A 230,686-nucleotide genomic window follows, 5' to 3' on the forward strand; every position below is an offset into this window, starting at 1 on the left:
AGCGGCGCACAGACCAGCCGCAGTTCGCGCGCGGCGGTTTCCAGTTGGCGGCTGACGTCGCTCCATTTGGCGGCTTCGCGCGCGTAGGCCAGCCCCGCGACTTCCAGCGCACGGCCAAAGTCCATGAGCTGGTGCGTGGACACGCTGTTGCCCAGAAAGCGCGTGGCGGTGTCGGGCAGCTGGTGGGCTTCGTCGAAGATGACGGTGTCGGCTTCGGGCAGCAGGTCCGTGACGCCTTCTTCGCGCAGCATCAGGTCGGCCATGAAGAGCGCGTGGTTGACGACGACGACGTCGGCCTCTTGTGCCTGGCGGCGCGCCTTGACGACAAAGCAGTCGCGGATGCGCGGACATTCCTGGCCCAGGCAGTTTTCGCGGGTGGATGTGACGCGTTGCCAGATGTCGGCGTCTTCGGGCACCTGCGCCAGATCGCCGCGGTCACCCGTTTTGGAGATACCCGCGAACACCTGGATCTGCCGAAGCTGCTGGATTTCGGAGCGGGATTTGAGCGCGCGTTCGTCGCCCTGCAGGCGCTCCAGGTGGTAATGACACACGTAGTTGCCACGGCCCTTGAGCAGCGCGGCCGTCACGGGCGCGGCCAGCGCCGCGCGCACGCGCGGCAGGTCGCGCGCAAAGAGCTGATCCTGCAGGGTGCGCGTGCCGGTGGAGATGAGCACCTTGCCGCCCTGGATGAAGGCGGGTACAAGATACGCCCAGGTCTTGCCGATGCCGGTACCGGCCTCGGCCACCAGCGTGGCGCGGTCCTGGATGGCCTGGCCGATGGCCTGCGACAGTTCCACCTGCGATGGACGCGGCTTGTAGCCGGGCAAGGCCGTGGCCAGCGGCCCGTCCTCGTCAAAGAATTCGGATATGTCCAGGTCCAGCATTACAGCAGCCTTGTGTAGGGCCCCAAATGATACCCGCTGCCGCGTCGTTTTCCGGCTTGCGGCCTGCCGCAACGCCGTTGGCAGAGGGACGGATCAGTCCCTTCTGCCACGTTCCGTAACAACGGCTTATGGCACAATCCGCCCCTCGTTTTCCCTTTTTGCCGTCGTATAGAGATGTCTGAAACTTCCACTATCACGAACGTCGCCGCCGGCGTCGACAACGCCCGCATCGTCGCTCAGCTCGCCACCGAGCTGGGCGCCCGCGCCTCTCAAATCGCTGCGGCGGTGGAACTGCTGGATGACGGCGCGACCGTGCCCTTCATCGCCCGCTACCGCAAGGAAGCGACCGGCGGTCTGGACGACACCGTGCTGCGCAACCTGGAAGTCCGCCTGGGCTACCTGCGCGAGCTCGAAGACCGCCGCGGCGCCATCCTGGAATCCATTTCGCAGCAAGGAAAGCTGACGGCCGAACTGCAGCAGGAAATCGCTTCGGCCGACACCAAGCAGCGCCTCGAAGACTTGTACGCGCCGTACAAGCCCAAGCGCCGCACGCGTGCCCAGATCGCCCGCGAAGCCGGCCTGGAACCCCTGGCCGACGCCATCCTGGCCGATCCCGCCTGCGATCCCGCAGCCCTGGCCGCGCAGTACCTGAATCCCGAAGCCTCCATCAACGACGCCAAGGCGGCGCTCGATGGCGCGCGCGACATCCTGGCCGAACGCTACGCGGAAAACGCCGACCTGCTGGCCGACATGCGCGAGCACCTGTGGTCCACCGGACTCGTGTACTCGAAGATGATCGAAGGCAAGGAAACCGAAGGCGCCAACTTCCGCGACTGGTTCGACTTCAACGAGCCGCTGCGCACCCTGCCGTCGCACCGCATCCTGGCGCTGCTGCGCGGCCGTCAGCAAGGCGTTCTTGAACTGCGCCTCGGCCTGGAAGCCGACCTCGAAGCGCAGACGCCGCATCCGTGCGTGGCCCGCATCGCCAACTTCCTGAAGCTGGGCAATGGCCTTTTCGCGCTGGACGCCACGCCGCGCGCGCGCTGGCTGGGTGAAGTCTGCCGCTGGACCTGGCGCGTGAAGCTCCTGACCGCCTTCGAAAGCGAACTGATCGGCCGCCTGCGCGAAAGCGGCGAAGCCGAGGCGATCCGCGTGTTCGCCGCCAACCTGAAAGACCTGCTGCTGGCCGCCCCCGCCGGTCCCAAGGCCGTGCTGGGCCTGGATCCCGGCATTCGCACGGGCTGCAAGGTCGCGGTCATCGACCAGACCGGCAAGGTCGTCGACACCACCACCGTGTACCCGTTCGAACCGCGCCGCGACCGCGACGGCACGATCAACACGCTGGCCGCGCTGGTGGCGCGCCACAAGGTGGACCTGATCGCCATCGGCAACGGCACGGCTTCGCGCGAAAGCGAAAAGCTCGTGGGCGACATGATGGAGCGTTTCCCCGACCTGAAGGTCACCCGCGTCGTCGTGTCCGAGGCGGGCGCGTCGGTGTATTCCGCATCGGAAACCGCCGCCCAGGAATTCCCCGACCTGGACGTCACGCTGCGCGGCGCCGTGTCCATTGCACGCCGTCTGCAGGACCCGCTGGCCGAACTGGTCAAGATCGACCCCAAGGCCATCGGTGTCGGCCAGTACCAGCACGACGTCAACCAGCGCGAACTGGCGCGTTCGCTGGACGCGGTGGTCGAAGACTGCGTGAACGCGGTGGGCGTGGACGTGAACACGGCATCGGCCGCGCTGCTGGCCCGCGTGTCGGGCCTGAATTCGCTGCTGGCCAAGAACATCGTCGCCTTCCGCGACGAGAACGGCGCGTTCCCCACCCGCGACGTCCTGCGCAAGGTGCCGCGCTTTGGCGACAAGGCGTTTGAACAGGCCGCGGGCTTTCTGCGCATCCCCAACGGCGACAACCCGCTGGACGCGTCGGCGGTGCACCCGGAAGCCTATCCCGTCGTCGAGCGCATCGTCGCCAAGATCAAGACCGAGGTCAAGCAGATCATCGGCCAGCGCGAGGCCCTGAAGGGCGTGTCACCGTCCGACTTCACCGACGAGCGCTTCGGCCTGCCCACCGTGAAGGACATCTTTGCCGAACTCGAAAAGCCCGGCCGCGACCCGCGCCCGGAGTTCAAGACGGCGCAGTTCAAGGAAGGCGTGGAAACGCTGAACGACCTGTACCCCGGCATGGTGCTGGAGGGCGTGGTGACCAACGTGGCCAACTTCGGCGCGTTCGTGGACATCGGCGTGCACCAGGATGGCCTGGTGCATATCTCGGCGCTGGCCGAGAAGTTCGTGAAGGATCCGCGCGATGTGGTGCGCGTGGGTCAGACGGTCAGCGTCAAGGTGCTGGAAGTGGACGCCGCGCGCAAGCGCGTGGCGCTTACCATGCGCCTGAACGACACCGCCGCGCCGGCCCGCCGCAGCGCCGATGCGCCCAAGGGCGGTGACCGTCCCCGCCGTCAGGGCGATGGCGGCCGCAACGCGGGTGGCGCGGCCGGATCGATGAACAGCGCCATGGCCGACGCATTCGCCAAGCTCAAGCGCTGATCCGCCGATCCGCTGCACTGCCCAGATCCCGGCGCCCGATGCGCCGGGATTTTTTTTGCACTGTTAATGGAGCAAGCAGCTGAACTGCATGCGCGACGGCGCGGATTGCCCGCGCCGTCTTCGGCTGCCGTTTATTCCTGCGCCAGCCACAAGAGCGCTTCGCGGGTACGGGCGAGGCGCGCCGCGGGCTCGCCCTGCATGCCCTCGGGCGCGGTGGCGACGGTCACGCCATCGATCACCGCCGCGTAGCCCTCTGCCTGCGCCTGCAGGACGCTGTCAGCGGGTTCGGACTGCAGCCGGCGCATCAGGGCGCCCGCTTCCTTGGGATCGGCAAAGCGCTGCGACAACAGCAGTTCCTCGCCGTCGGCCGCCAGCAGGCGGAACCGGAAGCCGCCGTCCTCGTCACGGAAGCTGACGAAGCGCGCGCCCTTGGATTTTTCCTTCTTGCCCTGAGCGCCCTTGCCGGCCGTGGCGGCTGCGCTCAGGTTGCGCAGGCCCACGGCCTCGCGCAGTTCCTGCATGAAGGGCACGGCAAGCTTGCGCGCCTTGGCCGCGCCGGCTTGCAGGATGTCTTCGATGCGGCCCGGATTGGCCATCAGGTCGACGTACTTTTCGCGCATCGGCGCAAGCAGCGCTTCCAGGTGCTCGAACAGCGCCTGCTTGGCGTCGCCCCAGCCCATGCCCGCTTCGAGCTGCTGGCGGAACGCCGCCGATTGCTCGGACGTGGCGAACGCGCGGTACAGCGTGTACAGGTGGGAGGATTCGGCATCCTTGGGTTCGCCGGGCTCGCGCGAATCGGTCACGATGCGCATCACCGAGGCGCGCAATGCGCTCTTGCCGCCTTCGAACAGCGGGATGGTGTTGTTGTAGCTCTTGGACATCTTGCGGCCGTCCAGGCCCGGCAGCGTCGCCACGTCTTCTTCGATGACCACTTCCGGCAGCGAGAAATAGTCGCGTCCGTACAGGTGGTTGAAGCGCTGCGCGATGTCGCGCGCCATTTCCAGATGCTGGATCTGATCCCGGCCCACCGGCACCTTGTTGGCGTTGAACATCACGATGTCGGCCGCCATCAGGATCGGGTACGAGAACAACCCCATGGTGATGCCGTCGTCCGGATCCACGTTCTTGGCCACGTTCTGGTCGACCGACGCCTTGTACGCATGCGCCCGGTTCATCAGGCCCTTGGCGGTCACGCAGGTCAGCAGCCAGCTCAGTTCGGGGATTTCGGGAATGTCCGACTGGCGGTAGAACGTCACGCGTTCGGCGTCCAGGCCGACCGCCAGCCAGGTGGCGGCGATTTCCAGGCGCGAGCGCGCCACGCGTGCCGGATCGTCGCACTTGATCAGCGCGTGGTAGTCCGCCAGAAAGAAGAATGCGTCGACGCCGGGCTGCGTGCTGGCCTGCACCGCCGGACGGATCGCGCCCGCGTAGTTGCCGAGATGGGGGGTTCCAGTCGTGGTGATGCCGGTAAGGACGCGGGTATTCATGAGGCGAGAAGGCGGTTGCTAGGGGAAGCCGTCAGTGTAACGTGCCGCAGCGCGGCCCTGCCCGCCCGCAACGCAGCCCGCGCCTACCAGACCGCCAGCACGGGCGCGGCCAGCGCGCACAGGCCGCCCGCGGTCAGCGCCGCGCGCGGACGGAAGGTCAGGAACCAGATCAGCAGCAGGCCGGCGATGCTGAGAATGCCGATCCATTCGACCGTCCCGTAGCTCCAGCCCCAGACTGCCGCGGACGCCCACAGCGACAGCGCAAGCGCCGTCCAGCCGAACAGCCGCAACGGCAGCCGATGACGGCGCGGCAAGGCGCGGTCGAACAGATCTTCGTAGTGACGGTCCATGGCCAGGCACAGAGCGGAAAACCCGGCATAGGCCAGGCAGAAGGCGGCAAGCGTCATGGCGTATCACCTCGCGGTTCGAAAGCGGTGCGGTGCACGGCGGCCGGAACGGCGGGGTCGTTCGGGGCGGGCGCAGCGGCAGCGGACTTGACCGCCTGGGCGCGCGCGGCGCGCGGCTTGCCCGCGGATCGGGCGGGCGCCTTGCGGGCCCGCGCCGCCTTCCGCGCCATCCATGCAAAAAACAGGGCGCTTGCCAGGCACGTCAGGTCAAAACCCGCCATCACCCAGTCGCCCTGCGGCAACGAGACGCCCAGGTGCCGGTGGGTGGTCAGCGCATTGACCACGGGCACCAGGGCCAGCGCGGCGGCGGCCACCGCCAGCAGGTCCTGCCATTTGCGCCGCTGGAAGAGAAACGCATAGACCAGCGACAGGCCCCAGGCGATGAAGAACGCGCGCACCTCCCACACTTGGCGGCCGGGCATGTCGGCGGGCAGCAGCCGGTTGGCCAGGAACACCGACGCCACGCCGAACACGACCCCCGCGATGGTGCCCGCGTTCAGGCCGTCCACCAGCCGCAGCGAGAACGCCTCGCGCGCGTCGCCCGGCCGGGCCTTCTGGCGGCGCTTGGCGATCCACAGCACCAGGCCCGTGGCCACCATGGCCGTGCCGGCCAGGCTGACGATGAAATACAGCCAGCGCAACACCGGTTCGGCGAACAGGCCCAGGTGCAGGCCGGTGATCACGCCCGCGGTCAGGGCGGTGGCGCTGCGGCCGGCCTCGGACTCCTGCAACGCGCCCGTCACCCCGTCAAAACGCATGAACGGCGCCATCAGCCCGTACGACACGCCGTCGCCCACGTGGCGGCTGATGGTGATGGTGGCGCCCGCGTCATTGGGATTGTTGACGGTCACCCGGCCGACGCGGCCTTGCCACTGCTGCTCGGCCTGCGCCACCAACGGGGCAATCGGAACCAGCGGCGCGGGCTGGTTCAGCGGCGGCGTGACCTTGAAGGCCTTGAAGACCTCGTTGGTGTAATCGCGCGGATTGTCGTAGACGGCCTGGATGCCGGCCGGCATCAGCATCACCATGAACAGCACCAGGCCGCTGAAGGTGATCATCAGGTGAAACGGCAGGCCCAGCACGGACAGCACGTTGTGGCCGTCCATCCAGGCGCGCTGGCCGCCCTTTCCGGGCCGGAAGGTAAAGAAATCAGCAAAGATCTTCTTGTGCGTGATGATGCCGCTGATGATCGCCACCAGCATGAACATGCCCGCGATGCTGGCCAGCCAGCGTCCCCACGGAAACGCGGTTTCCAGTTCGAAATGGAAGCGGTAGAAGAAGTCGCCGCCGCGGGTCTGGCGCGGCGTCACGGCCTGGCCGGTGGCCGCGTCCAGCTTGACGCGCACGAAACCGCGCTCGCCCGGCTTGGGCTTGGGGGTCTGGTACAGCAGCTGGATCAGGGGCTCGCGGTCGGACGGCGGCGTGATGAACCAGCGCTTGGCGTCAGGCGCGTTTTCCGCCAGATAGCGCTGCGCCGTGGCGACGGCCTGGACGGCGGGCGCCGGCTGCACCTGGATCTCGGGCTGCATCCAGCGCGTGATCTCGGGCCGGAAGAACGCCAGCGAGCCGGTCAGGAACATCGCGAAAAGCACCCAGCCGAAAATCAGGCCAGCCCACGTATGCAGCCACGACATCGACTGGCGCAGGCCCTCTTCACCGGGATGCCTGGTCTTGGACGCCTTCATGCCGCCCCCACGAGCCGGTGCGCGAGAAACAATCCGCCCAGCAGCGCGGCGGGGACCAGGATGCCCGCCCAGGCGCGCCAGGCGTTGCGCGTGGCGAACACCCAGATCACGCCGCAGGCATAGACCACGAAGGACATCAGCTGCGCCGCGGTCACGGCATCGGGCCGCCCCAAGGGCAGCCAGACCGCCAGACAGGCGGCCGCCGCAGAGGCCAGGGCATAGCCGCCCAGGATGGCGGCCGTCGCGCGGGAGAATACGGCCAATCGGTAGCGCATCATGCCTGCGCCGGCTGCGGGAGCTTTCACGGGAGTTCTAGGTGGTTGCGGGGACGTGGCCGGCCTGAATTATAACGATTCTCGTTAATACAGGAACGGCCAACCTGCTTACCAGCGATACCGCAGGCTCGCCTTGATGGAGCGCTGGTAGCCGAACCAGCACCAGGACTCGCCGGAGCACGACGCGATGTACTCCTTGTCGAACAGGTTCTGCACGTTCAGCGCAACCTGCATGCCCTTGAGCGCGGGCGAGGCGCGGCCCAGGTCATAGTCCAGCATCAGGTCCACCAGCGTGACTTTCGGCACCTTCAGCGTGTTGGCCTCGTTGGCGTACGACGAACCGATGTACCGCACGCCGCCGCCCACGCCAAGGCCGGCCAGCGGGCCTTCCTGAAGCTGGTAGCGCGCCCAGGCCGACGCCTGCTGCGACGGCAGCGCGGCGGGGGTCTTGCCGGTCAGGTCAAAGCCCGCCGCATTCGGATAGGCCTTGGTGTATTCGTTGTTCATGACCGAGTAGGCGGCAATCAGCGACAGGCCGCGCATCGGCTCGGTCTTGGCCTCGAGTTCGATGCCCTGCGTGCGCAGCTCGCCCGCCTGGATCGAGCAACGTCCACCCGCCGTGCCGCACAGGTGCGTCGGGTCCGGGTCGGTGGTCGTCATGTTCTCGCGGCGGATGTCGAAGGCCGCGAACGTCAGCATCGTGGCCGAGCCCGGCGGCTGGTACTTGATGCCCACCTCGTACTGCTTGCCCTCGATCGGCTTGAACGGCGTGTTGTTCCAGCCCGTGCCCGACTGCGGCTCGAAGGATTCCGAGTAACTGAAGTACGGCGCCACGCCGTTGTCGAAGTTGTAGATGGCGCCGAACCGGCCCGAGAACGCTTCGGCGCTCAGCTTGGACGGGGTGACGCGGCCCGAGGCGATCGCCGTCGTCTCGCCCACGTTGCGCGACCAGTCGTAGCGCCCGCCCAAGAGGAACGACAGACGGTCGATCTTGATCTGGTCCTGGAAATACACGCCGGTCTGGTACTGCGTGGTGGTCGCGTCGCTGGAGAACGCCGGCACGGGAATGTTCTTGAAATTGTCCGGATTCTTCACGTAGAGCGCAGGCGCGGAACCAAATCCCGACAGCGTGTCGGTCTTGACGTGCTGGTAGTCGAATCCCACCAGGACGTTGTGGCCTATCTTGCCGGTGTTGAAGCGAGCCTGCAGGTTGTTGTCGATGGTCAGCGCCCCCACATCCACGTCGGTCGCGATCGAGGCGCGCTGGTGGTACAGGTAGGTCCTGTCCGTATAGCCGTAGTAGTTGGTCATCGCGCCATAGACGCTGCGATACTTGGCGTCCGAGTGCGTCCAGCGCAGGCTTTGCGAGGCCTTGAACGTGTCGTTGAAGCGATGGTCCAGGATGTAGCCCAGCGAGTAGCTCTTGCGGTCGCTCTTTTCGAAATTGGCGTCGCCATCGTAGTAATCGGCGGGCAGCCGGAAGCCGTCGGGCGCGCGCAGCAAGGTGCGCATGGCCGGCACCGCGCCGTACGACCCCATGTCGGGATCATGCTGGAAATTGGTCAGGATGGTCAGCGAGGTATCGGCATTGGGTTTCCAGGCGAACGCGGGCGACACGAAGTAGCGGCGTTCCTTGGTGTCCTGCACCTGGCCGTCCGACATGTAGCCCGATCCCACCAGGCGGTACAGGTACTTGCCCTCTTCGTCGATGGGGCCGCCGAAGTCGAAGTTGGCGCGGCGGAAGTCGTAATTGCCAACCTGCAGCTCCACCTCGCGCAGCGGCTCGTCCAGCGGCCGCTTGCTGACCTGGTTCACCACGCCGCCCGGACCGCCCTGCCCGTACATGACCGACGCCGGCCCCTTGAGCACATCCACGCGCTCAAGGCGGAAGGCATCGACCTGCGGCAGCGCATCGCGGCCGCCGAACACGCGCAGCCCATCAAGGTAAGTGGACGCCGAGAATCCGCGCACGTTGAACTGGTCCAGGCGGGTCGCCGTGGCGCCGCGCGACTCGGTGGCCACGCCCGCCGTGTAGCGCAGCACCTGATTCAGCGTCTGCGCGCCCTGCTCGGTGATCTGCTCGCGCGTGACCACGGACACCGACTGCGGCGTCTCGATCAGCGGCGTGTCCGTCTTGGTGGCGCTGGCGCTGGCGGTGGCCACGTAGCCCACCGTGGGCGCATAGGCGCTGTCCGACATGCCCGTGACCGTCACGGGCGCCAGCGTGTGCGTATCGCCCGCGGAGGCCGGCGCGGGCGCCAGCGTCCACGTGTTGCCCGATTGCGCGCGGGCCTGCAGGCCGCTGCCCGCCAGGATGCGCGAGAAGCCCGCGCCCACCGTATACGCGCCGTTCAACCCGTCCGAACGCCGCCCGCGGACCAGCGCCGGATCGAACGACAGCACCACGCCCGCGCTGCGCGCAAACTGCGTCAGTGCATCGGCCAGCGGCCCTGCCGGAATCTGGAAACTGCGCTGGCCATTGGCGGCTGCTGCCGCGTCGGCGGCTGGCGCGGACTGCGCCCAGGCCGCGGGTGCGCCGGCGGCCAGCGCCCCGGCGCACGACACGGCCAGCACGGCTTGACGGCCGGCGGTCAGCGGTGCGCGCAGGCGGGTGTGGATTGAAGCGGACACAAACATCTCCCTGTACGGTGGTTTCTTTCTGCTTTCCGTACGGGGCTGCAAAACCTGCAATGCGCCGGCAAGAAAATTTGTAACACTCAGGCGTCGCGCGGTCCGACCTGCAGCCAATAGTGCGTGTGGCGCGTGACGGTGATCGGCAGGGAGTGTTCCAGCGCCGTGAGCGCGCGCTCGGCGTCGTCCAGCGGAAACACCCCGGAAAGCCGCAAGGCCCCCACTGCGGGATCGACGCGGATGACGCCCACGCGCTGGCGGGCCAGGTATTCGGCAAAGTCGTCCAGCCGCCATTCCTTGGCCACCACCATGCCGTCCACCCAGGCGAGCCGGTCCGGGTCCGTCGCGCCGCGCTGAAGTTCTCCGTCTTCGGCAGGAAACAGCCGTTCACCGGCGGCAAGCTGCGTCAGGACGCCATGGCGCAGCAGCGCCACGCTGCCTTCGTACACGCCCACGCGCGCGCCTTGTGCCGTTCGCCGCAGGTCGAACCGCGCGCGCTCGGCCTGCACTTGGCCGTCGCCGGTGTCCACGCGCAGCGTCCGCGCGCCCGGATGCGGCTCGGCCTGCACCAGCATCTCGCCGCGCAAGAGCGCAATATCACGTACGTTGCCGCTGACGTTGACGCGCACGGCAGAATCGCTGTTCAGGGTGACGCGCAGCCCGTCCGCCAGCGCAAGGGCCTGGCGCTCGCCCACGCGGGTGCTGTAGTCGGCGACCAGCCGCTGCCAGGGCGCATGACGGTAGCCGGCCCACCCGGTGGCGGCCACGCCGGCCACGGTCAACAGGCTGCGCAGCGCGGCGCGCCGGCCACGCGAGGCTGGCGCATTCAGCGCGGTGTGCGCCAACGCCGCCGGCACCCGGCGCGCGTCGCGGCCGATGTCCTGCAGCCGGTCCCACGCCACGCGATGCGCGGGATCCTGCGCAATCCAGGCGCGGCACGATTCGCGTGTTTGCGCGTCCGCCACGCCCGATTGCAACCGGCTCCACCAGACAATGGCCTCGCGCACGACGGCCTCCGAAGGGGCGGCATCCGAGGACCTGCCTGCGGCGGGCATGAGGTTCAGCGCGTCAGGCATGGATTGCCGCATAGCACGCGGACATCGCGCGCACCATGTACTGCTGCACGGAACTCAACGACACATCGAGGCGTTCGGCGATCTCCGGATACGTCAGGCCGTCCAGCTGCGACAGCAGGAACGCGGCGCGCGCCTTCGGCGGCAGGCCGTCCAGCAGGCGATCCAGCTGCACCAACGCCTGCAATTGCTCGGCCTGCGCCTCGGGCGACGGCGCATAGGTTTCGGGCACGCTGGCCAGATAGGCGAGGTACGCGTGTTCCAGCGCGGCGTGGCGCTGGTGGTCGACGACCAATCCCTTTGCGATGGTGGTGAGAAGCGCCCGGGCCTCGTTGGCCCGCACCTGCTTGCGGCCCTGGATCACCCTGACGAAGACGTCCTGCGCCAGATCCTCGGCGCGATGTTCGCAACCCAGCTTGCGGCGCAGCCATCCGAACAGCCACGAGCGGTGATCGCGGTACAGGCCATCGACAGGCGCGACCTGGGCGTCGACGCACGGGGCCGATGAGGAAAGCAAGGTGGAAGACACGGATGAGACTGCGGCGCGGGACCAAAAGTCTCAAAATCTTAATTGATAATGACTTGCATTAACAATGATTGACCTCACCCGGCCCCGAAATTGCGGGCCGGGTGACGCATTACTACAACGTCGCGGCCAGGCGGCGCTCGGATTCGAGGTACTCGCGCGACTGCATTTCCAGGATGCGCGAGACGGTCCGGTGGAACTCGTTGGCCAGCGCGCCTTCCGTGTAGATCTCTTCGGGCTCGCACTCGGCCGACATGATGAGCTTGACGCGATGGTCGTAGAACACGTCGATCAGCCAGGTGAAGCGGCGCGCCTCGGACGCCTGGCGCGGCCCCATGCGCGGCACGCCCGACAGGATCACGGCGTGGAAGCGGTTGGCCAGTTCCAGGTAGTCGTTCTGCGAACGGGGCCCGCCGCACAACGTGGCAAAGTCGAACCACACCACCGAGCCGCCCAGCGCCAACGCGCGGATCTCGCGATGCTCGATGTGCAGCACGGGCTCTTGCGGAGGCGTGTCGGCCAGCGCGTCGAAGGCCGCCTGCAGCGCCTTCTGCGCATGCTCGTCCAGCGGCGTGTGATAGCTCTGCACCTGCTCCAGCGAGCGGCGGCGGTAATCGATGCCCGCATCCACGTTCATGACGTCCATGCGCGACTGGATCAACGCGATGGCGGGCAGCACACGGTCGCGGTGCAGGCCGTCGGTGTACAGCGTGGAGGGTTCGTAGTTGGACGTCATCACGAACGACGTGCCGTATTCGAACAGCTTGAGCAGCAGGCGGTGCAAGATCATTGCGTCCGCCACGTCGGACACGTGGAATTCGTCAAAGCAGATCAGCCGGTAGCGCTTGGCCACGCGCTTGGCGACCTCGTCCAGCGGATCCTGCATGCCCTTCACTTCCTCGAGCTCGCGATGCACGCCGCGCATGAATTCGTGAAAGTGCAGGCGCGTCTTGCGCACCACCGGCACGGTGGCATAGAACGCGTCCATCAGGAAACTCTTGCCGCGGCCCACACCGCCCCACAGGTACACGCCGCGCGGCACGTCGGGACGGTTCAGCAGCTTTTTCAGCGCGTTCGAGCGCATCGACTTGAACTTGACCCATTCGTCGTAATAGCGCTGCAAGCGGTCGATCGCCTTCTTCTGCGCGTCGTCGGGCTTGTAGCCGCGTTCGGCCAATGCGTGTTCGTAGTAGTCGCTGACGTTCATAGGGGAACCGGATCAGGCTGAAATGGTAATGGCGGTAAAGAAAAGGGCGGGTCCTGGAACCCGCCCCCGGTCTTGCAGCAGTCAGTCGCGGCTTAGAAGTTCAGCGCACGCTTGTCCACGGCCAGCGCGGCTTCCTTCACGGCTTCCGACAGCGTCGGGTGCGCGTGGCAGATGCGGGCGATGTCTTCAGCGGCGCCGCGGAATTCCATGATGGTCACGGCTTCCGAGATCAGTTCCGAGGCCATCGGGCCCACAATGTGCACGCCCAGGACTTCATCGGTCTTGGCATCGGCGATCACCTTGGCAAAGCCGGTGGTGTCGCCCAGCGCGCGGGCGCGGCCGTTGGCCAGGAACGGGAAGCTGCCAGCCTTGTACTCGCGGCCTTCGGCCTTGAGCTGCTGTTCGGTCTTGCCGACCCAGGCGATTTCCGGCGAGGTGTAGATGACCCACGGCACGGTGTCGAAGTTGACGTGGCCGTGCTGGCCGGCGATGCGCTCGGCAACCGCAACGCCTTCTTCTTCAGCCTTGTGCGCCAGCATCGGGCCGCGCACCACGTCGCCCACTGCCCAGACGTTCGGCAGGTTGGTCTTGCAGTCGCCGTCCACGGCCACGAAGCCGCGTTCGTCCAGCTTCAGTCCCACGGCGTCGGCGTTCAGGCCGCCGGTGTAGGGCACGCGGCCGATCGAGACGATCAGCTTGTCCACGACCAGCTTCTGCTCGGCGCCCTTGGCGTCGACATAAGGCACGGTCACGGACTTGGCGGTCGCCTTGATCTCGCCGATCTTGACGCCCATCTGGATGTTCAGGCCTTGCTTGGTGAAAGCCTTGAGAGCTTCCTTGGCCACTTGCCCGTCGGCGGCAGCCAGGAATTCCGGCATCGCTTCCAGGATGGTGACTTCCGAACCCAGGCGGCGCCACACGCTGCCCATTTCCAGACCGATCACGCCAGCGCCGATGACGCCCAGCGTCTTGGGCACGGCGCCGATGTTCAGTGCGCCGTCGTTGGACAGCACGACCTTTTCGTCGAACGGCAGGCCGGGCAGTTCACGCGCCGACGAGCCGGTGGCGACCACGACGTGCTTGGCAACCAGGTCTTCCTCGGCGGTGCCGGTGACCTTGATGGCCCAGCCGCCTTCCACTTGGCCGCTGAACGCGCCCTTGCCATGGAAGAACGTGACCTTGTTCTTCTTGAACAGGTACAGGATGCCGTCGTTGTTCTGCTTGACCACCGTGTTCTTGCGGCCGATCAGCGTGTCGAGCTTCAGGCTGACGCCCTTGACTTCGATGCCGTGCTCGGCGAAGTGGTGGTTGGCTTGCTCGTAATGTTCCGACGATTGCAGCAGCGCCTTGGACGGGATGCAGCCGACGTTGGTGCAGGTGCCGCCGGGAGCCGGGCCGCCTTGGCCGTTCTGCCAGGCGTCGATGCAGGCGACCGACATGCCGAGCTGCGCGGCGCGGATGGCGGCGATGTAGCCGCCGGGGCCTGCGCCGATCACGACGACGTCAAATTGTTTGGACATAGTGTTCTCGCGAATGAGGGGTGAAGAAGCGCACTTCCTGCCCAGCGGGGTCGTGCTGCGGGCCGGCGGGGAGCCGGCCCGGGCGCCGCGCGACTTGCGGGTCGCGCTCGGCGCCGGCCAGGGGCGTCGAGATTACAGGTCCAGCAACAGGCGCTGCGGATCTTCCAGGGCGTCCTTCATGGCGACCAGGCCCAGCACGGCTTCGCGGCCGTCGATGATGCGGTGGTCGTAGGACAGGGCCAGGTAGTTCATCGGGCGGATGACGATCTGGCCGTTTTCGACGACGGCGCGATCCTTCGTGGCGTGCACGCCCAGGATGGCCGATTGCGGCGGGTTGATGATCGGGGTCGACAGCATCGAGCCGAACACGCCGCCGTTGGAGATCGAGAACGTGCCGCCGGTCATTTCTTCGATGCCCAGCTTGCCGTCAGCAGCGCGGCGGCCGAAGTCGGCAATGGTCTTCTCGATGTCGGCGATCGACAGCTGATCGGCGTTGCGCAGGATCGGCACCACCAGGCCACGCGGGCTGCCGACAGCGATACCGATGTCGAAGTAGCCGTGGTAGATGATGTCCTTGCCGTCGATCGAGGCGTTGATCAGCGGGTACTTCTTCAGCGCGGCAACGGCGGCCTTGACGAAGAACGACATGAAGCCCAGCTTGATGCCGTGTTCCTTTTCGAACTTGTCCTTGTACTTGGCGCGCAGGTCGATGACGGCCTGCATGTTGACTTCGTTGAACGTGGTCAGGATCGCGTTTTCCTGCTGCGATTGCAGCAGGCGCTCGGCGATGCGGGCGCGCAGGCGGCTCATCGGCACGCGCTGTTCCGGACGGCCGTCCAGCGACAGCGTGGTCGGGGCGGGCGCGGCGGCAGCCTTGGCCGGCGCGGCCTTGGGCTGGGCGCTGGCGGCCAGGGCGTCGCCCTTGGTCACGCGGCCATCACGGCCGGTGCCCGACACGGAAGCGGCGTCAACGCCCTTCTCGGCCAGGATCTTCGAGGCGGCGGGCGAAGCGACGCCGGCAGCGGCGGTCGAGGCCGGGGCGGCAGCGGCGGGCGCCGGCGCGGCGGCGGCTTGCTCAGCGGCCTTGGGGGCTTCGGCCGGTGCGGTGGCGGCGGCGGCGGCCTTGGCGGCGGTGTCGATGCGGGCCAGCACTTCGCCGGAGGTCACGGTGCTGCCATCGCCCTTGACGATTTCGGACAGCACGCCCGAGGCGGGGGCCGGCACTTCCAGCACGACCTTGTCGGTTTCGACTTCGATCAGGATTTCGTCGGCTTCAACGGCAGCGCCCGGCTGCTTCTTCCAGGTCAGCAGGGTCGCTTCGGAAACGGATTCGGAAAGTTGGGGAACGACGACGTCGGTAATAGCCATTTTGTTTATTCCGTAGAGAGTGTGTTCTTGTCACGCGGCGCGGCAAGGTTCGAAACGGGATTCCGGAACGCTTGCCGCCCGCGGCGCGTGCATCAAGTAAGGGTTACTTCGTCAACATGACCTTGAACTTGGGCGCGAAGGCCGTTTCGATCAGGGCCTTCTGCTGCTCCTGGTGCTTGGCCAGGTAGCCCACGGCCGGCGATGCCGACGCGGCACGGCCTGCGTAGCCAAGCTTCTGGCCTTCGACCATGTTCTCGTACACGTGATGCTGAACGTAGAACCAGGCGCCTTGGTTCTGGGGTTCGTCCTGCACCCAGATCACTTCGGTTGCCTTGGGGTACTTGCGCAGTTCGGATTCGAACGACTTGTGCGCAAACGGATACAGCTGCTCGACGCGGATGATGGCGACGTTGTCGGCGCCACGCTCGCGGCGGGCGTTGACCAGGTCGTAGTACACCTTGCCCGAGCAAGCCAGCACGCGCTTGACCTTGCTGGCGTCGATGGCCTCGTCGACCTCGCCGATGACCGGGCGGAAGCTGCCGCCGGCCAGATCGGTCAGGGGCGAACCGGCGTCCTTGTTGCGCAGCAGCGACTTCGGCGTGAACAGCACCAGCGGCTTGCGGAACGGACGGATCATCTGGCGGCGCAGGACGTGGAAGATCTGCGAAGCCGACGTCGGCTGAACCACTTGCATGTTGTTGTCGGCGCACAGCTGCAGGAAGCGCTCGATGCGGCCCGACGAGTGCTCGGGACCCTGGCCTTCGTAGCCGTGCGGCAGCATCAGCGTCAGGCCCGACTGGCGGCCCCACTTGGCTTCGCCGGAGCTGATGAACTGGTCGATCACGACCTGGGCGCCGTTGACGAAGTCGCCGAACTGGCCTTCCCAGATGACCAGCGTGTTCGGTTCGGCGCTGGAGTAACCGTATTCAAAGCCCAGCACCGCCTCTTCGGACAGCACGGAGTCGATGACGGTGAACGGCGCCTGGCCTTCCGACACGTTCTGCAGCGGAATGTAGGTGCCGTCGTTCCAGCGTTCGCGGTTCTGGTCGTGCAGCACGGCGTGGCGGTGCGTGAACGTGCCGCGGCCCGAATCCTGGCCGGTGATGCGGATGGCGTAGCCCGAGGACACCAGGGTCGCGAAGGCGAGGTGTTCGCCCATGCCCCAGTCCAGGTTCATTTCGCCCTTGGCCATGGTGCGGCGGTCGTTCAGCAGCTTGGCGACCAGCGGGTGCACCGTGAAGCCTTCCGGCACGGTGGTGATGCGTTCGCCGATGCGCTTGAGTTCAGCCAGCGGCACGGCGGTGTCGGCCTGGTCGGTCCACTTGGCGCCCAGGAACGGCGACCAGTCGATGGCGTACTTGCTCTTGTAGTCGGTCAGCACCGGTTCGATGGTGCGTTGGCCGTCTTCCATGAGCTGGCGGTAGTCCTTGACCAGCTGATCGGCTTCGCCGTCGGCCAGCACGCCTTGCGTGGTCAGCTTGTCGGCGTACAGCTTGCGCGTGCCCGGGTGGTGGCCGATGCGCTTGTACATCAGGGGCTGCGTCAGCGACGGGGTGTCCTGCTCGTTGTGGCCCAGCTTGCGGAAGCAGACGATGTCCACGACGACGTCGTGGCGGAACTGCAGACGGTAGTCCAGCGCCAGCTTGGTGACGAACACCACGGCTTCGGGATCGTCGCCGTTGACGTGGAACACCGGGGCTTCGATCATCTTGACCACGTCGGTGCAATACAGCGTCGAACGCGAGTCACGCGGGTCGGACGTGGTGAAGCCGATCTGGTTGTTGATGACGATGTGCAGCGTGCCGCCCGTACCGTAGCCGCGCGTCTGCGCCAGGTTCAGGGTTTCCATCACGACGCCCTGGCCGGCAAAGGCCGCGTCGCCGTGCACCAGCACCGGCAGCACTTGCTTGCCTTCGGCGTCGCCGCGGCGTTCCTGGCGGGCGCGTGCGCTGCCTTCGACGACGGGGTTGACGATTTCAAGGTGCGACGGGTTGAACGCCAGCGACAGGTGGACGGGGCCGCCGCGCGTGGACAGGTCGCTCGAGAAGCCGTTGTGGTACTTCACGTCGCCGTCGGTCAGGCCTTCGGCGTGCTTGCCTTCGAACTCGGCGAACAGGTCGCCGGGCATCTTGCCCATGATGTTCACGAGCAGGTTCAGGCGGCCGCGGTGGGCCATGCCGACCACGATTTCCTGGACGCCGTTTTCACCGGCGTGGTTAACCACTTCGTCCATCGAGGCGATGAAGCTTTCGCCGCCTTCCAGCGAGAAGCGCTTCTGGCCGACGTACTTGGTGTGCAGGAAGCGTTCCAGGCCTTCGGACTCGGTGAGCTGCTGAAGGATGTGGCGCTTTTCTTCCGCGGTGTACGTGGGCGCGCCCAGCGTGGTTTCCAGGCGTTCCTGGATCCAGCGCTTGGCGGCGGGGTCGGAGATGTGGGTGAATTCTGCACCGATGCTGCGGCAGTAGGTGTCGCGCAGCGCCTTCAGGATGTCGCGCAGCGTCATCGTGCTGGCGGTCGTGAAGTAGGTGTTGGTGGCCGAGTACGTCTGGTCCAGATCGGCTTCGGTCAGGCCATAGAAGGCGGGATCGAGCTCGGGGATCGGCGGACGTTCCTGGCGCTTGAGCGGATCGAGGTCGGCCCAACGCGAACCCAGCGAACGGTAGGCGGCAATCAGCGATTGCACCGAAACCTGCTTGCTGGCCACGCTCAGGTCGGGTTCGGCGGCGCGTTGCACGAAGGCATTGGCCTTGGCGCGCTGGGCGAACGATTCGACGATGGGAGCATGGGCCTGGTCGCGAGTGGATTCCTGGCCGTCGGTTGCGGGAGCGTGCTGCAATTGGTCGAAATATTCGCGCCAGTTGTCAGGTACCGAACCGGGGTTATCGAGGTAGGCTTCGTAAAGCTCCTCGACATACGGGGCATTACCCCCAAAGAGGTAAGACGTGGATAGAGATTCTATTTCCGAAGACATATCGCTTCACCTTTACGAGTGCTTCACTCGAGACGATGCAGGAAAACCTTCCGCGACACGGGCTTCCCGTTAGGCGGATAGCAGGGGCAGAAGGCGCGTACAAGCCTTGAAAGCCTATGGTCGAGAAGTATAGCCCTTTGAGTTTGCGGGCGTCTTCCCGCATTTCCGTGACGCGAAAGCCCTTTGGGAATGCCGTCATGCAGCAACGGAATGTCCGTCCAACCCCTTCCAATGCGCCGTCTACGCGCCACCAAAATCGGTCAATGCAAAATGCCGCAGCGCGTCATTTTGAATAGCAGAAAAGGTAAGTGTTGCATTTACGCCGCGTCAAACAGGCAGCGCAGTGGTCGACATGATCTCTTTCAAGACGAAAAAAGTGCGAATTTGGCGTACGCCGGGCAGCTTGATGATCTCGCCCGCATGCAGCTTGTTGAATCTTTCCAGGTCGCGGATGCGCAGCATCAGGAAGTAGTCGAATTCGCCTGCCACCAGGTGGCATTCCAGGCAGCCGCTGATGCTCTTGGCCGCTTCCTCGAAGTCGGTGAACGAGTCGGGTGTGGAACGGTCAAGCACCACGCCCACGATGACTAGCGTGGCCATATCCACGTCGGCGGGTTCAAGCAGTGCGACCGTCTTTCGGATGATGCCTTCGCTTTTGAGCCGCTCGACGCGCCGCAGACACGCCGCCGGACTGAGATGCACGCGCGCGCTCAGGTCCAGATTGGTGATCTGCGCGTCGTCCTGAAGAATGCGCAGGATCTGGCGGTCGATGCGGTCCAGCGTGAAAACGGCGGTCATGGAATGCGTCCCTGAAAATTAAATTTGGTCGCGGTTTTTAATTTGGAAATATTAGATGCATAAATACCAATAAACGAAGTTTCGATTTGGCGGATTGAAAAAATACGCAATTGACCCCTCAAGCCCATGATTTCTATGATTTTTGCGAACCCTGCCAAAAAGCGCAGGCCGCCCGAATCATCAGGAGCCACCATGGATCTGCAACGCTTTCCCCGTCATCGCCTGACCTTCGGCGATACCCCAATCGAAAAGCTGGACCGCCTTTCACAGCATCTGGGCGGCAAGGTCGAGATCTACGCCAAGCGCGAGGACTGCAACAGCGGCCTGGCGTTTGGCGGCAACAAGCTGCGCAAGCTTGAATACCTGATCCCGCAGGCGCTGGAACAAGGTTGCGACACGCTCGTCACCATCGGCGGCATCCAGTCCAACCACACGCGCATGGTCGCGGCGGTGGCCGCCAAACTGGGATTGGCCTGCGTGCTGGTGCAGGAAAACTGGGTGGATTATTCGGATGCGGTCTACGACCGCGTCGGCAACATCATGATGAGCCGCCTCATGGGCGCGGACGTGCGGCTGGTCGACCAGGGTTTCGACATCGGCTTTCGCCGCAGTTGGGAAGAGGCGCTTGAAGAAGTGAAACGCCGCGGCGGCAAGCCCTATGCGATTCCCGCGGGCGCGTCCGACCATGAGCTGGGCGGGCTGGGCTACGTCGGCTTTGCCGAAGAGGTGCGCCGCCAGGAAGCCGATCTGGGATTCAAGTTCGACTACATCGTCGTCTGCGCGGTCACGGGCAGTACGCAGGCCGGCATGGTCGTGGGCTTTGCCGCCGACGGCCGCGCCGACCGCGTCATCGGCATCGACGCATCCGCCACGCCGGAGCAGACGCGCGCCCAGGTCCTGCGCATCGCGCGGCGCACCGCCGACCTCGTCGGGCTGGACAGACCCATCGAAGACAAGGACGTGGTGCTCGACACGCGTTACGCCTATCCCGCGTATGGCCTGCCGTCAGCCGAAACCAACGATGCCATCCGTACGTGCGCCCGCCTGGAAGGCATGATGACTGACCCCGTGTACGAAGGGAAATCCATGCAGGGGATGATGGACATCATCCGCAAAGGCGAGATTCCCGCCGGTTCGAAGGTCCTGTATGCGCACCTGGGAGGGGTGCCGGCGATCAACGCCTACAGCTTTCTCTACCGCAACGGATAGCGGCGGCTTCGGCGTCATGGGGTGGCCTTGCGGGGATTTGCGGTGACGCCAAGCCCCCCGTAGGGCAACCCAGGATGGCGCGGGAGGGACAATTGATGTACATACTTTGTATACACAAATCCACGCGCGAATTGTGTGTTGCCTTGCCACGGTTTCGCGTTCCCCCGCCCGCCCATGCCCGCCTACGATTCCACCAAGCCCTACCCCCGCGACCTCGTCGGCTACGGCCGCAATCCGCCTCACGCGCAATGGCCAGGCAACGCGCGGATTGCGGTGCAGTTCGTCCTGAATTACGAGGAAGGCGGCGAAAACAGCGTGCTGCATGGCGACGCCGGCTCCGAGCAGTTCCTGTCCGAAATGTTCAGCCCCGCCAGCTATCCGGACCGGCACCTCAGCATGGAAGGCATCTATGAATACGGTTCGCGGGCGGGCGTGTGGCGCATCCTGCGGGAATTCGAAAAGCGCCAGCTGCCGCTGACGGTGTTCGGCGTCGGCATGGCGCTGCAACGCCATCCGGACCTGACCGCGGCGTTCGTGGAACTGGGTCATGAAATCGCCTGCCACGGCTGGCGCTGGATCCACTACCAGAACGTGGATGAAGCCACCGAGCGCGAGCACATGCGCCTGGCCATCGACGCCATCACCACGCTGACCGGCACACGGCCGCTGGGCTGGTACACCGGCCGCGACAGCCCGCGCACCCGCACGCTGGTCGCCGACGACGGCGGATTCGAGTACGACAGCGACTATTACGGCGACGACCTGCCCTTCTGGATGCAGGTGCGCAAATCGGATGGCGCCACGGCGCCGCAGCTCATCGTGCCCTACACGCTGGACTGCAACGACATGCGCTTTGCGCTGCCGCAGGGCTTCTCCCACGCCGATCCCTTTTTCCAGTACCTGAAGGACAGTTTCGACGCGTTGTATGCCGAAGGCGGCGAGGCGCCCAAGATGCTCAGCATCGGCATGCACTGCCGCCTGTTGGGCCGGCCCGGCCGCATCGTTGCCCTGCAACGTTTCCTGGATCACATCGCGCGCCACGATCGCGTCTGGGTGTGCCGCCGGCTGGACATCGCGCGGCACTGGAAAGCCACCCACCCCTACATATCCGACCGTTGAACAGGACGACCATGACCAACAATCTGAACGAGCCGAACGTCGAGCCGCGCCCGCACAGCCGCCACGGCGAAACCGGCATGGGCAGCGACATCTGGGACTGGCACGAGGCGCTCAGCGTCTACAGCGATCCGGGCTACGCCGAAAAAGGCCAGCTCACGGTCACCTACCTGACCGACGCGCACCGCGCCTGCGCCGCGCGCATCTCGCAATGGATGCGCGACTGCGGCTTTGACGAGGTCGGCATCGACGCCGTCGGCAATGTGGTGGGACGCTATCGCGCCGCCCGCGCCGGCGCGCCGGTCCTCATGACCGGCAGCCACTTCGACACGGTGCGCAACGCCGGCAAGTACGACGGCCGGCTTGGCATCTTCGTGCCCATGGCCTGCGTGCGCGCGCTGCATCGCGAGAACCGGCGCCTGCCGTTCGACGTGGAGGTGATCGCCTTCGCCGAGGAAGAAGGCCAGCGCTACCGGGCCACGTTCCTGGGCTCGGGCGCGTTGATTGGCAGCTTCAATCCCGACTGGCTGGCGCAGAAGGATGCCGACGGCATCACCATGCGCGAGGCCATGACGCACGCGGGCCTGGACATCGACGGGATTGCCGGCCTGCGGCGCGATCCGGCCAATTACCTGGGCTTTGTCGAGGTGCACATCGAGCAGGGTCCGGTCCTGTATGAAATGGGGCTGCCGCTTGGCGTCGTCACGTCCATCAACGGCTGCGTGCGCCATCAGGTGCAGATCCTGGGCCTGGCCAGCCATGCCGGCACCACGCCCATGAACCGGCGGCGCGACGCGGCCGTCGCGGCCGCCGAGCTGGCGCTCTATGTTGAAAGCCGCGCCGCCCGCGATGGCGATTCGGTCGGCACGGTAGGCATGTTCGAGGTGCCCAGCGGATCGATCAACGTCGTGCCGGGCGAGTGCCGCTTCAGCCTGGACCTGCGAGCCCCCAGCGATGTGCAGCGCGACGCGCTGGTCGATGACGTGCTGGCCGAGCTGGCCGCCATCTGCGCGCGGCGCGGTCTGCGCTATTCGATTGAAGAAACCATGCGCGCCGCCGCCGCGCCCAGCGATCCGCGCTGGCAGCAGCGCTGGGAGCGCGCGGTCGACGCGCTGGGCGTCCCCGTGCACCGCATGCCCAGCGGCGCCGGCCACGACGCCATGAAGCTGCACGAGATCATGCCCCAGGCGATGCTCTTCGTGCGCGGCCAGAACAACGGCATCAGCCACAACCCCCGCGAATCCACCACCAGCGACGATATCGAACTTGCCGCGCAAGCCATGCTGGGCTTGCTCGACGCGCTGGCCAACGAAACCTCGACATAACGCCATGACCGATTACGCCCGACTCGACGCCTGGGTGGACGCCCATTTCGACGAAGAAGTCCGCTTCCTGCAAGCACTGGTGCGCGTGCCCACCGACACGCCGCCCGGCAACAACGCCCCGCACGCCGAGCGCACCGCGCAACTGCTGCAAGATTTTGGCCTGCACGCCGAAGCGCACCCCGTGCCGGCCCAGGCCGTCGAGGACTACGGCATGCAGTCCATCACCAACCTCATCGTGCGCCGCGAATACGGCGGCGCAGGCCCGCGCATCGCGCTCAACGCGCACGGCGATGTGGTGCCCCCCGGCGACGGCTGGAAGCACGATCCCTACGGCGCCGAGATCGAGGACGGCTGCCTGTACGGCCGCGCCGCAGCCGTCAGCAAGAGCGACTTCGCCAGCTTCACGTTTGCGCTGCGGGCGCTGGAAGCCGTCGCCATGCCGTCGCGCGGCGCGGTGGAGCTGCACTTTACGTACGACGAGGAATTCGGCGGTCTGCTGGGTCCGGGCTGGCTCCTGGAGCAGGGATTGACCCGCCCTGACCTGATGATCGCGGCCGGCTTCAGCTATGAAGTCGTCACCGCGCACAACGGCTGCCTGCAAATGGAAGTGACGGTGCACGGCAAGATGGCCCACGCCGCCATCCCAAGCAGCGGCGTCGACGCCTTGCAAGGCGCCGTCGCGATTCTGAATGCGCTGTATGCGCAGAACGCGCATTACCAGGCGATCACGTCGCAGGTCCCGGGCATTTCGCATCCGTACCTGAACGTGGGACGGATCGAAGGCGGCACAAACACGAACGTGGTGCCCGGCAAGGTCAGCTTCAAGCTGGACCGCCGCATGATTCCCGAAGAAAACGCCGCAGAGGTCGAGGCCGACATCCGGCGCATCATCGAAGAAGCCGCGGCTTCATGTCCCGGTATCCGTGTCGAGATCAAGCGGCTGCTGCTGGCCAATTCGATGCGCCCGCTGCCCGGCGCGCAGCCGCTGGTGCAGGCCATCCAGCAACATGGCGAGGCGGTGTTCGGCGAACCCATCCCCGCGATGGGCACACCGCTCTACACCGACGTGCGCCTGTACGCCGAAGCCGGCGTCCCCGGCGTGATCTACGGCGCGGGCCCGCGCACGGTGCTCGAATCGCACGCCAAGCGCAACGACGAGCGCATCAATCTGGAAGACCTGCGCCGCGCAACGAAGGTCATCGCCCGCACGCTGGCGGATTTGCTGCACTAAGCCAGCCGCATCACCCGGCGCCAGAACAGCACGGCCACCAGCACGAAGACGGCCAACCCGAGGTAGGACGCCATGCCGGCGAAGTCCTCTCCTGCGATCGCCAGCGGCGCCTCGGAGCCCGTGCCGCCGATGATGGCCGCCATCAGCACGCCCACCAGGCTCTCGCCCACGATCAGGCCCGAGGCGATCAGCACGCCGCGGCGGTTGGCCGCCTCGGCAAAGCGGTCGTAGGGCTGGTTGGCGGCGGCGGCGCGGCGGCGCAGGGCGCGCTCAAGCAGCCAGGCCAGCAGCGCGCCCGCCACGATGGGCGCGGCGACGGTCGGCGGCAGGTAGATGCCGATGCCGACCGCCAGCACGGGAATGCGCGCCACCTTGCAGGTGCGCTTCATGATCTCGTCCACTACGATCAGCCCCACGCCCACCGCCATGCCGATCAGGATCATCGTCCAGTTCAACTGATGGGTGAAGATGCCGCGCGTGATCGCCAGCATCAGCGTGGCCTGCGGCGCGGACAGCGCCTGCGAGGCGTCCATGCCCTCGCGCGGCATCGCGTCCGCAAACCCGTATGCGTTGTACAGCAGCTCCAGCACCGGCGAAATCACCGCCGCGCCGACGACGCAGCCGATCAGCAGCGCGACCTGCTGACGCCACGGGGTGGCCCCCACCAGCCAGCCGGTCTTCAGGTCCTGCAAGTTGTCGTTCGAAATCGACGCCACCGCCACCACGGCCGAGGTGCTGAAGATCGCCAGGGCAATCGCCATCTGCACGCCGTTTTCCAGCGCCATCAGCTCGCCGCCCACGCCCAGCATCAGCACGGACACCAGGACGATGGCGACGATGCCCACGCCGGAGATCGGGCTGGTCGACGACCCCACCAGGCCGGCCATGTAGCCACAAGCCGCGGCCACCAGGAAACCGAACACAAAGGCGAAGAGGACCGCGTAGGCGACCAGCTTCCAGATGGCGCCGGCCGACAGCGGCGTGCCCGACAGGAACACCTGGAACGTGAAGACCAGGATCGCCACCAGCACCAACGTCACGGCCGAGATCCAGCCCGCCGACAGGTCGCGTTCGGTGCGCGGCGCGGTGCCCGCTCGGGCCGCGCCCTCCTTAGTCAAGGCCGAAAACGAGGCCTTCACGCCGCGCGCCATCGGCACGAACAGCGTCGCCAGCGTCCAGATCGCGCCCACGCCGATCACGCCCGCGCCAATGAAGCGCACCTGCGAGGACCACAGGCCCGTGGCATAGGACGCCAGCGTCGCGCCCGCGGGCATGTCGCCCATGGCCGTCAGGATGGGCACCGCGATGCCCCACGCAATGACCAGCCCGGTCAACATCGCCAGCCCGGCGACGATGCCGATCAGGTAGCCCGCGCCCAGCAGCGCCAGCGAAAAGCCCATCGGCAGCCGGAACACGGCGCCGCCCAACGCAAACCAGCCGCTGACGCTGTCGCCCAGCACGCGCAGCCCGCTGGCGGCAAAGCTGACCACGGCCGCCGCGACGCCCCCGGCGACGATGTCGCCCATGCCGGTGGCGGCGGGTTTGGCCGACGCGTGCGCGCCGGTCTGCGGCGCGTCCTGTGCGCGCTCGGCGCTGCCCACCCGCAGAATCTCCGCCGCCGCCACGCCTTCCGGATACGGCAGGTTGCTCTGCACCACCATCACGTGGCGCAGCGGAATCGTGAACATCACGCCCAGCATGCCGCCGGCCGCGCAGATGCCCAGGGTCTGCCAGAACGGGAAGCCCTGCCAGTGGCCCATCATGACCAGCGCCGGCAGGATGAAGATGATGGCCGACAGCGTGCCGGCCGCCGAGGCCTGCGTCTGCACCATGTTGTTTTCAAGGATGTTGGCGTCCTTGAACATGCGAAGGACCGACATCGAGATCACGGCCGCCGGAATGGCCGACGAGAACGTCAGGCCCACTTTGAGCCCCAGGAACACGTTCGAGGCGGTGAAGATGACGGTGATCAGCGCGCCGAGCAGGACGCCCCGGACGGTCAGCTCGGGCAGCGTGACCTCCGGCGGAACGCGGATGGGCTGGGTCATGGGTTTCTCCCTATTGATAGCCGCGCATTCTAGCGCCAGACCGTCCACCCCGTGGTCACCAGCGGTAAGCGCATTCGGGCAGTGGAACCTGCCGTGCCGCAGGATCCTGGCGAAAGATTATGCTGAAAGCGCCGGATTTCCTTGCGGAATTTGATGACTCATGCCTCGGGCATGGGTCTAGCATGAGCAGTAAAAACAGGAGACGACTTACCATGCTCGACCCTCGCCAGCCCCTTTCCGGATCGGCCCTCCAGGACGACGCCGACCCCGCCGAAACCGCCGAATGGCGCGAAGCGTTGCAGTCCCTGCTGCAGGCCGACGGGGCCGAGCGCGCAGGCTACGTGCTGGACAGCGTCCTGGGCCACGCCGCCTCGCTCGGGCTGCGAGCCAACAGCCAGACCCGCACCGCCTACCTGAACACCATTCCCGCCGACCAGGAACCGCCCTTTCCCGGCAACCTGGCCGTCGAAGAGCGCATCGCCCGCATCAACCGCTGGAACGCGCTGGCGATGGTGGTGCGCGCCAATCAGGCGCATGGCGAGCTGGGCGGCCACATCGCCAGCTACGCGTCGGCCGCCGACCTGTTCGAAGTCGGCTTCAACCATTTCTTTCGCGCCCGCACGGACGGCAACCCGGGCGACATCGTCTACATGCAGCCGCATTCGGCGCCCGGCGTCTATGCGCGCGCCTTCCTCGAAGGCTTTCTGGGCGAAGACGACCTGGCGCATTTCCGCCAGGAAATCACCGCAACCACGCGCGGCTTGCGCGGCCTGTCCTCGTACCCCCATCCGTGGCTGATGCCGGATTTCTGGCAGTTCCCCACCGGCTCGATGGGCATCGGCCCCATCAACGCCATCTACCAGGCGCGCTTCATGCGCTATCTGGAACATCGCTCGCTGGTGCCCGGCGCCGACCGCAAGGTGTGGGGCATCTTTGGCGACGGCGAAATGGACGAGCCCGAATCCATCGCGGCGCTCACGCTGGCCGCGCGCGAAAAGCTCGACAACCTGATCTTCGTCGTCAACTGCAACCTGCAGCGCCTGGACGGCCCGGTGCGCGGCAACGGCCGCATCATCGACGAACTCGAAACCCTGTATGCCGGCGCCGGCTGGAACGTCATCAAGCTCGTCTGGGGCAGCGACTGGGACGCGCTGCTGCGCCGGGACACGGGCGGCGCGCTCGCCCGCGCCTTCGCCAACACCGTGGACGGCCAGTTCCAGACCTTCGCGGCCAACGATGGCGCATTCAACCGCGCCCACTTCTTCAACCAGAATCCCGAGCTGGCGGCGTTGGTGGCCGACTGGTCCGACGACGCCATCGACCGCCTGCACCGGGGCGGCCATGACATGGTGAAGATCCATGCCGCCTACCATCGCGCCGCGAACCATCGCGGCCAGCCCACCGTCATCCTCGCGCAGACCAAGAAGGGGTTTGGCATGGGGACGGCCGGCCAGGGCAAGATGACCACCCATCAGCAAAAGAAGCTGGACGACGAAGCGCTGCTCGCGTTCCGCGACCGCTTCGCGCTGCCGATTTCCGACGCCGACTGCCTGGCGCTCAAGTTCTACCGCCCCGCCGACGACAGCGCCGAAATGCGCCACCTGCAGGCGCGCCGCGCCGCGCTGGGCGGCTATATCCCGCGCCGCAACGCCGAGGCCCCGCGGCTCGCGCCCCCGGACGCCGACCAATGGGCGCGCTTTGCGCTGGCGGCCGACGGCAAGGAGATGTCGTCCACGATGGCCATCGTGCGCATGCTGACCGCGCTGCTCAAGGACGCCACCGTGGGCCCGCGCATCGTGCCCATCGTCGCGGACGAGGCGCGCACCTTCGGTATGGCCAACCTGTTCCGGCAGATCGGCATCTATTCGGCGCAAGGCCAGCTCTATGAGCCCGAGGACATCGGCTCGGTGCTGTACTACCGCGAGGCCCGCGACGGCCAGATCCTCGAAGAAGGCATCACCGAGGCCGGCGCCATCTCGTCCTGGACGGCGGCCGGCACCAGTTACTCGGTCAACGGCCTGCCGATGCTGCCGTTCTATATCTATTACTCGATGTTCGGATTCCAGCGCATCGGGGACCTGATCTGGGCCGCCGCCGACCAGCGCGCCCGGGGCTTTCTGATCGGCGCCACGTCGGGCCGCACGACACTGGGCGGCGAAGGCCTGCAGCACCAGGACGGCTCCAGCCACATCATGGCCGCCACCGTGCCCAATTGCCGCGCGTATGACCCGGCCTACGCCTTTGAGGTCGCCGTCATCGTCGAACATGGCATGCAGCGCATGCTGGACGAGCAACGCGATGAATTCTTCTACCTGACCGTCACGAACGAGAACCTGGCGCAGCCCGACATGCCCCAGGATCCCGCGACGCGCGAAGGCGTCCTGCGCGGCCTGTACCGGCTGCGGCCCGCGCGCGGCAAGGCGCAGGTCCGCCTGCTCGGCGCCGGGCCCATGCTGCGCGAAGCCGAGCTGGCTGCCGCGCGCCTGCACGACGAATTCGGCGTGGATGCGGAAGTCTGGAGCGTGACCAGCTTTTCGGAGCTGGCCCGCAGCGGCCGCCAGGCCGAGCGCGCACGCGTGCTGGGCCTGGAAGCGCCGCAGGACCAGGACTGGGTGCACACCTGCCTGGCCGGCAGCGACGCCCCGGTGATCGCGGCCAGCGACTACGTACGCGCCGTGCCCGAACAGATCCGCGCCTACGTAAAAGCGCCCTACCGCACGTTGGGCACGGACGGTTTCGGGCGCAGCGACACGCGGGCGCGCTTGCGCGATTTCTTCGAGGTCGGCGCCGACTGGATCGTGCTGCATGCGCTGGACAGCCTGGACAGGCAGGACGATGCGCGGACCTTGCGCCGCGCCTTGAACGCCGGCAGCCGCCAGGCGCCGCCGTGGGAAATCTAGGGGATCATCCATTCCGCCTCGCCCATCGGGGCGGCGCCGCGCACGCGTTTGCTTGATCAAAAGCGAACGCTCGCTGCAGTGCAGCAACCAAGCACCCGCGCTTTCTGGTGAAATACGGGTGTTCCCTAAGCATTTCGCGATGAATACGGCGGGCCGCGAGCCCGCCTTTTGCATCTCTGTTTTTTTTTCCGTTAGCCCTTTCAGGCCCCGATCCCATGGACGAAACTCTCACCAAACTGGCGTTGGACTACCACGCCTATCCCACTCCCGGCAAAATCTCGGTCACCCCGACCAAGACCCTGGCCAACCAGGACGACCTGTCCCTGGCCTACTCCCCCGGCGTGGCTGCGGCTTGCATGGCCATTTTCGACCAGGGCGACGACGCCGCCTCCAAGTACACGTCGCGCGGCAACCTCGTGGGCGTGATCACCAACGGCACCGCCGTGCTGGGCCTGGGCAACATCGGTCCGCTGGCCGCCAAGCCCGTGATGGAAGGCAAGGGTTGCCTGTTCAAGAAATTCGCCGGCATCGACGTGTTCGACATCGAACTCGCGGAAAACGATCCGGACAAGCTGGTGGACATCATTGCCGCGCTCGAGCCCACGCTGGGCGGCGTCAACCTTGAAGACATCAAGGCGCCCGAGTGCTTCTACATCGAGAAGAAGCTGCGCGAGCGCATGAAGATCCCCGTCTTCCACGACGACCAGCACGGCACCGCCATCATCTCGTCGGCCGCCATCCTGAACGGCCTGAAGGTCGTGAACAAGGACATCGGCTCGGTCAAGCTGGCCTGCTCGGGCGCCGGCGCCGCGGCCATCGCCTGCCTGGACCTGCTGGTTCACCTGGGCATCAAGCGCGAAAACATCTTCGTGGTCGACTCGCGCGGCGTCATCTGGGACGGCCGCGACGAGAACATGGAAGCCAACAAGAAGCGCTACGCGCAAAAGACCGACGCGCGCACGCTGGCCGACGTGGTCAATGGCGCCGACGTGTTCCTGGGCTGCTCGACCGCTGGCGTGCTGACCGCCGACATGGTCAAGACCATGGCCGACCGTCCGCTGATCCTGGCCCTGGCCAACCCGGAACCCGAAATCCGCCCCGAAGTCGCCAAGGCCGCGCGCCCCGACTGCATCATCGCGACGGGCCGTTCGGACTACCCGAACCAGGTCAACAACGTCCTGTGCTTCCCCTTCATCTTCCGCGGCGCCATGGATGCGGGCGCTTCGCGCATCACCGAGGAAATGAAGCTGGCGTGCGTCAAGGCCATCGCCGACCTCGCCCAGGCCGAGCAGAACGATGAAGTGGCCCGCGCCTACGCTGGCCAGGAACTGTCGTTCGGTCCCGAGTACATCATCCCCAAGCCGTTCGACCCGCGCCTGATCGTCCAGATCGCGCCGGCCGTCGCGCAGGCCGCTGCCGACTCCGGCGTTGCCGCCCGTCCCATCGAAGACATCGAGGCCTACCGCCAGAAGCTGATGGGCTTCGTGTACCACTCGGGCCAGCTGATGCGCCCGCTGTTCGCCCAGGCCAAGAAGGCGCCCAAGCGCGTCATCTACGCCGACGGCGAAGACGAGCGCGTCCTGCGCGCCGTGCAGACGGTTGCCGACGAGAAGCTGGCGTTCCCGATCCTGATCGGCCGCCCCGCCGTCATCGAGATGCGCATCCAGAAGGCCGGCCTGCGCCTCATCGCCGGCCAGCACTTCGAGATCGTGGATCCCGAAGACGACAGCCGCTTCAACGAAACCTGGAACGCGTACTACCAGCTGAAGGGCCGTGAAGGCGTGACGCCGGCCATCGCCAAGGCGATGATCCGCAAGCACAACACGCTGATCGGCGCGATGCTGCTGCGCCGTGGCGATGCCGACGCACTGCTGTGCGGCGTGGCCAGCAAGTACGACAACCAGCTCAAGTACATCGACGAAATCATCGGCAAGAAGGAAGGCCAGACCTACGCCGCCCTGAACGTGCTGATGCTGCCCGACCAGACGCTGTTCGTCACCGACACCCACGTCAACGAAAACCCGACGGCCGAGGAAGTCGCCAGCATCACGATCCAGGCCGCCGACGAAATGCTGCGTTTCGGCGTGGTGCCCAAGATCGCGCTGCTGTCGCACTCGAACTTCGGCAGCCGCATCACGGAATCGTCGCGCAAGATGGCCGCCGCGCGCCAGATCGTGCAAGACCGCGCCCCCGACCTGGAAGTCGACGGCGAAATGCACGCCGACGCCGCCCTGTCCGAAAAGATCCGCGTCCTGGCCTACCCGGACAGCACGCTGAAGGGCCCGGCCAACCTTCTGGTCATGCCCAACCTGGACACCGGCAACATCACGTACAACATGCTGAAGATGACCGGCAGCAATGGCGTCGCGATGGGTCCGATCCTGCTGGGCGCCGCGCGTCCCGTGCATATCCTGACCACCAGCGCCACCGTGCGCCGCATCGTCAACATGACGGCCCTGGCCGTGGTGGATGCGCAGCAGGAAGCCGCGGAAGAAGCCAAGAAGCGCCGCCGCTGATCGCACCCTCTGGCTGCAAGCTTACGGGCGCCCCTCAAACGGGGCGCCCGTTTTCTTTTTTGGATGGTAAAACCTAGCTTGACCTTTACCTGGAGACGACATGCTGGCCGATGCAATGTATGCCTGGTTCCACTACCTGGCGATCTTTGTTCTGGTGGTGGTGCTCACCGCCGAAGCTGTATTGCTGCGCCCCGACCTGACGCCCGCCGGTGTCAAGCGCCTCATCGTCTACGACCGCCTCTATGGCGTGAGCGCAATCCTCGTCCTCGTCACCGGGGTGCTGCGGCTGACCGCCGGCGCCAAGGGCGCCGCGTTCTACATGGGCAATCCCTGGTTCCACGCCAAGATTTCGCTCTTTGTCGTCATCGCGCTCTGTTCCATTCCGCCCACGCTGACCTTCCTGCGCTGGGCAAAACAACGGCGCCAGCAGCCGGAGTTCGTCCCCGCCCTGCCCGAGATCAAGCGCGCGCGCCGCTGGGTGATGATCGCTTCGCACCTGTTCGTCTTCCTGCCGCTCTTCGCGGTGCTGATGGCGCGCGGCATCGGCTACTGATGCCGGCGGCTATGGGCAGCGGGCGCGCGCCGGGCGCGCCGGCTCCTTGCCGTCGACGACGAACGTGTCAAAGCGGAACACACCCGCCGCGTCGTTGCTGACGATCTTGATGAACTCGCCCTGCGGCGTATGCATCACGGACATGCCTTCGGGCACGTCCTCGTGGCCGGGCCGCACCGCGGCCTGCCCGTTCCAAGGACTGAAGACCAGGACGCCCGGGTACGGTTCACGGTCCTCCCCCGTGCCCCGCCGCGCGGTCTTGAACTGCGTGCCGGCGGGGTACGTCAGGCCGCCGAACTGCGTGCGGCACGCCAGCTCCGCGTCCGTGACGCGCAATACGTTGCGCGACGCATCCAGGTAGAGCGTGGGCCGGCTGAGAAACAGCCCGTACAGCGGCACGGCTGCCTCGCTCTCCACCTCGAGCCGCCACCGATCGGCGTCCCGCGAACCATCCGTGTAGACCGTGCCGCTTGATCCTCGCAACGCCGTGCCTGCCCCGATGGCCAGGCCCGCGGCCTCGTTGCCCGGCGCCAGCACGCATTGTTCGAACGCCTTCATGGCGCCGTCCGGTTCGACGGCGAACTCGATGTCGTGCGCGCCGTCGCACCCCCAACCTTGCACGGTCTGCACGCCCGCGCCCCGCAGGATGACCGTGCGCGGGTGCCGGCCAAGCGTGGCATAGGTTTGCGCTTCGTACTCGGTGTCCAGGTAGCGCCGTGCAGACGTTGCCTGCACGCCCAGCATCTGCACTTCTTGCGGAAAACTGGCCTCGACGTAGGTGTCGAGCTTGCCCTCGTCCTTCAGCGTCAGGCGCGTGCCCGCCGGCATCGCCACGCCGCCAACCACGGCGGGCTCCTGCAACGTGACGCGCAGCGCCGCCTGCTTGCGATCGATGTCCCGGCCCACCTGCCACATCACTGCCTGGAACCACGCATAGAAGCTGAACGGCGCGGCCAGCGCCAGGCAAAGCACGATGGACGTCTTCCAATACTTGCGGACGGTGCGCCGGGCGCGGCCGCTGGCCGCCAGGGCGACGCCCCAGCCCAACAACAACAGGCCGGCGAAAAAGCCGGCCGTGAGCAGAATGAAAAAACTGGCGCTGGGAAGTGCTATCGGAATCATGGCGGTGATGCTATCCGCAAAATTACTCTCTGGCGAATTATCAGAATTTTATTAAAGACACCACTTCTCGGACCGACTGTAATCACACATGTCGCCGAGAAGTACGCCATAAACCTCTGAAAAGCACCGTCGGCGCATTGCTTTTCAGCCCCTTTGACAGACATCCACTTATGAAATCCAAAGTAATCATCGCGCTGGCCATCGGCGCCCTCGCTTCCACTTCGCAGCTGGCATTTGCCTCGGACGGCACGATCAATTTCACGGGCGCCATATCCGCCAACACGTGCACCATCGACGGCAACGGCACCGGCAGCAAGAACTTCAACGTGCTCATGCCCACGGTCGGCGTCGATTCACTGACGGCCGCGGGCCAAACGGCCGGCACCACGCCCTTCACCATCCGCCTGACCGCATGCACCCCGGGTACGGGCATGGTCCACACCCTGTTCGAACCCGGCGCCAACGGCAATGCCGCCACCGGCAACCTCACGATCTCCGCGGGGGGTGCAGCCAACGTCGAGATCCGCCTCCTGAATGGCGACGCAACCCCCATCAGCGTCACCGTCGCCGACGAGGCCCAGAACTCCAAGGCCGTCTCCCTGGCCAACGGCGAGGCCACGCTTCATTACCAGGCTCAGTATTTCGCGCTCGGCCAGGCAGGCGCGGGCAACGTGAACGCCACTGCCAAATACACCATCATTTATCAATAAGCCGCCCGGCTTGGCCTTGCGCTCGTTTGCAGCCGCCCGGATCAGTAGTCAAGCCCCCATTTACAGTCCGAGGAAACCGATGAACCCATTCAACGTAGCTCTTGCAGCCGGAGCATTGGCAGGCTGTATCTTCGCTGCCGCGCCGGCAACCGCATCCGTCGTCATTGGCAGCACCCGAATCGTCTATGAGGCCGGCCAGGCGGAAGTCAACGTCAAGCTCAAGAACGAGGGCGACCAGCCCGCGCTCACCCAGACCTGGATCGACACGGGCGACGCCAAGGCGGCGCCGGGATCCATCCAGGTGCCCTTTATCGTGACCCCGCCCGTGTCCCGCATCGACCAGGGCAAGGGCCAGACCCTGCGCCTGATGCACACGGGCGAACCGATGAGTGAGGACAAGGAGTCCGTGTTCTGGCTCAACGTGCTGGAAATTCCGCCCAAGGACAAAGCCAGCCAGAACCTCCTGCAGATGGCATTCCGGTCGCGGATCAAGCTGTTCTATCGCCCCGCGGGACTCAAAGGCAAGGCCGAGGACGCGCCCGCGCAAGTCAGCTGGCGTCTGGTCCGGTCCGGCAATCGCAACGCTATCGAAGCTACCAACCCCACGCCGTATTACGTCACCTTCATCGAAGTGAACGTGGCCAGCAACGGCAAGCGCGCCAAGTTCACCGACGGGGACATGCTTGCCCCCGGCGAAAAAAAGATCCTGCCTCTGGTAGGAGACGTGATCCAGGGCGCCAATGCCGAAGTCTCGTACCGCTTCCTGAATGACCACGGCGGCGCAGTCAAAGGCGCCCGGGCCCTCAGCCCCGCCTAGCGCGACCTAAGCATTACCGGCCCGCACCGACCGGCCGGCTGTCCGCTCACCAACCCATCACCCGACGCCTGCAGGGGCGGCGCGATCGGCCGGCATCCGCCTGCCGGCAGCGCCGCGCCTGATCGCGCACCTGCCCATCATGGAACGTCTCGCCACCACGCCGCATTTCGCGCTTGCCGCGATCACGCTAAGCCTGCTCAGCGCAACTGCCTGGGCCGACGGCGCCACCGAACTCGCCGCCCTGAATGCGGACGTGGAGTTCAACGATGCCTTCCTGAGCGGTGCGGACGTGGACGTCAGCCAGTTCTCGCGCTCGAACAGCGCCATCCCCGGCACCTATCGCCTCGATGTGCAGGTGAACGACCGCTGGCTGGGGCGCGCCGACGTGCGCATCGGCAAACCCTCGTCCGTGAACGCGCCGCTTCAGGCCTGTTTCGACTCGGCGCTGGTGGAATTGGTGGGCATCGACCTTGCCAAGATCGACGCGGCGCGTGCCGAACTGCTGAACGGCACCCAATGCGTCGCGCTGACCGACCTGGTTAAGGAAGCGCGCGCGCAGTTCGATGCGGGCGAACAGCGGCTGAACGTGACGGTGCCCCAGGCCTCGCTGGTCCGGCAGGGCCGCGGTTTCGTGGACCCCAAGCATTGGGACGAAGGCGTGCCCGCCGCGCTGTTGAATTACAACGCCAACTTCTACACCTCTCGCGCCGATGGCAAGGCGTCGACCCAAAGCTTTGCGGGCCTGAATGCCGGCGCTAACGTGGGTCCCTGGCGCTTGCGCCACGCCGGCAGCGCAACCCATGGCAGCAAGAGCGGCCTGCAATACCAAAGCGTGCAGACCAACCTGCGGCGCAACATCACGGGCATGAAGAGCCAGCTGGTGATTGGCGATGCGTTCACGGACGGATCGACTTTCGACAGCGTCGGGTTTCGCGGCGTGCAGATGTCCAGCGACGATCGCATGTCTCCCGAGTCGCAGCGCGGCTTCGCCCCGACCTTGCGCGGCATCGCCAACACGAACGCGCGCGTCCAGGTGCGCCAGAACGGCAATATCATTTACGAAACCACCGTCGCGCCCGGTCCTTTCATCATTGACGACCTGTATGCCACCGGCTATGGCGGCGACCTGGAAATGGTGGTCAACGAAGCCGACGGCCGCGTGCTGGTGTCCCGGGTGCCTTTCTCCGGCGCGGTGAATTCATTGCGCCCGGGCGTGACCCGCTACAGCGTCACCGCAGGCCAGTACCGCACGCCGCAGACGGCCGATCGCCCCCTGATGGCGCAAGCGACCGTGCAGCACGGCATCAACAATCTTGTGACCGCCTATGGCGGCCTGACCGGGGCCCAGGGCTACGGCGCCGTATTGGGCGGTGCAGCGCTGAACACCGATTTCGGCGCGTTTGGCCTGGACGTCACCCAGGCGGCCACGCGCCTGCCAAAAGAGAAAAACCGCACTGGGCAAAGCGTCAAACTGAGCTACTCCAAGTTTCTGGAGCCCACTCGCACAAGCCTCACGCTCGCCGCCTACCGCTACGCCAGCCGCGGCTACCTGAGCATGGCCGACGCCATGGAACTCAGATCCCGGCAAGAACAGGGGCAAGGCGCAGGGCAATATGGCACGCAGCGAGGCCGTCTGCAGGCGACGATCAACCAGAACCTGCCGGCCGGCTATGGGTCCCTGCACTTCACGGGATCGACCCAGGACTACTGGGACAGACCCGGCCGCGACACGCAGATCCAGGCGGCCTACAGCAACAGCTACAAGCGCGTGAACTACAGCGTCTCGGCCACCCGCCAACTCAACGTGGGAACCCAGAAGTGGGACAACCAGGTCATGCTCAACCTGGGCATTCCGCTCGGCCGCAACCAGAATCCGGTCTATGCGTCGACCAGCATGCAAAAGGCTTCGGATGGATCCAGCAGCGTCCAGCAATCCGTGGCGGGCTCGCTCGGCGCGGATAACGCGTTCAACTACGGCGTCAGCGCCGGGCGCGCCGTGTCGTCCAACGGTCCGGCCAACACCAGCATTGCTGCGAACGCCTCCTACATCACGCCCGTCACGGCCGTGTCGGCCAGCGCCAGCACCAGTTCGAACTACACCCAATACGGCGGCGGCATTTCCGGCGGCGTCGTGGCCTATGGTGGCGGCCTCGTCATGACGCCGGTCACCGGCGAAACGGTTGCGATCGTCGAGGCGAAAGACGCAGCGGGCGCGCGGGTGCTCAACAGCACCGGGGTGCGCCTGGATTCCAAAGGCCGCGCGATCGTATCGACCTTGACTCCCTATGCCAGGAACGCCATCGAGCTCGATCCCAAGGGGCTCCCGCTGAATGTCGAGCTCAAGGCGACCGAACAACAGGTGGCCCCCACCGCCGGCGCGGTGGTTCGGCTGACCTTCGAAACCGAAAACGTGGGAAGCGCGGCGCTGCTGACGGTGGCCATGCACGGCGGAGAGCCCCTTCCCTTTGGCGCCGACGTGCAGGACGCCGACGGAAACAGCGTGGGTGTCGTGGCGCAGGGCGGCCGCGTGCTGGCGCGCGGGTTGAAGGACACGCAGGGCATCCTGACCGTGAAATGGGGCGCGAACAACAGCGAAGCTTGCTCGTTTGGCTATGCCCTGCCCGAGCAGCGTCTCAAGGATGCCTCGCTGCCTCAGGCGAGCGGACTGCTCTGCGAAAAGACGGCGCCAACCCGGATCGCCAAAAACTGATGATGGAAATACTGATGAACAAGACCATATTGCGCGCGGCGTTCGGGCTGCTTGGCTTGCTGGGCTCCACGACCTCGTGGGCCGTCGCGAACTGCACCCAGACGATAAGCTCGGTTTCCGTGAACACGCCGCCGCACATCACGATACCCCGGGATGCGGCCATCGGCACGGCCCTTACCGACTGGCTGACAACCGGAGCCACTACCGATTGGTTCACCTGCAGCGTCTCCGGAAACAGTGGCACGGGGACGGGACTGCACACCGTTATTCCCAGCGCAGGTCAGACGAAGGTGGTTGACGGAATCACCTACGACGTCCATGCGACCGGCGTCGACGGCCTGGGCATCATCATCGGCGGCCGCACCTACGTCAACGGCTGCGGATGGGCGGCATTCCAGGCCCTCAACCGGACCTGGAGAACCCGCGGATGCAACATGCAAGGCACCGCCACCAACGGCGGGCAGCTACGTGCGATGTTCGTCAAGACCGGCCCCGTCGCCACCGGCGTCGTTCCGCCGACAACCATTGCAAGCGCGGCATCGTTCTCGAATGAAACCGGCAGCATGCTCAGCCAGGATCCCGGCCTGGAGATCCAGTTTGTCACCATGGCGGTGCTGCTGATGTCGCAGGCCTGCACCACGCCCGACGTTTCCGTATCCCTCGGAACTCCCCAGGCTTCGGTATTCACGGGCGCGGGCGCTTCCAGTCAGCTTGTCGGGTTCGATATTTCGCTCAACGGCTGCCCCGCAGGCATGAGCGCCATTCACTACCAGATCGATGCCGCCACGCCCATCGTGGACGCCGCAAACGCGGTCATTGGCCTGGACGCGACTTCAACGGCAACGGGCGTCGGCGTGCAGTTGCTGGACGCCGACGGAAATCCGGCCGTGCTGGGAACGAAGCTGCCGTTTGCCGGCTACAACAGTGCAACGGGCGGCAGCTTCAAAATCCCCTTGCGCGCCCGATACCGCCAAACCGGCGCCACGGTCACGCCAGGCTCGGCCAACTCGGCAGTCACCTTCACGATGAACTACTTGTAGCCTCCCACCCGTAGCCGCCAAATAAAAACGCCAGTCGGCGCAGGGCTGACTGGCGTTTTGCCGGAAGGCGTTGCCTTCCGGATGCGCATTGCGAATTAACGCTTGTCCATCGGGGGCACGTCGCGCGTGACCGAACCGGTGAACAGCTGGCGCGGACGGCCGATCTTGTAATCGGGATCCGACAGCATTTCGTTCCATTGGGCGATCCAGCCCACCGTGCGGGCCAGCGCGAAGATGGCCGTGAACAGCGAGGTCGGGATGCCGATGGCGCGCTGGACGATACCCGAGTAGAAGTCCACGTTCGGGTACAGCTTGCGCTGCACGAAGTACGGATCTTCCAGGGCGATGCGTTCCAGTTCCATGGCCAGCTTGAACAGCGGGTCGTTTTCCAGACCGAGGGCAGCCAGCACTTCCTTGCAGGTTTCCTGCATCAGCTTGGCGCGCGGGTCGTAGTTCTTGTAGACGCGGTGGCCAAAGCCCATCAGGCGCACGCCCGAGTTCTTGTCCTTGACCTTCTCCATGAACTCGCCGACCTTGTCGATGCCGCCGTTGGCTTGCAGTTCTTCGAGCATCTGCAGGCAAGCTTCGTTGGCGCCGCCATGAGCCGGACCCCACAGGCAAGCCACGCCAGCCGAGATAGCCGCGAACGGGTTGGTGCCCGACGAGCCGCACAGGCGGACGGTCGAGGTCGACGCGTTTTGCTCGTGGTCGGCGTGCAGGATGAAGATGCGGTCCAGCGCGCGCTCGACGACTTCATTGACCTTGTAGTCTTCGCAAGGCGTGGCAAACATCATGCGCAGGAAGTTGCCCGTGTAGGACAGATCGTTTTGCGGGTAGATGAACGGTTGGCCTTGCGAGTACTTGTACGCCATCGCAACCAGCGTCGGCATCTTGGCGATCAGGCGGATGGCCGAGATGTGGCGATGCTGCGGGTTCGTGATGTCGGTCGAGTCGTGGTAGAACGCGGACAGCGCACCCACCAGGCCCGTCAGGACGGCCATCGGGTGGGCGTCGCGGCGGAAGCCACGCAGGAAGAAGTGCAGTTGCTCGTTGACCATCGTGTGATGGGTCACTTGCGAGTCGAAATCGGCCTTTTGTTCCTGGTTCGGCAGTTCGCCGTTCAGGATCAGGTAGCAGATGTCCATGAAGTCGCAGTTCACGGCCAGCTGTTCGATCGGGTAGCCGCGGTACAGCAGTTCGCCCTTGTCGCCGTCAATGTACGTGATGCCGGATTCGCACGCGGCCGTCGACATGAAGCCGGGGTCAAACGTGAACATGCCCGTCTGGCCGTACAGCTTGCGGATGTCGATCACATCCGGACCGACCGTGCCCTTGTAGACAGGGAACTCAATGGGTGCGCTGCCATCCGAGAAGGATAGAGTGGCTTTTTTGTCAGACAGGTTCATGTTTATTCCTCTCAATTAATCAGAGCGAGCGCATCTGGCCAATAATCGCCCGAAGCTTGGGGGTGTCCAATTCGCCTTCGAGTTCCTTTCTGGCCAGCAGCAGATCGAGAAGATCGTTGTCTCCCATCTCGAAAAGCTGGGTCAATGCGGCCACGTCATCATCGGTAAGCTCAGCTTCGTGGGCATCCAGATACCGGGTGATGATCAAGTCGTTTTCGAGCAGGCCGCGGCGCGCCCGCCAACGCAGTCGCGCCCGCTCCAGTTCAGTCAGCCTGCTCATTCGTACACCTCAAATACACAAAAACTAGACCGTGCGGCGGACCATCAGTTCCTTGATCTTGCCGATCGCCTTGGTCGGGTTCAGTCCCTTGGGACAGACGTCGACGCAATTCATGATCGTGTGGCAACGGAACAGACGGTACGGGTCTTCCAGGTTGTCCAGGCGCTCGCCGGTGGCTTCGTCGCGGCTGTCGGCGATGAAGCGGTAGGCTTGCAGCAGGCCGGCCGGGCCGACGAACTTGTCGGGATTCCACCAGAACGACGGGCAGGAAGTGGAACAGCACGCGCACAGGATGCACTCGTACAGGCCATCGAGTTCCTCGCGCGCCTCGGGCGACTGCAGGCGCTCTTTTTCGGGCGGCGGCGTGTCGTTGATGAGGTACGGGCGGATCGAGTGGTACTGGTTGAAGAAGTGCGTCATGTCCACGATCAGGTCGCGGATGACCGGCAGGCCAGGCAGCGGACGCAGGACGATCGGTTCCTTCAGTTCGCGCAGGTTCGTGGTGCAGGCCAGGCCGTTCTTGCCGTTGATGTTCATGGCGTCGGAACCGCACACGCCTTCACGGCACGAGCGGCGCAGGGCCAGGCTGTCATCGACGTCGTTCTTGATGCGCACCAGCGCATCAAGCAGCATCTTGTCGGTGGGCTGGAGTTCGACGTCCAGCTTCTGCATGTAGGGACGCTCGTCCTTGTCCGGATCGTAGCGGTAGATTTCGAACTTGACGATTCTCTTGGTGCTCATAGTAGGCTCAATCCGGACTTAGAAGGTACGCGCCTTGGGCGGGAAGGACTCGACCGTCAGCGGCTTCATCTGAACAGGCTTGTAATCCAGGCGGCTGCCTTCGGAGTACCAAAGCGTGTGCTTCAGCCAGTTCTCGTCGTCGCGGGTCGGGTGGTCGTCAAGCGCATGCGCGCCGCGGCTTTCGGTGCGGGCGGCGGCCGACTTGATGGTGGCGCGGGCCACTTCGGTCATGTTCGCCAGTTCCAGCGCCTCGACGCGGGCGGTGTTGAACACCTTGGACTTGTCCTTGAAGTAGATGCTGTCGGCTTGCTTGGCCAGATCTTCGATCTGGGTCACGCCTTCGTTCAGCAGCTCCAGCGTGCGGAACACGCCGCAGTGGCGCTGCATCGAGAAGCGGATGGCGTTGCCGATGTCTTGCGTCTTTTCGCCGGACGTGCGCGATTCCAGCTTGTTGATGCGGTCCAGCGAGAATTCGACGGCCTGCTGCGGCAGGTCCTGGTGCGCGCGCTGGCGCTCAGGATGCGAATTCACGATGTGGTTGCCGGTGGCGCGGCCGAACACGATCAGGTCCAGCAGCGAGTTTGTGCCCAGGCGGTTCGCGCCGTGGACCGACACCGCGGCGCATTCGCCGATGGCGTACAGGCCGTTGACGATCTTGTTTTCGCCGTTTTCGCGCGTCAGCACCTGGCCGTGGTAGTTGGCCGGAATGCCGCCCATCTGGTAGTGGATGGTCGGAACGACGGGGATCGGTTCCTTGATCGGGTCCACGTTGCCGAACTTGATGGCGATTTCGCGGATCGAGGGCAGGCGCTTGTTGATGACGTCGGCGCCCAGGTGGTCAAGCTTGAGCACCACGTAGCTGCCGTCCGGACCGCAACCGCGGCCTTCCTTGATTTCCTGGTCCATCGAGCGCGACACGAAGTCACGCGGTGCCAGATCCTTCAGGGTGGGCGCATAGCGCTCCATGAAGCGCTCGCCATCCTTGTTCAAGAGGATGCCGCCTTCGCCACGCACGCCTTCCGTGATCAGCACGCCCGCGCCGGCCACGCCGGTCGGGTGGAACTGCCAGAATTCCATGTCTTGCAGCGGGATGCCGGCACGGGCAGCCATGCCCAGGCCGTCGCCGGTGTTGATGAACGCATTGGTGGAAGCGGCCCAGATGCGGCCCGCGCCGCCGGTGGCCAGCACCGTGGTCTTGGCTTCCAGGATGTAGATCTCGCCCGTTTCCATTTCGAGGGCGGTCACGCCCACGACGTCGCCGGCTTCGTTGCGCAGCAAGTCCAGCGCCATCCATTCGACGAAGAACTGGGTACGCGCGGCAACGTTGCGCTGATAGAGCGTGTGCAGCAGGGCGTGGCCGGTACGGTCAGCAGCGGCACAGGCGCGCTGGACGGGCTTTTCGCCGAAGTTCGCGGTATGGCCGCCGAACGGACGCTGATAGATCGTGCCGTCGGGGTTGCGGTCGAACGGCATGCCGAAGTGCTCGAGCTCGTACACGGCGTTCGGGGCTTCACGGCACATGAATTCGATGGCGTCCTGGTCGCCCAGCCAGTCCGAACCCTTGACGGTGTCGTACATGTGCCAGTACCAGTTGTCTTCGCTCATGTTGCCCAGGGAGGCGCTGACGCCGCCCTGCGCGGCAACGGTGTGCGAGCGCGTGGGGAACACTTTGGAGAGCACCGCAACGGACAGCCCCGCTTGGGACAGTTGCAGCGAACAACGCATGCCGGCTCCGCCGGCGCCAACGACCACCACATCAAACTGGCGGCGCGGCAGGGATTTCATGACAGAGACCACGGCTTAAATGCTCCAGAGGATTTGCGCGAAGTAAACGACCGAACCGACCAGCCAGAGGATCGTCAGCACTTGCAGCAGCAGGCGCACGCCCACCGACTTGACGTAGTCCATCCAGATGTCGCGCACGCCAATCCAGGCATGCCAGGCCAGCGCAATGAATGCAAGGGTGGCCAGGATCTGGCCAACCGGAAGAACGCCCACGTAGAAATTGAACAGCGCGGTCCAGTGCTCGTACGTGAAGGCAGGCATCATGAGGATGCCGATGAGCAGCACCAGCGTGTACACGGCCATGATGACGGCGGTGATGCGCTGGATGATGAAGTCCATGACGCCATAGTGCGCGCCGACGACCAGGCGCTTGGGTCCGTAGTTTTTAGCGGCGGCCATTTACAGCACTCCGAACAGTTTGAGAGCAAACACCAGGGTCAGCGCGAGGCTGACGCCGAACACCACGCCGGCGCTCTTCTTGGACGATTGCTTGTCGATGCCGATGTGCAGATCCAGCATCAGGTAGCGGATGCCCGCACAGAAGTGGTGCAGGTAGCCCCACACGAGGACGAGGAAAACGAGCTTGACGATCGGGTTGCCGGCGTACGCGGCCACGGCGGCGAACGTCTGGGGCGCGGCCACGCTGGCCGCGAACAGCGGCAGGATGACCAAGGGAAGACAGAGGAACAACAACGCGCCGCTGACGCGGTGCAGAATGGACAGCTTGCCGGCCAGGGGCAGGCGGTAACTGGCAAGTTGCGCAATACCAATATTGCGAAACTGCGGACGTGGCTTGGCAGCGGTGTCGGACATGACGGCCTCGGTGTTTCGGAACTAGGGAATCGTTACGGCAAAATTGCCGCGGCCCTTGCGGGCAAACGCGGTATTTTCGCCCAGAGACGGGTTGGTATCAAATCGTAGGTAAAAAGCTCATCAATTCAGACTATTGCGGTAGTGGTATCGATCGGTCAAGTACAACCCCCGGCGGATTTCCATGGGGCGGTCACCGTACGTGTAAGACACCCGGTCTACCTGCAACAACGGCGTTCCGGCGGCAACATTAAGCAGCGTACAGACTTCGGCCGGCGCGGCGACCGCGCGCAGCTTCTCGTCCGCGCGCACCATGCTGACGCCGAACTCGGATTCAAAAAGGCCATAGAGCGGCGCCTTGTTGGCGGTCAGCAGCTCCAGGGTGAGACCACGGAAGATGGAACCGGGCAGCCAGATGTCGTCCAGCACGGTCGGTGTCTGCCCCATGGACAGCAGGCGGCGGATCATGACGACGGTTTCGCCGGCGCGCAGGTCGAGCGCGCGGGCGATCTCGGCGGGCGCGCGCGTGCGGCGGCATTCCAGGATGCGGCTTTCCGCCCGGCCGGCCTCGCCCTCTTCGTCGGGGGCCAGGCGCAGGAAACGGTAGCGCACGCGGGCTTCGTGGTGGGTGGCGACAAAAGTGCCCTTGCCCTGGCGGCGCAGCAGCATGTGCTCGGCCGCCAGCTCATCGACCGCCTTGCGCACCGTGCCCTGGCTCACCTGGAAACGGGCGGCCAGATCGATTTCGCTGGGGATGAGCTCGCCGGGCTTCCATTCGCCGCGTTCGAGGCTTTGAACAAGCAGATCCTTGATCTGGCGGTAGAGCGGACTGAAAGCGGCTCCCTCGCCCGTCGGACGGGCGGCGCGATTGCGTAAGGAGGTTTCGGGCCGAGGCTCTGCCATGGATCTTCTTGAGAGTGTCATGTTTATCCGGATGAATGAGAAGACAACGCCAGGGATGCAAACTCATCCGCATGCGCTGCTGCCGCCGGTCTTCAGGCTTGATGCAGACGCACGGCCGAGCGGGGCCGCGGCGCATTCGAATAAACGCTCTATTGTGGCATATCGGGAGGCGAGCTGTCCAACGTCTTATGTCTTATATAAGATAGAAGAGCGATTGACGCTTACGTTAATTCGATCTAGGATGCAAAGCTGCCCGCGCGACGCGCGGCGGCCCTGCTGGCCGCCTGAATTTCCGCGCCCAACGATTACACTGATTGGTGAGATTTCTTTCTCGCCAAACCATTACGGAGAACGTTCATGTCCAAGCCTGCCTTGCGTGTCGCCGTCACCGGCGCCGCCGGCCAAATCGGTTACGCACTGCTATTCCGCATCGCCTCGGGCGAAATGCTGGGTAAAGATCAACCCGTCATCCTGCAACTGCTGGAAATCCCCGACGAGAAAGCGCAAAAGGCCCTGAAGGGCGTCATCATGGAATTGGATGACTGCGCCTTCCCGCTGCTGCAGGAAGTGACCGCGCACAGCGATCCGCGCACCGCCTTCAAGGACGCCGACGTGGCCCTGCTGGTGGGCGCCCGCCCCCGCGGCCCGGGCATGGAGCGCAAGGACCTGCTGTCCGTCAACGCGCAGATCTTCACGGCGCAGGGCAAGGCCCTGAACGACGTCGCCAGCCGCAACGTCAAGGTGCTGGTCGTGGGCAACCCCGCCAACACCAACGCCTACATCGCCATGAAGTCGGCGCCGGACCTGCCCGCCAAGAACTTCACCGCCATGCTGCGCCTGGACCACAACCGCGCGCTGTCGCAACTGGCCGCCAAGTCGGGCAAGGCCGTGGCCGACATCGAAAATCTGATCGTCTGGGGCAACCACTCGCCCACGATGTACCCCGACTACCGCTTCGCCACCGTCGGCGGCGAATCGCTGTCCAAGCTCATCAACGACGACGCCTGGAACCGCGACACGTTCATCCCCACCGTGGGCAAGCGCGGCGCCGCCATCATCGAAGCCCGTGGCCTGTCCTCGGCCGCTTCGGCCGCCAACGCCGCCATCGACCACGTCCGTGACTGGGTCCTGGGCAGCAACGGCAAGTGGGTCACGATGGGCATCCCGTCGGACGGCTCCTACGGCATCCCCGAAGGCATCATCTACGGCGTGCCGGTCACGACCGAAAACGGCGAATACAAGCGCGTCGAAGGCCTGGAAATCGACGCCTTCTCGCGTGAGCGCCTGGACTTCACGCTGAAAGAGCTCCTCGAAGAGCGCGACGGCGTCAAGGACCTGCTGAAGTAAGCAGCGCGCAGTAAAGGTTTGGGCCCGTTCATGCGGGCCCATTCCTTAGGCGGGTCCGCCACGCGCGGCCCGCCATGCAGGCAGCACCGGGAAATACACCTGTCTCTTTGCCAAGCCGCAAAGGTACGCGCCGCGGGATTGTCGCGCAGGGGACAGATTTATTTTTCGGACCCGCGATAACGTCGTGGGCTACCAAGAACAGGAGACAACCATGTCCAGACCCGACTCGCCCGGCGCCCTCTTTCGCCGCGCGCTCGCCGAAGAAAATCCCCTGCAGATCATCGGCGCCATCAACGCCAACCACGCCCTCTTGGCCAAGCGCGCCGGCTATCGCGCCATCTACCTGTCCGGCGGCGGCGTCGCAGCCGGTTCGCTGGGCCTGCCGGACCTGGGCATCAACACCATGGACGACGTCCTGACCGACGTGCGCCGCATCACCGACGTGTGCGATGTGCCGCTGCTGGTGGACATCGACACCGGCTTCGGCCCGTCGGCGTTCAACATCGCCCGCACGGTCAAGAGCCTGATCAAGTTCGGCGCGGCCGCCTGCCACATCGAGGACCAGGTGGGCGCCAAGCGCTGCGGTCACCGTCCCGGCAAGGAAATCGTCACGACCGAGGAAATGGCCGACCGCGTGAAGGCCGCCGCCGACGCGCGCACCGACAGCGACTTCTACCTGATCGCCCGCACCGACGCGATTGCCTCGCACGGCGTGGACGCCGCCATCGAGCGCGCGCTGGCCTGCGTGGAAGCCGGGGCCGACGCGATCTTCGCCGAAGCCGCCTACGACCTGCCCACCTACGACCGCTTCGTGAAGGCCGTCAAGGTGCCCGTGCTGGCCAACATCACCGAATTCGGCAAGACGCCGCTCTTCTCGGTCGAAGAACTGAAGAGCGTCGGCGTGGGCATGGTGCTGTACCCGCTGTCGGCCTTCCGCGCCATGAACAAGGCCGCCGAGGCCGTCTACACCGCGATCCGCCGCGACGGCCACCAGAAGAACGTGGTCGACCTGATGCAGACCCGCGAGGAACTGTACGATCGCATCGGCTATCACGAGTTCGAATCCAGACTGGATGCGCTCTTCCAGAAGGGCAAGGCGTAATCCCGCAACGTCCAGGCGCCGCCGCGGCAACCCCGCGGCGCCGTCCGCCACCCATTGCATCTTCCATCGCGTAAGGAAAGGAGTAGAGACATGAGCACGGCTCCCAAGAAGCAAGAAGCCAAATCGGACGCCAAGCCGGAAGAAAAGGCCGGTTTCAAGCCCAAGAAGTCGGTTGCGCTGTCCGGCGTGGTCGCGGGCAACACCGCCCTGTGCACCGTCGGCCGCAGCGGCAACGACCTGCACTATCGCGGCTACGACATCCTGGACATCGCCGATACCAGCGAGTTCGAGGAAATTGCTCACTTGCTGGTCCATGGCAAGCTGCCCAACAAGGCCGAACTGAAGGCCTACAAGGAAAAGCTGCGCAGCCTGCGCGGCCTGCCCGCGCAGCTGCAGGTCGCCCTGGAAGCCCTGCCCGCCGCCAGCCATCCGATGGACGTGATGCGCACGGCCGTGTCGGTGCTGGGCTGCGTGCTGCCTGAAAAGGACGACCACAACACCCCGGGCGCGCGCGACATCGCCGACCGCCTGATGGCCAACCTGGGCTCGGCCCTGCTCTACTGGTACCACTACAGCCACAACGGCCGCGTCATCGACGTGCAGACGGACGACGACAGCATCGGCGGCCACTTCCTGCACCTGCTGCATGGCGAAAAGCCGAGCGACGAATGGGTCAAGGCGATGCACATTTCGCTGAACCTGTACGCCGAGCACGAATTCAACGCCTCCACGTTCACGGCCCGCGTCATCGCCGGCACGGGTTCGGACATGTTCTCGGCCATCTCGGGCGCCATCGGCGCGCTGCGCGGCCCCAAGCACGGCGGCGCCAACGAAGTGGCGTTCGAAGTGCAGAAGCGCTATGAAACCCCGGACGAAGCCGAGGCCGACATCCGCCGCCGCGTGGAAGCCAAGGAAGTCATCATCGGATTCGGTCACCCGGTCTACACGGTTTCCGATCCGCGCAACAAGGTTATCAAGGACGTCGCCAAGAAGCTGTCCAAGAAGGCCGGCACGACCAAGATGTTCGACATCGCCGAACGCCTGGAAACCGTCATGTGGGACGTCAAGAAGATGTTCCCCAACCTGGACTGGTTCTCGGCCGTCAGCTACCACATGATGGGCGTGCCCACGGCCATGTTCACCCCGCTGTTCGTCATTGCGCGCACCGCGGGCTGGTCGGCCCACATCATCGAGCAGCGCATCGACAACAAGATCATCCGCCCCACCGCCAACTACGTGGGCCCGGAAGACCAGAAGTTCGTGCCCATCGACAAGCGCAAGTAAAGCCAAGCGGAAGTAAAAACGATCGAGGGCGCGGCATGGCCACCTGTATTCACTTTTCCGAAGAGGTACTGCTATGTCTGCCCCGATCTCGAACGTACGTCCCGAGCCCGACCAGGTCCTGGCCGATATCGCGGACTACGTTCTGAATTTTGAAGTCCGCAGCGACCTGGCCTACGAGACGGCACGCAACTGCCTGATCGACACCCTGGGCTGCGGCCTGGAAGCGCTGGAGTATCCGGCGTGCCGCAAACTGCTGGGCCCGGTCGTGCCGGGCACCGTGGTGCCCCAGGGCGCCAAGGTGCCCGGCACGCAGTTCCAGCTCGACCCCGTCCAGGCCGCGTTCAACATCGGCGCCATGATCCGCTGGCTGGACTTCAACGACACGTGGCTCGCGGCCGAATGGGGCCACCCGTCGGACAACCTGGGCGGCATCCTCGCCACGGCCGACTGGCTTTCGCGCACGGCGGTCGCGTCGGGCAAGCCCCCGCTCACGATGCGCGACGTGCTGACCGGCATGATCAAGGCGCACGAGATCCAGGGGTGCATCGCCCTGGAGAACTCCTTCAACAAGGTCGGCCTGGACCACGTCGTGCTGGTCAAGGTGGCCTCCACGGCGGTCGTTGCGCAAATGCTTGGGCTGTCCCGCGACGAAGTCGTCAACGCCGTGTCGCTCGCCTGGGTCGACGGCCAGAGCCTGCGCACCTACCGCCACGCCCCCAACACCGGCAGCCGCAAAAGCTGGGCCGCCGGCGATGCCACCAGCCGCGCGGTGCGCCTGGCGCTGATCGCCCGCACCGGCGAAATGGGGTATCCCTCGGTGCTGACCGCCAAGACCTGGGGCTTTTACGACGTGCTCTTCAAGGGCCAGCCGTTCAAGTTCCAGCGGCCCTACGGCAGCTACGTGATGGAAAACGTGCTGTTCAAGATTTCGTTTCCGGCCGAATTCCATGCGCAGACCGCCGTCGAATGCGCCATGCAGATCCACGGCCTGCTCAAGTCGCTGGGCAAGACGGCCGACGACATCAAGCAGATCCGGATACGCACGCACGAGGCGTGCATCCGCATCATCGACAAGAAGGGTCCGCTGAACAATCCCGCCGACCGCGACCACTGCATCCAGTACATGGTGGCTGTGCCGCTGCTGTTCGGGCGCCTGACGGCGGGCGACTACGAAGACGAGATCGCGCAGGATCCGCGTATCGACGCGCTGCGCGCCAAGATCGTCTGCGTCGAGGATCCAGCCTTCACCAGCGACTATCACAACCCCGCCAAGCGCTCGATCGCCAATGCGCTGACCGTGCAGTTCAACGATGGCACGGCGCTCGACGAGATCGTCTGCGAATACCCCATCGGCCACAAGCGCCGCCGCGCCGACGGCATCCCGCTGCTGGAAGCCAAGTTCCGCACCAATCTGGCCCGCATATTCCCGCCGCGCCAGCAGCAGCGCATCCTGGACGCATCGCTGGCGCAGGCGACCCTGGAGTCGATGCCGGTCCATGAGTACATGGACCTCTTTGTGATCTAAAGGGTGCCAGCCCCCCGACGCAGCCGCCCAATCTGATGCCGCGCGCAAGCGGGTGTCAGACACCGGCGGCCACGGGTATCGGCCACCGGCGCGCATACAATGCGGCTTTCCTCAATTGGATCGCGCCATGGCCATGCTCTGGGTCAAGACCTTTCACATCGTCTTCATCGCCTCCTGGTTTGCCGGCCTGTTCTATCTGCCGCGCATCTTTGTGAACCTGGCCCAGCAGTCGGATCCCGCCGTGCAGACGACCCTCCTCGGCATGGCGCGCCGGCTGTACCGCTTCACCACCATTCTGGCGGTCGTGGCCATCATTTTCGGGATGTGGCTTTACGTGGGTTACCGTATCGGCGTGGGCCCCGGCAATGGCTGGATGCACGCCAAGCTCTTTTTCGTGCTGCTCGTCATCGGCTACCATCACGCCTGTGGCCTCATGCTGCGCAAATTCGAACAGGGCAAGAACACCCGTTCGCACAAGTTCTATCGCTGGTTCAACGAAGTTCCCGTCTTGCTGCTCTTGGTGGTGGTGGCGCTGGTCGTCGTCAAACCCTTCTGATACCCCTACCTTTGCACATTCGCCAGGATTCGTATGTCCTCTGATGAACAGGACCGCCCGCGCAAGACGCTGACGATCAAGAAAACGGCCCGCGACGCCCAGGCCGAAGGCGCGGGCAAGCGCACCCGCACCGGCGCCCGCGCGCGCCTGGTGGCGCAGATCGAGCGCACCCGCGAAAACACCGAACGCCAGAAGGACCCCGCCGGCTACCAGCGGCGTCAGGAAGAAGAGGCGCGCGGCGCCCGCAAGCCCGCCCGCGGCACGTCCTCGCGCCCCGGCCAGTCTGAACGCGGCCAGTACGACCGCGGTCCCGCCAACCGGGGTCCGTCCGACCGTCCCGCGCCGCGCCGTGGCGCTCCCGACCGCGACCGCGCGGGCGACGCCCGCCGCGATGACGCCCCCAGCCCGCGCGCCGGACGCACGCCGCAGCGCGCGCCGCGCCTGGACGACCAGTACATCGCGCCGGCCACGCCTGCGGGCCGCTTCTACGACCCGTTCGAAGACGACGGTCCCGCCCCCGAATTCGCGCCCGAACCCGAACACGCGCACGACGCCGACTTTGCGGGCGAGTCCGATTTCGCTCATGAGCCGGATGTACGAAGCGAGCGCGATGCGCCCCGCGTCGACGTGCGCAGCCGCCGCCCGCGCGAACCGCGCCAGGCGGAAACCTTCACGGTATTCGCGCCCTGCCCGCAAGGCCTGGAAGAAGCGCTGACCGCCGAAATGCAGGCGCTTGGCTACGAAGACGCCAAGGCCGGCCGGGCGGGCTGTTCGTTCACGTCCGACTGGTCGGGCATCCAGCGCGCCAACCTGTATTCGCGGCTGGCGACCCGCATTCTGGTGCAGGTGGCGCATGCCGAGATTTCGCACGAAGACGACATCCTGGATCTGGCCCGCGACACCCCCTGGGAGCGCTGGTTCGGCGCCGAACAGACGCTGCGCGTGGACACGTCGGCCATCAAGAGTCCGGTGCAAAGCCTGCAGTACTGCAATCTGCGCGCCAAGGACGGCATCTGCGACCGCCTGCGCGAGCTCGAAGGCGAGCGCCCCAGCATCGACACGGTGCGCCCGGATGCGCGTGTGCACCTCTTCCTGACGGGCCACACGGCGACGCTGTACCTGGACACGTCGGGCGAATCCCTCTTCAAGCGCGGCTGGCGCCTGGACAAGGGCGAGGCCCCGCTGCGCGAAAACCTGGCGGCGGGCATGCTGGCGCTGGCGGGCTGGGATCCGGCCGCGCCGCTGCTGGACCCCTTCTGCGGGTCCGGCACCATTCTGATCGAAGCGGCCTGGATTGCCCTGGGCGTGCCCCCGGGCATTTCCCGCCCGTTCGGGTTCGAGCGCCTGCGCGGCCACGATGCCTACCGCTGGCGAGACCTGAAGGACGACGCCCGCGCCCGCATCCTGCCCCAGCTCGATGCCCCGCTGGTCGGCTACGACCTGAACCCCCTGGCCATCGAATACGCCCGCAACAACGCCGAGCGCGCCTGGCTGACGGCCGATTCGATCCGCTTTGAAGTGGGTGATGCGCGCGAGGTGACGGCGCCCGCCGACCACGGCTGGATCGTCACCAACCCGCCCTACGGCGAGCGCATGGGCGCGGAACAGGACGAGGACCTGTGGCGCGACTGGGCCAGTTGCCTGAAGCGTAATTTCGCGGGCTGGCAGCTGCATGTCATCACCAGCGACCTGACGCTGCCCAATCAGATGCGCCTGAAGCCCAAGCGGCGCATTCCGCTGCACAACGGCGCGCTGGACTGCCGCCTGTTCGGCTTTGAACTGGTTGCCGCCGGCTACCGCGACGCCTGAGCACGTTGTAAAAGCGCCGCAACATGGCGCGCCTATCTTTGCTTATGGTGCCCCGCCGCGCGGTTTTGGGGCATCATCAGCACCAAGGTGTTGCCAAGTTGCACCAGCCTGCATCGGCCACTTGCATAGTTTCAGGGTAAACCCCTATAATCCGGGTTATCCCTAGTAGCAAACAACTGTGCAAGCCCGTGGAGGCTATAGTGATCAACCCGAACAACACCATTCGCCTGACCGACGAACTCGAGCGTCAACTGATGCTCCAGGCTATCGAAGAACAATTCCGCCCGCATCCGATGCGGGCGTTGGCTGCAGGCCTGCGCAAGCTGGCCCACGGCATCAAGGCCCTGGCTGGCAAGACGAGCGCCAAGAACGCGCATTCCGCTGCCTAAGCAAGGCCTGGGCCGCTGGCCCAACGATTTTCCCCTTGGGGGCTGCATAGCCCCTTTTATAGACCCGCCCTCAACGGCGGGTTTTTTTTTCGCGCGCGCACCGAAGCGCAGCGGCGGCGCCCCGCCGCCCGGCCGCCCGAAGGCGGGGCAGCAACAATTTATGGATAATACCGGTCCATGAATGACGCCACCCTCGACCAGACTCCGAACCGGCTGCGCCGGTTTGCCTGCATGATGTACGAAGCCGTGCTGCTGTTCGGCGTCGTGTTTCTGGCGGGCTACCTGCTGGACACGCTTACCCAGAGCCGCAACGCGCTGGAATTGCGGGCCGCGCGCCAGGCGTGGCTGTTCGTGGCGATCGGTGCCTATTTCGTGTTGTGCTGGCGACGCCGCGGGCAGACGCTGCCCATGAAGACGTGGAACATCCGGCTGGTGGATCGCCACGGCAACACCCCGTCGACCGGCCTGCTGATCCTGCGCTACATCCTTGCCTGGCCGCTGGTGCTGGCGGGCGCCGCGCTGGTCTGGGCGGCGGCGCTGGCCACGGGATGGCCTTCGGTGGACATGTTCATCGTGGCCGCTCCCTTCGCGATCTTCATCTGGTCCTGGCTGGATCCCGACGGCCAGTTCCTGCACGACCGGATCCTGGGCACGCGCCTGCGCAATGCGCCGCAAGCCAAGGGCAAAAAGGCCAGTTGAACCGCGCCGCCGGTGCGCCGGCATGCGGGCGCCGCCCCGGTTTGATGCGGGCCAAGGCGCAGACCATCTACGCCCCCCTGTTCAGAAAGATGACAGCCGCACGCCGGGACAATGAGGCCCCAATTAATTTACGGCTTCATCATCACCATGCGCGCATTCCTTTCCCGCCTGTCGCTGGCCTTCGCCAGCGCGCTGTTGTTCCTGCACGCAGGCGCGTCCGCCCAGAACGCCTCGGCCCAGCAGGAGATCGAAGCGGCGTCCAAAGCTGCCTTTGCGGCGGCCCGGCAAGGCCCTGACGACGTAACGCTTGGCGACCAGGCAACCCTGAAGCTGCCCCACAACATGTTTTTCGTGCCCCGCCCGCAAGCCGAGCGGCTGATGCAGGCCTACGGCAACGGCAAGGATCCCTCGCTGCTGGGCGTCGTGATGCCCAAGAGCGACGATGAGGACTGGGTCGTCACCATCAACTTCGACAAGGCGGGCTATATCAAGGACGACGACGCCCGGAACTGGAACGTGGGCGAGTTGCTGGACAGCCTACGTGAAGGCACCGAGGCGTCCAACGAGGAACGCAAGAAGCGCGGCTTTCCCGAATTGACGGTGGACGGCTGGGTGGAGACGCCCAAGTACGACAGCAACAACCAACGCCTGGTCTGGTCGGTGGCTGCCAAGCACAAGGGCGCGGCCGCGGACGAAGACGGCACGGTCAACTACAACACCTATGCGCTGGGCCGCGACGGCTACATCACGCTGGATCTGATCACCGAAAAGAACAAGGTGCCCACGGACAAGGCCGCGGTGCTGGCCCTGCTGGACAACCTGCATTACGTGCAAGGCAAGCGCTACGCCGATTTCGACGCCTCGAGCGACAAGGTTGCCGAGTACGGTCTGGCGGCCCTCGTGGCGGGCGTGGCCGCCAAGAAGCTCGGGCTGTTCGCGGTGATCGCGGCATTCCTGGCCAAGTTTGCCAAGGTGGGCATCCTGGCCGCGGCCGCGCTGGGCGGCGCGGCCTGGAAGCGTCTGAAGGGCAAGAAGGGCACCGAACAGTCCTGATCCGCCGGACCGGCGGCGCGCGGCCCCTGCCCGCGCGCGCCGTCACAACCGTGTCACGGATCCGTCACGCACACGTCATCGCGAGGTGGTCTCATGCTCAAGCATGACCACTGCCCACAGGGAAGCGACCGTGAACGAAATCCAACCCGCGCATTGGCGCGCCCTCTGGATTTCCGATATTCACCTGGGCACTGCCGGGTGCAAGGCGGAATTCCTGCTCGATTTCCTGGATCACAACGATTCGGACACCCTCTATCTGGTCGGCGACATCGTCGACGGCTGGCAGTTGCGCAAGCACTGGCATTGGCCCCGCGCGCACAACGACGTGATCCAGCGCATCCTGCGCAAGGCCCGCAACGGCACCCGCGTGGTGTTCATCCCCGGCAACCATGACGAGTTCGCCCGGGAGTTCGCGGGTTTCGCCTTCGGCGACATCGAGGTCCTGGACGAGGACGTGCATGTCACGGCCAAGGGGCTGCGGCTGCTCGTGCTGCACGGGGACCAGTTCGACGGCGTCATCCAGCACAGCCGCTGGCTGGCGCACCTGGGCGACGGGCTCTACCAGCTTGCTCTCTGGATCAACCACCACTTCAACCGCCTGCGCCACCGGCTGGGCCTACATTACTGGTCGCTGTCCCAGTACCTGAAGCACAAGGTCAAGAACGCGGTGTCGTTCATCACCGACTTCGAGGAGGCGTTGGCCGGCGAGGCGCGGCGCCGCGGCCTGGACGGCGTGGTCTGCGGCCATATCCACAAGGCCGAACTGCGCGACGTCGGCGGCATCCTGTATTGCAATGACGGCGACTGGGTGGAAAGCCTTACGGCGCTGGCCGAAACGCACGACGGGCAGCTCCAGCTCCTGGACTGGGCCGTGTTGCAGGCCGAACGCCAGCGCGACCCGGCCAACCGCCCGCCCCGGTCGCTGACCTTGCCGGCCCTGCCGTCCGCCCTGCGCCGCCAAGGCAAATACCCGTGATAACCCTTATGCGTCCCCGTTACGCAACGCGGATATTGCAGTTCAAGCCCCTCTAGGTCATGCTTGCAACTGGTTAGCGGGCGTCATGGCCCGTTCACGCTGCAACATGCTCACAACATAGGGCCATGAACGACCAATATCAGGCGCTCTACCAATCATTCCGCTGGCTGGTGCCCACCCAGTTCAACATCGCGGAAGCGTGCTGCCACCGCTGGGCATCCAGTAGTCCGGATGCGCGGCGCATTGCCATCTACTACGAAGATGAGTCCGGCAACCGCGAGGTCTGGACCTTCGCCCGTCTGGCGGAAGCCGCCAATCAGCTGGCCAACGGCCTGGTGAAAATGGGCGTCGGCCGGGGCGACAGGGTCGGTGTGGTATTGGGACAACGCCCTGAGACCGTGGTCGCCCACATGGCCATCTACAGCGTGGGGGCGGTGGTCCTGCCCCTGTCCGCGCTCTTCGGTCCCGAGGCGCTGCAAAGCCGCCTGTGCGATGCCGAAGCGCGCGTTGCCATCGTCGACCACGCCTCCAGCCCCAATCTGCTGGCCGTCACTGAAAACTGCCCCGCCCTGCAACAGGTCATCGGCATCGGTTTCGCCGACGAACGCGTGCTGCCGTGGCGCAGCCTGCTGGCCCGCCAGCCCAACGAATTCAAGGCCGTCCAGACCCGCTCGTCGGATCCGGCCATCCTGCTCTATACCTCCGGCACCACCGGCGCGCCCAAGGGCGCCCTGCTGCCCCACAGCGTGCTGATCGGCAACCTGCCAGGCTTCGTCGCCTCGCAGGACTGGTTCCCCAAACCCGCGGATGTGTTCTGGTCGCCCGCGGACTGGGCCTGGACCGGCGGCATGATGGACGCGCTGCTGCCCACCCTGTATTTCGGGCATCCCATCGTCGGCACGCGCGGGCGTTTCTCGGTCGAGCGCGCCTTCGAGCTCCTGGAACGCTATCAGGTCACCAACACGTTCCTGTTCCCCACCGCCCTGAAGATGATGATGAAGGCGGTGCCCGAGCCCCGCCAACGCTACCAGCTGGCCCTGCGTTCCATCATGAGCGCCGGGGAAAGCGTGGGTGATACGGTCTTCGAATGGTGCCGCACGGCCCTGGGCGTCACGCCAAACGAGATGTTCGGCCAGACCGAGATGAACTACGTGGTGGGAAACAGCAACAAGCGCTGGCCCGCCAAACCCGGTTCCATGGGCCGCCCGTATCCGGGCCACAACGTGGCGGTGCTGGACAGCGACGGCGTGCCGGTTCCCCCGGGCGGAACCGGCGAAATCGCCGTGAACCGGCTCGACATCCACGGCTTTCCCGACCCGGTGATGTTCCTTGGCTACTGGCGCAACGAGGCGGCCACGCAGGCCAAGTTCAAGGGCGACTGGTGCCTGACGGGCGACCTCGCCACCATCGACGAGGACGGCTACCTCTGGTACGCCGGCCGCGCCGATGACGTGTTCAAGTCGGCCGGATACCGGATCGGCCCGGGCGAGATCGAAAGCTGCCTGATCGGCCATCCGGCCGTGGCCAACGCGGCGGTCGTGCCCAAGCCGGATGCCGAGCGCGGCGCGCTGGTCAAGGCCTACGTGGTGCTGACGCCGGAATTTGCCCAGCGGGACCACGGCGAAATCACCGAAAACCTGCAGGAACACGTGCGCGAGCGCCTGGCGCCGTACGAGTACCCCAAGGAAATCGAATACGTGGACGAACTGCCCATGACCACCACGGGCAAGATTCAGCGGCGCATCCTGCGGCAGCGCGAAGAAGAACGCGCGCAGGCCCACGCGCCCCAAACCGACGCTGGCGTGCCCGTTGCCGCCCCCGCGCGACAAACGGAGACATAGCATGGCCATTTACCAACTCAACGACCTCATCCCCCGCATCGACCCGCAAGCCTACGTGGCCGACAGCGCGGATCTCATCGGCAACGTCACGCTGGAAGCCGGCGTCAGCATCTGGTCGCATGTATCCATCCGCGCCGACAACGACGCCATCCTGATCCGTGAAGGCACCAACATCCAGGAGTCCAGCGTCCTGCACGTCGACGAGGGCTGTCCCATGACCATCGGCCCGAACGTCACGGTCGGTCACCAGGCCATGCTGCACGGCTGCACCATCCATGAAGGGGCGCTGGTCGGCATGCAGGCCATCGTGCTGAACAATGCCGTCATCGGCCGCAACTGCCTGATCGGCGCCGGCGCGATCATCCCCGAAGACCGCGTCATCCCGGACAATTCGCTGGTCATCGGCATCGGCAAGATCGTGCGGGAGCTTTCCGCCGACGAAATTGCCAACATGCACAAGAACACCGCCCATTACGTGGCGCGCGGCCAACAGTACAAGACCGCCCTGAAACGGATCGGCTGACGGCTCCCCCGAGGGCCCCCTCGCCGCCCCCGCAACCGTCCCAACCCCTGCTGCCAGCAGGGGGAATACCTCACCGCGATCGGCTAACATTCCGCTATGACCGATCAGCTCAAGAAATACCTTACCGAAGACCGCAGCGTCCGCGTCCAAGCGGTGCGCCTGTCTGACACGTGGAAGGCCGTCCAGGCCAACCACGACTACCCGCCCGCCATCACCGACCTGTTGGGTGAACTGGTGGCGGCATCTACCCTGCTCGCCGCCAACATCAAGTTCGATGGCTCGCTGGTGCTCCAGATCCAGGGCGATGGCCCCATCGCCCTGCTGGTGGTGGAATGCCGCTCGGACCTGAGCCTGCGCGCCACCGTCAAGATGCGCGAAGGCCACGAGGTGCCCAGCGCCGGCGACATGCAAAGCCTGTTGAACCCCGGCGGCAACGGGCGCTTCATCGTGGTGCTGGACCCGCAGCGCAAGCTGCCCGGCCAGCAGGCCTACCAGGGCATCGTGCCGCTCGAAGGCGACACGGTCGCCGAGGCGCTGCAACACTACATGAAGGCCTCCGAACAGCTCGACACGCGTCTGTGGCTGTCGGCCGACGCCGATCACGCCGCCGGCATGCTGCTGCAACGCCTGCCGCATCACGGCGGCGGAGAAACCGACCGCGCCCTGACCGAACAGGTGGCTGCCGAGACCTGGGAGCGCATCAATGCCCTGGCCGGCACGCTCAAGCGCGACGAAATCCTGGCCACGGACATCGACACGCTGATCCACCGCCTGTTCTGGGAAGAAACGCTCATCGCCTTCGATCCGCAGCCCGTCAGCTGGCACTGTCCGTGCACGCGCGAACGCGTGGCCAACATGCTGCGTTCGCTGGGCGAAGCCGAGGTCAACAGCATCCTGGAAGAACGTGGACAGGTCGACGTGGCCTGCGACTTCTGCGGCAAGCCCTACAAGTTCGACACCGTCGACTGCGCGGCGCTTTTCTCGGCAAACCAGCCGGCAGCCGGAGACGAACCTCCCACCGTGCATTGATGCCCCCCGGCGGCAAGCCCGCCGGGACGGTTTCGTCACACCGGATTGTCCTCATCGACGGGCGGTCATGGGCGCGCCACACTGCGCAGCCATGACCGCCTTTATTTTTCCTGCCGTGTTTCGCGCCGTCCGCCGACAGCATGGCGCGGCCGCCCTTGAATTTGCCGTGGCGGGCGCCTCGGTGCTGCTGCTGGGTCTGCTGTGCATCGAAGCCGTCCAGTGGCACGGCGCGCGCCAGATGGCCCATCTGGCGCTGACAGAAGCAGCGCGCGCCGGCGCCACGGGCCACGGCGACCCGGCCCGCATGCAAGCAGCCTTTCTGCGGGCGTTGCTGCCGTTGCACGCCCACGCCGAGGGCCCGTCGGGCGCGCGGCGGCGCCTGGACAGCGCGATGGCCAATCTGAAGGCGTTGACGGGCGTTGCGCCCTGGCGCATCGAAGTGCTGCAGCCGGACGACCAGTCGTTCCGCGAGCACGGGCACGCGGGCTTGCAGGTGGCCGCCGCGCCCGGCTTGCGCGCCATCGACAACGGCTACCAGGACCTGCAACATGCCCGCCGCCCGCCACGCCCTGGCGGCCAGGACATCTTCCTGGCCAACACGCTCAGGCTGCGTCTGACGTATCTGCACAAACCGCTGCTGCCGCCGTTGCGGGCGCTGCTGGCGGTGCTGGGCCGGCGGGACGGCAGCTACGCCGGGCACGCGCTGGCCAAGGGCGTGTTGCCGATCGTGGTGGAGCTGGAGCAGGAAATGCACACGCATCCGGTGGACTGGGCGCGCAGGCGCCCCCACCCTGAAGGCGTGGTGTATGGACCGTGCCGCCAGATGCGTTGCGGCCCTGGATAAGCCGGGCCGCCGCTGGCAAGGTCAAAAAAACCGCCGGGCATCACTGCCGGGCGGTCGAATTGGAATGGTTGGCGCTGGTAGCGGCGGGCCTGGCTGGCGTTGCCGCCGCGGGCCGGGGTGTGGTTGCTGCAGAGGCCGGCCGGGTGGCGGGCGCGTTTGCCCGTGCGGGCGTGCCAGTGGTGGCAGGCTTGGGCGGCGCCTCGGCGGAAAGCGAGGCGCCCGCAGGAGGCTGGGTGTTCTGGGGCAGGATGTGCACGAATACTTCGCCGTCGCGCATCATGCCCAGTTCACCGCGCGCCCGTTCCTCGATGGCCCCCGATCCGCCTTCCAGATCGCGCACTTCCGCCTCGAGGGCGGCATTGCGCGCGCGCAGGCCTTCGTTGGTCTCGCGCTGCTCAGCCACCTGGCGTTGCAGATCCCAGACCTTGAACCAGCCGCCCTTACCCAGCCACAGCGGGTATTGGATCAGGCCTAGCAGCACGAACAGCACCAGGAACAACAGGCGCATACGCGGGAACCTCAACTGTCGTGGCGTGGATGCGGCCCGGGCAACACGCCAGGGCCGCGCTTTTTATCAACGCAGGTTGTAGAAAGCTTCCAGGCCGGGATACGACGCGACTTCAGCCAGCTCTTCTTCGATGCGCAGCAGCTGGTTGTACTTGGCCATGCGATCCGAGCGCGACAGCGAGCCGGTCTTGATCTGCATGGCGTTGGTCGCCACGGCGATGTCGGCAATGGTCGAATCTTCGGTTTCGCCCGAGCGGTGCGAGACGACGGCGGTGTAGCCGGCGCGCTTGGCCATTTCGATGGCGGCAAACGTTTCCGTCAGCGTGCCGATCTGGTTGATCTTGATGAGGATCGAGTTGGCCACGCCCTTCTGGATGCCTTCACGCAGGATCTTGGTGTTGGTGACGAACAGGTCGTCGCCCACCAGCTGGACCTTCTTGCCGAGCTGGTCGGTCAGGAGCTTCCAGCCTTCCCAGTCGTTTTCGGCCATGCCGTCTTCGATCGAGATGATCGGGTACTTGTCGCACCACGTGGCCAGGAGGTTCGTGAATTCTTGCGAGGACAGCGAGATGCCGCCTTCGCCGGCCAGCGTGTACTTGCCGTCGCGGTAGAACTCGGAGCTGGCGCAGTCCAGGCCCAGGGCGATCTGCGTGCCCGGCTCGTAGCCGGCTTCGGTGATGGCCTTCAGGATGAGCTGGATGGCGGCTTCATGGCTGGGCACGTTGGGCGCGAAACCGCCCTCGTCGCCCACGGCGGTCGACATGCCCTGGCTGTGGATCAGCTTCTTGAGCATGTGAAAGACTTCGGCGCCCCAACGCAGGGCTTCGCGGAAGCTGCCCGCGCCCACCGGCAGAATCATCAGTTCCTGCAGGTCCAGCGTGTTGTTGGCGTGCGCGCCGCCGTTGATGACGTTCATCATCGGGACGGGCATGCTCATGGGGCCGCTGCCGCCGAAATAGCGGTACAGGGACAGGCCCGACTCGTCGGCGGCGGCGCGGGCCACGGCCATGCTGGCGGCCAGGATGGCGTTGGCGCCCAGGCGCTCCTTGGACTCGGTGCCGTCCAGTTCGATCAGCGTGCGATCGACGAACGTCTGTTCCTGAGCATCCAGGCCCATCAGGGCTTCGGAGATTTCGGTGTTGAGGTTTTCAACGGCGCGCAGCACGCCCTTGCCCAGATAACGGCCCTTGTCGCCGTCGCGCAGCTCGATGGCTTCGCGGGCGCCGGTGGATGCGCCCGACGGCACGGCCGCACGGCCCATGGCGCCGGATTCCAGCAGCACATCGCATTCCACGGTGGGGTTGCCGCGCGAATCCAGAATCTCGCGGCCGATGATGTCGACGATTGCACTCATGACTTTACATTCCCTGAACGATAAACATATTCATGACGGCCGCGCCTTCGCGGGCATTGCGGGCACGGCGGTACTGCCAGGAATCGTAGAACGCCTGCGCCGCGGCCATGGACGGAAATTCCATGACGACGGTGCGGCCGGGTTCACGCCCCTCGAGGTGCTTCGATTCGCCGCCGCGCACCAGGATCTTGGCATCGTACGCGCGCATGGCGAGCGTGGACAGACGCTTGTAGTCCTCGTACTGCGCGGGCTTGGTCACTTTGACGTCGGCGATCAGATAGGCACTCATGGGGTTCCTTCAGAGCAGTTGCGTTGGTTTCGGTCTGACGCCGGATACGGCGCCGCCGCCAGTGTCGCGCAAGGCGCACGGGCGACGCATATCCGATGCTAATCGGTTGTATCCGAAAGAAGCGCCGCCGTATAGGGCGGCGCTGGGGAATCGGCCCGCGGCCCCGAGGATCCGCTTACGGAACTCAGGACCGCGGACACGCATCAGGCCTCCTGGCCGCGGCGAGCCTTCTGCTCGATGGCGGCGCGGATGTAGCTGGAGAACAGCGGGTGGCCGTCGCGGGGGGTGGACGTGAACTCCGGGTGGAACTGGACGCCGACGAACCACGGGTGGTTGGGCAGTTCCATCATTTCGGGCAGGTTCTCGGTCGGCGTGCGGGCGCTGATCACCATGCCGGCTTCTTCGAGGCGCGGCACGTAGACGTTGTTGACCTCGTAGCGATGGCGGTGACGTTCATTCACCTCGTCGCCATAGATGGCCTGCGCGCGGGTGCCGGGCTTGATCGGCACGCGTTGCGCGCCCTTGCGCATGGTGCCGCCCATGTCGGACGACGTGTCGCGCTTCTCGACCTTGCCTTCGCGGTCCATCCACTCGGTGATGAGTGCGACCACCGGGTGCGGCGCGGAGGGATCGAATTCCGTGCTGTTGGCGCCGCCCAGACCGGCGACGTGACGCGCGAATTCGATGACCGCCAACTGCATGCCCAGGCAGATGCCCAGGTACGGCACGCCGTTTTCGCGGGCGTAGCGGATCGCGGCGATCTTGCCTTCGGTGCCGCGCTTGCCGAAGCCGCCCGGAACCAGAATGGCGTCCAGGTGCTTCAACTGATCGGTGCCGCGGGTTTCGATGTCTTCCGAGTCGATGTACTCGATGTTGATCTTCGAGCGCGTGTGGATGCCGGCGTGAACCAGGGCTTCGGTCAGCGACTTGTACGACTCGGTCAGGTCGACGTACTTGCCGACCATGCCGATGGTGAGCTGGTGCTCGGGGTGTTCCAGCGCCTCGACCAGGTTGTCCCACATGGACAGGTCGGCCGGCGGCGGGGTCAGGCCAAGGGCCTCGCAGACGATGTTGTCCACGCCCTGCTTGTGCAGCATGGCGGGGATCTTGTAGATGGAGTCGGCGTCCCAGACGGAAATGACCGCGTCCAGGGGCACGTTGGAGAACAACGAGATCTTGGCGCGCTCGTCGTCCGGAATGCGGCGGTCGGCGCGGCACAGCAGCGCGTTCGGGTAGATGCCGATTTCGCGCAGCTTCTGCACCGAGTGTTGCGTGGGCTTGGTCTTCAGTTCGCCGGCGGAGGCGATGAAGGGCACGAGCGTCAGATGGACGAAGGCCGCGTTGTTGCGGCCCATGCGCAGGCTCATCTGGCGGGCGGCTTCGAGGAACGGCAGCGATTCGATGTCGCCCACCGTGCCGCCGATTTCCACGATGGCGACGTCGGTGTTGCCATTCCAGCCGGCTTCGGCGCCACGGGCGATGAAGTCCTGGATTTCGTTCGTGATGTGCGGAATCACCTGGACGGTCTTGCCCAGGTAGTCGCCACGGCGTTCCTTGCGCAGCACGGATTCGTAGATCTGGCCGGTGGTGAAGTTGTTCACCTTGTGCATGCGAGCGGAAATGAAACGCTCGTAGTGGCCCAGGTCCAGGTCGGTCTCGGCGCCGTCTTCCGTGACGAACACCTCACCATGCTGGAAGGGGCTCATCGTGCCCGGATCGACGTTGATGTAGGGGTCGAGCTTCAGCATGGTTACTTGCAAACCACGCGACTCAAGGATGGCGGCAAGCGACGCGGCGGCGATGCCCTTGCCCAGGGAAGACACCACACCGCCGGTGACAAATACGTATTTGGTCATCGTAATGAGCACCCGGGACGAGCGGGCGCGTGCGGGAAATTTGGATTATAGCCGGGCGACGCGACTTGTTTGGGTTTTCCCCTAGCTCTGTGCGGGTAACAATTGGCTGCACTCGGCAAGTGCATTGCCACAAGCCCCGCGGCGCCCGCATGGTATGGTCGCTCCCTAATTTTGAACCGCTGCCCGTGCGGGCGGCGCCCTCCCATCCCCGCCCCCGCGCCGATGACCGCCCTCTCCCGCCCCGTTCCTTCCCTTGCCTGGCGCATCGCCGTCGCCGCCGTCCTGTTGCGGCTGACGTATATCGCGCTGGTGCAGGCCTACACCTTGCTGAGCCCGACGCCCTACGTGGAGCAACTGCGTGAAAGCTACACGCAGCCGCCGGTGCTGGCCCCGCTGCTGGCCAACATCGTCTCGACCCTGCTCATCGTCGGGCTCGCGGCCTGGGGCGCAACGCGCCAGTGGCTTGCGCGCCGCGATGCGGCAACCGTGGACCAGCCGGGCAGGCTGCTGGCCACGTTCCTGGCTTTGCAGGCGCTCTACACGCTGTGCCTGTCCAGCGGCATGGCCTACGCGCAGCACCTGTTGATGAGCGGCCTGATCAAGGAAGGTTCCTGGCTCCAGACGGCCCTCGGCCTGGATGTCGCCGGACGTTTCATCGTCATGAACCTGGGTATCCGCGTCGTAACGGTGGCGCTGGAGATCGCCGGCATCTGCCTGGCGCTGCGCATCGCCGCCTGGACCACCACCCCGGCCGTCCCGGGCGGCGGCTCAGCGCTGACCCGCCGCCATGCGGCATGGATCAGCGGACTGACCATCCTGATCTGGCAGTCCAGCGTGTCGATCATGCTGGGCGGCTATCTGCAGATGCAGACCCTGGAAGCGGGCTGGGCCCAGTATGCGCTGGGCTATTGGGTGCTGCCCATCGCCCTGCTGGCGCTGACCACGCTCGTCTGCCTGAAGGTGCTGCCGCGCCCGTTGGAACGTTCCGGCATCGGCCGCGCCGTGGCGCTGGGCAGCGTGGCGTTCTGGATCGCCCAGGTGCTGGGCATTGGCCTGGGAATTGCCGTGCTCAAGTCCATGACCTGGGATCAACTGGCCTGGGCCGTCCAATCGCACGCGTCCGCCGCGCTGGCGCTGCTCGCTTACGGCGCGCTGCTGGCGCTGGGTTGCCTGACGGCCACACGCCTGCTTCACCGCAAGCAGGACGCGCCGGCGCGGTAACCGGCGGCGCGCCGCGCCATGAAAAAAGGCCGTGGCGTCATTGCGCCGCGGCCTTTTTTTGCGCCGGCCCTGCCGGCAATACCGTCAGGTCAGATCGCCGCGCAGCGCAGCGTCAGCCACGCCAGCGCCTCGCCCTCGACCAGCGGCGACAGGCGCTCGAACACCGTCTTGTGATAGTCGTTCAGCCAGTCGATCTCGTCTTCGCGCATCAGCGAGGGCTCGATGCAGCGCGTGTCGATGGGGCACATCGTCAGCGTCTCGAAGCACAGGAATTCACCCAGCTCCGAGGTCAGCCAGCTGCGATTGGCGACCAGGTTCTCGATGCGCACGCCCCAGCGGCCCGGGCGGTAGATGCCCGGTTCGTTCGAGGTGATCATGCCCGGCTCCATGGCCGTGTGGGGACCCGGCATCGCGCGGTACGAAATGACTTGCGGGCCTTCGTGCACGTTCAGGAAATAGCCCACGCCGTGGCCCGTGCCATGGCCGTATTCCGCGCCGCCTTCCCAGATGGGCGCGCGCGCGATGGCATCGAGCATGGGCGACGGCGTGCCACGCGGGAACGAGGCACGCGACAGCGCGATCATGCCCTTGAGGACCAGCGTGAAATCGACCTTCTGGTCCGCGCTGGGCGTGCCCACCGCCACCACGCGCGTGATGTCCGTGGTGCCGCCCAGATATTGGCCACCCGAGTCGATGAGCAGCAGGCCATCGCCTTCGATCGTGGCGTGCGATTCCGGGGTGGCGCGGTAATGCGGCATGGCGCCGTTGGCGTTGAAGCCCGCGATGGTGGCAAAGCTGGGGCAGACGTACGCAGGACGGCGCGCGCGGGCGGCCGTGATCTGCTCATCGATAGTCAGTTCGGTGATGGTTTCCTTGCCCAGCGCGCCTTCGAACCAGGCGAAGAATTCGCAGAGCGCGGCGCCGTCCTGCGCCATCGCCTGACGCACGTTCGCCAGTTCGGCGTCGGTCTTGCGCGACTTGAGCAGCGTGGACGGATTGATCGCTTCCACGCGCGGCACGGCCGGATCCATGGCGTGGAACACCCCGCAGGTGACGCGGGCCGGATCGATCAGCAGCTTCTGGTCCACTTCCAAGGAGGCCAGCGCATCCGCGGCCTGGGCGTAGTCCGCGACTTCGACGCCGTCGGCGGCCAGGATGGCGCGCAGGCTGTCGTCGATCTTGCCGTCCGCCACAAAGAGCGTGGCGTGGTCCAGGCCGACCAGCGCGTGGCCGACAAAGACCGGGTTGTAGTCCACGTCCGCGCCGCGCAGGTTGAACAGCCAGGCAATATCGTCAAGCGTGGAAATGAAATGCACGTCGGCGCCATGCTTGCGCATGGCGTCGCGAACCTGAGCCAACTTGCCGGCGCGGGTCACGCAGGCGTCGGGCGCGACGTGTTCGTAGATCTTGGCGTCCGGCAGCCCGGCGCGATCGGCCCAGACCTCGTCCAGCAGGTCTTCGCGGATTTCCAGCACGGCGCCAGAGGCGGCTGCGGCAGCGGACAAGGCGCGGAAAGCGCCCAGGCCCAGCACCTGGCCGTCCACCCCGATGACGTCGCCCGTGCCGGTGTTGGCGGCCAGCCAATCGACATGGCCCGGCGTCGTGGCCAGCGCAATCTTCATCAGTTGCACGCCCGTGCCCGCAAGCTGGGCTTCGGCCTGAACCCAGTAGCGGCTGTCCACCCACAGGCCGGCAAAGCTTGGCGTAACCACCAGCGTGCCCACCGACCCCGTGAAGCCCGACAGCCAGCGTCGCCCCTGCCAACGGGCCGGCAGGTATTCGGACAGGTGCGGGTCCGAGGAAGGAACGACGTAGGCAGTCAGGCCGCGGCGGGTCATGGCCTGCCGCAATTGGGCAATACGGGCGTCGGTGCTAGACATGGAAGATGGGATCCTTAGCGCAACATGAAAGACATGGCGGCCAGGCTGTTCAGCGTGCGGATGGCGGACTGCATGCTATCCGTGGTGAATCGCAAGGTGACGCCGTCCACGCGTTCGAGCGTGGGCCACATGCAGAACAGATCGGCGAGCGCCGAGCTCTGCGTCTGCAACCGGCATTCTATAGGCGCGGGAATGCGGAAAGGAACGGCTTTCTTGTCGCCGCCGCGCTTGAAATTACGCACCGCGCTTTCGGCGGCCGCGGCAATCGCGCGGCGCGAGGCGGCGGGCGACAACGTGATGCCGCTGCCCTGCCCGTGCGCAACCTTGGTCTGCACCCATTCGGCGCCGGGAAAGGTGTCGCGGGTTTCCTCGATGAACACGTCGTCGCCCGTGCCCAGGATGACGGGCACGCCCAACTCGCCGGCCAGCGCGCCGTACAGGCCCGCTTCGCCCAGCTCCATGCCGTTGATGACAACGCGCGCGAACGCGAAGCTGTTGATGGTGTGGGCCAGGATGCCGCGGCCTTGCGAGCGCGAGTGGTAGCCGATCATGAAGACGGCGTCGCACGCCTCTTCCAGCCCGCCCATCATGCCCAGGTAGCGCGGCTTGCCCAGCACCAGGCGGGCGCGCTCGTCCAGGCCATCGGGCAGCAGGTTGCGAAAGCCGCCGTGCGAATCGTTGACCAGGATCTCTTCGGCGCCGCCCGCGATGGCGCCTTGCACGGCCGCGTTGGCCTCGGCGGTCATCCAGGCGCGGGCACGCTCGTACTCGCCGTTGCCGGCACGGACCTGCTCGGCATGGAAGACGCCGGCGACGCCTTCGATATCGGTGGAAATAAGGATTTTCATGAAAGGGGCCTTGAAAATGTTCAGAGTTCGGTGTCGGACAGCCACTGGCGCCAATCGGGCGCGGCGTGGCGGATGCAATCGCGGTGGTTCCCGTCGCGCCCGGTCACGCTTTCGGCGTGCCACAGCGCCGCAATGATGGCCTGTTCGCAGGCTTCGGCGGCGGCCTCGAAGAGCGGATCGATGCGGGCCTCGTGCAACATGGCGATCGCAGGCATGAGCGACTCGGCCAATTGCGGAATCGTGTATGCCGTCGAAAACGCCAGCGCAATGTCGCCGCTGCCGTGGCCGAACACCGAGCCGGTGCGCGCCAGCCCCGCGCCCGCGCGCAGCGACAGCCGGCGCAACTGCCGGGAATCGAGCGGCGCGTCGGTGGCCACCAGCAGGATGATCGATCCCTTCTCGGGCGCGATCACCGCGTTTTCGCCTTGCTGCGCCAGCTTGACGTCAAGCTGGTCCGCCAGCCGGCGGCCGAACGGCCTGCCCGCCACCGTCAGGTTGGGCAACCGGCCGAAGTTGGAAAGCACCAGCGCGCCCACGGTGTACTGCGGTCCGTCCTTGATCCGCGCAACGCGCGAAGCCGAGCCGATGCCGCCCTTGAACGAAAAGCTGGACATGCCCCGGCCGGCGCCAACGGCGCCCTGCGCGAAACGCTTGCCGGCGGCGGTCAGCGCGTCGGCGTAATGCGATTCCTGAACCGCCATCGCCTGGATGTCGTTCAGGAACCCGTCGTTGCACTCGAAGACCAGCGGATTCACGGTCGCCATGCCGCGGCCGATGCCGGGGTTGGCGGCGACCGCGGCGCGGATCTGCGCATTGGCCACCGTGCCCACGCCGAACGTATTGGTCAGCGCGATCGGCGTTTCCAGCACGCCCAGTTCCTGCACCTGAACCAGACCCGTGCTCTTGCCAAAGCCGTTCAGCACGGTGGCCGCGGCCGGCGTCTTGTCCAGGAAGGGATCGCCGTCATGCGGGCGCACGACGGTCACGCCCGTCTGCAGCGGGCCATCGGCCAGCGTGCAGTGGCCGACGGTGATCTCGCCCACGTCGCAGATCGAGTCCAGCGGACCCGAGGCCAGTACGCCGATCCGCGGGATGTCCAGCGCTTGTTTGTCCATGTTCGTCTACGTGTCGCCACGCTCCAGAATGCAAAACGCCGCCACCCTGGGTCCGGGACACGCGCGGGGCAGCGCGTGGCGGACGGAGGCGGCGGCGGAATAATCGCCCTCCACGCCGGCCTGGGCAAACAGGCCGGCGGCAGGTTTACTTGCGGTCGATCTTGGGATCGAGCGCGTCGCGCAGGCCGTCGCCCAGCAGGTTGAACGCCAGCACCGTCAGGAAGATGGCAAGCGCCGGGAAGATGGCGACGTGCGGTGCGATGACCATGTCGGCGCGCGCTTCGTTCAGCATCGCGCCCCACTCCGGCGTGGGAGGCGAAGCGCCCATGCCCAGGAACGACAGGCTGGCCGCGGTGATGATCGAGGTGCCGATCCGCATCGTGCCGTACACCACGATCGGCGAGATCGTGCCGGGCAGGATGTGGCGCATGATGATCGTCCAGTCGGACGCGCCCACGCTCTTGACGGCTTCGACGTACGTCATCTGCTTGATCGACAGCGTGTTGCCGCGCACCAGGCGGGCAAACGCGGGCACGCTGAACACGGCCACGGCCACGATCACGTTGACCATGCTGGAGCCCAGGATGGCAACCACGCCAATGGCCAGCAGCATGCCGGGGAATGCCAGCAGCACGTCGGAGATACGCATCGTGATGCGTTCCCACCAGCCTTCGTAGTAGCCGGCCATCAGGCCCATGAACGTGCCGACGATGGCGCCCATGGCGACCGACAGAAAGCCGGCGGCCAGCGAGATGCGTGCGCCCATGATGATTCGGCTGAAGATGTCGCGGCCCAGCGAATCCACGCCCAGCCAGTGCGCGAGGGACGGACCGGCGTTCAGCGCGTCGTAGTCGAAGAAGTTCTCCGGGTCGTACGGCACGATCCACGGCGCGAAGACCGCGACGATGACCAGCAGCAGGACGAAGAGGCCCGCGCCGACGGCAAGCTTCTGCTTCTTGAATTTGCGCCAGAACTCGGTGGCGGGCGTGCGCACGTCGTTTTTGGGAACGGCGGCGATGGTTGCGGCGGGTGTCGTATTGCTCATGGCCGCCTCACTTGTAACGGATGCTGGGATTGATGACGCCATACAGCACGTCGACAATCAGGTTGATCAGGATGAATTCCAGCGAGAACAGCAGCACGAGGCCCTGGATCACCGGATAGTCGCGCTGGGTCACGGCGTCCACCAGCAGGCGGCCAAGGCCGGGCCAGTTGAACACGGTCTCGACCACGATCGAGCCGCCCAGGAGGAAGCCGAACTGCAGGCCCATCATGGTGACGACGGGAATCAGCGCGTTGCGCAGCGCGTGCTTGATGATGACGCGGCGCTCGGACAGGCCCTTGGCGCGGGCCGTGCGCACGAAGTCTTCCTGCACGACTTCCACGAACGACGCCCGCGTGAAGCGCGCCATCACGGCGGCCACGGCGGCGCCCAGCGTGATGGAAGGAAGAATGTAGTGTTGCCAGGTCGAGGCGCCCACCGTGGGGAGCCAGCCGAGGTTCACCGAGAAAATCTGCATCAGCATCATGCCCAGCGCGAACGCGGGGAACGAGATGCCGGACACCGCCAGCGTCATGCCAAGACGGTCGGGCCAGCGATTGCGCCATACCGCCGACACGATGCCGATGATCATGCCAAAGCCGACGGACCACACCATGCTCGCAAGGGTGAGCCACAAGGTGGGCATGAAACGGTCGGCGATTTCGGTCGAGACGGGGCGCTTGGTGCGCAGCGAGGTCCCGAGGTCGCCCTGCAGCATGTGGCTGAAGTAGCGCACGAACTGCTGCGGCAGGGGCAGATCCAGCCCAAGTTCCTTGCGCACGAGCTCGACGGTCTGCTGGTCGGCTTCGGGCCCGGCGGCCAGTCGCGCCGGGTCGCCCGGAAGCATGTGCACAAACAGGAACACGACCACCGCTACCAGCAGCAGCGTGGGGATCATGCCCAAAAGACGTTTGACGATGTAGGTCAGCATTGAAATTCCTGCAACATCGGCGGGGACACCGCGTCCCCGCCGTATGTGGCCTTACAAGGGCCCGAAGGCCCCGAGAGTTACTGCTTGGTTTACTGCTTCAGGTCGATGTCGCCGAACCAGAACGAGGTGTCCGGTTCCACGTACACGCCCGACAGGTTCTTCGACTTGACGTACAGGTTGTTCTGGGTCACCAGGAAGGCCCACGGGGCGTCCTTCCAGATGGTTTCCTGAACGTTCTTGTAGATCTCGGTCTTCTTGGCGCGATCGGTCGTGGCCAGCGCTTGCTGGACGCCGTCGTCAACCGACTTGTTCGAGTAGTACGACACGTTGTTCAGCACCGGCGGGAACGCGGCGGTGGTCAGGAGCGGACGCAGGCCCCAGTCGGCTTCACCGGTCGAGGACGACCAGCCGGCGTAGTACATGCGGACCTTGGCGTCTTCAGGCTTTTGCACCTGTTGGACGCGTTGCACGCGCTGGCCGGATTCCAGGACTTCCACGGAAACCTTGATGCCGACCTGGGCGAGCTGCTGCTGCAGGAACTGAACGACCTTCACCGAGGTGCCGTCGTTATAGGCGGACCACAGCGTGCTTTCGAAGCCGTTGGGGTAGCCGGCTTCGGCCAGCAGGGCCTTGGCCTTCTTGATGTCGTAGGGCCATGCGCCGATCTTGTGCGCGTAGTCCACGCCTTGCGGCACGACGCCGTCGATGACGGTGGCGTAGCCCGAGAACGCGACCTTGGCCAGGGCGTCCTTGTTGATGGCGTAGTTGATGGCTTCGCGCACCTTGACGTTGTCGAACGGCTTTTGCTGCGTGTTCATCGACAGGTAGCGGGCCATGATCGAGTTCTTGTGATCGACCACGTCCAGCTTTTCGTTCTTCTTCAGCACGGCGGCCTGCTCGAACGGCACCGGGAAGGCGAAGTGCGCTTCACCCGTCTGCACCACGGCGGCGCGGGTGTTGTTGTCGGTGACGGTGCGGAAGGTCAGCGTGTCGACCTTCGGGTAGCCCTTCTTCCAGTAACCGTCGAACTTCTTGACCTTCAGGTATTCAGCCGGCTTCCATTCGACGAATTCGAACGGGCCCGTGCCGACCGGGTGAAAGCCGATTTCCTTGCCGTACTTGGCCAGGGCAGCGGGCGAGATCATCATGGCGGCCGGGTGGGCCAGCGCGTTGATGAAGGCCGAGAACGGCTTCTTCAGCGTGATCTTGACGGTCATCGGATCGACCACTTCGGTCTTCTCGATGACGCTGAACTGGATGTAGCGCGACAGGCGGTTGTCCGGGTTGGCCGGACGATCGAAGTTGATCTTGACCGCTTCGGCGTTGAAGTCGGTGCCGTCGTGGAACTTCACGCCGGGACGCAGCTTGAACGTGTAGACCAGGCCGTCTTCGCTGACCGTGTAGTCGGTCGCCAGGACCTTCTGCACCTTCAGGTCCTTGTCGAACTCGAACAGGCCTTCGTAGTAGGCTTTGCCAGCCGCCTGGTTCAGCGTGCTGTTGGTGTTGTAGGGATCAAGCGTTTCCAGCGCGATGGAAACGGCGAACGTCACGTCCTTGGCGGCATGGGCCATCGGCGCGGCGAGCACGCCGAAGGCCAGCGCGGCAGCGGCCATCAGCTTGGTGGGGCGCAGAACTTTCATCATTGCAACTCCTGGTTCCAAAAAAAGGTCAACTACTGAGTCAATACGCGCCGCCGACGGGATGGCGGGCTACAAAATGATCCGTACCGACCTGCACCAGCGGCTGCACCACCGGTTCGTCGTTCAGTTTGCGGATCGGGCTTGGGATTTCATCGGACAGCAAGGTGCGCTTCATGTGGCGGCGCGCCGGATCGGCGATCGGCACGGCCGACATCAGCTTCTTGGTGTAGGGATGCTGGGGATTCTCGAAGATCGCGCGGCGCGGACCGATCTCGACGATCTGGCCCAGGTACATCACCGCCACGCGATGGCTGACGCGTTCGACCACGGCCATGTCGTGCGAGATGAACAGGAACGAGATGCCCATGTCGCGCTGCAGGTCGATCAGCAGGTTCACGATCTGCGCCTGGATCGACACGTCCAGCGCCGACACGGATTCGTCCGCGATCACGACCTTCGGATTCAGGGCCAGGGCGCGCGCAATGCAGATGCGCTGGCGCTGGCCGCCCGAGAACTCGTGCGGATAGCGCTGCGCCATTTCCGGCGGCATGCCCACGCGCTCGAGCAGTTCGGCGACGCGGCGCTCGGCATCCTTGCCCTTGGCCACGCCGTGCACCAGCAGCGGCTCCATGATCGAGAAGCCCACGGTCACGCGCGGATCCAGCGAGGCGAACGGGTCCTGGAACACGAACTGGATGTCGCGGCGCAGGGACTGCAGTTCGCTGTTCTTCAGGCGCACGATGTCGCGGCCGCCGAAGCGGATTTCGCCGCCCTGGCTTTCCACCAGGCGAAGCAGCGAGCGGCCGGTCGTGGACTTGCCGCAGCCGGACTCGCCGACCAGCGACAGCGTCTCGCCCGGGTACAGATCGAAGCTGACCTTTTCCACGGCGTGCACACGGCGCTGGACGCGGCTCATGATGCCGCCGCGCAGGTCAAAGCGCGTCACCAGGTTGCGCACGCTCAGGATGGGCTCGCGCTTGCCGGCGGGCACTTCCTGCGTGCTGACGGCGGCGGCCTCGGCCACGGGCTGGGCCTTGCCATCGACCTGCAGCAGCGGGAAGCGCGCGGGCAGGTCCGTGCCCTGCATGGCGCCCAGCTTGGGCACCGCCGACAGCAGCGCCTTGGTGTAGCTGTGCTGGGGCGCGGCGAACACGCGGTCCGACGGGCCTTCCTCGACCTTGTCGCCGCGGAACATGACCAGCACGCGGTCGGCCACTTCGGCCACCACGCCCATGTCGTGGGTGATGAACACCACCCCCATGTGCATTTCATCTTGAAGCTGGCGGATGAGCTGCAGGATCTGGGCCTGGATCGTCACGTCCAGCGCGGTGGTCGGTTCGTCGGCGATCAGCAGCGCCGGCTTGCAGGCCAGCGCCATGGCGATCATGACGCGCTGGCGCATGCCGCCCGACAGTTGATGGGGGTAGCGGTCCAGCACCGACTTCGCTTCGGGAATGCGGACCTGTTCCAGCATGCGCAGCGCTTCGGCGCGCGCCGAGGCGCCATCCATGCCCTGGTGCTCGCGGATCGATTCGGCGATCTGGTCGCCGGCCGTGAACACCGGATTCAAGGAGGTCATCGGCTCCTGGAAAATCATGGCCATGTCGGCGCCGCGCACATCGCGCATCACGCGCTGGCTGGCATTGGCCAGGTCGATCACGGAGCCGTTGCGCCGGCGCAAGGCCATGCTGCCCTGGGCGATGCGGCCACCGCCATGTTCCACCAGACGCATCAGCGCCAGCGACGTCACCGACTTGCCCGAACCCGATTCGCCCACGATGGCCAGGGTCTCGCCCCGGTCCACATGAAACGACAGATTGCGCACGGCTTCGACCGTGCGCTCGGAACCCACGAAGCGCACCGTCAGGTCGTCGACCTGGACCACGCGGTTATCCGGCAGCGCCAGGCTGTTTGCGCGATCAACCATCTCTTCTCATTCCCAAAATAAACCTACTGATCCAAACCGCCGCCGCTCATCGGTAGATGGCGGTTACCGGCTTCTCGCCAACGCGGGCGTAACCCCGGTACATGCCTTCCGTGTTGAACGGCAAGGCCACATTGCCCTGGGCATCGACGGCCACCAGGCCGCCCTTGCCGCCGATGGTGGGCAGTTTTTCCATTACGACGCGGTCCGCCGCCGCTTCCAGCGAGGCGCCGCAGTATTCCATCTGGGCGGCCACGTCGTATGCGGCAACCATGCGGATGAACATTTCGCCCGTGCCCGTGGTGGACACGGCGCAGGTCTTGTTGCTGGCATAGGTGCCGGCGCCGATCAGGGGCGCATCGCCCACGCGGCCGACCTGCTTGTTGGTGATGCCGCCGGTGGAGGTGGCGGCGGCCAGGTTGCCCTGGGCATCGACGGCCACGGCGCCCACGGTGCCGAACTTCTTGTCGGCGTCCAGCGGATCGGCGGGCGCGGGCTGGCCGCGCGCGACCATGGCCTGGCCGTCGTGATCCAGCACGGCGGCGTCCGGCGTTTCGCGCTGCACGCGCAGCAGCTGCTCGCGGCGGGCTTCGGTCGAAAAATACGAGGGGTCGACGAGTTCCACGCCTTCCTGGGTGGCGAACGCTTCAGCGCCCTCGCCCACGAAGAACACGTGCTTGCTGTTTTCCATGACCTTGCGCGCGGCAAAGATCGGATTGCGCACGCGGTTCACATTGGCGATGGCGCCGGAACGCAGCGTGGCGCCGTCCATGATGGCGGCGTCCAGTTCATGAGTGCCGGCACTGGTGAACACGGCGCCGTGACCGGCGTTGAACAGGGGGCAGTCTTCGAGCAGGCGCACGGCCTCGGTGACGGCGTCCAGGGCGCTGCCGCCCTTGGCCAGCACGGCCTGGCCGGCGGTCAGGATCGACTCCAGCGCCGCGAGGTATTCCTGTTCTTTCTCGGCAGACATGGCCGCGCGGGACATCGCGCCGGCGCCACCGTGAATGGCAATCACGGGTTGAATCATCGTTTACCTACTCCATGGATGAGCCACGGCATCACGGACTGGGTCACCCCAGCGGCGGCCGCAACGGAATTCTTGGCCCGATAGGCCACCGCCGCGGACAGGGCTTCGATGAGCCCCAACGCGGCGGTTTCGGAATTGGGAATGAGCTGGCGCGCCGAGAAGGCGTACAGCACGACGGACGCCGTGGGCGCCAGCGGCGAGGTGGGCTTGTCCGTCAGCACCAGCACCGGCACCCCGGCCTGCTTGGCCGCGCCGGCCAGCGTCACGGTGTCGGCCAGGTAACGCGGAAAGCCGATAGCGATCACCAGGTCGTTACTGGTCATGCGCGACATCTGACGCGCCGCGTGCGACACGCCGCCGGGACCAGCCAGCGATTCCACCGAATGCAGGTGCATGCACAGGCCGCGCTGCAAGAGGCCTGCGAGAAACCCGCTGGCGCCGAAACCGATGATGAAGACGCGATCGGCGGCCAGGATGGCGTCGACCGCCTGTTCACAGGCCGCGGAATCCAACGCCTGCAGGTTGCGCTGCGCGTTGCGGATGTCTTCTTCGAGGGTTGCCGCAAAGATCTGGACGGCGCTGGCCGAGTGGGCCAGCTCGGTGCGCAGCTTCTCGACCGGTTCCAGCGCGGCTTCGAAGCCGCGGGCCAGTTCGGCGCGGAACTGCGGATAGCCCGGCAGGTCCAGGGCGCGCGCAAACCGGTTGGCCGTGGCGACCGACACGCCCACTGCCGCCGCGAACTCATCGATGGTCATGGTGGCGACGCGGAACTGATGCGCCAGCACGTACTCGGCCATCTTGTGCTGGGTCCGGCTCAGCGCGGGCTGGGCCCGGGCGATCCGATCAGCGATCGTAATGGCGGACTTGGTCATCGAACAGCGTGGTGGAAATCAGGCGGCGGGTTTATGTAAATCTGTTTACACACAAATTTTAGTTAAGAAAATAGATTTTCATACTAAGGGTATACCCGTGAATAGATGTAACAATCGGGCCTGAAAAATCGGGGCCGGTTTGCGTTACGCTAGTTGCCCTGTTTTTTGTCCCGCTATCTGGAATGACCCGCATGACACCCGCCTGGATCTGCAAGCCCCACGCCGACCTGACCCCCGCCGAGCTCTACGCCATCCTGCGGCTGCGCTCGGAGGTGTTCGTGGTGGAACAGAACTGCGTGTTTCTCGACATGGACGGCAAGGACCTGCAAGGGCAGACCGAGCACCTGATGGCCTGGCACGACGGCGAACTGGTGGCCTATTGCCGCCTGCTGGAGCCGGCCCTGAACGACGGCCGCGCCGTCATCGGCCGCGTGATCACCGCCCCCGCCGCCCGCGGCACGGGCCTGGGCCACGAACTCATGCGCCGCGCCAAGGAAGAAGTGCAGCGTCTGTGGCCGGATCAGCCCGTATACCTGGGCGCGCAGGCACGATTGAAGGGTTATTACGGCGGCCACGGTTTCGTGCCGGTCACGGAGGAATACATGGAAGACGGCATCCCGCATGTGGGGATGCTGTTGCAGGAGACGGCGTAGCGCGCGGCGCCCCGCCTCTGCATCAAGCAGGAACAAAAAAAAGCGCCCGTATTGAACGGGCGCTTTGATTTTGGCTGCCGGCGGCCGGCATCATGGGCCGGCCTGATCAGCCTGGCGATCAGCAAGCGTTACTGCACCGCAGACACGTCCAGCTTCGCCGCCGTCTTGGACTTGATCTCGTCCACCGTCACGCCGGGCGCCGTTTCCAGCAGCTTCAGGCCGTTTTCGGTGACTTCCATCACGCCCAGGTCGGTGATGATGAGATCGACCACACCCACGCCGGTCAACGGCAGGTTGCACTCGGGCAGCAGCTTGATGTCCTCGGTGCCGTCCTTTTTCTTGGCCACGTGTTCCATCAGCACGACCACGCGGCCGACGCCGGCCACCAGGTCCATCGCGCCGCCCATGCCCTTGACCATCTTGCCCGGGATCATCCAGTTGGCCAGATCGCCCTTCTCGGAGACCTGCATCGCGCCCAGGATCGCCAGGTTGATCTTGCCGCCGCGGATCATCGCGAACGAGTCGGCCGACGAGAAGATCGAGGAGCCGGGCAGCGTCGTGACGGTCTGCTTGCCGGCGTTGATGAGGTCGGCGTCGACCTGATCGTCGGTGGGGAACGGGCCGATGCCCAGCAGGCCGTTTTCGGATTGGAGCCACACTTCCACGCCCGCGGGGACGTGGTTGGCAACCAGCGTGGGCAGGCCGATGCCCAGGTTCACATAAAAGCCGTCTTGCAGCTCGCGCGCGGCGCGCGCCGCCATTTCATCGCGGGACCATGCCATGTCGTCTTCTCCTTAGGCCGGGCGAGTGGTGCGTTGTTCGATGCGCTTTTCGGGCGTGGCGTTCAGCACGATCCGTTGCACATAGATGCCGGGCAGGTGGATCTGATCCGGGTCCAGGCTGCCGGTGTCGACGATTTCCTCGACTTCGACCACCGTGAACTTGCCGGCCATGGCGACGTTCGGATTGAAGTTGCGGGCCGTCTTGCGAAACACCAGGTTGCCGCTGCGGTCGGCGATGTGCGCCTTGACCAGCGACACGTCCGGCACCAGCGAGCGTTCCATCACGTACTGCTGGCCGTCGAACTCGCGGATTTCCTTGCCCTCGGCCACGATGGTGCCCACGCCGGTGCGGGTGAAGAACGCCGGAATGCCTGCGCCGCCGGCACGCAGCTTTTCGGCCAGCGTGCCCTGCGGCGTGAATTCAAGCTCGAGTTCGCCCGACAGGTATTGGCGTTCGAATTCCTTGTTCTCGCCCACGTAGGACGCGATCATCTTGCGCACCTGGCGCGTGTTGAGCAGCTGGCCCAGACCAAACCCATCGACGCCCGCGTTGTTGCTGATGCAGGTGAGATCCTTGACGCCCGAATCGCGCAGCGCGGCGATCAGCGCCTCGGGAATACCGCACAGGCCGAAACCGCCCACGGCGATCATCTGACCGTCCTTGACGATGCCTGCCAGCGCCTCCTGGGCGCTTGCATAAACCTTGTCCATCGCTCCAACTCCTAGTTAAGGTCTAACCAAAGTGAGCCCGCCCCGCCGCTACCCGCGCACGGGTCCCGGAAAAATCGGGGAATCGGGACAAGCCCAGTCGTTCCTTGGGGCGCGGCTGTTGGCGCCCGCTACCCGGGCATCGCGCCGAAGCCCGATTTCCGTGAAGCGGCGGCGCCGAGGGTGGCGCGCCCTCATTGCTTTTCTGATTTTGCGCTAGATTTTACCGGCATGACCGGCCAAAGCACGCGCTATTTTGGCCGGTGCGCGGCCCGCGGCCGCGCGCGCTTACTCAGCCGGCGTGAACTGCGTGGCCATCTGCGCCAGGACTTCGGGCGGCCACGGTGCGGACGTATTGGCCACGTAATCCATCCAGACCAGCACATTGCGGCCGCGCGCATAGGGGCCTGCGTCGTCGCCGACCTTCTCGAGCAGCAGCTCGAATTCGGCGCTGGAGCGGCCGATGCGCGTGACCTTGTGCGTCACGCGCACGGTGGCCGGATAGGTCAGCGGACGCAGGAAATCGCACGACGCATGCGCCAGGATCGCGCCATCGTCGGCCGGCAGCTTGAAGCCCGCGTTATACAGAATCTGCATGCGGGCCTCTTCCATGAGGCGGAAATACAGCGTGTTGTTCAGATGGTTCAAGGCGTCTGAATCGCCCCAGCGCAAAGGCAATTCGAGCTGATGGGTGTCGCCCACCGATAGCAGCCGCGCAGACAGATTGTCCGGGTTCACCAATAACTCCTGAAGGCTGAAAGAAATGCGAAGGCATACAGGACCCTCGCCTGCAATACAATCGCCGATAATACTTCCAGCCATATATGGAATACATACGGGGAGCTTTGCAAATGTCTGAACGCGAGTCGATGGAATATGACGTGGTCGTGGTTGGCGGTGGTCCCGCCGGCCTGGCCACAGCAATCCGTCTGAAGCAGCTGGCCGCTGAGAAGAATCAGGAGATTGGCGTCTGCGTACTTGAGAAGGGTGCGGAACTGGGCGCGCACATCCTGTCCGGCGCCGTGATGGACCCGCTGGCGCTGACCGAGCTCATCCCCGACTGGAAGGAAAAGGGCGCGCCCCTGAACGTGGCCGTCACGCAGGACAAGTTCCTGTTCCTGTCCGAGACCGGCGCGCGCGCCACGCCCAACTGGCTGCTGCCCCCCTGCTTTCACAACGAAGGCAACTACATCGTCCGTCTGGGCGACGTCGTCAAGTGGATGGGCGAGCAGGCCGAAGCGCTGGGCGTAGACATCTTCCCCGGCTTTGCGGCCGTCGAAGTGCTGTACGACGAGAACGGCGCCGTCCGCGGCGTGGCCACGGGCGACATGGGCGTGGCCCGCGACGGCAGCCACACCGACCACTATCAGCCGGGCATGGAATTGCACGCCCGCTACACCGTGTTCAGCGAAGGCTCGCGCGGCCAGCTCGGCCGCCAGCTCATCGAGCGCTTCAAGCTGGACGACGGCCGCAATCCGCAGTCGTACGGCATCGGCATCAAGGAAATGTGGGAAGTCGATCCGGCCCAATCCAAGCCCGGCCTGGTGATCCACACCGCCGGCTGGCCGCTGGATTCCGACACGTACGGCGGCTCGTTCCTCTATCACCTGGACAACAACCTCGTCGCCGTGGGCATGATCGTCGGCCTCGATTACGCCAATCCGTGGCTGTCGCCCTTCGATGAGTTCCAGCGCTACAAGACGCACCCCGCCATCCGCGGCACGTTCGAAGGCGGCAAGCGCATCGCCTACGGCGCCCGCGCCATCACGGCGGGCGGCCTGCTGGCGCTGCCCAAGCTCACGTTCCCGGGTGGCGTGCTGGTCGGCTGCGAAGCCGGTTTCCTGAACGCTTCGCGCATCAAGGGCAGCCACGCCGCCATCAAGTCGGGCAAGCTGGCCGCCGAAGCCGCGTTCGACGCCCTGGTTGCGGACCGCCGCCAGGACGAACTGACTGCATACCCCAAGGCCTTCGAGGCCTCGTGGCTGCACGCGGAATTGAACAAGGCCCGCAATTTCAAGCAGTGGTTCAAGAAGGGCCGCACGGTCGCCACGCTGATGACCGGCATCGAGCAACTGCTGCTCAAGGGCAAGATGCCCTGGACGCTGCGCCACAACAAGCCCGACCACGCCTGTCTGCAGCCCGCGTCGCAATGCGCGCGCATCGACTATCCCAAGCCCGACGGCAAGCTCACGTTCGACAAGCTGAGTTCGGTGTTCATCTCCAACACCAACCACGACGAGAACGAACCCGTCCACCTGACCCTCAAGGATCCGTCCGTGCCGGTCAAGGTGAACCTGGCCAAGTACGGCGGCCCCGAGTCGCGCTATTGTCCGGCCGGCGTGTACGAGTTCGTCAAGGACGACCACGGCGACGACCGTCTGCAGATCAACGCGCAGAACTGTGTGCATTGCAAGACCTGCGACATCAAGGACCCCACGCAGAACATCGTCTGGGTGGCGCCGCAAGGCGGCGAAGGGCCGGTCTACAGCGGCATGTGATACCCCGGGCGCATTGCGCCCGCCCGAAAGGCGCCCCACGGGGCGCCTTTTTTTCCGACTGCCTGGAGCGACACCATGAGCGAACGCGTACTTCTCATCGGCTGCGGCGACCTGGGCCAGCGCGCGGCGCAACGCTTTCTGGCGCGCGGCGACGAGGTCCATGCCCTGCGGCGCCATCCCCCCGCCGGCGACACGAGCGGCATCCAGTGGCTGCAGGGCGACATCACCCGCCCCGACACGCTGAACGCGCTGCCGCAAGGCGTGACCCGGCTCATCCACCTGCCCTCGCCCGGCGCGCGCGATCCGCAGGCCTACCGCGGCGTGTTCGTGGATGGGCTGGCAAACGTGCTGAACGCGCTGGATCGATCCCAGCTCAAGCGCATCGTGTTCGTCTCGTCCAGCGCGGTGTATGGCGAGCATCATGGCGCCTGGGTGGACGAGGACACGCCGCCCGCTCCGCAAGGCTTTAACGGCCGCGTGCTGCTCGAAGCCGAAGCTGCGCTGGCGGCGCAGCCGGTCTCGTCGACGGCATTGCGGCTGGCGGGCCTGTACGGGCCCGGCCGCATGCAGCTCATCGAGCGGTTGCGCAGCGGCGCGGCCGGCGCGCCGCTGCAGCCCGAACACTGGGCCAATCGCATCCACATCGACGACGCGGCTGCCGCGGTGGTGCATCTGGCGCTGCTGCCGCAGGTCGCGCCGGTGTATGTGGGCTGCGACGACACGCCCCTGCCGCTGCACACGCTGTATGCCGAACTGGCCGCGCTGATCGGCGCCCCGGCGCCGCGCGAGGCGCCCGCGCCGGCCAACGTGGGCAGCAAGAAACTCAGCAATGCCAGGTTGCGCGCCAGCGGCCTGTCGCTGCAATGGCCGGACTCGCGCCAAGGCTACGCCGCCCTGCTGGCTGAGGACGGCGCGTCGCAGGCATAGTTCGGTCCTCGCCGAATCGTTGCCGCCGGCGCGGGCGGATACTGGCGGCTGTCTCACTGCCCGCCGTCACCCTGCCGCCCGCGTGCCCCAGTTGGTTTTCCCGAGGACCACAACCGATGATTGCCGTGATATTCGAAGTCGAGCCCGCCCATGGCGACCCAGCTCCATACCTGGACATCGCCGCCGGCCTGATCGATGAACTGCGCACCGTGGACGGTTTCATTTCCGTCGAACGCTTTCAAAGCCTGTCCACGCCAGGCAAGCTGCTGTCGCTGTCATTCTGGCGCGACGAGGCGGCAGTCAAGCGCTGGCGTTCGCTGGAATCGCACCGCCGCGCCCAGCAGGCCGGGCGTGGCGGCGTGTTTCAGAACTACCGCCTGCGCGTTGCGCAGGTGCTGCGCGACTACGGCATGCAGGAGCGGGACGAGGCGCCCGCCGACAGCCGCCAGCGCCACGGGTGAAACGGCAGGGACGCGCTCGTCCGGAACGCCATCCCTTTGCCCCCGGACCGCCTACCGCAGCAGACGGCCCACCGTCTCGACCACGCGCCGCACGTCCTCGGCCGACACGTCCAAGTGCGTCACCAGGCGGGTCGGACCGCCGTAGACGGCGCGCATCAGGATGCCTTCCTTGCCCAGCGCCTCGGTCAGCGCGTCGCAGCGCGACGGCTCAAAGCGCGCAAACACCATGTTGGTGTCCTGGCTTAGCACGTCCACGCCCGGGATGGCGCGCAGGCCTTCGGCCAACAGGCGCGCATTGTCGTGATCCTGGGCCAGCCGTTCGACGTTGTGCTCCAGCGCGTACAGGCACGCGGCCGCCAGCACGCCCGCCTGGCGCAGCCCGCCGCCCAGCATCTTGCGCCAGCGATGCGCGCGTTCGATCAGTTCCTTGCTGCCGACCAGCACCGACCCGATCGGCGCGCCCAATCCCTTGGAAAAGCAGATGGACACCGTATCGAAGGGCGCGCAAAGCTCGGCCACGGGCTTGCCGCTTGCGACCGCCGCATTGAACACGCGCGCGCCGTCCAGGTGCGTGGAAAGCCCCTGCTCGCGCGCCCACGACGTGGCCGCCTGGATGTAGGCGGCCGGGATCAGCTTGCCGTGAAAGGTGTTCTCCAGCGCAAGCAGACGCGTGCGCGCAAAGTGCGGATCGCCTTTGGGCTTGACGGCCGCGGCCAGTTTTTCCAGCGGCAGGGATCCATCGGGCGCGTGCTCGATGGGTTGCGGCTGGATACTGCCCAGCACCGCCGCGCCGCCGCCTTCGTATTTGTAGGTATGGGCAAGCTGGCCAACCAGGTATTCGTCGCCGCGGTCGCAATGCGCCATCAGCGCGGCCAGGTTACTTTGCGTGCCCGACGGAAAGAACAGGCCGGCAGCCTTGCCGGTGCGCTCGGCCAGGGTTTTTTGCAGGCGGATCACGGTGGGATCGTCGCCCATCACGTCGTCGCCCACGGGGGCAGTGGCCATCGCCTGCAACATGGCGGCGCCGGGCCGGGTGACGGTATCGCTACGCAGATCAATCATGAAGGTTCCAGGAAAACGGGGAAACGGGAAGTCGGAAGGGTCAATCGGCTTTCGCTGCCGGCGCCGCGCGGCTGACGACAAAAATGCCCGCCAGGATCAGCGCCATGCCGCCCAGCTCGACCGGCGTGGGCCGCTCGGACAGGAATGCCCAGGCCAGCAGCATGGCCACGACCGGCACACCGAGGCTGGACAGGCCGGCGATCGACGCGGGCACGCGGCGCACGACCTGCAGCCACAACAGCCAGCCTGCCGCGGTGGCGATCAGCACAATGTATGTCATGCCGGCCCAGAGCTGCCAACCCCATTGGGCGGTCATCTGCGGCACCAGCCAGGCCACGGGCGTCATGACCAGGCCGCCGAACAGCATCTGCCAGGCGGTGAACGTCATCACATCCGGCGCGTGGCGATCGAACATGCGCTTGGACAACACCGTGCCCACGCCCCAGCACAGGCCGCTGCCCAGGCCCAGCAGCACGGGGCGGATGTCGCCCAGGCCGTTCCAGGGCTCGACGAAACAGACCAGCCCGACAGCAGCCAGCGCGATGCCGGCCGCGTGGCGGGCGGTGGGCCGCTCGCCCAGCAGCCACCAGGCAAACAGCACGACCCAGAACGGCATGGTGTACGCCATGAGCGACACCTTGCCCACCCCGCCGTCCACCAGCGCGGTCTGCACGAAGCCCTGGAATCCCGCAGTCTGCGTCAGGCCGATCAAGAGGGTCAGTTTCCAGGGCGGCATCGACAGCGGCCGGCGCGTTGCGATCGCCAGCGCGAAGAGCACCAGGCTGCCCACCACGTAGCGCAGCGCCACGAAGTCGAAGGGGCCGATGTAGGGGACGATCAGCTTCATCGCGATCCAGCTACCGGCCCAGACCAGGATGGTGCTGAACATCAGGGCAAGCCCTGCGCGATCGAAACTGCTGCTCACGGGTGTGGCTCCATGCGTGGGGATCTGGCGATCAGGAATGAAGACGCCCGTGCCGCAACATGCCGGCACGGGCGTCTTCATTATGCGCCTGTCGCGATGCAAATGGCCGGCGGGATCCGGCCCGATGCGACTACAGCGGCTTGGAGAGCTGCTCCAGGATGGCGGGATTTTCCAGCGTCGAGACGTCCTGCGTCACTTCCTCGCCCTTGGCGACCACGCGCAAGAGGCGGCGCATGATCTTGCCCGAACGCGTCTTGGGCAGGTTGTCGCCAAAACGGATGTCCTTGGGCTTGGCGATGGGGCCGATCTCGCGGGCCACCCAGTCGCGCAATTGCTTGGCGATGGCCTGGGCCTCCTCGCCTTCCGGCCGCGAACGCTTGAGCACCACGAAGGCCACCACGGCCTCGCCGGTCGTGTCGTCGGGACGGCCCACGACGGCGGCCTCGGCCACCATTTCGTGCGCCACGAGCGCCGATTCGACTTCCATCGTGCCCAGGCGGTGGCCCGACACGTTCAGGACGTCGTCGATGCGGCCCATGATCCAGAAGTAGCCGTCCGCATCGCGCTGCGCGCCATCGCCCGCCAGGTAATAGCCGCGCAGTTCGGCCGGGAAGTAGCTTTTCTTGAAGCGCTCCGGGTCGCCCCAGATGTTGCGGATCATGGCCGGCCATGGACGCTTGATGACCAGGAAGCCGCCATTGCCCTTTTCGACGTCGCCGCCGGTTTCATCGACGATGGCCGCGGCAATGCCCGGCAGGGGCAGCGTGCACGAGCCCGGCTTGGTGGGCGTGGCGCCCGGCAGCGGCGTGATCATGTGGCCGCCGGTCTCGGTCTGCCACCAGGTGTCCACGATGGGGCAGCGTTCGCGGCCCACGTTCTTGTGATACCAGATCCACGCTTCGGGATTGATGGGCTCGCCCACCGTGCCGATGATGCGCAGCGAGTCCAGGTCGAAATTCTTGGGGTGCGCTTCCGGCGTGGCCTCGGCAGCCTTGATCAGCGAACGGATCGCGGTGGGCGCGGTGTAGAACGTGGTGACCTTGTGGCGTGCGATCATGTCCCAGAAGCGGCCGGCGTTCGGATAGGTGGGCACGCCTTCGAAGACGATCTGCGTCAGGCCCGCGGCCAGCGGACCGTACGTGATGTACGTGTGGCCGGTGACCCAACCCACGTCCGCGGTGCACCAGTAGACGTCGTCCTTGCGCGCGTCGAAGGTCCATTTGACGGTCAGCAGCGCCCACAGCAGGTAGCCGGCGGACGAATGCTGCACGCCCTTGGGCTTGCCGGTCGAACCGGAGGTGTACAGGATGAAGAGCGGGTGCTCGGCATTGACCGGAACCGGCTCGCAGGTGTCGGGCTGGCCGTCCTCGACCTCGTGCATCCAGAGGTCGCGGCTGTCGTTCCATTGCACCTTGCCGCCCGTGCGGCGGTACACGACGACCTTCTTGACGGCCTCGCAGCCGCCCATGGCGATGGCCTCTTCGACGGCGGGCTTGAGCGGGATGGTCTTGCCGCCGCGCACCTGCTCGTCGGCGGTGATGATGAGCGAGGCGCCCACGTCGACGATGCGCTCCTGCAGGCTCTTGGCCGAGAAGCCGCCGAACACCACCGAGTGCGTCACACCCAGGCGCGCGCAGGCCTGCATGGCCACCACGGCTTCGATGGACATGGGCATGTAGATGATGGCGCGGTCGCCCTTCTTGTAGCCCAGCGCCGCCAGCCCGTTGGCGAAGCGGCACACGCGCGCCAGCAGTTCGCGGTAGGTCACCTTGTTGACCTTGCCGTCATCGGATTCGAAGATGATGGCGGTCTTGTCGGCGTTGCCGTTGGTCAAGTGGACGTCCAGGCAATTGGCCGAGACGTTCAGTTCGCCGTCGCCGAACCAGCGGTAGAACGGCGCGTCGGATTCGTCCAGGACCTGCGTGAACGGCTTGGTCCATTGCAGATTGTCGCGGGCCTGGCCGGCCCAGAATCCGTCGAAGTCGTTCTCGACCTGCGCGCACAGCGCGTTGTAGGCGTCCATGCTGGGAATCGCGGCACCCTGCGCGGCGCGCTCGGGCGGCGGAAACACGCGGTTTTCCACCAGGACGGACTGAATAGCGTTCGACATGATCTTGTCTCCAAACGGTGATTCTGTTGTTTATGCTGCTTTTTTATTACCCACCTGCAACCGTATCGCCGCGCTCTTACGGGCACCTTACGCAAAATGCGGGCCGGAGCCCGCAGATTGACGAGGCCCAAGGCGATGCGTCTGCGCCGGATCTGGGCAGGAAGACGCCCCAAGGCGCCAACCGGGCAGCATGCACAAGCCAACGGCGCGCCGTCACGCGGCGCGCCAACAATGCCAAGCAATCAGCATGCGCCGCCGCATCGAAACGCGCCGGCGCAAGGCAGTCCATAAGGATAGCAGCCGCATCAGGCTTGACGAATACGGCGTTCAGCCGGTCTGCCGGGCGAGGCCGCGTTTCATGTCCACCCGCGACAACAGGGCCAGTCCTCCGACGAAGAACAACCCTGTGACGAGGATGGCCAGGCGGTGATTGCCGTCCGTGCCCCACGTCACCAGCCCGTACGTCAACGGACCGATCACGGCGGCAAGCTGCACGGCAAAGGTCCACAGCGAATAGAACTCGGCCAGCCGGCCCGCGGGCGCCAAGGCGCCGGTCATGGCGCGGCCCGCGCTTTGCGTGGTGCCCATGCACAGACCGGCCAGCGCGGCCGCCACCCAGAACACGGGTGCGGTCACGGCCGAGTAGGCCACCAGCACCATCACGATCCACCCGGCCAGCGTGATGGCCAGCGCCGGTTTGTGGCCGATGCGGTCCTGCACGTAGCCGAACGAAAACGCCCCCGCCGCCGCGCCGATGTTCACCGTGAACACCAGCAGCATGATCTGCGGCGTGGTGAAGCCCATGACTTCGGACGCATACACGGCCGCCAGCGTGATCACGACGGAGATCCCGGCCTGGTAGCAGGCAATGCACATCAAGAGGCGGCGGAATTCCGGAAAGTGCAGACCCGTCTCGCGCCAGGCGTACGCCAGCCGCTTGAGCATGTGCAGCGCGGCCGGATTGCCCGGCTGCGGCCGAGCGCGCTCGCGCAGCAGGAAGAACGACGGCAGCGCAGCCAGCGCAAAGACAGACGCAGTGACCACGATGACCCACGGCACGAATTCTTCGGCGGTGGCGCCGCGGGCCTCAGCCAGCGTCACCACGACGAGCGACAGGCCCAGCGTCAGCATGCCGCCGCAATAGCCGAAGCTCCAGCCCCAGCCCGACACGCGGCCCAGTGCCTGCGGCCGGGCGAGTTCGGGCAGAAAGGCGGCGACCACGGACTCGCCCACGCAATAGCAGTAGTTGGACACGACGATGGCGGCCAGCGCGAGCCACACGTCTCCGGGCCCAGCCTGAGTGAGCACCAGCGTGGCGGCCACGCAGCCGATCGTGCTGGTGTAGAGCAGCCGCCGCTTGCTGGCCCGCGCATCGGCGCGCGCGCCCAGCGTGGGCATGGTCAGCATGATGAGCAGGTACGACAGCGACAGCGCCGCCGTCCAGGCCAGCGTGGCCCACGAGGCGCGGCCGCCCACCACGCCGACGAAATAGGTGCTGAAGACCGCCGTGAGGATCACGGTGGTGTAGCCGGAGTTCGCGAAGTCGTACATGGCCCAGGCCAGGACTTCGCGCCGGGTGACGCCCGGGTTCAGCGGACCGTCGCCCGCCCCCCGGGGTTCCTGCGCGGAAACGCCGCCCGGCGTTTCCGGCGGCTGCGCCTGGCTCATAGGCCCAGCGCGGCGATGCCTGCTTGTGCAATCTGCACGTCTTCGGTCGACTTCACGCCCGAGACGCCCACCGCGCCGATGACCTGGCCGTCGGCAATGACCGGAACGCCGCCCTCGAGCATGCCTTCGATCAGGGGCGCCGACAGGAACGAGTAGCGGCCGTTGTTGATGAGTTCTTCGTAGATGCGCGATTCGCGGCGGCCCAGCGCGGCCGTCTTGGCCTTGGCCGGCGCGATGTGCGACGAGATGGGAGCCGCATCGTCCAGTCGCAGCATGCCCAGCAGATGGCCGCCATCGTCGGTCACGGCGATGGTGACGGCCCACTTGTTCTGCAAGGCGTGTGCTTCGGCCGCGGCCAGGATCTTTTTGACGTCGTCGGCGCTCAGCACGGGTTTGGTTTTCATTGCAGTGACTCCTTGATCTGTTCGAGGGCGTTAGGGTCTTCCATGGTGGTCAGGTCGCCGGGATCGCGCGACTCGCATACCGCGACGATCGCGCGGCGCAGCACCTTGCCGGAACGGGTCTTGGGCAGCGCGCCCACGAACCGGATCCTGGCCGGCCTTGCCACCGCCCCAAGCTGTTCTTCCACCAGGCGCATGATATCGCCTTCCAGCTGCTTTGCCGCTTCCGGCGTGTCGGCGCCGGCGGGATTCTTCAGCACGGCAAACGCCATGGCGACCTGCCCCTTCAGCGGGTCGGCCACCCCCACCACCGCGCATTCGGCAATGCCGCTGTGGCTGTTGACGGATTCCTCGATTTCGCGCGTGCCCAACCGGTGTCCCGCCACGTTGATCACGTCGTCCGTACGGCCCAGGATGAACCAGTAGCCGTCGGCGTCCACCCGCCCCCAGTCGAAGGTCGAATACACCTGCCGGCCCGGAATCGACGTGAAATAGGTCTCGACGAAGCGCGCGTCGTCGCCCCAGATGGTGGACATGGCGCCGGGCGGCAGCGGCGGCACGATGGCCACCACGCCCTTCTGCTCAGGGCCCAGGTCTTCGCCGGTGGACTCGCTGACGATGCGCGCGTCAAAGCCGTAGACCGGGAACGAGGGGCTGCCGAACCGGGTGGGGACTTTTTCGATGCCGGGCTGCGCCGACAGGATCGGCCAGCCCGATTCCGTCTGCCAGTAGTTGTCGATGATGGGCTTGCCCAGCCCTTCGGAGATCCATTGCGCGGTCGGTTCGTCCAGCGGCTCCCCGGCCAGGTAGACCGCGCGCAGGGAGGACAGGTCATGCCGCTTGAGCAGCGCGGGATCCTGGCGCTTGAGCACGCGCACGGCCGTGGGCGCCGAGAAGAGCGTATTCACGCCGTACTGCTCGACCAGCTTCCAGAGGATCGCGCCATCCGGGCGCACGGGCGTCCCTTCGTACAGGATGGTCGATTGCCCGCCGATGAGCGGTCCGTAGACGATATAGGAATGCCCCACCACCCAGCCGATGTCGCTGGTGCAGAAATAGGTGTCGCCGGGACGGCCGTCGAACAGGTATTCCATGGACGAGGCCAGCGCCACGGCGTAGCCGCCGGTGTCGCGCTGCACGCCCTTGGGACGGCCGGTGGTGCCGGAGGTGTAAAGGATGTAGCTGGGCTCGGACGATTCCAGCCATTCGACGGGCACCCGGGCGCCGCGGTGGCGTTCGCGCAGCGTCGCGTAGTCCAGGTCGCGCCCGGCCACCGGCTCGAACGGCGCCAGGCCGCGATCGAACACCACCACCGACGCGGGCGGCGACTTGGCCAGGCCCAACGCACGGTCCAGCAGCGGCTTGTACGGCACGACCTTGCCGGCGCGCGAGCCGCCGTCCGTGCACACCACCACCTTGGGCGCGGCGTCGTCAATGCGCTGCGCGAGGTTCACGGATGCAAACCCGCCGAACACCACCGAGTGGACCGCGCCGATCCGGGCGCACGCCAGCATCGTGAACACCGCTTCGGGCACCATGGGCATGTAAAGCAGGACCCGGTCGCCGCGCCCCACCCCCAGTTCGCGCAGCATGGCGGCGGCGGCGTTCACTTCTTCAAAGACGTCCTGCCGCGTATAGACCTGTTCGCGATCCACTTCCGTGGACACCCAGATGAGGGCCGGCTTGTCCGCCTGCGTGGGCAGCCAGCGGTCTACCGCGTTGTGGCACAGGTTGGTGCGCCCGCCAACGAACCACTTGGCGAAGGGCGGACGCGAGAAGTCCAACACACTGTCAAATGGCGTTTCCCAGTGAATGCGCGTGGCCTCTTCGCGCCAGAACGCGTCGCGGTCATGAACCGAGCGATAGTGGAAATCCCGGGTTCTTTGCATGTTTGTCTCCTGGTATTGTTCATAGGCCTTAAGGCTGATTGATTTTTTGTCTAATCTTTTCAGCCATTCTGGTAGGCAAACCTTGCACGAGGCTTGCCGCAAGTCAAAAAATTCTTCCAGATGTCCACGCTGCATGGATATTTAGGGCCGTTACGTCACGAATCGGCCTTAAAAGTTTGGTAGAATCCCCGCGAAGTTGCACATAATTGTTGAATTTGCTGACATTTCAGCCCCATCCGCGGCTAAATCGCGGGTTTTTGCTGTCATTCAGTGATTCATCCCCAGGCGAATGCATCGACACTCCAACCCCGCGCGATTCAATTCAACCACTGGCCATGCAAAGCGCGGTCTGCGCATGCTCGCGTTGGTTGCTTGCTTTGCGGGTCTGGCCGGTTGTGCAAGCACTAGTCAAAAGTCAACCGCCCATACGTCCGAGATCGATCCCTACGAGATGGAATGGGTTGCCACCGCCGATGACCCGATCGGCATGCTGGTGGTCCAGAAATTCAAGCGTGAACGCCAGCGCACCCATTCGGGTGTCGGCAGCGACAACGCCATGGTCAGCGAAGCCCTGAATCACCTGGGCATCCGCTACCGCTTCGGCGGCAGCACCCCCGAAACCGGCTTTGACTGCAGCGGCCTGGTCGCTTACTCGGCCGAACGCGGTCTGGGCCTGAAGCTGCCCCGCAACGCCGCAGAAATCGCCCAGCAAGGCGTGGCCGTCGCCAAGAACGAACTCCAGGTCGGCGACCTCGTCTTCTTCAACACCATGGGCCGCCGCTATTCCCACGTTGGCATCTACCTGGGCGACGACCGCTTCGTGCATTCGCCCAGCGCCGGTGGCGTGGTGCGCGTCGAAAGCATGACCATGGCCTACTGGTCCAAGCGCTACAACGGCGCCCGCCGCCTGGACAACACCCTGATGGCGTCGGCCCGCGCGTCCAACTGACCGCCCTGCCGGACCCTGCCCGTCTTCTGGGCAACATCTTCGCACGCAGGCCAACCCGCCGCCATCGTCCAAATGCAAAACGCCGCCCGACTCTCCGTCCGGCGGCGTTTTTGTTTTTTCTCTTCGCGGCGGTCAGGCCGCAGGCCGTATCGGCCTCCCCAGTTTGTCTTGGATGCGCGGCAAGACGCGTCCCGTCAATGAACGGTGCCGGCGCGCGGGCACAAGCCGCATTGCTGCAGGGCTTGCTGCATGCTGCACACGGAACGGCGACACGCCACGACCCGGATGCCGCCGCGCTGCGCCGCGTTGCGGAAGGTCTTCATGACATTGTGGCCAAGAAAATCGGTCAGCAGAATGACCAGTTGCGTGCCGGAAGGCAGTTGCAACGTCTTCTTTTGATGCGAGGGATCGCGCCCGCTGATGTGATGCGTGATCGAGATGTTGTGACCTTTTAGCAGATCGGGAATATTGCCGAGGCGGTCGGCGCCCACTACCACTGCACTAAGTCCTGCCGTCATGATTTACCTCACTGGGTCGTTGAGCCTGGATGTAATGATAATGATTCCTATTTTTTCGTCAACTTAAATGAGATCAGTTCTTATTTAATTATTTTTATGAGCTTGTCGAAAGGGATAGCCGTCTCACCCTTCCCGCCTGAATCGCAGGCAAAAAAAACGCGACGTCGCAAGGACGTCGCGCTTTTTCACGCATGCTGCGGCGATGCGGGCTACTTCGGCGTGCCCTGCACCGCGTCGGTGACGACGGCCCGGGTCAGCGACGGCGCCAGCATCTCCAGGAAGGTGTAGACGTAGTCGCGCAGGAACACGCCCGCCTTCACGCCCACGCGCGTGGTATGCGTGCCGAACAGGTGCCCCACGGGCAGGCCGACCAGATTCGAGTCGCGGCGCGGATCATAGGCAACGCCTGCGATGATGCCGATGCCCAGGCCCACGTCCACGTAGGTCTTGATCACATCGGCGTCGATCGCTTCGAGCACGATATCCGGATGAATGCCCTGGTTGGCGAAGATCTCGTCGATCGTGCTGCGGCCGGTAAAGGCCCGGTCGTAGGTCACGATGGGGTATTCGGCCAGTTGCGCCAGCGACAGGCGCTTGGCGGCGCTGGAGGTCAGCTCGGCCAGCGGATGATCGGGCCGCACCACCACCGTGTGCTCCCACGCGTAGACCGGCAGCGTGGCCAGGCCCGGCGTCAGCGCCAGCGACTCGGTCGCCAGCGCCAGATCCGCCTGTTCATGCAGCACCATTTCGGCCAGCTGGGCGGGGCTGCCCTCGGCCAGCGACAGGTGAACCTTGGGGAACTGCTTGCGGAACGCGGGGATCACGCGGGGCAGCAGATAGCGCGCCTGCGTGTGGGTGCAGGCAATGACCAGGCCGCCTTCGTCGCGGCGTGCGAATTCGTCGCTGACTTTTTTCAGGTTGTCGACCTCGCGCATGATGCGGTCGATCACCTGCGAAACGGCCAGGCCGGGCTTGGTCAGCCCCTTGATGCGCTTGCCATGACGTTCGAAGATCTTGATGCCCAGCTCGTCCTCGAACTCGATGATGGCCTTCGAAACGCCGGGCTGCGACGTGTAGAGCATCCGGGCGGCTTCAGTCAGGTTGAAGTCGCGCCGGATGGTTTCACGCACGAAACGAAATTGCTGGAGGTTCATTAATTGGCCCCTGATAGACGGGCCAATTATAAGTAATAAGAACGCCTTGCTATATGAATTATCGATATAAGCTTAGGAGCAAGGCGTCCCTCTTTCAGCGCATCGAGATCGTGGTGTTCACGGTCTTGGCGTGTGCCGACCAGCGCGCGGTCACAGTTTTGGTCTGCGTCCAGAACTGCACCGCCTGCTTGCCGTTGGGGCCCAGGTCGCCCAGCTTGGAGCCGCGCGAACCCGTGAAGCTGAACCACGCCACGGGCACAGGGATAGGCACGTTGATGCCCACCTGCCCCACGTCGATGTTGTTCTGGAAGTAGCGCGCCGCGCCCCCGTCCTGCGTGAACAGCGCGACGCCGTTGCCGTTGGGGTTGCGGTTGATGAACGCCACCGCGTCTTCCAGGGTCTCGACACCGACGCAGCACAGGACCGGCCCGAAGATTTCTTCCGTGTAGATGGTCATGTTCTCGGCGACGCCGTCGAACACGGTCGGGCCGACGAAGTTGCCTTCCTCGAAGCCAGCCACCTTCAGGTTGCGGCCGTCCAGCAACAGCTTGGCGCCTTCGTCCACGCCCTTCTGGATCAGGCTTTCGACGCGCTTCTTGGCGTTGGGCGACACCAGCGGACCCAGGTCGGCTTCGCGATCCGTGCCCGCGTTGACCTTGAGCTTCTTGGCGCGCTCGACGAAGTCGGGCAGCCAATTGCGGGCTTCGCCCACCAGCACCGCCACGGACGAGGCCATGCAGCGCTGGCCGGCCGCGCCAAAGGCGGCGCCCAGCAGCTGGTTCAGCGCCACTTCGGGATCGGCATCCGGCAGGACCACGCAGTGGTTCTTCGCGCCCATCATGGACTGGCAGCGCTTGCCGGCGGCCGACGCGCGGTTGTAGATCTCGGTGCCCACGCGGGTCGAGCCGATGAACGACACTGCCTTGATGTCGGGGTGCTCGCACAGGCCGTTGGCCGTTTCAGGACCGCCGTGCACCACGTTCAGCACGCCCGGCGGCAGGCCGGCTTCCAGCGCCAATTCCGCCAGGAACAGCGACGACGTCGGATCCTGCTCAGAAGGCTTCAACACGAACGTGTTGCCGCACGCCACGGCGATGGGGAACATGAAGCACGGCAGCATGACCGGGAAGTTGAACGCGGTGATGCCCGCGCACACGCCCAGCGGCTGGATCAGGGTGTAGACATCGATGCCGGACGCCGCGTTCTCCGCGTACTCGCCCAGTTGCAGGTTGGCAATCGAGCAGGCGTGCTCGACCACTTCCAGGCCGCGGCCGACTTCACCCTCGGCGTCCGGCAGCGTCTTGCCGTGTTCGCGGGTGATCATCTCGGCCAGCTTGCCGGTATTGGCGCGCAGCAGTTCCTGGAACTTGAGCATGACGCGCATGCGCGTGCCCTGCCCGGCGTTGCGCCAGGTCTTGAAGGCCTCCTTGGCGTTGGAGACGGCCAGGTCCAGTTCTTCGCGCGTGGCGAAGGGCACCTTGGCAACGACCTCCTGGGTGGCGGGGTTGATCACGTCTCGCCATTCGGTGGTTTTGGACTGCACAAGCTTGCCGCCGATCAGTAGCGGAACGCGCGGGACTTCACTCATTTTGTTGCTCCTCACACTGCGTAGTCGATGCGGATGAAAATCCGCGTTCTTGGATCGAGCCGCGCCCGCGGGACAGCGCCCACGGGCTTGACGCTATTTCTTCACCAGCGGGCAGGTCGAATCGGCCAGGGGCTGGAAGGCTTCGGCCGCCGGAATGGTGGCCACCAGCTTGGAATAGTCCCAGCCACCCTTGGAGTCCGCGGGCTTCTTGACTTCGTACAGGTACATATCGTGGATCACGCGGCCGTCAGGGCGGATCGACGCATTGCGCATGATGGGATCCTTGATGGGAATCTCGCGCATCTTGTCGGCGACGACCTTGCCGTCGGTGCTGTTGGCGGCGGCCACCGCGCGCAGGTAATGCAGCACGCTGGAATACACGCCCGCCTGCGTCATCGTGGGCTTCAGGCCGCGGAACGCCTTCTCGAAGCGCCCCGACCACTCACGCGTGGCGTCGTCGTAATCCCAGTAAAAACCATCCACGTAAGACAGCCCCTGCGCGTTCTCCAGGCCGAGCGCACGCAGGTCCGACAGGAAGATGAGCAGGGAAACCAGCCGCTGCCCGCCTGCCACGATGCCGAACTCGCGCGCCTGCTTGACCGCATTGACGGTGTCCTGGCCGCCATTGGCCAGCGCCACCACCTGCGCCTTGGAGCTCTGCGCCTGCAGCAGATAGGACGCGAAGTCGGGCGCGTTCAGCGGGTGGCGGACATTGCCGGCCACCGTGCCGCCCAGCGCCTTCACCGCCTTGGCCGTGTCGGCTTCCAGCGAGTGGCCGAACGCGTAGTCGACGGTAATGAAGAACCAGGACTTGCCGCCCTCGCGCACGGTGGCCTTGGCGCCGCCCGCCGACTGCGAGTAGGTGTCGAACATCCAGTGAAAGCCGACCGGGGAGCAGTCCTTGTTGGTCAACGCCGTGGTGGCCGGGCCGGAGAACATCACGACCTTGTTCTTTTCACGGGCAATGCCCTGCACGGCGAGCGCGACCGCGGAATTGGTGAGGTCGGCAATGGCGGTGACGCCGTCGCGGTCGAACCATTCGCGCGCCCGGGCGGCGCCCACGTCGGCCTTGTTCTGGTTGTCCGCGGACACCAGCTCGATCTTCATGCCCTTGCACTCCGCGGCAAGGCAGTCGTCGATGGCCAATTGCGCCGCCGCGACCGAGCCTGCGCCCCCCATGCCGGCGTAGGTGCCGGACATATCCGTCAGAATGCCGATCTTCACTGGCGGCTTGTCCGCCGCATGGGCCTGCCCAATCAAACCGGCGCCCAGACACAAGCCTGCGGCGAGCCCGCGTGCGTGCAATTTCATGGATTTGTCTCCTGAGTTTTTATGCGCTGAGTAGTAGCGTTGTGGCGCCGTCTTCGCGGCTTGCGGTCCCAGGGCATAGCCCAAGGCCAGCCGAACCAGTGTAGATGTGTGAAAATCAACAAGCAACACCAGAAATGCACATTCCTTGTGCATTCATGCACATACAAAAATGTCGCTGGCGCAACGTGCTGCCGGGGGCCTGGAGCGACGGATCTTGCTTGATTGGGACAGCCTGCGGTATTTCCTGGAAGTGGCCCGCACCCAGCGCGTCAGCGCCGCGGCGCGCAAGCTGGGCGTGGAGCACACCACCGTGTCGCGCCGGATCCGGGCCCTGGAAACCGAACTGGATACGCTGCTATTCGAGAAGTCGCGCAGCGCGGGGTTCGTGCTGACGGACGACGGCCAGCGCCTCTTCGTCCACGCCGAGCAAATGGAAAGCGTGGTGCACACGGCGCGCGAAAACCTGTCCGGCATCGGACAGGCGTTGTCGGGTCACCTGCGCATCGGCGCCACCGAAGGCTTCGGCAGCTACGTGTTGACCCCTCTCGCGGCCGACTTCCAGCGGCGCTATCCGCACATCACGCTGGACATCCTGCCCGTGCCGCGCTTTGTCAGCCTGTCCAAGCGCGAAGCGGACCTGGCCATCACCATCGAGCGGCCGCAGCGCGGGCCGTACGTATGCAGCAAGCTGTGCGACTACACCCTGCGGCTGTACGGCACGCCGGGTTATCTGGCCAACCATGCGCCCATCACTCGCCGCGAAGACCTGGCGGACCACACGTTCATCGGCTATGTGGACGAGCTGTTGTTCAGCGAGCGCCTGCGCTATCTGGAAGACCTGCTGCCGGCAAGCAAGGTGGTGTTGCGCAGCACGAGCGTCGTGGCCCAATACCACGCGGCGCTGCAGGGCCAGTCGCTCGCCATCCTGCCGTGCTTCATCGCGGCTCAGGATCCGCGGCTAAAGCCGGTGCTGGAAGACGAGATCGCCATCACGCGCTCGTTCTGGATGTATTGCCATGAAGACCTGCGCAAGCTCAAGCGCGTGACCGCGCTGTGGGACTTCATCCGCAAATCGGTCTTGAGAAACGCCGACCTGCTGGCAGGCCGGCGCGGGACGATGAAGTATCTGCCCTGACAGGCGCGCCCTGACAGCGCCTGTCTTGCTAGGTGTTGTTCTTGGGCGCCTTGACGCGCAGGCGGCGCATCAGCAGGAAGACGGTCAACAGCGCGACGGCGCCGTGGATGGCCCATACCCCCAGACCAAAACTGAGCTTGCCGTTGGAGATCCAGGCGCGCGACAGGTTGATCAGGTTCATGTAGAGCAGACCGACCAGACCGGCGATGAGCAGGTCGCCCGAACGCCCCAGCCGCGGATTGACCGCGCCAAGCGGAATGGCCAGCAGCGCAAGATTCAGCGCCGCGAGCGGCAGCGAAATCCGCCACATCACCTGCGACCAGCTGCTGTTGGTGTTGTCCTCGATCAGTTGCGGCGTGCTGCGCGCCTTCGAGGAACGCTCTGCCGCCGCGCGGGCCTCGGCCACCGGGTCGCCGCCCCCCTTGCTTTCCAGGCGCAGGCCGTATTTTTCGAAGTGCACGAGGCGCAGCTCCGGCGTGCCTGGCTTCAGGTCGTAGCGATGCCCTTCGCCCAGCACCAGGAAACGGTCGCCGTTGGGCAGGGTTTCGATATGCGCGCTGCTCGCGGTCAGCACGCTCAGCCATTCGGGACCGATCTCGCGCGCAAACACATTGCCAAGTTCGTCGGTGGGATTGACCGGGTCTTCGGCAAAGAACACGCGATTGCCGCCCGAAGACTCGGCGAATTGGCCGGCCGTGACCTTGGACAGGTCCGAGCGCTGCTCGAAGCGTTCGTGGTATTCGCCGATCTGGCGGTAGGCCCAGGGCGAGGCCACCAGCGTCAGCCCCGCCACGGCGATCGCGACGGGCACCGCCACGCGCAGCACGGGCTTGAGCCAGTCGGCCAGCGACAGGCCGCTGGCAAACCACACCACCATTTCGGATTCGCGGTAGTTGCGCGTGACCGTGGTCAGCACGGCAATGAAGATCGAGACCGCCAGAATGGTCGGCAGCGCGGTGATGGTAGAGAGCGCGGCAAGCACCACCACCACGTCCGCTCCGATGTTGCCTCCCGCGGCCTCGCCGAGCAGGCGCACGAGAAGCACGCTGAGCCACACGACGAGCAACGTGGAAAAGACAACGCCAGCGTGACTGGTGATCTCGCTGACGACAGAGCGTTTGAATAGAGACATGGGAGAATATGCGGGATAATCGACCGCATCATACACAGACGCACACGGGAAACCCTCATGGAATTTAGCACACAGACCACTGCTTCCCTGCACCAGGTCAAAACCGCCGCCCTCGCCGTCGGCGTGTACGCGGACGGCGTGTTGAGCCCCGCCGCCGACATCATCGACCGCGCTTCCAATGGCGCCGTCCGTGCGGTGGTCAAAAGTGAATTCCGCGGACGCGCCGGCTCGACCCTGACGCTGCGCACGTTGCCGGGCGTCTCCGCGCAGCGCGTCGTCCTGGTTGGCCTGGGCAAGCAGGATGAATATTCGGCCCGCACTCACGCGTCGGCCGAACAGGCATTTGCCTCGGTCTGCGTCTCGGCCCAACTTACCGAAGGCGTGTCCACGCTGGTCGCCAACCCCATCGCCGGCATCGACGTCATTACGCGCGCCCGCAGCGCCGCGATCGCGGCCGGCGGCGCGGCCTACTACTACGACGCAAGTTTCGGCAAGCCTGACCGCGACGCGCGCCCCAAGCTCAAGAAGATCGTGCAGGTCGTCGAGCGCGCCGATGCCACGCAAGCCCAGAAAGGCCTGCGCGAAGGCAGCGCCATCGCCAACGGCATGGAACTGACCCGCACGCTGGGCAACCTGCCGGGCAACATCTGCACCCCCACCTACCTCGGCGACACCGCCAAACGCCTGGCGCGCGAATTCAAGTCGCTGAAGGTCGAGGTCATGGACCGCAAGCAGGTCGAAGCGCTGGGCATGGGCTCGTTCCTGTCCGTCGCCCGCGGCTCCGAGGAAGCGCTGCGCTTCATCGTCCTGCGCCACGCCGGCGCCAAGACCGCCAAGAAGGGCGCCAAGTCCGCGCAAGGCCCGATCGTGCTGGTCGGCAAGGGCATCACGTTCGACGCCGGCGGCATCTCGCTCAAGCCTGCGGCCACCATGGACGAAATGAAGTACGACATGTGCGGCGCCGCCAGCGTGCTGGGTTCGTTCCGCGCCCTGGCCGAACTGGAACTGCCGCTGGACGTCGTCGGCCTGATTCCCGCTTGCGAGAACCTGCCCAGCGGCAAGGCCAACAAGCCGGGCGACGTCGTCACCAGCATGGCCGGCCTCACCATCGAGATCCTGAACACCGACGCCGAGGGCCGCCTGGTCCTGTGCGACGCCCTCACCTACGCCGAACGCTTCAAGCCGTCTGCCGTGATCGACATCGCCACGCTGACCGGCGCCTGCGTCGTCGCGCTGGGCAACGTCAATACCGGCCTGTTCTCCAAGGACGACGCGCTGGCTGACGCCCTGGCGTCGGCGGGCCGCCGTGCGCTGGACACCGCCTGGCGCATGCCCATGGACGACGCCTACCAGGAACAGCTCAAGTCCAATTTCGCCGACCTCGCCAACATCGGCGGTCCTCCGGCCGGCGCCGTCACCGCGGCCTGCTTCCTGTCCCGCTTTGCCAAGGCTTACCCCTGGGCGCACCTGGACATCGCCGGCACGGCCTGGCGCGGCGGCAAGGACAAGGGCGCGACCGGCCGTCCGGTGCCGCTCCTGATGCAATACCTGCTGGACCAGGTTTGAAGCGACTGACGCCAAAAGCCCCATGACGCGCATCGATTTCGCATTCGGCGCGCCCGACCGCCTGCGCATGGCCTGCCAGGTCGTGCGCAAGCGCGTCCTGGCAGGCCAGCGGCTGGTGGTGTACTGTAAAGACGGTTCGCGCCTGGCGGCGTTCGACCGGATGCTGTGGGCGTTCGACGACACGGCGTTCGTGCCGCACGTGTTGGCAAACGATCCCCTGGCCCCTGAAACGCCGGTGGTGCTTACCGCAGGAGAGCCGCTGCAGGCCTTGCAGGCGGCAGGGCAGCCCGATCAGCCGCAGCCCTGGCTGCTGAATCTGGACGACGATTGCCCGCCCGGCTTCGACGCTTTCGAACGCCTCCTTGAAATCGTCTCGGACGATCCGGACGACAAGCAGGCGGCCAGGCAGCGCTGGCGCACCTACCAGACGGCCGGTCATGTACCGCAAAGCCACGACCTGAGCCGCAAGGCCCAAGGCGGCTGAACCGTCCCCCCCACGCGCGCCCGCGCGCCGCATCCACCAGAATCTCGGGAGTTTCCATGCCCGCTCGCACACCCGACCCCGGCATCCCCACCCTGACTCATCGCGCCGAGCCCTCGTTCCACGACCCGGCGGACGACGACGCTGATGCGCCGCTCTTGACCGAACTGGCCGACGAGGCCGGCCCGGTTTACGAGCACGACCCGTTTCCCGTGCTGACGGATGTGGCCGACGACGACGGGCCTGCTGGGCCAGCCGCCAGCCCGGCGCCGACCGCGTGCCAGCCGCCGCCCGCCGCCCCCGCACTGCGCGCCCTGCCGGACGCCACCGTGCTCGCCGCCCGCTTGCAGGCCGAGGTGGAACAGGTCATGCGACAGGCACTTGCCGACGCCGTGACGCAATTACAGGCACGCATGGATGCGGAATTGCCTGCTATCGTTTCCCGTGTGCTCAATGAGGTCAGGCAAGGCTGACTGGATTCTTCAGGGAACTGTAAGGTATCCTTCGCATCTAAGCCTTCTAGGCAATCACCATACTTGCCGTATACAGGAGTTCTCCATGAACGAATATCGTCCGTCCCCTTTTAACCGTTCCGGCGCGGTCGCCGGCGCGCCGGGCGAGGTCGCTCGCAACCAGGTCCTGCGCAATACGTACTGGCTCCTCGCCCTGTCGCTGATCCCGACGGTGCTGGGCGCGGCCGTCGGCCTCTACACCGGCATCAACCGCGTCATGGGCGCCAGCCCCGGCCTGTCGGCCATCGTCTTCCTGGTCGGCGCCTTCGGCCTGATGTTCGCCATCGAGAAGAACAAGAACAGCTCGCTGGGCGTGGTCCTGCTTCTGGCGTTCACGTTCTTCATGGGCGTCATGCTTTCGCGCCTGCTTGGCTTCGTTATGGGCATGAGCAACGGTTCGCAGCTCGTCATGACGGCGTTCGGCGGCACCGCGATCGTGTTCGGCACCATGGCCACCCTGGCCACGACCATCAAGCGCGATCTGTCGGGACTGCAGAAATTCCTGTTCATCGGCGCGGTCGTGATCCTGGTGGCGGCACTGGCCAACATCTTCCTGCAATTGCCGGCCCTGATGCTGACCATCTCGGTGCTCGCCATAGTGATCTTCTCGGCGTTCATGCTGGTGGACCTGCAGCGCGTGGTCAACGGCGGTGAGACCAACTACGTCTCGGCCACCCTGGCCATCTACCTGGACGTCTACAACGTCTTCTCGAACCTGCTGATGCTGCTGGGCATCTTCGGCGGCAACCGCGAGTAACGCGCCGTCGTCAGACCAGCACCGAAAGGGCCTGCATGCACATGTAGGCCCTTTTTCATTGGGCCGCCCCCTTCCTCTTGAATAGCCGGAGCCTTGCCATGCCTGACCGCCGCCGCTTCCTGCAGACCACCGCCAGCGCAGCCCTAATGGGGGCCGCGTGGCCGGCATGGGCAGCCACGCCGGGTCAGGCCATGCTAAAGCGCCCGATTCCGTCGTCGGGCGAGAGCCTGCCCGTGGTGGGACTGGGCACCGCGGACACGTTCAACGTGTCGCCCGGCGACGCCGCGGCCATGGCCCCGCTGGCCCAGGTGCTTGAAACGCTCATGAAGGCGGGCGGCAGCCTGATCGACACGGCGCCCAGCTATGGCCAGGCGGAAGCCGTCACCGGCGCCCTCCTGGCCCGCGAAGGCGGCCTGCGCAAGCGCGTGTTCCTGGCGACCAAGATCAGCACGCGCGGCCACGAATCCGCGATGCGCCAGGTCCGGGAGTCGCAACAGGCGCTGCGCAGCGACAAGCTGGACCTGATCCAGGTCCATAACCTGATCGACACCCGCAACCAGCTGGCCTTGCTGCGCGATCTGAAACAGCAGGGCGTGACGCGCTACATCGGCATCACGCATTACACGGACCATGCGCACGACGACCTGACCGAGCTGGTCGAAAAGGAAAAGCCCGATTTCCTGCAGGTGAACCTGTCGATCGCCTCGCGCAGCGCCGAAAAACGCCTGCTGCCCGCGTGCCAGGCCAACGGCGTCGCGGTGTTGATCAACCGGCCGTTCGAAGACGGCGCGCTGTTCCGCCAGGTCAAGGGCGTGGCGCTGCCCAAGCTGGCCGCCGAGATCGATTGCACCTCCTGGGCGCAGATCTTCCTGAAGTTCATCATTGGCCATCCCGCCGTCACGGCCGTCATTCCCGCCACGTCCAAGCCCGCCAACATGGCGGACAATGCGCGCGCCGGCTTTGGCCGCCAGCCCGACGCCGCGCTGCGCGACCGCATCGCCGCACTGCTCGCCTGACGCGATGGCGGCCGCCCCTCTGTCCTGGCGTGCCCGTGCCGCACGGGCGCTGGGCATCCAGGAAACCGAGCTCGCGCCTGCCGCGTGCGGCTTCGCGTTCTTCTTTTTCCTTTTCTGCGGTTATTTCATGCTGCGCCCCATCCGGGAAACGATGGGGATCCAGGCGGGCGTGAACCAGCTGCAATGGCTGTTCACCGCCACCTTCCTTGCCACGCTGGCCGTCGTGCCGATGTTTGGCTGGATATCCAACCGCGTGCCGCGTGCCACGCTGGTGACCTGGGTCTACGCCATCTTCGCGCTGACGATGGTGGGCTTTGCCGCCCTGCTCCACCAGCAACCCGGCAGCGTCTGGGCCGCGCGCGCGTTCTACGTCTGGCTATCGGTGTTCAACCTGTTCGTCGTCTCCATCGCGTGGAGCCTCATGGCCGACGTGTTCCGCATGGAATCGGCCAAGCGGCTGTTCGCGCTGATCGCCGCGGGCGCCAGCGCGGGCGGCCTTTGCGGCCCGCTGCTTGGCGCTCTGCTGGCTGGCGTGCTGGGCCCGGCGGGCTTGCTGGTGCTGTCGGCCCTGCTGCTGACCGCCACGCTGCCGCTCAAGCAATGGCTGCTGGCCTGGCGCGCCGCATCCCGGCCCGACGTCGGCCTTGCAGACATGCAGCGTCCCATCGAAGGCGGCATCCTGGCCGGGCTGTCGCGCATCTTCCAGTCCCGTTACCTGCTGGGCATTTCCCTGCTTGTCGTGCTGCTGGCCACCTTGAACACCTTTCTCTACATGGAACAGGCGCGGCTGGTCGCCGACGCGTTCCCCGACACCGCCCAGCGCATCCGGGTCTTCAGCGCGCTGGATTTCACCGTGCAGACGCTCGCGCTGCTGTCGCAGATCTTCATCACCGGGCGCGTGGCCGCCCGCCTGGGATTGCGGTTCCTGCTGACTGCCGTCCCGCTGGCGGTGGCGGTCGCCTTTCTGGCGCTGGCGGCCTTCCCCGTGTTCGCCGTGCTGGCAGCCGCAATGATCCTGCGCCGCGCCGGCGAGTATGCGCTGATCCGGCCAGGGCGCGAGATGCTGTTCACGGCGGTCACGCCCGAGGACAAGTACAAGACGAAGAACGTCATCGACACCGTGGTCTATCGCGGCGGCGACGCCGCCAGCGGCTGGGTGAAGGCCGGCATCGACACGCTGGGTTACGGCGCGGCACTGATCGCCCTGTTGGGCGCGATCGTAGCGCTGTGCGCGGCTGCGGTGGGTCATGGATTGGGCAAGCAGGCCGATCGGCGAAACGGCGATCTACATTAGATTTGGCCGAATAACCATGTGATTCAACCAAACGGCAGCCGCGTCGCGCGGTCGCACAATGGCGCAGCCCTCAACGCCTCGGGAATCGTCATGAAACGCTCTGCCTGCCTTGCCGCCCTGTTGCTTTGCCTCGCCGCCCCTCTTGCGCACGCCGATTACCCCGAACGCGCCATCACGCTGATCGTGCCGGCCGCCGCGGGCGGCAATGCCGACATCACGGCCCGCCTCATCGGCCAGGAAATGAGCCGCCTGCTTGGACAGCCGGTCGTCGTTGAAAACCGCGTGGGCGCCGGCGGCCGCATCGGCACGCAAGCCGTGGTCCGGGCCCCCGCGGACGGTTACACCATCGGCTATGCCCACGTAGGGACGCTGGTGCTGCACCGTTATCTCTTCAAGCAGCAGATGTACGACCTGGACCGTGACCTCAAGCCGATTGGCCTGGTCGCCGAGACGCCCAATGTGATCGTCGTGAACGCCGCCTCGCCATATCGGGACCTGAAAGGCTTCATCCAAGCCAGCCGCGCCCAGCCGGACCGCCTGACCATGACTTCGGCGGACCCGGGCACGACCAGCGAAGTGGGCGTCAAGCTCTTCATTGCCCAGACCGGCGCCGCCGTGCGCCAGATTCCGTACAAGGCCACCGCCGCGCAGCTCTCGGACCTGCTGGGCGGCCATGTGGATTCCATGATGGAAAACCTGCCGCCGTTGATCGGCAATCTGAAGGACGGGCGTCTGCGTGCGCTGGCCGTCACGACCCGCAAGCGCGCCGCCTCCAACCCTGACGTGCCGACGGTGGCCGAACAAGGCTATCCCGATTACGAGCAATCGGCGTGGAGCGCGCTGGTGGCGCCGGCGGGCACCCCGGCCGCCGCGATCTCGCGGCTGAACGCCGCGCTGAATCAGGCGCTGCGTTCCGACGCCGTGAGCCGGGAGTTGCGCAGCCGCTCCCAGGAGCCCCTGGGCGGCACGCCGCAGGATGTTCAGGCCCAGATCAAAAAGGAGCTGCCCAAGTGGGAAAGCATCATCAAGGCCGCCACGCTCGATTGACCCGCGCCCCCGCGCGTCCGACGCCTTTCCCCGGAGCCCCCGCATGGCCAGCGTAACCCGCGAGGATTTTTCCGTGGCCGCCGCCACCAACGCGTCGGCTTACCGGCGCATCACGATTCCCGTCCTGCGGATCGAGGCAGGCCCGGGACCCGCCGTCGCGCTGATCGCCGGCGTGCACGGCGACGAATGGGAAGGCCAGGCCGCGATCCTGGATTTGTGGCATCAGTTGCCGGACATTCTGCAGCGCGGCACCGTGTATCTGCTGCCCGCGGTCAACGCGGAAGCATCGCTTGCCGGCACCCGGCTGTCCCCGTCTGACGGCGGCAACCTGAACCGCGCCTTCCTCGGCGAACCAGCGCGCGGCTATACCGAAGGCGTGGCAGCCGCCCTGGAAGCGCGGCTGCTGCCCCGCGTACAGGCGCTGGTGGACGTGCACAGTGGCGGCGCGTCGCTGCGCTACCTGCCGTCGTCGGTCATCACCCGCTACGGCAACGATCCCTACGACGAACGCCTGCCCGCGCTCGCGCGCGCGTTCGGGCTGCCCGACTGCGTGTTCTTTCGCGGCGGCGAAGCCGGTTCCATGCCCGCCGCAGCCAGCCGGCACGGCGTGCTGCGCCTGTCTGCCGAGATCGGCGGCGGCCGAGAGACCAGCCAGTTGCTGGCGGACCGTTGCCGGGACGGATTGCTGGGCTGCCTGGCCGAACTGGGGCTGCTGCATGGCCGGGCGCCCGCCCCTGCCGTGCAAGTCCGCCTCTACGACCTCGACACGCCCGCCGCGACGCTGCGGTCACGTGAATCCGGCGTCTTCGTCCCCGCCGTGGAACTGGGACAATCCGTGGACGCGCACCAGCGCATCGGCCGCCTGATCGAACCGGCACGGCCCGACGCCCCGCCGCGCGCCCTGCTCAGCCCGCAGGCCGGCACGGTGGTGTGCCTTCGACCCATCGCGCGCAGCGACGACGGCGATTGCCTGCTGCAGGTCGCCCCCGCCCTCCCCTTGGACGCTCTTGCAACAAGATACTGACTCATGCAGATGAACCCCAAATTGACCGGCCTGCGCTGCATCCGCTGCGCAACCCTTTGGCCCGCAGGCGACTACCCCGAAGGCTGTCCCGCTTGCCTGGCGGCTGGCCACCCCGCCACGCTGGAGTGCCAGTATGACGCGCACGCGGTGGACGAGGTCATGCCCCTGCCCGTGCTGTCGCCCGTGACGTTGGGCGAAGGCGGCACGCCTTGCCTTGCCGCGCCCGACCTGGCGCGTGAAGAAGGCGTGGGCGCGTTGTGGCTCAAGTGCGAAAGCGCCAATCCCACAGGCAGCCACAAGGACCGCATGTCGGCGCAGCTGGTCTCGCGCGCGCGGCTGGCTGGCGCCACCCGCGTGGCGGCGGCTTCCAGCGGCAACGCGGGCGTGTCGCTGGCCGCCTACTGCGCCGCGGCAGGCCTGGAGGCCGACATCGCCATCACCCGCAACTGCCCGCCACTGCAACGCGAAGCCATGGAGCGCTTCGGCGCCCGGCTGCGGGCGTTCGAAGACAGTCTGGCCCGCTGGCCCTACGTGGCCGACCTGTGCCGCAACCACGGCGCGTTCGCGGGCACGAACTACCTGAATCCGCCGGTGGGCACGCATCCCTACGGCGTGGAAGGCTACAAGCCCATCGCCCAGGAGATCCTGGACGACTGCGGCGTGCCCACGGACATCATCGTGCCGACGGCGCGCGGCGACCTGCTGTGGGGCATCTACCTGGGCTGGCAGCACCTCTTGGCGGCCGGCCGCATTACGCGCCTGCCCCGGCTGCACGCCGTGGAACCCTACGCCCGTCTGTCGCGCGCACTCACGACCGGCGATGCCCGAGGCCAGTGGGAAAGCACGACACAGCAATACTCCATTGCGGGCGGCACGTGCACGCTGCAGGCCCTTGAGGCGCTATCGCGCTCGGGCGGCATGCCGGTGGAGACATCCGATGCGCAAGCCGGCGACGCGCGCCTGCGCCTTGAACGCAAGGGCCTGGGTGCGGAACTATCGTCGGCCGCCGCGTTGGCGGCCGTGGCGCGGCTCAGGCGCGCCGGCAAGCTCGATGCGGAATCGACGGTGGTGTTGATGCTGACCTCGGACGGACGCCGGGGCTGACCGCCACCGCTACACGCCGAATCGATCGATCAGCGGGGCCAGGGCGGCGCGCAGGCACGTCGCCCAGAACTTGCCGGCTTCGGACAAGGGGCGGCTGCCATGCACGATCATGTGGCATTCGAAATGCACGGCGGCTTGAAGCGGCCGGAAGCTGAGTCCCGCAGCCTCCATGCCTAGCGCCGTTGCCGGATTGGCGATGCCCACGCCATGCCCCGCCAGCGCAAGCTGACAGACCGTGCTGGAATACGGCGTCTCGATCGCGACACGCAAGCTTTGGCCGGCCTGGCGCAACAGCGCATCCAGCCGCTTGCGCGACCCGTCCTCGGCGTTCAGCGCAATCACATCGACCTCAGCCAACTGCGAAAAATTCACCGACTCCAGCCGCGCCAGCGCGTGTCCGGCCGGAAACACCGCCACCGCCCGCAAGCTTGCCAGACGATGCCCGCGCAGCCCCTCCAGTTCGGATTCGTCGGCCACTGCCGCCAGATCCAGCTCACCGGACACCACCATGTCGCGCAAGGTGTTGGAATCGCGTATCTGCAAGTAAAGCGGCGTATCGGGGTAGCGCACGCGAAAGCGCGAGATGGCATCGGTGACGATGGCGCCGCTGTAGGCGTGGATGCAGCCGATCCGCAGCCGCGGCTGCGCGGCGCCGCGTATCGCCCGGATCTTGCGTCCCAGGCTTTCCAGTCCGACATTCAGGCGGCGGATCTCTTCGTACAGGAGGGTAGCCTCGGGCGTGCGTTGCATCCGCTGGCGCACGCGCTCGAAAAGGCGCAGCTCGATGCTGGCTTCCAGCGCGGCCAGCGTCGCGCTGACGGTTGCGGGCGACACGTCCAGACGCCGCGCGGCAGCGGTCACGCTTTCGGTTTCGTAGACCGTGCGGAAGGTTTCGACCTGCTTGAGCGTGAACGTCATGAGGCCGGGCCGCAATCAGATGCGCTGCAGGTCCAGCAGCACGCGCCGCGTGGAAAGCGGACGGCCCGCCAGAATTTCGGCCAGGCGCGCGCGTAGATCGCTGCGCAGCGCGGGCTCGATCACCGGATCATCGAAATCGGGCGGCGCTTCGTCCACGCCGTAGCCCGTCTCGCGCAGCAGGGTCCACTCAAAGCGTCGCAGCGCACCGGCCGCGCGAGTGCCGGCGGACAATTGCTGCAGCGCCATGTCATACGCATCGAACAGCAGCGGGTGGGCGTCCTCGCGGGGCAGAAGGCGCAGCAGCAGTTCGTTCATGTACCACGCCGACATCAGCGCGGCGCCGGCCAGCGGCCGGATGCCGGCGATCTCGGCGCGGGTCAGCGTCTTGACCTCGCCGTTGCCGGTCCATGACAGCAGCAGCGGCTGAAAGGCTGACAGGACGGGGCGCAAAACGGAATAAGGGCGCTTGGCGCCCTTCGCGACCATGGCCACGCAGCCGTGATCGCGGGAGAAGGTCTGAACAATCAGAGAGGTTTCACGCCACGCCGTGGCGTGGAGCATGAACCCCGGGCGATCCTGGACGCGTGGCGCCCGTCTACTCATAACCCAGATCGCGCAGCGCACCCTCGCGGTCGGACCAGCCCTTGCGCACCTTGATGTAGACCTCCAGATGCACGGGCTTGTCCAGCAGCTTGGCGATGTCCTGCCGCGCCTCCGTGGCGATCCGCTTCATGTGCATGCCGCCGGTGCCCAGCAGGATCGGCTTGTGGCTGTCGCGTTCAACGACGACACAGGCATTGATGGTGGCGCCCTTGGCGGTCTCTTCCCATTGCTCGATGACGACCGTGCAGCCATACGGCAGTTCGTCGCCCACCAGGCGGAAGATCTTCTCGCGCACGAGTTCGGCCGCGATGAAGCGCATGGGACGATCGGTGAGCGTATCTTCCTCGAACATCGGCTCGCCTTCCGGCAGGCGCGACGCGATTTCGTCGAGCAGTTGATCCAGTTGCTGGTTCTTGGTGGCGCTGACAGGCACCACCGCGCCGAACGGATGCTGCGCCATGATCTTGGAGACGAACGCGAACAGGTCGTCGCGGTTCTTCAGGGCGTCGATCTTGGACACCACCAGAATCGTGCGCTCGGGATTGGGCAGGAGCGGCAGCAGCTTGGCGTCGCCCTCCGACCACTTGCCGGCTTCCACCACATGCACCACCACGTCGACGTCGGCCAGCGCCTGCGTCACGACGCGGTTCATCATGCGGTTCATGGCCCCGCCGTGGCGGGTCTGGAAACCCGGAGTATCGACGAACACGAACTGTTCGTGCTCGCGCGTGAGCACACCGTGGATGCGGTGGCGGGTGGTCTGCGCCTTGCGCGACACGATGGAGATCTTGGAACCGATCAGGGCGTTCGTCAGCGTGGATTTGCCCACATTGGGGCGGCCAACGATGGCAACGAAGCCGGTACGAAAAGGGGTATCGCTCATTTAGTCTCTTGAGCCACTGCCACGGGCAGCGACAATTGCGCGGTTTTGCGCGCCTTGCCCGATTTGCGGGCAGCCTTGGCGGCCGGGCTGACGGCCAGCGCGGCCTCGAGCGCCAGCTTGGCCGCGGATTGTTCGGCGGCGCGACGGCTGGCGCCAGGCGCCATCACCTTGATATCGAGCGCCGGAATGGCGCATTCGACTTCGAACTGCTGGCTGTGGGCCGCGCCGTGCGTGGCCACCACCGTATATAGCGGCAGGGCCATCTTGCGGCCCTGCAGGAATTCCTGGAGCAAGGTCTTGGCGTCCTTGCCAAGCGTCTTGGGATCCACCGACGCCAGCACCGGCTGGTATTGGCGCACGATCACGCGGCGCGCCGCGTCAAAGCCCGCATCCAGAAAGACGGCGCCGAAGATGGCCTCGACCGTGTCGGCCAGGATGGAAGGCCGGCGGAATCCGCCGCTCTTGAGCTCGCCCTCGCCCAGGCGCAGGTACTGGGACAACTCCAGCCGTTGGGCGATGTCGGCCAGCGATGCCTGTTTGACCAGGTTGGCGCGCAGGCGCGACAGATCGCCCTCATCGATCTTCGAGTAGCGTTCGAACAGCATCGCCGCCACGACGAAGTTCAGCACGGAATCCCCAAGGAATTCCAATCGCTCGTTATGGCGCGCCCCGTGACTGCGGTGCGTCAGCGCCTGTTCAAGCAAGGCTGGATCACCGAAGTGGTGATCCAGGCGGTTTTCTAGCGTGGCTAGCGACATAATCAGTTGAATCGGCCGATGCGGCTCAGATCGCTGAAGTTCATCCAGATGAAGAAGGCGCGGCCGACGATGTTGGCTTCCGGGACAAACCCCCAATACCGGCTATCCGCGCTGTTGTCCCGATTATCGCCCATGGCGAAATAATTCCCTTCGGGTACTTTGCAGCGTACCCCATTGTGGCTGTATTGGCAGTTTTCGCGGTAGGGAAAACGCCACTCCTGCGGGGTATAGCGCTGCGGAACGTTCTCATCGAGCAGGATCTTGTGCTCAACGTCGCCCAACTTCTCTTTATATTGCGCGATATAAGACACACGATCCGGCTCAAAATAGTCGCCATCGCGCTCATGCGGCACCAGTTCGCCATTGACATACAGCTTCTTGTCGATGTACGCGACCTCGTCGCCGGGCAAGCCCACCACGCGCTTGATGTAATCGACGTCCGGATCCACCGGATACCGGAACACGAACACGTCGCCACGCTGCGGCGAGCCGATGGGGATGACCTTCTTGTCGATCACCGGCAGGCGAAGGCCATAGCTGAATTTGTTCACCAGAATCAGATCGCCCGATTGCAGCGTGGGCAGCATCGATCCGGACGGAATGCGAAACGGCTCGACGACAAACGAGCGCAGCATGAACACGAACAGAATGACGGGGAAAAAGCTGACCGCGTACTCGACCCACCAGGGCACGCGCCGGGCAGCGTCGCCAGCTTCGCGCCGCAGGCGCTCGGCCTCTTGCGCGTCGCCCACCAAGGCCGTGTCGTACTGCGCCATCGCGGCCTGCGCCCGGCGCTCTCGCCCCTTGCGCAGCACGGCCAGATCGAGCGCCCAGATGACGCCGGTAACCACCAGCAGAATAAAAAGGATCAGGGCAAAGTTCCAACTCATCAGCTAATCGCCTTCTGGGGTTCTATTTGTCTTCCACTTGCAGGATGGCAAGGAAAGCCTCCTGCGGAATTTCCACGCTGCCCACCTGCTTCATGCGCTTCTTGCCCGCCTTCTGCTTTTCAAGCAGCTTCTTCTTGCGCGAGATATCGCCGCCGTAGCACTTGGCCAGCACGTTCTTGCGCAGCGCCTTCACGTTCTCGCGCGCAATGATTTCCGCGCCGATGGCGGCCTGGATGACCACGTCAAACATCTGGCGCGGGATCAGGCCGCGCATGCGCGTCACCACATCACGCGCGCGGTGGCGCGCATTGCTGCGGTGGACGATGACGGCCAGCGCATCGACGCGGTCGTTGTTGATCAGCAGGTCGACGCGCACCACGTCCGCGGAGCGGTACTCCAGGAATTCGTAGTCCATCGACGCATAGCCGCGCGACACCGACTTCAGCTTGTCGAAGAAGTCGAGCACGATTTCGGCCAGCGGGATCTCATAGACCAGATGGACCTGGCGGCCGTGGTAGCTCATGTTGACCTGCACGCCGCGCTTGTTGTTGCACAGCGTCATGACGGGGCCCACATAGTCCTGCGGCATGAACAGCGTGACCTTCACGATGGGTTCGCGAATGTCCTGGATCTTGCCGATCTCGGGCATGCGCGAGGGGCTTTCCACGGTGATCACGGACCCGTCGCGCTGCTCGACCTCGTACACCACCGACGGCGCGGTGGTGATGATGTCCATGTCGAATTCGCGCTCCAGGCGCTCCTGCACGATTTCCATGTGCAAGAGGCCCAGGAAGCCGCAGCGGAACCCGAAGCCCAGCGCTTGCGACACCTCGGGCTCGAACATCAGCGCGGCGTCGTTGAGCTTGAGCTTTTCGAGCGAATCGCGCAGCTGGTCGTATTCGGAACTCTCGACCGGATACAGACCGGCGAACACCTGCGGCTTGACTTCCTTGAAGCCCGGCAGCGGGTTGGCAGCCGGCTTGTTGGCCAGCGTCACCGTATCGCCGACCTTGGCGTCTTCCAGTTGCTTGATGCCGGCAATGATGAAGCCCACCTCGCCCGCCGACAGATGCGGACGCTGCTGCGACTTGGGCGTGAACACGCCCGTCTGCTCGCACAGGTGGGTGGCGCCGGACGCCATCAGCAGGATCTTGTCCTTGGGCTTGAGCACGCCGTTGATGATGCGCACCAGCATGACCACGCCGACATAGTTGTCGAACCACGAATCGATGATCAGCGCCTGCAGCGGCGCGTCGGGATCGCCTTTGGGCGCGGGAACGCGGGCAACGATGGTTTCCAGGATCTCGTCGATGCCCATGCCGGTCTTGGCGCTGGCCAGCACCGCGTCCGAGGCGTCAATGCCGATCACGTCCTCGACTTCCTGGCGCGCGCCTTCGGGATCGGCCTGCGGCAGGTCCATCTTGTTCAGAACCGGCACGACTTCCACGCCCAGCTCGATCGCGGTGTAGCAGTTGGCCACGGTCTGCGCTTCCACGCCCTGCGACGCGTCCACCACCAGCAGCGCGCCTTCGCAGGCGGACAGGGAACGGCTGACTTCGTACGAGAAGTCCACGTGCCCCGGGGTGTCGATCAGGTTCAGGTTGTAGATCTTGCCGTCCTGCGCCTTGTAATGCAGGGCAGCCGTCTGGGCCTTGATGGTGATGCCGCGCTCGCGCTCGATTTCCATGGAATCGAGAACCTGCGCCGACATCTCGCGATCCGCCAGTCCGCCGCAGCGCTGGATCAGGCGATCGGCCAGGGTCGACTTGCCATGATCGATGTGGGCAATGATGGAAAAGTTGCGGATATGCTGCATGCTTGAATTTATAAGGGACGGAACAGACGGCATATTGCCGGGAGACACCGCCGCCGGAGTGTGCACGGCCGAGGTGTGAGGCGCTGACGGGCTGGGCCCGGACAAAACTGAGGGGGCGCCTGGCGCCCCCTCTTGCGGCAACCAGCCATTTTAGCCGGTCTTGAGCCATTTTATTTGTCACGGCTGCGCCCCGGGACAAAAAGCGCCCTGAGATGCCAGCGCCCGCCGGTTTCCGGCCGAGCTGCCGGCCGGACCTGGCGCCTGAGGGCACCGGCCGGCAGGGCCGTCATATCACTTGCCGGCAGGTACCGCCACCCACTGCGTCTGGTCGCCGCGGCGCACCAGCAGACCCGTCGCGCGGCTCTTGTCCAGCTTGGCGACCAGTTCGCCGAACTGCTTGGCGCCGGTCACGTCGGTGTCGTTCAGGGCCAACACGATGTCGCCTTCCTGCAGGCCCGCCTTCCCGGCCGCGCCATCGGCAACCTTCACCTGGACGCCGCCCTTGATGCGCAGCTTCTTCTGGACATCGGCCGGCACGTCGATGACGCTCAGGCCCAGCGCGTTCGTGACTTCGGGTTCGGGCGCGGGCTTCTTGCCGGCGCCTGCCGCCTTCTCGGCCGGGATCTCACCGACCTTGACCGACAGCGTCATGCTCTTGCCCTTGCGCCAGATTTCCATGTCGGCGCGCGTGCCCGGCTTGGTCTCACCGACGATGCGCGGCAGATCGGACCAGCGCTTGATGGGTTCCTTGTTGAACTTCAGGATCACGTCGCCCGGCTGCACGCCCGCCTGCTCGGCAGGACCCTCGGCTTCGACGCTGCTGACCAGCGCGCCTTCGGCCTTGGGCAGGCCGATGGCCTCGGCCACATCCTTGCCAACTTCGCCGATCTGCACCCCAACGCGGCCGCGCGTGACCTTGCCCGTCGTGCGAAGTTGCTCCACTACGCGCATGGCTTCGTCGATCGGAATGGCCAGCGAGATGCCCATGAAGCCGCCGCTGCGCGAGATGATCTGGGAGTTGATGCCCACGACCTCGCCGTCCAGGTTGATCAGCGGACCGCCCGAATTGCCCGGATTGACCGCAACGTCGGTCTGGATGAACGGCAGGTATTCGCCGGTATCGCGGCCGATGGCGCTGACGATGCCGGAGGTCACGGTGGAGTCCAGTCCGAACGGCGAGCCGATGGCCAGCACCCACTGACCCTTCTTCAGCGTCTTCGGGTTGCCGATGACCAGCGGCGTCATGTCCTTGGCTTCGATCTTGATGAGCGCCACGTCCGTGCGCTCGTCCGTGCCGATGACCTTGGCCTTGAACTCGCGTCCGTCGGTCAGCGTGACGTAGATGTCCGTCGCGTCGACCACGACGTGGTTGTTGGTCAGGATGTAGCCGTCGGCTGAGATGAAGAAGCCCGACCCCACGCCGCGCGGCACCGTGCGCTCTTCAGGCGGCGTCGGCTGCGGACGCTGGCGCGGATTGGGCGATTGGCCGGGCGGCTGGAATTCGGGACCGAAGAACCAGCGGAACAGTTCGTAGGGATCGCTGCCGCCGGGGCCGTTACCCCCGCGCACGGGCACGGTGGCCGTGGTGCGGATGTTGACGACGGCCGGATCGGCCTTTTCAACGATGGCCGTGAAATCGGGCAAACCGACCGCGGCGGGCGCCGTCGTCTGCGCCACCGTCACAGGCACGTAGGCGGTGGACAGCATCGTCCCCGCCGCGACAGCCGCCAGAAAGCGCCGGAAAAAAGCGTTCGAGACCGTCATTGCTTTCATATGTCACTCCGAAATTGCTGCTTGCGGAACGGCGGGAATCATTTGGCCCCGCCCTCCTCGGGTGCGGCTGCCGCGGGTGCGGGCGGCACGTACTCAGTGGCTTGCGCAAGTTGTTCCAGCGTGGCGGCGGGCACTTCGCCAACCGCCGTCAACCAGAAGTCCGCGATGCGCGCGCCATAGACGTTGATCGCGCCGCGCTGCGACGCGCCATGCAACGGCTGGTGGTTGCGCTGGCTGTCGTAGGGCTCGATGAAGACCGAAATCGCCGCCAGGCCGTCGGACAGCACCATCTGGCTGACGGGCGATCCGCGCTTCATGGCGCGCGACACCTGCATGATCGTCTTGAAGCCATCGGGCGCCGGAATGCGCCACCCCTGGGCCGCAAGGTCCACGGGCTTCATGTTGGCCTCGAGCACCTTCCAGTCACGCGTGTTCCAGCGCGAGGACAGCGACTGCGGATCCACTTCGGAACCCAATCGCAGCGAAGTGAACGACACCTGCTCGACCACGCCGCGCGCGGCGTTCAGCGTCTGGGCCTTCAGCAGCAGACTGGTTTCGACGTCCGCGCACAGGCGATAGCCATAGCGCAGCTTGTCCAAGGGTTCGATGGTGATGAGCCGGCATTCGCGGCCCGCGACGCGATGCGGCGTGGGCTCCGTGCGGATCTTGTAGTGTTCGGACAGGTTGGCGGCGTCGCCCAGCAGCAGGCCGGGAAAGCGATCGCCGCGGCGGCGCTCGATCAGCACCGTCTTGCGCTCGGGGATCAGGCACTGCACATCGTCGTTGTGACGCAGGTATTCGCGCGGCTGGCCGTCCAGAATCTCGAGGCGTTCGCGCTCACCGGTGCCGTCAAGGACATGCACCAGGCGCGAGGACTGGATCACATCGCCCTGCTGATACATGAAGACGCCGGCGTAATCCTGCTTGCGGGCCGCCTGCTGGATGCGCGTGAGCAGTTGCACCACGTCTTCGGTCTGGCCGGCTGGCGTGGCGCCGGCGGCGGCCGCGGGACCGTGCGCGGCAAGGAAAGCAGTCAGGAGCGTGGCGGCGAACCAGCCGGCGCGGTGAGCGTGCCACGAGGCAGCGCGTCCCAATACCGGCCAGCGTGATGCAAGCACAAGCGCCATCAGCGTCCCGCTCCGCCATCGAACGACACCTGGCGGACCGCGCTGGGGCCGGCCATCTGGCGATGGGCCTCCAGGTAATCACGCAGGCCCGAGTCGTCGGACGCCGAGGCCGAGCCCGACGAACTGGCGTCGGCCAGCACGCGGACGTCCGTCGAGGGCGAGCCGGTGACGTACGGCTGCGCCACCCATGCGACCGTGGCCACGGCGGCGGCGACGGCCAGGCCCGACAGGCCCATGCGCAAAGGAGAGCGGCGCCGAGGCGCCGCTACGATGGGCAATTCCGCGTCCAGCGCGCGCGCCAGCCGGGCCGAAAAGGCCGCGCTGGGCGTCAGCGCCAGATCGGCGTTGCGCAGGGAATCACCAATCAGATGATAGGTGTCCCAAGTCTGACGTCCCTCTTTGGACAACAGACCGGGAAGAATATCGTCGGAATCCTCTCCGTCCATCCAGGCGGAAACCGATTCTTCCCAGGAAGACTCGGTGATTTCAACGGATTTGGCTGCTATTTGCATGACTGCCACTCCTTACCAGCGACGCTCGACATCGGTGTCGAGCAGTGGACGCAACTTGGTGGCAATGGCTTCACGCGCACGAAAAATGCGGGAGCGCACCGTACCGATTGGGCAGTCCATGCTCTGGGCGATGTCTTCGTAACTCATACCTTCAATTTCACGCAGGACAATTGCGGTGCGCAATTCTTCAGGCAATTCCTCAATGGCCGCGTTCACCGTCTCGGCGATTTCGCGGCTGGCAACCATGGATTCCGGCGTGCTTATATCCGTTAGGTTGTCGGTTTCGTTAAAAGTTTCACCGTCTTCCGTTTCAATCGCATTGGGCGCGCTGGGACGGCGACCCTGCGAGGCAAGCCAGTTGCGCGCGGTGTTGATGGCGATGCGGTAAAGCCAGGTGTAGAAGGCGCTTTCGCCACGGAATTGGGGCAAGGCGCGGTAGGCCTTGATGAAGGCTTCCTGCGCCACATCCTCGATTTCGGCCGGATCGCGGATCATGCGGGCGAGCAGGCGGAGGATCTTGCGCTGGTATTTCAGCACCAGGAGATCGAAGGCCTTCTTGTCGCCCCGCTGCACGCGCGCTACGAGCTGCGCGTCGACTTCGCGTTCGCTCATGAGGCCTCCCGCAAACGACGCGCAGGTTGTGCCTGCCGCGCCGTGCCCGCGACGAGGCGCAGACGGCGCCAGGATTCGGGTCGCAACGTGTGCTTCCAGACGGTGAGGGTGATTTTGCTGGTGGTAAAGGCCGTACTCCCGGTGGGCAAGGGCTGCAAGACAAGCGTCAGCCACGCTGGCCCCCGTTGCTGATCCATCAGCAGCGCATCCTGCCAGCCTTGCGGCCAGCGTAGCTGCCAATGGTCAGCCCCGGTCGCGGTGCGTAGCGCCGTTACCGGGGACGGGGTGCTCCGTGCCGAGTGTAACAGCCCGGCCAACAGAAACAGAAGCGCGAGCAACGCGGCGGCCATCCAGGCATGACCGTGCCAGGATGCCGCCGTCAGCACGCAGGCCACGGCCGCGGCCAGGGCCAGCCCGAAGAGCGCGACGGCGCTCCTGGGCGGCGAGACTGGCACGCGGAATGACCAGCGCCCCCCGACCGAGCCTTCCAAATCAGACCCGGCGAACGGCCATCGAGCCGTTGGTGCCGCCAAAGCCGAACGAATTGGACAGGCCCACATCGATCTTCATCGGCCGCGCCTCGTTGGCGCAGTAATCCAGATCGCATTCCGGATCCTGATTGAAGATGTTGATCGTCGGAGGCGAGACCTGGTTGTAGACGGCCAAGGTCGTGAACACGGCTTCGATGCCGCCGGCCGCGCCCAGCAGGTGGCCCGTCATGGACTTGGTCGAGTTGACCACCAGCTTCTTGGCGTGGTCGCCGAACGCCAGCTTCAGCGCATCGGTTTCGTTCTTGTCGCCCAGCGGCGTGGACGTGCCGTGCGCGTTGACGTACTGGACGTCTTCGGGATTCAGGCCGCCGTTGCGCAGCGCGTTGATCACGCCGCGGCGCGGGCCGTCCTTGTCCGGTGCGGTGATGTGGTGAGCGTCGGAGCTCATGCCGTAGCCAGCCAGTTCACCGTAGATGCGCGCACCGCGCTTCTTGGCGTGCTCGTACTCTTCCAGAACCAGGACGCCTGCGCCCTCGCCCAGCACAAAGCCGTCGCGGTCGCGGTCCCAGGGACGCGAAGCGGTCTGAGGGTCATCGTTGCGGGTCGACAGCGCGCGCATGGCGGCAAAGCCGCCGATGCCCAGCGGCGACACGGTCGACTCGGCGCCGCCAGCCACCATGACGTCGGCATCGCCGTATTCGATCAGGCGGGCAGCATCGCCGATGCAGTGCAGGCCGGTCGTGCAGGCCGACACCACGGCGTAGCTGGGGCCCTTCATGCCATAGGCGATCGACAGATGCCCGGAAATCAGGTTGATCAGCGAACCCGGCACGAAGAACGGCGAAATGCGCCGCGGGCCCTTGGCAAGGTACTCGACCTGGGTTTCTTCGATGCGCGGCAGACCGCCGATGCCGGACCCCACGATCACGCCGATACGCTCGGCGTTTTCTTCGGTGACTTCCAGGCCGCAATCGCGCCAGGCCTGCATTCCGGCAGCCAGGCCGTAATGGATGAACGTATCCATCTGGCGGGCTTCCTTGGCCGAAATATAGGTACTGATGTCGAAGTCTTTGACTTCGCCAGCAATGTGGGTGGTGATGGCCGAGGGATCGAAACGGGTGATGCGGCTGATGCCAGAACGTCCGTTGACGATATTGTCCCAAGCGGTGGTCAGATCATTTCCTACGGGGGAAACGATACCCAGGCCGGTGATGACGACACGTCGCTTCACGGATGACTCCTCAAACAGACAAAAGAAAGGCGGTTTTCGGGATGCGCTGCGCGTGTGGACCACATGAAGGCAGGCGAGGCGTTATGACGCCTTGCCTGCCGGTGGACCACACGGCACTCCTGAAACCGCCCTGATTCCAGGTTGGCCGACGATATCGGGCAACCAGGACGATATAGGCTGAGCTTACTGCTTACCGTGCGAATTGATGTAGTCAATCGCTTGTTGCACGGTCGTGATCTTTTCGGCCTCTTCGTCGGGGATCTCGGTCTCGAATTCGTCTTCGAGGGCCATGACCAGTTCGACCATGTCGAGCGAATCGGCACCGAGGTCGTCAAGGAAGGAGGACTCGTTCTTGATCTCGGCTTCGTTGACGCCAAGTTGTTCAGCGACGATCTTCTTGACGCGCTGTTCGATGCTTTCCATGCAGATCTCCAATTGGGAAAAATCCCGCGAATTATAGCCAAGCGCGGAGTGATGCAACGCCTGACCGTGACAAAAATAACACCGCGCATTTGTTCTGTCGCCGAGAGCGGCGCGGGAAGACCATGTGCGGCGTTTCCGGAGAATCGCGCCCCGCCTTGCCGGTTGCCCGGCGGCGACGCGCGATTCGTGATTTATTGCATGTACATCCCGCCGTTGACGTGCAGGGTGGTGCCGGTAATGTAACCCGCCTGAGGCCCGGACAAAAAGGCCACGGCATGCGCAATGTCAGTCGGAGAGCCCAGACGGCCCAGCGGAATCTGCTGCAGCAGCGCCGCGGTCTGGTTTTCGCCCAGCGCACGCGTCATGTCGGTATCGATGAAGCCAGGGGCCACGCAGTTCACGGTGATGTTGCGGCTGCCCAGTTCACGCGCCAGCGCACGGGACATGCCCGCCACGCCGGCCTTCGCGGCGGCGTAGTTGGCTTGGCCCGCGTTACCGCTGGAACCCACCACGGAAGTCACGTTGATGATGCGTCCCCAACGAGCCTTCATCATGCTGCGCAGCACGGCGCGCGACAGGCGGAAGACCGACGCGAGGTTGGTGTCGATGACCGCCGACCAGTCGTCGTCCTTCATGCGCATCGCCAGCGTATCACGGGTGATGCCGGCGTTATTGACGAGGATGTGCGGACCGCCGCCTTCCTTACCCAACGCGTCGATCAGCGCATCGCAAGCGGCAGCGTCGGTCACGTCGAGCACCACGCCGCGGCCGCCAAACGGCGCCAGCGCTTCGGTGATGCCGGCCGCGCCCGATTCGGACGTCGCAGTGCCGACGACGGTTGCGCCGCGAGCGGCCAGTTCCAGGGCGATCGCCCGGCCAATGCCGCGCGTGGCGCCCGTGACGAGCGCGATCTTGCCCTGCAGTTCGGTCGAGGTGTTGTCCATTGATCAGTTTCCGTTGACGGCAGCCAAAGCCGCTTCCAGCGAAGCGGGATCGGTGATGGCCAGGCCGGTGAGTTCGGGGTCGATGCGTTTGGTCAGGCCGGCAAGCACCTTGCCGGGACCGCACTCGATGACGTGCGTGACGCCTTGCGCCTTCATGGCGCGCAGGGTTTCGACCCAGCGCACAGGATGCCACGCCTGGCGCACCAGCGCATCGCGGATTGCCCCGGGTTCCGTGGGCGAGGCCACATCGACGTTGTTGATGACCTGCACCTGCGGCGCGGACACGGCGGCGCTGGCAAGCGCGCCAGCCAGCACGTCGGCGGCCGGCTTGAGCAGGCTGGAATGGAACGGCGCGGAAACGGGCAGCAGCAAGGCGCGCTTGGCGCCGGCGGCCTTGGCCAGTTCGCAGGCGCGTTCGACGGCGGCCTTGTGGCCGGCGATCACGACTTGCGCCGGCGCATTGAAGTTGACGGCTTCGACGACTTCGCCTTGCGCAGCTTGCGCACACGCGGCGCGCACGGCATCGTCGTCCAGGCCGAGGATGGCGGCCATGGCGCCGGTGCCGACCGGCACGGCGGCCTGCATGGCATCGGCGCGCACGCGCACCAGGCGCACGGCGTCTTCCAGCGTCAGCGAGCCCGCGGCAGTCAGCGCGGCGTATTCGCCCAGGCTGTGGCCGGCCACGACATCAGGCTTGCGGCCGCCCGTGGCCACCCATGCGTTGTAGAACGCCACGCCAGCGGTCAGCATGGCCGGCTGGGTGTTGGTGGTCAGGTTAAGTTGTTCCGCGGGACCCTGCGCGATCAGCGCGCCCAGGTCCTGTCCCAGGGCCTCGGAGGCACGCGCCACGGTGTCGGTGACCGCCGCCACGCCGGACCAGGCGTCCAGCATGCCGACAGCTTGCGAACCCTGGCCAGGAAAGACAAAAGCGATTTTCATGATTGAGCGTGTGGATTGATTCAGTGTCTGTGTGGGATGCCAGGCGCGCTCTCAGGCCGCCGGCGGCACACGTGCCGCCGCAGCCCGGGCACGCCCTTACATGCGGGCCAGTACCGAGCCCCAGGTGAATCCGCCGCCGACGCCTTGCATCAGGATGAGCTGGCCCGGCTTGACGCGGCCGTCGCGGCGCGCGGCATCGAGCGCGAGCGGCACGCTGGCCGCGGACGTGTTGGCATGACTGTCGACGGTGATGACGACCTTCTCGACCGGCACGTCCAGCTTGCGGGCAAGGAAATTCAGGATGCGCACGTTGGCCTGATGCGGGATCAGCCAATCGACGTCGGCAACGGTGACGCCGGCTTCGGCGCAGGTGTCGCGTGCGGAGCGGTCCAGGACGGTGACGGCTTGCTTGAAGACGGCCTGGCCGTCCATGCGCAGGAAAGGATCGCCCGTGACGTCGCCATAAGCGACGTTGCCGGCCGCGCTCAGGATCTTCATCTGGCTGCCGTCGGCATGCAGTTGCGCGGCCATGATGCCGGGCTTGTCGGACGCCTTGAGCACCACGGCGCCTGCGCCGTCGCCGAACAGCACGCAGGTGCTGCGGTCGTTCCAGTCGAGGATGCGCGAGAACACTTCGGCGCCGATCACCAGCGCGCAGCGCGCGCGGCCCGCGCGGATGAAGCTGTCAGCGGTGGTGAGCGCGTAGACGAAGCCGCTGCACACAGCCTGCACGTCGAACGCGGCCGAGCCCTTGGCGCCGAGGTTGGCCTGCACCAGACAAGCCGTGCTGGGGAACACGAAATCGGGGGTGGACGTGGCCACGATGACGAGGTCGATTTCGGAAGCGTCGACGCCCGCATCGGCCAGCGCGCGGCGCGAGGCCTCGGTGGCCAGCTGGCTGGTGGTCACCACACGCTCGGCCAGATGGCGCTGACGGATGCCCGTGCGCTCGACAATCCATTCGTCCGAGGTGGCGATGTCGCGCGTCGCCAGTTCCGCAGCCAGTTCGTCATTCGAAACCACGCGTTCCGGCAGGAAGCTGCCGGTGCCCGCGATCACGGAGTATTTCATTGCGGTATCCATCAAGCGGTATCCCCAGCCACGTTGGGCGACGCCGCCGAGGGGCGATCGCCGGATTGAACGCGCTTGGTAATTTGAGCGACCGTCTGCGCGGTGCGCTCCAGCAGTTTACTCACTACGGCTTCGCGGGCGCGTTGCAAGGCAAAACCGAAGGCGTAAACGTCCGCGGAACCGTGGCTCTTGATGACCACGCCACGCAAGCCCAGCAAGGCTGCGCCGTTGTAGCGGCGGTTGTCCACGCGGTTGCGCAGGCGGTTCAGCACAGGCTTGGCCACCGCGCCGGCGATCAGCGTGATCAGATTGCGCTTGAACTCTTCGCGAATGATGCTGGACAGCATCTTCGCCAGTCCTTCGACGGACTTGAGCACGACGTTGCCGACAAAGCCGTCGCAGACGACGACGTCGACCGTGCCCTTGAAGATGTCATTGCCTTCGACGTTGCCGTAGAAGTTCAGCGGGCTGCCGCGCAGAAGCTCGGCGGCTTCCTTGACGACTTCGTTGCCCTTGATGACTTCTTCGCCAATGTTCAGCAAACCCACGGTGGGGTTGTCGCGATGGTCCACCGCCTGCGACAGCGCGGCGCCCATGATGGCGAATTGCAGCAGGTGCTCGGCCGTGCAGTCCACGTTCGCGCCAAGGTCCAGCACCGTGGTGGCGCGGCCCGTCTGGTTCGGAATGGACGTGGCGATCGCCGGGCGGTCAATGCCGTCCAGCGTCTTGAGCACATAACGGGAAATGGCCATCCAGGCGCCGGTGTTGCCCGCGGAAACGCAGGCGTCCGCCCGCCCATCCTTGACGGACTGGGCAGCGAGGCGCATGGAGGAGTCTTTTTTGCGGCGCAGGGCGACCTCGACCGGGTCGTCCATGGTGACGACTTCGGAAGCCGCCACGATCTCAATGCGATCGCGCGCCACGTTGCGGTGCTCGGCGAGCGCCGCTTCGATGGCGTCGGGAAGCCCGACCAACAATAGCCGGGTGTCCGGAAATTGCCGGGCGAACTCGATCGCAGCCGGAATCGTGACGGGCAGACCGAAGTCTCCGCCCATACAGTCTATGGCGATGCGTATCACGGGTGCCAGGTATCAGCGCTCAGCCGAAATGGTCCGAGTACGAGTTCGGCCCGGGGGCCTTATTCGTCGGCCTTGGTCTTCAGGACCTTGCGGCCACGATAGAAGCCGTTGGGGCTGATGTGGTGACGCAGGTGCGTTTCACCGGTGTTGGGTTCGATGGCGGTCGACGGGGCCACCAGAAAATCGTGCGAACGGTGCATACCGCGCTTGGAGGGGGACTTCTTGTTTTGTTGAACGGCCATGATGACTCCTAGAAACGGGGCGCATTGTACGCGATGCGGCCCGATGTTGATCTCAATCTTTGTGCTTCAGTTGTTCCAGCACCGCAAACGGCGACGGACGCTTGACAGCGGGCTCCTCTTCAGGAGCTTCGCTGGCCTTGGCCTGCGCGCCCGGGCATACATCATGCTTGGGCACATACGGAATGCTCAGAATGAGCTCATCTTCGATCTGGGCCAACAGATCAAAATGATGCGAACCCACCACCTTTTCAGGCAGGTGGGCCACAGAATCCCTTCCTACGCCTTCGTCGCCCTCGTCGTCGTCATCGTCGCCGTGATCGGCAAAGGAATGATCGTCGTCGAGGTCGTCTTCGGATTTGACCAGTTGCAGCACGACTTCGCTGTCCACCGGATAGGCAAACGGCACATTGCACCGCTGGCACATCACCACCGGATTGGCCCGCACATGCAGGCGCAAAAGCGGCTGACCCAACAGCAAGCCGGTCTTGCCTTCTTCGCCTTGCACGGACCAGGTCACAAGCCCGGCTTCGCCCAGCGGTTGCTCGGGCAAGCCGTCAACCACGCGGCCAAGCCGCACCAAGGCGATGGCGCCCTGCGCGCTCTTGCCCAGTCGAGCAAAGGCAAAGGCGTCGATGCGCTTTACACCGGTTTCCACGGGCGCGGCTTCCAGAACTTTGTCCGCCGGTGCTGCATTCACACCAGCACCGGCCGATCCGTCCGCGCGGCGACCCAAGTCGCCAGGCTTTCCCTTCGGTGTCATGTTGATGTTCCTGCAAAAATGCCGCAAAACGTTAGATAATACTGTGACTTACGTATTACCGTCAAATGCCGCATGCCCTCAAAGCCTAGCCTGATCCTCGCGTCCAGCTCGCGATACCGCAAAGAACTGTTGTCGCGCCTGCGCCTGCCCTTCACCGCGATTTCCCCCGATGTAGACGAAACGCCACAATCCGGCGAAACCCCTGAGGCGCTGGCGCTGCGACTGTCCGTTGCCAAGGCGATGGCGGTGGCCGCCAGCCACCCGGGCAGCATCGTGATCGGCTCTGACCAGGTGGCGACCGTGGATGGCACCCCGATCGGCAAACCGGGCGACTTCGCGCGGGCACAGGCGCAACTGCGCGCCCTGTCGGGCCGGATGGTGGAATTTCACAGTGCGCTTGCCGTGACCGATGGCGCCCGGGTGGCAAAGGCCGACGTCATTACCCGCTGCCGGTTCCGCCAGTTGTCCGACCATGCCATCGACGCCTATCTGCGGGCCGAGGAACCTTACGATACCGCAGGCAGCGCCAAGGCGGAAAGCCTGGGCATTGCCCTGATGGAAAGCATCCAGAGCGACGATCCCACCGCCATCATAGGCCTGCCGCTGATCGAACTGACGCGCATGCTGGCCACTTTCGGACTGGATCCGCTCGACGCCCCGGGAGCGCCCACATGACCGGCGCCCTGCACCTGATTCCCGTCAGCCTGGGCGAAGCCCCGCCCGAGCGCTGGCTGCCCGCCGACGTGCGCGCGCTGGCCGGCCGGCTGGACACGTATATCGCCGAGAACGCCAAGACGGCGCGGGCCTTTCTGAAGCTTGTCGGAACCACCCGGCCGCTGCAGGAAATCACCATCCACACCCTGACCGACAAGGCTGATGCCGCGCAGATCAAGGCATGGCTCGAGCCGGCCAGGCGCGGCGCGGAAATCGGGCTGGTTTCCGAGGCGGGCTGCCCGGCCGTCGCCGACCCCGGCGCCAAGGTCGTGGACGCGGCCCATCGCCTGGGGATCCCCGTCAAGCCTTGGGTGGGACCCTCTTCCATCCTGCTGGGCCTCATGGCCAGCGGCCTGGACGGGCAGCGCTTCGCCTTTCATGGCTACGCGCCCGTGGACCCCGGCGAACGCGCCAAGCAATTGCGCGCCTGGGAGCAGCACTCTGCCCGCCACAACCAGACGCAGCTCCTGATCGAAACGCCCTACCGCAACGCCGCGATGTTCGCCACGCTGATCGCCACCCTGAAGGGCGACACCAAGCTCTGCGTGGCGCGCTCGATGACGACGGCGGATGAATGGGTGGTCACGCACACGGTGGCCGACTGGAAGAAGCTGCCCGCGCCCCAGCTGGACAAGCTGCCCACGCTGTTCCTGTACCTGGCCCGCTGACCATGATCCGCCTTTCCTGCACGCTGCTTGCCGCGGCGCTCCTGGCGGGCTGCGCCGCGCGCGGCCCCGCCGGCCTTGATCTGGACACTTCCATCACCGCCGCCAGCCAGAGCAGCCGGGTGCGGTCCGTGGTCGTGCACTACACCACGGTCGACGATGCCGAGTCGCTGCGACTGCTGTCCAAGGGCAAAGTCAGCGCCCACTACCTGATCGACCTGGACGGTCGCGCGTACCGGCTGGTCGACGAAAACCGCGCCGCGTGGCACGCCGGGGCCAGCTCCTGGTACGGCAACATCGCGATGAACAGCACGTCCATTGGCATCGAGATCGTCAATCCCGGCTGGACCGAGGGCAGCAACGGCGAGCGCGTCTGGCATCCCTATGACAGCCGCCAGGTCCGGGCGCTGACCATCCTGTTGCGCGACATCGTCCAACGGCACAACATCGCCCCGGAAAACGTGGTGGGCCACAGCGATATCGCGCCGCAACGCAAGGTGGACCCCGGCCCCCTCTTTCCCTGGAAGCCGCTGGCGGATGCGGGGATAGGACGCTGGTTCAACGAGGCCGGCGCGGCCGAGCACCTGGCGCGCCTGCAGACTGAGGGCGTTCCGGATATCGCGTGGTTTCAGAAGCAGCTTCAGCGGATAGGCTACGCCTGCCCCCAGGACGGCGTGCTGGACCGCGCCACGATCAACACGTTGGCCGCCTTCCAGATGCACTACCGCCCTACCCTGCACGACGGCCAGCCCGACGCCGAAACCGCCGCCATCATGCTGGCCATCCTGTAGCCTCGCCGCTGCCCTACGCCCGCCGCCGCCACCAGGCGGCGAGGCGCCACCCCAGCAGCGCCGCCAACACGGCGGCGTAGATCGCCGGCTCTGTCAGGTCATTCTTGCCGGCCTTGTGCCACCAGTAGTGCAAGATCGCCAGCAGGCCGATCGCGTAGATGGCCCGATGCAGCGTCTGCCAGCGTTTTCCCAGCCGGCGCATCGCCCACTGCGTCGACGTTGCAGCCAGGGCCGACATCAACACGAAGGCCGAAAATCCCACCATGATGAAGGGACGTTCGGCGATGTCACGCACCATTGCAGCCGGATCGAAGCCACGATCCCACCACACCCAGGCCATGAAATGGAGCGCGGCGTAGAAGAATGCGAACAGCCCGCACATGCGCCGCACGCGCACCAGCGCGGGCTGGCCCGTCAATCGCCGCAGCGGCGTGATCGCCAGCGTGACCAGCAAGCAGACCAGCGCCCAGGTCCCCGAGGATCGGGTCAGGAATTCCACCGGATTGGCAGTGAGCCCATTGTTCACGCCCAGCCATATCCAGCGGGCGAAGGGCGCGATGCCCAGCAGAAACAGCAGCGGCTTGAAGCGCCCGACGGTGCGGGCCGATAGCTGCGCCTTCGGGTAAGCCGAAGCCGGGGCCGCGCGGGGCGTCACAGACATGGAGACGCCCTCAGTAATTGGCCTTCAGGTCCATGCCCTGATAGAGCGATGCCACCTGGTCGCCATAGCCGTTGAACATCAAGGTCTTGCGCTTGGGACTGAAGAGGCCGTCCTCGCCGATGCGCCGCTCGGTGGCCTGGCTCCAGCGAGGATGCGCGACGTTGGGGTTCACATTGGCGTAGAAGCCGTATTCTTGGGGCGCGGACTTCACCCAAGAGGTCACTGGCGGCTTTTCCACCAGCCGGATCTTCACGAGCGACTTGCCGGACTTGAAACCGTATTTCCAGGGCACGGCCAACCGCAGCGGCGCACCATTCTGGTTGGGCAGCACGCGCCCGTAGACCCCGAAGACCAGCATCGCCAGCGGGTGCATGGCCTCGTCCAGACGCAGCCCCTCCACGTAGGGCCAGTCCAGGATGGCCGTACGCACGCCGGGCATGTTTTCCCGCTGCACGGCAGTGACGAACTCGACATACTTGGCGTTGCCGGTCGGCTCCACCTGCTTGAGCACTTCGGACAGGGAATAACCCACCCACGGAATGACCATCGACCAGCCTTCGACGCAGCGCAGGCGATAGACACGGTCTTCCATTGGCGCGAGCTTGAGCAGATCTTCGATGGTGAAGGTGCGGGGCTTGCTGACCTCGCCCTCGACGCTGACGGTCCATGGCTGCGTCTGCAACTTGCCGGCATTTTTTGCCGGATCACCCTTATCTACGCCGAACTCGTAGTAATTGTTGTAGGACGTGACATCCGACAGCGACGTCTGCTTGTCCATGACGCTGAACGCGGGGCTGGGCTTGCCGGACAGCGCACCGGCCTCCTGGGCATGCGCGGCGCGCGTCGCCCAGCCGGATAACCCGACAGCCGCCGCGGCGCCGGCCCGCAGCATCAGGTCGCGGCGGGATCGCCACACCGCCTCGGAGGTGATCTCGGAAGGGAGAACGTCGTCGGGTTTGCGTATCAGCATCGTAATCTCCGGTATGGCAGCGCGCCTTGCGCGCGCCCCGCATCAATCATGGACGAAGGACGGGACCAAGTTATTCCACGGCGCCGGCCTGCAACATGAAACACCCACGCAATACAGGCGGCGCACCTTCCGGATAGACCTGCCTGCCGGGCGGACGTTCCTGCCGCCCCTTGCTTGCAACCGGCTAGCCGCGTGCGACAACGCGCGGCATCAGCCATTCACGCATCAGCGGCACCGAGTCGAGCACGGCTTGGGGGGCACACCCCTGAAGCTCTTTCAAGGTATGCGCGCCATAGGTAACGCCCAGACCGTGCACGCCAGCGTTGCAGGCCATCTGCAGATCGTGCGAGGTATCGCCCACCATGATGACCCCCGACGGATCCACGTCCAGCTCCTGCATCAATTCGTGCAACATGGCCGGATGCGGCTTGCTGAAGGTCTCGTCGGCGGTGCGGGTGGCGTCAAAAAGGGGGCCCAGGCCGGTGGCGGCCAGCGCGCGCGTGAGACCGACGCGGCTTTTGCCCGTCGCGACCGCCAGCCGCACGTTCTGGTTGGCCAGGTCGGTCAGCAACTCGTTGATGCCCTCGAACAGGCGCAATTCGGGATCGCGCAGCAGGTAGTGCGTGCGATAGCGTTCAAGGAAGCGCGGCAACATGGCCTGCGTCAATTCGGGGACGGCACGTCGCAATGCGCTTTCGAGGGAGAGGCCGATGACCCAGCTGGCCTCGGAGGCGGACGGCACCGCCAGCTCAAGGTCGCGGCACGCGCCCTGGATGGCGGCCACGATGCTGTGCGTGGAATCCATCAGGGTGCCATCCCAGTCAAAGACGACCAGCGAATACGACATATCAGGCAGACTCCAGTGATTTCAGTATGTTCCGGCAAGCAGGCGGCAGCTCGGCGGTCAGTGTCATGACCTCGCCCGTCAGGGGGTGAGGAAGGGTGAGGCTGTGGGCATGCAGGAACATGCGATTGAAGCCTTGGCGCGCAAATTGCGCCCGCACGTCGTCACTGCCGTATTTGTCGTCGCCGACGATGGGAAAGCCGCTTGCGGCCAGATGCACGCGGATCTGGTGCGTGCGCCCGGTGCGCAGCTCGGCGTCGACCAGACTGTAACCGCCAAAACGTTGCTTGAGCGTGACGATGGTGTGCGCCGTCTGCCCGTCCGGGTCCACCTTGACGCGGCGCTCGCCGGACTGCGTGGTCCATTTGGACAAGGACAGCTTGATGTGCTGGCGATCGTTCACCCAGTCGCCCTCGACCAGCGCGAAGTAATGCTTGTCGCTCCGGCCCTCGCGCAGCATGGCGTGCAGGGCCAAGAGCGCGCTGCGCTTCTTGGCGACCATCAGCAGCCCGGAGGTCTCGCGGTCCAGCCGGTGCACCAATTCCAGGAACTTTGCCTGGGGTCGGGCCGCGCGCAATTGCTCGATCACACCGAACGACACGCCGCTGCCCCCGTGGACCGCCACGCCGGCGGGCTTGTCCACCACCAGCATCGCATCGTCTTCAAACACGATGGGGAATTCGGCCGCGGGCACGGGCCGGGGCTTGCCGGGGTCGGGCAGGCGCAAGGGCGGAATGCGGACCACATCGCCTTCTTGCACCCGGTAATCGACCTGGATGCGTCCCTTGTTGACGCGCACTTCGCCGCCCCGGATGGCCTTGTAGATATGCGTCTTGGGCACCCCCTTGCACAGCCGCATGAGGAAGTTGTCCAGGCGCTGGCCGGCGTGCTCGGCGCCCACTTCGACCATGCGGACGACGGGGGCTGCTTTAGAGGCGGATACAGGGGAGGAAGTTTCTTTGCGCATTGCGGAAAGCGACATATAATCGGGACAGCCTAAAGGGGCTGAACAAGCCGCCTGGCGTAGAGATGCAACCAACACGCAACTCCGTCGAGCGCGCGGGCCGCCATTGTACTGCCTGCTCATTCAACCCCTGGGTCTCTTGGTCGCCGGCGCAACCGAGCCCTGTGGAATAGTGGTGTGGCATTCATCTTGCCCGCTTTTCCGGCAGGTCCGTTGCATGCCGCAAGCGGCTCTGAAGCACTGCAAGAATCGTCGCATATTTAAAGCACCAGCTGCGTGTAGGCAACCAATCCGACCGCAGCTGCCGTTCCCCAGCACAACTCCGTCAAACCACATTCAGTGAAGCTGACCCTCCTGCTGAAAGAACCCCGTGCCCCACGGCACGACGTGCCCGCCTGACCCGCGGCGGATACGCCTGGGCGCCGCCCAGGTACGGTCCGCATCTTCTTGCCCGCTTCAGCCGCAGCCCGAGTGGCCCGAGGTCACGCGCCGATATCGGCGCGTCATGACAACGGAGAAACCCTCTCATGAAGCGCATGCTGTTTAATGCGACGCATCAGGAAGAATTACGCGTCGCTATCGTCGATGGGCAAAAACTCATCGACCTTGACATCGAGACTGCCGGCCGCGAACAGCGCAAAGGCAACATCTACAAAGGTGTCATTACCCGGATCGAACCCGGCCTCGAAGCTTGCTTCGTCAACTACGGCGAGGACCGCCACGGCTTTCTGCCCTTCAAGGAAGTTGCCCGCAGCTTCTTCAAGGAAGGCGTCGATGTCCGCACCGCCCGTATCCAGGACGCCCTGCGCGAAGGCCAGGAACTGATCGTCCAGGTCGAAAAGGAAGAACGCGGCAACAAGGGCGCTGCCCTGACCACGTTCATCTCGCTGGCCGGCCGCTACCTGGTCCTGATGCCCAATAACCCCCGCGGCGGTGGTGTTTCGCGCCGCGTCGAGGGCGAGGATCGCCAGGAACTGCGCGACACGATGGAGCAGCTTGATCTGCCCCAGGGCATGAGCATCATCGCCCGCACCGCAGGCATCGGCCGCAACGTCGAGGAACTGCAATGGGACCTGTCCTATCTGCTGCAGCTCTGGACCGCCATCGACGGCGCCGCGCGCGACAACTCCGCGCCCATCCTGATCTACCTCGAATCCAGCCTGGTCATCCGCGCGATCCGCGATTACTTCTCGCCGGAAATCGGCGAGATCCTGATCGATACCGACGAGATCGCCGACCAGGCCACCGCCTTCATGAGCGTGGTGATGCCGGACAACGTCCAGCGCGTCAAACGCTACCGTGACGACATCCCCCTCTTCTCGCGCTTCCAGATCGAACACCAGATCGAGACGGCCTACTCGCGCACCGTGCAACTGCCCTCGGGCGGCGCCATCGTCATTGACCACACCGAAGCGCTGGTGTCCGTCGACGTGAACTCGGCCCGCTCGACCCGCGGCGCCGACATCGAGGAAACCGCGCTGCGCACCAACTCGGAAGCGGCAGACGAAGTGGCCCGCCAGTTGCGCCTGCGCGACCTGGGCGGCCTGATCGTCATCGACTTCATCGACATGGAAGACAGCAAGAACCAGCGCGCCGTCGAACAGCGCCTGCGTGATGCCCTCCATTTCGACCGTGCCCGCGTCCAGATGGGCAAGATCTCGCGCTTTGGCCTGATGGAACTGTCTCGCCAGCGCCTGCGCCCCGCCCTGAACGAAGGCTCGCACATCACCTGCCCGCGCTGCAACGGCACCGGCGTGATCCGCGACGCCGAGTCCAGCGCCCTGCACGTGCTGCGCCTGCTGCAGGAAGAAGCCATGAAGGAGAACACCGCGGCGGTCCACGCCCAGGTGCCCGTCGACGTGGCCACCTACCTGCTGAACGAAAAGCGCGCCGACATCACCAAGATGGAAGCCCGCCTGAAGGTCAATCTGATGCTGATCCCCAACAAGCATCTGGAAACGCCGCACCACCACATCGAGCGCCTGCGCCACGACGACCCCCGCCTGGAAGAAGTGAAGACCAGCTTCGAACTGGTGGAAGCGCCGGCCACGGATGCGCCCTGGCAGCCCCGCGAAAGCGAAATCAAGTCGCGCCCGGAAGCCCTGGTCAAGGGCATCACGCCCTCGCAGCCCGCTCCCGTCTCCACGCCCGCAGCGCCGGCCGCGGCACCTGCCGCGCCCGCAGCAGGCGCCGGTCTGGGCGGTCTGTTCAAGCGGTTGGTCGGCTGGCTGACCGGCGGCTCCGAGCCCGCCAAGCCCGCGCCTGCCGCCGCCGAGGAAACCGCCAAGCGCGCCGCCCCGGCCCGTGGCAAGGGCCGTAACGGCCATGACGGCCAGGACCGCCGCGGTGAACGCCACGGCTCCGACCGCAACCGCAATCGCCGCGGCGAAGGCCGTGGCGAAGGCGCCGAGGCCACCGAAGGCGGCCGTCACCACGTGCGTGGCAATCGCCGCTCGGACGCCGAGCGCGGCGAACGCAACAATCGTGGCGAAGGCCGCGGCGAGCGCGACACGCCGGCCGCCACCCAGGCAGCCCTGGCGTCCGCCCGTCCTGAACAAACCCCTGAGCTCAATGGCGAGGACACCGGCGCAGGCCGCAACCGCCGTCGTGGCCGTGGCCGCAACCGCCGCGAGGAAGGCCAGGCCGACGCGCCGATGAGCGAACAGGAAAGCATGGTCGCCGCGCTGGCCCAGACGGTCGCCACCGCGCTGCCCGACACCAAGTCGGATGCCAAGCCTGCCGCCGAAGCTGCCATGGACACCGCTGACGCCGACGATCTGTCCGCCGAAGCGATCCCGGGCGTTGAAGGCGCCGAAGGCGCGGCCGATCCGGAGCGCAAGCGCCGCCGCCGCCGCAGCCGCCGTGGCCGCCGCAGCCAGGACGAAGCTGGCTTGGCCGGCAGCGACGAGCAGCAGGAAGACGGCGCCGAAGACGCTGGCGAGCAGCTGGCCGAAGGCGTTGACGCCCAAGCCGCCGAGCCGGTTCAAACCGCAGCCGCCGAGGCAGCGCCCGCCCCGGCCCAGCAGGTTCAAGCGCCGGCCCAGCCCGTGCAGACCGCCGCGCAGCCCGAGCAAGCCCCGGCCGAACCGGTTCAAGCGCCCAAGGCTGAACCTGTCCAGGCCGCCGCTGAGCCCGCCGTTGAGCGCGCGGCTGAGCCCGCGATCGAGCCCCTGACCCAAGCCGCGGCTGAACCCGTCGCGCAACCGGTCCAGACGGCTCCCGAAGCGACTCCGCCGGTCGCCGTGCAACCCGCAAGCGAGGCTTCGGTCCCCGCCGCGCCGGTGCAGGCGCCGGTGGAAGCGCCCGCCGTCGAACCGGTCGTCCCGGCCCCGGCAGCTGCGCCCGCCCCCGCACCCGTCGCGCCGGCCCCCGCGCCGGTGGCTCCGGCCAGCGCGCAGCAGCCCATCGTGGTGCCCGCCGCTGCCCCCGCCGCCAAGGCGCAGGCCTTGCACGACGTGGTCAACGCCGCTGGCCTGAAGTGGGTGGAAACCGATCCGGAACGCCACGCACAGACGCAGCAACGCATTGCCGCCTCGTATGCGCCGGTCCGCCTGGGCCGCGAGCGCAAGCCCGTGCCCCCCGTCTCGAACGAGCCGCTGGTTCAGGTCGAAACGCGCCACTAAGCCGCTGGACCGCCAGGCCCCCAGGGCCTGGCCCTGAGAAGCACAACACCCCGCACACCGGAAACGGTCTGCGGGGTGTTTTTTTACCTTAAGCGACGTCAGTCGCTTGCCGAATGGCGCGCCTGCGGATCGAGGGCGCGGCCCGCTTCCTCCACAAAGGCTTCCGCCAGGGCCGAATGCGGCATGTGACGCGCCCACAGAATGCCCATCCGGCGCAGCGGCGCTCGGCCGGGCAGCAGCACACGCTTGACGCGGCGGCTGTCGAGCCAATCCGGCGCCCAATCCGGCACCAGCGACACGCCCAGCCCCTCCGAGACCATGCAGGCAATGCCCATCAGGCCGTCGACCTCCAGCCGCTCGCGGGGCGCAATGCCATGCTGGCGCAGATACTGGTCGGCCAGCCGCCCGCCCCAGACATTGCGGTCGTAGCGGATGAAGGGTTGCGTGCGCATCAGCTCGTGCGCGTCGTTGCCCGGCGTGTCGGGCGGGGCGAGCACGACCAACGGCTCCTCGGTGACCTGCTTCCAGGCGTAGCCCTTGGACAGGTTGAATTGCGGCTTGACGATGAACGCCGCATCCAGGTCTGCGTTGATGACGCGGTGGTACAGATGGTTGGACGTGCCGGGTTCCATGAAGACCGCCAGCTTGGGCATGCGCCGGTACAGCCTGGCCAGCACGATGGGCATGATGCCGGTCAAGGCCGACGCCGAGACGCCCAGGCGCAGCTCGCCGAGCGGCGCGTCGTCCGCGGCGCTGGCCCGCAGGTCGCGCACCTCGCGCAGCACGCTACGGGCGCGCTCAAGCACCTTCAGGCCGGCTTCGGTCGCCTTGACGCTGCGGCCGACACGCTTGATCAGCGTGGCGCCCAGCTCTTCTTCCAGCGTGCGCACGCGCGCCGCGATGGCGGCGGGGGTCAGGTCCAGCCGCCGCGCGGCCTCAGCGAGCGAGCCGCTCTCGATGACCGACACAAAGCTCTGCACATAGCGCGTATCCAAAGTCTCCCCCTGTTTTGACGTGTGGCGCGACGGCGGCAAACCACAACAATTTTATGGATTGAAGCCATTAAACAGCAGATGTTCGCCGGACAGATAAATGCCAGAATCGGAAATCGCAGCCGCGCGACCGCGGCGCGCTTTTTCCATCCTTCCAATAACGAGTAGAGACATGACGACCCCTGCCCGCATTCCCGGCGTTTTTTCTCCTGTCCTGACGCCGTTCGACGAGCGCTACCGCCCGGCACTGGGGCGTTACGTGAAGCACTGCCGCTGGCTGCGCGAACAGTCCGTCGGACTGGCCATCTTCGGCACCAACTCCGAGGCCAACTCGCTGTCGCTGGAAGAGAAGCACACGCTGCTGGACGCGCTGCTCGAAGCGGGGGTGGAACCGTCGGCGCTGATGCCGGGCACGGGCGCCTGCGCGCTGCCCGATGCCATTTCGCTGACGCAGCATGCCGTGCGCAGCGGCAGCATGGGTGTGCTGGTCCTGCCGCCCTTTTATTACAAAGGGGTCAGCGACGAAGGCCTTTTCCGCTACTACGCCGAGCTGATCGAGGGCGTGGGCGACGACAAGCTGCGCATGTACCTCTATCACATCCCGCCCGTGAGCCAGGTGCCCCTGAGCCTGGCCCTCATCGAGCGTCTGCTCGATCGTTATCCCGGCATCGTCGCCGGCGTGAAGGACAGCGGCGGCGATTGGGCCAACACTGCCGCGATGATCGAGCGCTTTTCGCCCCGCGGATTCCAGGTCTATGCGGGCAGCGAGGCATTCCTGTTGCAGACCCTGCGCGCGGGCGGCGTGGGCTGCATCACGGCCACGGGCAACGTCAATCCTGGTCCGATCGTGGCGCTCCAGCAGCGCTGGCAAGAGGCGGATGCCGACGAGCGCCAGGCGGGCCTGAACGCCACGCGCCACGTGTTCCAGCAGTTTCCGATGATTCCCGCCATGAAGGCGGCCATCGCCTGGAAGTCCGGCGATGCGGCGTGGGCCACGGTAAGGCCGCCGCTGGTGGAACTGAATGCGTCGCAGACAGAGGGGCTGAAGGCCGCGTTGCAGGCAAACGGGTTTGAGATGCCGGGCGCCGCCGCGCTGTCCGACGCCTGAGCGTTTCTGCACCACACGCAAAGGGTCAACACGCGGACGGTCCCAAACGCGGACGGTCAAAATGCGCTGACCGTCCGCGGCGCCGCCGTCTTGCGAGGCGGTCAGCTCACCACGCCGATGTTCCAGGGCACGAATTCGTGGTCCCCCAGTCCCAGCAATTCGCTCTTGCTGCGGTCGCCGGAGGCCACCCGCAGGATTTCCTCGAAGATCCGCTGCGCCACCTCTTGCAGGGTTGCCGTGCCGTCCAGGATGTCGCCGCAGTTGACGTCCATGTCTTCGGTCAGCCGGTCGAACATCGGCGTATTGGTGGCCAGCTTGATCGAGGGCACCGGCTTGGCGCCGAACATCGAGCCGCGGCCGGTCGTAAAGCAGATGATGTTGGCGCCGCCCGCGATCTGCCCCGTTGCCGACACAGGATCGAACCCCGGCGTGTCCATGAACACCATGCCCGGCTGCCGGACAGGTTCCGCGTAGCGGTAGACCTCCATCAGCGCCGTGGTGCCGCCCTTCATCGACGAGCCCAACGATTTTTCAAAGATGTTGGCCAGGCCGCCCATCTGGTTGCCCGGACTGACCTTGCCGTTGATCTGCACGTCGCGCCCCGGCGAATACTCTTCCTTCCACCAGCGGATGCGCTGCACCAGCTTCTCGCCGACTTCGCGGTTGCGCGCCCGTGACGTCAGCGTATGCTCGACGCCATAGATTTCCGGCGTCTCCGACAGGATGGCAGTGCCGCCATGCCGCACCAGGATATCCATGGCCGCGCCCAGCGCCGGATTGGCGGTGATCGACGAAAAGCCATCCGATCCGCCGCATTGCAGGCCGATCTTCAGGTGCCGCGCCGGCACCGGCTCGCGTCGCACGTCGTTCGCGGCCGGCAGCATCGCCTTCACCGCGGCGACGCCGGCCTCGATCGTTTTTCGGGTGCCGCCCGTCTCCTGCATGATGAAGGTCTGCAGCCGCGCGCCCGCCTCCAGGCCCTGATCCTTGAGCAAGGCATCGAGCTGATTGCGTTCGCACCCCAGGCCGACGATCAGCACGCCCGCAAAATTTGCATGACAGGCGTATCCGCCCATCGTGCGCCGCAAGAGATCCATCGGCTCGCCGGACATCTCCATGCCACAGCCCATGCCGTGACTCAACGCCACCACGCCGTCCACGTTGGGATAGGCGTCCATGACATCCTGTGTGAACGCGGCCGCAATCCGATGCACCACTGTGGCCGAACAGTTCACCGTGGCAAGAATGCCGATGTAGTTGCGCGTGCCCACCTGTCCGTTGGCGCGCACGATGCCCTGGAATTGCGCCTGCTCCGATTCGGGCAGGATTTGCGTCGGGACGTAGTCCCGCGCGTGGGCATAGTCGCGGTCGAATTCCTTGAAATCCATGTTGTGCGAATGCACGTACGTGCCCGCCGGGATGTCAGTGGCGGCAAAGCCGATGCAGACGTTGTATTTCAGGATGGGTTCGCCCGCGCGCAGATCGCGCGCCGCGATCTTGTGGCCGGCGGGCACCTGGCTGCGGCTGACAAGGTTTTCGGAGGGCACGGCAGTGCCGATGCCGATGGGCACGCGCGCCACCACGACGTTGTCTGCGGAATGCAGCCGGATGACGGGGCCGGCGGCGCGTTTTTCGGTGAAGTCGATCATGTCATTGTCTCGGGTGAATGAATGGGAGCCGCCGGTGAACGGCTCCCGCTGACGCCCGCCCAGGGGCGCCAGCACGTGGTGACCGCGTTATTCCGGCTTGATGCCGATGTCGCGGATCAGCACCGACCAGCGCGGCAGTTCGGCGCCCACGAATTGGCTGAAGGCCGCCGAGTCGCTGCCCACCACCGTGAACCCCTGCTCGCTCAGCTTGGCCTGCATGTCCTGTTGCGCCAGCGCGGTGCGGATGGAATTGGACAGCTTCTCGATCACCGGCTTGGGCGTCTTGGCCGGCGCGAACACGCCATACCAGGTCGACACCTCGAAGTCCTTGAAGCCCGATTCGGCCAGCGTGGGAATCTGCGGCGCCTTGGGATCGCGCTTCAGGCTGGTGATCGCCAGCGGACGCACCTTGCCCGAGGCGATGTGCGGCAGCGCCACCGGCAGGTTCGCAAACATGTAGGGCACGTGTCCGCCCAGCACGTCGGCGATCGCCGCCGATTCGCCCTTGTAGGGCACGTGCGTGACCTTGGTGCCGACCCGGTGCGCGTACAACTCACCCGCGATGTGTTGCGGGCCGCCCTGGCCGGAGGATGCATAACTGAGCGCGCCGTTGCCCGCCTTGCGGATGTGCTCGGTCAGCTCGCCGACGCTTTTCACATCGATCATCGCGGGGTTGACCACGAGGATGAGGGGCATCGTCACGATCTGCGATACCGGTTCGAAATCAGTCTCGGGTTTGAACGGCAGCGTGGGGAACAGGGACGGCGCCACGACCATGGTGGATTGCGATCCCAGGAACAGCGAGTAGCCATCGGCGGGCGAGCGGGCCACGTTGTCGGCCGCGATCGTGCCCGTGGCGCCGGCGCGGTTTTCCACCACCACCTGCTGACCCAGGCTGTCGGCCATCTTGGCGCCCACCAGCCGCGCCACGATATCGGCGCCGCCACCCGGCGCGAAGCCGACGACCATGCGCAGGGGCTTGGCGGGAAATTCGTCGGCCAGCACGGCGCCCGGGGCGGCGGCCAGCGACAGGACAAGACCGGCGGCGCCGGCAATGCGCGCCAAGCGGCGCGCCTTCGTACAGGGGTATTTCATCTGCGTCTCCGTGTGCCGCCTGCCGGGCCCTGCCCCGATCACGCATGCAGCGGCGGATCGAAACCTCCCACGACGGCTCGTTGTGGTTTTGGGTGTTGCCAGGGCATTCTGGCCATTGCACTCAACACCAACAAGTACGTGAACACGCAGTCAAACGAAAATTTTTTTGTGGTTTTAGAGGTTGCCCCAGGATGACCGGCGGCCCAGGCGACGCACAAAAAAAACCACCCGTGAACGGGTGGTTTTCAAGATCTGCGCCCGGAACGTTCCGGCAGGCGGGAATGCTCAGGACGTCACGATGCGATCAGAACTGGTACGTGTAGGTGAGTTGCACCACGTCCAGGCCCGGGTTCGGGCGCTTGATGCTGGCATTCGAGAAGTGCGAATAGCGCACGCCGATGCGGTTGTTCGGCGTGAGCAGGAAGCCAACGCCGACGTGGTCGCCGAACTGGAAGGCCGTGCTGATGTTTTCGTCGGCGAAGCGCGTGCTGGAGAACAGCGTGGCGCCGATACCCGCTTCGATGTAGAAGCGTTCGCCGGTCCACCAGCGGAACATGGGGATGGCGCTGAACTGCCACACATGGCCGGGCGAACGCGAACCGTCAGCCTGCCAGTACGAGGCGCCGAATTCCGGCGTCAGGTCCAGCCGGCCCCAGTTGCCGCCGAATTGATAGGTCCAGAGCGAGGCAGTTTCGTAGTTCAGGGTCAGGCGCTTGTAGTGATCGCCGATGCCGTAGTGCAGGCTGACGCCGCCCTGCGTGCCCTCGGACGACTGGGCGCTGGCAAAGGTGGCAACGCCTGCCAGGGCCAGGCCGGCAAGGCGCGTCAGCATTTTCTTCTTCGTCGACTGCATGGGATTAACTCCATCTATTTCTGGACTAACGGGGAACATTAGCAAAATCCGGACCAACCCGCCTTACGCATGTCGCAATATGGCAACAAACGGATATGAAAAAGACTGTTCCGGACCACGCGTAATTCAAGCTTGGGATTTTGCGCTAGGCCGCCTTAGCAAGTGGCGTGCCCGGGCTTTGACGCTGAGCGCAAAAACAAAAATGCCGCCCGAAGCACGAAGCTGCTGGCGGCATTTTCCGAAGCCGGCGCGGCCGTCATGCGGCAGCCCGGCGCCGGCAGCATTGTCAGGCAGTAACCACGTCGGCCGGTTGATTGGTCAGCAGCGCCAGCAGGCGGGCAATTTCTTCGCGAAGCTGGCGGCGATCCACGACCATGTCGATGGCGCCCTTTTGCAGCAGGAATTCCGCGCGCTGGAAGCCTTCCGGCAGCTTTTCCCGCACGGTCTGTTCGATCACGCGCGGGCCGGCAAAGCCGATCAGGGCCTTGGGTTCGGCAATGACGACGTCACCCATGAACGCAAAGCTGGCCGACACACCGCCCATCGTGGGATCGGTCAGGACGCTGATGAACGGCAGGCCGGCGGCCGACAGACGGGTCAGCATGGCGTTCGTCTTGGCCATCTGCATGAGCGACAGCAGGCTTTCCTGCATGCGCGCGCCGCCCGAAGCGGCCACGCAGATGAACGGCGTCTTGTTGTCCAGGGCTGCCTGCGCGCCGCGCGCAAAGCGCTCGCCCACCACCGAGCCCATCGAGCCGCCCATGAATTCGAATTCAAAGCAGGCCAGCGTGGCAGGCACGCCGCGGATCGAGCCGCTCATGACCACCAGCGCGTCGGATTCGCCCGTGGCCTTGACGGCCTCTTGCAGGCGCTCGGGATACTTGCGCGTGTCCTTGAACTTCAGGGTGTCGACCGAACGCGTGGTCTGGCCGATTTCGACGCGGCCTTCCATGTCGAGCAGCGAATCGATCCGGGCGCGAGCCCCGATCCGCATGTGGTGGTCGCACTTGGGGCAGACGTGAAGGTTGGCTGCCAGGTCTTCGCTATACAGCACCGATTCGCACGACGGGCATTTCACCCACAGGCCTTCGGGAACGCGGCGGGCGCCGCTGTCGCTGGTTTTGTTGATGCGAGGCGGCAGGAGTTTATCGATCCAGCTCATTGAGTATTCATCCCGTTTGAGATCGCGACCCGGCCGCTCAGGCCGACGCGTTCTCTCGTTTTACTTGATCCAGCGCCTGCCGGATGGTGCGCAGCCAACCGCTGGCGGCGGCGACTGCGGCGTCGGTTTGCTGGGCAGCCGGTGCGTTGGCGACCGCCTGCTCCATGGTTTCAATCAGTTTGCTGCCAATGACCACGGCGTCGGCCGATCGGGCCACGCGCTGGGCGCTTTCGGCATCGCGGATGCCGAATCCCACGCCGACCGGAATGTCGCGCACGTGGCGGCGAATCAGGGCCACGCGGTCGGCGACGTCGTCGGTGTTCAGCGAACCCGCGCCCGTCACGCCCTTGAGCGACACGTAATACACGTAGCCGCGCGCCACCGTGGCGACGGCCTTGATGCGTTCTTCGGTGGACGTGGGCGCCAAAAGGAAGATGGGCGCAATGCCGTGCTCACCCAGGGTGGCAGCGAACTCGATGACTTCCTCGGGCGGATAGTCCACGACCAGCACGCCGTCCACGCCGGCCTGCGCGGCGCGGCTGGCGAATTCCGCCTGCCCCATGCGTTCGATGGGATTGGCGTAGCCCATCAGCACCACCGGCGTCGCGGTGTCGCGCTGGCGGAAATCTGCCACCAGTTCGAGCACGCGGGCCAGGCCCACGCCCTGCGCGATGGCGCGGTCGGCGGCGCGTTGGATGACGGGGCCATCGGCCATGGGATCCGAGAACGGCACGCCCAGTTCGATGACGTCGGCGCCGGCATCCACCAGCGCGTGCATCAGCGGCACGGTGGCGCCGGGGGAAGGATCGCCGGCGGCGATGTAGGGAATCAGGGCCGCGGCGCGGCCGGACTCTGCGGTGCGCGCGAAAGCCGCGGCAATGCGATCAGTGCGGGTTGTCATGTTCAGAGCTCGATGCCGGCGCGTTCGGCGACGGTGTGCATGTCCTTGTCGCCGCGGCCCGACAGATTGACCAGGATCACGGCGTCGCGCGGCAGCGTGGCCGCCATTTTGACGGCTTGCGCGATGGCGTGCGATGACTCCAGCGCGGGCATGATGCCTTCGATGCGGCAGCAATCGTGAAAAGCCTTCAGGGCTTCCTCGTCGGTGATGCCGACGTATTCGGCGCGGCCCGAATCCTTGAGCCACGCGTGTTCCGGGCCGACGCCCGGGTAGTCCAGGCCGGCGGAGACGGAATGCGTTTCCTGGACCTGGCCGTCCGCGTTCTGCATGACGTAGGTGCGGTTGCCGTGCAGCACGCCCACCTGGCCCGCGGCCAGCGATGCGGCGTGCTTGCCGCTGTCCATGCCCTCGCCCGCCGCTTCGACGCCGATCAGGCGCACTTCTTCGTGGGGGATGTAGGGATGGAAGATGCCCATGGCGTTGGAGCCGCCGCCCACCGACGCCACGACGTAGTCGGGCTGGCGGCCGATGGCCTCGGGCATCTGCGTCAGGCATTCGTTGCCGATGACGGTCTGGAAATCGCGCACCATGCGGGGATAGGGGTCGGGACCCGCCACCGTGCCGATGATGTAGAACGTGTTTTCGATGTTGGTGACCCAGTCGCGCATGGCTTCGTTCAGCGCGTCCTTCAGGGTGCGCGAACCGGAAGTCACGGGCACCACGGTCGCGCCCAAGAGCTTCATGCGGTAGACGTTGGAGGCCTGGCGGCGGACGTCTTCGCTGCCCATGTAGACCACGCATTCCATGCCGTAGCGGGCCGCGACGGTGGCGGTGGCCACGCCGTGCTGGCCCGCGCCGGTTTCGGCGATGACGCGTGGCTTGCCCATGCGCTTGGCCAGCAGCGCCTGGCCGATGCAGTTGTTGATCTTGTGCGCGCCGGTGTGGTTCAGGTCTTCGCGCTTGAACCAGATCTGGGCGCCGCCGACCAGCTCGGACCAGCGCCGGGCGTGGTAGACGGGGCTGGGCCGGCCCACGAAATGCTTGAGTTCGTAGTTGAACTCTTCCAGGAAGGCGGGATCGACCCGATAACGGTCATAGGACGCGCGCAGTTCATCGAGCGCGTGCATCAGCGTTTCCGCCACGAAAACACCGCCATAAGGCCCGAAATGGCCCTTGGCATCCGGAAAGTCGTAAGGTTTCACCAAAGCATCTCCCCCGGCATCGCGGCAGGCCACTGCCGGCCGCAAATCCGGTTTGCAACCCGTCATTTTACCTGACGCGGACGGCACCGGCGTGCCGCCCGCCCCCGGGCGCCCCGCTCGTCAGAGCGACTGCCCCATGCGGCGCAGGAAGGTTTCGCACGCGGCAAGCTGGTCCAGCGCCACGTATTCGTTGGGCTTGTGGGCCTGTTCGATGTGGCCGGGGCCGCAGACCACCGTGGGAATGCCGATCCCCTGGAAAAGCCCCGCCTCGGTGCCGTAGGCCACCTTGCGCGTGGCGCGGTCTTCGGTCAGGGCGCGCACGAGCTGGGTGATGGCGGCTTCTTCCGAGGCTTCCAGGGCGGGCGCGGCGGCGCCGGTCTCGATTTCGATGCTGGCGCCGTCGAATTCGGCCTTCATCTTCGGCAGCAGCTCTTCGCGCACGTATTTTTCGACTTCGGCCTGGATGTCGTCGGGACGCATGCCCGGCAGGTTGCGGAATTCGTAGGTGAATTCGCACAGTTCGGGAATGGTGTTGACCGCGATGCCGCCCCGGATCTGGTTGGTGGTCATCGTGGAGAACGGCACGTCGTAGAACTGATCGTAGGGGCCGTTGGCCTTGAAGCTGTCCGCGAGATCGCGGATGCGGCAGATCAGGCGGGCGGCGTATTCGATGGCGTTGCAGCCGCGCGGCGTGAGCGACGAGTGGGCCGCCTTGCCGTGGACCTTGCAACGGAAAAGATTGATCCCCTTGTGGGCCACCACGACCTGCATGCCGGTGGGTTCGCCCACGACGCAGCCCTCGGGGCGGATGCCGCGTTCGTGCAGGTCGGCCAGCATGTACGGCGCGCCCGCGCAGCCGACTTCCTCGTCGTAGGAGAACGCCAGGTGGATGGGCTTCTTGCGCGGCATGGCCATGAATTCCGGCACCAGGGCCAGGGATCCGGCAATGAAGCCCTTCATGTCGCAGCTGCCGCGGCCATAGAGCAGACCGTCTTTTTCGACGAGTTTGAACGGGTCCGTGCTCCAGTCCTGGCCGTCCACGGGCACCACGTCGGTGTGGCCCGACAGGACGATGCCGCCCTGCTGGTTGCCGTCTTGCGCCGGCAGCGTGGCAAAGAGGTTGGCCTTGGTGCGCTCGGGGTTGTGCGCCAGCCATGCCTCGACGCCCTGGCCCTTGAGCCAGTCACGGACGGTTTCGATCAGGGCAAGATTGGAATTGCGGCTGGTGGTGTCAAAGCCAACCAGCGTTTCCAGCCAGGTGCGCGCGTTCATGTCACTACTCTCGTGGGGAAAAGACGCAGTGTAAAGCCAGGCAGCGGCCGCGTCTCGGCCCCTTGCGGACGATTGCCGGGACGGCCGGGGCGGCACCGCCTAGAATGTCGGCCGGATTTTAAAAAGCCCCCAAGGAGATCCCGTGCAGCACAAAGCAGTCCCCACACGCAACATCGTGGCAGCGGTAATCGGCAACGCCCTCGAATGGTATGACTTCCTGGTGTTCGCGTTCATGACGCCGATCATCGCCAAATTGTTCTTTCCCACGGACCCCAGCGTCCCCGGCAGCGAACTGAACGCCATCCTTATGACCACCGCCATCTTCGGCGTCGGGTTCTTCATGCGCCCGGTGGGCGGCATCATCCTGGGCCTGTACGGCGACCGCAAGGGCCGCAAGGCCGCCATGGTGCTGGTGACCTCGCTGATGGCCGTGTCCATCGCGCTGATCACGGTGGCGCCCACCTACCACGCGGCCGGCATCCTGGCGCCGATCTTCATCCTCATCGCTCGTCTGCTGCAAGGCTTCTCGGCCGGCGGCGAGTTCGGCACGTCGACGGCGCTGCTGATCGAAATGGCGCCCAACGGCAAGCGCGGCTTCTACGGCTCGTGGCAGATGGCGGGCCAGATGCTGGCGCTGCTGATTGGCGCGGCCTGCGGCACGCTGATCACCGAGTTCTTCACCGAGCAGCAGATCGCCGACTGGGCATGGCGCCTGCCGTTTGCCTTCGGCCTGGTGATCGTGCCGATCGCCATCTATATCCGCCGCAACGTCGACGAAACGGACGCCTTCAAGCAAATGAAGGAAGCCGACCGCCAGGCCGCCGAGCGCGGTGAGGTCAAGCGCCTGTCGCTGGGTCAGATGCTGCGCACCCACACGCGCGAGACGCTTATCGGCGTGGGCCTGGTGGTGACGGCCACGGTGTCCATCTACATCACCTTCACGTATCTGGTCACCTATTCGACCAAGGTGCTGATGCTGCCGCTGAACCAGACCTTCCTGGTGCAGATGGCGGGCGCGGCGCTGATGGTGGTGTTGACCCCGTTCATGGGCGCCTGGTCCGACCGCATCGGCCGCCGTCCGCTCGTGATCGGCTCGCTGATCGGTTACCTGATCGTGCTGTACCCGCTGTACTTCTGGCTGTCGGACGCGCCGTCGATCGGCCGCCTGCTGACCGTGCAGGTCGTGGTCTGCATTTTCGTGTCGGCGTTCTTTGGTGTGTTCAGCACGGTGATGGCCGAGCTGTTCCCGGCGCGCGTGCGTTCGGTGGGCCTGTCGCTGGCCTATAACGTGGCCGTGATGATCTTTGGCGGGTTCGCGCAGTTCATCGTGACCTGGCTCATCAAGACCACCGGCTCGCCCATGGCGCCCGCCTACTACGTGATGTTTGGTGTGGCCCTGGGCCTGGTTGCCGCGTTCTACATGCGTGATCGCGCGCATGAAGACCTGGAGCACTGAGGCCTGAACCGCCCCCGCCCCGCGTTGTTCAGCGCGCGGGGCAATCTCCGGCAGCGGCGCCGCTGCCGGACACCCCTCTAGCGGCGCGTCGCCGACGACACGCCTGGCACTTCGGCCAGCGCATCGAGCGCGCGCGACAGCGATTCGCCGCCGCGCACTTCCACCGTGAACACCATGTGGGCCAGCGACTGCTTGCTCTGCGTGTTCACGCCCACCACGTTAAGGCGCAGGCGCGCAAACACTTCGGACAGGTCGCGCAAGAGGCCCGACCGGTCGTGCGCGCGCACGCTGATGTCGACCGGATAGAAGGTATCGGCGGTTTCGCCCCACGCCACCTCGATGACGCGTTCGGGCTCGCGTGCGGCCAGCGCCAGGTAGCTGTGGCAGTCGCGGCGGTGGATGGACACGCCGCGACCGCGCGTCACGAATCCGGAGATCGCATCCGGCGGCGCGGGACGGCAGCAGCGGGCAAGCTGCGTCAACAGCGACCCCACCCCGACCACCAGCACGCCGCTCTTGCCGCTTTTCTCGGCGCTGCCCGCGCTGGCGTGGCGCAGCGCGGCCGGCGTGGGCTCGGCCGCGGGCGCCGGCTGCTGGAACACCGCATCGATCTGGCGCAGGCTGAATTCTTCCTTGGCCGCGGCAACGTACAGGTCGTCGGCGCGGGCAAAGCCCAGGTTCTGGGCCAGCTGTTCCAGATTGATGGCCGTCTTGCCCAGACGCTGCAGTTCCTTTTCGACGAGCGCCTGGCCCTGCGTGATGCGCTGCTGCAGTTCAATGGCGTTGAACCACATGCGCACCTTGGCGCGTGCGCGGGGGCTGGCCAGAAAGCCCAGCTGCGGATTGAGCCAGTCGCGCGACGGGCCGCCGGACTTGGCGGAGATGATCTCCACGGTCTGCCCGGTGGACAGATGCGTCTGCAGCGGCACCATCTGCCCATCGACGCGCGCGCCCCGGCAGCGATGACCCAGGTCGGTATGCAGGTGGTAGGCAAAATCCACCGGCGTGGCGCCGGCGGGCAGCTCGATCACGCGCGCCTGGGGCGTCAGCACATAGATGCGCTCGTCGGTATGCGCGGGCGCCGCCACCGCGCCGCGGCTCTTGCCCGCGGCGGCCCTGCCCGAGGCGGGCTTGGCCGGTTCGGGCGGCGTGTCCGCGCCGCCCTCGACTTCGCTGTTCCAGGCCAGCAACTGGCGCATCCACGCAAGCTGCCGGTCGTATTCGCTGGAGGCGGCCACCTGGCCGCCCTTGGCGCCCGCTTCCTTGTAGCGCCAGTGCGCGGCCATCCCGTATTCGGCGAACTGATGCATCTCGCGCGTGCGGATCTGCACTTCGAAGGGGCGGCCATCGTCATCGGTGACCACCGTGTGCAGGGACCGGTAGCCGTTGGGCTTGGGCCGCGAGATGTAGTCGTCGAATTCCTCGGACAGCGGCGTCCACATCTCGTGCACCATGCCCAGCGCCGTGTAGCACGCGCGCACGTCGTCGACGATGACGCGCAGCGCCCGCAGGTCGTACATCTGCGAGAAGTCCAGGCGCTTGACGCGCATCTTGTTCCAGATGCTGTAGATGTGCTTGGGCCGGCCGCTGACCTCGGCCTGGATGCCGCTTTTGGCCAGGGCTTGTTGCAGGCGAGCGATGGCGCCGGCGATGAAGGCCTCGCGCTCGACCCGCTTTTCTTCCAGCAGGCGGGCGATGTGCTTGTACTTTTCGGGCTCAAGAAAGCGGAAGGACAGGTCTTCCATTTCCCATTTGATCTGCCAGATGCCCAGCCGGTTGGCCAGCGGCGCGTACAGGTCCAGGGTCTCGCGGGCAAAGTCGGGCGAGCACGGGGCCTTGGTTTCGGCGTGCCAGCGCAGCGTGCGCAGCCGCGATGCCAGCCGCATCAGCACGATGCGCAGGTCGGCGGCCATGGCCAGCAGCATCTTGCGCTGCATTTCCTTTTGCGAGCCGCTTACCGCGGCGACATCGCTGGCCTGGCGGGCGACCACGCCCAGGCGCAGCAGGGCGTAGGCGCCCTGCACCAGCCGCGCGACCTCCGTGCCAAAGGCAGCGGCGATGGGGTCGTTTCGCAGGGACGGCGCGGGGGCCATCAGGTCGGTGGGCAGCGCGGCCAGGAGCGCGGCGGTGCGCGTGGCCGCGTCGGTGTGCATGGCCGCCAGGATACGGACCACGCCGGCGCCGTGGCCGGCCAAGGGCTCGCCCGTGAGGGCGTTCTGGCCGTGGAAACGCGGCTCGGCCCAGGCGACGGCCCGGTCCAGCAACGTCAGGCCATCGGCATCCAGGCCCGCCCCGGCTTCCTGCCGCCAGGAAGCGTCGAATGGCGAAGGCGCATCGGGAACAGGCGGGGCGGACATGACGGGCGTAGCACAGGTATCTGGTTGAATATCCCGACACTCTACACTAGGGTTCAATCACCCTGAACACCCTGCCGCATCCCGGCATATGGAAGGAACCAAAGCTTATGTTGCGCTGGCTGAAGGGGCGCGGCGCCCGCCCGTCCGAGGTCGCCGAAATGCAGGCCCGCATCCCGCCCGAACTGTGGCGGCAGGTGCTGGACACCTATCCGTTTCTGGCCGTGCTGACGCAGGACGAAGCCGCCCAGCTGCAGTCGCGCGCCGCGTGGCTGCTCGCCAGCAAGACCATCAACGGCGCGCAGGGACTGGAGGTCTCGGACTTCATGCGGCTATCCATCGCCGCGCAGGCCTGCCTGCCCATCCTGAACCTCACGCCCGAGCTGTACGAAGGCTGGGACGAGATCATCGTGTATCCCGCCAGCTTCCGCATTCCGCGCTCGCGTCAGGACGAGGACGGCGTGGTCCACGAGTACATCGAGGACGCCGCGGGCGAAGCCTGGGAAGGCGGGCCGCTGGTCCTGTCCTGGGAGGACACGCAGTTGTCCGAAGGCGGCTTTAACGTGGTCATCCACGAATTTGCCCACAAGCTGGACCTGCGCTCGGGTTTCGCGGACGGCATGCCGTCGTTGTCGGCGCACCCCGAGATCCAGCCGCGCTCGTGGCGCCAGGTGCTGGACGACAGCCTGGACCGCTTCATTGCGGCGGTCGACGCCGTGGAGGCGGCGATCCCGCGCGACGTGGACCCCGAGAGCGAGGAAGCGGACGCCTGGTACGGGCAGCTGCCGATGGATCCCTACGCGGCCACGGACGAAGGCGAGTTCTTTGCCGTCAGTTCGGAGCACTTCTTCGTGGATCCCCATCCCATGCAGCAGGCCTTGCCCGAGTGGTATGCGATGCTGCGGGCGTATTACCGGCAGGACCCGGCGGAGCGGTACGCATGAAGGAATTGCTGATCGTCTGGCATTCGCGCACGGGTGCGGCACAGCAGATGGCGCGCGCCGCCGCGCGCGGGGCCACTGAAGCGGCGGCCGCGCTGGAGCAGCCGGACGATCTGCGCGTTACGTTGATGCGCGCGCAGGATGCCGGCGACGACGCTCTGCTGGCCAGCCACGGGTTCCTTTTCTGCGCCCCCGAAAACCTCGCCAGCCTGAGCGGCGAGATGAAGGAGTTCTTTGATCGCAACTACTACGCGGTGCTGGACCTCCTGCAGGGACTGCCCTACGCGGCAATGATCAGCGCGGGCAGCGACGGCGCGGGCGCCGCCCGGCAGGTCGAACGCATCTGCACCGGCTGGCGGCTGACCCCGGTCGCGCCCGCCGTCATCGTGAACCTGGGCGCCCAGACCGCCGCGCAGATCCTGGCGCCCAAGACCGTGCCGCCGGCGGATCTGGCGCGTTGCGAGGAACTGGGCGGTCTGCTGGCGGGCATCATGCTGATGGGCGCGTAACGCGGCGGGGGTAGCTGACATCCAAGCAAAGAAAAAGCCCTCGGCGTTGGCCAGAGGGCTTTTCTGGGTGCCGGACGAGGCCGGCATTCAGACTGCGTGCCTCACAGGGCGGCCGTCACCACGATCTCGACCTTGTAGTCGGGGTTGGCGAGGCGGGCCTCGACGGTGGCGCGGGGGGGCGAGTTGCCGTCGGCAACCCATGCGTCCCAGGCCTTGTTCATGCCGTCGAATTCCTTCATGTTGGCCACGTAGATCTGGGCCATCAGGATCTTGGTCTTGTCGGTGCCGGCTTCGGCCAGCAGACGGTCGATCGTGGCGAGCACTTGCTCGGTCTGGCCCGTGATGTCCAGCGTGGCATCGTCCGGCACCTGGCCCGCCAGGTAGGCAACGCCGTTGTACACGGCCATGTCCGACAGGCGCTTGGTCACGTGAAAGCGCTTGATGCTGCTCATGAGAATTCCCCTAGAGTCGAGTGGTTTGGTTGGAACTGTGTAACGCTGCCCGCGCGCGACGCCGGGGCGTCGTCAGGCAGGCGGCAACTGGAAAACCTGGCGCAGATAGGCCAGGTAGGCGGGATCGTCGCACATCGTCTTTTCGGGCGCATCCGACACCTTGGCCACCGGCTGGCCATTGCAGCGGACCATCTTCATGACGATCTGCAGCGGCTCGTGGCCCAGGTCGTTGGTGAGATTGGTGCCGATGCCGAACGACACCTTGCAGCGGCCCGAGAACTGGCGCGCCAGCTCGATGGCGCGCGGGAAGGTCAGCGCATCCGAGAACACCAGCGTCTTGGCGCGCGGATCGACGCGGTTCTTGCGGTAGTGCTCGAGCAGACGCTCGCCCCAGATGAAGGGATCGCCGGAATCGTGGCGCGCGCCGTCAAAAAGCTTGCAGAAATACATGTCGAAGTCGCGCAGGAACGCATCCATGCCGTAGACGTCCGACAGCGCGATGCCGAGGTCGCCGCGGTACTCCTTGGCCCAGACCTCCAGCGCGAACACCTGCGAATCGCGCAGCCGCGGACCGAGCGCCTGGCAGGCCTGCAGATATTCGTGGCCCATGGTGCCCAGCGGCAGCACGTCGTGTTCCTTGGCAAGCAGCACGTTGCTGGTGCCCGCAAAGTGCGGACCCATCTCGGCTTTCATGGTGGAGACGATTTCTTCGTGCCAGGCCTTGGAGAAGCGGCGCCGCGTGCCGTATTCGGCCACGCGGAAATCCGCCAGCGCGGGATCGTCCAGCACCAGGTGCATCTTGGACTGCAGGCGCTTGCGGCCCTCTTCCCAGTCCGGATGCTTGCGGGTGTTTCGGAAATAGACCTCGTTGACGATGGCCAGCACGGGGATCTCGAACAGGATCGTGTGCAGCCACGGCCCCTTGACCTCGATGCTGATTTCGCCGGGGCCTTCGCCTTCGCTGATGTGAATGCAGCGCTCCGGCATGTGGAACAAACCGAGGAAATCAACGAAGTCGCTTTTGATAAAGCGCAAGCTGCCGAGATATTTAAGCTCGTCTTCCGTGAAGCGCAACTGACATAGCTGATGCACTTCGTCGCGGATTTCATCCAGATAGGGGCGCAAATCCACGCCTTGCGTCCGGCATTTGTACCGGTACTCGACCTGGGCAGCCGGGAAGTGATGCAGCACCACTTGCATCATGCTGAATTTATACAGGTCGGTGTCGAGCAGCGAAGTAATAATCATGATTGCGCGTTTCGTTTCGCGACACCATAGCATGAAGCAGCGGGCCTTCGACACGATGGGCCACGCTGTCAATACGGGTATTGCCGGCACATCGGCGCGGCATTGGGTAAAATCCGCCCATTAAGACACATCTGCCGCCGATCCCCGGAGTACCTGAATGACCCACGTAGTCACCGAAAACTGTATCAAGTGCAAGTACACCGATTGCGTCGACGTGTGCCCGGTGGACTGTTTTCGTGAGGGTCCGAACTTCCTCGTGATCGACCCCGACGAATGCATCGATTGCGCGGTCTGCATCCCCGAATGCCCGGCCAACGCGATCTACGCCGAAGAAGACGTGCCGCAGGACCAACTCAATTTCATCGCGCTGAACGCCGAACTCTCCCCGGAATTCGCCAGCATCAGCCGCGCCAAGAAGCCCCTGCCCGACGCCGACGAATGGAACGGCAAGCAGGACAAGCTGCAATACCTGGAAAAGTAATCCACGGGCGCCGGCCGCACGCCGGACCGGCGCTTTCCGTGCGATGTCCCGATGACCGACGACTCCAAATACACGCGCCAGACCATCACCAGCGTCCACACCTGGGTGCCGGACAAACTGTTCTCCGTGCGCGTGACGCGGGACGAGGCCTTCACGTTCGTGCCAGGCCAGTTCGCCCGGGTGGGTCTGCCCGGCGCTGAAGACCCTGACGGCGCGCCCACGATCTGGCGCGCCTATTCCATGGTCTCGGCCCCGCATGAGCCCTGGCTGGAGTTCTATTCCATCGTTGTCCCTGACGGGCTGTTCAGTCCGCGCATGGCGCGTCTGCAGCCCGGCGATGCGCTTTACGTCGAAAAGGCCCCCTACGGCTTTCTGACGCTGGAGCGCTTTGCGCCCGGCGGCGACCTGTGGCTGCTGGCCTCGGGCACCGGTCTGTCGGCCTACCTGTCCATCCTGCGCGACCCGGCCGTCTGGCGCGCTTACCGCCGCATCGTCCTGGTGCACGGCGTGCGCACCGCGGCCGAACTGGCCTATCGCGACGAAATTGAGTCCTGGCGCCGCGATCCGGCCCTGGCCGAGATGTTTGCCGCCGACCCCGGCAAGCTCGTCTACCTGCCCATCGCCACGCGCGAAGCCATGCCCGGCATGCCGCAAGCGCGCATCACCACGCTGATCGCCGATGGCCGCCTTGAGCAGCTGGCCGGCCAGCCGCTGGATCCCGAAACCGCCAAGGTCATGCTCTGCGGCAACCCCGCCATGCTGGCCGAGGCACGAAAATTGCTGGGTGATCGGGGATTCAAGCCGGGACGCCGCGGCATTCCGGGCAACCTGGCAGTAGAAAACTACTGGTGATCCCGCACTGCATGGCGTAGTGCATAAATCCACCTTTTGGCGTCACCGCAAGGCATGAACGCGGCCCTAAACTGGTGCGAAACACATGACGGGTCGCTTTTTAGCAACAAAATCAGGCACTTTGCCTGACATTCTTCAGTCTGATTGGAAATATCGTTACGCCTCGGAGCAATAATCGGGGCACACGCTCGACCCAGAAGGACTTCCCCGAAATGCTGTACCAATTGCACGAAATGCAGCGCGCCTTCCTGACTCCGTTCGCTGCATTCACGGACGCCGGTTCTCAGCTGTTCTCCAGCCCCTACAGCCCGCTCGCCTATACCCCGATTTCGCGCCAGATGGCCGCCGGGTATGAGCTGATGACCCGTATCGGCAAGGAATACCAGAAGCCCGCCTGGAATCTTCCCACCACCCAGATCGGCGGCAAGTCCGTGCGCGTGATCGAAGCCGTGGCCATGGACAAGCCGTTCTGCCGCCTGGTGCACTTCCAGCGCGACGTGCGCCTGGCTGGCAAGAACGATCCCAAGGTGCTGCTGGTGGCCCCGCTTTCCGGGCACCACGCCACCCTGCTGCGCGACACCGTGCGCGCCCTGCTGCCCAACCACGACCTCTATGTGACCGACTGGGTCGACGCGCGCATGGTGCCGCTGTCGGCCGGGCCGTTCCATCTGAACGACTACGTGCGCTACGTGCAGGACTTCATCCGCCACCTGGGCCCGGACGTGCACGTCATTTCCGTGTGCCAGCCCACGGTGCCGGTGCTGGCCGCCGTGTCCCTGATGGCGTCCGCCAACGATCCCTGCCAGCCGCGCAGCATGGTGATGATGGGCGGTCCCATCGACCCGCGCCAGTCGCCCACGCAGGTCAACCGCCTGGCCACGACCAAGCCCTATGCCTGGTTCGAGAACCAGGTGATCCACCCCGTTCCGCCCCGCTATCCGGGGGCCGGCCGCCGGGTCTATCCGGGCTTCCTGCAACATGCGGGATTCATGGCCATGAATCCGGACCGCCACATGAAGTCGCATTACGACTTCTACCTGGACCTGCTGCGAGGCGACGACAGCGATGCCGAAGCGCACCGCCGGTTCTACGACGAATACAACGCGGTGCTGGACATGCCGGCCGAGTTCTACCTGGACACGATCCGCATGGTGTTCCAGGAGTTCGCGCTGCCCGGCGGCACCTGGGAAGTGGACGGCAAGCTGGTGCGCCCGGCCGACATCAAGGACGTGGCCCTGTTCACCATCGAAGGCGAACTGGACGACATTTCCGGCCAGGGCCAGACGCGCGCGGCCATCACGCTTTGCAAGAGCATTCCGGCCGACCGCAAGGCGCACTACACCGCGCCGAACTGCGGCCACTACGGCATTTTCTCGGGCCGCCGGTGGCGCGAAATGATCTGTCCTAAAATTGCCGAGTTCATCCGGCAATCGGCTTGAGGACGGCGCCGCGCCGTCCATCCGGCGGGGCACGGGCGTAAGCCCGGCGCCGCCTGCAGCCTGATCCGTATCCCCGGGGCCCGAGCGGCCCCTTTTCATTACTGGCTTTACATGTCCTGTCGCTCATTAGCCGACCGCGTTGACGCCTTGCTGCCTCAGACGCAATGCACCAAATGCGGTTACGACGGCTGCCGGCCCTATGCCGAGGCCATCGCCCAGGGCGCCGCGCCGATCAACCGCTGTCCGCCCGGCGGCGAGGACGGCGTCGCCGCCTTGTCCGCGCTGCTCGGCACGCCCCTGCTGCCGCTCGATCTGTCACGCGGGGAACCCGGCCCGCTGCTCGTCGCGCGCATCGACGAATCGCATTGCATCGGCTGTACGCTGTGCATCCAGGCCTGTCCGGTCGACGCCATCGTCGGCGCCAACAAGCACATGCACACCGTGCTGGACGATTGGTGCACCGGCTGCGACCTGTGCGTGGCGCCCTGTCCCGTCGACTGCATCGAGATGGTGCCGGCCGGGCGCGCATGGACCAGCGAGGACGCCGCCGTCAGCCGCGAGCGTCATCGCCGTCATCAGGCGCGCGCCGAGCGCCTGGCTGCCGACAACGCGCGCCTGATGGCACCAGAGATGCCCGAAGCGCCCGCGCCTGTGGCGCCCGCCGCCGAGGATGCGCAAAAGGAAGACCGCAAGCGCTCCGCCATCGAATCCGCGCTGGCCCGCGCCCGGGCCCGCCGCAATCCCACGCAGTCATGAACGCCGCCAAACGTCGAGAGATCTTCGCCCGCCTGAAGGCGGCCAACCCCACCCCCACCACCGAGCTGGAATACGCCACGCCGTTCCAGTTGCTGATCGCCGTGCTGCTGTCGGCACAGGCGACGGACAAGTCGGTCAACATCGCCACGCGCAAGTTCTTCCCGCAGTACGGCACGCCCGAAGCCCTCTTGGCGCTGGGCGAGGAAGGGCTTGCCGACTACATCAAGACCATCGGCCTGTTTCGCACCAAGGCCAAGAACGCGATCGCCACCTGCAAGATCCTGATCGAGCAGCACGGCGGCCAGGTGCCGCAAACGCGCGAGGCCCTGGAAGCCCTGCCCGGCGTCGGCCGCAAGACGGCCAACGTGGTGCTCAACACCGCGTTCGGACAGGCAGCCATGGCGGTGGACACGCATATATTCCGCGTTTCAAATCGCACCGGCATCGCGCCCGGAAAAAACGTGCTGGAAGTCGAGCAAAAACTCATGAAGTTCGTGCCCAGTGAATATCTGCTGGACGCGCATCACTGGCTTATCCTGCACGGCCGCTACGTTTGCGTGGCGCGCAAGCCGAAGTGCCCGCAATGCGGCATTTCCGACCTTTGCGAATTCAAGCAGAAAACGCCTGCCTGACACCTGCTCGCTGGTATTCACCTGCGATTATGCGAGCGGAAAACCGGGTTTTCCCTCGCCTATTGCCGCGTGACATCTTGATGACGATCAACGCGTAATTGCTGCAATGCATTTGCATATCGGGAGCCCATTCTCCCCATAAGCACACTGCATTGTCGGCATGCCGACAATTGGCCTTTCCGCAGTGCAAAACCTATGACAAACCCTCATGGAATTTTGATTGCGACGTCCGCATACTCGCCGGCAACTCATAAGAAAACTGAGCACGCAAACAGTTTTCCAACCCTGCGGGGGCCTGTCGCAATGACGCCGGGCGGAGACCATATAAATACAACGCTGGTGCAGCGAACATGGATGACACAATCCTGGAGACAAAAGGCCTCACCAAGGAGTTCCGCGGCTTTGTCGCGGTCAACGGGGTCGATTTGCGTATCAAGCGGGGCGAGATTCATGCCTTGATCGGGCCTAACGGCGCGGGCAAGACCACATGCTTCAACCTGCTGACCAAATTCCTCGCTCCCACGTCGGGCAGCATCAGGTTCAATGGCATCGACATCACCGGCGAGCGGCCCGCGCAGATCGCGCGGCGCGGCATCATCCGGTCGTTCCAGATCTCGGCGGTGTTCCCGCACCTGACCGTGCTCGAGAACGTGCGGATCGGCCTGCAGCGCAAGACCGGCCTGTCCTATCACTTCTGGCAAAGCGACAAGCGGCTCGCCTCCTTGAACGAGCCGGCGCGCGCGCTGCTTGAACAGGTGGACCTGGGCGGCTTTGCCGACGAGACCACAGTCAACCTGCCGTACGGCCGCAAGCGCGCGCTCGAGATCGCCACCACGCTGGCGATGGAGCCCGAGCTGATGCTGCTGGACGAACCCACCCAGGGCATGGGCCACGAAGACGTGGACCGCGTCACGCAATTGATCAAGCGCGTGAGCGCCGGGCGCACCATCCTCATGGTGGAACACAACATGAACGTCGTGTCCTCCATCGCCAACACCATCACCGTGCTGGCGCGCGGATCGGTGCTGGCCGAAGGTTCCTACGCCGAAGTCTCCCGCCATCCGGCCGTGATGCAGGCTTACATGGGCACGACCGACGGCGAACTTCAAGGAGCGCACGCATGAGCACCCCCGCACTCGAAATCTCGGGCTTGAACGCCTGGTACGGGGAATCGCATATCCTGCACGGCGTGGACATGCGCGTTGGACAAGGCGAGGTCGTCACGCTGCTGGGCCGCAATGGCGCCGGCCGCACCACGACGCTGCGCGCCATCCTGGGCCTGACCGGTTCGCGCAAGGGCTCGGTCCGCATCCATGGCACCGAGGCCATCGACCTGCCCACTTACAAGATTGCCCACCTGGGCGTGGGCTATTGCCCCGAGGAACGCGGCATCTTCGCCAGCCTGTCTTGCGAAGAGAACCTGCTGCTTCCGCCGGTCGTGGGCTCGCTTGGCGGCGGCATGTCGCTGGCCGAGATCTACGACATGTTCCCCAATCTGCAGGAACGCCGCAATTCCCCGGGCACGCGCCTGTCGGGCGGCGAACAGCAGATGCTGGCCGTGGCGCGCATCCTGCGCACCGGCGCAAACCTGCTGCTGCTCGATGAAATCTCCGAAGGCCTCGCGCCCGTCATCGTGCAGGCGCTGGCCCGCATGATCACGGCGCTCAAGCAGCGGGGCTACACCATCGTCATGGTGGAACAGAATTTCCGCTTCGCCGCGCCGCTGGCCGACCGCTTCTACGTCATGGAGCACGGCCAGATCGTCGAGCACTTCGAAGCTGCCGAACTTTCAGAAAAACAGGACACGCTCAACGAACTGTTGGGCGTCTAAAGCAACCTGTGTCATCCGCCGGAACCCCGGCAAACACCACACCGTAGGGAAGAGGAGTCATCCCATGAAGCTGCACACCATCACTGCTGCACTGGCCATGGCGGGCCTGGGATTCGCGGGGGCAACCGCCCACGCTCAAGGTATCTCCGACGATGTCATCCGCATCGGATTCATCACCGACATGTCGGGCGTTTACTCCGACATCGACGGCAAGGCGGGCCTGGAAGCCGTGCGCATGGCGGTCGAGGACTTCGGCGGCACGGTCAACGGCAAGAAGATCGAAATCGTCTCCGCCGACCACCAGAACAAGGCCGACGTCGCTTCGGCCCGCGCCCGCGAATGGTTCGACCAGCAGAAGGTCGACGTCATCATCGCCGGCACCAACTCGGCCACCAGCCTGGCCATGGCGGCCGTGGCCGCTGAAAAGAAGAAGCCCTTCATCGCAGTCGGCGCCGGTTCGTCCGACCTGACCAACGCCCAATGTTCGCCTTACACCGTGCACTACGCCTACGACACCGTGGCGCTGGCGCGCGGCACCGGCTCGGCAGTGGTGAAGGACGGCGGCAAGAGCTGGTTCTTCCTGACTGCGGACTACGCGTTCGGCCACGCGCTGGAACGTGACACGATGGCGGTCGTCAAGGCCGCGGGCGGCGAAGTGAAGGGCCAGGTGCGCGCACCGCTAGGCGCTTCGGACTTCTCGTCGTTCCTGCTGCAGGCACAAGCCTCCAAGGCGCAGATCCTGGGCATGGCCAACGCCGGCGGCGACACGATCAACACGGTCAAGGCCGCCAACGAATTCGGCGTCACCAAGACGATGAAGCTGGCCGGCCTGCTGGTGTTCATCAACGACGTGCACTCGCTCGGCCTGGACGCCACCAAGGGCATGTACCTGACCGACGGCTGGTACTGGGATCAATCCGACGCCTCGCGCGCCTGGTCCAAGAAGTTCGAGTCCAAGGTCGGCCGCAAGCCGTCCATGCTGCAGGCGGGCGATTACTCGTCGGCGATGTTCTACCTGAACGCCGTCAAGGCCACCGGCTCGGATAACGGCGACGACGTGATGAAGTGGATGAAGTCGAACAAGGTGAACGACTTCTTCGCCCAGGGCGGCGTCGTGCGCGAGGACGGCCGAATGGTCCACGACATGTACCTGATGCAAGTGAAGACCCCGGCCGAATCCAAGGGCCCGTGGGACTACTACAAGGTGGTGGCGACGCTGCCTGGCGACGAGGTCTACACCAAGTTGTCCGAGTCCACCTGCAAGCTGGTCAAGAAATAAACCGGCGCATGTGATCCCGGAGGCGGTCCGGGCCGACAGCCCGGCCGCATCCTTCCTGACTAGCTCGCTTCCTTCCGTACCGCGCAGGACTTTCACACGATGACTGACATTTTCGGCATCCCCATACAGGCCTTGTTCGGCCAGCTGTTACTGGGCCTGGTCAACGGTTCCTTCTATGCAATGCTGTCGCTCGGACTCGCCGTCATCTTCGGGCTGCTCAACGTCATCAACTTCGCCCACGGCGCTCTGTACATGCTGGGCGCCTTCGTCGCATGGATGGGGCTGTCGTACTTTGGCCTGAATTACTGGATCATGCTGATCCTGGCGCCGCTGATCGTGGGCCTGTTCGGCATCATCATCGAAAAGCTGCTGCTCAAGCACCTTTACAAGCTCGACCACCTGTACGGGCTGCTGCTCACCTTCGGGCTGACGCTGCTGATCGAGGGGCTGTTCCGCAGCTTCTACGGCGTGTCGGGCCAGCCCTATCCCACGCCCGAGGCCCTGCGCGGCGCGACCAACCTGGGTTTCATGATCCTGCCGAACTACCGCGGCTGGGTCGTGGCGGCGTCGATCATCGTCTGCTTTGCCACGTGGTACGTCATTGAACGCACCCGCCTGGGCGCCCTGCTGCGCGCCGGCACCGAGAATCCGCGCCTCGTGGAATCCTTCGGCGTGAACGTGCCCCGCATGATCACGCTGACCTATGGGTTCGGCGTGGCGCTGGCGGGCTTTGCCGGGGTGCTGGCCGCACCGGTGCTGCAGATCTCGCCGCTGATGGGATCGAACCTCATCATCGTCGTGTTCGCGGTGGTCGTGATCGGCGGCATGGGCTCCATTCTTGGCGCCATCGTCACCGGGTTGGGCCTGGGCGTGATCGAAGGCCTGACCAAGGTGTTCTGGCCCGAAGCGTCCAGCACGGTCGTCTTCATCATCATGGCCATTGTTCTGTTGATCCGCCCGGCCGGGCTGTTCGGAAAAGAAAAATGAATCGTCAATTCCTGGGCTATGCGGTCTTGGCCATCGTGGTGGCCTTGCTTCCCTTCGCAGGCGTGTATCCGATCTTCGCCATGAAGGTCATGTGCTACGCCCTCTTCGCGTGCGCCTTCAACCTGCTGCTTGGCTTCACGGGGCTCTTGTCCTTCGGCCACGCCGCCTTTTTGGGCAGCGCGGCCTATGCGGCCGGGCACAGCATGAAGGTCTGGGGCCTGCCCACCGAGCTGGGCCTGCTGTTCGGCGTGGCCGTGGCGGCGCTGCTGGGCCTGGCCATGGGCGCGCTGGCCATCCGCCGCAGCGGCATCTACTTCGCCATGATCACGCTGGCGCTGTCGCAGATGGTGTTCTTCTTCTTCCTGCAGGCCAAGTTCACGGGTGGCGAGGACGGCCTGCAAAGCGTGCCGCGCGGCACGCTGTTCGGGCTGGTCGACCTGTCCAAGGACATCAACCTGTACTACCTGGTGATGGCCATCTTCATCATCGGCTACTTCATCATCTGGCGCACGGTGAACTCGCCCTTCGGGCAGGTGCTGCAGGCGCTGCGTGAAAACGAGCCGCGCGCCATCTCGCTGGGCTACGACGTCGACCGCTTCAAGCTGGTGGCCTTCGTGCTGTCGGCCGCCCTGGCGGGCCTGGCCGGCGCCACCAAGACGCTGGTGTTCGTGTCGGCCACGCTGTCGGACGCCACCTGGCAGATGTCCGGGCTGGTGATCCTGATGACGCTGATCGGCGGCCTGGGCACGCTGACCGGTCCGGTGCTGGGCGCGTTCATCGTGGTGCTGCTGGAGAACAAGGTGGGCGACTTCGGCCAGATGATGGCCAACCTGACCGGCGTCGAATGGTTCCTGCGCCTGGGCGAGTCCGTCACCATCGTGAGCGGCCTGATCTTCGTGGTCTGCGTGCTGGCGTTCCGGCGCGGCATCGTGGGCGAACTGGGCGCGCTCTTCAACCGCCGGCGCGCCGCCCGCGCGTGATCCGACTGATCGGTTGATTGACCCCCGGGGCCGCGCACAGCGGCCCCGTTGCATTGGGGCGCGCGGCAGCGCCCCGTACAATGGCAGGCACCCTACTACACAGGTGCCGACCATGCGCATCACGCATCTCGTTCCCGGCCTCGGCGCGCTCGCGCTGGCCGCCGCCCTGCTGTCCCCCGCCGCGGCCCAGGCCGCGCCCGCCGCCCCCGTTTGCGAAGTCGACCGGCCCGTCCGTTTCAGCGGACTGAACTGGGAGTCCAATCTTGTCCTGGCCGGCATCGAGCGCTTCGTGCTGGAACACGGCTACGGCTGCAAGACGTCTGTTGAAATCGGCGAAACCCTGCCCATGCTGGCCGCGCTGCAACGCGGCGACGTCGATGTCACGCCCGAGGTCTGGCCCGGCCAGATCGAAGGCGCCTGGAAGAAGGCGCTTGCCAGCGGCAAGGTGCTGGGCGTGGGCCACGTCTATGACGCCGGTGAAGGCTGGTACGTGCCGCGCTACACCGTCGAGCGGCACCCGGAGCTCAAGTCCGCCGCCGACCTGGCGCGCTTCAAGGAGGTGTTCGCCGACCCCGAAGACCCGGGCCGCGGCCGCATCTACGGATGCCCGGCCGGCTGGGCCTGCGGCACGCTGAACGACAACCTGCTGCGCGCGCTGAAACTGGACAAGGACTATTCGCTGTTCGCGCCCGGCTCCGGCGCCGCGCAGAAGGCCGCCATCGTGTCGGCCTACAAGCGCAAACGCGACATCGTCTTCTACTACTGGACGCCCACGTCGCTGGTTGGCGCGCTGGACCTGGTCAAGCTGGAACTGCCCGCGTTCGACCAGGCGGCCTATACCTGCATGACCGATCCCAAGTGCGCGGACCCCGTGCCCACGCAGTTCAAGCCCAATCCGGTCGTCACCGGCGTGAACGCCGATTTTGCCAAGCAGGCGCCGCGCGTGACCGAGTTCCTGTCCAAGCTGACGGTGCCCGACGAAGCCATCGACGCGACGCTGGGATGGCTGGAAAACGAGGACAAGGAGCCGGAGGACGCCGCGCGCTATTTCCTCAAGCAGTACGCGCCCGTCTGGCGGCAATGGATGCCCGCGGACGTTGCCGATCGCGTGCAGGCGGCACTGGCCAAGGAATAGCAGTCCGGCTCATGTATCCTGGCGATTCGGCGTTCTGGACCCGCTTCGCGCCCGATCGCCAACCCGATTCAAGCTAAGGATGACAATCATGGATGCCTTGTTCTGGCACAACGGTCACTGGACCACTGAAAACCCCAAACTGCTCGGCCCGGCCGACCACGCCTTCTGGATGGCCAGCATGGTCTTTGACGGCGCGCGCGCCTTCCGCGGCCTGACGCCCGACCTGGACCTGCACTGCCAGCGCGTCGTGCGCTCGGCCGAAAAGATGCTGATGAAGCCGCAGATGGCCTGGGAAGAAATCCAGGACCTGTGCCTGCAGGCCGTGGCGCGCTTCCCCGAAGGCTCGGAGCTCTACATCAAGCCCATGTTCTTCTGCGCCGACGGCTTCCTGCTGCCCGACGCCGACAAGACCCAGTTCGTGCTGCATGTGTTCAAGGTGCCGATGCCGGGCGACCAGGGCTTTTCCGCCTGCTTCTCCAGCTTCGCGCGTTCGTGGCCCAACATGGCGCCCACCGACGCCAAGGCCTCGTGCCTGTACCCCAACGGCCAGCGCGCCATCCGCGAAGCCGCCGAAAAGGGGTTCGACAACGCCATCATGCTGGACGGCGCGGGCAATCTGGCCGAGTTCGCCACCAGCAACCTGTGGCTGGCCAAGGACGGCGTCGTATCCACCCCGGTGGACAACGGCACGTTCCTGAACGGCATCACGCGCCGCCGCGTGCTGGCGCTGCTGAAGGCCGATGGCATCGAGGTCCAGGAACGCACCCTGACGCGCGCCGACGTCGAAGCTGCCGACGAAGTGTTTTCGTCGGGCAACTACGGCAAGGTGGTGCACGTAAACCGCGTCGAGGACCGTCCGCTGGAATACGGCCCGATCGCGCGCCGTGCGCACCAGCTGTACATGGAGTACGCGGAAAGCACGCGCCGCTGACAACGCAGCCGGAGGCCCGCGCGCACCCCGCGCGGGCCGTCAGGCAAATAACAGCAAGGCGGCGTACGCTGTGGGCTTCCGACCGTGAGGCCCGACCATGCAAAGCAGACGCACATTCCTGCGCCACGGCGCCACCCTGACCGGCGCCGCCGCCGCCCTGTCGCTGTTCCCCCCCGCGATCCGCCGCGCGCTGGCCATTCCGGCCAACCGCCGCACCGGCACGATCCGCGATGTCGAGCACATCGTGATCTTCATGCAGGAAAACCGTTCGTTCGATCACTATTTCGGCGGTCTGGCGGGCGTGCGCGGCTTTGGCGACCGTTTTCCCATCCCGGTGCCGGACAGCCCCGATGCCCGGCATCGCACCGTCTGGGCCCAGTACAACGACAAGCCGGATGAAGGCGCGCCGCGCACCGTCCTGCCGTACCGGCTGGATACGCGCGAAGCCTACGAGGCCATGCGCGTGGCGAGCACGCCGCACACCTGGTCCAACGCGCAGGACGCCTGGGACGCAGGCCGCATGGGCAACTGGCCCGCCGCCAAGAAGAATCATTCGATGGCCTACTACACGGAAGGCGACCTGCCCTTCCAGTACGCCATGGCCCGCGCCTTCACCGTCTGCGACGCCTACCATTGCTCGTTCACCGGCGGCACCAACACCAACCGCCTGTTCCTGTGGACCGGCACCAATGACGGCCTGGCGCGCGGCAATGGCCCGGCGATGGGCAATGTCTACAACAAGCTCACCGGCGGCGACCCGGCCGGGGCCTACACCTGGACGACCTATCCCGAACGGCTGGAACGGGCCGGCGTGAGCTGGCGCATCTACCAGAACATGGCGGACAACTACTCCCTCAATCCCACGGCGGGCTTCAAGGCCTACCGCGATGCGTACCAGGAACTGCCGGGCGCGCTGGCGGCGCTCAAGCACAAGGCGCTGGCCACGCGCGACCTGGACCTGCTGCGCCAGGATGTGCTGGACGGCACGCTGCCGCAGGTATCCTGGATTTGCGCCACCAAGGCGGGCTCGGAACATCCCAGCCCGTCCAGTCCCGCGCAGGGCGCCGACTACACGGCGCGTGTGCTCGACGCGCTGACCGCGAATCCCGCCGTGTGGAGCAAGACGGTGCTGCTGCTGATGTTCGACGAGAACGACGGCTTTTTCGACCACATGCCGCCCCCGGCGCCGCCATCTCGTCTTCCCTCCGGCGAAGTGGCCGGCGCCTCCACGGCCGACACCGCGGGCGAATATCACGAACATCTATCCGGCGTTGAAAAGGACGACACGCCGGCGCATCTGCATGGCGCCTATGGGCTCGGTCCGCGCGTGCCCATGTATGTGCTGTCGCCGTGGACCAAGGGCGGCTGGGTCAACTCGCAAGTGTTCGATCACACGTCGGTGCTGCGTTTCATCGAGCGGCGCTTCGGCGTGGCCGAGCCGAACATCTCGCCGTGGCGGCTGGCGGTCTGCGGCGATCTGACCAGCGTGTTCGATTTCGCGGCGCCCGACGACGGCGACAAGCTGCGGGACCTGCCCGCCACGGCCGAACGCGCGGCCCGCGCCGCCGCGTTGGACGGTACGGTCAAGCCGCCCGCCCCGCTTGACCCAGCCCCGGCCCGCCAACACGCCGGAACACGCCCGTCACGCACGCTTCCCTATGCGCTGCAGGCTCACGCCCGCGTCCAGGTCGATGGCGTCACCCTGCGGTTCGAAAACGTGGGCACGGCGGGCGCGGTGTTTCACGTCTACGACCGGCTGGACCTGGAGCGCGGGCCGCGCCGGTACACCGTGGAGGCCGGCAAGACACTCGACGGCACGTGGCCCGCCGCGCCAGACGGGCGCTATGACCTGTGGGTGCTGGGCCCCAACGGCTTTCACCGGCACTGCGCCGGGCGTATCGGGCAGCCGTCGCTGGCGGTCGTGGCGGCTTGCGACGGCGCGGGCGCGCGGCTGCGCGTGTCATTGCATAATCCGGACACCCGGCCGCGCGTCTACCGCATCGACGCCAATGCCTATGGATACCCCGGCGACACCGAAGCCGAGCTGGCTGCCGGCGAATCCCGCGAGCTTGCCTGGGAAATGTCACGCAGCGGCGGCTGGTACGACATCAGCGTGCGCGACATGCAGGATCCGTCCTTTCTGCGCCGCTTTGCGGGGCGCATCGAAACCGGCGCCGACTCGACATCGGATCCCGCGATGGGAGAGGAATTGATCGTGCGATGGACGCCCGTGCCGTGACGCCGCCCTCTGAAAAAGCGGCACCGCCGTGCCGTTCGTCGGCAAGCCCCGCCGTAAAAGAAAACGCCGGCCCCTCGCGGCAGCCGGCGTTCTGGTCTGGCGCGTGGCGTCAGGCCGCTTCGGCGCCCTTGCCCAGCCCCAGGTAGCTTTCGATAACCTTGGGGTCACCAGCCAGCTCGCGCGCCGGGCCATGCAGGATGACCTCGCCGGTTTCCAGCACGTAGCCGTAGTCGGCCACCTGGAGCGCCGCGCGGGCGTTCTGCTCGACCAGCAGGATCGCCACGCCGGTCTCGCGCAGGCGCGCAATGATGTGGAAGATCTCGCGCACGATACGCGGCGCAAGGCCCAGGCTGGGTTCGTCCAGCATCAGGAGCGTGGGCTTGGCCATGAGGGCACGGCCCACGGCCAGCATCTGGCGTTCGCCGCCCGACAAGGTGCCGGCCTGCTGGGCGCGGCGCTCGCGCAACCGCGGAAACAGGTCGAAGACTTCGTTCAGCGTGTCGCGCCAGCCGCTTTCGCGGGCGCGGTACCGGCGAAAGCCGCCGAGCAGCAGGTTGTCTTCCACGGACATGGTGCCGAAGAGTTCGCGGCGCTCGGGCACCAGCGACATGCCGGCCGCCACGCGGCGCTCGACCATCCAGCCCGACACATCCGCGCCGGCGTAATGCACGGCGCCGGCGGCGTGGCCGGTCTGCGGCAGCGAGCCCATGATGGCGTTGAGCATCGTGGACTTGCCGGCGCCGTTGGCGCCGATCACCGTGACGATGCTGCCAGCCGGCACGCTGAGGGAGGCGCCAGCCAGCGCGCCAACCTTGCCGTAGCGGGCCGACAGGTTGCTGACTTCCAGGACGGGGGAATTGGTTGCGCTCATCACACGCCTCCCGCGGGCACGGCCTTGGCCTGGTCGGCTTCGGGCAGGTCGTCGTCGATGCCGCCCAGGTAGGCCTCCAGCACCGCCGGGTTCTTTTGCACGTCGGCCGGCACGCCTTCGGCCAGCTTCGTGCCGAAATCCATCACCACGAGGTGGTTGGTCAGGCGCATCACAAAATCCATGTCATGTTCGACGAGCAGAATGCTCATGCCTTCCGCGCGCAGCTGTTCCAGCACGCGCGCCAGGTCCTGCTTTTCCTTGTAGCGCAGGCCGGCGGCCGGCTCATCGAGCAGCAGCAGCAAGGGATCGCAGGCCAGCGCTCGGGCGATTTCCAGGATGCGCTGTTGGCCCAGCGCCAGGTTGCCGGCCTGTTCGTACAGATATTCACCCAGGCCCACGCGCTTGAGCTGCTCGGCCGCCTCATGCAGCAGCTGCGCTTCGCGCGCACGGTCCGAATGCAACGCGCCCGACAGCACGCCCACGTCCGAACGCAGGTGCGCGCCCAGTGCCACGTTTTCCAGCACGGTCATGCCGGGCAGCAGCTGCACGTGCTGGAACGTGCGGCCCACGCCCATCTTGGCGATTTCACGCGCCGAACGGCTGTCGATGCGCTGGTCCATGAACGTGACCTGGCCACGCGTCACCGGCAGCACGCCGCTGATGAGGTTGAAGGTGGTGCTCTTGCCGGCGCCGTTCGGGCCGATGAGTCCCATGATCTCGCCAGAACGCACCTTGAAGGTGATGTCGTTCACGGCCACCAGCCCGCCGAATTCCTTGCGGATGGCATCGACTTCCAGCACGACCTGGCCGGGCTGCGGGCGCTCGCGCGTCGGCAGGGCCGGGGCCGCCGCGGGCGGCGCCAGGTTGCGGCGCGAGCCATCGGCGCCGGTGATGCTGCCCCACCAGCCTGACAGGATCGGCCACAGGCCGTTGCGTGCGTACTGCAGCATCAGGATCAGCAACACGCCGAAGACGATCATCTCGAAGTTGGCGTTGGTGTCCAGCAGCTTGGGCAGGAGGTTCTGCAACTGGTCCTTCAGCACCAGGATGACGCTGGAACCCAAGAGGGCGCCCCAGACGTAGCCCGCGCCGCCGACCACCGCCATGAACAGGTATTCGATGCCGTAGTTCAGGCCGAAGGGGCTGGGGCTGACCGCGCGCTGCATGTGCGCATAGAGCCAGCCCGACAGGCAGGCCAGCAGCGCCGCCCAGACGAAGATCACGATCTTGTACGCGGCGGTGTTCACGCCCATGGACTCGGCCATGCCCGCCCCGCTCTTCAACGCGCGGATGGCGCGGCCCGGACGCGAGTTGAGCAGGTTGCGCGTGGCCCACAGCGCCAAGAGGACGCAGACCCAGATCAGGTAGTAGATGTGGCGGCCGCTGGCCAGCGACATGCCGAAGATGCTGATGGGCTCGATGCCGGCAATGCCGTCATGCTTGCCCAGCCAGTCGATGTTGCCGAACAGGTAGTACAGCGACAGGCCCCAGGCGATGGTGCCCAGCGGCAGGTAGTGACCCGACAGGCGCAGCGTGATCGCGCCCAGCAAGTAGGCCACGACGGCGGTCAGGATGAGGCCCGCGGGCAGCGCCAGCCAGGGCGACACGTCGTATTGCGTCGTCAGGTAGGCAGTCGTGTAGGCGCCCAGCCCCACGAATGCGGCCTGGCCGAAGGACGTCAGGCCGCCGACGCCGGTCAGCAGCACCAGGCCCAGCACGACCAGGCTGGCCAGACCGATGTAGTTCAGTTGCGTCACCCAGAATTCGGGCGTGGCCGACACCATCGGCAGGCCCGCCAGGACGACGAGAAAAACGGCAAGCAGAATGCGGTTCATGGCTTATTCCTCTTCGTCCGCGTGATGGGTGCTGAACGAACGCCAGACCAGAACCGGGATGATCAGGGTGAAGACGATCACTTCCTTGTATGCGCTGGCCCAGAACGACGAGAAGGATTCGAGCACGCCGACGAGCAGCGAGCCGGCCGCCGCGATGGGATAGCTGGCCAGACCGCCGATGATGGCGCCGACGAAGCCCTTCAGGCCAATCAAAAAGCCCGTGTCGTAATAGACCGTGGTGATGGGCGCGATCAGCATGCCGGACATGGCGCCGATGCCCACGGCCAGCGTGAACGTCAGCGAACCCGACATGTTGGTGCTGATTCCGACCAGGCGCGCGCCGCGGCGGTTGACGGCGGTGGCGCGCAGCGCGCGGCCGTACAGCGTCTTGCCAAAGAAGATCCACAAGGCCAGGATGAGCAGCGCGCACGTGGCGACGACGAACAGGCTCTGCGCGGACCACGTCATGAAGCCCAGGTCGACCTGCCCGCTCACGAATGCCGGCGTGCGCCAGCCTTCGGCGCCAAAGAACACGAGCGCCAGGCCCATCAGCGCGAAGTGCACGGCAACGGAAACGATCAGCAGCACCAGCACGGTGGCTTCGGCGAGCGGCTGGTAGACGATGCGGTAGACCATCGGGCCCATCGGAATCACCAGCAACAGCGTCAGCAGCATGTTCAGCCACAGCGAGTTCTCCGGACCGGTATAGCTACGGGTCAGCCAGAACAGCGCCAGCGGCAGCACGACGCAGGTCGCAATGGTCTTGGGCAGGCCGGCGGCGCTACGCGTGCGCACGGCGCGCATCAGCTCGAGCGCCAGGCACACCAGGCCCAGCAACGGCAGCAGGTAGGCAGTGCCCGGCACCTTGCCGTCGACCAGCATGGCCAGGGTCAGGGCGCCAAACGCCACGAACTCGCCCTGGGGAATGAAAATGACGCGCGTGACGGCGAAAACCAGTACCAGAGCCATGCCCAGGAGGGCATAGATGGCGCCGTTGACGACACCGTCTTGCAGCAGGATCAGCGCAATTGATGAATCCATCTAACAACTACCTTGTGGTTTCTTGGTGTTCCGGCCCCACCCGGAACACTGATACGACACACCGGCCGGAAAGGCCGGTGCGAAGTCCTGCCGGGCGCGGCGCGGCGGGCGGTGTGCCGCCCCCGCGCCTCGGGCGCCCGCTATGGGCAGCCCGCGCTCGGGCGATCCTGGGGCATTACAGGCCGGGCTGGTAGACCCACTTGCCGTTTTCCACCTTGACCATGACGCGCGAGCGCTCGTCAAAGCCGGCGTGGTCCGTGGGCGACATGTTGAACACGCCTTGCGACACGGCCAGGTCCTTCACGCCTTCCAGCGCGTCGCGCATCGCGGCACGGAATTCGGGCGTGCCGGGCTTGGCGCCCGTCTTGAGCGCCACGGGCAGCGCGGCGACCACCAGCTGGCCGGCATCCCACATATGGCCGCCGAACGTGTTGGTCGAACCGGCGCCGTTGGCCTTTTCGTAGGTTTCCACGTAGGCCAGGGCCGACTTCTTGACCGGGTTGCTGTCAGGCAGTTGCGCGGCGACCAGCAGCGGGCCGGCCGGCAGGTACATGCCGTCGCAGTCCTTGCCGCAGACGCGCAGCACGTCGTTGTTGGCGGCGCCGTGGGTCTGGTAGATGGTGCCGCCGTAGTTGCGGGCCTTCAATTCCTTTTGCGGCAGCGCCGACGGGGTGCCGGCGCCGGCGATCAGGATGGCGTCGGGCTTGGCGCCGACCAGCTTGAGCACCTGGCCCGTCACGCTGGTGTCGGTGCGGCCGTACTTTTCGATGGCGACGATCTCGATGCCCTTGGCCTTGGCGGCCTTCTGCATCACGTCCAGCCAGCCGTCGCCGTAGGCGTCGGCAAAGCCGATGAAGCCCAGCGTCTTGACCTTGGACTTGGCCATGGCATCAGCCAGGGCGCCGGCCATCAGTGCGTCGTTCTGCGGGGTCTTGAAGACCCAGCGGCGCTTGTCGTCCACGGGTTCGACGATCTTGGCGCTGGCGGCCACGCTGATCATCGGCACCTTGGCTTCGGCGGCCACATCGACCATCGCGAGCGAGCCCGGGGTGATGGACGTGCCGATCAGCACGTCGACCTTGTCGTCGGAAGCCAGCTTGCGCGAGTTCTTGACGGCCTGCGTGGTGTCGGTGGCATCGTCCAGCACGATCCATTCGATCTTCTGGCCGGCGACTTCCTTGGGCAGCAGGGCCACGGTGTTGCGCTCGGGGATGCCCAGCGAGGCGGCGGGGCCGGTGCTGGCAACCGTGACGCCAACCTTGACCTGTGCGCTCGCCAGAAGCGGCAGAGTCAGGGCTACAGCGGCGGCGGCCGCGGACAAGCCGAAGTGCTTGCGCATGTTTTTGTCTCCTGTGGTTGGCTCTTATGTGCCTCGAACGAGGCGAAGCGAGCCTGTTTAAAGTTATACAGAAAAAAATATTATATGGTTAAAACAGTATCAGATGACGTAGCGCAACTACGGTAATTCCCTGATGTGCTACGGAAATCGTGATTTGGCAAACGCATTTGTTAATGGCGAACTTGTACTTGAAAGGGTCGCAGGCGTCATGTTGGGGGATTCCCTTGGGGCGACTGGGGTTTTCAAGGGGGCTCAGCGGCCCAGCATCGGCCACACCCGCTCGACACGCGACGCGACCCAGGCAGCCACCACGGCCTTGACCAGATCGCCCGGCAGGAACACAGCGACCGCACCGGCGGCCTTGGCCATGTCCATCTTCGCCACCGCCGCCAGCCACGGCACGCCAAACGCGTACACCACCGCAATGCCGCCGACGACGCAGGCGGCCACGTAGCCCGCCAGCCCCATCCACGTGCCGGATGCGCGCGCGGCCAGGCGGCGCGTCAGCCAGCCCGTGACGAATGCGCCGGCCACCATACCGACCAGGAACCCGCCCGTCGGACCGAAGAACGCGCCCAGTCCGCCGCGGCCGCCGGGCAGAACGGGCAGGCCGACCGCCGCCAGCGCCAGATACAGCAGGCACGCCAGCGCGCCACGCACGGGGCCGAGCATGGCGCCGGCCAGCATCGCGCCCAGCGTCTGCAAGGTGATGGGCACGGGTATGCCGGGCATGGGAATGGGCGGCATCAGGCTCAGGACGACGATCAGCGCCGCAAACAACGCGACCAGCACCGTATTGTTCGATTTCATGGGGTTCCCTTCGGGTATGAATGTTGGGCGCGTGCGGTCAGAAGCTGCGCGCGTCGATCGCTTCGGACACTTCCTGGGCCCGCTTCAAGGTCAACACGATCAGCGGCACGATCAGCGCGACGGGGTTTGCGCCCAGACCGCGCGCGGCCTGCGCCTCGCGGATCTCCTGGAAATTGCGCCAGATCTCCGGCACGAAGCGCAGCGCCAGCGCAAGGGCCAGCGCCACCTTCTCGGCATCGACCAGCCCCGTGCGTTCCAGCGGCCGCAAGGTCCGCTCGCAGACGGCAATCAGGTCGGACGTGCGGGTGGACAGGGTCACGGCAAGGGCCAGACCGACCATTGCCGCCACACGCAGCACGACGGCCAGGGCTTCGAGCGGCCCCTGGAACCAGCCGGTGAACAGCGCCACGGCCAGCAGCACCCAGAGCAGCCCGCGCACCTGGCGCCACACGACCGCTGCCGCGACGCCCGTGGACCAGACCATCGCCACCGAGACGCCGAAGGCAAACGCCAGCCAGAGCGGATCGCGCAGCAGGAACAGGCCCGCGCCCGCCGCCATCAACGCCAGCAGCTTCACCCATGCCGGCAGCCGGTGCAGCGGCGTGTCGCCCGTGACGTACAGCGGCTCCATCATGCGCAGTGCTCCCGGTACCAGCGCAGCGCGGCGGCTGGCGTGTCGTCGGCCGCGATCACGCCATCACGCACGACCAGCACGCGGTCGAAATCCTCAAGCAGTTCCAGGTCATGGGTCACGACGATGGCGTCGTGGGGCAACCCGTCGATGGCGGCGCGCACCCGGTTGCGGTTGCGCAGGTCGAGCTGCGTGGTGGGTTCGTCAAAGACGATAAGCGCAGGCTCCATGACCAATACGGCGGCCAGCGCCACCAATTGGCGTTCGCCGCCGGACAGCGTGTGGCTGCTGCGGTCGGCCAGATGGCCCACGCCCAGCCGGTTCAACTGGCTGTCGATGCGGGCCTCGCGCTCGTGGCGGTCGGGCGCCAGGCGCTTCAGGCCGAACGCCAGGTCTTCGCGCACGATGGGAAAGACGATCTGGTTTTCCGGGTTCTGAAAGACGAAGCCGACGCGCGCGCGCACGGCCTTCAACTCCCGCCGCGTATCCAGCCCGTCCACGCGCACGCTGCCCGACGTGGGCGCTACCAGGCCATTGACCAGTCGCGCCAGCGTGCTCTTGCCGGCGCCGTTGGGACCGACGATGCCGACGCGGCGTTCGGCCAGGGTAAGACTCACCCCGCGCAACACTTCCGCCTGGGGCGTCGACACTACCGCCTGGTCAAACTCGATTAACATGGGGCGGGATTATGCCCGAACCATTTCGGGCATCGCGACTCCAAGAGCTCATATGGAAAAAGTACGCAAAACCGACGCCGAATGGCGCGCCCAGCTTTCCCCCGAAGAATACGTGGTCACCCGCCAAAAGGGTACCGAACGCGCATTCACCGGGCGCTACTGGGATACTTTCACCCCTGGCATCTACCGCTGCGTCGGCTGTGGCACCGCGCTGTTCGCATCCGACACCAAATTCGACGCCGGCTGCGGCTGGCCCAGCTACTTCCAGGCGCTGGACCCCGAACTGGTGCGCGAAGAGCGCGACATCAGCCACGGTATGGTTCGCACCGAAGTGCTGTGCAACGTCTGCGACGCCCACCTCGGCCACGTCTTTCCCGACGGTCCCGAACCCACCGGCCTGCGCTACTGCATCAATTCCCTGTCGATGACGTTTGAGCCCCTCGAAGACTGATGAAGAAGTTCCTGTTCGACCTCTTTCCGCTGCTCCTGTTCTTCATCGCCTACAGGTATACGGACATCTTCACCGCCACGGGCGTCGCCATGGCGGCCGCGGTGGCGCAGATCGTCTGGCTCAAGGCCACCGGGCGCCCCACCGAGGCCATGCACTGGATCAACCTGACGGTCATCCTGGTGTTCGGCGGCGCCACCATCTGGCTGCACAGCGACGTCTTCATCAAATGGAAGCCCACGGTGCTGTACTGGATGTTCGGCGGCGCGCTGGTCTTTGCCCGTCTGTTGTTCAAGCGCAACCTGATCCGCCGCCTGATGGAAAAGCAGATCCAGCTGCCGGACGCCGCGTGGGACAAGCTGAACATGATCTGGGCCGCCTTCTTCCTGATTGCCGGCGCGCTCAATCTGTATGTCGCGTTCTCGGGTCACTTCACCGAATCCCAATGGGTCAGTTTCAAGGCCTTCGGCCTCATGGGACTGATGATCGTCTTCGTGATTGGCCAGTCCCTGTGGCTGGGCAAGCACATCCAGACCGAGGAAAACACGCCGGCCAACCCGGGCGCCACGCCGCCCGGCAAGCCCTGAGCTTCCCATGCCAGAAACTACCGACCGTATCGCCCTGATCCGGGAGCGCCTTGCCGTCCTGGAACCCGTCAGCCTGGACATCCTGGACGACTCCCATTTGCATGCCGGCCACGAAGGCAGTAAAAACGGCGCCGGCCATTACCGCGTCATCATCGTAGCGCCTTGCTTTACGGGGCTCTCCGCCGTTGCGCGGCACCGGCTGGTGTATCATCATTTGCAAGATTTGATCCCCTATCCGATTCATGCGCTTGCGCTTGACGCCCAGGCTCCCAAATAGAAAGTAAAAGGATATTCATGAAACGCATCGTCATGCTGGCTGCGGCCTGCGTCATCGCCGTGCCGGCTTTTGCGCAAAACGTGGCAACCGTCAACGGCAAGGCCATCCCGCAAAAGAGCCTGGATCAATTCGTCAAGCTCCTGGTCGGCCAAGGCGCCACCGATTCGCCCCAACTGCGCGAACAGGTCAAGCAGGAAATGATCAACCGCCAGATCTTCGTGCAAGCCGCCGAATCCAGCGGCATCGCCAAGCAGGCCGACGTCCAGACTGAAATCGAACTGGCCCGCCAAGGCATCCTGGTCCGCGCGCTGATGGCCGACTACCTGGCCAAGCACCCGGTCACCGACGCCCAGGTCACCGCCGAATACGAGAAGATCAAGAAGGAACAGGCCGGCAAGATGGAATACAAGGTCCGCCACATCCTCGTCGAAGACGAGAAGAAGGCGAACGACCTGCTGGCCCAGTTGCAGAAAAACAAGGGCAAGTTCGACGACCTGGCCAAGAAGAACTCGAAGGACCCGGGCAGCGCCGAAAAGGGTGGCGATCTGGGTTGGGCGCCCCCGACCAACTACGTGCAGCCGTTCGCGCAAGCCGTGACGCAGCTCAAGAAGGGCCAACTGGTCGACAAGCCGGTCCAGACCCAGTTCGGCTGGCACATCATCATGGTTGACGACACCCGTCCGGTCGAATTCCCGCCGATGGATCAGGTCCGCCCGCAGCTGGAAGAAATGCTGCGCCAGCAAACCCTGGCCGACTACCAGAAGCAACTGCGCGAAAAGGCCAAGATCCAGTAAGGTCTGCGCTGCTCAAATAACTGCCCGCCGATCGCGGGCAGTTTTTTTTTGTGCTCGGCAATGTGCTCAGGTGTCAGACACCGCCCCCCCAGCAAGCAACAAAAAGGGCTGCACGCCGGTGGCGTACAGCCCTTCTTCGTTAGCGCGCGGAAGCGTCCTGGCTAGGAAACGCCCAGCAGCGCCTTCAGTCCATCTTCATCCAGCACCGGCACGCCCAGTTCCTGGGCCTTGGTCAGCTTGCTGCCCGAATCTTCGCCCGCGACCAGATAAGCCGTCTTCTTGGACACCGAGCCGCTGACCTTGCCGCCCGCGGCCTGGATGTGCATCGAGGCCTCTTCGCGCGTCCAGTTGGGCAGCGTGCCGGTCAGCACGAAGGTCTTGCCGGCCAGCGTGGTGTCTTGCGGCGCGGCTTCGGCCACCGGGTTCACGCCCTGCGACTTCAGTTGCTCGATGACGTCGCGGTTGTGCTGCTCGGCAAAGAAATGCCGGATCGACGCGGCCACCACGGGACCCACGTCCGGCACCGACGACAAGGCGTCTTCGTCCGCGTCCATGATGGCGTCGATGCTGCCGAAATGCCGTGCGACGTCCCGCGCCGTGGTTTCGCCCACGTGGCGGATGCCTAGCGCGAAGAGCAGCCGGGACAGGTTGGGCGAGCGCGCCTTCTCGATGGCGGCCACCAGGTTGTCCGCGGACTTCTGGCCCATGCGGTCCAGGCCCACGAGTTCCAGCGGACGCAGGCTGTACAGGTCTGCCAGTGTCTTGACGCGGCCGCTGTCCACCAACTGGTCCACCAGCTTTTCGCCCAGGCCTTCGATGTCCAACGCCTTGCGGCTGGCCGCGTGCCACAGTGTCTGCTTGCGCTGGGCGCCACAGAAAAGGCCCCCGGTGCAGCGCGCGATGGTCTCGCCTTCCAGGCGCTCGATGGCCGACTCGCAGACCGGGCATTGCGTCGGCATGACGAATTCACGCGCATCGTCGGGCCGCTTTTCCAGCACCGGGCCCAGCACTTCGGGAATCACGTCGCCCGCGCGCCGCACGATGACGGTGTCGCCAATGCGCACGTCCTTGCGACGGATCTCGTCTTCGTTGTGCAGCGTGGCGTTGGTGACGGTGACGCCGCCCACGAACACGGGCTTGAGCCGCGCGACCGGGGTGATGGCGCCGGTGCGGCCCACCTGCACCTCGATGTCCACCAGCGTCGTGGTGGCTTCTTCGGCCGCGAACTTGTGCGCCAGCGCAAAGCGCGGCGCGCGCGCCACGAAGCCCAGCACCTTCTGCGCGGGCAGCGAATCGACCTTGTAGACCACGCCGTCGATGTCGTACGGCAGGGTGGCGCGCAAGGCGCCCACCTTGGCGTAGAAGTCCATCAGGCCTTGCGCGCCGCTTGCGCGGTGGTTGTGCACCACATTGACCGGCAGCCCCAGCGACGACAGCCACTCCAGCATGGCGCCGTGGGATTTCTCGGGCAGTTGCGACGCCTGCGCCGCGCCCGCGGACGCTTCGTCGAACAGGCCGCTCGGCGAGCCGGGCAAGCCCTGGACCTCGCCCCAGCCGTAGGCAAAGAAACGCAGCGGCCGCTTGGCCGTGATGCGCGGATCGAGCTGGCGCAGGCTGCCTGCCGCCGCATTGCGCGGGTTGACGAAGACCTTTTCATCGCGCTTGGCCTGGGCGGCGTTCAGCTTTTCGAAGTCGGCGCGGTTCATCAGCACCTCGCCACGCACCTCCAGCACCTTCGGGGCCGCGCCCTTCAATTGCAGGGGAATTGCCTTGATCGTACGGATGTTGGACGTGACGTCCTCGCCGGTCTGGCCGTCGCCGCGGGTGGCGGCCTGCACCAGGCGGCCGTCCTCGTAGCGCAGGCTGATCGCCAGGCCGTCGAGCTTCAGTTCACAGAAGTAGTCTGGCTGCTGCGCGGGTCCCAGCATGCCGGCGCCGCGCAGCGTCTCGGTGACGCGCCGGTCGAAGGCGGCCACCTCTTCCTCGGAAAACGCATTGTTCAGCGACAGCATCGGCACCACGTGGCGCACGCTGCCAAACGCGGAGACCGGCGCCGCGCCCACGCGCTGCGTGGGCGATTCCGGCGTCACCAGTTCGGGATGCTCGGCCTCCAGGGCCTGCAATTCGCGCATCAGCCCGTCGTACTCGGCATCCGAGACGGAAGGCTCGTCGTAGACGTAATAGCGGACGTTGTGCTGTTCGATTTCGGCGCGCAGGCGCGCCGCGGCTTGCGCCGGGTTCTCGCCGGACCTGCTTGCCATCAGGCAAACACCCGCTGGGCGCGCTCGCTGCCAGCGGGCAGACCCGCTTGTTCGAGTTGGCCGAAGAGAACCTGCAGGCGCTCGTCGATGACGGCTTCGGAGCCATCGGCCAGGGGCTTGCCCTGATCGTCGACCAGCTCGGCGCGCAGGCGCGACGCCAGGTCGCGGCCCACATCGACCATGCGGCCAAAGGCGCGGGTGTCGGCCGGGCTGCACGGCACGTCCAGCAGCAGGTACAGGCGTTCGATGCCGCCCATGCCCGCGTCGAACGCCGCGCCGTCTGCGCGGGCCAGCGTGAAGCGGGCCACGCCGTTTTCGTTGGGCCACGCAAGGCGGTTGCCGTCGGCGACGAAACCGACGTCGCGCGCCACGGCCAGGACTTCGGCTGCCGGTTGGGCCGAGCCCAACAGCAGCGTCAGGCCAACCTGGGTATCCAGTGCGGCGCAGGTGTCGTCCAGTCGGGCGCCCTGCTCCAGCACGGCCTGCTGGTCGGGGCCTTCGATCGTGGCGTCGAAGCGCTCGGCCATGTCCTGGGCACGCGCCCAGGCTTGCGACCATTCGATGGCGGTCAGGGGACCGCTGCGGTTGGCCAGCAGCACGGCCAGCTGCATGGAAGCATAGGATTCGCCGGGATGGACGCGCGCGCGGTGGCGGCGCTGGTCGGTTTCGGCGAACACGCGCATGGGCTTGCGGCCCACGCTGCGCAGGCTCTGCATGTAAGGCAGCAGATCCGCGCCGCGCACCGCGTCGGCAAAGTTGATCTCGATGACCACTTCGCACGCGGGATCGGGTTCTTCCGCGTCGTCGGCATCGCTGCCGGGATCGACGGGGGCCGGTTGGCCGGGCTGCGCGCGCGCGGGCTCACCGCCCATGCCGGGCTCGCGCCGGGCCACATTGGCCGTGGCGGCGCCCGCCGCCCCCGCGCCCAGCAACGGATCCTGTTCGGACGTGGGGAAGTGGCTCTGCATCTTGCGGCGCACGCGCCGGTCCTGCCACCAGTTGAATCCCAACACCAGCAGTATCAGCAAGACGCCCAGGGCTATCAGCCCGATCTGCAAATCACTCATGTATAAATCCCGCGCCTGGAAGGCGGCGCCTTTCTCAATATTGGGTTTATGCCGCTTCGGAGGCCATCATCTGGACGGCCGAATCTATGTCTACCGCAACGATACGCGAAACCCCTTGCTCTTGCATGGTTACACCGATCAATTGCTTTGCCATTTGCATCGCGATCTTGTTGTGCGAGATGAAGAGGAACTGTGTCTGCTCGCTCATGTTGGCGACCAGATTCGCATAGCGTTCGGTGTTGGCGTCGTCCAGCGGCGCGTCCACCTCGTCGAGCAGGCAGAACGGCGCGGGGTTCAGCTTGAACAACGCGAACACCAGCGCCGTCGCGGTCAGCGCCTTTTCGCCGCCCGACAGCAGATGGATCGTGCTGTTGCGCTTGCCCGGCGGCTGCGCCATCACCTGCACGCCGGCGTCGAGAATTTCTTCGCCGGTCATGCTGAGCTTGGCCTCGCCCCCGCCGAAGAGCTTGGGGAAGAGATCGCCGAAGTGGCCGTTGACGATGTTGAAGGTCTCTTGCAGCAGTTCGCGCGTTTCGCGGTCGATCTTGCGGATGGCGTCTTCGAGGGTCTCGATGGCGGTCATCAGGTCCTGGTGCTGGGAATCCAGGAAGCCCTTGCGTTCGCGCGAGGTGTTCAGCTCGTCGAGCGCGGCCAGGTTGACCGAGCCCAGCGCTTCGATCTGGCGCGAGATGCGGCCGACTTCCTGTTGCAGCCAGCTGGCGCGGCGCCATTCGTCGGGTTGGTTGGCCAGGAACTGGGCCAGCTCCTCGCGGTCGACTTCGCGCGCGTTGAGCTGCTCCGTGAACTGTTCTTCAGCCAGTCGCGCGGCCTGCTCCTGCAGTTGCAATTCCATGATGCGCGCGCGGCGCGGTTCCAGCGTCTGCTCCTGTTGCTGGCGGTCCTCGTCGGCGCCGCGCAGCAGGGCTGCCAGGTTTTCGAGTTCCTGGCGGGCGCGCGACAGCGCTTCCTCGCGCTCGGCGCGCATTTCCAGGGCATCCTGCAAGCCGGCCTGCGACGCGGACGCGTCAAGCTCCGCCAGGTCGCCCATCAACTGTTCCAGCTCGACCGCGCCGCGCTGGCTCTGGTCTGCGGCCAGTTGCTGGTTGCGCTGCAGGTCGGTGATGCGGACCTGGATGCCGCGTTCGGCGAATTCGGCTTCCTGGGCAGCGCGCTCCAGCTCGCGCAGACGGGTGCGGGCCGCCTCGGCTTGCGCCGCCAGCGTCTCGCCGTCCATCTCGGCATCGGCGAACTTGGACTGGTGCTCGGCGAGTTCTTCGTCCAACGCTTCGAAGCGGGCCTCGGCCTCTTCGCGCGTGGCGCGCAGGTCTTCTTCGTGCGCCTTGATTTCTTCCAGGTCCTGACGCAGGCGCGAGGCGCGTTCGCCGGACTGTTCGGCCTGCTGCTGCAGCCGAGAATGTTCCAGCTGGATGTCGTGCACGCGGCGCGTGACTTCGGCCACACGCGTGCGCGCCGGCGAGATGGCCTGGGACACCTGCTGCCAGGCGGCTTCGGCGCGGGCAACCGCGGCGCGGGCCTGGTCGGCGATCAGTTGCTGGGCCTTGATCTCGCGCTGCAGGTTTTCGATTTCCTGCTGGCGCGCCAGGAGGCCAGCCTGTTCGGAGTCGGGCGCATAGAAACGCACGCTGTGCGCGTCGATCAGGTGACCGGCCTTCACCACGCAGGCAGCGCCGGCGGGCAAGGTGGCGCGCAGGGCCAGGGCCTGGGTCAGGTCATTGGCCGTATAGACGCCCGCCAGCCATTCGTTCAGCAGCGTGCGCAGGTCGGGATCGGTGATGCGCAGCAGGCTGGCCAGCGGCGTGAAACCTGCCGGCGCCGGCGGCGTGGGCGCGGCGGCGGGCAGTTGATAGAACGCCAGCCGGGCGGGCGGCGCATCGTCGGCAAAGGCGCGCGCCCAATCCAGATTGCGCACTTCCATGGAAGCCATGCGTTCGCGCAGCGCCGATTCCAGGGCGGTTTCCCAGCCCGGTTCGACGTGCAGCTTCTGCCACAGGCGAGACAGTCCGGCGAGTTCGTGCTTGGCCAGCCAGGGTTCGAGCGCGCCCTGCTTCTGCACGTCGTCCTGCAGCTTGACCAGCGCGGACAGGCGGGCTTCCAGGCGGGCCAGGTTCTGGGCTTCGGTCTGGGCGGCGGCCTGGGCGCGGCTGCGCTCGGCGTCGGCCTCGGGCACGCGGCCCTCCAGGACGGCCAGTTCTTCCTGGGCGGCTTCGAGCTGGTCTTCGCCCGCGGCGCGGTCGCCGGCCAGTTGTTCCAGGCGCTCGGGGTCGGGGCTGTGCAGTTCGCGCAGTTCCTGTTGCAGGCGCTCGCGCCGCTGGTCCAGGGTCTGCATCTGGCGGTCGGCGTCGCGCTGGGTCTGCGCGACCAGCGCAAGGTTCTGCTCGACACGGGCCAGAGCCGCGCGCATCTCGTCGCGGCCGGCGGCGGCTTCGCGCACGCGCTGCTCGACCGAGGGCAGGCCCGCCTGCGCGTCTTCCGCGGTGGCGCGCGCCTCTTCGGTGCGCGCGGCGGCCGCGGCCAGGTCGTCTTCAGCCTGGGCGATCTGTTCGGTGCAGTGCTCGCGCTGGCTGGTCCATTCGGCGATCTGCTGCTGAAGCTGATCACGACGGGCCTGCAGGCGGTTGCGGGAATCGACGACGTGGCGGATCTCGGCTTCCAGGCGGCTGACCTGGGCGTTGGCCTCGTACAGGGCGCCCTGCGCGGTATGGACGGCGTCGCTGGCGGCGTAGTGGGCCTGGCGCCGGGATTCCAGCGCGGCCTCGCCCGCACGCAGCCCGGCAATGGCGGCTTCCAGTTCGTTCTGGGCCTGCGCCATTTCCTGCGCCTTCTTGGCGCGTTCCTCGCGGGCCCCGGTTTCCTTCAGCAGCCACAGCGAATGCTGCTTCTTTTCGCCGTCGGCCTGGAGCTCGCGGTAGCGGGTGGCCACTTCGGCCTGGGCTTCCAGCTTTTCGAGCTGGCTGTTCAATTCACGCAGGATGTCTTCGACGCGGGTCAGGTTCTCGCGCGTGTCGGACAGGCGGTTTTCGGTCTCGCGGCGGCGTTCCTTGTAGCGCGACACGCCGGCCGCTTCTTCCAGGAAGACCCGCAGTTCTTCGGGGCGGGCTTCGATCAGGCGGTTGATCATGCCCTGCCCGATGATCGCGTAGCCACGGGCGCCCAGGCCCGTGCCCAGGAAGATGTCGTGGATGTCGCGGCGGCGGACCTGCTGGTTGTTGACGAAATAGCTGCTGGTGCCGTCCCGGGTCAGCACCCGGCGCACCGCAATTTCGGCGTAGCTGCTCCATTGGCCGGCAGCGCGCCCCTCGCTGTTGTCGAACACCATTTCGACCGAAGCCCGGGCGGCGGGCTTGCGGTTGCCCGAGCCATTGAAGATGACGTCCTGCATGGACTCGCCACGCAGTTCCGATGCCTTGGCTTCGCCCAGCACCCAGCGCACGGCGTCGATGATGTTCGACTTGCCGCAGCCATTGGGTCCCACCACGCCGACCAGCTGGCTGGGCACGGGGATGACGGTGGGGTCGACGAAGGACTTGAAGCCGGCGAGTTTGAGCTGAGTAAGGCGCACAGTACGATGACGACGGGGTGGGTTGAACGAAAGGCGTTAACGGACCTGCCGCACAGATTGCAAACCGGCCCAAGAAGGGCCGGCTCTCATATGGGTCGTATGATACCGCAGGCGGTCTCCACCCTGACCTCGGCGCCGGGCAACCCGCGGGCAAACGCGCAATGGCTCGGGGCAAGGGTCCGGCTATACTCCCTGACACTTTTTGGCACGACACATAATTTTCACGCGGACTGGCCAGCCTCTGGCCAAAGATCGGGGACATTCTTGAAACGTGGTTTCTATCTGGTCATGGCGGCGCAGGCCTTCTCGTCATTGGCGGACAACGCGCTGTTCATCGCAGCGATCGCGCTGATACAGGAGCTGCACGGTCCTGACTGGCTGGCCCCGATGATGAAATGGTCGTTCGCGCTGGCCTATGTCGTGCTGGCCGCGTTCGTGGGCGCCATTGCGGACTCCTACCCCAAGGGCCGCGTGATGTTCTCCACCAATGCCCTGAAGGTGGCCGGCTGTCTGCTGATGTTCTCGTACGCCAGCATCGGCGTCGCCCCCCAGTACCAGACCTGGCTGGTCTGCGCCGCCTACGGCGTGGTGGGCATCGGCGCCGCGGCCTATTCCCCCGCCAAGTACGGCATCGTGACGGAAATGCTGCCGCCCACCATGCTGGTCAAGGGCAACAGCTGGATCGAGGGCCTGACGGTCTTCTCCATCATCCTGGGCACCGTGCTGGGCGGCCTGCTGATCTCCTCGTCCGTTTCCACCGCCCTGCTCAGCCACTCCTTCATCGGCAAGCTGGTCCACACGCCGGCCGAGGCCGCCATCCTCGTCATCGCCTTCGTGTACCTGCTGGCGGCGCTGTGCAACCTGATGATTCCCCGCACCCACGTGCGTTATCCGCCGCAGCAGAAGAACCCCGTACGCCTCGTGCGCACGTTCTGGGGCTATGTCTGCGTGCTGTGGAAGGACAAGCTGGGGCAGATCTCGCTGGCCGTCACCACCCTGTTCTGGGGCGCCGGCGCCACGTTGCAGCTCATCGTCATCGAATGGGGCCGCAGCCACCTGGGCTACCAGCTCGACAAGGCCTCGATGCTGATGGGCGTGGCCGCGCTGGGCACGGTGGTCGGGTCGATCCTGGCCGGCCGCATCCCGCTGCGCCGCGCGCTCGCCGTGCTGCCGGTGGGCGCCGCCATGGGTCTGGTCGTGCTGCTGATGCCGCTGGTCTACCAGCCCTGGAGCGTCTATCTGCTGCTGTTGCTCACGGGCGGCCTGGCCGGTTTCTTCGTGGTGCCCATGAACGCCCTGCTCCAGCACCGCGGCCACGTGCTGCTGTCGGCGGGCCATTCGATCGCCGTGCAGAACTTCAACGAACAGCTCAACATCCTGCTCATGGTGGCCATGTACACGCTGCTGCTGTGGCTGGAACTGCCGATCAACGTGATCATCGTGATCTTCGGCTCTGTCGTGGCCGTGCTGATGGTGGTCTTCATGCGCTGGAGCAAGCGCAACATGCAGGCCAACCCCGACCTGCACGACCAGATCGGACAGGAAGGCCACGGCCGCGCACTGGATACCACCCACTAGGCCGCGCGCGCCAACCACTTGATCTTCCAGCAAAAAACCGGGCTCTCGCCCGGTTTTTTCATTTGCCGCCGGTCCCGCTACAGTTCGCGGGCGGCCAGCTTCAGGTCCTGCCAGGCACGCGCCTTTTCCGACGGGCTGCGCAGCAGATAGGCCGGGTGGTAGCTCACGACGACCGGAATCTGCGCGCCCTCGTCCGTCTTCAAGTGATGGACGCGGCCCCGCAGGCTGCCGATGGTGGCGTCCGTGCCCAACAGCGTCTGCGCGGCAAACCGCCCCAGCACCAGGATGCGCTCGGGTTTGAGCAACGCGATCTGCCGCATCAGATACGGGCTGCAGGCGGCGATTTCCTCGGGCTTGGGATTGCGGTTGCCCGGGGGACGGCACTTGATGACATTGGTGATGAAGACGTCCCGCTCGCGGCTCATGCCCACCGCCGCCAGCATGGCGTCCAGCAACTGGCCCGACCGGCCCACGAAGGGCTGGCCCTGGCGGTCTTCCTGTTCGCCGGGAGCTTCGCCCACCACCAGCCAACGGGTCGGCTGAGCGCCCTGGCCGACCACCGCATGGCGGCGGCCCTGGCACAGGCCGCAGGCCGAACACGCCACGACCTGCGCGGCCAGCTGTTCAAGATTGGCGTCCTTGACGGCCTCGGCCACCGGAATGGGCGGTGGCGCTTCCTCCTGGACTTCGACCTTCGGCGCCGGCCGCGGCGGCGGGCCGGTGCGGTTCAGGATCGAGGCCGGAATGGCCGATGATGCGCGCCCGGATGGCGGGTCTGCCGGCGTGGCGGCGGGCGCGGAAACCTGGGCAGCCTGCGCGGGCGGCGCAATCGTTGGAACCGCAGAGGGCGATTCGGCGGGGGCCGGCGCGACGATGGCGGATTGGGGTGCCGCAGCGGGCGCGCCGCCGGACAGGGCCGAGGGCGCCGCCACGGGGGCCGGCGCCGATGCGCCGACAGAGGGCGCAACGGGTGTCTTGATGGCCGGCGCGGCAGGCGGCTTACGCAGCCACAGCCGCTCCATGCCGAGCTCGCGCAGCCAGATGCGCTGCAACGGGTTGATGCGGGGCGGCGCAGGGCGCGCCGCGGCGTCCACCGGGTTCATGCCGGGGCTCCGTCGGCTTGGCCAAAGCGCTTTTGCATGACGATGGCATCCTCGCGGCCGCCCTTGTCAGCCGGGTAATAGCCACGGCGCACACCGATCTGCAGGTAGCCGTGGCCCTTATAGAAACTGATGGCCGAGGTGTTGGACGGCCGCACTTCCAGCAACAGCCCTTCCAGCCCCCGTTCGCGCGCCTGCTGTTCGCACCAATCGAGCAGCGCGCCGCCGAGCCCCTGGCGGTGCAGGTCCCGCGCCACCGCAATCACCAGCAGGTGCGCCACGTCGGGCGCATACATCAACACGCAGAATCCGGCCAGCTTGCCCTCGCGCCGCAACGTCCAGGCGCCGTAGCCCGACGCCAGGGCGTCAGCGAAATTGCCGCGCGTCCAGGGGAACGCCTGAACTTGCGCCTCCAGCGCCACGACTTCCTCCAGGTCCGCCTGCGTCATGGGCTGCGGCACCGGCGTTGCGAACGATGGCTGGGCCTTGGGATTGCCGCCCTCGCCGCGCAGGCGCTCGGCGGTGGTGAACGCCACCTTGTCCCGCACATAGAGCGGCGCGGCCAGCTCGGGCGCCAAGGTTTCGCCCCGCAGCCAGCCCTGGCGGGCAAGGCGCGCCACGCTGGCTGCCTGCGGCCGCTGGGCATCGACGGCACGGCGCCATTCGGCGGGCGCCGCCATGTCGGCGGCGTATGCGTCCCAGGCATCGCCTGCCAGCAGCGGCGCGATCGGCTGCCCGGCCCGCGCCGACCAGATCGGCAAATGGTGCGCCGTCCAGGGCACGACCTCGGCGGCGGCGATCAGCATCGGCGCCTGCAGGGTTTCCCAGACGGATTCATCACCCGCCGCGGCGCTGCGGCGGTAGACTGCGAGATAGACCTCGTTCATGCGGGCGTCCAGCGCCACGACCACGGCCTCGCCAGGGGTGCCATCGACGTCCGCGGCCACCGCCTGATGCGAAACAATAGGCAACACCGGGATGCCCAGCCCCAGCGCCATTCCCTGGGCGACGCCGCAGGCCACGCGCAGGCCGGTGAAGCCGCCGGGCCCCTGCCCGAACGCCACGGCGTGCAGACCTGATGCGGCAATGCCGGCCTCGGCAAGCAGCGCATCGGCCATAGGCAGTAGGCGCTCGGCGTGTTCCTGGGAACCTTCGTGTTCGCGGACACTGATCTCCAGGCGGCCGTCGACCGCCCGCAAAAGGGCCACGCCACATCGTGACGACGAAGTTTCCAGTGCCAGCAGGTTTAGTTCCATAGATGCAGATTGTACGAAATAAGGCGCTGTAACCCCCGGGTGTAAGGGGGATTTCAACCAGGGATCGCAATGTGTAATATCTTGTGAACGCCCTCTAGCCCCCGGTTCTTGTCACTGTTACATTTCCGGCCATGAATACGCAAAACACCACCCCCACCCGAAAAATCCTCGTCGTTGACGACGATCCGCGCTTGCGCGATCTGCTGCGCCGGTACTTGTCCGAACAGGGATTCAACGTTTTCGTCGCCGAAGACGCCAAAGAGATGGGCAAACTCTGGCAACGTGAGCACTTCGACCTGCTCGTGCTGGACCTGATGCTGCCCGGCGAGGATGGCCTGTCCATCTGTCGCCGGCTGCGCGGTGGTCACGACAACACCCCCATCATCATGCTGACGGCCAAGGCGGAAGAAATCGACCGCATCGTCGGCCTGGAGATGGGCGCGGACGACTACCTGTCCAAACCCTTCAACCCCCGCGAACTGCTGGCCCGCATCAATGCGATTCTGCGCCGCCGCGGCACGGAAGAACATCCCGGCGCCCCCAGCCAGGAAAACGAATCCATCGCCTTCGGCCCCTACGTGCTGAATCTGTCCACCCGCACGCTCACGCGCAACGGCGAACAGGTGCCCATCACCACGGGTGAATTCTCGGTGCTCAAGGTCTTTGCGCGCCATCCGAAGATTCCCCTGTCGCGCGACAAGCTCATGGAACTGGCTCGCGGCCGCGAATACGAAGCCTTCGATCGCAGCCTGGACGTCCAGATCTCGCGTCTGCGCAAACTGATCGAGCCAAACCCGTCCAAGCCCGTATTCATCCAGACCGTTTGGGGTCTAGGATACGTGTTCGTGCCGGACGGTGGTAGCTGATCGGCTGGCCCGCCCCGGGCAGGAGCGCAGCGTCGTGCCGCGCCTGCGCAGAACATTCAGGAACCTGACATCACGTTTGCGGCTGGGCTTGTTCGGCCGCACGTTCCTTTTGCTCGCCGCGCTGATGCTCGTCAGCCTGGGCGCGTGGCTTCAAGTATTTTTCAGCATGGAGCTGGGACCGCGCGCCAATCAAATGGCGCAGCGGGTGATCACGGCCGTCAATATCACGCGCACCGCGCTGATTTATTCCCATAACGGCGAACGCAGCAAGCTCCTGCTCGACCTGGCCACCAACGAAGGCATCCAGGTCTATCCGCGCGAGGTCACGGACTTCGCCGAAGCCCTGCCCGACGACGACTACTGGCAACGTGTCGCCCAGCACATCCGCACGCGCTTCGGCCCGGAAACGCAGATTGCCTGGGGCGTGAACCAGGTCCCCGGCTTCTGGGTCAGTTTCCAGATCGAAAAGGACCTGTACTGGCTGGTATTCGAGCGCGAGCAGATTGGCCTGACAGGCGGCATTGAATGGCTGGGATGGGGCGCCACCGCGCTATTGCTGTCTCTGGTCGGCGCCGCGGTCAGTGTGGGATTCGTCAACCGGCCGCTCTCCCGTCTGGCGCGTGCGGCCCAGGTGCTGTCGCGTGGTGAAACACCCGCGCCGCTGCCCGAGCAGGGCCCGCTCGAGATCCGCGACCTGAATGCGTCGTTCAATCGCATGGCCAAGGATTTGCGGCAGGCCGAGGCCGATCGCGAACTCATGCTGGCCGGGATCTCGCACGATCTGCGCACCCCGCTTGCGCGCATGCGGCTGGAAATCGAACTCAGCGGCGTGTCCGAGGACGCCCGGCAGGCCATCGACGAAGACCTCGGCCAGATCGACCACAGCATCGGCCAGCTCATGGAATACGCGCGCCCGGCGGGCACGCTGCCGCAACTGGCCACCGACATTTCCGCGGTGCTTGCCGAACTGTACGAACGCGAGCGCAGCCATACCGCCTCGCTGGGCGGCGAACTGGAAGCCTCGCTCGAACCTGGCCTGCGCGCCCGCATCACCGCGCTGGACTTGAAGCGCATCGTCAGCAACCTGATCGAGAATGCGCGCCGCTATGGCCGCTCGCCCGACGATGGGATGGCGCACCTGAACATGACGCTGCAGGCCGAAGGCAGCATGATCGTCATCGAAGTGTCCGACCGCGGCCCTGGCATCGCGCCGGAAGACGTGGACCGACTGCTGCGCCCGTTCTCTCGCGGTGAGGCCGCCCGCACCGGCGTCAGCGGCGCGGGCCTGGGTCTGGCCATCGTCGAACGCCTGCTCAAGCACGTCGGCGGGTCGCTGCGCATGCTGCCGCGCGAGGGCGGCGGACTCACCGCACGGATAGAGCTGCCCAAAGCCAAGTTTAGGAATTATCAATTAGACAACGATAATCCATAGCGTAAAATTTGTGGTTTGAGGCGCTGCCTTATCTCCACCCAACAACTACGGGAGTAAACATGAAAACTGTTGGCGACAAACTCGAACCCTTCAAGGTCACCGGCGTCAAGCCCGGCTTCAACCAGCACGAAGAAAACGGCGTGTCGGCGTTCGAAGACATCACCGAAAGCTCGTTCCCCGGCAAGTGGAAGGTGATCTACTTCTACCCGAAAGACTTCACGTTTGTGTGCCCGACCGAAATCGTCGGCTTCAACAAGCTGGCGAAGGATTTCGAAGACCGCGACGCCGTCCTGCTGGGCGGTTCGACCGACAACGAATTCGTCAAGCTGGCCTGGCGCCGTGAGCACCCGGACCTGAACAAGCTGGGTCACTACCAATTCGGCGACACCACCGGCGCCCTGATCGACCAGCTGGGCGTGCGTGAAAAGGGTGCTGGCGTTGCCCTGCGCGCCACGTTCATCGTCGACCCGGACAACACGATCCAGCACGTTTCGGTGAACAACCTGAACGTCGGCCGTAACCCGGAAGAAGTGCTGCGTCTGCTCGACGGTCTGCAAACCGACGAACTGTGCCCGTGCAACCGTACGGTTGGCGGCGCCACGCTGTAATTTCCAGCCCGGTCCGGGGCCTGTCCGCAGGCCCTGCGCCGGGCATTAATTGCGCTAGATTATAGGTAAAAACTATGGAATTTCTTACGACCATTAAGGAACAGCTGCCGGATTGGGCCAAGGACATCCGCCTGAATCTGGACGCCGTGATTGCCCGCTCGACGCTGGCTCCCGAAGACGCCGTGGGCGCCGCCCTGTCCGCCGCGTACGCCGCGCGCAGCCCGGTGCTGGTCGAGGCCTTCAAGAGCGGCCTGTCGGAAGGCGACGCCAATGCCGCGCTGACCGCCTCCGCCCTCATGGGCATGAACAACACCTGGTATCCCTACGTGGAGATGACCGGCGACGCCCAGTTGAAGAGCCTGCCGGCCCAGTTGCGCATGAACGCCTACGCCACCCATGGCGGCGTGGAAAAGAAGCGCTTCGAGCTCTTCGCCCTGGTGGCTTCCATCATCGGCAAGTGCCATTTCTGCGTGGCTTCGCACTATGAGAACCTGAAGAACGACGGCCTGTCGACCGAACAGCTGCGCGACGCCGGCCGGATTGCCGCCGTCGTCAACGCCGCCGCGCTGGCGCTGGCCGCCCAAGGCAAGTAAGCGCCCCGCCGCTCGCAAAAAAAAGCCCGCCTGCATGATGCAGGCGGGCTTTTCCTTTTGGCTGACGTGTAGCGCGCTATTTGCCGGCGGCGGGCTTGACCGGCGCGGTCGGCAGGCCGTTGGCGGTCCACGCCTCCATGCCGCCCCGATACCAGTAGGCGCGCCAACCCAGGGTCCCCGCGCGCAGCGCCGCGTTGTAGGAGGATCGGTCGTTCATGCCCGCGCCCATGAACACGATGGGCGTGTCGCGCCGGTCTCCGGTGTTCTTCTTCAGCCAGGCGTCCAGCGCGCCTTGCAGGTGGTCCGCGACGCTGCCGTCCGACCCGGCGTCGGACAGCGGATAGGCGATGGGCAGCGTCTCCCGTAGCCCGCTGGTGTCGATGATGAGAATGTTTTTATCGTTGTTGATCAACCGCACCAGCTCCGGCGTCGTGATGATGTCGGCGCGCGTGTGCTTGTTGGGCGTTGGCCCCCGATACGGCGACGAGAACAGCAGGTTCGTCGGCGGCACGCCGTAGTCCTTCAGCTCGTCGAAGGCGCCGGCGGGCAGCGCCGGCATGCCTTGCCCCGCCGCGGGCGGTTGCCGCGGCGCCGGCGGCGCGCCGCCATCCTTGGCGACGACCTCGCCGCCCACCGTGCCCATCTCAATGTCCGAAACCATCACCGCGATGTTCTCGATGAGGTCGTAGCACATCGTGATCGACCCCTCGCGCGGGTTGTACCAGGCGTTCAACTGGCCGCAATCCTTGAACACCACGTTGACCGGCCGCGGCAGCACGTAGGTCTGGCCGAGCAGCTTGATGTTGTTGGTGATGGCCTCGGACAGGTTGTTCGCGAACAGGTTGCCGATCTTGCGCTTGGATGGCTCGAACACCACGTTGACCGGCGCGCCGGGCGCGTTGGCCGGCTGCAGGCCGTCGGGCGTCCAGGTGCCGACCCGCGTATGCGGTGCCAGCAGCCGGCGCCACGCGCGGTTCTGCTTGTTGAATTCGTCCGTGCACCGCGCTTTGGTCCGGTCCTCGAAGCCAACGTGCTTGGCCACCGGTTCGAACACCGCGGGATTGCCGCCGTACATGATGCACAGCATGTTGCGAAAGCGCTTCAAGTCGCCCGTGTGCTCGTCCTGCCAGGCCGAACTTGCCGAGGCGCCGCGCTTTTCCGCCAGCTTGCCGCTGTAGTACCACTGCAGCGCGGCATACGTCGCGGCCTCGCGGGCCATCGTGTTCAGGTCCTCGTCCTTGGTCGGATACATGGTGGGCTCGACGATCTGCAACGCCGAGTACATGTCGACCGCGTCTTCCTCGGCGCCCGTCGCCGGCAACTCCAGCTCGCCGATCAGCGCGTGGCCAAACTCGTGCAGGAAGATGCTGCGCATGATCCCGACGTAGACCCCGACGATGCGCAACGTATCGCCGCCAAAGCGCGGATAGGGACCCTCGCCCGGCAAGCCGGGAGCGTTGTTGGCGGGCGTGCGGGTGGCGGGCGTGTTGTTGGCTGCCGTGTTATTGGCGGGCGCGGGAGGCGGCGCCGCCGACGGCACGCGCGGCGCACCCGCCCCCGCGCCGCCTTGCGCGCCGGACCCGGCGGGCTTGGCAGCCACGTCCGACACGATCATGAAGTCGGCAATGCCGAACGTGCCTTCGTCGTACGCCATGATGCCGATTTCGCTGCCCAGCGCGGGCTCGTTCTCGATATCGGCAATCTTCTGGCCATTGACCAGGAAACGCGCGGCGCCGGGCACTTCCACCACTCTGATGCGGTCGGTGCCGTCCAGCTTGGCCACGTTGGGCACGGAAGCGATGTCGCGGCGCGTCTGGCCCTCCAGACAGAACAGCATCGTGTTGCGATCCGCCCGGATCTCCAGGAGGCACAGGCTCTTGCGCGCGTTGTTGTTCAGCGCGATGCCGATGGACGCCTTGGGACTCTTCGAGTTGACCATCACGTTGACATCGGTGATGCGGCCCGTCTCGGGCGCAGGCCCCGGATTGATGTAGAACGTCTGCTCGCCGCCGGGCACATCGCTATTGCGCAGCGTGAACCAGCCGTCCTGCTCGCCGACGTGCCAGCCCTGCAAAAGCTGCTGTTTGACGGTGCCTGCCAGTGGGCCGAGCTGCTTCTCATACGCCGCGTGCGCGGTGGTAGCAAAAGCGGCCAGCACGAAAAATAGCCCCGCGCCACGGAATCGCATCTGAATGTCCCTGATTAGTCAGATTTCAAGTCGCGCAGCGTATGTCAGATCAAACCGGTCCGCTTATTCATTTGTTAAAGATGTATTCCAACGTAAAAGCCGCCCGGGCTGGCGGCACGGACGGCTTTCGATTTGGGGGCAGGCGTGGCGTTCGCGCCACGGAACCGGTGGCGCGTCAGGAATCCACGCGCGCCAGCAGCGCAACCACCGTCGCCGCGATGCCTTCCTTGCGGCCCAGGTAGCCCAGCCCTTCGTTGGTCTTGGCCTTGATGTTGACCTCGGTCTCTGCCAGCCCCGTATCGGCGGCAATGTTCTTCACCATGGCCGGCGCATGCGGGCCGATCTTGGGCGCCTGCGCATGCAGCGTGGCGTCGATATTGACCGGCGCCCATCCCGCCTGGCGCACGCGCGCCATGGCTTCGCGCAGCAGGACGCGGCTGTCGGCCCCCTTGAAGGCCGGATCGGTGTCGGGAAAGTGCCGGCCGATGTCGCCCAGCCCCGCCGCGCCCAGCAGCGCGTCGGTGATCGCGTGCAGCAGCACGTCCGCATCGGAATGCCCCAAAAGGCCGTGCGTATGGGGAATCGTGACCCCGCCGATGATCAGCGGCCGGCCTTCGACCAGCGCGTGCACGTCAAAGCCTTGCCCGACGCGAAAAGGAATGCTCATAGCCATTTTTCCATCAGTTCAAAATCGTCCGGCCATGTCACCTTGAAATTGCGCATCGACCCCGAGACCAGCAACGGCGCGTAGCCGGCGGCCTCGATGGCCGAGGCCTCGTCGGTGACGATGACGCCATTCACGGATGCCGCGGTCAGCGCATCGCGCAGCACGCCTGCGCGGAACATCTGCGGGGTCTGCGCCAGCCACAGGCCATTGCGGTCCAGTGTGCGCTCGACCCGCTGGTGCCCGCCCTTGACCGTGTCGGCCACCGGCAGGGCCAGCAAACCGCCCACCGGATCGGCCAGGCAGGCATCGATCAGCCGCGCCAGCGCCTCGGCAGGCAAGCCGGGGCGGGCCGCATCGTGCACCAGCACCCAGGTGTCGTCGGCGACCTCGCTGTCGGCAAGCGCGCCGGCGACCGTATCGGCGCGCGTCGCGCCGCCGCAGGCACGCCAGACAGTGCGCGGCAGGCCAGCAAGCGCGGCATCGACCCAGCCGTCGCCCGGGCTGACCGCCACCCGAACCTCGGACACGCGCGCGTCGGCCAGCAACGCGCTGACCGCATGCCGCAGCATGGGCTGTCCGGCCAATGGACGGTATTGCTTCGGAACGGCTTCGTGCCCGGGCCGGCTGGCGCGGGCGCCGACTCCGGCGGCGGGCACGATTGCGATGATTGCGTCAGACATGGTGCGGAGATTTTATAATCGTTCGCTTGATGTCCGCTTCCAGCCTGATGCCCGCCCCTTCCTCCTCCGCCACGGCCGCCCCCCCCGTCCCCGCCACGGTTCCCACCCTGTCCGCGCTGAAGCCCGGCACGCGCTACGCGCAGCCCAGGCCGCCGGGCTCCGGCGACGCCTGGCTGCTGGCGGATCTGGCCCGCCAGGCCGGCGGCCCGCTGGTCATCCTGACGGCCGAGCCCCTGGAAGCGCAGCGCCTGGCCGAGGAAATCCAGCTGTTCGCGCCCGGTCTGCGCGTGCGGCAGCTGCCCGACTGGGAAACGCTACCCTACGATGCGTTCTCGCCGCACCAGGACCTGATTTCGGAGCGCCTGCACACGCTGCATTCGCTGATGATGAAGACGGTGGACGTGCTGACCGTGCCCATCACCACGGCGCTGTACCGGCTGGCGCCGCCCTCGTTCCTGGCCGCCTACACGTTCTCGTTCAAGCAGAAGGACCGGCTGAACGAAGCGGCGCTGCGCGCGCAGCTCACGCTGGCCAATTACAACCACGTCACCCAGGTGACCGCGCCCGGCGAATTCTGCCTGCGCGGCGGCCTGATCGACCTGTTCCCGATGGGCTCGGTGGTGCCGTACCGCCTGGACCTGTTCGACGACGAAATCGAGACCATCCGCAGTTTCGACGTGGACACCCAGCGCAGCCTGTACCCCGTGCGCGAGGTCCAGCTGCTGCCAGGCCGCGAATTCCCGATGGACGAGGACGCGCGCAACCGGTTCCGCGCGCGCTTTCGGGAAATTTTCGAAGGCGATCCCTCGCGCGCCCTGCCCTACAAGGACATCGGCAACGGCATCCCCTTTGCCGGCGTCGAGTACTACCTGCCGCTGTTCTTCGAAGAGACCGCCACGCTGTTCGACTACGTGGCCGAAGGCACGGTCATGGTCACGGTCGGCGACATCGACGACGCGATCCAGCGCTTCAACCAGGACACGGCCAGCCGCTACGGCTTCTTGAAGAGCGATCGCGAACGTCCCGTGCTGCCGCCCTCGGCCCTGTTCCTGGATAACGAATCGCTGTATGGCCGGCTGAAGGCCTTTCGCCGCCTGTCGCTGACTGCCGGCCAGCCGCACCCCGACTTCCGGGCCGCGCCCGATGTCAGCGTGGCGCGCCGCGCCGAGGATCCCATCGCCAAGCTGCGCACGCTGGTGCAGGCGGGCCAGACCCGCGTGCTGCTGTGCGCCGATTCCGCGGGGCGCCGCGAAACCCTGGTGCAGATGCTGCACGAGTTCGGCGTCACGCCCGACGCGCAGCCCGAGACCATCGAAGCCTTCCTGGCGTCGGACGCGCATTTCGGCATCGTCGCCTCGCCGCTGGGCGTGGGCTTCCAGCTGCCGGACGCAAACCTCGCCTTTCTGACCGAGAACGACCTCTACCCCGGATTGGCAACGCCGGGACGCCGCGGCAAGCGCGACCAGGAGCGCGCCAGCAACGTCGAAGCCATGGTGCGCGACCTGTCCGAGCTGCGCGAGGGCGATCCCGTCGTCCACGCCCAGCACGGCATCGGGCGCTACCACGGCCTGGTCAACATGGACATGGGCGAAGGCGAGATGGAGTTTCTTCATCTTGAATACGCCAACGGCAGCACGCTGTACGTGCCGGTGTCGCAGCTGCACGTGATCGCCCGTTACAGCGGCGCGGATCCGGAAGCCGCGCCGCTGCACCAGCTGGGCTCGGGGCAATGGGACAAGGCCCGCCGCAAGGCGGCCAAGCAGGTGCGCGACACCGCTGCGGAACTGCTGGCGCTGTATGCGCAGCGCGCCGCGCGCGAAGGCTTTGCGTTCAACCTGCCGCTGAACGACTACGAGGCCTTCGCCGAGGGCTTCGGCTTCGAAGAGACGGCCGATCAGGCCGCCGCGATCCAGGCCGTCATCAGCGACATGACCTCGGGCCGCCCGATGGACCGCCTGGTCTGCGGCGACGTCGGCTTCGGCAAGACGGAAGTCGCGCTGCGCGCCGCGTTCCTGGCCGTCGCCAATGGCAAGCAGGTGGCGCTCTTGTGCCCCACCACCCTGCTCGCCGAGCAGCACGCCCAGACCTTTACCGACCGGTTCGCCGACTGGCCCGTACGCGTGGTGGAACTGTCGCGCTTCCGCTCGGCCAAGGAAGTGTCGGCCGCCATCGAAGGCATCAACGACGGCCGGGTCGACATCGTCATCGGCACGCACAAGATTCTGTCGAAAGATGTGAAGTTCAAGCGGCTGGGTCTGGTCATCATCGACGAGGAACACCGTTTCGGCGTGCGCCAGAAGGAAGCGCTCAAGTCGCTGCGGGCCGAGGTCGACGTCCTGACGCTCACCGCCACGCCCATTCCCCGCACGCTCGGCATGTCGCTGGAAGGCATCCGCGACTTCTCCGTCATTGCCACGGCGCCGCAGAAGCGCCTGGCCATCAAGACCTTCGTGCGGCGCGAAGACGGCAGCACGCTGCGCGAGGCCCTGCTGCGCGAACTCAAGCGCGGCGGCCAGTGCTACTTCCTGCACAACGAGGTCGAGACCATCCACAACCGCCGGGCGCGCCTTGAAGAACTGGTGCCCGAGGCCCGGATTGCCGTCGCGCACGGCCAGATGCCCGAGCGCGAACTCGAACAGGTGATGAAGGGCTTCTACCAGCAGCGCTACAACGTGCTGCTGTGCACCACCATCATCGAAACCGGCATCGACGTGCCCAGCGCCAACACCATCGTGATCCATCGCGCCGACCGCTTCGGCCTGGCGCAGCTTCACCAGTTGCGCGGACGCGTCGGGCGCTCGCACCATCAGGCCTACGCCTACCTGCTGACGCCGGGCGAGGACGCCATCACCAGCAACGCCAAGAAGCGGCTAGAAGCCATCCAGGCCATGGAAGAGCTCGGCTCGGGCTTTTACCTGGCGATGCACGACCTCGAAATCCGGGGCACCGGTGAAGTGCTGGGCGACTCGCAGTCGGGCAACATCCAGGAAGTGGGCTTCTCGATGTACAACGAGATGCTCAACGAGGCCGTGCGCGCGCTGCGCGCCGGCGAAGAACCCGACCTGGACGCGCCCTTCAACCTGGCGTGCGAGGTCAACCTGCACGCCCCGGCGCTGCTGCCGTCCGATTATTGCGCCGACGTGCATGCGCGCCTGGCCATCTACAAGCGGCTGGCGCACGCCGCCGACGAAGATGACCTGATCCACATCCAGGAAGAACTGATCGACCGATTCGGCAAGCTGCCGGAAGCGGCCCAGACCCTGCTGGCCACGCATCGCCTGCGCCTTGCGGCCCAGCCGCTGGGCATCGTCAAGATCGACGCCAGCGAAGCGCAGGCCCTGATCCAGTTCGGCCCCAAGACCTCGGTCGATCCGGCCCGCATCATCGACCTCGTCCAGCGGCAGCGTCACATCAAGCTGGCCGGACAGGACAAATTGCGCGCCGAGATCAAGGCCCCCCTCATTCCCGCCAGGGCGGACGCCGTGCGCGCCGTCCTGCGCGCGCTCAAGTAACCCCGACTCTCCTTCCCTTCCGCCATGACTACCCACAATCTCGTCGTTCAATCCCCCGGCCTCGCCATCGAACATGCGGAGCAGCTTGCCGCGCTGGCCCAGGCCCAGGGCGTGGCGCGCATCAGCAACACCGCGGCGCGCCTGCTCGACGTACAGCACGACGACGAGACGCGCGCGGTGGTATGCGCCTTCGCCGAGGCGCGCGGCGTGGACGCCGCCTTCGTGCCTGCCGGACTAAAGCTTGCCCACTGCAAGGTCCTGGCCATGGACATGGACTCGACCCTGATCAACATCGAATGCATCGACGAGATCGCGGGCGTGGTCGGCGTGAAAGACAAGGTGTCGGAGATCACCGAGGCCGCCATGCGCGGCGAGATCAAGGATTTCGCCGAAAGCCTGCGCCGGCGGGTCGCGCTGCTGAAAGGCGCGCCGGCTGGCGCGCTGGACCAGGTCTACGAGGAAAAGCTGCGCCTGAACCCGGGCGCCGAACGCCTGATCTCGACGGCCCAGGCCGCCGGCATCAAGGTGCTGCTGGTGTCGGGCGGTTTCACCTTCTTCACGGAACGCCTGCGCGCCCGCCTGAACCTGGACAGCGCACACGCCAACACACTGGAAATCGAAGACGGCGTGCTCACCGGCCGCGTGCTGGGCGACATCCTGGACGCCGACGCCAAGGCCGCCCACCTGCGCGACTTCGCGCGCACGCACGGCGCCTCGACGGATCAGATCATCGCAATGGGCGACGGCGCCAACGACCTGAAGATGCTGGCCAACGCCGGCTTTCCGGTGGCCTACCACGCCAAGCCGCTGGTGCGTCAGCAGACGCGCTACGCGCTGAACGTCTCCGGATTGGACGGCGTGCTGAACTGGTTCGAGAGCTGATCCTGCCTCAAAGGTCTCCTCAAAGGTGTCTGACACCGCGCCGCAACGCATGCCAGCCACCGCCCAAAAGCAAAAGCCACCTCAGCAACGAGGTGGCTTTTTTCATGCAGGCAGGCGCCGCTGACGCGGCGCCCCGCCATCAGTACCGCACGCGCAGGGACAGCAGCGCCGCCCGGCCCGTGCCCAGCGCCGCGTAGTGCGCAGCGTAGGCCTTGGTGTAGTACGTTTCGTCGAAGATGTTCAGCACGTTCAACTGCGCCGAGAAGTGCTCGTTGAACTCATAGCCGGCCATCGCGTCGAAGCGCCAGTACGACGGCACCCAGCGCGCCTTGGGCGTGCCGTCGGCGTTCTTCGTGGCGTCCGAGTTGCCGTACACCTTGTCGACGTAGTACGCGCCGCCGCCGACCGTCAGCTTGGGCAGGACCTTGTAGGTCGTCCACAGGCTGAAGGCGTTGCGCGGCGTGTTGGGCAGGTCCTGGCCGACGGCGCCGCTGTTGTAGGCGCCCTTGGTCATTTCGCTGTCCATGAAGGTGTAGCCGCCGAACACGTTCCACTTCGGCGTGATGGCGCCCGAGAATCCCAGCTCGATGCCGCGCACCTTGGCTTCGCCCACTTGTGCCACTTCGGTCGCCGACACCGCCACGCTGGTGTTCTTGCGGATGTCCTGGAACGCCGCGGCCGACAGCGTCAGCTTGTCATCGAACACCTGCCACTTCGTGCCCAGCTCCACCGTGCGGCTCTTTTCCGGTTCCAGCGAAGACGTCGACAGCGAGGTCGCATCGCTGATCGCTCCGCCAGCAATGGCGGACGGCGTCGACGAGGTGCCGTAGGTCGCGTAGATCGTGCCGTTGGGCACGGGTTTGTACGCCAGGCCGACCTGGTAGTTGAAGAGGTTGTCCTCACGGCTCGTGCTGTAGAACGCGGGGGTGCTGGACGGATCGTTGCGGCCGCGCGCGATGTTGCTGCCGCTGGTGCGGTAGTTGTCCCAGCGTGCGCCCAGGCTGGCTTGCCACTGTTCGTTGAACTTGATGGTGTCAAAGCCGTAGAGGGCCAACGTGTCCGTGTTGTAGACGGCAGGATTGTTGTTGCGGGTCAGCTTGCCGGTGTAGTCGTCGTGGGGATTCGGATCCCACAGCGACGTGCACAGCGCCGGGTTCGACAGGTCCGTAGCGCTGACCTTGCAGTTCATCGGGCCCCGCGCGATCGTCTGGGTGTAGCTGTCCTTGTCCTGCTTGATGTTGCTGTACTCGAAGCCCAGGTCGAACGAGTGCTTCAGGCTGCCGGTCTCGAATTCGCCCGTCAGGTCCGTCTGGTTGGCGAACGTCTTGGTGACGTAATAGCCGGACTTGAGCGCGCGATACACCAGCCCGTTCGGGATGTTGCCCTTGCTGTCGTCGGGATTGGTCGCCGCGAAATCCGTCGTGCCGCGGCCATAGCGCGTTACGTTGCGCAGTTGCAGCTTGTCCGAGAAGTCATGCTGGAAGTCCACGGTGGCGACATCATCGCGGGTCTTCATGAAGTCGCGGCCGGTCAGGCCATAGAACGACTTGCGGCTCACGCCCATGGTCTCCGTCACCGGCTGACCCGACTTCGGGTCATACGGAATGGAGTAATCGGGCATGCTGTCGTCCTGGTAGTGGTAGTAGCTCAGCGTGATGCGCGTCGGCGTGCCCACGCCCAGCATCAGCGACGGCGCCACGCCCCAACGCTCGAAGTCCACTGCGTCATCGCGGCCCGGCGTGTCGCCCTTGTTGCCCATCACGTTCAGGCGGAACGCCGCCTTCTCGCCCAACCGCCAGTTGCTGTCGATCGTGGCGCGGTAGTTGTTGTCCGTGCCGATCTGCGCCGTGGCTTCGGTGAAGTCCGTGGCCTTTGGCGTCTTGCTGACCATGTTGATGCTGCCGCCCGCGCCGCCGCGGCCGGAGTACACCGAATCCGGTCCCTTGATGATCTCGACCTGCTCCAGATTGAAGGTATCGCGCACCTGCGTGCTGCTGTCGCGGATCCCGTCCAGAAAGATGCTGCCGGCCGAATTCTGGCCGCGAATGATGGGCAGGTCACCGCCCGGACGGCCGCCCTCACCCGCGCCGAACGTGATCCCCGGCGAGTTGCGCAGCACGTCCTGCAGCGTGGATGCCGCCTGATCCTGGATCACCTGCTGCGGCACAACCTGCACCGTGCGCGGCGTGTCCAGCAACGGCGCCGTCATCTTGGGAGACTGCGCGGTCGACGTCTGGTACGACGAGCTTTCGCCCTCCACGCGGACGGGCGACAACTGCGTCACGCCGCTGTCAGCGGACTGCGCTGCGGCATAGGGACTGACGAACAAAGCGGGGGCGGCTATCGCAGCAGCCAGCGACGTGGCGAGCGTATTCAGCGAATACGAATCTTGGGGCTTCAATCCAGCTTCTCCAGAATGTAAATAGCAACGATTCTTGTTTTTTTGTCGTTTGCGATTCTGAACCGAGGCGCTGAATGAAACCTGAATGACAGGCTGTTGATGATCTAAAAGATGAAAAAACAACAGAGTTGATCTGCCGCAAATGCGAAGCGGCCGGCGATTCGAATCGGGGGCAGATCAACGGTGGGATCCGGAAGGGTCACAAGCCCCTGCCGGCATGCGCAGGACAAAAAAAAACGCCCCGACATCGGGGCGCTATTTTGTGCTGGGCAGGACTCAGACCCGAAGGCGAGGATGCCGCTTGAAGAGGTACCGGTACACGAACCCGGGATACGCCAGCACCAGATACAGGCTGAGCGTGATGGCGTAGAACTCCCAGGTCTGGGCGAAGCGGTTGCCCAGCGTGGATTCGAACGCAAAGCCCAGCGCGCCGACGATGGCGTAAAAAACCAGCACCTCGACCAGCCGCAACCAGAACGGCTTGACCGCCACCGCCCCACCCTGCTTCCAGGGCAGCACGGCGAAGACGCGCTCGGTCAGGAAAGGAAGATTCGCGCTGACAAGCGCCAGCGCGATCAACAGCCACACCGCCAGCGTCTGGTTCATGGCTGTTATCCGTTCCTTAGAGGCTCAGCGACGAGCGGATAGCCTGCACGCACAGGGCCATCAGGCCACCCGGCAACAGACCCAGCACCAGGATCAAGGCGCCGTTGATCGACAGCACGCCACGCTGGCCGGCCGTGGCCACCATCGGGGCGGCGTCGGCCGCCGGTTCGTCGAAGTAGACGACCTTGACCACGCGCAGGTAGTAGAACGCGCCAATCAGCGAGAACAGCACCGCGACCACAGCCAGCGTCACGTGGCCGGCGGAAACCAGCGCCTGCAGCACGGCGAGCTTGGCGTAGAAGCCCACAAGCGGCGGGATGCCGGCCAACGAGAACATCAGGAGCAGCACGATGGCGGCATGCCACGGGCTGCGGCGGTTCAGGCCCTTCAGGTCGTCGATGTGCTCGCACTCGAAGCCCTGGCGCGACAGCAGCAGCACGATGCCGAAGCTGGCGAGCGTGGTCAGCACGTAGGTCAGCATGTAGAACAGCGAGGCGCCGTAGGCGGCCGACGACAGTTCCGGCTTGCCGGCCACCGACCCCGACATCAGGCCCAGGAGCACGAAGCCCATGTGCGAGATGGTCGAGTAAGCCAGCATGCGCTTGAAGTTGGTTTGCGCAATGGCGGTCAGGTTGCCGATGGCCAGCGACAGCACCGCCAGGATCATCAGCATCGGCTGCCAGTCGGTGGCCAGGCCGTGCAGGCCGTCGACCAGCAGGCGCAGCGTGATCGCAAAAGCGGCCAGCTTGGGCGCGCCGCCCAGAATCAGCGTGACGGCGGTGGGCGAACCCTGGTAGACGTCCGGCACCCACATGTGGAACGGAACGGCGCCCAGCTTGAACGCAAGGCCCGACACCAGGAACACGATGCCGAACACCAGCGCCATCTTCTCGGCCTTGCCGGCGGCGATGACGTTGGACACTTCGGTCAGGTCAAGGTGACCCGTCGCGCCATAGATCATGGACATGCCGTACAGCAGGAAGCCCGAGGCCAGCGCGCCCAGCACGAAGTACTTCATGGCGGCTTCGGTGGCCACGACGTTGTCGCGGCGCAGGGCGATCAGCGCGTACAGCGCCAGCGACATCAGCTCCAGACCCAGGTAGATGGAGATCAGGTTCCCGGAGGAGATCATGACCATCTGGCCCAGCAGGGCAAACAGCGTCAGCACGTAGAGTTCGCCGCCGCGCACCATGTCGCGAACCTGCGCATACACGCGGCCGTAGATCAGCGTGACGCCGACGGCAAGGTACGAAGCGATCTTCAGCAGGTGCGACAGCTCGTCCGTGACGTACAGGCCGTTGAACGTCGAGCCAGCCACGCCGTTCTTCCACTGCACGGCCGACACGACGGTCAGCACGCCCAGGGCAAGCATGGTCAGCAGAAACGTCGGCTTGCGCTCGGGGTGATTGCTGACCGCGTCGATGAGCAGGATAGCCAGGCCGAAAATCAGCAGAAGGATTTCCGGTGTCGCCAAGGCGAAATCGATTTGGGATTGCATCATTGTCTTGTCTTACAGTTTCGAGACGGCAACGTGTTGCAGCAGGGCCTCGACCGACACGTGCATGACGTCGGTAAAGGGCTTGGGATAGATCCCCATGTACAACACGGCGATCGCCATCACGCCAAGAATCACGAATTCGCGGCGGTTGATATCGGTCAGCTCGCGCACGTGGTCGTTGGCGACATCGCCCAGGACGACGCGCTTGACCATCCACAGCGAATACGCCGCGCCCAGGATCAGGGCAGTAGCTGCCAGCAGGCCGATCCAGAAGTTGTGCTCGACAGCGCCCATGATCACCATGAATTCGCCGACGAAGCCGCTGGTGGCCGGCAGGCCGCTGTTGGCCATCGAGAACAGGATGAAGAACGTGGCAAAGCGCGGCATCACGTTGACCACGCCGCCGTAGTCGGCGATGCGGCGCGAGTGCATGCGGTCATAGAGCACGCCAATACACACGAACATGGCGCCCGACACGAAGCCGTGCGAGATCATCTGCACGATGGCGCCTTCGACGCCGGCCGTGTTGAAGATGAAAAAGCCCAGCGTGACAAAGCCCATGTGAGCGACCGACGAATAGGCCACCAGCTTCTTCATGTCGTCCTGCACGATCGCGACCAGACCGATGTAGATCACGGCAATCAGCGACAGCGTGATCATCAGGCCGGCCAGGCTGTGCGAGGCGTCAGGCGCGATCGGCAGCGAGAAGCGCAGGAAACCGTAGGCGCCCAGCTTCAGCATGATCGCGGCCAGCACGATGGAGCCACCCGTGGGCGCTTCCACGTGGGCGTCCGGCAACCACGTGTGAACCGGCCACATCGGCACCTTGACCGCGAAAGCCGCGAGCAGCGCCACGAAGATCAGGATCTGCGGGGTATAGCCCAGCTTGGTCTGCTGCCAGGTCAGGATGTCGAACGAACCGCCCGAGACATTCCAGAGGTAGACGAACGCGACCAGCGTCAGCAGCGAACCCATCAGGGTGTACAGGAAGAACTTGAACGCCGCATACACGCGGTTCGGTCCGCCCCAGACACCGATGATGATGTACATCGGGATCAGCGTGGCTTCGAAGAACACGTAGAACAGCATGCCGTCCAGCGCGCAGAACACGCCCACCATCAGACCCGACAGGATCAGGAAGGCGGCCATGTATTGCGCGACGCGGCTCGTGATGACTTCCCAGCCGGCCAGCACCACGATGATGGTGATGAACGCGGTCAGGAGCACGAACCACATCGAAATGCCGTCGATGCCCAGGTGGTAATTGACGTTGAAGGCCTCGATCCAGGAGGTCTTCTCCACGAACTGCATGGCGGCCGTGGAGGAATCGAACCCGGTGTAGAGCGGAATCGTGACCAGGAAGCCGGCGATCGCGCCGACGAGCGACAGGCCGCGCGTCAGGCCGGGACGGTCGTCACGGCCCACCGCCAGCACCAGCAGGCCGAATACGATCGGGACAAAGATCGCAAGCGTGAGCCAGGGAAAAGTGTTGGATGCCATCTCGCTTGCCATCATTGGGGAATCAGCACAAAGAAAGTCACCAGCGCCATGACGCCGATGATCATTGCGAACGCGTAGTGATAGATGAAGCCGGACTGCAGGTGGCGGCTGATGGCTGCCACCCAGCCCACGACACGGGCGCTGCCGTTGATCAGGATGCCATCGATGATGCCGCGATCACCGGTCTGCCACAGGCCGCGGCCCAGGCAGCGCAGACCACGCGCGATGACCTGCTCGTTGAACCAGTCGACGTAGTACTTGTTCTCGAGGATCTTGTTCACGCCCGACAGGTTGGCCTTGATGGCGGCCGGCACCTTGGGGTTGATCAGGTAGCAGTACCACGAGATGACGAAGCCCGCGACGACCAGCCAGAACGGCAGGGTCTGGAAGGCATGCAGGCCGTAGGCGACCCAGCCGTGCCATTCCTCGCTCAGCACGTGCATGGCGGGATGCTGCTGCGGCAGCACCTTGATGACGCCGTCGAAGAACTTGCCGAACACCATCGGGTCGACCGCCCAGGCGCCGACGAACACCGACGGGATGGCCAGCAGGACCAGCGGCAGCGTGACGACCCAGGGCGACTCGTGCGGCTTGCCGCCGTGGTGGCCATGGCCGTGGTCGTCGTGGCCGTGATCGTCGTGACCGTGCGCGTCATGGCCGTGGCCGTGGTCGCTGGTGTCGAAGCGTTCCTTGCCATGGAAGACCAGGAAGTACACGCGGAACGAGTACAGCGACGTGACGAACACGCCGATCAGCACGGCATAGTAGGCAAAGCTCGCGCCCCAGACGTTGGCCTGGCCGGCGGCTTCGATGATGTTTTCCTTCGAGTAGAAACCCGAGAAGAACGGCGTGCCGACGAGCGCCAGTGTGCCCAGCAGGAAGGTGATCCAGGTGATGGGCATGTACTTGCGCAGGCCGCCCATGTTGCGGATGTCCTGGTCGTGGTGCATGCCGATGATGACCGAACCCGCACCCAGGAACAGCAGCGCCTTGAAGAACGCGTGCGTCATCAGGTGGAAGATCGCGACCGAGTAGGCCGACGCACCGAGCGCGACAGTCATGTAGCCCAGCTGCGACAGCGTGGAATACGCAATGACCCGCTTGATGTCGTTCTGGATGATGCCCAGGATGCCCAGGAACAGCGCGCCGATGGCGCCGATCACGATGATGAACGACAGCGCGGTATCCGACAGTTCGAACAGCGGCGAGAAACGCGCGACCATGAAGATGCCGGCCGTCACCATGGTGGCGGCGTGGATCAGCGCGGAAATCGGGGTCGGGCCTTCCATCGAGTCGGGCAGCCAGGCGTGCAGCGGAACCTGGGCCGATTTGCCCATGGCGCCGATGAACAGGCAAATACATGCCACCGTCAGCAGCATCCAGTCGGAGCCCGGCAGCGTCATGCCGGCCAGCTTGTCGGCCTGCGCGAAGACTTCACCGTAGTGCATGGTGCCGGCGTAGGCGAACAGAAGGCCAATGCCCAGCACGAAACCGAAGTCGCCGACGCGGTTGATCAGGAACGCCTTCATGTTGGCGAAGATCGCCGTGGGGCGCGTGTACCAGAAACCGATCAGCAGGTAGGACACCAGGCCCACCGCTTCCCAGCCGAAGAACAGCTGCACCATGTTGTTCGACATCACCAGCATCAGCATGGAGAACGTGAACAGCGAGATGTACGAGAAGAAGCGCTGGTAGCCGGGATCGTCAGCCATGTAGCCGATGGTGTAGATGTGCACCATCAGGGACACGGAGGTCACCACGACCATCATCATGGCCGACAGCGGATCGATCAGGAAGCCGATTTCCAGCTTGGTCTGGCCGATCAGGCTCCAGGTGTAGACCGCGCCGTCGAAGCGCAGGCCGTTCAGCACGTCGCCCAGCACCACCACCGAACCGATGGCGGAGATGAGCACGCCCAGGATGGTGATGACGTGCGAGGCGCGGCGGCCGATGGGACGGCCCAGGAACCCGGTGCCGAAAAGGCCCGCGAGAATTGCTCCGGCCAGCGGCGCCAGCGCGATGAGCAGGTAGAGATTGGGTGAGCTAGACATTTTCTTCCAATACCCCGTCAGCCCTTCAGGCGATCGAGTTCGTCAACGTTGATCGTGTTCAGGTTGCGGAACAGCAGCACCAGGATGGCCAGGCCGATCGCCGCTTCGGCGGCGGCCACGGTCAGGATGAAGAACACGAACACCTGGCCGGCGGTGTCGCCAAACCAGCTGGAGAACGCCACGAAGTTCATGTTGACGGCCAGGAGCACGAGCTCGATGGACATCAGGAGAATGATCAGGTTGCGGCGGTTCAGGAAGATGCCGAAGATCCCGATGGCGAACAGGATTGCGCCAAGGATCAGATAGTGGGCCAGCGTCAGCGTCATTGTTTTTCTCCTTGGGGCGCGGCACCGTTCGACGCGTCACGCTTGGCCTGGGCGCGCTCGCTCTGGGCGGGCATGCTCACCATGCGGAAGCGGTCCTTCGCACGCACGCGGACAGCGGCGACCGGGTCGTTGTACTTCACGTCGCGGCGGCGGCGCAGGGTCAGCGCGATTGCGGCAACCATGCCGACCAGCAGCAGCGCGGCGCCCACTTCAACGGCGTAGACGTACTGCGTGTACATCGCCTCGCCCAGCGCGCGGGCGTTGTTGTAGTCGCTGGGCAGTTGCGCCTGCGGACCGGAGCCGTACCAGATGGTGCCCAGCACGAAGGACACTTCCAGCACCAGCACGAGACCGATGACCAGGCCGAGCGGCAGGTAGGTCTTCATGCCCTGGCGCAGGGTGTCCATGCGGATGTCGAGCATCATCACGACAAAGAGGAAGAGCACCATTACGGCGCCCACGTACACCAGCACCAGCAGCAGCGCGAGGAACTCGGCGCCCAGCAGCATCCAGAGCATGGCCGCGTTGGCAAACGCCAGGATCAGGTGCAGAACGGCGGTGACCGCGCTGCGCGCGGTGATCACGCGGAAGGCCGCGATCACCAGCACGGCGGCCAGTATGTAGAAAAGGACAGTGGTAAAAGTCATGGATCAGACCCTGGGCTTCAGCGGTAAGGCGCGTCTTCGGCCCGGCGGCGGGCGATGTCGGCTTCGTAGCGGTCGCCCACGGCGAGCAGCATGTCTTTGGTGAAATACAGGTCGCCGCGCTTTTCGCCGTGGTATTCGTGGATGTGCGTTTCCACGATGGAGTCCACGGGGCAGCTTTCCTCACAGAAGCCGCAGAAGATGCACTTGGTCAGGTCGATGTCGTAGCGCGTCGTGCGGCGGGTGCCGTCGTCGCGCTGATCCGACTCGATCGTGATCGCCAGCGCCGGGCACACGGCTTCGCACAGCTTGCACGCGATGCAGCGCTCTTCCCCGTTGGGGTAGCGGCGCAGCGCGTGCAGGCCGCGGAAACGCGGCGACGCAGGGGTCTTTTCCTGGGGGTAGCGCAAGGTGACCTTGCGCTTGAAGAAATACTTGCCCGTCAGGCGCATGCCCTTGAGCAACTCGGTCAGCATCAGGCTGCCGAAGAAATCCTTGATCGCTTCCATATCCTGCCTCTGCTTGGCGCTTAGCGCCAAATGTTCCAGGGCGTCTGCATCCAGATCGCCACCACGACCAGCCAGACGCCGGTCAGCGGGATGAAGATTTTCCAACCCAAACGCATGATCTGGTCGTAGCGGTAGCGCGGGAACGAGGCCCGGAACCACACGAACAACGAGACCACGACGAACGTCTTGAGACCCAGCCAGATCCAACCCGGAATCCAGGTCAGCGGCGCGATATCGATCGGGGAAGCCCAGCCGCCCAGGAACATGATCGACGCCATGCAGGACAGCAGGATCATGTTGGCGTATTCGCCCAGGAAGAACAGCGCGAAGGCCATGCCCGAGTATTCGACCATGTGGCCGGCCACGATTTCGGATTCGCCTTCCACCACGTCGAACGGGTGGCGGTTGGTTTCCGCGACGGCCGAGATCACGTAGATCACGAACAGCGGCAACAGCGGCAGCCAGTTCCAGGACATGAACGTCAGGCCCTTGTCGGCAAACCAGCCGCGGTTCTGCACGTTGACGATCTCGGACATGTTCAGGCTGCCGGACACCAGCAGCACCGTCACCAGCACGAAGCCGATGGCCAGTTCATACGACAGCATCTGGGCCGAGGCGCGCAGCGCGCCCAGGAACGCGTACTTGGAGTTGGACGCCCAGCCAGCGACGATCACGCCGTACACGCCGATGGACGTGATGGCCATGATGTACAGCAGGCCGGCATTGACGTTGGCCAGCACGACGTCGGGACCGAAGGGCACGACCGCCCAGGCAGCCAGCGCGGGCATCAGCGTGACCACGGGGGCCACGACGAACAGCACCTTGTTGGCCTGGCTGGGAACGACGACTTCCTTGGTGAGCAGCTTGAAGACGTCTGCGAAAGGCTGCAGCAGCCCCTTGAAGCCGACGCGGTTCGGACCCATGCGCACGTGCATGGCGCCGATCATCTTGCGCTCCCAGTACGTCAGGTACGCCACGCACAGGATGATGGGCACGGCGATGACCACGATCTTGATGAGGGTCCAGAGGACCATCCAGACCGTCGGGCCCAGCAATGCCTGACCGTGGCTTTCAAGAACATTGAGCCATTCCATCAGGCACGCTCCACGCTGATTTGACCAAATGCGCCGCCCAGGGCAGCGGTAGTTTCGAAGGCGGCGGAAATGCGCACGGCGCGATCGGCCACGGCATCATCCTGCACGGTTTCCAGTTCGACGGCGCCCTGCCCGGCCGACACGCGCACCTTGACGCCGGCGGTCAAGCCGAGGCTGGTGAGGGTACGGCCGTTCATGGCGGCGGCGGGCTTCTTCGAAGCCGGCGAGGCCTGCAGCGGTTCCGAGCGGCGCACCATGGCGTCGGTGCGGTAGATCGGCACATCGGCGACGCGTTCCAGGCCGGTGAGGGCCTGGCCCAGACCCAGCGGGGCCTTGACGTCGTTGGACAGGCGGCCTTCGACGCCGCTGGCCAGCACGGCGTCGCGCACGGACTCGGAGGTCTCGTCGTCGAAGCCGGCCAGATGCAGGACGTTGCCCAGCACGCGCAGCACCTTCCAGCCCGGACGGGTCTGGCCGAACGGCGTGACCGTGCCCTTGAAGCTCTGGGCCAGGCCTTGGGCGTTGACGAACGTGCCCGAGGTTTCCGTGAACGGCGACACCGGCAGCATCACGTCCGCCCATTCGGCAGCGGCCGAACGGTAAGGCGTGAGCGCGACGGCGAACTGCGCGCCGCGCAGCGCGGCGATGGCTTGCTGGCCGTTGTCGGCGTCGAGCAGCGGCTCGGCGTGCAGGACGATGTAGGCCTTGAGCGGTTCGGCGAGCATGGCTGCGGCGGTCTTGCCGCCCTTGCCCGGGATGGCGCCGGCGAGGTAGCCGCCGACGGTGTTGCCGCCCGAGGTCAGGAAGCCGAACTTGCCGCCCGACAGGTCAGCCACGGCGCGGCCGTTGGCGGCCAGGGTGGTGGCCTGAGCGCTGGCGACGGCCAGGTTGCCCATCAGGACGGCCGTGTTGGCGCCCGAGGCAAGGCTGGCGGCGATCAGCTTGGCGTTTTCGCCCGGCGTCACCGAGGCAAACTCGGCCGGCACGGCCTGTTCCTTGGCCTGGGCCAGCGCGACGGCCACTTCGGCCAGCGCGCGCGCCAGTTCCGACGGGGCCACTGTGATGCGCGCGGTCACGGGCATCAGGGGATCGTCGGCGGCGCTGTCGACCATCAGGATCTGCGTGCCGCGCTTGGCGGCCTGGCGCAGACGCTGGGCCATCAGCGGGTGGTCCTTGCGCAGGAACGAGCCGACGACCAGGACGCGGTCCAGGTTGTCGAGTTCGGCGATGGGCATGCCCAGCCACGGCGCGCCGGTCAGCGCGGCGTCGAAGGCCGGGTCGGTCTGACGCAGGCGGAAGTCGATGTTCTCGGAACCCAGCGCGCGGACCAGGCGGCCCAGCAGCGCGTATTCCTCGGTCGTGGCGTATTCGGACGCCAGGGCGCCGATCTGGCCGGCGCCGAAGCTGTCACGCACGCGCGACAGGCCTTGGGCCACGGCCTGCAGGGCATCGGCCCAGGAGGCTTCCTGCCACTTTCCGTCGGTGCCCTTGATCATCGGGGCGGACAGGCGGTCTTCGCTGTTCAGGCCTTCGTACGAGAAGCGGTCGCGATCGCTGATCCAGCATTCGTTGACGGCTTCGTCCTCGAACGGCACCACGCGCATCACGCGGTCGCCCTTGACCTGGACGACCAGGTTGGCGCCCAGGCTGTCGTGCGGGCTGACCGAACGGCGGCGAGCCAGTTCCCAGGTGCGGGCGCTGTAGCGGAAGGGCTTGGAGGTCAGCGCGCCCACCGGACAGATGTCGATCATGTTGCCCGACAGTTCGGACTCGATCGAACGGCCGACGAAGGTCGTGATCTCGGAGTGTTCGCCACGGCCCAGCATGCCCAGTTCCATGACGCCGGCGATTTCCTGGCCGAAGCGCACGCAGCGGGTGCAGTGGATGCAGCGGGACATTTCCTCGGCCGACACCAGCGGGCCCAGGTCCTTGTGGAACACGACGCGCTTTTCTTCCTGGTAACGCGAGGAAGAACCGCCGTAGCCCACGGCCAGATCCTGCAGCTGGCATTCGCCGCCCTGATCGCAGATCGGGCAGTCGAGGGGGTGATTGATGAGCAAGAATTCCATCACCGACTTCTGAGCGGCGCGAGCCTTCTCCGAGCAGGTGTGGACGACCATGCCGTTGGTCACGGGCGTGGCGCAGGCGGGCAGCGCCTTGGGCGCTTTTTCCACTTCAACCAGGCACATCCGGCAGTTGGCCGCGATGGACAGTTTCTTGTGGTAGCAGAAATGCGGCACGTAAAGCCCGACTTTCTGGGCGGCATGCATGACCATGCTGCCTTCGGGCACTTCGACCTTGTTGCCGTCGACGGTTAGTTCAACCATTGCTGTTCCTGAGACCTACAGATATTGCGGGACCACACAAGACTTGTGCTCGATGTGGTGCGCGAATTCGTCGCGAAAATGCTTGAGGAAGCCACGTACGGGCATGGCGGCGGCGTCACCGAGGGCGCAGATGGTGCGGCCCATGATGTTGGCGGCCACGTTGTCCAGCAGCTCCAGATCTTCCGGACGGCCTTGACCGTTCTCGATACGGTGCACCATGCGGTACAGCCAGCCGGTGCCTTCGCGGCACGGCGTGCACTGGCCGCAGCTTTCTTCGAAATAGAAGTACGACAGGCGCAGCAGCGACTTGACCATGCAACGCGTCTCGTCCATGACGATCACCGCGCCGGAGCCGAGCATCGAGCCGGCCTTGGCGATGGAGTCATAGTCCATCGTGCATTCCATCATGATGTCGGCGGGCAGGACCGGGGCGCTCGAGCCGCCGGGAATGACCGCCTTCAGCTTCTTGCCGCCGCGCATGCCGCCTGCCAGTTCCAGCAGGGTCGAGAACGGGGTGCCCAGCGGGATCTCGTAGTTGCCGGGACGCTCGACGTCGCCAGTGATCGAGAACAGCTTGGTGCCGCCGTTGTTCGGCTTGCCGACTTCCAGGTAGGCCTGGCCGCCGTTGCGGATGATCCACGGCACCGCCGCGAACGTTTCCGTGTTGTTGATCGTGGTGGGCTTGCCGTACAGGCCGAAGCTGGCCGGGAACGGCGGCTTGAAGCGCGGCTGGCCCTTCTTGCCTTCCAGCGATTCCAGCAGCGCGGTTTCTTCGCCGCAGATGTAGGCGCCGTAACCGTGGAATGCGTGCAGCTGGAAGCTGAAGTCGGAACCGAACAGGCGGTCGCCCAGGAAACCGGCGGCGCGCGCTTCTTCCAGGGCTTCTTCGAAGCGCTCGTAGACTTCGAAGATTTCGCCGTGGATGTAGTTGTACCCGACGCTGATGCCCATGGCGTAGGCCGCGATCGCCATGCCTTCAATCACGATGTGCGGATTGAAACGCAGGATGTCGCGGTCCTTGAACGTGCCCGGTTCGCCTTCGTCGGAGTTGCAGACGAGGTACTTCTGGCCGGGGAAGGCGCGCGGCATGAAGCTCCACTTCAGGCCGGTGGGGAAGCCCGCGCCGCCACGGCCGCGCAGACCCGACGCCTTTACCTCGGCGATCACGTCTTCCGGCTTCATGCCGGTGGTGAGGATCTTTTTCAGGGCTTCGTAGCCGCCGCGCTTGACGTAGTCGGCCAGGCGCCAGTTGGCGCCGTCGACGTCGGCCATGATCTGCGGCTGCATGTGCCGGCCGTGCAGGCACATCGAGTTGGACAGGTCGTTCAGGGGGTTGGGGTCCAGCCCCTGCGCGAACTGCTTGTACTGGTCAGGCGCATTCATGCCGACTCTCCTTGCTGCTTGAGGGCCGCGACCAGCGCGTCCAGCTTCTCGTCGGTCATGCGCACGCACATATGCTTGTTGTTCACGATCAGCACGGGGGAGTCGCCGCAGGCGCCCATGCACTCGCCTTCGACCAGGGTGAACTGGCCGTCTTCGGTGGTCTGGCGGTAGTCGACGCCCAGCTTGCGCTTGAGGTATTCGCCGGCACGGTCGCCATCGCGCAAGGCACAGGGCAAGTTGGTGCAGACGGCGATCTTGTTCTTGCCGACGGGCTTGACGTCGAACATGTTGTAGAACGTGGCGACTTCCTGGACCGCGATGGGCGGAACGCCAATGTAGTTGGCCACGTCTTCGATGACTTCGGTAGCCAACCAGCCCTTCTCTTCTTGCGCGATGGCAAGCGAGGCCATGATGGCGGACTGCCGCTGGTCGGCCGGGAACTTGGCCAGTTCACGGTCGATTTTCTGGTAGGCCTGTTCGGAAAGCAGCATAGTTTGAATCCGGGTTATGCGGGCGTGCTCGTGACTGTCTGGGGCGGATGATCAGCGATCGATCTCGCCGAAAACGATGTCCTGCGTGCCAATGATGGTGACGGCGTCGGCGATCATGTGGCCGCGCGACATTTCATCCAGCGATTGCAGGTGGACAAAGCCGGGCGCCCGAATCTTCAGGCGGTAGGGCTTGTTGGCGCCGTCGGACACCAGATAGATGCCGAATTCGCCCTTCGGATGCTCGACCGAGGCGTATGCCTCGCCCGGGGGCACGTGGAAACCTTCGGTGAAGAGCTTGAAGTGATGGATCAGCTCTTCCATGTTGGTCTTCATGGCGGTGCGCGACGGCGGGGCGATCTTGTGATTCTCGATCATGACCGGGCCGGGATTGTTGCGCAGCCATTCCACGCACTGGCGGATGATGCGATTGCTCTGGCGCATCTCGGCGACGCGGACCAGGTAGCGGTCGTAGCAATCGCCGTTGACACCCACGGGGATGTCGAAATCAAGCAGGTCGTAGACTTCGTAGGGCTGCATCTTGCGCAGGTCCCATGCGACGCCCGAGCCACGCAGCATCGGGCCGGTGAAGCCCAGCGCCTTGGCGCGATCGGGATCGACCACGCCGATGCCGACCAGGCGCTGCTTCCAGATGCGGTTGTCGGTGAGCAGCGTTTCGTACTCGTCGACGCAGGCTGGGAAACGGTTGGTGAAGTCTTCGATGAAATCCAGCAGCGAGCCCGAACGCGCGTCGTTCATGGCGCGGATTTCCTTGTCGCCACGGTACTTGCTGGAGTCGCCGTACTGCGGCATGGAATCCGGCAGGTCACGGTAGACGCCGCCCGGACGGTAGTAGGCCGCGTGCATGCGCGCGCCCGACACCGCTTCGTAGCAGTCCATCAGGTCTTCGCGTTCACGGAAGGCATACAGGAACACCGCCATGGCGCCCACGTCGAGCGCGTGCGAACCCAGCGACATCAGGTGGTTCAAGAGGCGGGTGATTTCATCGAACATCACGCGGATGTACTGCGCGCGCAGCGGGGCTTCTACGCCCAGCAGCTTTTCGATGGCCATGACGTAGGCGTGCTCGTTGCACATCATGGACACGTAGTCCAGGCGGTCCATGTAGGGCAGCGCCTGGATGTAGGTCTTGTGTTCGGCCAGCTTTTCGGTGGCGCGATGCAGCAGGCCGATATGCGGGTCGGCGCGCTGGATGACTTCGCCGTCAAGCTCGAGCACCAGGCGCAGCACGCCGTGCGCGGCCGGGTGTTGAGGACCGAAGTTCAGGGTGTAGTTCTTGATGTCTGCCATGATTCAACGCCCCATGCCGTAGGTGTCTTCGCGCACCACGCGCGGGGTGATCTCGCGCGGATCGATCGTGACCGGCTGGTAAATGACGCGCCGTTGTTCGGGGTCGTAGCGCATTTCGACGGTGCCCGACAGCGGGAAGTCCTTGCGGAAGGGATGGCCGATGAAGCCGTAGTCGGTCAGGATGCGGCGCAGGTCCGGGTGGCCTTCGAAGACGATGCCGTACAGGTCGAAGGCTTCGCGCTCGAACCAGCCGACCGTGGGCCAGCACTCGATCAGCGAGGCGACCATGGGGAACTCGTCGTCGGGCGCCCAAGTGCGCACACGCAGCCGCCAGTTGTTCTCGATGGAGAGCAGGTGCGCCACGACAGCGTAGCGCGAGCGGTGGATGCGGGCGTTCGTTTCCTCGGGCAGCTGGCGCGTGCCGTTGCCCCAGGTCAGGTAGTCGACGCCGCATAGGTCGATACAGGTTTCAAAGCGCAGGCCGGCTTCGGTGCGCAGCTTGTTGCAGACGGAGAACCACTGCTCCGCGGGCACTTCGAGCGTCAGCTCGCCCAGCGCCTCGGTCAGCGCGATGTCCGCGCCGAGGGTGGTCTGCAAATTGTTTTTCAGGGATTCGAGCCTGGTCATCATCTTGTACGCTTAGGTGAACCGATACGCTGGTTTCGCAAGGTTCGCGGCGGCAAGGCCTGCCGACGAACCGGACGAAGCATCAGCGCGCAATCGTGTTGGTCAGACGGATCTTGTTCTGCATTTGCAGCAAGCCGTAGACCAGCGCCTCGGCCGTGGGCGGGCAGCCCGGCACGTAGACGTCTACCGGTACGATGCGATCGCAGCCACGGACCACCGAATACGAGTAGTGGTAGTAGCCGCCGCCATTGGCACAGGAGCCCATGGAAACCACCCAGCGCGGCTCGGGCATCTGGTCATAGACCTTGCGCAGCGCCGGCGCCATCTTGTTGCACAAGGTGCCGGCCACGATCATGAGATCGGACTGGCGGGGACTGGGCCGGAAGATGATGCCGAACTGGTCCAGGTCGTAGCGGGCCGCGCCCGCATGCATCATCTCAACCGCGCAACAGGCCAGACCGAAGGTCATGGGCCACATCGAACCGGTCTTCGCCCAGTTCAGGAACTTGTCGGCGCTGGTGGTGATGAACCCTTGCTTGAGAATGCCGTCTATAGCCATATTCGTCTCTGATAGCGTGCTGTGAAATGAACCCGGAGGTCACTCCCAATCCAGCGCGCCCTTTTTCCATTCGTAGATGAAGCCGACGGTCAACACGGCGAGGAAAACCATGACCGTCCAGAAACCGACGAGTCCGACGGTGCCCTGGGCGATGGCCCACGGAAACAGGAACGCGATTTCCAGGTCGAAAAGAATGAACAGGATCGCCACGAGGTAGTAGCGCACGTCAAACTTCATGCGTGCATCTTCAAACGCTTCGAAGCCGCACTCGTAAGGCGAGAGCTTCTCAGCGTAAGGACGCCGCGGACCAAGGAGGGAGCCGGCCGTTAGAAGCGCGAACCCGATAAGGGTGGCCACTACGATAAACAGCAGGACGGGAAAATACTGTTGCAGGTTCATTCAGGCGTCCGTCAAATGCGCAAACCTTAGGATTGTAGCATTCGCGCGGTTACTTCCGGCTGAACTCTGTAGCTTGAATAGCAGGCGAAAGACTGCATTCCTCAAATGGAACAATCGCAGCTTTCGTCGGCGTACTTCGAAGGATACACGGCTTGATGAGCACGAAGCCGTAGTATGCACGAATTCAGCCAGCAGACGAAAAAAAACCACCCCAAAAAGGGTGGTTTATGCGAACGGGCCGAGGCCCGTTCGACTTTGCTTTAAATCCAGACAGGGCTTGCGCCCTGCGTTGGATTAGAAGCGGTGACGGACACCGACGCCGACAGCGGTCGACTTCAGGTCGTTCAGGAACGCGTAGTTCGTGGCGTACGAACCGTAAGCGTACAGGTTGGTGCGCTTGGACAGGTCGTAGGTGTAGCCCAGCGAGTAGATGTTCATGTTGGAATCATCACCCGTCAGCTTGTCGTTCGACGGATCAACACGCTGCCACGAACCGAAGATGTTCGAAGCGCCGCCGATCGGGGCCGACAGACCAACCAGGTACGAGTTAGCCTTGAAGCCGTCAGCAAACAGGTTGTTGCCGAAGTTCACGGAGCTCGAGCCACCACCGATGGTGCTGGTGGCGGTGCCTTGGCCGGCGAACCAACCGTCGGTCGTGCGAGCGTAGGCCAGAGCCAGCTTCACGACTTCAAAGTCGTACGAACCGCCGATGGCGTACATACGCGGGGTGGCGTCGGTCGATTCGGTCGGCAGACGGTTCGAGGCGTTCAGCTGGTCGTACGACAGAGCGACGTTCAGCGGGCCGTTGACGTAGCGCAGACCGGTCGTGATGGCGCGGGTGTTGTCGGCGGTCTTGAAGCCGGTTTCCGAACCCTTGGTGTCATCAGCGCTGAACGAGTAGCCAACGCCGAACTGGAAGCCGCTGAACGACGGGGTCTGATACATGACCATGTTGTCGTAGCGTTGCGTGTTAGCAGCGCTCATGCCAACGCCGATGTTGGCTTGACCGAAGCCAGCGCCGAACGGATCGATCGAGCCGAAGTACTTCGACGCGATGTTGGTTTGACGACCGAAGTCCAGTTGACCCCAGCTGTCGCTGGCCAGACCGACGGTGGCTTGACGGCCGAACAGACGACCACCTTGAGCGGAGGTGCCGTTACCCGAGTTGAAGCCCGATTCCAGTTGGAAAACAGCGCGCAGGCCGTCACCCAGATCTTCCGAACCACGCAGACCCCAGCGCGAACCGTTCTGGACGCCGTTGATCATGCCAAAACGGCTGCCGTTTTGGGCATCAGTACCGCCGCTGATCTTGTTGTAGCCGAGGCCCGTGTCGATGATGCCGTACAGGGTGACAGACGTTTCTGCCTGGGCGACACCGGCGAAACCGGCGAGCAGGGCGGCAGCGAGCAGAGTCTTTTTCATTTAAGAAATCTCCGTTGATTTGAGTGACAAGAGCAGCAATCCAGCAAACCAGCCTGCCGCCCCCCTAACTCCGCGAAGGGAAGTTGACGCTATTGCATCAAAAATCGGGGGGGCTGGCTATGGTCGGCATCAGAAAAGTGCAGGTTTGCGACAGGCTTGTTGGGAAGTTGCAACATCCCGCTGATGCTTGCCCGGCAACGCTAGGGCTTTCCCTTACCGAAAAGCCCGAGCGCGCAACCATGCGACTTTCGGCCCTGCCCCCAATTTTCCGGGCAATTCCAAAACCCATTTGTCGCGCAACTTTCTTCACGGATCCGGCGGCCATCCGGCGAAAAACGGAGGCGGCCGCGATGACGCCGGCCCTGCTGATCATCGTAGCCAAGTCCCGGCTGGATAACATTGTTATTAATAAAAATCGTCGATATGATCGGTGGCATCGAACAGACGCCCAGCCCCATGTCCAGCCCCTCCCCTCGCGCCGACCGAAACGAACGACTCAGCGCCCTGCGCCGGCAGATCATCCTGGACGCCGCGCAGCGCGTCTTCGAGCGCGACGGTCTTGAAAAAACGACGATCCGGGCGATTGCGAAGGAAGCCGGCTGCACGACGGGGGCCATCTATCCGTGGTTTGCGGGCAAGGAAGCGCTTTATGGCGAACTGCTGGACGAATCGCTGCAGCGGCTGCACGCGCATCTGGAGCGAGCCGAACAGGCCGAAGCGCCGGAATCGGCCGCGCGCGGCGTGATCCGCGCGTTCTTCGGTTATTACGCCGAGCGGCGCACGGATTTTTCCCTCGGGCTGTACCTGTTCCAGGGACTGGGGCCGCGCGGACTGGGCCGCGACATGGACGAGAAGCTCAATTCCCGGTTGCGGCAATCCATCGATCTCATCGGCCAGGCGTTGTCGCGCACGAAAGGCTGGCGCGGCGAGGCCGTGCAGGCCGAGCAGATGAACGTGTTTACCTACCTGATGGGGCTGTTGCTGCTGCTGCACACGCGCCGTCTCAAATCCCTGGGCCAGCAGGCCGACGCGCTGCTGGACAACTATTGCCTCGCCCTGGAGCAACGATGACTGCAACCGCCCTAGCCGCCAACGGCCACGCGCCGCTGATCAGCCTTGCCGACTTTCACGTGCTGCTGGCCGACCAGCACCCGTTCTCGATGCTGCTGGGAATCGACGTGCTGCACATCGGCCACGGCACGGCGCACGCCGTGCTGCCCGCCCGGGACACGCACCAGCGGCTGGGCGGCATCGTGGCCGGACCGATGCTGATGGGGCTTGCCGACCTGGCCATGTATGCGGCGGTCGTGGGCGCCACCGGCCAGGCGCATGCGGTCACGGCCAGCCTGACCATCAATTTCCTGCGCAAGAGCCCGGCGGGCGCCATCCATGCCCATGCCCGCCTGCTGAAGGTGGGCCGGCTTAGCGCGGGAGAGGTCGTGCTGACGGGAGAAGGCTCGGACGAGCCGGTCGCCCACATCGTGAGCACGTGGTCGGTGCCCAAGCCATGAGTCCGCGCGTCAGCATCGTCGGCATGGGCAGGATCGGCACGCTGGCTGCGCGGCGGCTGCTGGCAGCCGATCCCGACATTGCGCTGACGCTTTTTGACATCGAGGCGGACCGCTGCGAAGCCTTCCGCGGCAACGCGACGCTGGCGACGTCGGCGCGCGAAGCCCTGGCGGAATCCGACACCATCGTGCTGGCCCTGCCCCGCGAGCGCGAGATCGATCGCACGCTGGAACGCTTCAGCGACGGGCGGGTCACCGCGCCCATCGCCGGCAAGCTGATCATCGACCTGGATCCGCCGCCGGCCGACCGGATGCGGCAGCTGGACCGGGCCATTGCCAGCGCGGGGGGACGTTATGCCTGCGCGCCGTTGCAGGCGTGCGATTCGGCTGGCGTGGAGGCTCGCTTACTGGACGCGCTGACCCCACCGGCCTGACACGTGCAGCCGCTCGACGGCCGCCACGCAAAGGACCAGCCAACCGAGGCTGACGGCAAACCCGGCCACGACGTCGCTCGCGAAATGCACCTGCAAGAGGATGCGGCTAAGGCCGATGGCCATGATGAGCGCGGCCATGAACGCCACGCAGGGCAAGCGCCACGCGGGCGGGGAAAACCGCCACATCAGGTAGCACGCCGTGCCGTACACGGCCATGGCGGCAGAGGCGTGACCGCTGGGAAAACTCCAGCCGGTCGCCATGGCATAGCCGTGGTCGTGATCGGGGCGCACGCGTTCGAAGGTGTGCTTGAACAGCCAGTTGAGCGCGCCGTTCAGGCCGGTCGCGATGGCGCAAAAGAGCGCAAGCTGCCACAGCCCGCGCCATAACAGCGCAATCGTCATCAGCACGGCGACGACGGTGAGCAGGTTGCGGTCGCCCAGATACGTGATCCAGGACAGCAGCCACAGCATCGACGTGCACATGGACATGCTGAGCGCATCGGCCAGCGCGCCGTCGAACTGCACCACGGCGCCGCGGCTTTCGACAGCCAGGGCCAACGTGAGAAACAGAACGAAGGACACGCCGGCCACGCCGGCAAACAGCGCGGCGCGGCCATTGCGGGACAACCGCCCATGGCACCGCATGAACAGCAGCGCCGCGCCGCCGGCCAGCAGCGGCAGCGCGATAAACAACGAGAGGGCATGGGCCGCGGCCCATGCGGCGTAGACATCGGTCATGTGTGCGCCATCAAAAAAATTTCGCGCGGACGAGCGCGCGCACTACTACAGCGAGACCAGCGTCTTGTCGACGGGTGCGAACGCGTGCGCGCCGGCCGCGTAGTCCCAGCGCTCGACGTGGCAGACCTGCTGGCCGTCCTCTTCGGTGCGGGTGATCACGCCCAGCGAATTGGGCACGGTGCCCCGGACGCGGTGCGAACAGGTCGTTCCGGCCTGGACGATCCAGCCGGCCGGCCCCGTCGGCGCGGTCAGCGGCAGCACGTAGGGCAAGTGTATGTGACCGCCCAGCACCAGGTCGACGCCCGCCTGCGCCCACGCCGCGAGCGCGCGCTCGCGGCCGATCAGCAGGTTGGACAGGTCGGATTCGACCTTGGCGCGCACCGGATGGTGCGCCACGACGATCCGCAACTGCCCCGGCCGCGCCTGGCGCAGCCGCTGGGCGACCCGGGTGATCTGGGCATCGGAGATCTCGCCGTCCTTGTGGCGCCTTGGCCGCGTGGTGTTCACGCCGATTGCCAGCACGCCGTCGTTCTCGAACACGGGTTCGAGGATTGGTCCGAGCGCGCGCTTGTAGTTGCCGTACGGATTGAGCACCCGCAGAAACACGTTGAACAGCGGGATATCGTGATTGCCGGGCACCGCCAGCACGGGCAGCGCCAGGCGCTCGATGAAACGGCGTGCGGCGGCGAACTGGCTGCGGCGCGCGCGCTGGGTGATGTCGCCGCTGAGGACCACGAGATCGGGCGACAGTTGCCGCGCCAGATCCAGCACAGCTTCAATGACCGCCTTGCGCTCGGTGCCGAAATGGGTATCGGACAGATGCAGGATCCGCGTCATGAGCGGTCCAGAAGCTCGGGATCCGCCGGCACCACGAGAGGTAGGCGATCGCTCGCCACCTTGAATTCGAGCGGCGTGTCCATCCAGGAGATTTCGCCGTCCATCGCCACCTTGACCCGGCGGCGCCCTCGCACCCCCACCGTGAGCTTGTCGAAGGCGAAATTGATCACGTTCTCAGCGTCGCCCAGCCGGCTTAGCAGGCCGCGCACCAGCAGGCCATAGAGCGCCAGCGTGCCGACGGGCCGCGCCGCCATGGCGACCAGTTGGTTCCGATCGAGCCCGTCGTTTTCGATGCCGATATGTTCAAGCTGCAGTTTGTTGTTGCCCACTACCAGCGTGGGCGACGTCAAGCTGCGCGACTTGCCTTCGAATTCCAGTTGCAGGCCGAGCTGGCGCGGTTGGCGCCACAGCGTGACCAGGCCCGACCACAGCGCGACCCAGCGCCGGCGGCCGTAGCGCTGCTTGTAGGCTTCGCGGTCTTCCAGCAGTTGCGGATACAAACCAAGGCTGGCGTTCACGAGGAACAGGCGGCCGTTCAGCAGGCCGACCTGCACCGGCCGGATGGTGCCTTGCAGGAAGCCGCGCAGCGCAACGTCTGTCTCTTGCGAAATGCCGTAGGTGCGGCCGAAGTAGTTGAAGGTGCCTTGCGGCAGGATGCCGAAGGGCACGCCTTGTCCCAGCACCGCGCCCGCGACGGCATTGAGCGTGCCGTCGCCGCCCGCGGCAATGACGACGCCCTGCTCGTCCTGCGCGCGCTTGACCGCCTGGCGCGCCACGTCCGTCAGCCGCGACGGATCGTCGACCGGCATGAGTTCGTAGCGCCGCCCGGCCTCGTCGAGGATCTGCCGGATGGTGTCCTGCAGGACCTGCGCGTCGCCGCGCCCCGATCCTTTATTGAGGACGATGAATAAGGGTTCTGTTCCCGTGAGGGGTCGAGCCGCTGTTGCCGGGCTCTGCTCGGATGGCGTCATGCGACAAACATACCCTAAGCGGGCAAAGCGCCGCAAGACGCGGTGAAGCGCGGGCACGCACGCTTTGTAAGCAAGCGTGCGTGCGACCGGTCAACGCCCGATGGCGTAGGCCTGCATCAGGCGCGGCGTCGCGGCCGCATGCAGCAGTCCGTCGGGATCGCGCGAGGCCGCGGTCAGCCGGCCGACAGACCATTCTGGCACTTCCTCGATCTGGTGCCCGCGCTGGCGCAGGGCCTCGATGACGTCGGCGCCGAAGCTGGCCTCCAGCGCGAGATGGCCCGGCTTGCGGTCACGGGGATAGAACGAGGTGGGAAAGTGCATGGTGTGCGACATGGGCAGGTCGATGGCTTCCTGCAGGTTCAGGCCGTGATGCACGTGACGCAGGAAGAACAGGAGCTGCCATTGCTCCTGCTGGTCGCCGCCCGGAGTGCCGAACGCCAGGTACGGCTTGCCGTCGCGCAGCGCCAGCGACGGGGTCAGCGTGGTGCGCGGGCGCTTGCCCGGCGCCAACGTGCCCGGCAAGCCCTCTTCCAGCCAGAACATCTGGGCGCGGGTGTTCAGGCCGAAGCCCAGTTCGGGGATGACCGGCGAGGACTGGAACCAGCCGCCCGACGGCGTGGCCGAGATCATGTTGCCCCAGCGGTCGATCACGTCCACGTGCGTGGTGTCGCCGCGCTTGGCCGAGGCGCGCATGTCGGCAAGCGTCGGTTCGTTCGTGGCGCTGCCGGGCGCGGTGACCGGCGACAGCCGTTCCAGGGTGTCCATGACCCGCGCCACCTGCGCCTCGAATCCGGGCACCTGGCCGGGCAGCAGGTCGCGCGACGCGCCCTCCCCGATCAGCTGGCGGCGTTCGGCGTTGTACGCGTCGGACAGCAGATGGGCCAGCGGCACGTCGATGAACGCGGGGTCGCCGTAATACGCTTCGCGGTCGGCAAAGGCGAGCTTCATGGCCTCGGTGACGCGATGGATGAACTCGGCGCTGGTGGGACCGACGCCCGCCAGGTCCATGTCCTTCAGGATGGCGAGGGTCTGCAGAAAGACCGGCCCCTGGCTCCAGGCGCCCGCCTTGGCGACCGTGTAGCCGTGATAGTCGTAAGTCAGCGGCTTGTCATAGCTGGCGGACCAGCCGGCCAGGTCGTCGGCGGTGATGACGCCGCGGTGGGTCGTTCCGCTTTCGTCCATGACGTCGGTGTTGCGGGCGAAGCGGTCGATCTCCTCGGCGATGAAGCCGCGGTAGAACGCGTCGCGCGCGGCCTCGATCTGGCGGTCGCGGTCGGCGCCGGCGCCTTCGGCGGCTTTGAGGACGCGGGTCCAGGTGCGGGCCAGCGCCGGATTGCGAAACAGCTTGCGGGCCTGCGGCACCTGCCCGCCCGGCACGTAGACCTGGGCGGTCGTCGGCCAGTGCGTCTCGAAGAAGTCTTTCAGGCCGGCGATGGTGTTGGAGATGCGCGGCATCAGCGCATGGCCATGCTCGGCGTAATAGATGGCGGGCTCAAGCACGTCGCGCACCCGCATCGTGCCGTGGTCGCGCAGCAGCAGCATCCAGGCGTCGAACGCGCCCGGGATCACGGTCGCGAGCAGGCCGTTGCCGGGGATGAGCTTCAGCCCTTCGGCGCGGTAGCGTTCGAGCGTGGCGGCGGCGGGCGTGGTGCCCTGCCCGCACAGCACCTCGACCTTGCCGGTGCGGGCGGAATAGAACACGGCGGGCACTTCGCCGGCAGGGCCGACCAGATGAGGCTCGACCACCTGCAGCACGAACGCCGAGGCGACGCAGGCATCGAACGCATTGCCGCCGCGCTCCAGCAGCGACATGCCAGCCGCGCTGGCCAGCCAATGGGTGGACGTCACGACACCGAAGGTGCCGAGAATTTCCGGGCGAGTCGTAAACATGGTGGGTCCTGGTGTGGGAGGGGTGTCTGACGCCAAGGTGCGGCTATCGGCCGGTGTCAGACACCCGTGGGGCATCGAGATGTACAGCGGTCATTGCGTACGGGTGTCAGACACCTGGGAAGGAGAGACCCGCCGCCAGCAACTGACGCCATCCGGGACACCGCGGATCCGGCTCCGCCGGTCCGCTGGTGTCGCCCCCTTGAGGGGGGGCCCGCGTCAGCGGGCTGGGGGTGGGCCTGCCTTTAGGGGGGGCCTACTTCTTCTCTACCCCTTTCAAGCGGATCAAGCCGTCCGGATACGGAACGAAGCCTTGCACCTTGGCCTGCACGCCGAACGTCCACGGCAGGTAGAACAGGTAGATGATGGGACGCTGGTCCTGCATCGCGGCCAGCACCTGGTCGTACAGGGCGCGGCGCTTGGCGGTGTCGGCCTCGGCGCGGGCGTCGTTGAGCAGTTTGTCGACGGCGGCGTCGCAGAACTTGCCGTCGTTCAGGTTGCCCTTGCAACTCAGGTACTGGTGGATGTTGCCGCTGGGATCGACACGGCCCGACCAGCCGCTCTGGCCTACCTGGAAGTCGCCGCGCGCGAGCGAGGACTGCAGCGAGGCGAATTCGACAGGGCGCAGGGTGATGTCAAAGCCCGCTTCGGCCCCCATGGCCTGCACCAGTTCGAAGACCTGCTGCATGGTGGTGTTGTTGCCGAAGGTGATCTCGACCTTCACGCGGTCGTAGCCGGCTTCCTTGAGCAGGGCCTGCGCCTTCTTGGGATCGCGGCCCGGGCGGTCGAAGGACTTGTTGTAGGCAAAGCTGGCGGGCGGGAACGGCTGGTGGGCAGGCTGGAACATGCCTTCGCCGATCACCTGGTTCAGCACGTCGCGGTCGATGGCCAGATCCAGCGCCTGGCGCACGCGCTTGTCCTTGGCCAGCGGATGATCGGCGCGCGCGCCGTTGGCGAGGTTCACGGAGATGGACTGGAAACCCAGGCCGGTCACCGGGGCCAGACGCAGGCTGGGGTCGTCCTTGACAGCCTTGGCGTCGCTGGGCGCCACGCGCTCGATAATGTCCAGGTCGCCGGCGCGCAGGTTGTTCAGGCGCACGGTGTTGTCCGGAATCGGCGTGAAGACGAGGCGGTCGAAATGGTAGTTGGCCGCGTCCCAGTACTTGGGGAATTTCTCGAGCACGATGCGGTCGTTCTGCACGCGCTCCTTGAACTGGTAGGGACCCGAGCACACGGGCTTGCCGCCGGGATCCTTGTCGAAACTGGCGGGCGAAATCATCATGCCGGCGCGGTCGGACAGCTGCGACAGGAGAGAGGCGTCCGGTTCCGACAGGTTCAGCACCACGGTCCGGTCGTCCGGGGCATCCACGCTGGCCACCGTGGCCAGTTCGCTCTTGCGGTTGCTGTCGGGCAGCGTGCGGGCGCGGTCGAGGTTGGCCTTGACCGCGGCGGCATTGATGGGAGTGCCGTCATGGAAGACGGCATCCGTGCGCAGCTTGAAGGTCAGCGTCTTGTTGTCGGGGCCGACGGACCACGATTGCGCAAGCTGGGGCACGAACTTCAGGTCGGGCGTGATGTCGACCAGCCGGTCGCACAACGAGGCGAACACGATGCGGCCGACAAAGGTGCGGGCGCGCGCCGGATCCAGCACGTCCGGGTCATCCTGCAGCCCGATACGCAAGGTGGACTGGGCTTGCGCCAATCCGGTGGCGAGCATTCCCGCCATGGCCATGGCGAGGCAAAGTTTACGCATGAAAGATCTCCGTCGATTCCGCGGGGGACCGTGCCTCGTGCGCGGGCGCACCGCCTGGCAGGGAGGAACAGACCCCGGGTCGTGCCGCATCGCCGGGCCCATCCCCCTCGTGCGCACGTTGTTGCTGGATTCTGCGCCAGGCGCGCGGCGATTGTATAGACCGGCGCGGGGCGCGCCGCCCACTATACGCCCGTGGCGGCCGCCTTGCGGACGAAAGCCTCAGGGCAGACGGCACGGCGCCGAGAAATCGGCCGAGGCGGCAACCGTGTCGCGCAGCAGGGCGACCAGCGGCCGGGCGTCGTCGCGCCGGTACTGGAACGCGTAAGGCAACGCGGCCAGTTCGGGATCGCCGTGCAGGACGCGCAGGCTGCCTTCAGCCTGGAGCTTTTCGGCCCAATGCCTGGGCAGCAGCCCCACCCCGGTGCCTTCGATCAGCAATCCCACGATGGCGCCCCAGTTGTTGCAGCACAGGCGCTCGCCCGCGGCCTGGCGCCCGCCCAGCCAGTCGTCGATGATGCGCGTGGTGCCCGCGCCCTCGGGCAAGGTCACGAGCGGCAGCCGGGCCAAGAGGGCCATGGTCATGCCGGTCTCGCCGGGCTGCAGCACCGCGGGCGCGGCGACCCAGGAAAAGCGCGCCTCGCCGATGGGCAAGGACGCAATGCCGGCGCGGGACGACCGGCCGGCGATCACGGCAAAATCCAGTTCCCCGTCCGCGACGCGTTGCTCCAGCACCTGGCCGATGTCGACGTAGGGCTCCAGCACCAGCTCAGGGTAGGCGGCGCGCACGGCGCGTATCAGCTTCGGCAGCCAGGTCAGCGCGGTGAGTTCGCCCACGCCGAAACGGCAGCGGCCGCGCAGGCCGGGCGTCTCGGTCATGGAAGCGCGGATCTGGTCCGCGGCGGCGAGCAAGCCGCGCGCCTGCGGCACCAGGCGCTGGCCGGCGTCGGTCAGCACGGCCTTGTGGCCGCTGCGGTCAAAGAGCGGCTGGCCCAGCGCTTCTTCCAGTTCCGTGATGCGTTTGGAAAGCGAGGACACCGACAGGTGAAGCCGCTCGGCCGCCACGGCGAAACTGGCGCAGGTGGCGGCCCAATAGAAGGCTTCGAGCTGCTTGAGCGTCATGGCCGCTTGCTGACGCGATAGGCGCAGCGCCGCGCGCCGGCCAGGATATGTTCTTCGCGGTCGACCAGCACGCCCTCGCCCAGCACCTTGCGGAACAGTTCCAGCTCGCTGCGGCAAAAGCCCATACAGGCCTTGGCGGCCGAACAGATGGGGCAATGGTTCTCGATGAAGACGAATCCGGCTTCGTCCTCGCGCAGTTCCGCCATGTAGCCCTCTGCGCTGCGCACGTCGACCAGCCGTTCGAGCCGCGCCTTCAGGTCCGGCGCGTCCTGCATGGCCTGCTGGTAGACGTTGAGCATGGCGTTTTCGCGCACCTGCACCAGCTTGTCGATGCCCTCGTCGCCAAACACCTGGCGCACTGCCGCGATCATCTGCACCGTCATCTCGGCGTGCGTGTCCGGAAAGCGCCCGTGGCCGGCGGCGGTCAGGAACCAGATCTGGGTGGGCCGGCCGCGGCCCGCGCTGCGGCTCTCGGCGTCGACCAGCCCGTCGGCGTGCAGGCGCGTCATCTGCTGACGCACCGCCTCGGCCGTCACGTCCATGGCCCGCGCGATGACCGCGATGGATTGCGGCCCGCGGGTCTTCAGGGTCATGAGGACGCGGTCCGCAGGCTGGTGCGGCAGCGCGGCGGCCGGTTGGGACAGGCTGTCAGACATGAGGGATATCGATGCTCCGGATGAAGGTTCCTATGGTGCCACGGCCAGCCGCGTCTGGCCGGCCTCGTCAGCCTGCCAGCCGCCGCCCAGCGCCTTATAGAGCGCCACGAGGCGCGTATAGGACTCGGCTTCCGCCACGGCCACGGCGTCCTGGGCGCGCAAAAGCGTACGCTGCGCATCCAGCACGGTCAAATAAGGCGTGCTGCCCTCGCGGTAGCGCAGCCGGGCCAGTTCGGCGGCCCGCCCGCTGTGGGCCGCGGCCTGCGCCAGGCTGCCCAGGCGCTGCTGCGTCTGCCCGTATTCGGCCAACGCCGACTCCACTTCCTCGACCGCGCGCAGGACCGCTTGCTCGTAGCGCGCCGCCTCGCCATCCAGGCGCGCCTCGGCCCCGCGCTTGCGGGCATAGGCCGACGGCAGATGGAACGCGGGCCAGTTGGCGTTGGCCGCGACGCCGAACCCGCGGCTGGCGGCCGAGCCGAAGTCCGCGCCGCGCAGCGCGACGAATCCCAGGAAGCCACCCAGATCGATGCGCGGGTACAGCTCGGCCGTGGCCACGCCCACGTCTGCGTTGGCGGCAGCCAGGTTGCGTTCGGCGGCCAGCACGTCCGGGCGCCGCGACAGCAACGCGCCCACGTCGCCAATGGGCAGGCGCGCGGTCAGCGGCGCAAGCGGCTGGACGGCGTCCAGCGCACCCAGCTCCGCCGGACGCAGCGCCGCCAGCACCGCGATCCGGTAGCGCGCCAGCCGGCGCGCGGTCTCCTGGACCGGGACGCTGGCCCGCACGGTGTCGAGTTCGGCCCGCGCGCTGGCGAGGTCTCCTTCGTCGCCACGCCCGGCCGAGACCAGCGCCTGGGTCACGCGCAGGCTGTCCTCCTGGCTGGCCAGGTTGGCGCGCGCCACGGCCAGCCGCTGCTCGGCGCCGCGCAGTTCGAAATAATTGCGCGCCACTTCGGCCGCGACCACGATGCGCGCCTGCGCCAGGTCGGCAGCCTGCGCCTCGCTACGGGCCGCGGCGCTCTCGGCCGCGCGGCGCAGCCTGCCAAAAAGATCCAATTCCCAGGCCGCGTCGAAGCCCGCCCGGTAGCTTTCGGCCAGATTGCGCTGGCCTGCGACGCCGGGATTGGCCTGCGACAGGCTGCGCTCGTAGCCGCCGCCCAGCGTTACGGCCGGCAGCTTGTCCAGTTCCTTTTCGTCGAGCACCGCGCGCGATTCGGCAAGGCGGGCCTGGGCGATGCGGATGTCCAGGTTGCGGGCGAGCGCCATGTCGATCAGGCGGTCCAGTTGCGGGTCCTGCAGTTGCTTCCACCAGTCGCGCTGGACCTGATCGGTGGAAAACAGCGCCTGCTCGGGGCTGGTCAGCACCACGGGCGCCGGGCTGGGCCGGCGGTAGTCGGGTCCGACGGCGCAGCCCGCGGCGGCCAAAGCGGCCAGCAGCACGGCGGCGCCGCGGAAAAGGCGGGGAAAGAAATGCGGTTTATCCATGATCGATTCCTCAGTGCTGGACGGCGGCGCGCGCGTCCTCGGCGTCGGCCTGCGCCAGTTCGCGGGCGCGCGGCGTATCGTTGGCGGCGCGGTGGTCCCGGGCAAACACGGTGTAGACCGTGGGCAGCACGAACAGCGTGAAGAGCGTGCCGACCAGCAGCCCGACCACGATGACCAGTCCCAGGCTGTAGCGGCTGTGCGCGCCGGCGCCGGTGGCGAACAGCAGCGGAATCAGCCCCATGACCATCGCCGCCGTGGTCATCAGGATGGGACGCAGGCGGATGCGCGCGGCCGCTTCCATCGCCGCGCGACGGTCCAGCCCGTGGCTGACCTGCATCTCGTTGGCGAACTCCACCATGAGGATCCCGTGCTTGCTGATCAGGCCGATCAGCGTCACCAGGCCGATCTGCGTATAGATGTTGACCGTGGCCATGCCCAGCGCCAGCGGAATCAGGGCGCCGCAGATCGACATGGGCACGCTTACCAGGATGATGAAGGGATCGCGCAGGCTTTCGTACTGGGCGGCCAGCACCAGGTAGATGACGATGATGGCGAAGATGAAGGTGATCATCAGCGCCGAGCCTTCCTGCGTGAACTGCCGCGCATCGGACTGCCAGTCGTAGCTGAAGCCCGCCGGCAGCGACTGCGCCTCGCGCGTGAGGAACTGCACGGCATCGCCCATCGCGACGCCCGGCATGGGAATCGCCTGGAACGTGGCGGCGTTCAGCTGGTTGAACTGCGTGAGCTTGTTGGGCTCCACGCCCATCGACACCGATACCAGGTTGGACAACGGCACCTGCGCCCCCGAGGCGCTCTTGACGTGGTACTGCGCCAGCGCCTGCGGCGAGATGCGCTGCTCGCGCAGGCTTTGCGGAATGACGTCATAGGAACGCCCGTCCATGCCGAAGCGGTTTACGTAGTTCTCGCCCACCAGCACCGCCAGCGTGTCGCCGATGGCCTTCATGGTGACGCCCAGGCTGTTGGCCTTGCTGCGATCCACCTTCAGCTGCACGACGGGGTTGTTGTAGTCCAGGTCGCTGTCCACCACCATGAACAGGCCGCTTTCGCGCGCCGCCTGCTTCAGGCTTTCCATGGCGTCAAAGACCACGGCATAGTCCGACGCGCTCATCAGCACCATCTGTACCGGCAGCCCGCCCGTGGAGCCGGGCAGCGACGGCAGCTGGAACGCAAAGATGTTGCTGCCTTCGACCTGGTTCGCCATCGACTGCATGTCGGCCTGGATCTCGTCGGCCGAGCGCGTGCGGTCCTGCCAGTCCACGAAGTCCACGCCCCCGATGCTGTTGGAGACGCCATCGGACCCGTTGATCAGCCAGCGCCCCTTCTGCTCGGGCAGCGTCTTCATGACGTCGTCCCACTTCTTGCCGAACTTTTCCACGTAATCGATGTTGGCCTGCTGCGGCGACTTGATGGCCGTGAGCACCGTGGACTGGTCTTCGACGGGGGCCAGCTCCTGCTGCGCGGCGTTGTACAGGAAAGGCAGGCTGGCCAGCACGGCCACCGCCAGCACGCCGGTGACCCAGCGATGACGCAGCGACACGTCCAGCACGCGACCGTAGGCTTCGCCCAGGCAGCCGAAGAAGTGCTCGGCCTTGCGCGCCATCCAGCCGTCGGCGACCCGGCCATTCAAGAGAAACGAGCTCATTACCGGCGACAGCGTCAGCGCGATCACGCCGGACACCACCACTGCCCCGGCCAGCGTGAAGGCGAATTCCTTGAAGAGCGACCCGGTCAGGCCGCCCATCAGCCCGATCGGCGCATAGACCGCCGCGAGCGTGATGGTCATGGCGATCACCGGACCGGCCACCTCCCGCGCGCCGATCAGCGCCGCCCGCACGGGCGACTTGCCCTCCTCGATGTGGCGGTGCACGTTCTCGACCACGACGATGGCGTCGTCCACCACCAGGCCGATGGCCAGCACCATCGCCAGCAAGGTCAGCAGGTTCACGCTGAAGCCAAAGAGGGCCATGATGGCCGCGCCGCCCAGCATGGACAGCGGAATGGTGACCACCGGAATCAGCACCGCCCGCAGCGAGCCCAGGCACAGGAAGATCACCGCCACCACGATGACGATGGCTTCGAGCAGCGTCTGCGTCACGCCGTCGATCGAGGCGCTGATGAAGCGGGCCAGTTCGAACGGCACCTGCACGCTGGTGCCCGGCGGCAGGTTCTGCTTGATGTTGGGCAGCAGCTCGTTCAGACGCTTGACGATGACCAGCGGATTGCCGATCGGCGTGGCGTTCAGGCCGAAGTACACGGCCGGCTCGCCGTCCATCAGGCCGCTCGAATCGGTGGACGCCGCGCCCAGTTCCACGGTCGCCACGTCGCCCAGCCGGACGACGGCGCCGCCCTCGTGCTTGATTACCAGATCGCGGAATTCGGCCACGTTGACGAGGTCGGTATTCACCTGGATGTTGGACACCACGTACAGCCCCTTGGCCTGGCCGGGCGCCGCCTGCACGTTGTTCTGGCGCAGCGCGTCGGCCAGTTCGCCGGCGGAGATGCCGCGCGCCGCCATGCGGTCCGGGTCCAGCCATACCCGCATTGCCAGCTTCTGCCCGCCATATAGCTCGACGCTTGCCACGCCATCGATGGACGAGAGCTGCGGCTGCACCACTCGCGACAGGTAGTCCGTCAGCGCGGCCAGCGACAGGTTCGTGCTGGAAAAGCCCACGTAGGCAACGGCCGTCGCCTCGCCCGCGGACTTGACCAGGACGGGGTCGTAGACGTCCTGCGGCAGGCGGTACTTGACCTCGTTGACCTTGGCCATCACCTCGGTCATGGCCTTGTTGGAATCGGCATTCAGCTTCATCCGCACGGTGATCACGCTGCGGCCCTGGGTCGACGACGACGACAGGTAGTCGATGCCCTCGACGGTGGCCACGGACTGCGCGATGGGCTGCGTGACGAAACCCTGCATCAGATCGGGCGAGGCGCCCGGATATTGCGTCGTGATGGTGATGGTGGTGCTTTCGGTCAGCGGATATTGCCTGACGGGCAATCCGCTCAGGGCCTTGATGCCCAGCAGCAGGATGAGGGTGCTGACCACCAGCGCCAGCACGGGACGGCGCACGAACAGATCGGTGAACTTCATGTTGGCCTCCGCACCTTACCGGGCCTGCGCCACGGCGTGTCCCGGCGCGGCCAGCGCCACGGTGTCGTCCGGCAGGATCTCGACGGCGGCGCCGTTATGCAGGCGCAGCTGGCCCGACGTCACGACCCGGTCGCCCGCCTTCAGCCCCTCGGTCACCACCACGCGGCCGCGCAGGCGCTCGCCGGTTTTCACATAGGCCTGCCGGACGGTCGGCGCCGCCGCAGCGGCTTCTGGCGGCGTCACGACGTAGACCGAATCTCCGTAGGCGCTGTAGCTGACGGCCGTCTCCGGCACGGTGATGACATCCGGGCGGTCGGGCAGTCCGATCCGGGCCTGCGCGTACATCCCCGCCGACAACGCGCCGTCGGGATTGGCCAACAGGGCCTGCACGCGGACGGTGCGGGTGCCCGGGTCGACCTGCGGCTCCACGGTGGTGACCTTGCCCGGGAACTCGCGGCCCGCGTGCGCGTCCACCGTCACCGCCACCGGCTGGCCCACCCGCAGCGCACCCAGCGCCTGCTCGGGCAGCGTCAGGTTGGCGTACAACGAAGACGCATCCGTCAGCGACACCAGCGGATCGCCCGCGCGGGCAAATTGGCCCAGGTTCACGCGGCGCACGCCAAGCACCCCGTCGAACGGCGCCTTGATGCGCTTCTGGTCGATCAGCGCCTGCACGCGCCGCACGTCGGCGGCCGCCTGTTCATGGTCGGCCACGGCCTGGTCGAGCTGTTCACGCGTGGCGGCCTGCAGCGGCACCAGCCGGCGCGTGCGATCCAGCAGGGCACGCGCATTACGCGCCTGGGCTTGCAGCCGCGCCAGCTCGCCCTGCTCGGGCGCGTCGTTCAACTGCACCAGCAACTGCCCGGCCTTGACCGCCTCGCCCGGCGTGAACAGGATCTGCGCCACGCGCCCATCGACTTCCGCCGCCACCATCACCTGGCGGGTGGCTTCCAGCGACCCGATACCGGCCAGCGCCACCGGGAAATCCGCTTGCACGGCGGGCGCCACCGCAACCTTGGCCGGCGGCATCGACCACCCGCCGCCTGCCGCGCCCGCCTTCGATTTCCAATACATCGCCCCGCCGGCCAACGCCGCCGCCACTGCCAGGGCGACGACCGCCCCTGCCCTGCTTCTCGCCTTCATGATTCGCTCGCTTTTTTATTTAAACAAGAATTTGCTTGGATAATCCACGAATCGCGGGATTTCGTCAAAGCAGCGAAAGCAATGAAGGGGATAGCGCCGGCCTATGGGCCAAAAAAAAGCCACGCGGACAGCGTGGCTTGGGAATATGAGCAGGCGCCTGCCGGCGCGCCGACTAACCGCGAACCATGTGCAGGTAGTGGCGGTGCCGCTCGTATTGGTCGAGGATGTCGCCAATGACGGCGTCGCGGCTCCAGCCCATGATGTCGTAGTCCTGCCCGCCCTCGCGCAGGTGGACTTCGGCGCGGAAGTACTTGCGCTCGTCTTCGTCGGCGGCCTCGTCGGGCGTCAGGCTGGGACGCACGAAGGCCTGGGGCTGCACGGCGTAGGAAAAGTCCAGGTGTTCGCCATGCGAGACCTCGAGGATTGCGCCGCCCTCGTTCTCGTCTTCGCGCACCTGCACGGCATAGCCTTGCTTGCGCAATTCGTCGGCCACGTCTTCCAGCGCGGGCCGCACCACATCCG

203 protein-coding genes and 1 pseudogene (2 of these 204 only partly in view) are annotated in these 230,686 nt (G+C 65.8%); 77 read left to right on the forward strand and 127 right to left on the reverse strand.

What is annotated here, in order from left to right:
• On the reverse strand, positions 1-884 hold the 5' end (the start) of the coding sequence (locus FBY20_RS03925; protein WP_056322164.1) for an ATP-dependent DNA helicase. Its footprint begins 1,207 nt before the window's first position; only the first 884 of its 2,091 coding nucleotides appear in the window; the start codon lies at positions 882-884; its stop codon lies off the left edge, out of view.
• A gap of 174 nt (positions 885-1,058) precedes the next feature.
• Between FBY20_RS03925 and tex the strand changes: the two genes are divergently transcribed.
• Complete coding sequence (gene tex, locus FBY20_RS03930) at positions 1,059-3,431, forward strand: RNA-binding transcriptional accessory protein Tex (RefSeq protein WP_142050182.1); 2,373 nt, start codon at positions 1,059-1,061, stop codon at positions 3,429-3,431.
• 131 nt (positions 3,432-3,562) lie between these two features.
• Here the strand turns inward: tex and FBY20_RS03935 are convergent, their stop codons facing one another.
• From FBY20_RS03935 to FBY20_RS03995, 13 genes are all read right to left on the reverse strand, one after another.
• Positions 3,563-4,918: a tryptophan--tRNA ligase gene (locus tag FBY20_RS03935; protein WP_142050185.1), complete on the reverse strand. Its 1,356-nt coding sequence runs from the start codon at positions 4,916-4,918 to the stop codon at positions 3,563-3,565.
• 83 nt (positions 4,919-5,001) lie between these two features.
• Positions 5,002-5,325, reverse strand: a complete 324-nt coding sequence (locus FBY20_RS03940) for a DUF3325 domain-containing protein (protein WP_056322155.1) — start codon at positions 5,323-5,325, stop codon at positions 5,002-5,004.
• On the reverse strand, positions 5,322-7,010 hold the full coding sequence (locus FBY20_RS03945) for a PepSY domain-containing protein (protein WP_142050188.1): 1,689 nt from the start codon (positions 7,008-7,010) through the stop codon (positions 5,322-5,324). The genes FBY20_RS03940 and FBY20_RS03945 overlap by 4 nt, the downstream gene beginning before the upstream one ends.
• A complete protein-coding gene (locus FBY20_RS03950) occupies positions 7,007-7,288 on the reverse strand; it encodes a DUF3649 domain-containing protein (protein ID WP_056322151.1) in 282 nt (93 codons plus the stop codon). Before FBY20_RS03950 ends, FBY20_RS03945 begins: the two co-directional genes overlap by 4 nt.
• A gap of 105 nt (positions 7,289-7,393) precedes the next feature.
• A complete protein-coding gene (locus tag FBY20_RS03955) occupies positions 7,394-9,922 on the reverse strand; it encodes a TonB-dependent siderophore receptor (RefSeq protein ID WP_142050194.1) in 2,529 nt (842 codons plus the stop codon).
• An 80-nt stretch (positions 9,923-10,002) separates the two neighbouring features.
• Positions 10,003-10,992 (reverse strand): FecR domain-containing protein, encoded by a 990-nt coding sequence (locus FBY20_RS03960; RefSeq protein WP_142050197.1) that lies wholly within the window; start codon positions 10,990-10,992, stop codon positions 10,003-10,005.
• The gene (locus FBY20_RS03965; protein ID WP_142050200.1) at positions 10,985-11,518 is read right to left on the reverse strand and encodes a sigma-70 family RNA polymerase sigma factor; all 534 of its coding nucleotides are present in this window, start codon (positions 11,516-11,518) and stop codon (positions 10,985-10,987) included. The genes FBY20_RS03960 and FBY20_RS03965 overlap by 8 nt, the downstream gene beginning before the upstream one ends.
• A 112-nt stretch (positions 11,519-11,630) precedes the next feature.
• Entirely contained in the window at positions 11,631-12,722 is a 1,092-nt protein-coding gene (gene zapE, locus FBY20_RS03970) for a cell division protein ZapE (RefSeq protein WP_142050203.1), read from the reverse strand.
• 92 nt (positions 12,723-12,814) lie between these two features.
• Positions 12,815-14,242: a dihydrolipoyl dehydrogenase gene (gene lpdA / locus FBY20_RS03975; RefSeq protein WP_056322141.1), complete on the reverse strand. Its 1,428-nt coding sequence runs from the start codon at positions 14,240-14,242 to the stop codon at positions 12,815-12,817.
• A gap of 132 nt (positions 14,243-14,374) precedes the next feature.
• Positions 14,375-15,610, reverse strand: a complete 1,236-nt coding sequence (gene odhB / locus FBY20_RS03980; protein ID WP_056322139.1) for a 2-oxoglutarate dehydrogenase complex dihydrolipoyllysine-residue succinyltransferase — start codon at positions 15,608-15,610, stop codon at positions 14,375-14,377.
• 103 nt (positions 15,611-15,713) lie between these two features.
• Entirely contained in the window at positions 15,714-18,581 is a 2,868-nt protein-coding gene (locus FBY20_RS03985) for a 2-oxoglutarate dehydrogenase E1 component (RefSeq protein WP_056322136.1), read from the reverse strand.
• Positions 18,582-18,908: 327 nt separating this feature from the next.
• Positions 18,909-19,379 (reverse strand): Lrp/AsnC family transcriptional regulator, encoded by a 471-nt coding sequence (locus FBY20_RS03990; protein ID WP_056322133.1) that lies wholly within the window; start codon positions 19,377-19,379, stop codon positions 18,909-18,911.
• Positions 19,376-19,573: a hypothetical protein gene (locus FBY20_RS03995; RefSeq protein ID WP_142050206.1), complete on the reverse strand. Its 198-nt coding sequence runs from the start codon at positions 19,571-19,573 to the stop codon at positions 19,376-19,378. The genes FBY20_RS03990 and FBY20_RS03995 overlap by 4 nt, the downstream gene beginning before the upstream one ends.
• On the opposite strand from FBY20_RS03995, the gene FBY20_RS04000 reads away from it, so the two are divergent.
• From FBY20_RS04000 to FBY20_RS04015, 4 genes and pseudogenes are all read left to right on the forward strand, one after another.
• Positions 19,572-20,588, forward strand: a complete 1,017-nt coding sequence (locus FBY20_RS04000; RefSeq protein WP_142050209.1) for a 1-aminocyclopropane-1-carboxylate deaminase — start codon at positions 19,572-19,574, stop codon at positions 20,586-20,588. The two genes, FBY20_RS03995 and FBY20_RS04000, sit on opposite strands and share 2 nt — an antisense overlap.
• A 174-nt stretch (positions 20,589-20,762) precedes the next feature.
• The gene (gene puuE, locus FBY20_RS04005) at positions 20,763-21,707 is read left to right on the forward strand and encodes an allantoinase PuuE (RefSeq protein ID WP_142050212.1); all 945 of its coding nucleotides are present in this window, start codon (positions 20,763-20,765) and stop codon (positions 21,705-21,707) included.
• Between the two features lie 80 nt (positions 21,708-21,787).
• Positions 21,788-23,029, forward strand: a pseudogene (locus tag FBY20_RS04010) (hydantoinase/carbamoylase family amidase); the annotation flags it as partial.
• A 4-nt stretch (positions 23,030-23,033) separates the two neighbouring features.
• On the forward strand, positions 23,034-24,260 hold the full coding sequence (locus FBY20_RS04015) for a M20/M25/M40 family metallo-hydrolase (protein ID WP_142050215.1): 1,227 nt from the start codon (positions 23,034-23,036) through the stop codon (positions 24,258-24,260).
• Here the strand turns inward: FBY20_RS04015 and FBY20_RS04020 are convergent.
• On the reverse strand, positions 24,257-26,308 hold the full coding sequence (locus FBY20_RS04020; RefSeq protein WP_142050218.1) for an OPT family oligopeptide transporter: 2,052 nt from the start codon (positions 26,306-26,308) through the stop codon (positions 24,257-24,259). The genes FBY20_RS04015 and FBY20_RS04020 overlap by 4 nt on opposite strands.
• 212 nt (positions 26,309-26,520) lie before the next feature.
• On the opposite strand from FBY20_RS04020, the gene mdeB reads away from it, so the two are divergent.
• From mdeB to FBY20_RS04035, 3 genes are all read left to right on the forward strand, one after another.
• Positions 26,521-29,208, forward strand: a complete 2,688-nt coding sequence (mdeB, locus tag FBY20_RS04025; protein WP_142050221.1) for an alpha-ketoglutarate dehydrogenase — start codon at positions 26,521-26,523, stop codon at positions 29,206-29,208.
• A gap of 215 nt (positions 29,209-29,423) precedes the next feature.
• Positions 29,424-31,724 carry an NADP-dependent malic enzyme gene (locus tag FBY20_RS04030; RefSeq protein WP_056322119.1) on the forward strand — a complete coding sequence of 767 codons (2,301 nt, stop codon included), beginning with the start codon at positions 29,424-29,426 and terminating at the stop codon, positions 31,722-31,724.
• Between the two features lie 100 nt (positions 31,725-31,824).
• A complete protein-coding gene (locus FBY20_RS04035) occupies positions 31,825-32,277 on the forward strand; it encodes a DUF2214 family protein (protein WP_056322116.1) in 453 nt (150 codons plus the stop codon).
• A 9-nt stretch (positions 32,278-32,286) separates the two neighbouring features.
• On the opposite strand, the gene FBY20_RS04040 is transcribed toward FBY20_RS04035, so the two are convergent.
• The gene (locus tag FBY20_RS04040) at positions 32,287-33,399 is read right to left on the reverse strand and encodes a hypothetical protein (RefSeq protein ID WP_142050224.1); all 1,113 of its coding nucleotides are present in this window, start codon (positions 33,397-33,399) and stop codon (positions 32,287-32,289) included.
• A gap of 170 nt (positions 33,400-33,569) precedes the next feature.
• Between FBY20_RS04040 and FBY20_RS04045 the strand changes: the two genes are divergently transcribed.
• From FBY20_RS04045 to FBY20_RS04060, 4 genes are all read left to right on the forward strand, one after another.
• Positions 33,570-34,109, forward strand: coding sequence for a fimbrial protein (locus FBY20_RS04045; RefSeq protein WP_056322111.1), 540 nt, complete (start codon positions 33,570-33,572; stop codon positions 34,107-34,109).
• A gap of 79 nt (positions 34,110-34,188) precedes the next feature.
• Positions 34,189-34,926 carry a fimbria/pilus periplasmic chaperone gene (locus tag FBY20_RS04050; protein WP_142050227.1) on the forward strand — a complete coding sequence of 246 codons (738 nt, stop codon included), beginning with the start codon at positions 34,189-34,191 and terminating at the stop codon, positions 34,924-34,926.
• Positions 34,927-35,065: 139 nt separating this feature from the next.
• Positions 35,066-37,636: a fimbria/pilus outer membrane usher protein gene (locus FBY20_RS04055; RefSeq protein ID WP_142050230.1), complete on the forward strand. Its 2,571-nt coding sequence runs from the start codon at positions 35,066-35,068 to the stop codon at positions 37,634-37,636.
• Positions 37,637-37,650: 14 nt separating this feature from the next.
• Positions 37,651-38,676 carry a fimbrial protein gene (locus FBY20_RS04060; RefSeq protein ID WP_160144394.1) on the forward strand — a complete coding sequence of 342 codons (1,026 nt, stop codon included), beginning with the start codon at positions 37,651-37,653 and terminating at the stop codon, positions 38,674-38,676.
• Between the two features lie 95 nt (positions 38,677-38,771).
• Here FBY20_RS04060 and FBY20_RS04065 read toward each other — a convergent pair whose 3' ends face one another.
• The 7 genes from FBY20_RS04065 to FBY20_RS04095 form a co-directional block, all read right to left on the reverse strand.
• Positions 38,772-40,082, reverse strand: coding sequence for a citrate synthase (locus FBY20_RS04065; RefSeq protein ID WP_056322100.1), 1,311 nt, complete (start codon positions 40,080-40,082; stop codon positions 38,772-38,774).
• 19 nt (positions 40,083-40,101) lie between these two features.
• Positions 40,102-40,362, reverse strand: coding sequence for a succinate dehydrogenase assembly factor 2 (locus FBY20_RS04070; RefSeq protein ID WP_056322097.1), 261 nt, complete (start codon positions 40,360-40,362; stop codon positions 40,102-40,104).
• A 24-nt stretch (positions 40,363-40,386) separates the two neighbouring features.
• A complete protein-coding gene (locus tag FBY20_RS04075; protein ID WP_056322095.1) occupies positions 40,387-41,103 on the reverse strand; it encodes a succinate dehydrogenase iron-sulfur subunit in 717 nt (238 codons plus the stop codon).
• A gap of 18 nt (positions 41,104-41,121) precedes the next feature.
• Entirely contained in the window at positions 41,122-42,900 is a 1,779-nt protein-coding gene (gene sdhA, locus FBY20_RS04080; protein WP_056322092.1) for a succinate dehydrogenase flavoprotein subunit, read from the reverse strand.
• Positions 42,901-42,903: 3 nt separating this feature from the next.
• Positions 42,904-43,287, reverse strand: a complete 384-nt coding sequence (sdhD, locus tag FBY20_RS04085; protein ID WP_056567857.1) for a succinate dehydrogenase, hydrophobic membrane anchor protein — start codon at positions 43,285-43,287, stop codon at positions 42,904-42,906.
• Entirely contained in the window at positions 43,288-43,701 is a 414-nt protein-coding gene (sdhC, locus tag FBY20_RS04090; protein ID WP_056322086.1) for a succinate dehydrogenase, cytochrome b556 subunit, read from the reverse strand. It lies immediately after the preceding gene.
• A gap of 120 nt (positions 43,702-43,821) precedes the next feature.
• On the reverse strand, positions 43,822-44,601 hold the full coding sequence (locus FBY20_RS04095) for a GntR family transcriptional regulator (protein ID WP_056322083.1): 780 nt from the start codon (positions 44,599-44,601) through the stop codon (positions 43,822-43,824).
• Between the two features lie 357 nt (positions 44,602-44,958).
• Between FBY20_RS04095 and FBY20_RS04100 the strand changes: the two genes are divergently transcribed.
• The 14 genes from FBY20_RS04100 to FBY20_RS04165 all read left to right on the forward strand — a co-directional run bounded on the left by FBY20_RS04100 (position 44,959) and on the right by FBY20_RS04165 (position 59,578).
• On the forward strand, positions 44,959-45,948 hold the full coding sequence (locus tag FBY20_RS04100; RefSeq protein ID WP_056322080.1) for a malate dehydrogenase: 990 nt from the start codon (positions 44,959-44,961) through the stop codon (positions 45,946-45,948).
• Between the two features lie 211 nt (positions 45,949-46,159).
• Positions 46,160-47,050: a methylisocitrate lyase gene (gene prpB / locus FBY20_RS04105; protein ID WP_056322077.1), complete on the forward strand. Its 891-nt coding sequence runs from the start codon at positions 46,160-46,162 to the stop codon at positions 47,048-47,050.
• A gap of 90 nt (positions 47,051-47,140) precedes the next feature.
• A complete protein-coding gene (gene prpC / locus FBY20_RS04110) occupies positions 47,141-48,334 on the forward strand; it encodes a 2-methylcitrate synthase (RefSeq protein ID WP_056322074.1) in 1,194 nt (397 codons plus the stop codon).
• A 73-nt stretch (positions 48,335-48,407) separates the two neighbouring features.
• Entirely contained in the window at positions 48,408-49,859 is a 1,452-nt protein-coding gene (locus FBY20_RS04115; RefSeq protein ID WP_142050236.1) for a bifunctional 2-methylcitrate dehydratase/aconitate hydratase, read from the forward strand.
• Between the two features lie 127 nt (positions 49,860-49,986).
• The gene (locus FBY20_RS04120; protein WP_172802131.1) at positions 49,987-50,415 is read left to right on the forward strand and encodes a CopD family protein; all 429 of its coding nucleotides are present in this window, start codon (positions 49,987-49,989) and stop codon (positions 50,413-50,415) included.
• A 33-nt stretch (positions 50,416-50,448) separates the two neighbouring features.
• Positions 50,449-52,224, forward strand: a complete 1,776-nt coding sequence (locus FBY20_RS04125; protein WP_142050239.1) for a THUMP domain-containing protein — start codon at positions 50,449-50,451, stop codon at positions 52,222-52,224.
• A 200-nt stretch (positions 52,225-52,424) separates the two neighbouring features.
• Entirely contained in the window at positions 52,425-52,613 is a 189-nt protein-coding gene (locus FBY20_RS04130; RefSeq protein ID WP_008161862.1) for a hypothetical protein, read from the forward strand.
• 177 nt (positions 52,614-52,790) lie between these two features.
• A complete protein-coding gene (locus tag FBY20_RS04135) occupies positions 52,791-53,312 on the forward strand; it encodes an RDD family protein (protein ID WP_056322067.1) in 522 nt (173 codons plus the stop codon).
• Between the two features lie 147 nt (positions 53,313-53,459).
• The gene (locus FBY20_RS04140) at positions 53,460-54,365 is read left to right on the forward strand and encodes a DUF2167 domain-containing protein (RefSeq protein WP_056322737.1); all 906 of its coding nucleotides are present in this window, start codon (positions 53,460-53,462) and stop codon (positions 54,363-54,365) included.
• A 103-nt stretch (positions 54,366-54,468) separates the two neighbouring features.
• Positions 54,469-55,341, forward strand: a complete 873-nt coding sequence (locus FBY20_RS04145; RefSeq protein ID WP_128827694.1) for a UDP-2,3-diacylglucosamine diphosphatase — start codon at positions 54,469-54,471, stop codon at positions 55,339-55,341.
• Positions 55,342-55,466: 125 nt separating this feature from the next.
• Positions 55,467-57,182, forward strand: a complete 1,716-nt coding sequence (locus FBY20_RS04150; RefSeq protein ID WP_056322062.1) for an acyl-CoA synthetase — start codon at positions 55,467-55,469, stop codon at positions 57,180-57,182.
• Position 57,183: 1 nt separating this feature from the next.
• Positions 57,184-57,705: a gamma carbonic anhydrase family protein gene (locus FBY20_RS04155; protein WP_056322060.1), complete on the forward strand. Its 522-nt coding sequence runs from the start codon at positions 57,184-57,186 to the stop codon at positions 57,703-57,705.
• Between the two features lie 96 nt (positions 57,706-57,801).
• Positions 57,802-58,734 carry an Hsp33 family molecular chaperone HslO gene (gene hslO / locus FBY20_RS04160; protein WP_056322057.1) on the forward strand — a complete coding sequence of 311 codons (933 nt, stop codon included), beginning with the start codon at positions 57,802-57,804 and terminating at the stop codon, positions 58,732-58,734.
• A 91-nt stretch (positions 58,735-58,825) separates the two neighbouring features.
• Complete coding sequence (locus FBY20_RS04165) at positions 58,826-59,578, forward strand: TadE/TadG family type IV pilus assembly protein (protein ID WP_142050242.1); 753 nt, start codon at positions 58,826-58,828, stop codon at positions 59,576-59,578.
• A gap of 40 nt (positions 59,579-59,618) precedes the next feature.
• Here FBY20_RS04165 and ftsB read toward each other — a convergent pair whose 3' ends face one another.
• The 4 genes from ftsB to FBY20_RS04190 all read right to left on the reverse strand — a co-directional run bounded on the left by ftsB (position 59,619) and on the right by FBY20_RS04190 (position 63,584).
• Positions 59,619-60,086, reverse strand: coding sequence for a cell division protein FtsB (ftsB, locus tag FBY20_RS04170; RefSeq protein ID WP_142050246.1), 468 nt, complete (start codon positions 60,084-60,086; stop codon positions 59,619-59,621).
• Positions 60,087-60,152: 66 nt separating this feature from the next.
• Positions 60,153-61,439, reverse strand: a complete 1,287-nt coding sequence (gene eno / locus FBY20_RS04175) for a phosphopyruvate hydratase (protein WP_062838541.1) — start codon at positions 61,437-61,439, stop codon at positions 60,153-60,155.
• A gap of 4 nt (positions 61,440-61,443) precedes the next feature.
• Positions 61,444-61,728 (reverse strand): DUF1330 domain-containing protein, encoded by a 285-nt coding sequence (locus FBY20_RS04180; RefSeq protein WP_056322046.1) that lies wholly within the window; start codon positions 61,726-61,728, stop codon positions 61,444-61,446.
• A 203-nt stretch (positions 61,729-61,931) separates the two neighbouring features.
• Positions 61,932-63,584 carry a CTP synthase gene (locus FBY20_RS04190; RefSeq protein ID WP_056322044.1) on the reverse strand — a complete coding sequence of 551 codons (1,653 nt, stop codon included), beginning with the start codon at positions 63,582-63,584 and terminating at the stop codon, positions 61,932-61,934.
• 222 nt (positions 63,585-63,806) lie between these two features.
• Between FBY20_RS04190 and FBY20_RS04195 the strand changes: the two genes are divergently transcribed.
• Positions 63,807-64,805 (forward strand): hypothetical protein, encoded by a 999-nt coding sequence (locus FBY20_RS04195; protein ID WP_142050248.1) that lies wholly within the window; start codon positions 63,807-63,809, stop codon positions 64,803-64,805.
• An 89-nt stretch (positions 64,806-64,894) separates the two neighbouring features.
• Here the strand turns inward: FBY20_RS04195 and FBY20_RS04200 are convergent, their stop codons facing one another.
• From FBY20_RS04200 to FBY20_RS04240, 9 genes are all read right to left on the reverse strand, one after another.
• Entirely contained in the window at positions 64,895-66,685 is a 1,791-nt protein-coding gene (locus FBY20_RS04200; RefSeq protein ID WP_056322039.1) for an aminopeptidase P family protein, read from the reverse strand.
• A gap of 14 nt (positions 66,686-66,699) precedes the next feature.
• Positions 66,700-67,533, reverse strand: a complete 834-nt coding sequence (locus FBY20_RS04205; protein WP_056322036.1) for a M55 family metallopeptidase — start codon at positions 67,531-67,533, stop codon at positions 66,700-66,702.
• A gap of 20 nt (positions 67,534-67,553) precedes the next feature.
• Positions 67,554-68,648 carry a P1 family peptidase gene (locus FBY20_RS04210; protein WP_142050251.1) on the reverse strand — a complete coding sequence of 365 codons (1,095 nt, stop codon included), beginning with the start codon at positions 68,646-68,648 and terminating at the stop codon, positions 67,554-67,556.
• A gap of 145 nt (positions 68,649-68,793) precedes the next feature.
• The gene (gene gsiD / locus FBY20_RS04215; protein WP_056322031.1) at positions 68,794-69,693 is read right to left on the reverse strand and encodes a glutathione ABC transporter permease GsiD; all 900 of its coding nucleotides are present in this window, start codon (positions 69,691-69,693) and stop codon (positions 68,794-68,796) included.
• A 7-nt stretch (positions 69,694-69,700) separates the two neighbouring features.
• On the reverse strand, positions 69,701-70,621 hold the full coding sequence (gene gsiC / locus FBY20_RS04220) for a glutathione ABC transporter permease GsiC (protein WP_056322028.1): 921 nt from the start codon (positions 70,619-70,621) through the stop codon (positions 69,701-69,703).
• A gap of 89 nt (positions 70,622-70,710) precedes the next feature.
• Entirely contained in the window at positions 70,711-72,264 is a 1,554-nt protein-coding gene (gene gsiB / locus FBY20_RS04225; protein ID WP_062840581.1) for a glutathione ABC transporter substrate-binding protein GsiB, read from the reverse strand.
• A gap of 37 nt (positions 72,265-72,301) precedes the next feature.
• Positions 72,302-74,188, reverse strand: a complete 1,887-nt coding sequence (locus FBY20_RS04230; RefSeq protein ID WP_056322024.1) for a dipeptide ABC transporter ATP-binding protein — start codon at positions 74,186-74,188, stop codon at positions 72,302-72,304.
• Between the two features lie 46 nt (positions 74,189-74,234).
• Entirely contained in the window at positions 74,235-75,215 is a 981-nt protein-coding gene (locus FBY20_RS04235; RefSeq protein WP_063955283.1) for an isoaspartyl peptidase/L-asparaginase family protein, read from the reverse strand.
• Complete coding sequence (locus FBY20_RS04240; protein WP_056322019.1) at positions 75,212-76,087, reverse strand: MurR/RpiR family transcriptional regulator; 876 nt, start codon at positions 76,085-76,087, stop codon at positions 75,212-75,214. The genes FBY20_RS04235 and FBY20_RS04240 overlap by 4 nt, the downstream gene beginning before the upstream one ends.
• A gap of 191 nt (positions 76,088-76,278) precedes the next feature.
• On the opposite strand from FBY20_RS04240, the gene FBY20_RS04245 reads away from it, so the two are divergent.
• Positions 76,279-76,740: a GNAT family N-acetyltransferase gene (locus FBY20_RS04245; protein ID WP_056322017.1), complete on the forward strand. Its 462-nt coding sequence runs from the start codon at positions 76,279-76,281 to the stop codon at positions 76,738-76,740.
• Positions 76,741-76,868: 128 nt separating this feature from the next.
• Here FBY20_RS04245 and FBY20_RS04250 read toward each other — a convergent pair whose 3' ends face one another.
• From FBY20_RS04250 to FBY20_RS04260, 3 genes are all read right to left on the reverse strand, one after another.
• Positions 76,869-77,522, reverse strand: coding sequence for a CoA transferase subunit B (locus tag FBY20_RS04250; protein WP_056322014.1), 654 nt, complete (start codon positions 77,520-77,522; stop codon positions 76,869-76,871).
• A gap of 12 nt (positions 77,523-77,534) precedes the next feature.
• A complete protein-coding gene (locus FBY20_RS04255; protein WP_056322011.1) occupies positions 77,535-78,233 on the reverse strand; it encodes a CoA transferase subunit A in 699 nt (232 codons plus the stop codon).
• A 285-nt stretch (positions 78,234-78,518) separates the two neighbouring features.
• Positions 78,519-78,971, reverse strand: coding sequence for a thioesterase family protein (locus FBY20_RS04260; RefSeq protein WP_108005086.1), 453 nt, complete (start codon positions 78,969-78,971; stop codon positions 78,519-78,521).
• Positions 78,972-79,081: 110 nt separating this feature from the next.
• Here FBY20_RS04260 and FBY20_RS04265 point away from each other — a divergent pair, with 110 nt between their 5' ends.
• The 3 genes from FBY20_RS04265 to FBY20_RS04275 all read left to right on the forward strand — a co-directional run bounded on the left by FBY20_RS04265 (position 79,082) and on the right by FBY20_RS04275 (position 82,116).
• Positions 79,082-80,728, forward strand: coding sequence for an electron transfer flavoprotein-ubiquinone oxidoreductase (locus FBY20_RS04265; protein WP_056322006.1), 1,647 nt, complete (start codon positions 79,082-79,084; stop codon positions 80,726-80,728).
• Between the two features lie 75 nt (positions 80,729-80,803).
• Positions 80,804-81,655 (forward strand): NAD-dependent epimerase/dehydratase family protein, encoded by an 852-nt coding sequence (locus FBY20_RS04270; protein ID WP_142050254.1) that lies wholly within the window; start codon positions 80,804-80,806, stop codon positions 81,653-81,655.
• A 116-nt stretch (positions 81,656-81,771) separates the two neighbouring features.
• Complete coding sequence (locus tag FBY20_RS04275) at positions 81,772-82,116, forward strand: antibiotic biosynthesis monooxygenase (RefSeq protein ID WP_056322000.1); 345 nt, start codon at positions 81,772-81,774, stop codon at positions 82,114-82,116.
• Between the two features lie 51 nt (positions 82,117-82,167).
• Here FBY20_RS04275 and ltaE read toward each other — a convergent pair whose 3' ends face one another.
• From ltaE to FBY20_RS04305, 6 genes are all read right to left on the reverse strand, one after another.
• Positions 82,168-83,178, reverse strand: a complete 1,011-nt coding sequence (gene ltaE / locus FBY20_RS04280) for a low-specificity L-threonine aldolase (protein ID WP_142050257.1) — start codon at positions 83,176-83,178, stop codon at positions 82,168-82,170.
• A 40-nt stretch (positions 83,179-83,218) separates the two neighbouring features.
• On the reverse strand, positions 83,219-84,067 hold the full coding sequence (locus tag FBY20_RS04285; RefSeq protein ID WP_142055800.1) for a DMT family transporter: 849 nt from the start codon (positions 84,065-84,067) through the stop codon (positions 83,219-83,221).
• A 166-nt stretch (positions 84,068-84,233) separates the two neighbouring features.
• Complete coding sequence (acs, locus tag FBY20_RS04290) at positions 84,234-86,213, reverse strand: acetate--CoA ligase (RefSeq protein ID WP_056321994.1); 1,980 nt, start codon at positions 86,211-86,213, stop codon at positions 84,234-84,236.
• Positions 86,214-86,540: 327 nt separating this feature from the next.
• Positions 86,541-87,881 carry an MFS transporter gene (locus FBY20_RS04295; protein ID WP_056321991.1) on the reverse strand — a complete coding sequence of 447 codons (1,341 nt, stop codon included), beginning with the start codon at positions 87,879-87,881 and terminating at the stop codon, positions 86,541-86,543.
• Positions 87,878-88,285, reverse strand: a complete 408-nt coding sequence (locus FBY20_RS04300) for a heme-binding protein (protein ID WP_056321988.1) — start codon at positions 88,283-88,285, stop codon at positions 87,878-87,880. The genes FBY20_RS04295 and FBY20_RS04300 overlap by 4 nt, the downstream gene beginning before the upstream one ends.
• Positions 88,282-90,306: a propionate--CoA ligase gene (locus FBY20_RS04305; RefSeq protein ID WP_255452234.1), complete on the reverse strand. Its 2,025-nt coding sequence runs from the start codon at positions 90,304-90,306 to the stop codon at positions 88,282-88,284. The genes FBY20_RS04300 and FBY20_RS04305 overlap by 4 nt, the downstream gene beginning before the upstream one ends.
• A 154-nt stretch (positions 90,307-90,460) precedes the next feature.
• On the opposite strand from FBY20_RS04305, the gene FBY20_RS04310 reads away from it, so the two are divergent.
• On the forward strand, positions 90,461-91,120 hold the full coding sequence (locus FBY20_RS04310; RefSeq protein ID WP_056321982.1) for a C40 family peptidase: 660 nt from the start codon (positions 90,461-90,463) through the stop codon (positions 91,118-91,120).
• Positions 91,121-91,314: 194 nt separating this feature from the next.
• On the opposite strand, the gene FBY20_RS04315 is transcribed toward FBY20_RS04310, so the two are convergent.
• From FBY20_RS04315 to FBY20_RS04330, 4 genes are all read right to left on the reverse strand, one after another.
• Complete coding sequence (locus FBY20_RS04315; RefSeq protein ID WP_035212827.1) at positions 91,315-91,638, reverse strand: DUF2325 domain-containing protein; 324 nt, start codon at positions 91,636-91,638, stop codon at positions 91,315-91,317.
• 209 nt (positions 91,639-91,847) lie between these two features.
• Complete coding sequence (locus FBY20_RS04320) at positions 91,848-92,792, reverse strand: CysB family HTH-type transcriptional regulator (protein WP_056321979.1); 945 nt, start codon at positions 92,790-92,792, stop codon at positions 91,848-91,850.
• 94 nt (positions 92,793-92,886) lie between these two features.
• On the reverse strand, positions 92,887-94,380 hold the full coding sequence (locus FBY20_RS04325) for a CoA-acylating methylmalonate-semialdehyde dehydrogenase (protein WP_056321975.1): 1,494 nt from the start codon (positions 94,378-94,380) through the stop codon (positions 92,887-92,889).
• Positions 94,381-94,473: 93 nt separating this feature from the next.
• The gene (locus FBY20_RS04330) at positions 94,474-95,691 is read right to left on the reverse strand and encodes an ABC transporter substrate-binding protein (RefSeq protein ID WP_142050262.1); all 1,218 of its coding nucleotides are present in this window, start codon (positions 95,689-95,691) and stop codon (positions 94,474-94,476) included.
• 214 nt (positions 95,692-95,905) lie between these two features.
• Between FBY20_RS04330 and FBY20_RS04335 the strand changes: the two genes are divergently transcribed.
• Positions 95,906-96,826, forward strand: coding sequence for a LysR family transcriptional regulator (locus tag FBY20_RS04335; protein WP_056321970.1), 921 nt, complete (start codon positions 95,906-95,908; stop codon positions 96,824-96,826).
• Positions 96,827-96,854: 28 nt separating this feature from the next.
• Here FBY20_RS04335 and lptF read toward each other — a convergent pair whose 3' ends face one another.
• Positions 96,855-97,958, reverse strand: a complete 1,104-nt coding sequence (lptF, locus tag FBY20_RS04340) for an LPS export ABC transporter permease LptF (RefSeq protein ID WP_056321967.1) — start codon at positions 97,956-97,958, stop codon at positions 96,855-96,857.
• Between the two features lie 57 nt (positions 97,959-98,015).
• On the opposite strand from lptF, the gene FBY20_RS04345 reads away from it, so the two are divergent.
• From FBY20_RS04345 to FBY20_RS04385, 9 genes are all read left to right on the forward strand, one after another.
• Entirely contained in the window at positions 98,016-99,524 is a 1,509-nt protein-coding gene (locus tag FBY20_RS04345; protein WP_056321963.1) for a leucyl aminopeptidase, read from the forward strand.
• A gap of 22 nt (positions 99,525-99,546) precedes the next feature.
• Entirely contained in the window at positions 99,547-100,008 is a 462-nt protein-coding gene (locus tag FBY20_RS04350; RefSeq protein WP_056321960.1) for a DNA polymerase III subunit chi, read from the forward strand.
• 56 nt (positions 100,009-100,064) lie between these two features.
• A complete protein-coding gene (locus FBY20_RS04355; RefSeq protein WP_142050265.1) occupies positions 100,065-100,478 on the forward strand; it encodes a hypothetical protein in 414 nt (137 codons plus the stop codon).
• Between the two features lie 85 nt (positions 100,479-100,563).
• Entirely contained in the window at positions 100,564-101,274 is a 711-nt protein-coding gene (locus FBY20_RS04360; RefSeq protein ID WP_056321955.1) for a Bax inhibitor-1/YccA family protein, read from the forward strand.
• A gap of 98 nt (positions 101,275-101,372) precedes the next feature.
• Complete coding sequence (locus FBY20_RS04365; RefSeq protein WP_142050268.1) at positions 101,373-102,290, forward strand: aldo/keto reductase; 918 nt, start codon at positions 101,373-101,375, stop codon at positions 102,288-102,290.
• Between the two features lie 4 nt (positions 102,291-102,294).
• On the forward strand, positions 102,295-103,584 hold the full coding sequence (locus FBY20_RS04370) for an NTP/NDP exchange transporter (RefSeq protein ID WP_142050271.1): 1,290 nt from the start codon (positions 102,295-102,297) through the stop codon (positions 103,582-103,584).
• A gap of 90 nt (positions 103,585-103,674) precedes the next feature.
• Positions 103,675-104,631, forward strand: a complete 957-nt coding sequence (locus tag FBY20_RS04375) for a tripartite tricarboxylate transporter substrate binding protein (RefSeq protein ID WP_056321948.1) — start codon at positions 103,675-103,677, stop codon at positions 104,629-104,631.
• Between the two features lie 43 nt (positions 104,632-104,674).
• Positions 104,675-105,655 carry a succinylglutamate desuccinylase/aspartoacylase family protein gene (locus FBY20_RS04380; RefSeq protein ID WP_142050274.1) on the forward strand — a complete coding sequence of 327 codons (981 nt, stop codon included), beginning with the start codon at positions 104,675-104,677 and terminating at the stop codon, positions 105,653-105,655.
• 3 nt (positions 105,656-105,658) lie between these two features.
• Positions 105,659-106,759, forward strand: coding sequence for a pyridoxal-phosphate dependent enzyme (locus FBY20_RS04385; RefSeq protein WP_142050277.1), 1,101 nt, complete (start codon positions 105,659-105,661; stop codon positions 106,757-106,759).
• 9 nt (positions 106,760-106,768) lie between these two features.
• On the opposite strand, the gene FBY20_RS04390 is transcribed toward FBY20_RS04385, so the two are convergent.
• The 19 genes from FBY20_RS04390 to FBY20_RS04480 form a co-directional block, all read right to left on the reverse strand.
• A complete protein-coding gene (locus FBY20_RS04390) occupies positions 106,769-107,677 on the reverse strand; it encodes a LysR family transcriptional regulator (RefSeq protein ID WP_056321938.1) in 909 nt (302 codons plus the stop codon).
• 15 nt (positions 107,678-107,692) lie between these two features.
• The gene (gene recO, locus FBY20_RS04395) at positions 107,693-108,280 is read right to left on the reverse strand and encodes a DNA repair protein RecO (RefSeq protein ID WP_056321935.1); all 588 of its coding nucleotides are present in this window, start codon (positions 108,278-108,280) and stop codon (positions 107,693-107,695) included.
• Positions 108,273-109,163: a GTPase Era gene (gene era, locus FBY20_RS04400; RefSeq protein WP_056321933.1), complete on the reverse strand. Its 891-nt coding sequence runs from the start codon at positions 109,161-109,163 to the stop codon at positions 108,273-108,275. Before era ends, recO begins: the two co-directional genes overlap by 8 nt.
• Positions 109,160-109,921: a ribonuclease III gene (gene rnc / locus FBY20_RS04405; protein ID WP_056321930.1), complete on the reverse strand. Its 762-nt coding sequence runs from the start codon at positions 109,919-109,921 to the stop codon at positions 109,160-109,162. Before rnc ends, era begins: the two co-directional genes overlap by 4 nt.
• Positions 109,922-109,923: 2 nt before the next feature.
• A complete protein-coding gene (gene lepB, locus FBY20_RS04410; protein WP_142050280.1) occupies positions 109,924-110,811 on the reverse strand; it encodes a signal peptidase I in 888 nt (295 codons plus the stop codon).
• A gap of 22 nt (positions 110,812-110,833) precedes the next feature.
• The gene (gene lepA, locus FBY20_RS04415) at positions 110,834-112,627 is read right to left on the reverse strand and encodes a translation elongation factor 4 (RefSeq protein ID WP_062840561.1); all 1,794 of its coding nucleotides are present in this window, start codon (positions 112,625-112,627) and stop codon (positions 110,834-110,836) included.
• A gap of 291 nt (positions 112,628-112,918) precedes the next feature.
• A complete protein-coding gene (locus FBY20_RS04420) occupies positions 112,919-114,400 on the reverse strand; it encodes a DegQ family serine endoprotease (protein ID WP_056321921.1) in 1,482 nt (493 codons plus the stop codon).
• 38 nt (positions 114,401-114,438) lie between these two features.
• Positions 114,439-115,527 (reverse strand): MucB/RseB C-terminal domain-containing protein, encoded by a 1,089-nt coding sequence (locus FBY20_RS04425; RefSeq protein ID WP_142050283.1) that lies wholly within the window; start codon positions 115,525-115,527, stop codon positions 114,439-114,441.
• A complete protein-coding gene (locus FBY20_RS04430) occupies positions 115,527-116,039 on the reverse strand; it encodes a sigma-E factor negative regulatory protein (RefSeq protein ID WP_142050286.1) in 513 nt (170 codons plus the stop codon). Before FBY20_RS04430 ends, FBY20_RS04425 begins: the two co-directional genes overlap by 1 nt.
• Before the next feature lie 12 nt (positions 116,040-116,051).
• Positions 116,052-116,651: an RNA polymerase sigma factor RpoE gene (rpoE, locus tag FBY20_RS04435; RefSeq protein ID WP_063955961.1), complete on the reverse strand. Its 600-nt coding sequence runs from the start codon at positions 116,649-116,651 to the stop codon at positions 116,052-116,054.
• Positions 116,648-117,142: a protein YgfX gene (locus FBY20_RS04440; RefSeq protein WP_142050289.1), complete on the reverse strand. Its 495-nt coding sequence runs from the start codon at positions 117,140-117,142 to the stop codon at positions 116,648-116,650. Before FBY20_RS04440 ends, rpoE begins: the two co-directional genes overlap by 4 nt.
• A 1-nt stretch (position 117,143) precedes the next feature.
• Positions 117,144-118,373 (reverse strand): beta-ketoacyl-ACP synthase II, encoded by a 1,230-nt coding sequence (fabF, locus tag FBY20_RS04445; RefSeq protein ID WP_056321908.1) that lies wholly within the window; start codon positions 118,371-118,373, stop codon positions 117,144-117,146.
• A gap of 183 nt (positions 118,374-118,556) precedes the next feature.
• Complete coding sequence (gene acpP / locus FBY20_RS04450) at positions 118,557-118,796, reverse strand: acyl carrier protein (protein ID WP_003813816.1); 240 nt, start codon at positions 118,794-118,796, stop codon at positions 118,557-118,559.
• A 191-nt stretch (positions 118,797-118,987) separates the two neighbouring features.
• Complete coding sequence (gene fabG / locus FBY20_RS04455) at positions 118,988-119,740, reverse strand: 3-oxoacyl-ACP reductase FabG (RefSeq protein WP_056321905.1); 753 nt, start codon at positions 119,738-119,740, stop codon at positions 118,988-118,990.
• 3 nt (positions 119,741-119,743) lie between these two features.
• Positions 119,744-120,679: an ACP S-malonyltransferase gene (fabD, locus tag FBY20_RS04460; RefSeq protein WP_142050292.1), complete on the reverse strand. Its 936-nt coding sequence runs from the start codon at positions 120,677-120,679 to the stop codon at positions 119,744-119,746.
• Between the two features lie 96 nt (positions 120,680-120,775).
• Positions 120,776-121,762: a beta-ketoacyl-ACP synthase III gene (locus FBY20_RS04465; RefSeq protein WP_142050295.1), complete on the reverse strand. Its 987-nt coding sequence runs from the start codon at positions 121,760-121,762 to the stop codon at positions 120,776-120,778.
• On the reverse strand, positions 121,762-122,829 hold the full coding sequence (plsX, locus tag FBY20_RS04470; RefSeq protein WP_056321895.1) for a phosphate acyltransferase PlsX: 1,068 nt from the start codon (positions 122,827-122,829) through the stop codon (positions 121,762-121,764). The genes FBY20_RS04465 and plsX overlap by 1 nt, the downstream gene beginning before the upstream one ends.
• Before the next feature lie 59 nt (positions 122,830-122,888).
• On the reverse strand, positions 122,889-123,071 hold the full coding sequence (rpmF, locus tag FBY20_RS04475; RefSeq protein WP_006218037.1) for a 50S ribosomal protein L32: 183 nt from the start codon (positions 123,069-123,071) through the stop codon (positions 122,889-122,891).
• A 52-nt stretch (positions 123,072-123,123) separates the two neighbouring features.
• Entirely contained in the window at positions 123,124-123,831 is a 708-nt protein-coding gene (locus tag FBY20_RS04480) for a DUF177 domain-containing protein (RefSeq protein WP_142055802.1), read from the reverse strand.
• Positions 123,832-123,903: 72 nt separating this feature from the next.
• On the opposite strand from FBY20_RS04480, the gene FBY20_RS04485 reads away from it, so the two are divergent.
• From FBY20_RS04485 to FBY20_RS04495, 3 genes are read left to right on the forward strand one after another with little or no spacing between them, the layout of a single operon-like run.
• Complete coding sequence (locus FBY20_RS04485; RefSeq protein WP_142050298.1) at positions 123,904-124,506, forward strand: Maf-like protein; 603 nt, start codon at positions 123,904-123,906, stop codon at positions 124,504-124,506.
• Positions 124,503-125,213 (forward strand): SAM-dependent methyltransferase, encoded by a 711-nt coding sequence (locus FBY20_RS04490; RefSeq protein WP_062840558.1) that lies wholly within the window; start codon positions 124,503-124,505, stop codon positions 125,211-125,213. The genes FBY20_RS04485 and FBY20_RS04490 overlap by 4 nt, the downstream gene beginning before the upstream one ends.
• Before the next feature lie 2 nt (positions 125,214-125,215).
• The gene (locus tag FBY20_RS04495) at positions 125,216-126,001 is read left to right on the forward strand and encodes an N-acetylmuramoyl-L-alanine amidase (protein WP_142050301.1); all 786 of its coding nucleotides are present in this window, start codon (positions 125,216-125,218) and stop codon (positions 125,999-126,001) included.
• A 13-nt stretch (positions 126,002-126,014) separates the two neighbouring features.
• Here the strand turns inward: FBY20_RS04495 and msrQ are convergent, their stop codons facing one another.
• The 4 genes from msrQ to FBY20_RS04515 all read right to left on the reverse strand — a co-directional run bounded on the left by msrQ (position 126,015) and on the right by FBY20_RS04515 (position 129,443).
• Positions 126,015-126,662: a protein-methionine-sulfoxide reductase heme-binding subunit MsrQ gene (gene msrQ / locus FBY20_RS04500; RefSeq protein ID WP_142050304.1), complete on the reverse strand. Its 648-nt coding sequence runs from the start codon at positions 126,660-126,662 to the stop codon at positions 126,015-126,017.
• 10 nt (positions 126,663-126,672) lie between these two features.
• Positions 126,673-127,632, reverse strand: a complete 960-nt coding sequence (gene msrP, locus FBY20_RS04505) for a protein-methionine-sulfoxide reductase catalytic subunit MsrP (RefSeq protein WP_142050307.1) — start codon at positions 127,630-127,632, stop codon at positions 126,673-126,675.
• Positions 127,633-127,816: 184 nt separating this feature from the next.
• Positions 127,817-128,479, reverse strand: coding sequence for an HAD family hydrolase (locus FBY20_RS04510; RefSeq protein ID WP_142050309.1), 663 nt, complete (start codon positions 128,477-128,479; stop codon positions 127,817-127,819).
• Between the two features lies 1 nt (position 128,480).
• Positions 128,481-129,443 (reverse strand): RluA family pseudouridine synthase, encoded by a 963-nt coding sequence (locus tag FBY20_RS04515; RefSeq protein ID WP_369818527.1) that lies wholly within the window; start codon positions 129,441-129,443, stop codon positions 128,481-128,483.
• 524 nt (positions 129,444-129,967) lie between these two features.
• On the opposite strand from FBY20_RS04515, the gene FBY20_RS04520 reads away from it, so the two are divergent.
• On the forward strand, positions 129,968-133,063 hold the full coding sequence (locus FBY20_RS04520; RefSeq protein ID WP_142050315.1) for an Rne/Rng family ribonuclease: 3,096 nt from the start codon (positions 129,968-129,970) through the stop codon (positions 133,061-133,063).
• 98 nt (positions 133,064-133,161) lie between these two features.
• On the opposite strand, the gene FBY20_RS04525 is transcribed toward FBY20_RS04520, so the two are convergent.
• Positions 133,162-134,058 (reverse strand): LysR family transcriptional regulator, encoded by an 897-nt coding sequence (locus FBY20_RS04525; protein ID WP_056322728.1) that lies wholly within the window; start codon positions 134,056-134,058, stop codon positions 133,162-133,164.
• A gap of 169 nt (positions 134,059-134,227) precedes the next feature.
• Here FBY20_RS04525 and FBY20_RS04530 point away from each other — a divergent pair, with 169 nt between their 5' ends.
• The gene (locus FBY20_RS04530) at positions 134,228-135,163 is read left to right on the forward strand and encodes a dihydrodipicolinate synthase family protein (protein ID WP_142050318.1); all 936 of its coding nucleotides are present in this window, start codon (positions 134,228-134,230) and stop codon (positions 135,161-135,163) included.
• Between the two features lie 101 nt (positions 135,164-135,264).
• On the opposite strand, the gene FBY20_RS04535 is transcribed toward FBY20_RS04530, so the two are convergent.
• The 7 genes from FBY20_RS04535 to argE form a co-directional block, all read right to left on the reverse strand.
• Entirely contained in the window at positions 135,265-136,812 is a 1,548-nt protein-coding gene (locus FBY20_RS04535) for a UxaA family hydrolase (RefSeq protein WP_142050320.1), read from the reverse strand.
• Positions 136,813-136,899: 87 nt separating this feature from the next.
• Positions 136,900-137,907: a tripartite tricarboxylate transporter substrate binding protein gene (locus FBY20_RS04540; RefSeq protein WP_056321868.1), complete on the reverse strand. Its 1,008-nt coding sequence runs from the start codon at positions 137,905-137,907 to the stop codon at positions 136,900-136,902.
• A gap of 304 nt (positions 137,908-138,211) precedes the next feature.
• Positions 138,212-138,760, reverse strand: a complete 549-nt coding sequence (locus tag FBY20_RS04545) for an acyloxyacyl hydrolase (protein WP_056321866.1) — start codon at positions 138,758-138,760, stop codon at positions 138,212-138,214.
• 286 nt (positions 138,761-139,046) lie between these two features.
• A complete protein-coding gene (gene accD, locus FBY20_RS04550; RefSeq protein WP_056321862.1) occupies positions 139,047-139,922 on the reverse strand; it encodes an acetyl-CoA carboxylase, carboxyltransferase subunit beta in 876 nt (291 codons plus the stop codon).
• Between the two features lie 37 nt (positions 139,923-139,959).
• Positions 139,960-140,823 (reverse strand): tryptophan synthase subunit alpha, encoded by an 864-nt coding sequence (gene trpA, locus FBY20_RS04555; protein ID WP_056321859.1) that lies wholly within the window; start codon positions 140,821-140,823, stop codon positions 139,960-139,962.
• 2 nt (positions 140,824-140,825) lie between these two features.
• Positions 140,826-142,025, reverse strand: coding sequence for a tryptophan synthase subunit beta (gene trpB / locus FBY20_RS04560; RefSeq protein ID WP_056322725.1), 1,200 nt, complete (start codon positions 142,023-142,025; stop codon positions 140,826-140,828).
• A gap of 120 nt (positions 142,026-142,145) precedes the next feature.
• Positions 142,146-143,297: an acetylornithine deacetylase gene (argE, locus tag FBY20_RS04565; RefSeq protein WP_062840548.1), complete on the reverse strand. Its 1,152-nt coding sequence runs from the start codon at positions 143,295-143,297 to the stop codon at positions 142,146-142,148.
• A 142-nt stretch (positions 143,298-143,439) separates the two neighbouring features.
• On the opposite strand from argE, the gene FBY20_RS04570 reads away from it, so the two are divergent.
• Complete coding sequence (locus FBY20_RS04570; RefSeq protein WP_056321854.1) at positions 143,440-144,753, forward strand: MFS transporter; 1,314 nt, start codon at positions 143,440-143,442, stop codon at positions 144,751-144,753.
• Between the two features lie 77 nt (positions 144,754-144,830).
• On the opposite strand, the gene FBY20_RS04575 is transcribed toward FBY20_RS04570, so the two are convergent.
• Positions 144,831-147,110, reverse strand: a complete 2,280-nt coding sequence (locus tag FBY20_RS04575) for a bifunctional (p)ppGpp synthetase/guanosine-3',5'-bis(diphosphate) 3'-pyrophosphohydrolase (RefSeq protein ID WP_142050322.1) — start codon at positions 147,108-147,110, stop codon at positions 144,831-144,833.
• A gap of 107 nt (positions 147,111-147,217) precedes the next feature.
• Here FBY20_RS04575 and FBY20_RS04580 point away from each other — a divergent pair, with 107 nt between their 5' ends.
• Together FBY20_RS04580 and FBY20_RS04585 are read left to right on the forward strand one after the other, a co-directional pair.
• Positions 147,218-148,051, forward strand: coding sequence for a zinc-dependent peptidase (locus FBY20_RS04580; protein WP_142050325.1), 834 nt, complete (start codon positions 147,218-147,220; stop codon positions 148,049-148,051).
• Positions 148,048-148,557, forward strand: a complete 510-nt coding sequence (locus FBY20_RS04585; RefSeq protein WP_056321846.1) for a flavodoxin family protein — start codon at positions 148,048-148,050, stop codon at positions 148,555-148,557. The genes FBY20_RS04580 and FBY20_RS04585 overlap by 4 nt, the downstream gene beginning before the upstream one ends.
• A 101-nt stretch (positions 148,558-148,658) precedes the next feature.
• Here the strand turns inward: FBY20_RS04585 and FBY20_RS04590 are convergent, their stop codons facing one another.
• Positions 148,659-149,009: a RidA family protein gene (locus tag FBY20_RS04590; protein ID WP_056321843.1), complete on the reverse strand. Its 351-nt coding sequence runs from the start codon at positions 149,007-149,009 to the stop codon at positions 148,659-148,661.
• Between the two features lie 72 nt (positions 149,010-149,081).
• Entirely contained in the window at positions 149,082-150,257 is a 1,176-nt protein-coding gene (pncB, locus tag FBY20_RS04595; protein WP_056321839.1) for a nicotinate phosphoribosyltransferase, read from the reverse strand.
• Positions 150,258-150,414: 157 nt separating this feature from the next.
• Here pncB and fdxA point away from each other — a divergent pair, with 157 nt between their 5' ends.
• The 13 genes from fdxA to FBY20_RS04660 all read left to right on the forward strand — a co-directional run bounded on the left by fdxA (position 150,415) and on the right by FBY20_RS04660 (position 163,799).
• Positions 150,415-150,738, forward strand: coding sequence for a ferredoxin FdxA (gene fdxA, locus FBY20_RS04600; protein ID WP_006389264.1), 324 nt, complete (start codon positions 150,415-150,417; stop codon positions 150,736-150,738).
• A gap of 51 nt (positions 150,739-150,789) precedes the next feature.
• On the forward strand, positions 150,790-151,590 hold the full coding sequence (locus FBY20_RS04605; RefSeq protein WP_142050327.1) for a ferredoxin--NADP reductase: 801 nt from the start codon (positions 150,790-150,792) through the stop codon (positions 151,588-151,590).
• A gap of 212 nt (positions 151,591-151,802) precedes the next feature.
• Positions 151,803-153,029 carry a polyhydroxyalkanoate depolymerase gene (locus tag FBY20_RS04610; RefSeq protein ID WP_056321834.1) on the forward strand — a complete coding sequence of 409 codons (1,227 nt, stop codon included), beginning with the start codon at positions 151,803-151,805 and terminating at the stop codon, positions 153,027-153,029.
• 111 nt (positions 153,030-153,140) lie between these two features.
• A complete protein-coding gene (gene rsxB / locus FBY20_RS04615) occupies positions 153,141-153,785 on the forward strand; it encodes an electron transport complex subunit RsxB (RefSeq protein WP_142050329.1) in 645 nt (214 codons plus the stop codon).
• Entirely contained in the window at positions 153,782-154,417 is a 636-nt protein-coding gene (gene nth / locus FBY20_RS04620) for an endonuclease III (protein ID WP_062840540.1), read from the forward strand. Before rsxB ends, nth begins: the two co-directional genes overlap by 4 nt.
• A gap of 350 nt (positions 154,418-154,767) precedes the next feature.
• The gene (locus tag FBY20_RS04625; RefSeq protein WP_056321825.1) at positions 154,768-155,541 is read left to right on the forward strand and encodes an ABC transporter ATP-binding protein; all 774 of its coding nucleotides are present in this window, start codon (positions 154,768-154,770) and stop codon (positions 155,539-155,541) included.
• Positions 155,538-156,248 (forward strand): ABC transporter ATP-binding protein, encoded by a 711-nt coding sequence (locus tag FBY20_RS04630; RefSeq protein WP_062840538.1) that lies wholly within the window; start codon positions 155,538-155,540, stop codon positions 156,246-156,248. Before FBY20_RS04625 ends, FBY20_RS04630 begins: the two co-directional genes overlap by 4 nt.
• Positions 156,249-156,312: 64 nt before the next feature.
• The gene (locus FBY20_RS04635) at positions 156,313-157,527 is read left to right on the forward strand and encodes an ABC transporter substrate-binding protein (protein WP_056321822.1); all 1,215 of its coding nucleotides are present in this window, start codon (positions 156,313-156,315) and stop codon (positions 157,525-157,527) included.
• A gap of 99 nt (positions 157,528-157,626) precedes the next feature.
• Positions 157,627-158,514: a branched-chain amino acid ABC transporter permease gene (locus FBY20_RS04640; protein WP_056321820.1), complete on the forward strand. Its 888-nt coding sequence runs from the start codon at positions 157,627-157,629 to the stop codon at positions 158,512-158,514.
• Positions 158,511-159,494 carry a branched-chain amino acid ABC transporter permease gene (locus FBY20_RS04645; RefSeq protein WP_056321818.1) on the forward strand — a complete coding sequence of 328 codons (984 nt, stop codon included), beginning with the start codon at positions 158,511-158,513 and terminating at the stop codon, positions 159,492-159,494. The genes FBY20_RS04640 and FBY20_RS04645 overlap by 4 nt, the downstream gene beginning before the upstream one ends.
• Positions 159,495-159,606: 112 nt before the next feature.
• Positions 159,607-160,629 carry an ABC transporter substrate-binding protein gene (locus FBY20_RS04650; protein WP_142050332.1) on the forward strand — a complete coding sequence of 341 codons (1,023 nt, stop codon included), beginning with the start codon at positions 159,607-159,609 and terminating at the stop codon, positions 160,627-160,629.
• A gap of 88 nt (positions 160,630-160,717) precedes the next feature.
• Positions 160,718-161,560 carry a branched-chain amino acid aminotransferase gene (locus FBY20_RS04655; RefSeq protein ID WP_142050335.1) on the forward strand — a complete coding sequence of 281 codons (843 nt, stop codon included), beginning with the start codon at positions 160,718-160,720 and terminating at the stop codon, positions 161,558-161,560.
• A gap of 97 nt (positions 161,561-161,657) precedes the next feature.
• A complete protein-coding gene (locus FBY20_RS04660) occupies positions 161,658-163,799 on the forward strand; it encodes a phosphocholine-specific phospholipase C (RefSeq protein WP_142050338.1) in 2,142 nt (713 codons plus the stop codon).
• 109 nt (positions 163,800-163,908) lie between these two features.
• Here FBY20_RS04660 and FBY20_RS04665 read toward each other — a convergent pair whose 3' ends face one another.
• From FBY20_RS04665 to FBY20_RS04695, 7 genes are all read right to left on the reverse strand, one after another.
• Positions 163,909-164,670: an ABC transporter ATP-binding protein gene (locus tag FBY20_RS04665; RefSeq protein WP_056321805.1), complete on the reverse strand. Its 762-nt coding sequence runs from the start codon at positions 164,668-164,670 to the stop codon at positions 163,909-163,911.
• Positions 164,670-166,505, reverse strand: a complete 1,836-nt coding sequence (locus tag FBY20_RS04670) for an ATP-binding cassette domain-containing protein (protein WP_056321803.1) — start codon at positions 166,503-166,505, stop codon at positions 164,670-164,672. Before FBY20_RS04670 ends, FBY20_RS04665 begins: the two co-directional genes overlap by 1 nt.
• Before the next feature lie 3 nt (positions 166,506-166,508).
• Complete coding sequence (locus FBY20_RS04675) at positions 166,509-167,546, reverse strand: branched-chain amino acid ABC transporter permease (protein ID WP_056321800.1); 1,038 nt, start codon at positions 167,544-167,546, stop codon at positions 166,509-166,511.
• 175 nt (positions 167,547-167,721) lie between these two features.
• Entirely contained in the window at positions 167,722-168,885 is a 1,164-nt protein-coding gene (locus FBY20_RS04680) for an ABC transporter substrate-binding protein (RefSeq protein WP_056321798.1), read from the reverse strand.
• Positions 168,886-169,137: 252 nt separating this feature from the next.
• Entirely contained in the window at positions 169,138-169,695 is a 558-nt protein-coding gene (locus FBY20_RS04685; RefSeq protein ID WP_142050341.1) for a biotin transporter BioY, read from the reverse strand.
• 37 nt (positions 169,696-169,732) lie between these two features.
• Positions 169,733-170,329: an energy-coupling factor transporter transmembrane protein EcfT gene (locus FBY20_RS04690; RefSeq protein WP_142050344.1), complete on the reverse strand. Its 597-nt coding sequence runs from the start codon at positions 170,327-170,329 to the stop codon at positions 169,733-169,735.
• Positions 170,326-171,003: an energy-coupling factor ABC transporter ATP-binding protein gene (locus tag FBY20_RS04695; RefSeq protein ID WP_142050347.1), complete on the reverse strand. Its 678-nt coding sequence runs from the start codon at positions 171,001-171,003 to the stop codon at positions 170,326-170,328. The genes FBY20_RS04690 and FBY20_RS04695 overlap by 4 nt, the downstream gene beginning before the upstream one ends.
• 52 nt (positions 171,004-171,055) lie before the next feature.
• Between FBY20_RS04695 and msrB the strand changes: the two genes are divergently transcribed.
• From msrB to FBY20_RS04715, 4 genes are read left to right on the forward strand one after another with little or no spacing between them, the layout of a single operon-like run.
• Positions 171,056-171,454: a peptide-methionine (R)-S-oxide reductase MsrB gene (gene msrB / locus FBY20_RS04700; RefSeq protein ID WP_056321785.1), complete on the forward strand. Its 399-nt coding sequence runs from the start codon at positions 171,056-171,058 to the stop codon at positions 171,452-171,454.
• Positions 171,454-172,038 (forward strand): septation protein A, encoded by a 585-nt coding sequence (locus FBY20_RS04705; RefSeq protein WP_056321782.1) that lies wholly within the window; start codon positions 171,454-171,456, stop codon positions 172,036-172,038. Before msrB ends, FBY20_RS04705 begins: the two co-directional genes overlap by 1 nt.
• Before the next feature lie 7 nt (positions 172,039-172,045).
• Entirely contained in the window at positions 172,046-172,315 is a 270-nt protein-coding gene (locus tag FBY20_RS04710) for a BolA family transcriptional regulator (protein ID WP_056321779.1), read from the forward strand.
• Between the two features lie 17 nt (positions 172,316-172,332).
• The gene (locus tag FBY20_RS04715) at positions 172,333-173,109 is read left to right on the forward strand and encodes a peptidylprolyl isomerase (RefSeq protein ID WP_056321777.1); all 777 of its coding nucleotides are present in this window, start codon (positions 172,333-172,335) and stop codon (positions 173,107-173,109) included.
• Between the two features lie 161 nt (positions 173,110-173,270).
• Here the strand turns inward: FBY20_RS04715 and ligA are convergent, their stop codons facing one another.
• The 3 genes from ligA to smc are packed head-to-tail and all read right to left on the reverse strand — an operon-like array spanning position 173,271 to position 180,017.
• Entirely contained in the window at positions 173,271-175,370 is a 2,100-nt protein-coding gene (ligA, locus tag FBY20_RS04720) for an NAD-dependent DNA ligase LigA (protein ID WP_142050350.1), read from the reverse strand.
• Positions 175,370-176,437, reverse strand: coding sequence for a cell division protein ZipA C-terminal FtsZ-binding domain-containing protein (locus FBY20_RS04725; RefSeq protein ID WP_056321771.1), 1,068 nt, complete (start codon positions 176,435-176,437; stop codon positions 175,370-175,372). The genes ligA and FBY20_RS04725 overlap by 1 nt, the downstream gene beginning before the upstream one ends.
• A 46-nt stretch (positions 176,438-176,483) precedes the next feature.
• Entirely contained in the window at positions 176,484-180,017 is a 3,534-nt protein-coding gene (gene smc / locus FBY20_RS04730; RefSeq protein WP_056321768.1) for a chromosome segregation protein SMC, read from the reverse strand.
• Between the two features lie 264 nt (positions 180,018-180,281).
• On the opposite strand from smc, the gene lplT reads away from it, so the two are divergent.
• On the forward strand, positions 180,282-181,595 hold the full coding sequence (lplT, locus tag FBY20_RS04735; protein ID WP_062840523.1) for a lysophospholipid transporter LplT: 1,314 nt from the start codon (positions 180,282-180,284) through the stop codon (positions 181,593-181,595).
• Between the two features lie 77 nt (positions 181,596-181,672).
• Here lplT and FBY20_RS04740 read toward each other — a convergent pair whose 3' ends face one another.
• Together FBY20_RS04740 and tsaB are read right to left on the reverse strand one after the other, a co-directional pair.
• Entirely contained in the window at positions 181,673-182,698 is a 1,026-nt protein-coding gene (locus tag FBY20_RS04740) for a uracil-DNA glycosylase (RefSeq protein ID WP_142050353.1), read from the reverse strand.
• On the reverse strand, positions 182,695-183,951 hold the full coding sequence (gene tsaB / locus FBY20_RS04745; RefSeq protein WP_142050356.1) for a tRNA (adenosine(37)-N6)-threonylcarbamoyltransferase complex dimerization subunit type 1 TsaB: 1,257 nt from the start codon (positions 183,949-183,951) through the stop codon (positions 182,695-182,697). The genes FBY20_RS04740 and tsaB overlap by 4 nt, the downstream gene beginning before the upstream one ends.
• A gap of 131 nt (positions 183,952-184,082) precedes the next feature.
• On the opposite strand from tsaB, the gene ompR reads away from it, so the two are divergent.
• The 4 genes from ompR to FBY20_RS04765 all read left to right on the forward strand — a co-directional run bounded on the left by ompR (position 184,083) and on the right by FBY20_RS04765 (position 187,450).
• Positions 184,083-184,817, forward strand: coding sequence for a two-component system response regulator OmpR (gene ompR / locus FBY20_RS04750; protein WP_003813882.1), 735 nt, complete (start codon positions 184,083-184,085; stop codon positions 184,815-184,817).
• Positions 184,818-184,821: 4 nt separating this feature from the next.
• Positions 184,822-186,249 carry an ATP-binding protein gene (locus FBY20_RS04755; RefSeq protein WP_108005088.1) on the forward strand — a complete coding sequence of 476 codons (1,428 nt, stop codon included), beginning with the start codon at positions 184,822-184,824 and terminating at the stop codon, positions 186,247-186,249.
• 59 nt (positions 186,250-186,308) lie between these two features.
• Positions 186,309-186,857 carry a peroxiredoxin gene (locus FBY20_RS04760; protein ID WP_006217982.1) on the forward strand — a complete coding sequence of 183 codons (549 nt, stop codon included), beginning with the start codon at positions 186,309-186,311 and terminating at the stop codon, positions 186,855-186,857.
• Between the two features lie 74 nt (positions 186,858-186,931).
• Complete coding sequence (locus tag FBY20_RS04765) at positions 186,932-187,450, forward strand: carboxymuconolactone decarboxylase family protein (RefSeq protein WP_042796792.1); 519 nt, start codon at positions 186,932-186,934, stop codon at positions 187,448-187,450.
• Between the two features lie 76 nt (positions 187,451-187,526).
• On the opposite strand, the gene FBY20_RS04770 is transcribed toward FBY20_RS04765, so the two are convergent.
• From FBY20_RS04770 to ispD, 3 genes are all read right to left on the reverse strand, one after another.
• Positions 187,527-189,638, reverse strand: a complete 2,112-nt coding sequence (locus FBY20_RS04770; RefSeq protein ID WP_142050359.1) for a DUF4344 domain-containing metallopeptidase — start codon at positions 189,636-189,638, stop codon at positions 187,527-187,529.
• A 175-nt stretch (positions 189,639-189,813) separates the two neighbouring features.
• The gene (gene ispF, locus FBY20_RS04775; RefSeq protein ID WP_056321752.1) at positions 189,814-190,305 is read right to left on the reverse strand and encodes a 2-C-methyl-D-erythritol 2,4-cyclodiphosphate synthase; all 492 of its coding nucleotides are present in this window, start codon (positions 190,303-190,305) and stop codon (positions 189,814-189,816) included.
• Positions 190,302-190,985 (reverse strand): 2-C-methyl-D-erythritol 4-phosphate cytidylyltransferase, encoded by a 684-nt coding sequence (ispD, locus tag FBY20_RS04780; protein WP_142050362.1) that lies wholly within the window; start codon positions 190,983-190,985, stop codon positions 190,302-190,304. Before ispD ends, ispF begins: the two co-directional genes overlap by 4 nt.
• Before the next feature lie 29 nt (positions 190,986-191,014).
• Between ispD and mfd the strand changes: the two genes are divergently transcribed.
• Both mfd and serB read left to right on the forward strand, forming a co-directional pair.
• Entirely contained in the window at positions 191,015-194,497 is a 3,483-nt protein-coding gene (gene mfd / locus FBY20_RS04785) for a transcription-repair coupling factor (protein WP_174245385.1), read from the forward strand.
• Between the two features lie 24 nt (positions 194,498-194,521).
• Positions 194,522-195,379 (forward strand): phosphoserine phosphatase SerB, encoded by an 858-nt coding sequence (gene serB / locus FBY20_RS04790; RefSeq protein WP_062840517.1) that lies wholly within the window; start codon positions 194,522-194,524, stop codon positions 195,377-195,379.
• Between the two features lie 139 nt (positions 195,380-195,518).
• On the opposite strand, the gene FBY20_RS04795 is transcribed toward serB, so the two are convergent.
• The 17 genes from FBY20_RS04795 to FBY20_RS04875 form a co-directional block, all read right to left on the reverse strand.
• Positions 195,519-197,780, reverse strand: a complete 2,262-nt coding sequence (locus FBY20_RS04795; RefSeq protein ID WP_142050365.1) for a TonB-dependent siderophore receptor — start codon at positions 197,778-197,780, stop codon at positions 195,519-195,521.
• Between the two features lie 276 nt (positions 197,781-198,056).
• Positions 198,057-198,386 carry a DUF2818 family protein gene (locus FBY20_RS04800; RefSeq protein ID WP_056321739.1) on the reverse strand — a complete coding sequence of 110 codons (330 nt, stop codon included), beginning with the start codon at positions 198,384-198,386 and terminating at the stop codon, positions 198,057-198,059.
• Positions 198,387-198,402: 16 nt separating this feature from the next.
• Positions 198,403-199,887 (reverse strand): NADH-quinone oxidoreductase subunit NuoN, encoded by a 1,485-nt coding sequence (gene nuoN, locus FBY20_RS04805; protein ID WP_056321736.1) that lies wholly within the window; start codon positions 199,885-199,887, stop codon positions 198,403-198,405.
• A gap of 9 nt (positions 199,888-199,896) precedes the next feature.
• Complete coding sequence (locus FBY20_RS04810; protein WP_142050367.1) at positions 199,897-201,399, reverse strand: NADH-quinone oxidoreductase subunit M; 1,503 nt, start codon at positions 201,397-201,399, stop codon at positions 199,897-199,899.
• Entirely contained in the window at positions 201,396-203,435 is a 2,040-nt protein-coding gene (gene nuoL / locus FBY20_RS04815; protein WP_142050370.1) for an NADH-quinone oxidoreductase subunit L, read from the reverse strand. The genes FBY20_RS04810 and nuoL overlap by 4 nt, the downstream gene beginning before the upstream one ends.
• A gap of 17 nt (positions 203,436-203,452) precedes the next feature.
• Positions 203,453-203,761, reverse strand: a complete 309-nt coding sequence (gene nuoK, locus FBY20_RS04820; protein WP_006217969.1) for an NADH-quinone oxidoreductase subunit NuoK — start codon at positions 203,759-203,761, stop codon at positions 203,453-203,455.
• Positions 203,758-204,408 (reverse strand): NADH-quinone oxidoreductase subunit J, encoded by a 651-nt coding sequence (locus FBY20_RS04825; RefSeq protein ID WP_062840512.1) that lies wholly within the window; start codon positions 204,406-204,408, stop codon positions 203,758-203,760. Before FBY20_RS04825 ends, nuoK begins: the two co-directional genes overlap by 4 nt.
• A 17-nt stretch (positions 204,409-204,425) precedes the next feature.
• On the reverse strand, positions 204,426-204,914 hold the full coding sequence (nuoI, locus tag FBY20_RS04830; protein WP_008161196.1) for an NADH-quinone oxidoreductase subunit NuoI: 489 nt from the start codon (positions 204,912-204,914) through the stop codon (positions 204,426-204,428).
• Positions 204,915-204,934: 20 nt separating this feature from the next.
• Entirely contained in the window at positions 204,935-206,008 is a 1,074-nt protein-coding gene (gene nuoH, locus FBY20_RS04835) for an NADH-quinone oxidoreductase subunit NuoH (RefSeq protein ID WP_056321725.1), read from the reverse strand.
• Positions 206,008-208,335, reverse strand: a complete 2,328-nt coding sequence (gene nuoG / locus FBY20_RS04840) for an NADH-quinone oxidoreductase subunit NuoG (RefSeq protein WP_142050372.1) — start codon at positions 208,333-208,335, stop codon at positions 206,008-206,010. The genes nuoH and nuoG overlap by 1 nt, the downstream gene beginning before the upstream one ends.
• Before the next feature lie 15 nt (positions 208,336-208,350).
• Positions 208,351-209,718, reverse strand: a complete 1,368-nt coding sequence (nuoF, locus tag FBY20_RS04845; protein WP_142050375.1) for an NADH-quinone oxidoreductase subunit NuoF — start codon at positions 209,716-209,718, stop codon at positions 208,351-208,353.
• Positions 209,715-210,209, reverse strand: a complete 495-nt coding sequence (nuoE, locus tag FBY20_RS04850; RefSeq protein WP_056321718.1) for an NADH-quinone oxidoreductase subunit NuoE — start codon at positions 210,207-210,209, stop codon at positions 209,715-209,717. Before nuoE ends, nuoF begins: the two co-directional genes overlap by 4 nt.
• A gap of 51 nt (positions 210,210-210,260) precedes the next feature.
• On the reverse strand, positions 210,261-211,517 hold the full coding sequence (locus FBY20_RS04855) for an NADH-quinone oxidoreductase subunit D (protein WP_128827634.1): 1,257 nt from the start codon (positions 211,515-211,517) through the stop codon (positions 210,261-210,263).
• A gap of 3 nt (positions 211,518-211,520) precedes the next feature.
• Positions 211,521-212,147, reverse strand: coding sequence for an NADH-quinone oxidoreductase subunit C (locus tag FBY20_RS04860; RefSeq protein WP_056321712.1), 627 nt, complete (start codon positions 212,145-212,147; stop codon positions 211,521-211,523).
• A gap of 79 nt (positions 212,148-212,226) precedes the next feature.
• A complete protein-coding gene (locus FBY20_RS04865; RefSeq protein ID WP_006217960.1) occupies positions 212,227-212,703 on the reverse strand; it encodes an NADH-quinone oxidoreductase subunit B family protein in 477 nt (158 codons plus the stop codon).
• 39 nt (positions 212,704-212,742) lie between these two features.
• A complete protein-coding gene (locus tag FBY20_RS04870; protein WP_006217959.1) occupies positions 212,743-213,102 on the reverse strand; it encodes an NADH-quinone oxidoreductase subunit A in 360 nt (119 codons plus the stop codon).
• Between the two features lie 294 nt (positions 213,103-213,396).
• The gene (locus FBY20_RS04875; protein ID WP_056321709.1) at positions 213,397-214,524 is read right to left on the reverse strand and encodes a porin; all 1,128 of its coding nucleotides are present in this window, start codon (positions 214,522-214,524) and stop codon (positions 213,397-213,399) included.
• Positions 214,525-214,980: 456 nt separating this feature from the next.
• On the opposite strand from FBY20_RS04875, the gene FBY20_RS04880 reads away from it, so the two are divergent.
• From FBY20_RS04880 to FBY20_RS04890, 3 genes are read left to right on the forward strand one after another with little or no spacing between them, the layout of a single operon-like run.
• Complete coding sequence (locus FBY20_RS04880) at positions 214,981-215,595, forward strand: TetR/AcrR family transcriptional regulator (RefSeq protein WP_142050378.1); 615 nt, start codon at positions 214,981-214,983, stop codon at positions 215,593-215,595.
• Positions 215,592-216,035, forward strand: a complete 444-nt coding sequence (locus FBY20_RS04885) for a PaaI family thioesterase (RefSeq protein ID WP_056321704.1) — start codon at positions 215,592-215,594, stop codon at positions 216,033-216,035. Before FBY20_RS04880 ends, FBY20_RS04885 begins: the two co-directional genes overlap by 4 nt.
• Positions 216,032-216,466 carry an NAD(P)-binding domain-containing protein gene (locus FBY20_RS04890; protein WP_056321702.1) on the forward strand — a complete coding sequence of 145 codons (435 nt, stop codon included), beginning with the start codon at positions 216,032-216,034 and terminating at the stop codon, positions 216,464-216,466. The genes FBY20_RS04885 and FBY20_RS04890 overlap by 4 nt, the downstream gene beginning before the upstream one ends.
• On the opposite strand, the gene FBY20_RS04895 is transcribed toward FBY20_RS04890, so the two are convergent.
• From FBY20_RS04895 to FBY20_RS04945, 11 genes are all read right to left on the reverse strand, one after another.
• Complete coding sequence (locus FBY20_RS04895; protein WP_056321699.1) at positions 216,437-217,204, reverse strand: phosphatase PAP2 family protein; 768 nt, start codon at positions 217,202-217,204, stop codon at positions 216,437-216,439. The two genes, FBY20_RS04890 and FBY20_RS04895, sit on opposite strands and share 30 nt — an antisense overlap.
• A gap of 45 nt (positions 217,205-217,249) precedes the next feature.
• Positions 217,250-218,041, reverse strand: a complete 792-nt coding sequence (locus FBY20_RS04900) for a metallophosphoesterase (RefSeq protein WP_056321696.1) — start codon at positions 218,039-218,041, stop codon at positions 217,250-217,252.
• Positions 218,038-219,012 (reverse strand): diacylglycerol kinase family protein, encoded by a 975-nt coding sequence (locus FBY20_RS04905; protein ID WP_142050382.1) that lies wholly within the window; start codon positions 219,010-219,012, stop codon positions 218,038-218,040. Before FBY20_RS04905 ends, FBY20_RS04900 begins: the two co-directional genes overlap by 4 nt.
• A gap of 90 nt (positions 219,013-219,102) precedes the next feature.
• On the reverse strand, positions 219,103-220,902 hold the full coding sequence (locus FBY20_RS04910) for a gamma-glutamyltransferase family protein (protein WP_142050385.1): 1,800 nt from the start codon (positions 220,900-220,902) through the stop codon (positions 219,103-219,105).
• Positions 220,903-221,155: 253 nt separating this feature from the next.
• The gene (locus tag FBY20_RS04915) at positions 221,156-222,652 is read right to left on the reverse strand and encodes an ABC transporter substrate-binding protein (protein WP_142050388.1); all 1,497 of its coding nucleotides are present in this window, start codon (positions 222,650-222,652) and stop codon (positions 221,156-221,158) included.
• 219 nt (positions 222,653-222,871) lie between these two features.
• Complete coding sequence (locus tag FBY20_RS04920; RefSeq protein ID WP_142050391.1) at positions 222,872-223,771, reverse strand: LysR family transcriptional regulator; 900 nt, start codon at positions 223,769-223,771, stop codon at positions 222,872-222,874.
• Entirely contained in the window at positions 223,768-224,427 is a 660-nt protein-coding gene (locus FBY20_RS04925; protein WP_142050394.1) for a metalloregulator ArsR/SmtB family transcription factor, read from the reverse strand. Before FBY20_RS04925 ends, FBY20_RS04920 begins: the two co-directional genes overlap by 4 nt.
• A gap of 30 nt (positions 224,428-224,457) precedes the next feature.
• Positions 224,458-225,909, reverse strand: coding sequence for an efflux transporter outer membrane subunit (locus tag FBY20_RS04930; RefSeq protein ID WP_142050397.1), 1,452 nt, complete (start codon positions 225,907-225,909; stop codon positions 224,458-224,460).
• A 10-nt stretch (positions 225,910-225,919) separates the two neighbouring features.
• Complete coding sequence (locus tag FBY20_RS04935; RefSeq protein ID WP_142050400.1) at positions 225,920-229,021, reverse strand: MexW/MexI family multidrug efflux RND transporter permease subunit; 3,102 nt, start codon at positions 229,019-229,021, stop codon at positions 225,920-225,922.
• A 15-nt stretch (positions 229,022-229,036) separates the two neighbouring features.
• Positions 229,037-230,164 (reverse strand): efflux RND transporter periplasmic adaptor subunit, encoded by a 1,128-nt coding sequence (locus tag FBY20_RS04940; RefSeq protein WP_142050402.1) that lies wholly within the window; start codon positions 230,162-230,164, stop codon positions 229,037-229,039.
• A gap of 172 nt (positions 230,165-230,336) precedes the next feature.
• Positions 230,337-230,686: the 3' portion of a choline BCCT transporter BetT gene (locus FBY20_RS04945; protein ID WP_056321672.1), read on the reverse strand. Its footprint extends 1,624 nt past the window's final position; the window shows 350 of its 1,974 coding nt (coding positions 1,625-1,974); the start codon falls outside the window, past its right edge; its stop codon occupies positions 230,337-230,339.

Origin of the sequence: Achromobacter sp. SLBN-14, from assembly GCF_006715415.1 — a bacterium.
Taxonomy (GTDB): domain Bacteria; phylum Pseudomonadota; class Gammaproteobacteria; order Burkholderiales; family Burkholderiaceae_B; genus Achromobacter; species Achromobacter mucicolens.

Coding starts and splice junctions, on each gene's coding strand:
- FBY20_RS04930 (WP_142050397.1), bottom strand. CDS start 225,909: ATGGATAAACCGCATTTCTTTCCCCGCCTTTTCCGCGGCGCCGCCGTG.
- FBY20_RS04740 (WP_142050353.1), bottom strand. CDS start 182,698: ATGAACCCGGTGGACGCCGCGGCGCGCCCTGCGCCGCCCCGCATCAAC.
- acpP (WP_003813816.1), bottom strand. CDS start 118,796: ATGGAAAGCATCGAACAGCGCGTCAAGAAGATCGTCGCTGAACAACTT.
- FBY20_RS04425 (WP_142050283.1), bottom strand. CDS start 115,527: ATGGCGCTTGTGCTTGCATCACGCTGGCCGGTATTGGGACGCGCTGCC.
- FBY20_RS04050 (WP_142050227.1), top strand. CDS start 34,189: ATGAACCCATTCAACGTAGCTCTTGCAGCCGGAGCATTGGCAGGCTGT.
- gsiB (WP_062840581.1), bottom strand. CDS start 72,264: ATGATGAAAGTTCTGCGCCCCACCAAGCTGATGGCCGCTGCCGCGCTG.
- FBY20_RS04535 (WP_142050320.1), bottom strand. CDS start 136,812: ATGATCGACTTCACCGAAAAACGCGCCGCCGGCCCCGTCATCCGGCTG.
- FBY20_RS04590 (WP_056321843.1), bottom strand. CDS start 149,009: ATGAGCAGCATCAAGCGCTTTCACGTGACCAAGCGCCTGTCGGACATG.
- FBY20_RS04860 (WP_056321712.1), bottom strand. CDS start 212,147: ATGATGACCAGGCTCGAATCCCTGAAAAACAATTTGCAGACCACCCTC.
- FBY20_RS04310 (WP_056321982.1), top strand. CDS start 90,461: ATGCATCGACACTCCAACCCCGCGCGATTCAATTCAACCACTGGCCAT.
- FBY20_RS04690 (WP_142050344.1), bottom strand. CDS start 170,329: ATGATGGAGCCGCTGTACGTCACGGGCGACACGCCGCTGCACCGGCTG.
- FBY20_RS04900 (WP_056321696.1), bottom strand. CDS start 218,041: ATGACGCGGATCCTGCATCTGTCCGATACCCATTTCGGCACCGAGCGC.
- FBY20_RS04150 (WP_056322062.1), top strand. CDS start 55,467: ATGAACGACCAATATCAGGCGCTCTACCAATCATTCCGCTGGCTGGTG.
- prpB (WP_056322077.1), top strand. CDS start 46,160: ATGTCCAGACCCGACTCGCCCGGCGCCCTCTTTCGCCGCGCGCTCGCC.
- FBY20_RS04545 (WP_056321866.1), bottom strand. CDS start 138,760: ATGCAGTCGACGAAGAAGAAAATGCTGACGCGCCTTGCCGGCCTGGCC.
- FBY20_RS04030 (WP_056322119.1), top strand. CDS start 29,424: ATGGACGAAACTCTCACCAAACTGGCGTTGGACTACCACGCCTATCCC.
- nth (WP_062840540.1), top strand. CDS start 153,782: ATGAACGCCGCCAAACGTCGAGAGATCTTCGCCCGCCTGAAGGCGGCC.
- FBY20_RS04070 (WP_056322097.1), bottom strand. CDS start 40,362: ATGAGCAGGCTGACTGAACTGGAGCGGGCGCGACTGCGTTGGCGGGCG.
- FBY20_RS04625 (WP_056321825.1), top strand. CDS start 154,768: ATGGATGACACAATCCTGGAGACAAAAGGCCTCACCAAGGAGTTCCGC.
- FBY20_RS04040 (WP_142050224.1), bottom strand. CDS start 33,399: ATGATTCCGATAGCACTTCCCAGCGCCAGTTTTTTCATTCTGCTCACG.
- FBY20_RS04825 (WP_062840512.1), bottom strand. CDS start 204,408: ATGACTTTTACCACTGTCCTTTTCTACATACTGGCCGCCGTGCTGGTG.
- recO (WP_056321935.1), bottom strand. CDS start 108,280: ATGAGTAGACGGGCGCCACGCGTCCAGGATCGCCCGGGGTTCATGCTC.
- accD (WP_056321862.1), bottom strand. CDS start 139,922: ATGAGCTGGATCGATAAACTCCTGCCGCCTCGCATCAACAAAACCAGC.
- FBY20_RS04195 (WP_142050248.1), top strand. CDS start 63,807: ATGACCGCCCTCTCCCGCCCCGTTCCTTCCCTTGCCTGGCGCATCGCC.
- FBY20_RS04810 (WP_142050367.1), bottom strand. CDS start 201,399: ATGATGGCAAGCGAGATGGCATCCAACACTTTTCCCTGGCTCACGCTT.
- FBY20_RS04325 (WP_056321975.1), bottom strand. CDS start 94,380: ATGAGTGAAGTCCCGCGCGTTCCGCTACTGATCGGCGGCAAGCTTGTG.
- FBY20_RS04135 (WP_056322067.1), top strand. CDS start 52,791: ATGAATGACGCCACCCTCGACCAGACTCCGAACCGGCTGCGCCGGTTT.
- FBY20_RS04480 (WP_142055802.1), bottom strand. CDS start 123,831: ATGACACCGAAGGGAAAGCCTGGCGACTTGGGTCGCCGCGCGGACGGA.
- FBY20_RS03995 (WP_142050206.1), bottom strand. CDS start 19,573: ATGGTGGCTCCTGATGATTCGGGCGGCCTGCGCTTTTTGGCAGGGTTC.
- FBY20_RS04380 (WP_142050274.1), top strand. CDS start 104,675: ATGGCCAGCGTAACCCGCGAGGATTTTTCCGTGGCCGCCGCCACCAAC.
- FBY20_RS04865 (WP_006217960.1), bottom strand. CDS start 212,703: ATGGCTATAGACGGCATTCTCAAGCAAGGGTTCATCACCACCAGCGCC.
- FBY20_RS04580 (WP_142050325.1), top strand. CDS start 147,218: ATGTTGCGCTGGCTGAAGGGGCGCGGCGCCCGCCCGTCCGAGGTCGCC.
- FBY20_RS04880 (WP_142050378.1), top strand. CDS start 214,981: ATGTCCAGCCCCTCCCCTCGCGCCGACCGAAACGAACGACTCAGCGCC.
- FBY20_RS03945 (WP_142050188.1), bottom strand. CDS start 7,010: ATGAAGGCGTCCAAGACCAGGCATCCCGGTGAAGAGGGCCTGCGCCAG.
- FBY20_RS03960 (WP_142050197.1), bottom strand. CDS start 10,992: ATGCCTGACGCGCTGAACCTCATGCCCGCCGCAGGCAGGTCCTCGGAT.
- FBY20_RS04915 (WP_142050388.1), bottom strand. CDS start 222,652: ATGCGTAAACTTTGCCTCGCCATGGCCATGGCGGGAATGCTCGCCACC.
- sdhD (WP_056567857.1), bottom strand. CDS start 43,287: ATGGCCGCCGCTAAAAACTACGGACCCAAGCGCCTGGTCGTCGGCGCG.
- FBY20_RS03940 (WP_056322155.1), bottom strand. CDS start 5,325: ATGACGCTTGCCGCCTTCTGCCTGGCCTATGCCGGGTTTTCCGCTCTG.
- FBY20_RS04205 (WP_056322036.1), bottom strand. CDS start 67,533: ATGAAAATCCTTATTTCCACCGATATCGAAGGCGTCGCCGGCGTCTTC.
- msrB (WP_056321785.1), top strand. CDS start 171,056: ATGGAAAAAGTACGCAAAACCGACGCCGAATGGCGCGCCCAGCTTTCC.
- FBY20_RS04345 (WP_056321963.1), top strand. CDS start 98,016: ATGGAATTTAGCACACAGACCACTGCTTCCCTGCACCAGGTCAAAACC.
- FBY20_RS04155 (WP_056322060.1), top strand. CDS start 57,184: ATGGCCATTTACCAACTCAACGACCTCATCCCCCGCATCGACCCGCAA.
- FBY20_RS04610 (WP_056321834.1), top strand. CDS start 151,803: ATGCTGTACCAATTGCACGAAATGCAGCGCGCCTTCCTGACTCCGTTC.
- FBY20_RS04095 (WP_056322083.1), bottom strand. CDS start 44,601: ATGGCAGAGCCTCGGCCCGAAACCTCCTTACGCAATCGCGCCGCCCGT.
- FBY20_RS04695 (WP_142050347.1), bottom strand. CDS start 171,003: ATGTTAATCGAGTTTGACCAGGCGGTAGTGTCGACGCCCCAGGCGGAA.
- FBY20_RS04680 (WP_056321798.1), bottom strand. CDS start 168,885: ATGCGCAAGCACTTCGGCTTGTCCGCGGCCGCCGCCGCTGTAGCCCTG.
- FBY20_RS04075 (WP_056322095.1), bottom strand. CDS start 41,103: ATGAGCACCAAGAGAATCGTCAAGTTCGAAATCTACCGCTACGATCCG.
- FBY20_RS04190 (WP_056322044.1), bottom strand. CDS start 63,584: ATGACCAAATACGTATTTGTCACCGGCGGTGTGGTGTCTTCCCTGGGC.
- zapE (WP_142050203.1), bottom strand. CDS start 12,722: ATGAACGTCAGCGACTACTACGAACACGCATTGGCCGAACGCGGCTAC.
- FBY20_RS04770 (WP_142050359.1), bottom strand. CDS start 189,638: ATGCGATTCCGTGGCGCGGGGCTATTTTTCGTGCTGGCCGCTTTTGCT.
- FBY20_RS04360 (WP_056321955.1), top strand. CDS start 100,564: ATGAACGAATATCGTCCGTCCCCTTTTAACCGTTCCGGCGCGGTCGCC.
- FBY20_RS04910 (WP_142050385.1), bottom strand. CDS start 220,902: ATGTTTACGACTCGCCCGGAAATTCTCGGCACCTTCGGTGTCGTGACG.
- mdeB (WP_142050221.1), top strand. CDS start 26,521: ATGCTCGACCCTCGCCAGCCCCTTTCCGGATCGGCCCTCCAGGACGAC.
- FBY20_RS04000 (WP_142050209.1), top strand. CDS start 19,572: ATGGATCTGCAACGCTTTCCCCGTCATCGCCTGACCTTCGGCGATACC.
- FBY20_RS04650 (WP_142050332.1), top strand. CDS start 159,607: ATGCGCATCACGCATCTCGTTCCCGGCCTCGGCGCGCTCGCGCTGGCC.
- FBY20_RS04100 (WP_056322080.1), top strand. CDS start 44,959: ATGTCCAAGCCTGCCTTGCGTGTCGCCGTCACCGGCGCCGCCGGCCAA.
- FBY20_RS04465 (WP_142050295.1), bottom strand. CDS start 121,762: ATGGATACCGCAATGAAATACTCCGTGATCGCGGGCACCGGCAGCTTC.
- FBY20_RS04115 (WP_142050236.1), top strand. CDS start 48,408: ATGTCTGCCCCGATCTCGAACGTACGTCCCGAGCCCGACCAGGTCCTG.
- FBY20_RS04250 (WP_056322014.1), bottom strand. CDS start 77,522: ATGGCATGGTCCCGCGATGAAATGGCGGCGCGCGCCGCGCGCGAGCTG.
- FBY20_RS04530 (WP_142050318.1), top strand. CDS start 134,228: ATGACGACCCCTGCCCGCATTCCCGGCGTTTTTTCTCCTGTCCTGACG.
- FBY20_RS04935 (WP_142050400.1), bottom strand. CDS start 229,021: ATGAAGTTCACCGATCTGTTCGTGCGCCGTCCCGTGCTGGCGCTGGTG.
- FBY20_RS04385 (WP_142050277.1), top strand. CDS start 105,659: ATGCAGATGAACCCCAAATTGACCGGCCTGCGCTGCATCCGCTGCGCA.
- FBY20_RS04715 (WP_056321777.1), top strand. CDS start 172,333: ATGAAACGCATCGTCATGCTGGCTGCGGCCTGCGTCATCGCCGTGCCG.
- FBY20_RS04045 (WP_056322111.1), top strand. CDS start 33,570: ATGAAATCCAAAGTAATCATCGCGCTGGCCATCGGCGCCCTCGCTTCC.
- FBY20_RS03985 (WP_056322136.1), bottom strand. CDS start 18,581: ATGTCTTCGGAAATAGAATCTCTATCCACGTCTTACCTCTTTGGGGGT.
- nuoH (WP_056321725.1), bottom strand. CDS start 206,008: ATGGAATGGCTCAATGTTCTTGAAAGCCACGGTCAGGCATTGCTGGGC.
- FBY20_RS04350 (WP_056321960.1), top strand. CDS start 99,547: ATGACGCGCATCGATTTCGCATTCGGCGCGCCCGACCGCCTGCGCATG.
- FBY20_RS03990 (WP_056322133.1), bottom strand. CDS start 19,379: ATGACCGCCGTTTTCACGCTGGACCGCATCGACCGCCAGATCCTGCGC.
- FBY20_RS04390 (WP_056321938.1), bottom strand. CDS start 107,677: ATGACGTTCACGCTCAAGCAGGTCGAAACCTTCCGCACGGTCTACGAA.
- FBY20_RS04920 (WP_142050391.1), bottom strand. CDS start 223,771: ATGACGCTCAAGCAGCTCGAAGCCTTCTATTGGGCCGCCACCTGCGCC.
- rnc (WP_056321930.1), bottom strand. CDS start 109,921: ATGTCGCTAGCCACGCTAGAAAACCGCCTGGATCACCACTTCGGTGAT.
- fabG (WP_056321905.1), bottom strand. CDS start 119,740: ATGGACAACACCTCGACCGAACTGCAGGGCAAGATCGCGCTCGTCACG.
- FBY20_RS04940 (WP_142050402.1), bottom strand. CDS start 230,164: ATGAAGGCGAGAAGCAGGGCAGGGGCGGTCGTCGCCCTGGCAGTGGCG.
- FBY20_RS04665 (WP_056321805.1), bottom strand. CDS start 164,670: ATGAGCGCAACCAATTCCCCCGTCCTGGAAGTCAGCAACCTGTCGGCC.
- lpdA (WP_056322141.1), bottom strand. CDS start 14,242: ATGTCCAAACAATTTGACGTCGTCGTGATCGGCGCAGGCCCCGGCGGC.
- FBY20_RS04035 (WP_056322116.1), top strand. CDS start 31,825: ATGCTGGCCGATGCAATGTATGCCTGGTTCCACTACCTGGCGATCTTT.
- FBY20_RS03955 (WP_142050194.1), bottom strand. CDS start 9,922: ATGTTTGTGTCCGCTTCAATCCACACCCGCCTGCGCGCACCGCTGACC.
- FBY20_RS04235 (WP_063955283.1), bottom strand. CDS start 75,215: ATGATTCAACCCGTGATTGCCATTCACGGTGGCGCCGGCGCGATGTCC.
- nuoF (WP_142050375.1), bottom strand. CDS start 209,718: ATGAATGCGCCTGACCAGTACAAGCAGTTCGCGCAGGGGCTGGACCCC.
- FBY20_RS04245 (WP_056322017.1), top strand. CDS start 76,279: ATGACACCCGCCTGGATCTGCAAGCCCCACGCCGACCTGACCCCCGCC.
- rsxB (WP_142050329.1), top strand. CDS start 153,141: ATGTCCTGTCGCTCATTAGCCGACCGCGTTGACGCCTTGCTGCCTCAG.
- FBY20_RS04060 (WP_160144394.1), top strand. CDS start 37,651: ATGAACAAGACCATATTGCGCGCGGCGTTCGGGCTGCTTGGCTTGCTG.
- FBY20_RS04685 (WP_142050341.1), bottom strand. CDS start 169,695: ATGAAATCGAACAATACGGTGCTGGTCGCGTTGTTTGCGGCGCTGATC.
- FBY20_RS04660 (WP_142050338.1), top strand. CDS start 161,658: ATGCAAAGCAGACGCACATTCCTGCGCCACGGCGCCACCCTGACCGGC.
- FBY20_RS04355 (WP_142050265.1), top strand. CDS start 100,065: ATGCCCGCTCGCACACCCGACCCCGGCATCCCCACCCTGACTCATCGC.
- msrP (WP_142050307.1), bottom strand. CDS start 127,632: ATGCTGATACGCAAACCCGACGACGTTCTCCCTTCCGAGATCACCTCC.
- FBY20_RS04585 (WP_056321846.1), top strand. CDS start 148,048: ATGAAGGAATTGCTGATCGTCTGGCATTCGCGCACGGGTGCGGCACAG.
- FBY20_RS04200 (WP_056322039.1), bottom strand. CDS start 66,685: ATGTCTAGCACCGACGCCCGTATTGCCCAATTGCGGCAGGCCATGACC.
- FBY20_RS04890 (WP_056321702.1), top strand. CDS start 216,032: ATGAGTCCGCGCGTCAGCATCGTCGGCATGGGCAGGATCGGCACGCTG.
- FBY20_RS04895 (WP_056321699.1), bottom strand. CDS start 217,204: ATGACCGATGTCTACGCCGCATGGGCCGCGGCCCATGCCCTCTCGTTG.
- fdxA (WP_006389264.1), top strand. CDS start 150,415: ATGACCCACGTAGTCACCGAAAACTGTATCAAGTGCAAGTACACCGAT.
- FBY20_RS04065 (WP_056322100.1), bottom strand. CDS start 40,082: ATGAACCTGTCTGACAAAAAAGCCACTCTATCCTTCTCGGATGGCAGC.
- prpC (WP_056322074.1), top strand. CDS start 47,141: ATGAGCACGGCTCCCAAGAAGCAAGAAGCCAAATCGGACGCCAAGCCG.
- FBY20_RS04655 (WP_142050335.1), top strand. CDS start 160,718: ATGGATGCCTTGTTCTGGCACAACGGTCACTGGACCACTGAAAACCCC.
- FBY20_RS04370 (WP_142050271.1), top strand. CDS start 102,295: ATGGCGGCCGCCCCTCTGTCCTGGCGTGCCCGTGCCGCACGGGCGCTG.
- FBY20_RS04365 (WP_142050268.1), top strand. CDS start 101,373: ATGCCTGACCGCCGCCGCTTCCTGCAGACCACCGCCAGCGCAGCCCTA.
- hslO (WP_056322057.1), top strand. CDS start 57,802: ATGACCGATCAGCTCAAGAAATACCTTACCGAAGACCGCAGCGTCCGC.
- FBY20_RS03950 (WP_056322151.1), bottom strand. CDS start 7,288: ATGATGCGCTACCGATTGGCCGTATTCTCCCGCGCGACGGCCGCCATC.
- FBY20_RS04540 (WP_056321868.1), bottom strand. CDS start 137,907: ATGAAATACCCCTGTACGAAGGCGCGCCGCTTGGCGCGCATTGCCGGC.
- nuoI (WP_008161196.1), bottom strand. CDS start 204,914: ATGGAAGCGATCAAGGATTTCTTCGGCAGCCTGATGCTGACCGAGTTG.
- eno (WP_062838541.1), bottom strand. CDS start 61,439: ATGAGTGCAATCGTCGACATCATCGGCCGCGAGATTCTGGATTCGCGC.
- FBY20_RS04635 (WP_056321822.1), top strand. CDS start 156,313: ATGAAGCTGCACACCATCACTGCTGCACTGGCCATGGCGGGCCTGGGA.
- FBY20_RS04765 (WP_042796792.1), top strand. CDS start 186,932: ATGGAATTTCTTACGACCATTAAGGAACAGCTGCCGGATTGGGCCAAG.
- ftsB (WP_142050246.1), bottom strand. CDS start 60,086: ATGCGCCTGTTGTTCCTGGTGCTGTTCGTGCTGCTAGGCCTGATCCAA.
- serB (WP_062840517.1), top strand. CDS start 194,522: ATGACTACCCACAATCTCGTCGTTCAATCCCCCGGCCTCGCCATCGAA.
- FBY20_RS04705 (WP_056321782.1), top strand. CDS start 171,454: ATGAAGAAGTTCCTGTTCGACCTCTTTCCGCTGCTCCTGTTCTTCATC.
- ispD (WP_142050362.1), bottom strand. CDS start 190,985: ATGTCTGACGCAATCATCGCAATCGTGCCCGCCGCCGGAGTCGGCGCC.
- FBY20_RS04240 (WP_056322019.1), bottom strand. CDS start 76,087: ATGACCAAGTCCGCCATTACGATCGCTGATCGGATCGCCCGGGCCCAG.
- rpmF (WP_006218037.1), bottom strand. CDS start 123,071: ATGGCCGTTCAACAAAACAAGAAGTCCCCCTCCAAGCGCGGTATGCAC.
- FBY20_RS04165 (WP_142050242.1), top strand. CDS start 58,826: ATGACCGCCTTTATTTTTCCTGCCGTGTTTCGCGCCGTCCGCCGACAG.
- FBY20_RS04270 (WP_142050254.1), top strand. CDS start 80,804: ATGAGCGAACGCGTACTTCTCATCGGCTGCGGCGACCTGGGCCAGCGC.
- lptF (WP_056321967.1), bottom strand. CDS start 97,958: ATGTCTCTATTCAAACGCTCTGTCGTCAGCGAGATCACCAGTCACGCT.
- nuoN (WP_056321736.1), bottom strand. CDS start 199,887: ATGATGCAATCCCAAATCGATTTCGCCTTGGCGACACCGGAAATCCTT.
- FBY20_RS04140 (WP_056322737.1), top strand. CDS start 53,460: ATGCGCGCATTCCTTTCCCGCCTGTCGCTGGCCTTCGCCAGCGCGCTG.
- mfd (WP_174245385.1), top strand. CDS start 191,015: ATGTCCGCTTCCAGCCTGATGCCCGCCCCTTCCTCCTCCGCCACGGCC.
- FBY20_RS04800 (WP_056321739.1), bottom strand. CDS start 198,386: ATGAACCAGACGCTGGCGGTGTGGCTGTTGATCGCGCTGGCGCTTGTC.
- FBY20_RS04230 (WP_056322024.1), bottom strand. CDS start 74,188: ATGGTTGATCGCGCAAACAGCCTGGCGCTGCCGGATAACCGCGTGGTC.
- FBY20_RS04295 (WP_056321991.1), bottom strand. CDS start 87,881: ATGAGCCAGGCGCAGCCGCCGGAAACGCCGGGCGGCGTTTCCGCGCAG.
- FBY20_RS04300 (WP_056321988.1), bottom strand. CDS start 88,285: ATGAAAACCAAACCCGTGCTGAGCGCCGACGACGTCAAAAAGATCCTG.
- FBY20_RS04145 (WP_128827694.1), top strand. CDS start 54,469: ATGACCACTGCCCACAGGGAAGCGACCGTGAACGAAATCCAACCCGCG.
- fabD (WP_142050292.1), bottom strand. CDS start 120,679: ATGAAAATCGCTTTTGTCTTTCCTGGCCAGGGTTCGCAAGCTGTCGGC.
- FBY20_RS04020 (WP_142050218.1), bottom strand. CDS start 26,308: ATGACCCAGCCCATCCGCGTTCCGCCGGAGGTCACGCTGCCCGAGCTG.
- FBY20_RS04760 (WP_006217982.1), top strand. CDS start 186,309: ATGAAAACTGTTGGCGACAAACTCGAACCCTTCAAGGTCACCGGCGTC.
- FBY20_RS04710 (WP_056321779.1), top strand. CDS start 172,046: ATGCCAGAAACTACCGACCGTATCGCCCTGATCCGGGAGCGCCTTGCC.
- FBY20_RS04885 (WP_056321704.1), top strand. CDS start 215,592: ATGACTGCAACCGCCCTAGCCGCCAACGGCCACGCGCCGCTGATCAGC.
- lepB (WP_142050280.1), bottom strand. CDS start 110,811: ATGAGTTGGAACTTTGCCCTGATCCTTTTTATTCTGCTGGTGGTTACC.
- FBY20_RS04515 (WP_369818527.1), bottom strand. CDS start 129,443: ATGCGCAAAGAAACTTCCTCCCCTGTATCCGCCTCTAAAGCAGCCCCC.
- ompR (WP_003813882.1), top strand. CDS start 184,083: ATGAATACGCAAAACACCACCCCCACCCGAAAAATCCTCGTCGTTGAC.
- FBY20_RS04255 (WP_056322011.1), bottom strand. CDS start 78,233: ATGGACAAGGTTTATGCAAGCGCCCAGGAGGCGCTGGCAGGCATCGTC.
- lepA (WP_062840561.1), bottom strand. CDS start 112,627: ATGCAGCATATCCGCAACTTTTCCATCATTGCCCACATCGATCATGGC.
- FBY20_RS04645 (WP_056321818.1), top strand. CDS start 158,511: ATGAATCGTCAATTCCTGGGCTATGCGGTCTTGGCCATCGTGGTGGCC.
- tsaB (WP_142050356.1), bottom strand. CDS start 183,951: ATGGAACTAAACCTGCTGGCACTGGAAACTTCGTCGTCACGATGTGGC.
- FBY20_RS04630 (WP_062840538.1), top strand. CDS start 155,538: ATGAGCACCCCCGCACTCGAAATCTCGGGCTTGAACGCCTGGTACGGG.
- FBY20_RS04275 (WP_056322000.1), top strand. CDS start 81,772: ATGATTGCCGTGATATTCGAAGTCGAGCCCGCCCATGGCGACCCAGCT.
- nuoE (WP_056321718.1), bottom strand. CDS start 210,209: ATGCTGCTTTCCGAACAGGCCTACCAGAAAATCGACCGTGAACTGGCC.
- puuE (WP_142050212.1), top strand. CDS start 20,763: ATGCCCGCCTACGATTCCACCAAGCCCTACCCCCGCGACCTCGTCGGC.
- FBY20_RS04180 (WP_056322046.1), bottom strand. CDS start 61,728: ATGAGTGCCTATCTGATCGCCGACGTCAAAGTGACCAAGCCCGCGCAG.
- FBY20_RS04210 (WP_142050251.1), bottom strand. CDS start 68,648: ATGGACAAACAAGCGCTGGACATCCCGCGGATCGGCGTACTGGCCTCG.
- ltaE (WP_142050257.1), bottom strand. CDS start 83,178: ATGATTGATCTGCGTAGCGATACCGTCACCCGGCCCGGCGCCGCCATG.
- FBY20_RS04315 (WP_035212827.1), bottom strand. CDS start 91,638: ATGACGGCAGGACTTAGTGCAGTGGTAGTGGGCGCCGACCGCCTCGGC.
- FBY20_RS04640 (WP_056321820.1), top strand. CDS start 157,627: ATGACTGACATTTTCGGCATCCCCATACAGGCCTTGTTCGGCCAGCTG.
- FBY20_RS04285 (WP_142055800.1), bottom strand. CDS start 84,067: ATGTTCAGCACCATCCTGGTCTGGGCCGGTAGCTGGATCGCGATGAAG.
- FBY20_RS04375 (WP_056321948.1), top strand. CDS start 103,675: ATGAAACGCTCTGCCTGCCTTGCCGCCCTGTTGCTTTGCCTCGCCGCC.
- FBY20_RS04855 (WP_128827634.1), bottom strand. CDS start 211,517: ATGGCAGACATCAAGAACTACACCCTGAACTTCGGTCCTCAACACCCG.
- FBY20_RS04495 (WP_142050301.1), top strand. CDS start 125,216: ATGATCCGCCTTTCCTGCACGCTGCTTGCCGCGGCGCTCCTGGCGGGC.
- FBY20_RS04320 (WP_056321979.1), bottom strand. CDS start 92,792: ATGAACCTCCAGCAATTTCGTTTCGTGCGTGAAACCATCCGGCGCGAC.
- nuoG (WP_142050372.1), bottom strand. CDS start 208,335: ATGGTTGAACTAACCGTCGACGGCAACAAGGTCGAAGTGCCCGAAGGC.
- gsiD (WP_056322031.1), bottom strand. CDS start 69,693: ATGAGCAATACGACACCCGCCGCAACCATCGCCGCCGTTCCCAAAAAC.
- ispF (WP_056321752.1), bottom strand. CDS start 190,305: ATGAGCATTCCTTTTCGCGTCGGGCAAGGCTTTGACGTGCACGCGCTG.
- nuoK (WP_006217969.1), bottom strand. CDS start 203,761: ATGACGCTGACGCTGGCCCACTATCTGATCCTTGGCGCAATCCTGTTC.
- odhB (WP_056322139.1), bottom strand. CDS start 15,610: ATGGCTATTACCGACGTCGTCGTTCCCCAACTTTCCGAATCCGTTTCC.
- FBY20_RS04725 (WP_056321771.1), bottom strand. CDS start 176,437: ATGAGTGATTTGCAGATCGGGCTGATAGCCCTGGGCGTCTTGCTGATA.
- FBY20_RS04055 (WP_142050230.1), top strand. CDS start 35,066: ATGGAACGTCTCGCCACCACGCCGCATTTCGCGCTTGCCGCGATCACG.
- FBY20_RS04605 (WP_142050327.1), top strand. CDS start 150,790: ATGACCGACGACTCCAAATACACGCGCCAGACCATCACCAGCGTCCAC.
- FBY20_RS04125 (WP_142050239.1), top strand. CDS start 50,449: ATGTCCTCTGATGAACAGGACCGCCCGCGCAAGACGCTGACGATCAAG.
- era (WP_056321933.1), bottom strand. CDS start 109,163: ATGAGCGATACCCCTTTTCGTACCGGCTTCGTTGCCATCGTTGGCCGC.
- acs (WP_056321994.1), bottom strand. CDS start 86,213: ATGTCGAACGCTATTCAGTCCGTCCTGGTGGAAAACCGCGTGTTTCCG.
- trpA (WP_056321859.1), bottom strand. CDS start 140,823: ATGACAACCCGCACTGATCGCATTGCCGCGGCTTTCGCGCGCACCGCA.
- FBY20_RS04520 (WP_142050315.1), top strand. CDS start 129,968: ATGAAGCGCATGCTGTTTAATGCGACGCATCAGGAAGAATTACGCGTC.
- FBY20_RS04675 (WP_056321800.1), bottom strand. CDS start 167,546: ATGGATTCATCAATTGCGCTGATCCTGCTGCAAGACGGTGTCGTCAAC.
- FBY20_RS04905 (WP_142050382.1), bottom strand. CDS start 219,012: ATGACGCCATCCGAGCAGAGCCCGGCAACAGCGGCTCGACCCCTCACG.
- FBY20_RS04490 (WP_062840558.1), top strand. CDS start 124,503: ATGACCGGCGCCCTGCACCTGATTCCCGTCAGCCTGGGCGAAGCCCCG.
- FBY20_RS04305 (WP_255452234.1), bottom strand. CDS start 90,306: ATGCAGCGTGGACATCTGGAAGAATTTTTTGACTTGCGGCAAGCCTCG.
- FBY20_RS04575 (WP_142050322.1), bottom strand. CDS start 147,110: ATGTCCGCCCCGCCTGTTCCCGATGCGCCTTCGCCATTCGACGCTTCC.
- nuoL (WP_142050370.1), bottom strand. CDS start 203,435: ATGTCTAGCTCACCCAATCTCTACCTGCTCATCGCGCTGGCGCCGCTG.
- FBY20_RS04430 (WP_142050286.1), bottom strand. CDS start 116,039: ATGCAAATAGCAGCCAAATCCGTTGAAATCACCGAGTCTTCCTGGGAA.
- FBY20_RS04265 (WP_056322006.1), top strand. CDS start 79,082: ATGTCTGAACGCGAGTCGATGGAATATGACGTGGTCGTGGTTGGCGGT.
- FBY20_RS04120 (WP_172802131.1), top strand. CDS start 49,987: ATGGCCATGCTCTGGGTCAAGACCTTTCACATCGTCTTCATCGCCTCC.
- rpoE (WP_063955961.1), bottom strand. CDS start 116,651: ATGAGCGAACGCGAAGTCGACGCGCAGCTCGTAGCGCGCGTGCAGCGG.
- msrQ (WP_142050304.1), bottom strand. CDS start 126,662: ATGTCTGTGACGCCCCGCGCGGCCCCGGCTTCGGCTTACCCGAAGGCG.
- FBY20_RS04485 (WP_142050298.1), top strand. CDS start 123,904: ATGCCCTCAAAGCCTAGCCTGATCCTCGCGTCCAGCTCGCGATACCGC.
- FBY20_RS04420 (WP_056321921.1), bottom strand. CDS start 114,400: ATGAAAGCAATGACGGTCTCGAACGCTTTTTTCCGGCGCTTTCTGGCG.
- FBY20_RS04875 (WP_056321709.1), bottom strand. CDS start 214,524: ATGAAAAAGACTCTGCTCGCTGCCGCCCTGCTCGCCGGTTTCGCCGGT.
- FBY20_RS04670 (WP_056321803.1), bottom strand. CDS start 166,505: ATGAACCGCATTCTGCTTGCCGTTTTTCTCGTCGTCCTGGCGGGCCTG.
- sdhC (WP_056322086.1), bottom strand. CDS start 43,701: ATGTCCGACACCGCTGCCAAGCCACGTCCGCAGTTTCGCAATATTGGT.
- gsiC (WP_056322028.1), bottom strand. CDS start 70,621: ATGCTGACCTACATCGTCAAACGTCTTTTGGGCATGATCCCCACGCTG.
- FBY20_RS03935 (WP_142050185.1), bottom strand. CDS start 4,918: ATGAATACCCGCGTCCTTACCGGCATCACCACGACTGGAACCCCCCAT.
- pncB (WP_056321839.1), bottom strand. CDS start 150,257: ATGATTATTACTTCGCTGCTCGACACCGACCTGTATAAATTCAGCATG.
- ligA (WP_142050350.1), bottom strand. CDS start 175,370: ATGGCAAGCAGGTCCGGCGAGAACCCGGCGCAAGCCGCGGCGCGCCTG.
- FBY20_RS04870 (WP_006217959.1), bottom strand. CDS start 213,102: ATGAACCTGCAACAGTATTTTCCCGTCCTGCTGTTTATCGTAGTGGCC.
- argE (WP_062840548.1), bottom strand. CDS start 143,297: ATGAACGCGCGCACCTGGCTGGAAACGCTGGTTGGCTTTGACACCACC.
- FBY20_RS04015 (WP_142050215.1), top strand. CDS start 23,034: ATGACCGATTACGCCCGACTCGACGCCTGGGTGGACGCCCATTTCGAC.
- FBY20_RS04510 (WP_142050309.1), bottom strand. CDS start 128,479: ATGTCGTATTCGCTGGTCGTCTTTGACTGGGATGGCACCCTGATGGAT.
- FBY20_RS04330 (WP_142050262.1), bottom strand. CDS start 95,691: ATGAAATTGCACGCACGCGGGCTCGCCGCAGGCTTGTGTCTGGGCGCC.
- tex (WP_142050182.1), top strand. CDS start 1,059: ATGTCTGAAACTTCCACTATCACGAACGTCGCCGCCGGCGTCGACAAC.
- FBY20_RS04925 (WP_142050394.1), bottom strand. CDS start 224,427: ATGTCTGACAGCCTGTCCCAACCGGCCGCCGCGCTGCCGCACCAGCCT.